The following is a 183,417-nucleotide window of genomic DNA, read 5'->3' as shown; positions in this document are numbered from 1 at the left end:
ACCGTGATAATCTCCGACATGACCGCTCCCATTTGTGGATCGTTGAAGACCCACCTTGGCACATCAGATGCCGTCGGGGGGCGGTCACATCATCAAAGCACATCAACTTTACTCGACCATGGCAGATCAGGGAGCAATTACTCGCAGTCAACAATCCACTATGAAAAGATTGCCGGAACACTTCAAGCGACACGCTGAAGTTTGACTGGTTCGGACATTCTTGCTGCATTCACTTCGTCGAGCGCCGATCCTTGTTCCCTGACCATGCGGCAGATACCTACGCTAACTCTTATAACGCGAGTTCTTGTGCATGCGCTTCGCGTCTACAACGTAACGGCGATGGCGGCGCCGATAGTGATTTGGTCGCCACATCGCCCTACCCACCCCTCACCCGCATCCAAGCCATCAGATCCTCCCGCGCCGACCGACGTTCCTCCCCCATCGGCACGCCGTCCTCCTCGCTCATCATCCGCGCGCCGTCCGCGCCCAACGCCTCCTCATATTCCGCCTGCACCCCGCCCCAGCCGGGTTTGCGGCCGTCCAGCCCCGCCTCCTCGCGGCGCTTGAGGTAATCCATCGTCTCCGCCCCGCGCAGAAGCCCGGCCAGACGTGCATGCATGAAGCCGCGCAGCACCGCGTTCGCGCGCGGCTGCCAGCCCGGCCCCATCTGGCGGAAGAACTTCACCACATCCGCGTCGAGCCGGATGGTCACGCGGGTCTTGCCGGTCTCGTCGCGCTCGGCGGCGATCTCGTGCCAGCTCTCGGGGATGCGGCCCTCGGTCAGGATGGTCTGGTGCAGATCCCATTCCAGCCGCCGCATCGCATCGGCCATGTAGTGGTAATTCGCCCGCCGCGCCGCCTCTGCCCGTGTCGTCATCTGCGCCTCCGTGCTGATCGCGCCCATCCTGCCCGGATCGGGGGCGGGACGGGTTAAGGCTGCGCGCGTTGCCGGTGTACGCGCGGTGTACGCATGGTGCACGGGCGGTGCGCGCGCTGTGCAGGGGCGCGACGCGGCCGGGCGGGGCGGGCGGAAGCGCCTGAAATCCGGGTGCATTCCGCCGCGGGGCGGGCTAGGCTGCGGCCCGAACACGCCGCCGCGAAAGGGCCCCGAACCGCCATGATCCCCGATCTGTTCTTCATCGTCGACGGCCCCAAGCTGACCGCGCAGGCGCATCTTCTGACCGCCTCGATCCTGACGCATATGGCCGGGACATGCCGGGTCTTCGCCTATTCCCGCCGCGAGGATCCGCTGCCCGAAACCCTGCAATTGCTGTTCGAAAAGGCCCGCGTGACGCGCCGCGTCATCCCCGGCCTGGACCCCGATCCGTGGAGCAGACCCTACCCGATCGGCAACAAGATCCTGGCGATGGGCGACGATCGCGGCGGCGAGATCTCGGTGTTTCTCGACACCGACACCGTGTTCCACGCCCCGGTCGATTTCATCGCCACACTCGGTCCCGCCGACATGGCCGCCGTGCTGTCCGACTACCGCGCCGCCCTGCCCGACAGCGCCGCCTGGCAGCCGATCTACGACCACTTCAAAACCCCCATGCCCCAGGACCGCCCCGGCACCCTGAAGCGTCCCGGCATGGATTATCCGCCCTATTTCAACGCCGGGATGATCATTTGCCGGAACCGGCCCGCCGGGCTTGCGGCGTCCTTCGGCCAGGCATGGCTGGAGATGGCGCTGTCTCTCGATCATGGATTCCGTGTCGATGAGTTGCACGAGAATATCGACCAGATCACCCTGTCAGTCCTTGGTGCCAGAGACGAGGTGGCCAGCGTGACCCTTTCCAACCGGCTGAACTACAATGTCATGGGCTGGGGCGCACCTGTGCCGGGGGGCTGCGCGATTGCGCATTACCATGTCTTCGGCAAGCTGTGGCGTCTCCCATCAGTTGGTGGACCGGTTATCGCCGCGCTACAGGAGCATCTGGGGGCGGATGGGTTCAGGTCGTTTCTGGAGGAATTCGGACCGCTGATGCAGCGACGGAAACTGAAGCTGATGATGCGCGAGGCGGGGCTGCCCATCCCCTGAGCGGGTGGGTGTCTGACGGCGGGTATGGCCGGCGAAGGGCGTTCGAGCGGCAGCGCGCACGGTCAGAAAAAACCCCGCCATCACGGGATGGCGGGGCAAGTTTGTCCGTGCCGAACGAGCGAGGCAGCCGGACATGGCGAAACCGTGGATCAGGCGGGCTAGTGGGGGCGCTCGTCCATTTCGTCGCGGATCTGCTGGCGCAGCGCGTCGATCGGCAGCAGCTTGCCTTCTCGCTTGAAATGCCAGTAGGTCCAGCCGTTGCAGGAGGGCGCGCCCTCCAGCTTGGCGCCGACCTGGTGGATGGAGCCCTTCACATCGCCGCCGGCGAGGCTGCCATCGGCGCGGACGCGCGCCTTGTGGCGGTTGCCGATGGAATAGAGCTCTTCGCCCGGGCGCAGCATGCCGCGCTCGACCAGCTGGCCGAAGGGAACGCGGGGCTCGGCGCGCTTGCCGGTAGAGGTGGCGAGCGCCTCGGCATGGAGGCGGCGGATGCGGTTCATGCGCTTCAACGCGGCGTCGCGATAGCCGGTCTCGCGCTCGATCCCGATGAAGTTGCGGCCAAGCATCTTGGCGACAGCGCCGGTGGTGCCGGTGCCGAAAAACGGGTCGAGCACGACATCGCCGGGATTGGTGGTTCCGATCAGCACGCGATGCAGCAGCGATTCCGGCTTCTGGGTCGGATGGGCCTTGTTGCCCTGATCGTCCTTCAGCCGCTCGCCGCCATTGCAGATCGGCAGCACCCAGTCGGAGCGCATCTGCACGCCTTCATTCAGCGATTTCAGCGCCTCGTAATTGAAGGTGTATTTCGCGTTTTCCGATTTCGAGGCCCAGATCAGCGTCTCATGGGCGTTGGTCAGCCGCTTGCCGCGGAAATTCGGCATCGGGTTCGATTTGCGCCAGACCACGTCGTTGAGGATCCAGTACCCCTGGTTCTGCAACTCGGCCCCGACGCGGAAGATGTTGTGATAGCTGCCGATGACCCAGATCGCGCCGTCGGGTTTCAGCAGGCGGCGCGCGGCGGCCAGCCATTCGCGGGTGAACTGGTCATAGACGGCGAAGCTGGCGAACTGGTCCCAGTGATCGTCCACGGCATCGACGCGCGAATTGTCGGGCCGGTGCAGGTCACCGCGCAACTGCAGGTTATAGGGCGGGTCGGCAAAGATCAGATCGACACTGCCTTCGGGCAGCGCGTTCATCACCTCGATGCAGTCACCGGCCAGGATCTGGTTCAGCGGCAACGGGCGCGCGGACGCGGTTTTCGGTTCGGTCATCTCTGCCTCTCGTGATGCCGGATTGGTCCGGTCTGATCTACGCAGAATGATGAGTCACCGCGGATTCGGCGTCAATTTATTTATTTGAATCAAGCTATTGGGGTTGTGTCTTTACACAAGATATTGTGGACAGGCCGAAAGCTGCGCCGATGATGTGGGGTCGGGCCCAGCTCGATCAGCGCCCGTTTGTGATCGGGAGTCGGGTATCCTGCGTTCCGCTCCCAGCCATAACCGGGAAACTGTTGCGCCAAATCCACCATCAGCGCATCGCGCGCCGTCTTGGCCAGAATTGAGGCCGCCGCGATGCTGAGCGACTGCGCATCCCCCTTCACGATGGCGCGCGCGGGATGGTTGAGCGCGCGGGGCAGGGCGTTGCCATCCACCAGCACCATCTCCGGCCGGTGCCGCAGCCCCGCCACCGCACGGCACATGGCCAGATGGGCGGCGTGGTAGATGTTGATCGCGTCAATCTCGGCGGGCGGGACGTGCACCACGCAGCAGTCGCAGCTTTCCCGGATCTCCGCCGCGAGCCGGTCGCGCTGTGCCGGGCCGAGCATCTTGGAGTCGTTCAGCCCGACCGGCAGGCGCGCAGGGTCCAGCACCACCGCCGCCGCCGTCACCGGCCCGGCCAGCGGGCCGCGCCCGACCTCATCAACGCCCGCGATCCGCCCGAAGCCGCCCCGCCGTGCATCCAGCTCATGGGCATAAGTCGGAAAGCTGCGGGGCGCGCGGGCCCGGCCATGGGCTGTTTCTTGCCGATGCCTCATTCTGAACTGGAACGTCTTGAAACCATGCGATTATATATCGTTGTGAACTTGTCGCGGCTAGGAACTCCTGATGGTCGTGGATTAAGATGGTGGCGCGACTCAGGTTCATCACGGCTCCGGCCCGCGGTTCGGGATGTCAGTGGTGTGACGATTTCGACAGCTTTCATTACGCGACGTCACTCAACTATCTGTGCGGATCGTTCGATTTCAGGTCAAGGTCATGCTGATTGTAAAACCGGATTCTCTACCCGTCTATGGCGGCATCCGTCCCGTGGGTCGGCAGAGCTATAACACGTGGCAATCCGTGCAGAACGAGATCCTGCGCCGGATCCGCACGGGCGAGTGGACGCTCGGTGACCTGATCCCGACCGAGTTTCAACTGGCCGAGGAAATGGGCTGCGCCCGCGCGACGGTGAACCGGGCCCTGACGCAGCTTGCCGATGACGGCATCGTGCAGCGGCGCCGGCGGGTCGGCACGCGCATCGCCGAGAATGCGGCTGCCGTCGCCAGTGCCGAGGCCACGCCGATCCGCGCCGAAGTCGAGGCAATGGGGGCGGTGTTCGGCTATCGCCTTGTGGCACAGGACGCGGTCGATCCGCCCGAGCATGTTGCGGCGGCACTGCATGTCGGCGCGCGCCAGCCGGTGATCCGCTATCGCGCGCTCATCTCCGCCGACGCGGAGCCCTATTGCAGCGAGGTGGGTTACCTGGTCGCGGATGGCGCGGACGGGCTGGATCTGGCGCTCGAAAGCGGATGCGAGCCGGTCGAATGGATGCGCGAGCATCTGGGGTCGCTGTCCGGCAAGCTGGAGATCCTGGCGACACGCCTCACAGATGAGTGTGCAGAGGATCTTTGCGCGCAAAAGGGCTTGCCGGTGCTGACGCTGGATCGCAGTCTGTGGTCCGACGGCCGGGCGCTGTCATATTCGCGTCGGGTCTATCCGCCGGGACATCGCGTCGGTTTCATGCGCTGATCTTCGGGAACCGCCGCCGCATGGCCCCGGTTGATTCGGACAGACGCAGGAGCAGATCACATGACCGCCGCCTTTCGCTTCGCCCTGATTCCGGCGTTTCTCCTCGCATCGCTGGGCGCGCCCGCCGCGGCCGCGCCGGTCACGGCGGATGCCGTCGAATCCGCCACCTATGCGGGCGGGACATTGCCGCAGGGGCAGGCGGCGCTGACCGCGAAGGTGCAGGTGCTGCTGGATCGCGCGGGCGTGTCGCCCGGCGTGATCGACGGGATCAAGGGCGGAATGAGCCGCAGCGCCATCGCCGCGTTCGAGCGGCGCAGCGGCCTGCCGGCGGACGGGGTGATGGATGCGCGGGTCTGGGCCGCGCTACAGACCTATGCGGGCGAGCCGATCATCACCGACTACACCATCACCGCGGCGGATGAGACGGAGCTGACGCGCTATATCCCCGACGATTATCTGGAGAAGGCCAACATGACGACGCTCGGCTTCACCAGCGTGGCAGAGAAGCTGGGCGAGCGTTTTCACATGGACGACGATTTCATCGCGGTGCTGAACCCCGGCGTGCCGCTCGTCGCGGGCAGCCGGATCAAGGTCGTCGCGCCGTCGAAACCGCTGCGCGCCAAGCTGGTGCGGATCCTGATCGAGAAAGGCACCAACCGCGTCGCCGGTTTCGACGCGACCGGCCATATGGTGGTGAATTACCCGGCCACGATCGGCTCGGCCGCCACTCCCTCACCAAGCGGGACGCACAAGGTCCGCACCGTCGCGCTGAACCCCGAATACACCTACAATCCCGCGATCAACTTCACCCAGGGCGAGAACCGTTCCGTCCTGACCCTGCCGCCGGGACCGAACGGTCCGGTGGGCACGGTGTGGATCGCGCTGAGCAAACCCACCTACGGGCTGCACGGCACCGCCACCCCGTCGCGTCTGTTCGTGAATGAATCCTATGGCTGCGTCCGGCTGACGAATTGGGACGCGGAGGAGCTGGCCCATATGGTTCAGCCCGGCATCACCACGGTGGAATTCCTGGAGCCGGGCGTGACCCTGGCCGATATGTTCGACGAGAGCGACGCCATCCGCACTGCCACGGCGGCGGCCACAGAGGTGGCGGCGCCAGCGGCGGCGGGTGCGCTGAGCCTGGCGTCGTCCACCGCGCCGCTGCGGCGTCCGGTCGGATTGAGCGGAACCGCCGCAGCCGTGCCGGAAGCGGCGACGCCCGCTGGTGTGACAGACGGGGTGAGTGCCGCGGCAGCCGCCGTCACAGCGCCGGAACCCACGGCCACGGGTGCGGCGCGGATGACCCCGGCGCCGGATGGGGGGCTGCCCTCGGTGGCGGAGCTTGGGGCGGATGGAACGCCTGCTCTGACGGGCTCGGACCCGACACAACCGGGGGCGGGCCAGCAACCGCCCCTCGATCCGCTGACCGCAGCGGTGGAGGAAGCGACCTCCGATGCGCCGGACGTGGATGTGACCAATCCGATAGTTGATAGAGAGCCGCAATCGCCGCAGCCCAGCGACACACCCGCCGACCCGCTGCCGCAGGCGACGCCGCAGGGCGGATTGACGAGGCAGGACTGAGGCGGTGCAGGCGCGCGCTTTTCTTGCCCTGCTCGGCTTCGTTTGTGTAGCGCTGCCGATTGCGGCGCAGACGGATGACGCGGCTGGCCAGCAAAGCGCAACAGGCGACGCGCCATCACTTCCCGCCGGGCCGGACAGCTCGCCCGACGGGGTTCTGCGCCCGCCCGCGCGGCCCGATGCGGCCGCGGAGCCGACACCGTCCGACAGCTTCGCACCGGCGCAAATGGACGATCCGTCGGGCCGCGGTGGCGAAGCCCGCAGCGCCGATCCCGCGCCTGCGGCTGACGCTTTGGCAAGCGAGGCTGAGGGGCCGACCGCCTGGCAGCTTCTGGCGGAACCCCCGCTCGCCCATCATGCCTGCCTGATGAGCGCCACGCTGCTCGGCATCCGCTTTGAGGAACTGGCGCCGATCACCTCGCCCGAAGACCGGGATTGCGGCATCGCCAGACCCCTGCGCGTGACCGAGATCCAGCCGGGGATCAGCCTTCCGGGCGGGGCGGAGATGCGCTGCGCCACGGCGATGCGGCTGGCGCTCTGGGTTCGCCATGAATTGACTCCGGCGCTGCGGCTGCTGCCATCCGCGGCGGCATTGACCGAGATCCGCCCCGGCTCCGCCTATCAATGCCGCGCGCGGGTGGGCGGCAGCAGCGAGAAGCTGTCGGAGCACGCGCTCGGCAATGCCTTCGACGTCATGGGGCTGGGATTTGCCAATGGCAGCGAGATGATGATCGCGCCGCGCGATGGCAGCGGATCGGCCGAAGAAGCGGTGCAAAAGGCGATCCGGCACGGGGGATGCCTGTATTTCACCACCGTCCTGGGACCGGGATCGAACGCCGCCCATGACGATCATCTGCATTTTGACATTGCAATGCGGGCGGGCGGCTGGCGGCTATGCGAATAGCGCCGCCGCTCAGCGATTGAGCTGTTCCAGATCCAGATAATCGGGCCGGAACTGGGCCAGGGCGGTGATGCCCGGCCAGTCGAGGATCTGCACCTCCGTCCCCGACCAGCGGATCAGACCACGCTCGCGCAGGTCGCGCACCGCGCGATTGATGTGGATGGGAGAGTAGCCGAGGATATTGGCCAGATCCCGCTGCAGAAGCGGCAGGATATAGCGGTGATCCTGCGCCGCGCCCACCGAGTTGAGCCGGGTGTAGAGCTCGCACAGAAGATGCGCGAGATGCGCACTGGAGCGCAGCGAGGCCGCCGCGACCAGCCATTGCCGGTGCACCGCCGCGTCGATGGTGGTGGACATCCACAGCAGCCGGGTGAGATGCGGCCATTCATTGGTCAGCTCGCGAAGCTGGTCATGCGACACGAACTCGACTTCCGCCGGGCCCATGGCGATGACCGTATGGGCCAGCCCGGCCAGCACGAAACCATGCAGATCGACGAAATCGCCCGGCACATGCAGCGCCGTGATGACCCGATCCTTGCTGCGCGGCAGGACATGGATCCGTGCCGACATGCCGCTGAGCATCAGGCAGCTGCGCTCCGCCACCACTTCTCGGGCAACGATGACATCGCCGGAGGCGAAGCTTTTCCTTTCCGTGGTGATGTCCGCGAGCCGCGCGCGCTCCTCATCCGAGAGTTTATCGCGACGTTCAAGGAAGCGTATGAAGTAGTCAGAAAGGGCCACGGCAATTCCTAAGCAATTTCAGGCGAAAATGCATAAAACACCTTTCTGGCGCAATGCAGATGCAGGATAACAATGGTTAAGCCGAACCGGTTCCTGCGCTAACTCTTGCCGATGCCTGCTGAGCGGCTGTCCAGGATGTCAGACAGGGCGGTGAAACTGGCCGCGCAGTCACCCGCGCCGCTCTGTGCGATGAAGCGGTCGAGCGCCGGGTAGAGCCTGACGGCCTCGTCCAGAAACGGATCGCTGCCTGCCGCGTACAGCCCCGATTTCACCATCAGTTCTGATTCTGCATAGGCGCCGAGCAGCCCGCGCGCGCGCCCGATCAGCGCATTCTCGCGCTCGCTGGCCGCGCGGGGCAAAGCGCGCGAGACCGAGCGCAGCACGTCGATGGCCGGAAACCGCCCCCGCTCCGCGATGGCCCGTTCCAGAACCACATGCCCGTCCAGCACGCCGCGCAGGATGTCCGCGACCGGCTCCTCCATATCCGATCCGGCGACGAGCACGCTGAAAATGGCAGTGATGTCGCCTGCGCCCTGCGCCCCCGGCCCGGCGCGTTCGGCCAGCGACATGATGAGATGCGCGGTGGAGGGCGGAAAGCCGCGATCGGAGGCCGCCTCGCCGGCTGACAGGGCAATTTCGCGATGCGCCTCGGCGAAGCGGGTCACGGAATCCGCCAGAAGCAGCACATGCTGCCCCCGGTCGCGAAAGAACTCCGCCACCGCCATCGCCGCCCATGCGCAGCGCCGCCGGATCAGCGGGGACTGATCGGAAGTGCCGGCAATGATGACCGCGCGCGCCATGCCTTCGGGCCCCAGAGTCTGCTCGACAAACTCGCGCAGCTCCCGCCCGCGCTCGCCGATCAGGGCGATGACGCTGACATCCGCTGCCACCCCCGTCGCCAGATCCGACAGCAGTCGGGACTTGCCGACACCGGACCCCGCGAACAACCCGATCCGCTGCCCCCGCACGAGCGGCAGCAGCGTGTCGAAAACGGCCAGCCCGGTCGCCAGCCGCGGCCCGAGCGGTCTGCGCGTCACCGCGGCGGGGGGCGGGCCGGTGAAGCCGCGCTCACGCGGGCCGGGCGGCAAGGGACGGCCATCCAGCGGCCGGCCGAGCGGGTCCAGGACGCGCCCGACCCAGTCCGGTCCGGGGTACAGCCGCGGCGGGCCGAGAAACTCCGCCTCCATGCCGATGGACAGGCCGTTGGCGGGCTCCTCCGGCAGCACCCTGGCCGATCCGGGGCCGAGCGAGATGATTTCGCCACAAATGCCCGGCGCAGTGCCAAGCCGCACCCTGTCGCCGATGGCGGCGACCGCGTGCAGCCCGGTAATCCGCACCAGCCCGGCGTTGATTTCGGTGACGCTGCCGAAATGCCGTGTCGCCCGCAGCCGCCGGATCCGACCGGCAATCGATTCAAGTTTATCGGGATTCATCTCCGCCACCCCACGCGAATATCGCCTCGGTGAAACGGTTTCTAAATCTCTGCCGGTTAAATCCGGGTTTATCGCAGAAGGGGAGAAGCCTCTATGTTCGACCAGATCGAAACGATCCGCATGGCGCAGGCGATGGGACAGCACGCGGCCGCACGAAACAGGGTCGCGGCGGCGAATGTCGCCAATGCCGATACGCCCGGCTATCGCGCGCAGGATATGCGCCCATTCGCCGCCAGCTATCGCAATGCGGCCGCGAACCCGATGCGCGCGACCCGGCCCGGCCATCTGGATGGCAGCGACCGGCGCGGCACCGATCTCCGGCCGCTCGACGCGCCGGGCGCGCAGTCGCCCAACGGCAACTCGGTGTCGCTGGAGGAGGAGATGTTCCGCAGCGCCGAGATCCGGCGGCAGCACGAGGTCTCTCTGGCAGTTTACCGCTCGTCGCTCGATCTGCTGCAATCCGCCATCGGAAAACGGCGCTGACCATGGAGGTGCAACACAGCGCCAGCCGCATCGCCGCCCAGGCCATGCGCGCCCAGTCCGACCGGTTGCGCCACGTGTCGGAGAATATCGCCAATGCCGATACGCCGGGCTATCGCCGCAAGCTTGTCAGCTTCGATGCGGTGATGCAGGGCGGACGCAGCACCGGACTGATCCGGGCCTCCGCCCCGTTTCTCGACCCGACCGAGCCCGCGCAGATCTTCGATCCGGCCCATCCGCTCGCCGATGCGAACGGGTTCTATCGCGGCTCGAATGTCGATCTCGTCACCGAAATCGCCGATGCGCGGGAAGCCGGCCGGAGTTACGAGGCCAATCTGCGCATCTTCGAGCAATCGCGGCAAATGTCGTCGGCGCTGCTCGACCTGCTGCGCCGCTGAAAGGACATAAGATGATCCATCCCGCCCATGCCGCCGCCGCCTATCACCGCGCCGCCGATGCCGCGCGGACCGGCGGATCGCCGCCGCAGGACCGGCTCAGCCTGGCCGCGGCCCAGTTCGAGCGGCTGATGACCGAGGCGGACCGGAGCTCGATCTCCGCGATGGCGGGGCAGGCGGACACAACGGCGCTCGTCCAATCGCTGACCGAGGCGGAGTTCGCGCTCGATGCCGCCGTGGCGATCCGCGACAAGGTGGTCGAAGCCTATCAGGACATTCTGCGGATGCCGGTCTGATGGGCGAGAACCTGATCTTCGACCTGGTCCGCCAGTCGCTCTGGATCGCGGTGCGGATGTCGGCGCCGCTGCTGGCGGCGGCGCTTCTGGCCGGGGTGCTGATCGGGCTGTTCCAGGCGCTGACCTCGGTTCAGGAGATGACGCTGACCTTCGTGCCGAAAATCGGACTGATGCTGGCGGTGTTCTGGGTCTCGATGAGCTTCATGACATCGGTTCTGGCCGGGTTCTTCACCGACGGTCTGTTGCCGCTGATTGCCGGGGGCGGATGAATGGACAACGCCATCTACGCCTCGCTGACGCGGCAATCCGGGCTGATGCGCGAGATGCGCGTCATTGCCAACAACATCGCCAATGCGCAGACCACCGGCTTCCGCCGCGAAGGCGTGATCTTCGCGGAATATCTCTCCCGCACAGGTCCAGACGGAAACGGGCTGTCCATGGCCGATGCGCGGGGCCGGGTGCTAGACCTGACCCAGGCCGGGCTGACCCGGACGGGGGGCGCCTTCGATCTGGGGCTGGAGGGAGATGGATTCTTCGCCGTCGAAACCCCGCATGGCACGCGCCTGACACGCGCCGGCGCGTTCATCCCGTCCGCCGAGGGCGAACTGATGACGGCGGACGGTCACCGCCTGCTGGATAGCGGGCTGGTCCCGGTGCAGATCCCGCCCGGCGCCACGGATGTCGCGATTGCGCCGGACGGCACGCTCAGCGCAGGCGGCGCGCCGGTGGCGGAGATCGGCATCTTCGCGCCGCGCGACCCCGCTGCGATGCTGCGCCAGGGCGGGACCCTGTTCGACCCCGGCCCGGACCCGCTGGACTCTGCATGGGCGACCCGGATCCAGCAGGGGTTCCTGGAAGACTCGAACGTCGATCCCATCGCCGAGATCAGCCGCATGATCGAGGTTCAGCGCGCCTATGAGCTGGGCCAGACCCTGCTGGACCGCGAGGACCGGCGCATCCGCGACACCATCAACGCCATGACCCGCTGACGGAGACCCCGCATGAAAGCCCTTCAGATTGCCGCGACCGGCATGAGCGCCCAGCAGACCCGCGTCGAGGTGATTTCCAACAACCTCGCGAACATGTCGACCACCGGCTACAATGCCCGCCGCGCCGAGTTCGCCGATCTTCATTACCAGCAGGCAACGCGGCCGGGCACGATCACCGCGACCGACGGCACCGTTGTGCCGGCCGGGATCCAGATCGGCCTGGGCGCGCGACCGACCGCGGTCAGCATCAGCCTGGCGCAGGGCGCGCTGAGCGCAACGGGCGGCGATCTGGACCTGGCGATTGACGGGCCGGGCTATATCGAGGTGACGCTGCCATCCGGCCTGCCGGCCTATACCCGCGACGGCGCGCTGAAACGCTCGCCCGACGGGCTGATCGTGACCTCGGACGGCTATCCCGTCGCACCGGAAATCACCATTCCAGATGGCACCCGCAGCCTGACCATCAACGGCGATGGTGAGCTCTATGCCTATTTCGACGACCGGGTCGCGCCGGAATTGCTGGGCCGGTTCGACCTGGCCGGGTTCACCAATGAAAAGGGGCTGGAGGCGATCGGCTCCAACCTGTTCCTGGAAACCAACGCCTCCGGTCCGGCCTTGACCGCCGCACCGGGCCAAGACGGGCTCGGGACGCTGCGACAAGGCTATCTGGAAGACAGCGCCGTCGATCCGGTGCGCGAGATCACCGAGCTCATCAAGGCGCAGCGCGGATATGAACTCAACGCCAAGGTCATCACCGCCGCGGACCAGATGCTGGGCGCGACGGTGCAGCTGCGCTGATGCGGGCCTGGCTGATCATGGTGCTGGCCGCATTTGCGCCCGTTTCGGCCACGGCGGGGATGGTCGCCGCGCGCAACCTGCCCGCCGGCACGCTCATTGCCGCGGAGGATCTGCTGGCGGACGAAATGGCCACCGAAGGGGTTGCCGAGGCCGCGGCGGCCATCGGGCGGCAGACCCGGATTGCGATCTATGCCGGCCGCCCGGTCGCCGCCGGTGCGCTGCGCGACCCGGTGCTGGTGGCGCGCAACCAGGATGTGCGGCTTATCTTCAGCACCGGCGGGCTGCAGATCGAGACGGCGGGACGCGCCCTGGCGGAAGGATCCGCCGGGGAATGGGTGCGTGCGATGAACCTGTCTTCGCGCAATACCGTCACCGCACGCATCGCCCCGGACGGGGCGCTGATCGTGCCCTCTCACCAAGAAGGAGCTGACCCGTGATCCGCGCATCCCTGTCCGTTCTGGCAATACTGCTGTGGCTGTCCGCCTGCGCGCGCGTCGATCACCTTGGCCGTCCGCCCAGCATGTCGGTCTCCGAAAGCACCCCGGAATTCATCGCCATGACCGAGCCGGAGCTGTTCCTGCCCGAATCCCCGCAGCGCCCGGAATTCGGCGCGTCCCTCTGGGCCGGATCGCATAACTCGCTGGTGCGCGACCGCCGGGCCGGCACGCGCGGCGACATCCTGACCGTGGTGATCGAGATCGACGACCGGGCCGAGATCTCGAACAGCTCCAACCGTTCCCGCGCCGCGTCCGATGATGTGGCGCTGCCGCAATTCGCCGGATTGCCGCAACGGCTGGACCGCAGGCTGGCGGGTGATGCCAGCATGGCCAGTCTGGTCGATGCCAGTGCCGGCTCCAGCTATCGCGGGGACGGCCGGATCACCCGGCGTGACAAGCTGACGCTGCGGGTCGCGGCCACGGTCATCGACCGGCTGCCCAACGGCACCCTGCATATCCAGGGCAGCCAGGAGGTGCGGGTGAATTTCGAGATGCGCGAGCTGACGGTCTCCGGCTTCGTGCGGCCCGAGGATATCGGCCGCAGCAACGAGGTGGCCTATGACCGGATCGCGGGGGCGCGCATCTCCTATGGCGGGCGCGGGCAGATCATGGATGTGCAGCAACCCCGATACGGCCAGCAACTGGCCGATATCGTCCTGCCCTATTGAGCGACGATGATGCTGCGCAAACTGTGTGCCGCCCTGCTGATCCTGGCCTGCATGGCCGGCGGTTATGCCGCGGGCCAGCGGCTGCGTCCGGTGGGCGGCTCCGAGGCGGCGGAAACCGGGGCGGCGGAAACCGGGGCGGCGGAAACCGGGGCGGCGGAGCCCGGCGCCAGCCTTGCGCCAAGCGATGCCGTCGCGACTGCGCCCGATGAGGAGTTGCCAGCCAGGCCCGTCAATCCGAGCTATTTCGAGTTTCCCGACCAGTTCTTCGTGCCGGTGATGCGTGGCGACCGGCTGGACGGGATCATGGTCCTGACTCTGAGCGTCGAGATGGAAAGCAGCGACAGCGAGGCGGTCTATGCGCGAGAGTTCCGCCTGCGCGATGCGATGCTGCGCGCGCTTCTGATCCACGCCAACACCGGCGGGTTCGATGGCAATTTCACCACCGAGCCGCGGATGCGGCGCCTGCATCGCAGCTTGCTGGGCACCGCGCGCGAGGCGAGCGAAGGCCGCGTCACCGATGTGCTGATCGGCGATCTCGTCCGGCAGGAACCGGCGTGAGGCGTCATGTCCTTGCGGGTCTGATCGGCGGCTGCCAGCCCGGTCATCCGTGCATGTCAGCGACCACGCCCCGCCATTCCGTCCAGGCCGGGTCAGCTTTGCCGCATTGCCGATAAAGGGTTGCGCAAGGGGGCGGTCGCGCCGCACAACGCCGATGGTCGGCACTCTGTGCCGAGGCGGAATCTTTGACGGGGGATGTCGTGCCGCGCATCTATATCGGACTGGCGCTCTATCAGGGCGGGCGCCATATCGAGGCACAGCTCGACAGTATTGCCGCGCAGTCATTCCGGGACTGGCGGCTCGTCGTCTCCGATGACGGCTCGCGCGATGACGGGCCGGAGAAGCTGCGGAAATTTGCATCTGGCTTTGCGCCGGGGCAGGTGACACTGGTGGACGGGCCGCGGGCCGGATCGACGCGGAATTTCCTGTCCCTGATCGGCCAGCTCCGCGATGGCGAGCATATGGCCTTTGCGGATCAGGACGATGTCTGGCTCCCCAGCAAGCTGGATATGGGGCTGGCCGCACTGCGCGATGCCCCGCAGACGGGGCTGTATTCGGCGCGGACCACGATCTGCGACGCAGATCTGAACCCGATCACCGGCTCGCAACGTTTCGCCGGGCCGTTCGGGTTCCGCAATGCGCTCGTCCAGGCGGTGACGGGCGGCAATACATGCCTGCTGACGCCGGACGCGGCGCAATTGGCCAAGCGGGCGGCGCCGGCCGCCGCAGCAGCCGGGATCGAGGCCCATGACTGGTGGCTTTATCAACTCGTCTCGGGGGCCGGGATGGCGGTGCTGCGCGACGATGCGGAGGTGCTTTTGTATCGCCAGCATGGCGGCAATCTGAAAGGGCGCAATGACACATTCGGCGCGATGCGCGCGCGGCTGGGGCAGCTTTTCGACGGTAATTTCGGCAAATGGCTGCAAGCCAACAACCTTGCGCTGCGACAAGAGGCCGGTCTGCTCAGCGCAGAGAACCGCGACATCCTGGCGCGCTTCGACAGGGCGCTGACGCGTCCGGGCTGGCGGATGGCGGCGGAGTTTGCGCGGCTCGGGATCCGCCGCCAGACCCCTGCTGGCACGGCGGCGCTTTATGCGGCGGCGCTGAGCGGGCGGTTGCGCAAGACAGGGGACTGATGCCGGCTGCGCGTCGCGCCGCCGGTTGGCGCGTCAGCCCTCCACCCGATCGAGGCAGTTGACCCGTGGCGGCTTTCGGTCCAATTCCAGCCTGAAGTTTTCCGCGCCACGAGGATCCGCATGAGTTTCGACCGCCGCATCAAGATCGCCCCGTCCATCCTCTCGGCCGATTTCGCCGATTTCGGCCGCGAGATCCGCGCGGTTGAGGAGCAAGGCGCGGACTGGGTTCATGTCGACGTGATGGACGGGCATTTCGTGCCAAACCTGACCTTCGGCCCGCCGGCGGTGAAGGCGTTCCGCCCGCATGTCAAAGGCGTCATGGATGTGCATCTGATGATCGCGCCGGTCGATCCCTATATCGAGGCCTATGCCGAGGCCGGGGCCGATCTGATTACCGCCCATGTCGAGGCCGGCCCGCATGTCCACCGGACCTTGCAGGCGATCCGGGCGACCGGGAAGAAGGCTGGGGTGGCGCTCAATCCCGGCACGTCGCTCGAGGCGGTCGAATATGTGCTGGATCTCTGCGACCTGGTGCTGGTGATGTCGGTCAATCCCGGATTTGGCGGTCAGAAATTCATTCACAGCCAGGTCGACAAGATCGCCCGGCTCCGCGGCATGATCGGCGACCGGCCGATCCACATCCAGGTGGATGGCGGCGTCGATGCGAACACCGCCCCGCTGGTGGCGAAGGCCGGGGCCGATGTGCTGGTGGCGGGCTCGGCCGTGTTCCGGGGCGGCTCGGTCGCGCAGGCGGAGATCTACGGCGGGAATATCCGGGCCATTCGCGACGCGGCTGAAAACGCCAGAGCCGGCTGAGCGATGATCGTCATCTTCGATCTGGACGGGACGCTGATCGACAGCGCGCCGGATATCCACGCCACCGCCAATGCGGTGCTGGCCGATGAGGGTCTGGGGCAGCTCGACCTGGCGACGGTGCGGGGATTCGTGGGCCGCGGCGTGCCGCATCTGGTGGACCGGCTGCTGGGTGCGCATGGCATCGCCGATCCGGTCCGCGCCGAACGCATGACCGCCAATCTCGTGGCCCGATACGAGGGCGCGGTGGGGCTGACGGCGCCTTATCCGGGCGTTGGCGCAGTACTGAAGCATCTGCGCGGGCGGGGCGACGTGCTGGGTGTCTGCACCAACAAACCGCTGGCACCGGCGATGGCCGTGCTGCGGCATCTGGGGCTGGACCAGTATTTCGATGCGGTCGCGGGCGGCGATTCCGGCCTGCCGCGCAAGCCGGACCCGGCGCCGCTTCTGGACACGCTGGCGCGGCTCGGCGGCGGGACGGCGGCCTATGTCGGAGACAGCGAGGTCGATGCGGAGTCGGCCAGGGCGGCCGGTTTGCCGTTCCTTATGTTCACCGAAGGCTATCGCAGCGCCGCGGCCGAGACCCTGCCGCATCACGCGATGTTTTCGGATTTCGCGGAACTGCCCGGCCTGCTGGACCTGCTCTGACTATTTCAGCAGGCTGGAAAGATAGCGGCCATATTCATTCTTGGCGAACAGCCGGGCGCGGCGTTCAAGTTGCTCGGCGTCGATCCAGCCCTGCTCAAAGGCGATCTCTTCGGGGCAGCCGGTCTGCAACCCCTGCCGCCGCTCCAGCGTGCGCACGAAGTTTCCGGCGTCGAGCAGGCTGGCATGTGTGCCGGTGTCGAGCCAGGCGTAGCCGCGCCCCATCCGCTCCACCGTCAGTTGCCGGTCGTGGAGATAGGTTTCCAGAAGCGAGGTGATCTCCAGCTCGCCGCGGGCCGAGGGGCGCACGGCGGCCGCGCGTTCCGGCGCGGTGCCGTCCAGCACGTAGAGCCCGGTCACGGCGAAATGCGATGGCGGGATCTCAGGTTTCTCGACGATGGCGCGGACCCGGCCGGTCGGATCGAAATCGACCACGCCGTAGCGTTCCGGGTCGCTGACGCGGTAGCCAAAGACGGTGCCACCCTCGGCCCTAGCATCCGCGGCCGACAGCAGTTGTGGCAGCCCCTGACCGAAGAAGATGTTGTCGCCCAGCACCATTGTCGAGCCGCGCCCGTCGAGGAAATCGCGCGCCAGCAGGTAGGCCTGCGCCAGCCCGTCCGGCGATGGCTGGGTGATGAAGGTGAAGTCCAGCCCCCACTGGCTGCCATCGCTCAGAAGGCGGCGGAACTGGTCCTGATCCTCGGGCGTGGTGATGATGGCGATCTCGCGGATCCCGGCCAGCATCAGCACCGAGATCGGGTAGTAGATCATCGGCTTGTCGTAGATCGGCAGAAGCTGTTTCGACACGCCCATGGTGATCGGATAAAGCCGCGTGCCCGAGCCGCCGGCCAGGATGATGCCCTTGCGCTGTGTCATTCGTCCAGTTCCTTGATGACCCGTTCGAGCGAGGCCCGCCAGTCGGGTCGGTCGATGCCGAAATCATGGGTGATGGCGGCGCAGTGCAGCCGGGAATTCAGCGGGCGGCGGGCCGGGGTGGGGTAATCCTCGGTCGGAATGCCCACCACCTCGGGCGACAGCCCGGACAGGGCGAAGATCTCCTGCGCGAAGCCCGCCCAGCTTGTGTCGGGATGGCCTGCGAAGTGATAGAGCCCGCCGCGCGATGGGTCGCGGGTCATCGCCGCGATCATCGTGACCGCCGCCGCCGCGATGTCCGCCGCCGCGGTCGGCCCGCCGATCTGGTCATCCACGATGGTCAGCCGGTCCCGCTCTGCCCCGAGACGGCGCATGGTCTTGACGAAATTATTCCCATGGGCGGAAAACACCCAGCTTGTCCGCAGAATGGCGAATTGCCCGCCCGCCGCCGCGACGCCGCGTTCGCCCGAAAGCTTGGTCTGCCCGTAAACGCCGAGCGGGCCGGTCTCCGCATCCTCGGCTCGTGGCATGTCGCCCGAGCCGTCGAACACGTAGTCGGTGGAGATGTGAAGGAAGGGGATCCCCAGCTCCGCGCAGGTCCGGGCCATCTCGGCAGGCGCATCGGCATTCACCAGCCGGGCCGTTTCCTGATCGGTTTCGGCCTTGTCCACGGCGGTGTAGGCGGCGGCGTTGATGACGGCGGCGGGCCGGGTGGACCGGATCAGTTCGGCGCAATCGGCGGGCCGGGTCAGATCGGCCTCGTCCCGTCCCGCAAACACGGCATCAGGGACGATCCGCTCGATTTCGCGCGCGACCTGCCCGGTTTTGCCAAACACCAGAAGCCCGTCCATCATCCCGTCCCCAGCCGTTGTCCCACGCCCTCGCGGCCCAGCAGAGGCCGCCACCAATCTTCATTGGCCAGATACCATTCGACGGTGCGGCGCAGACCCTCCTCCACCGTGACAGAAGGCCGCCAGCCGAGTTCGTCTCGGATGCGCGTCGGGTCGATGGCATAGCGGCGGTCATGGCCGGGCCGGTCGGGCACGAAGCTGATCAGATCCGCATGCGGCGCCCCTGCCGGGCGCAACTCGTCCATATGCGCGCAGATGGTGCGCACGAGGTCGATATTCCGCGCCTCGTTCTCGCCGCCGATATTGTAGCTGCGGCCGATCTCGCCGCGGGTCAGCACGGTCAGCAGCGCGTCGGCGTGGTCTTCGACATATAGCCAGTCGCGCACATTGCCGCCATCGCCATAGACCGGGATCGGCTGGCCATGCAGCGCCTTGAGGATGACGACCGGCACCAGCTTTTCGGGGAAATGAAACGGGCCGTAATTGTTGGAGCAATTGCTCAGCACAACGGGCAGGCCATAGGTCTCGTGCCAGGCCCGGACGAGATGGTCGCTCGCGGCCTTCGAGGCGGAATAGGGGCTGCGCGGATCGTAAGGCGTGGTTTCGGTGAACTGCCCGTCATCCCCCAGTGAGCCGAACACCTCATCCGTCGAGATGTGGTGAAAACGGAAGCCTTCTGGTTTTCCCTGCGCGGCCCAATGCGCCCGCGCGGCTTCCAGCAGGTTGTAGGTGCCGGTGATATTGGTCTCGATGAAGTCGCCCGGCCCGTCGATGGAGCGATCGACATGGCTTTCGGCGGCCAGATGCATCACCGCGTCGGGGAGATGGGCCGAGAAGATCCGGTCGAGCGCGGCGCGGTCGCGGATATCGGCCTGCTCGAAGGCATAGCCGGCGGCGTTCGATACGCTCGCGACATTCTCCAGGTTGGCGGCATAGGTCAGCGCGTCGAGATTGACGACCTCATGGCCGTCGCGGATCGCCTGCCTGACCACGGCCGAGCCGATGAAGCCGGCTCCGCCGGTAATCAGGATCTTCATGCATCGCCCTCATATGCGAAGGGCGAATCCCAGTTCACGAAGGCGGTCGCGTCGCGGTCCTTGTCCGACAGGATCGGGTCATCAATGCCCCAGTCGATGCCGACGGAATCCCAGCGAACCGCCCCGTCATGCGGCTGGGAGTAATGCGCGGTGCATTTATAGACGATCTCGGTGTCGGGTTCGCGGGTGACGAAGCCATGCAGGAAGCCCGCCGGCACCCAGAGCTGGCGGCCATTCTCGAAGCTCAGCTCGGCGCCGAACCAGCGGCCATAGGTCGGGCTGCCCCGCCGGCCGTCCACCGCCACATCGTAGAGCGCGCCGCGCCCGCAGCGCACCAGCTTGCCCTGCGCCATCGGCGGTGACTGGTAATGCAGCCCCCGCAGCGTGCCGACCGCGCGCGACATGGAGTGGTTGTCCTGAACGAATTCGGGCAATGCCACCCCGGCCTCTTCCAGGGTCTTGCGGTTCCAGCTTTCGCTGAAGAACCCGCGCGCATCGCCGTGCCGACGCGGGGTCAGCAACAAGACGCCAGGCAGGGGGGTCGTCTCGATCTGCATCACTTCGCCTTTGTTTTTCAATGGTTGTTGGAGTGCCACAGGGGTCACCGCATGGCAAGTGCCGGGGTCAAGTTGCCCGGCCTGCTTCGAACGCCGCGACCTTCTCGGCCAGCATCTTCTCGGAACGCGCCAGCAGCGCGTCGAACTTGTGGTTGTCTGCATCGCGCAGAGTGGATTTCAGCGACGCGCCATAAGATGCGGTGAAGGGCAGCGTCGTTACCACGCGCAGATGGGTGGCGCGCTCCATGTAGCGGTCGATGGTGTTGGAAAAGGCGTTGTCATCGCCGTCGTCCCATTGGGCGAGATGCTCGATCATCCGGCGGCGATAGAGATTGCAGATCATCATCACTGCCCGGTCGAGCTGGACAAGGCACAGCCCGTCGCGGCGCTCCACCCCCAGAACCCGCGCCTCCCGGTGCAGATCGACGATCAGACCGGAGAACAGATCGGCGTCGCAGTCGTCCATATAGCCGCGAATGGTGGTCAGCCGCGCCTCGAAATCCGCGGGCAGCAGCACGTCATCCTCCACCACAAGCGCCTCAACTATCCCGGCCGCGCGAAACGCCCGCATCATGTGACGATAGCTGAGCGCCGCCCCGCGCCATCCCGGCGCGGCCTTGAGTCCGGGCCAGATCAGGTAATCCCCGGCATTATGGGTCAGGAACGATGCTGTGCGATCAGGTGTTTCGGGCAGAGTCAGGCAGGTCCGCAGCAGACCGTCATGGCTCGGATCATAAGGTTTCGGGTAATCTGTCGCCAGCCGCGCGAACGTGGCGGGCGCGATTATCCCCAGGCCCTGCAAGCCGCGCAGTACACCCAGCCGGAACCTGTCGGGCGCGGCCTCGGTCAGCGCGGTCTGGCTGCGCAACAGCAGGGCCGCGTCATCCAGAAGCGCGCGCAGCGCCGCGATCAGCGCATCGCCGTCGCCTTCCGGGGCATAGATCACCCGCGCCGACAGGTCGGGATGTTCCTGCTGGTCGATGGCGGTTTCGCTGACCACGACGCAGCCATGCGCAATCGCCTCTGAAATCCGCGCGACCTCCAGCAACCCGCCCTGCGTCGCGTGAAGGTTCAGCACGACATGCGCCTGCGAAAGACGCGCCTCCATGCGCGGGCCGAACAGGTTGGTTTCGATCTGAAGTTCCGGGATTTCCGCCGCGATGCGTGACAGCAAGGCGGCGCGGCGCGGCGGGGTGGTGTCGCCGTAGAACAGCACGGTCGGGCTGGCGGGCTTGTCGATCGCCGCAATCCCCGAGGGCGGAGCAAGCGGGACATGGAACAGACGCGCCAGCGGCAGGCGATCCTGAAGCGCCGCGATATTGGTCTGCGAATACTCGAACACCGCCCGGCAGGAGGCGAGCCGCGTCAGATAGGCCTCGGTCCAGCGATGCGGCAGCACCGATTGCTCGACCTGGAAGGCGATGCAGCGATCCGCCGGGACCGATGGAAAATTCTGCAGGGCGAAGGTGAAGACCGTGTCGTAATCCGAGGCGATCCGGTCGTTATCGGACAGCGCCGCCTCGATCCCCGCCTGCTGCAGCACCGATTGCAGCCGCCTCGCGAAATGCAGCGTGTGGGGCACGGTCAGGATCAGCGCCGCGCCGGGGCCGCGCGGCTTCGCGCTGCGCAGCGCGGGACCGAGCGCCTCCAGCCGCCGCCTGATGCCGGACGGCCCCTCCGTGGCGATGACCCGCAGGGCCAGCCCGAGCGTGTGGCGCAGCCCCCGCACCCGGATGGCCCGGTCGATCTGACGGACGGCGTTGATCAGGTGATCGCTCGGTTTCATTGGCAGGGACGCCCAGATATTCGCTCAGCCCCCTCTTTTTCACGGCCACCGGGTTGGGGGCAAGCGGCAAGCGTCGGAAATCCGGCAACATGTCCAGCTTTCATCAAATTCGCCGCAAAATCAGGGCCCGCGCGGCATGGCCGGGCGAGATTTTTGCCCGCAGCTCTGGCACTCTGAATGGGCGCAGGGGTGCGCGTGGGGTGTTTAAATGGTGGTGTTTGTCCACGTGGCGACGCATGTCGCCCGCAAAGCCAAATTCAGTACCAACATCACGGATCTGCGGCTCGTCGACACGGGCGAGGCGATCCTGCTGCTGTCCACCGCGAACAAGGGGGCGGGGCTCAGCGCCTATAACGTCAGCTCGGCCGCGGAGGCGGCGCAGCTTGTCGATGTCAATCCGCCGGCCAGTTACGGCATGTATTACGCCGCGCCGAAACTGTTCGAACTGGACCGGGACGGGCAGCGCCAGATCGGCCTCACCGGACAGCAGGGCAGCGTGCACCAGGGGCTTGACGTGTCGGCGGACGGCAAGCTGGGCAAATTCAGCCCGATGCTGCCCGCCAAGCAGATTCCGGGGGATGTCGTCGCGCTCGAAACGCTGGACCTCGGTGGGGTGCCGCATCTTCTGGCGGGCCAGGACGGGCGATTGTCGCTGACGCTCTACCGTCTCGGTGCGGACCGGCAATTGCACGACATCGGCACGGCCGCGCCCGCATCCAAGGCCGCCGTGGACAGCGAATACACCGACATCGCCGTGGCGCAGATCGCCGGCAAGAGCTTCGCATTCGCGGCCTCCGCGCAGGGCAACCGGATCGTCACCTACCGAGCGGGCGCGGCCGGGCTGGACCTGGTCGGCGAGATCGGGGGCGATAACGAGATCGGCCTGTCTGCGCCCCGGCTGGTGGAGACGCTGCGTTCGGGTGGCGCCACTTACCTGGTCGCGGGCGGGGGCGGCAGCAACTCGATCACCGTCTTCCGCGTGGATGGCAAGGGTGGGCTGACGCCGACTGATCACGTGGTCGATTCGCTTGGCACGCGGTTCCAGTCCGTCACCGCCATGGCTGTTGTCGAGATGGCGGGCCGCGCCTTTCTGTTCCTGGGCGGGGCGGATGACGGGATCTCGGTCATGACGCTGGACCGCGAAGGCCGCCTGATCCTTCTCGACACGATCATCGACACGGCGGAGATGGCGCTCGCGGATGTCACGGCATTGGCCGCGCGCCCTTTCGGGGCGGGCGTGGCCGTGTTCGCGGCCAGCGGGACCGAGACCGGGATCACCCAACTCCGGTTTTCGCCCGGCGAGATCGGGGTGTCGAGAGCCGCCTCCGGCCGGGTGGAGGGGACGGGCAAGGGTGATATCCTGATCGGGACCGGCTCCAGTTCTGTGGTCACGGGCGGTGCCGGGGACGACGTGCTGATCGCGCGCAAGGGTCGGGTCGATCTGAAGGGCGGGCCGGGTGCGGATACCTTCGTGCCCGGATATGGCGCCGAGATGGTGACGATCCATGATTTCAACCCGACTGAGGACAGTCTCGACCTGTCGGAACTTGCCTTCGTGCGCAGCCTGGCGCAGCTTCGCATCGTGCCGACGGCGCGCGGTGCGATGCTGAAAGCCGGTCCGGCCATCGTCGATCTGCGCACGAGCGGCGGCACGACGATGATGGCGTCCGATTTCGATGACAGCATGTTCCGGCTGGCGCATTACCTCAACGATATCGACTATTCCCGCTTCGTCACGCCGATCACGCCCGATCCGGGGACGTCTGCCACCCGCCCCGGCCGAGAGACCAGTTCGGGCGGGTATGAGGGGCCGGCCCCGCTGCCGCCGCTGACCCGCCCCGTCAAGCCGATGATCGGCACGCGCGGCGATGATCGCTTCACCGGCGGGCCGAGCGGGGTGACGGTGTTTGCCTATGCCGGACATGACCTGGCCCTCGGCGGGGCCGGTCAGGACAATCTCATGGGGTTCGACGGCAATGACACGCTGTTCGGTGCCGGGCATTCCGATTTCATCGATGGCGGCGCCGGCAATGATTCCATCGACGGGGGCGACGGACATGACCGGCTTTACGGCGGCGAGGGCTACGACGTCATCTTCGGCGGGCCGGGGGATGACCGGATCTGGGGCGGCGCGCAGGCCGACACGATCTACGGGCAGGGCGGCAATGACGTGATCTTCGGCGGTGCCGGAGGCGATGTGCTGCGCGGCGGGCCGGGCCATGACCGCATCCTCGGCATCGACGGGCCGGACACGATCGATGGCGGGCCGGGCCATGACATTCTGATCGGAGGCGGCAACAACACCAAGATCGTGGGCGGGCCGGGCAATGACCTGATCCGGGCCTTCGGCATCGGCAACGTGATCCACGGGATGGAAGGCAGCGACAGCGTCTATGGCGGCATGGGCGCGGATTTCATCCTGCTGGGGGGTGGAAACGACATCGCCTTCGGACGGGGCGGCGATGACTTCATCAACGGGGACAAGGGAGACGACAAGATCCTCGGCAATAACGGGAACGATCACCTCGTCGGCCATGACGGCGATGACAGCCTGTTCGGCGGAAATGGCGATGACCTGCTCTGGGGTGTGAAGGGAGACGATCTGGTCAGCGGCCAGGCTGGCAACGACTCCCTGCGCGGCGGCGACGGGCGCGACACGCTGATCGGCGGGCCGGGAAATGACAAGTTGCTGGGCGGCGCAGATGGCGATGACCTGCGCGGAGAGAGCGGCGACGACCTGATCTACGGGCAGGGCGGTCACGACACGCTGACGGGGGGGAGCGGGAACGATTCGCTCCACGGCGGATCGGATGACGATCACGTCTCGGGCGGGGATGGCGACGACCTGATCTCCGGCGGGCAGGGAGATGACAGCCTGGACGGGGGGGAGGGTGACGATACGATCTCGGGCGGCGGCGGCGATGACCGGATCGCAGGCGGCGGCGGCGACGATCACCTCAGCGGCGGGTCGGGTGCGGATGTCTTTGTCTTCGCGCCCGCCAAGGCCGGCAGCGGGATCGAGCGCGACCGGATCACCGATTTCGATCCCGGACAGGATCTGATCGACCTGTCCGCAATGTCACCCGATCTGGTCTGGATGGAGATGGCCGCATTCACCGCGACGGGGCGGGTCGAGGCACGGCTTGCCGTGGCCCCATCCGGCAATCAACTGATGATCGACCTGAGCGGAAACGGCCGGGCCGATCATCTCATCGAACTTGGCGGGGTCGGCATCGCGCCGTTCGATCTGCTGTTCTGACGGTCCGGTCGGGCCTACTTTCCGGTCAGAAGCGTCCACCAGATCTTCTTTGACGGCTCCTGATACCACGCCACGCCGAGGCTCTTGGCATTAGGGTCCATGATGACATCTCGCGTGTCGCGGGTCTCCATCCAGGCCTGCAGCGTGGCGATGTCGTTTTCGTAGCTTTCGCTGATATTCTCGCCCACCAACTCGCCCGAGAACCCGGCCCGCTGCGCCCGGTCGAGCGGCGAGGAGCCATCGGAGCCGAAATGCCAGGCCCGGTTCTGTGCGGCCATGTCACGGGAATGCGCCGCGGCGGCGGCGTTCAGCGCCGGGTCCAGCGTCAGCGGCGGCGCGTTCGATCCCTGACGCAGCAGATTGACCTGCTGGGCGACGCGGCCCGGGATGGCCTCGGCTTCGGCGGCGCCGATCGTGTAGGCCACTGGGATCGCCGCCCCGTCAGCGCCGATCTGCGCCCCTGGCGTGCGCGGCGCGCAGCCCGCCAGCGTCGCACCAACCGCCAGACTCAGGATGATCCGCTTCATACTGCCCTCAACTCGATCTGCATGTCGTTTGCGCCCCATCTACCGCGCGGCGGGGCCACGTCAAAGCCAATTATGCGTGATTTTGACCACATTTCTCCGGGGAATTGGGGCGATGACGTCGGTTTGAGTTGCCCGGAACATCCCGCCGGGCGTATCGCTGAGCGATGAGTTGCAAGGCCGCACAAGACGGCCCGAGCAGGAGAGACAGATGACCAGATCCAGACAGGGCGGCTTCAGCCGCCGCAGTTTCGTGACCTCGGCCATGGCGCTCGGCATGGGCGGGCTGGCTGCGCCGGCGCTTGCCCAGACCCCGGATGCCGGGCGGGTGCAATATGAGGCCGCGGCCGATCAGCGCCGCAATATTTCCAGCTTTCGCGCCCAGGACTGGCGGCCTTATTTCCAAACCCTGACCAATGGAGCGATCCTGTGCGACCTGACTTCGCGCGCGGTGCATTTCTGGTCCGAGGATGAGAGCATCTATCGCCTCTACCCGTCCTCGATCCCGGTGAGCGAGGATCTGACCCGCAAGGGCCGGACCGAAATCATCAAGAAGGTCGTCGGCCCGAGCTGGGCTCCGACGCCGGAGATGAAAAAGCGCAATCCCGAATGGCCCGATTTCGTACCGCCGGGACCGGATAATCCGCTGGGCACCCATGCGCTGTGGTTTAGCTGGCAGTATTACCGCCTGCACGGCACCCATGATACGCGCAAGATCGGCCGCAAATCCTCGAATGGCTGCATCGGTCTGTATAATGAGCATATCAAGGAGATGTACGATCTGACCAAGATCGGCACACAGGTTCTGCTGATCTAGCCTCGGCGGCGATGGCGACATGACCGATGGGCCGTCATGGCCCCCGTTCGTATCAGGCGACGAGCGCGTCGAGTTTTGCTGCGCAGATGAAATCGTTCTCGCTCAACCCGCCCGCGTCATGGGTGGTGAAGCGCACCTCGCAATAGCCGAAACCGAAGCGGATATCGGGATGGTGATCCTGCTTGTTGCCGAGCCATGCGGCCAGGTTCGCCATCTCGACCGCCTTCAGGAAGCCCTTGAAGGTGAAGCGGCGCTCGATCGCCTCTCCGTCCCCGGTGATCTCCCACTCATTCAGGTCTTGCAGCATCGACCGCGCTGCGCCGTCTTCCAGGGCAGCGGCCTCTGACGTGCAATTGCGATCGGCGAGTTTCTGATCGGCCATGTGATCCTCCTGTCATCGTTCATCTGGTCCAACGCGGCTGGCGGCGGTTTGGCTGCAACGGATCGCGGAACGCCGCCGTCGCGCGAACTCGGGCCGGGGGTCAGACCCAGCCCGAGATATTCTCGCGCACCACGTCCAGCATCACCTCGATATGGGCCGGATCGTCGTTCAGGCAGGGGATATAGGTGAAATCCGTGCCCCCCGCGGCCTCGAAACTCTCGCGGATCTCGCCGTTGATCTCTTCCAGCGTCTCAATGCAATCGGCGGCGAAGGCGGGCGAGATCACGGCGATGTCGGTCACGCCGGCGCGGGCCAGATCGGCCACATGCTCCACCGTGTAGGGCCGCAGCCACTCCTCGCGGCCGAAGACGGACTGGAAGGTCGTGTCGATCACCCCGTCCGGCCAGCCGAGCTCCTGTTGCAGCAGGCGCGAGGTCTTCTGGCACTGGCAGTGATAGGGGTCGCCCTCCATCAGGTAGCGTTTCGGCATCCCGTGATAGGACGCCACCAGCCGGGCGGGCATCCGGCCATCCAGGGCGCGGCGCACCGATTGGGCAAGCGCGCGGATATAGTCGGGCCGGTCGAAATACGGCTCGACCGTGCGCAGCGCCGGCTGCCAGGTCTGATCCATCAGCGCGCGGAAAAGCTGGTCGTTGGCGGTGGCGGAGGTTGGCCCGGCATATTGCGGGTAAAGCGGCAGGAACACGATCCGGCGACACCCGGCCTCGACCATCCGCTGCACCACCTCGCGGGTGGAGGGGTTGCCGTAGCGCATGCAGAATTCGACCATCATCTTGTCGCCCCATTCCGCCTCGGCGCGGGCGCGCAGCGCCTCGGTCTGGCTGCGGGTGATGGTCATCAGCGGGCTTTCGCCTTTCTCCTCGTTCCAGATCAGCTTGTAGTTTTCGCCCGAAGAAAAGGGGCGCTTGGTCAGGATGATGCCCTGCAGGATCGGCTGCCATTTCCAGCGGGGCAGGTCGATCACGCGACGGTCGGAGAGGAATTCGTTCAGATAGCGCCGCATCGACCAGTAATCATAGCCATCCGGCGTGCCCAGATTGGCAATCAGGATGCCGGTTCTGGCCGGGGCAATCTTCGGGTGGTCGGCGGGCAGGTGCTGGGATGTCATGTCTTCCTCGCATTCAGCGCCGCGGCAAGCGGCATCTTGGCCGAGCCGGGCCGGAGCGGTTTCTGCTGACCGGCATCCGGGGCCCAGCCGGTCAGGAATACCAGATCGAATGTGGCGATGATCCGCGACGAATCGTCCGGGTCGGGATGGGTGACGGCGTAATCGGCGGCGGCCCGCGCAAAGACCTCGCGCCGTGTCGGAACACGCAGCCGGTCGGCAAGCGCGTTCGTCTCTCCCATCGCGCGCAGATCGGCGGCCAGGTGGAACAGGTCGCGATAGCTGGCCGGGATCGTGACGTGATCGGCCACCGGCAGGGCCAGCCCGGCCCGCGACAGCAGCCCGCCCAGATCCCGGATCTCGCCCATCGGCAGCACCCGCGGCGAGAGACCGCCCGTCACCGCGATCTCGGCCTGCATCAGGACCTCGCGCAACTCCCTGAGCGTGTCGCCGCCCGGACACACCGCGATGAACAGCCCGTCCGGCTTCAGCGCACGGGCGCATTGCACGATCTGTCCCACGGGGTCGTCGGCCCAGTGAAGCCCCATGGCGTGGATGACCAGATCGAGATCGCCGGGAAGGTCCAGCCGCTCGGTATCGGGCCGAATCTGCGCGTCCGGGACATAGCCTGCCCACAACTCCGGCCAGGGTGTGACGACGGCGATGCTCCGAAAGCTTCTGTTAACCTCCTGGAGCCTATCATGCAGCTCGTCAGCCGCGATCCGGTGCAGCGGTTCGGCCGGGCCGAGCCTGAGCGCCCGCAGCCGGTTGCGTGCCAGTGCGGCCGGGTCGGTCAGCCGGTTCGGCCGCCCTGCTGGGTTTGGGGGTCGGGATGCGGAGATCATGGGGCCAAGTCTTAATTATCTTCCCGCGGCGATAAAAGGCGCATTGCGGCTCGTCTATCCGCCGCAATGCCTGTCCTGCTCCGTGGGGGTGGATCAGGACGGCGCGCTCTGCCCGGAATGCTGGCGCGATTGCGAGTTCATCACCGGCTGCGCCTGCCACATCTGCGGCGTGCCGCTGCCGGGCGAGGACGAGGGTGAGGCGGATTTGCGCTGCGATGACTGCCTGTCGGCGGCGCGGCCCTGGGAGCAGGGGCGCGCGGCCATCACCTATCGCGGGGTCGGGCGCAGCCTGGTGCTGGCGCTGAAACATGGCGACCGGCCGGATCTGGCGGCGCCGCTCGGCCAGTGGCTGGCGCGCGTGGTGACGCCGCTGATCCGGCCCGGACTGATCGTCGCCCCGGTCCCGCTACATCCGCGCCGCCTGCTGTTGCGGAAATACAACCAGGCGGGGCTGCTGTCCGCGCAACTGGCGCGTCGGCATTCGGTCCAGAATTGTCCCGGATTGCTGGTGCGCAGCAGGCCGACCGTGGCGCAGGATCACCGCACGGCGGAGGAGCGGTTTGAGAATCTGCGCGGCGCCCTGGCCGTGTCGGCGCGCTATCGCGACCAGATTGCCGGCCGGCCGATCCTGGTGGTCGATGACGTGATGGCTTCCGGCGCGACGATGAGCGCTGCGGCGGAGGCGTTGCGGGACGCCGCATCCGGGCCGGTTCTGGCCGCGGTGCTGGCGCGGGCGGTGAAGGAGTAGGAACGGACCGCCCGCCCAAATGTTCAGACAAAACGCCCCCGAATGCTGGAAATCATGGCCGCGCCGACCTAGATAGCGGGTCAACACATATCGAGGATCATCATGGCCAGCGTAGAAATCTACACCACCCCGACCTGCCCCTATTGCCACGCCGCCAAGCGGCTGCTGAACGAGAAATCGGTCAGCTTTCGCGAGGTCGATGTCAGCCGCGATCCCGACTTGCGCGATGCCATGACCGAGCGCGCCGGGGGCCGCCGGACCGTGCCGCAGATCTTCATCGACGGCCAGGGGATCGGGGGCGCGGATGATCTCTTCGAGCTCGACAAATCCGGCAAGCTCGACACGCTGCTGGCTGCCTGAGCCATGACCGCGCGGCTGGTGGCAGGTCTCGTGCAGCTTTCGGTCGGGGATGACCCGGCCGCGAACCTGCCGGACACGATGTCCCTGATCGCCGAGGCCGCGGGGCAGGGCGCGTCGCTGGTTCTGACGCCCGAATGCACCAACATCAGCTCGTCGCATCGCCGCTGGCAGCAGGAGGTGCTGCGGCCGGAAGGGGCGGACCCCACGCTGGCCGCGCTGCGCGCGCAAGCGGCGGATCTGGGCATATGGCTGCTGATCGGCTCGCTGGCGCTGAAATCCGACGATGCGGACGAGACGCGCTTCGTCAATCGCAGTTTCCTGATTGCGCCGGATGGCAGGATCGCGGCGCGATATGACAAGATCCACATGTTCGACGTCACCATCTCCGAGACCGAGAGCTACCGCGAATCGAAGGCGTATCGGCCGGGCAGCAGGGCGGTGATGGCGGCGGGGCCGGTGCCGATCGGGCTAAGCGTCTGCTATGATCTGCGCTTCCCACAGCTTTACCGTGCGCTCGGCCGGGCGGGCGCTGCCGTGCTGACGGTTCCCGCAGCCTTCAACGACACCACGGGTGCCGCGCATTGGGAGGTGCTGTTGCGGGCCCGCGCGATCGAGACGGGATGTTTCGTCCTGGCCCCTGCCCAATGCGGAACCCATGCGGCGGAACACGGCTCCGGGCAGCGGGCGCGGCGCAGCCATGGCCACAGCCTTGCGGTCGCGCCCTGGGGTGAAGTGCTTGTGGACGCAGGGGAAGTTGTCGGCAGCCGCGTCGTTTCGCTTGACTTGGAGGAGGTTGACAAGGCACGTTCGCGCATTCCCGCCATCCACGCCGAACAGGAATTCTTGCTTCCGTGACCGACCTGACCGCCGCCGCTGACGACACTGCCCGCGCCTCTGTCGCGGCGAGTCTGTTTGCCGAGGTTCTGGTGGTGGAGCAACTGGCGCGGGCGATGATCGGGCGGACCTTGCCCAACGGGATGCAGATCTCGCATTTCTCTGTGCTGAACCTGCTGGCCCATGTCTCGGAAGAGCGCACGCCCGCGCAACTGGCCGAGGCGTTTCACGTCACCCGCGGGGCGATGACCAACACGCTGGCCCGTCTGGAATGGGCCGGGCATGTCCATATCCGGCCCGACTGGGACGATGCGCGGCGCAAATTCGTCTCGATCAGCCCGGCCGGGCGGCGGGCGCGGGATGCCGCGCTTGCGGCGATCCTGCCGGCCATGTCCGACGTGGTGGCCGATATCGGGGCGGAGCGGGTGCGGGCCGCCCTGCCGGTGCTGCGCGCGCTGCGCGACCGGCTGGAAAGCGACTAGGCCAGCCGGGCGGCGAGGCGCAGCGCATGGCTGGGATCGCGCGCGACGGGCGGCATGACCGGATCATAGGCGGCACGGATCAGCCGGGCGAGCTGCTCCGACGCCGTCACCTCATGCGCAAATGTCAGGGTGGAGCGCACGGCAAGCGTCTCTGCCAAGGCGGCGGGATGCGCATCCGCCAGAGCGCCATCCATGCGCACGAAGCTGAAACAGGCGCGGATGGCGCCGTGGGCGTCGAAGCGGAACATCTGGTAATGCTCGGCCCCGGCGTCGGTCAGCCGAGCGATCATGCCGGGCTGTCCGGTCAGCCGGTCGAGATCGGGGATGCCGTCAAGCTCGGGCCAATCGCGGCAGAAGAACATCATCAGGTTCGCGCCGGATTCGGGATCGGTCTCGGCCAGTTCCTGCCCGGCATGGGCATAGACCGCGCGGATCGCGGCGCGGAAGACGTCGAGTGACTCGTCGGCCAGTCCGAAGATCACCGGCGCCACGGGACGTCCCCATCGCGCGCAAAGATAGGCACCGTCGCGCGTGAAAAGCGGGGTGATCTGGTCTGCGGTAAGGCGCATCTCGAGGCTCCTTCTGGTCCGGGTCTTTCCAAACCCGTCCCGGCTGCGAAGGTCAAGTGGGCGGGCGCGCCGCCCGGCGACCCACGGCCCGGTTCGCGCCGCATGCCGTTCGGCTTGTCCCGTGCGGTGTCTGGGCTATAAGGGGCGGCGAGCACAAGGCGGGACGACATGAGCCACGAGAGCGACAGTTTCATCGATGAAGTGACCGAAGAGGTCCGGCGCGACCGGTTGTTTGCGCTGTTCCGCCGCTATGGCTGGATCGGGATGCTGGTGATCGCGGTGATCGTGGGCGGCGCGGCGTGGCGGGAATATGACGCGTCGCGCGACCGTGCGCAGGCGCAGGCCTGGGGCGATGCGGTGCTTGCGGCGCAGCAATCCGAGGACACGGTGGCACAGCTTGCGGCCCTCGATGCGGGCGGAAACCCCGACCGGGCTGCGCTTGGCGATCTGCTGGCGGCTGGCGCGGCGGTTGAAGGCGGCGATCAGGAGGTGGCAGCGGCGCGGCTCGAGGCGGCGGTCTCGGCGGCGGAGGATCCGGTGCTGCGTGATCTGGCGCGGCTGAAGGCGGTGCTGGCACAGGGCGATCAGATGGATCCTGCCGCCCGTGACGCGGCGCTGTCGGAACTGTCGAAACCCGGCGCACCGTTCCGCTTGCTGGCATTGGAGCAGAAGGCCGTGGCGCTTGCCGCCGCCGAAAGGTCGCAGGATGCGCTAGTCCTGATCCGCGAGATCCAGGCCGAAGAAGGCGTCAGCCAGGCGCTAAACCAGCGGTTGACCGAGCTGATGATTACCCTAGGCGGCGAGCCCGGCGTCGATCCGGCCATGCCGCCCGCCGTTGCCAATGCCGCGGCGGTGCCCCAGGGCGCCGACACCCAGCCGGCCGCAGCCGCCCCCGCAGGCGTGACCCAAGACCCGGAGTGAGCCGAAGATGACGTTTCAGACCCGAGCCGCCCTGCTGCCCCGTTCCCTGCTGCGCCCCGGCTGCGCCGCGCTGCTGACCGGGCTGATCCTGGCCGGATGCAGCGAGCGCGAGGTGCCGCTGCCCGGACCGCGGCTGGATCCGCGCGCCGTGACCTCGCCCGACGGACCGGCGGTGGAGCAGCCCATGACCGTATCGGGGGCATTGCGCCTGCCCGCGGTGCGGGGGAATACGGAATGGACCCATCGCGCCGGCAACGCCGCGCATCTCAGCGGCCATGTCGCGCTTGGTTCTGGCCTGCAGCAGGTCTTCGCGGTGCCGATCGGACTGCCGGGTGGCAAGCGTCACCGGATCACGGCCGATCCGATCGTGGCAGGCGGGCGGATCTTCACCCTCGACAGCCAGACCGGCGTGACGGCGACGGCGCTGTCGGGTGGCCGGGCCTGGTCAACCGATCTGACCCCGACCGGCGGGCGCGCCGCCAGCGTCTCGGGCGGCGGCATCGCCTATGAGGCGGGACGGGTTTTCGTGACCACCGGCAACAGCGAGGTGGTGGCGCTCGATGCTGCGAGCGGGGGCGTGTTGTGGCGTCAACGGACCGGCGCGCCGGTTGCAGGCTCGCCGACCGTCGAGAACGGCGTGGTCTATGTCACCACCCGCAGCGCCGAGGGCTTCGCCATCCGGGCCTCGGACGGCAAGCTGCTGTGGCAGGTGGCGGGCATCCCGCAGCCGACTGCCATTATCGGCGTGGCCGCGCCGGCCGTGCAGGGGGATCTGGTGATCTTCCCGTTCTCCTCCGGCCAGCTTCTCGCGGCGGACCGCGAAACCGGGGCCGAGCGGTGGTCGGCGCAGGTCGCCGGCAACCGGACCGGCCGCGCCGCCGCCTATATCCGCGACGTGACCGGAGAGCCGGTCATCGCGGGCGAGGTGGTCTATGCCGGCACCTCCTCGGGCCGGATTGCCGCCTTCGACCGGATGACCGGGGCCGAGCTGTGGTCGGCCCGGCAGGGCGCGATGTCGCCGGTCGTCGTCGCCGGAAATGCGATCTTTGCCGTGAACGACCAAAACCAGCTCATCCGGCTGGACGCCGCGAGCGGCGCCGTGGTCTGGGGCCGCAACCTGCCGTGGTACGAGGATGAGCGCATCCGCAAGCAGGACCGGATCTATGCCCATTACGGACCGATCCTGGCCGGCGGGCGGCTGTTCGTGGCCTCGTCTGACGGGCTGCTGCGTGCCTTCGATCCGGCCTCCGGCCAGTTGGTCGGGCAGGCGGCGATCCCGGGCGGGGCCGCCACCGCCCCGGTGGTGGCCGGCGGGGTGCTCTATGTCACCGGGCAAGACGGCCGGCTTTACGCGTTCCGATGAGCTTCACCCTCGCCATTGTGGGCCGGCCCAATGTCGGCAAGTCGACCCTGTTCAACCGGCTGGTCGGCAAGCGTCTGGCGCTTGTCGATGACCAGCCGGGGGTGACGCGCGACCTGCGCGAAGGGCAGGGACGTCTGGGCGATCTGCGTTTCATCGTGGTGGATTCCGCCGGGCTGGAGATGGCCGAGGATGACAGCCTGCAGGGCCGGATGCGCCGCCTGACCGAGCGCGCGGTGGACGAGGCCGATGTGGCGCTGTTCGTGATCGACGCGCGCGCCGGGGTGACGGCGGCGGATGAGTATTTCGCTGATATCCTGCGCAGGCGGGCCAAGCACGTCATCCTGGCCGCCAACAAATCCGAAGGCCGCGCCGGGGAGGCCGGGGCGATGGAGGCATATTCGCTGGGCCTGGGCGAGCCGCTGCGCATCTCTGCCGAACATGGCGAGGGGATGGAGGATATCTATGCCGCGCTGAAGCCGCTTGCGGCGGAGCTGTCGGCACAGAATGCGGTCCACGAGCCGGCGGTGGATGTGGATCTGCCCGAGGATGCGGAGTTCGACGAGGACTCCGCGCCCGACTGGATGCCGACAGATGCGAGACCGCTGCAACTGGCGGTGATCGGGCGACCGAATGCGGGCAAATCGACGCTCATCAACAAGATCCTGGGCGAGGACCGGCTTCTGACCGGCCCGGAGGCGGGGATCACCCGCGACGCGATCTCGGTCCGGGCCGAGTTCATGGGCACGCCGATGCGGATTTTCGACACGGCCGGGATGCGCAAGCGCGGCCGGGTGGTCGACAAGCTGGAGAAGCTGTCGGTCGCGGACGGGCTGCGCGCGGTCCGCTTTGCCGAGGTCGTTGTGGTCCTCTTGGATGTCGCGATCCCGTTCGAGCAGCAGGATCTGCGCATCGCCGATCTGGCCGAGACCGAGGGGCGGGCCGTCGTGGTTGCGGCGAATAAATGGGATCTGGAAGAGGACAAGCCCGAAAAGCTGAAGGAGCTGCGGCAATCCTTCGAGCGGCTTTTGCCACAGTTGAAGGGGGCACCGCTGGTAACGGTGTCGGCGCGGACCGGCAAGGGGCTGGACCGGCTGCACAACGCGATCATGCAGGCCTATGCGGTGTGGAACCGCCGGGTCTCGACCTCGAAGCTGAACCAGTGGCTCGAAGCGATGACCGAGGCCCATCCGCCCCCCGCGCCGGGCGGCCGGCGCATCCGGCTGCGCTACATGACCCAGGTCAAGACCCGTCCGCCGGCCTTCGTGGTGAAATCCACCCATACCGACAAGATCCCGGACAGCTATCACCGCTATCTGGTCAACGGGCTGCGGATGGATTTCGACATGCCGGGCACGCCAATCCGCATTTTCTTCCGCGATCAGGGCAAGGCCAACCCCTATCGCCACAAGGCCGAGAAGATCAGCCAGTCTGGTGCGCTGTCCAAGCACAAGAACCGGCAGAAGCCCAAGGGCAGCTAGGTCGTCACCCGTACCAGCAGGAATGTCAGCGCGGCGATGGACAGCACCGAGATCACCGCGATCAGCGGCGCGGCCTCGATCATGGTTGCGGCGATGGCCAGGAAGGCAAACATCACCGTGATCGTGTAATAGGCGTTTTCGGGGATCCGCATCTGTATTGCGATGGCCGCGATGCAGGCCAGCACGGCCCCGACGAGCGAGGCGAGTTCCGGCGGGATCGGCGTCACGTCATCCACGAAGGACGAAAACGCGGTGAAGGTCAGGATGCTGACCCAGCCGGTGAAGATACCGATTGCCGGGTTCCGACCCAGGCGACCATCGGAGAAGCGGCGACTGCTGGCCGAAATCATCGCCAGCAGCATCATCACGCAGATCATGAACCCCAGCAGAGGAAAGCTCTGCGCCACCCAGGGCCAGATTGCGCCGGCCATGAAGGCAGCCGCCAGCAGCAGCATGTCGGCCACCGGATAGGCCCGCGCCGTGCCGATTTCCCGGAAGGTCTGGACCACGAGGAATAGCACCACCACCCAGACCGCGATCAGCAGCAGCCAGGTGGCGGGCTCGGTGGGGTTCAGCAGAACCGCGGCCAGTAGGTTTGGACCCGAACTCACCTGCCTACCGTCCAGATAGACCTGTGTGATGTCCAGATCGATCTGCGCGAAGGACAGCAGGACGCTGCTGATGACGAAGATCAGCGCGGAGGAGCACATAAGCAATGTGGCGTTGCGATGCATCACGCTCAACGTCCGGACCTGACGCAGGTTTCGCCCTATTTTGCCCATCTCCCCCGACCGGATCAAATCCTAGCCCAATGCGCCATCCGCGCCGAGCACCGATTTTCCACCCAGATAGGGGTGCAGCGCCGCAGGCAGACGGACCGTACCATCGGCCTGCTGGCCGTTTTCCAAGACCGCGATCAGGCACCGTCCGACAGCCAGACCCGATCCGTTCAGCGTATGCAGGAATTCGGGCTTGCCACCGCCTTCCGGGCGGAAGCGCGCATTCATCCGCCGCGCCTGGAAGTCGCCGCAATAGCTGACCGAGCTGATCTCGCGATAGCTCCGCTGTCCGGGCAGCCAGACCTCGATGTCATGGGTGATGCGTGCGCCAAACCCCATATCGCCCGTGCAGAGCACCACCGTGCGAAAAGGCAGTTCCAGCCCTTCCAGCACCGCCTCGGCGCAGCCGGTCATGCGGGCATGTTCCGCCAGACCCTCATCCGGGGCGGTGATTGACACCATCTCGACCTTCTCGAACTGGTGCTGGCGCAGCATCCCCGCTGTGTCGCGGCCGGCACTGCCGGCTTCGGAGCGGAAACATTGCGAATGCGCCACCATGCGGCGCGGCAGCGTCGCGGCATCGACGATTTCGCCGTTCACGGTGTTGGTCAGCGTGACCTCGGCGGTGGGGATGAGCCACCATCCTTCGCTGGTCTGGTAGCTGTCCTCGCCGAATTTTGGCAATTGCCCGGTGCCCTCCATCATCTCTGGCAGGACAAGAACCGGCGCCCAGGTCTCGGTCAGGCCGTGGCGGTCCACATGCAGGTCGATCATGTATTGCGCAAGCGCGCGGTGGATGCGGGCCACCGCGCCCTGCAGCACCACGAACCGCGCCCCGGACAGCTTGGCCGCCGTGCCGAAATCCATCCCCGGCTGCACGCCGGGCAGCTCGAAATGCTCGACCGGCGTGAAATTCATCTCGCGCGGGGTGCCCCAGCGTCTGATCTCGACATTGTCGCTATCATCCTTACCATCGGGCACCTCAGCCAAAGGCAGGTTCGGAATCGTCATCAGCAGGTCGCGCAACTGCCGGTCCAGATCGGCCGCCTCGGCCTGCATCGCGGCAAGCTGCGCCTTGCTGTCCGCCACGTGGGCGCGCAACCGCTCGAACTCGGCCTCGTCGCCTTTGGCCTTCGCCGCGCCGACCTGCTTGCTGGCGCGGTTCTGTTCGGCCTGCGCCTCCTCGGCGTCCCTGATCCGGGCCCGGCGGGTCTCGTCCAAGGACAGGATCGCGGCCGAAACGGGATCTGCCCCGCGGCGGCGCAGGGCGGCATCGAAGGCGTCCGGGTTGTCGCGGATGGTGCGGATGTCGTGCATGGCGGAACCTGTCTGCTGGGTCGTCAGCCTGTTAGCGGATGGCGCGGCAGAATGAAATACGCGCGTTGGCCGCAGAGCGCGTCACCGCGCCGTTGCGATCCCGGCCCGATCCAGTAGGGTATTGAGCTGATCCCAGAACTGTGCCTCTCCGGCATAGCCTTCGATCCGGCCGGTCTCCAGCCCGTCGCGGATCAGGATGAAGGTCGGCGTCACGCCCGGATTGCTGTCGAGCGCCAGCCCGTCCGGCCAGGGACCGCGCAGATGGACCCGCATCAGCGGCGCGGCGACGCCTTCGGCGCGGCTGCCATAGTCGGGTCCGATCTCCCGCTCCCACTGCGCGCAGTAGAGGCAGCCTTCCTGCCGCACCATCAGCAATTGAACCGGCGCGACCTGCGAGGTGCCGGCGAGGACGGCGAGGCCGACAGAGCTTGCGATCAGCGTCGCGAGCAGGGACAGGATCTGCAACCGCATCATCGGCTCGGCCTCGCTGTGGTGAGAACTCCGGCAGGATAGGTGCCCGTCGCGGCCGATTGCAACCCGGACGCGGCGGCCGGCATTGCCTTTGGCGATGCCGCAGCCCACCATGCCGGTGAGGTTCAACAGTGATTTCAATGAAACGCCCGAAACCGCGCCGCGCGGGGCGGGGAAGCGCCTTAGGATCGGATCAGATGACAAGGAGAGCGACCATGTTGGATCTGTCCGAAGACCGGCTTTACGCCGCGTTGTCGAATCGCGACCCGGCCTATGAGGGGCGGGCCTTCGTGGGTGTCACCTCGACCGGGATCTTCTGCCGCCTGACCTGCCCGGCGCGCAAGCCGAAGCCTCAGAATTGCCGCTGGTTCACCTCGGCCAATGCGGCGCAAGCGGCGGGGTTCCGGCCCTGCAAGCGCTGCCACCCCGCAGGTGCGACGGCGGAGGGCGATGCGGATGTCACGCGGCTGCGCGCGGCGATCGAAGCCGATCCCGCCCGCCGCTGGAGCGAGGCGGATGTGGCGGAGATGGGCATGGACCCCTCGACCATCAGGCGCGCCTTTCGACGCCATTTCGGCATGACCTTCCTGCAGATGGCGCGTGAGGCGCGGCTGCGCGAAGGGGCGCGCCGCATGGCCGGTGGCGATGCGGTGATCGAGGCGCAGCTTGATGCGGGTTTCGATTCGGCCTCCGGGTTCCGGCAGGCCTTCGCGCGGTTGTTCGGCCATCCCCCGGCCGCGATGCGGGGCGGCGGCGGGCTTGTGGCGGACTGGATCGACACCCCGCTTGGCGGAATGATCGCGGTGGCCGACGATGCCGCGCTGCATCTGCTGGAGTTCACCGACCGCAAGGCGCTGAAGGGGCAACTCGCGAAACTCTCGAAGGATGCGGGCGGGCGGATCGGGCTGGGCCAGTCCGAGATGACGCGCGAGACGGCGCGGCAACTGGCCGGGTTCTTCGCCGGTGATCGCGCGCGGTTCGATCTGACGCTCTCGCCGCATGGCACGACGTTTCAGCGCCGGGTCTGGGACGCGCTGATCCGTATCCCGGCAGGCGAGACCCGCAGCTATGCCGAGGTCGCGCAGGCCATCGGCCAGCCGACCGCGACCCGCGCCGTGGCGCGCGCCAACGCCACCAATGGCATCGCCATCGTGATCCCCTGCCACCGGGTGATCGGCGCGGACGGGTCACTGACCGGCTATGCCGGCGGGCTGTGGCGCAAGGAAAAGCTGATCGCGGTCGAGCGGGGTTACGCGTCGCCCGAATCGGCTTGACGCCACGGGTCGGCAGGTATATTCACCCGCGAACGGATTTTCGGGCGCTGCGTCGCGGCGCCCTTTCACATTGGGACTTCGCCGTCCCGCGAACGTCAAACGAGGATAACACCATGTCGCGCGTCTGCGAACTGACCGGCAAGGGCCCGATGAGCGGGAACAATGTCAGCCACGCCAACAACAAGACCCGTCGCCGGTTCCTGCCGAACCTGAACGACGTCACCCTGACCTCGGAAAAGACCGGCCGCAGCTACTCGCTGCGCATCTCGGCCGCGGCGCTGCGCTCGGTCGATCACCGCGGCGGGCTGGACGAGTTCCTGGCCAAGGCAAAGGACGCGGATCTGTCCGCGCGTGCGCTGAAGATCAAGAAGGAAATCTCGAAGTCGAGCGACACGGCGGCAAATCTCGAGACCTGAGCGCCTCCACATTCCGAATTTTGCAGCGCCCTGCCGGATGATCCGGCGGGGCGTTTCGCTTTGTCGCACCCCCCTCGGCAAGCTGGCGCCGCGCGACCGGAATGGCTAAGGGGTTGGCATGATGACCGCGTTCCGCGCCTGCCTGATCCTGTGCCTGCTGCTGACCTCCCACGGTCTGGCGGCGGCTCGCGGTCAGCCGCGTGTGGCAGAACAGCAGGTCCTGTGCCTTGGTGGCGCCGCCGTGCAGATGCTGATCGGCGCGGATGGCAAGCCGGTGCGCCGGCTGGTGCTCTGCGCCGACCTGGCGCTGAACGTGATCTCCGCGGTGGTGGCGGATCCCGGTGTGCCGGTGGCACCGATGCGGCAGACCATGCGGGAGCCCGCCGTGGCGGTTCCTTTTACCACATCGGGGCGCGACACCCCGCCCGCGCAGGCGCGCGGACCCCCGATCATGTCAGGCTGACTTGAAACGACACCCAATCGAACAAGGACGATGACATGACCACGAAGATCCTGACCGCGCTAATGGCGCTTGCGCTGCCAACGGCGGCACTGGCGCAGGCCGGCGACCTCCAGATCACCGACAGCTTCGCGCGCAGTTCCAACCCCCGCACCGGGGCCGCTTATCTGACCATCCACAATGCCGGGCCGGAGGCCTGCACGCTCAGCGCCGTCACCACGCCGATCACGGACAACGCAGAGCTGCATACCAGCCGCGAGGACGCGGACGGCCTGATGCAGATGGTGCCGCTGGAGGACGGAATCACCATAGCAGCGGGTGCCGACCATATGCTGGCGCGCGGTGGCGACCACATCATGCTGATGGGGCTGGCCGAACCGCTCGCTGAGGGCGACGAGGTGGCGCTGACGCTCGACTTCGGCACATGCGGCACGGTCGAGACGGTGGCCCCTGTCGACAACGCGCGGATGAGCGGCGCCGACACGGCCGCGGCGCATGGCTCCGGCATGGACCACTGAGCGGCGCGGGCAGGGCGGGTCACCGCCTTGCCCGCATCCTTACGCAGATGTGATTGGGTCGGTGCGGGAATCGTGCGACCCTGACCACGGCGCAGGCGTTGGGATGTGATGGACGCAAAGCTATGAACTATGCCGAATTTTCGCTGATCCGCTTCGGATCGGGGCTGGCGCCGGGCATCATGGGTCCACCCGATGCAGATGCGCTGCTGGAAACCCTCTCCGATCCCGATGCCACGCCGCGTTACCCTGGCCTGTCGACGGTGCGGGCGGGGGCGCTGCTGGCGGAGTTCGACGCGGCGGGTCGGGCGCAGCGCGAAGGCCAGGCGGGGGCAGACACGCGGCGCGAGAACGCCAAGACCGTTCTGGTGGAGGAGATCAACGCCGCCCACCGCGCGAGGCTCGCGCGCGCCGTCGAGCATCCGACGGGCTTCCCCGAGCGATTGCTGCAATTCTGGTCGAGCCATTTCAGCATCCGTGCCGGGGGGCCGCATCTGCGCGCCATGCTGGCCGCGTTTCACGAAGACGCGCTGAAGCCGCATCTGACCGGCAGTTTCGGCACGCTGCTGCGCGCCGCGACGTTGCATCCGGCGATGCTGATCTATCTGGATCAGCAGAACTCTGTCGGTCCGACATCGACCTTCGCCGTGCGCAACCTCAAGCGCGGCAATTTCGGGCTGAACGAGAACCATGCCCGCGAACTGCTCGAACTGCATAGCATCGGGATCGATGGCGGGTATGGCCAGGCGGATGTGCGCGAGCTGGCAGAGCTGATGACCGGGCTGCGGCTCGGCGAGAACCGGGCCTTCACCTTCGATGCGAAACGCGCCGAACCGGGTGCCGAGACGGTGATGGGCATCGAATATGGCGGCGGCCGTCCACCGCGCCTGTCAGAGTTCGACGCCTTCCTTGACGATATCGCCACCCATCCTCAAACCGCGGCCCATATCTCGCGCAAGCTGGCCACGCATTTCTGCGCCGACTCCCCGCCGGAACGGCTGGTGGCCGACATGACTGCGCGGTTTCGCCAGACCCGCGGCGATCTGATGGCGGTCTACGAGGTGATGGCGGGCCATGAAGAGGCGAGGCTGAGCTTTGGCGAGAAGGTCCGCCAGCCGCGCGATCTGGTGATCGCCGGGCTGCGCGCGTTGTCTGTCAGCGGGGCCGAGGTGATGTCATGGTCGACGAAATCCCTGCACGCCCATGCCATCCAGCCGATGCGGCAGATGGGACAGCATGTCCTGGGCGCGCCCCAGCCCGAGGGCTGGCCGGAGGCGGCAAGCGCCTGGCTGACCCCGCAGCTTCTGGCGGCGCGGATCGACTGGGCGATGCGGTGGCCGGGGCGGATGCGCGACAACCTGCCCGATCCGCGCAATTTTGTCCGCAGCACATTGGCGGCAGCGCAGGCGGAGACCGTCGGGGTCTATGCCGCGCGCGCCGAGTCGCAGTCGGACGGGATCGGGATCGTTCTGGCCTCTCCGCAGTTCAATCGCAGGTGAGATGATGCAGATGGATCGACGCCGGTTCCTGAATACGGCCCTGGCCGGGGCCTGCTCGGCCGCCGCCATGCCGGCCTTCACCCCGATGAGCTTCGCCTCCGCCCCCGGCGAGAAGCGCTTTGTGGCGATCGTGCTGCGCGGGGCGATGGACGGGCTGGACGTGGTACAGCCCTATGGCGATCCGTTCCTGCGCAAGCTGCGCCGGCGGCTGTCGCTGGGACCGGAGGCGGGCGCGCATGATCTCGACGGGTTTTTCGCGCTGCATCCCGCACTCGATCCGCTGATGCCGATGTGGCGGGCGGGCGAACTGGGCTTCGCCCATGCCGTCTCGACGCCCTATCGCGACAAGCGCAGCCATTTCGACGGGCAGGACATCCTCGAGGCCGGCATCTCCGGGCGTCATGGTCCGGAAGATCCCGGCGGTGGCTGGCTGAACCGGCTGCTGCCGATGATCGACGGCGCCGTGTTCGAGACCGCCTATGCCATCGGCACCGAGGAACTGGCGATCCTGCGGGGCGAGTTCGTCAACGCCTCCTGGGCACCGAAAACCCGGCTCAAGCTGAGCCCGCAGGCGCAACTGCTGCTCGAGGCGCTGTATGAGAGCGATGCGCCGTTCCACAGCGCCGCCGAGGCCGCGATCGAGATCAGTGCCGCGACCGCCGGGGCGGATGACATGAATGGCGGGCAGAAGCTGAAGAATGCCGCAGCCCTTGCCAGCTTCGCTGCCGCCCGGCTGAACGAGGAAACCCGGATCGCGGCGTTCTCGCTCACGGGCTGGGACACCCATCAGCGGCAGTTCAACACGCTGGACCGGCCCCTGACCGAGTTGGCGACGGCGCTGACGGTGCTGAAGGATCAGCTTGGCCGGAACTGGGACAACACCGTGGTGATGGCGATGACCGAGTTCGGCCGCACAGTGCGAGAGAACGGGACGGGCGGCACCGATCACGGCACGGGCGGGCTGATGGTGATGGCTGGCGGTGCGGTGCGGGGACGGCAGGTGATGGGGCAGTGGCCGGGTATGGGGGAGGGGGATCTTTATGCCGGACGCGACCTCATGCCGACCGCAGATGTGCGCAACTATGCCGGGGCGGCGATTTCAGGCCTGTTCGGGGTGAAGGCGTCCGACGTGGAGCGGGTGATCTTCCCCGGCATCGATCTGAGTGCGCCGCCGCAAATCCTGCTGTAGCCGGGCGGCCTTGCCTCAGCCCTCGATCAGCCGTGTCGCATCCGCGTAGAGCGTCAGGTCCTGTGCATTCGCCTTCAGCAGCCGGGACCGCAGTGCCGGGGGAAGCTGCGCCAGAAGCGCCTCCACCCGGTCCTCGACCGACCCGGCCGGTTCCTCGGTGACGTTGAATCGGGTCTCCTCCGGGATGCGCAGTGTCAGACCGTGGGACGCGGCAATGCCGACGAAACGCCGCAGATCCGCGTCGAAGCTTTCGGTCCGGCCCAGCATCTCGACCTGCGCCAGATTGCGCCGTGCCGTCGCAAGGTCATAGCGCAACTGACTATGTTCCTCGCGCACGATTGCGTGGCGGCCATAGACCCCGGCGAGATAGCGGGTCTGCGGGTTGGAGACATGGGTGAGCTCGTTGCGGATCTCGAAGCTGGCCTCGACCCAGCCGGCGAAATCATGCCGCGTCGCCAGTTGCGCGGTCACCGTCCCGTCTGCCGCGCCCCGCTTGAAGCGGTAAATCGAGCCGAGCCGCAGGATCGGGTGGCGCAGGAAGGTGGCGGCGAGGACATGGTAATCCAGAGACGTGGGAACCGGCAAAAGCGTCTGGTGCGAGGAAAACGCCACCGCATCCGCCCGCCGGGTGATGATCTGGTCCAGCCGGTCCTGGTCTATGGTAAAAAACGGATAGGGCCCGTCGAAGCGTTCATGCCGGTCTCCGAAACTCGCATCAAGCACCTGCTCGAACGACGTGCCCGAGTTCTTGTAGATATGGTAGTGGACGATGACCGTTCTCATGCCCGGTCCGGCAGGCTGGGGTCCGGGCGCGAGTCGCGATAGCGATGGGGGATCCATTCGCCCCATTTGCGCTCGAAGATCGCCTTGTTGGCGTCGAACAGCGCCTGTTTCTCCTCGGAGGGCAGCGCGCCGAAAGTGGCCGACAGATGGTGATGCACGAAGGCATCCTCGGCCAGGGCGATCTCCATCCCGGCGGCGCGGAAACTGGCGCAGTGGTCGTCATCCTCGAACATGCCGCGCCCGTAATCCGTGGGCAGGTGACCGATCCGGTCCAGATCGGCCTTGCGGAACATGGCGCAGAAATAGGCCGCGACGGGGATCGGCGTCGACACGCCGCGATAGCCGGTCACGAGATCGCGCGCCACCAGTCGCATCGCGTCCATGTCGCCATAGGCGACCTCGATCCGCGCCTCGTTGCCGATATTGTTGGTCATCGGCCCGACAATGCCGATCTGCGCATCGCGTTCGAGATGCGCGACCATCGCGCTGAGCGCGCCGGGCGGCACGACGGTGTCGTTGTTCAGCAGCAGGACATATTCGCCGCCCGCCGCCTCGATCCCGACATTATTGCCGCGGGCGAAGCCGAGATTCTCGCCGTTCTCGATCAGCCGGATCTGCGGCGCACGCTCCGCCGCTTCGCGCAGACGCGCGCGTTCCTCGGCGGGCGATCCATTATCGACGACGATCACCTCCATCTCGGGGTAAGTCGGGCCGCCGTCGAGCAGCGATTCGAGGCAGGCGAGTGTCAGATCGGCCGCGCCATAGGCCAGCACCACTACAGAGAGCAACGGCGCCCGCTCCATCTCGGCCAGCATGTCGGCGGCGCGATAGGCCCAGGCATTTTCGAGCGCATATGACCGCAGCGCATCGCCGTGGGCCGGATCATCCGCCTTCGCTGACGATTGCCGGATGCCATCGGCAAACTCTGCGGCGGTTCCGGCCGTGACCACCAGATCGCCCGCCCGCTCCAGTTCCGGCAGGGCGGTCGAGACGGTGGGTTTGCGGACGGCGGAATATTCGTAGAATTTGACCGGGTCGCAGGCCTTGATGATCGGCAGAAGCTGGAACGGGATGATGAGAACGTCCATCGCCTCCAGAAAACCCGGCACGTCAGCATAGCGGATTTCGCCATGCATGGTGACATTGTCGAGATCGTTCAGCCGCACCGGCGCCTCGGCCGTGACCGAGCCGCAGAGATGGATGTCGAAATCGGGATTGTCCCGCGCCACCTCCTCCAGCAACTCGGTGTGAAACCACTCCGCGATCGCGCCGACATAGCCGACGCGGATCGCCCCGTCGCGCAGCTTCCCCTTCAGGAAGTCGGGCGGGCCGACCTCGGACGAATCGCCCTCACGAATAAAATGGCTGACATCCGTGCCATTGCGGATCAGCGCCACGTCGCGGGTCTGGCCGTATTTGTCGAACAGATATTGCGAGGACACGATCATCCGGTCGGCGCGTTCGATCATGTCGGCTTCGAGATCGAGGATGGCCTGCTCGGTGTTGGAGAAGCCGGCGATTTCATCCATGCAGTCGAAGGTGATCTGGTATTGCCGGGACAGGTGGCGCACGAAGTTCCACCAATAGGGGTGTTCGACGACGACATGCGCCCGCGGCGTCACCCCGACCTGATCGGACAGGGAATGGAAATGGTCGATCCAGGCCCTGATCGCCGCATCAGGAACCTGGCCGGAATAGGGTTTCACGGCGCGCAGGCCCCGCGCCGACAGCCGCACCACATAGACATTCGGTGCCACCTCGCGCAGCGCGCCGCCGCTGTCATCTCCCTCCATCTCGATGAAGAACACGCGATGCCCAAGTGCTGCGAGTTCGGCGGCAAGATGCTGGGGGCGTTGGGTGCGGAAATCCCAGTTGATGATCGACATCACGAAAATATCCGGCCGGCCCGTCTCGGCGGGCGCGATCTTGTCGAACTGCCGGGCGACGCCTTGCGGCGCCTGGCCGGGCGCATAGGCCAGATAGGCCGGCACGCCGCCCGGATAGGGCAGGGCGCGTTTCAGCCGGTCGAAGGCGGATTGCGGCAGCAGCCGGCGCAGCACATGGCCGCCCTGACGATGCAGCCGGCGATAGATCGGTTTGAGTATCGTCATGCGTTCCATCTCCAGCAGCCTTGTGAGGTGGCTCAACTGTTCATTCTGCGTGGCCAGGGCGTCGCCGAGCACCACGCGCTGCTGTTCGCTCGCCTGAAGCTGGTCCTGGAGGCTGGTGCGCTCATCAGCCGCGGCAACAAGCTGGGTCTCCAGCCCGGCGACCTGTGCCTGAAGCGCGGCACCGTCCGCGGCGAAGCTTGCCGCCTCGGACTTGTATCGCGCCATTTCGCCGCTCAGGTGATCCACATCGGAAGCCAGGCGGCGGATATGAAAGGCATTGCCCTCCTCGGTGGCGCGCGCGGATGCGGACAGCGCATCGAAGCGGGTCCGGTAGGGGGCCAGATCAGCCGACGCGGGCAGCGTTCCTGCGCGGGCATGACCTGCAAGCAGGTCGAACAAGTCCCGGCCGAGCGTGTCAATTTCCGGCGTGGCGGCAGTGATCTGACGCCCGCCATGCACGGCATTGTCGTCAAAGCGCGCGCGCACCTGCTCCGCAGCATCCTTCGGCACCTCCCGGTCGCAGAGCGCAGCAATCCGGGTCAGCGTGGCATCGACGTCACCCATCCAGTCCGGGAAAAGGATCAGGTCGCGCGGCATTTGCGTCGTGGCATCCAGTGCGGCCAGCGTGTGCGCGATCCAGCTCAGATAGACCAGATCGGCCGCGAGCCCGTCACGACGCTGCAGCGATGCCGCGATCTCGGCGGGGTGGCGCAGCGCGATCAGCGCCGACACTGTCCCGGCCCGGTCCAGATGCGCAGCCCAGCCCGGCATCAGCAGGCTCATGCGCGGGTCTTTCACGACGATGTTCCGGTCGTCCGCGAAACTGGCCGTGAGCGCGGCCTCCATCTCGGCCGGGTCCGGCCCGTCCGGCAACGCGCCGATCCGGCTCCAGGCCGCGCCCGTCCGCGCCATCACCCGGTCGTTCAGCTCGACCACCGCCAGCGGCTCGAAATGGCCTTTCGGATTGTCGTCCGCCGGACCGCCGCGGTCGCGCGGCAGGTTCAGCCCAAGGATCTCGGTGCAATGCGCCAAGAACGAGGTGCCGCTGCGATGCATCCCGAGCACCAGCAGGATCGAACCGCGCGGGATCACGCTGATTGCGTCGGACATGAGGTCAGTTCCAGATCGGTTGAGCAGGATGGTCATAGGCCGCGACATCGCCGTAATTCTCGATCGCGTCTTCGAGGTTCTGCGGGGTCATCTTGCGCAGGGCGGAGCCGAAGGCGCGGCGATCGGGCAAACCCAGATCGGCCAGGATCCGCGGAAAATCCTGCGCCAGCGTCTCGTAGCGGATCTGCATCGCATCCGGGAACAGGGCGTCCACCCGGCTGGCAAGATCATTCTGCCAGGAGGTGTAGCGCGCGAGTGCGGCGGGCTCCATCTTCAGCTTGCCGACAGTATTTGGATCCTGCTGCGCGCCCGGCGCGTCGCTGTGGCTGAGCTGGTAGCGCGCCATGCGCATCCGCGATGCCAGCGCCGCCACCGGGTTGAGGCGGCGCAGGTGATAGATGCGCAGGCCGCGCGTCCGGGCATGATCCGCCAGGATCTCGGACAGCCCGTCATGGAAGAAATCCTCGTAGATCACCTTGAAACCGGTGATCTGCCCGGGAAATGCGTAGATGTGATCCTGCAGAAAGCGCAGGGGATCGGCATCCCGCTCCGGCATGATCCGGCGGATCTCCTCGGCCGGGGCCGGTTCGGCGCCTGCCTGTGGTTCCATGCGGCTGATCCAGACACGGCTGAACACCTCGCCATGGCACACGATCTCGGGCTGATCGTTCAGTGCCTCGCGCAGAAAGGTTGACCCCGACCGCGCCTGCGCGAGGATCATGAAACCTGCCTGGTCCGGCGCCGCGGCCGGTTTTCCTGCCTTGGCCGCAGAATGCGGGTTTTCGTCGGACATTCCCATCTTCGCATCTGGATCGGGTTTCGAGCCTTCTAACGCGCGCCCGGCGGGGAATCTAGCAACGCAGCGACACATTCTTTACAGCTTCACGTCATTTTTCCGCGCGGTGGCCGCCTGCCCCTCGACGCCGGGCGGACGAGCGACTAAATTCCGGCAACTTCCGGCCGCCTGCGCCAAATCGTGCATGTGGTCTCTGAACAACGAAGCGACGGGGCACGGCGTGCGCGGTCGCGGCAATGCGGCAGGATAATGACAGACGCGAAGGCAGAAGGTGCCGCGGCGAACAGGCCGCGTGTTCGGGACAGGGTCACGGGGCTGCAGGGCTGATGGAGACCGAGGCGCAACTGCGTCCCGTGCAGGCGACCGTGAACGGCAGGGTTCTGCCGCGCTTTTCGACGCTGCGCACGGTGGTGGCGCTGTCGCTGCGCGAACTGACCACCTCCAATGGCGACACGGCGGGCGGTTACCTCTGGTCGGTGTTCTCGCCGGTGATCGGGATCATGGTGCTGGCGCTCATCTTCTCTGCGGGGTTCAGAAACCCGCCGCTGGGTGACAATTTCGCCATTTTCTACGCCTCAGGGATGCTGCCCTATTTCATGTTCCGCAGTGTCTGCGCCCGGGTCGAGCATTCGATCCGCGCGTCGCGCAACCTGCTGAACTTTCCCCGCGTCACGCTGTTCGACGTGGTGATGTCGAAATTCCTGATGGCCGTGCTGACCCAGGCGGCCGTATCGGTGCTGGTCTATGCCTTTATCCTGAACATCTTCGAGACTGACACCACGTTTCACATCAAGCAGATCCTGCAATCCTTCACCACCGCCGCGCTGCTCGGAGGCGGAATCGGGCTGATGAACTGCGCCATCAAGACCAAGTTCCCGCTCTGGGAGGTGCTGTGGTCCTTCGTGGAGCGGCCGATGGTCCTGCTCTCCGGTGTCATCATCCTGGTTGAATCGCTGCCGCGGCCCTACAGCGAATGGCTGTTGTGGAATCCGCTGGTGCATATCGTCGGACGCTCGCGCGAGGCGCTCTATGTGGATTATGTCGGCAGCTACACCGATCTGACCTTCCCGCTGGAACTTGCCCTCATTTCGGCCTTTATCGGGATGGCAGGGATCCGGCTGTTCACCCGCGAGTTGCTGGACAGATGACCGACGCGGCGGCGACAGCGCAGGGGCCTCAGGCGCAGCAGATGCACAGCTTCGGCGATGTCGGCCCGGCGCGTCTGAAGCTGCGCCATTACTTCCTCATTGCCGCATTCGTGGTGATGGTGATCCTGCCTTCGGTGCTCACCGCCTATCTGTCCTGGAATTTTGCAGGAACGCTGCGGCAGGTGACCGCATCGGTGACGGTGCAGGAACATTCGCTGGGGGCGTTCGGCAACACCGATGACAGCGCCGCCGTCCAGTCCGCATTCAAGGGATCGGGCGGCGAGGAGACCGCCATCATTCGTCAGCTGGTCCATAGCGAGGATTTCTTCCGCACCATCGAGGCGCAGCTTGACCTGACACAGATCTGGCCGACGGAGCGGCGCGTGCCCTATCTGCCGACCCGCTACGATCCCGACGACAAGGCCGAACGGCGGCACGATTTCTGGCGCAACATGGTCGAGGTGAATATCGGCTCGCGCGACCAGATCATCCGGCTGCGGGTCAGCGCCTTTGACCAGCAATCGGCCGAGCGGCTGCTGCAGGCAATCCGCATCGAGGCCGAGCGCCGGTTGAATGTCGCGCGATCCGCGACGCTCTCTGCCGCGATCAAAGAGGCCACGGCCCGGCTGGAGGAGCTGCGTGAGAAGAACGCCGATGACCGCCAGCGGCTGAAGGAATTCCGCCTGCGCAACCGCGCCATCGACCCGATGGTGCTGGCGATGCTGAATGCAGAGTTCATCAATTTCCTGCGCGCCATGCAGGCTGAGGAAGAGATCCGCATCGCTGAAGCCGAAGCATCCGTGTCCCAGCAACGCGAGCTGGTGCGCCGGTCGCAGGATCGCATGGCGGCGATCAATGCCTATCTGGACAACCCCGATTCCATTCAGGGCGAGATCGTCTCTGCCGACGAGGTCACGGCGCTGATCGCGGAATATCAGCCGCTGCTGACCGAGGCCGAACTGTCGGGCATGTCGCTGCGCATGTCGGAGCTGGCGATCATCCGCTATCAGCAGGAGCTGCAATCGACGAAGGTGTTCCTGTCCAGCGTGACCGGCGGTTCCATGGCGTCGATCGAGGTGTTCCCCGAATTCCTGCCGAGCCTGCTTCTGGTGGCGGTCGGCAGTTTCGTGCTCTGGGTCATTCTGCTGCTTCTGTTCTATGGAATACGCGACCGCAAATGATCGTCCTCGAGAATGTCACGAAGATCTTCTACTCGCGCCATGTGAAGAACGTGGTTTTCCGCGATCTGAACGCGGTGTTTCCCAGCCGAACCTCGGTTGCGCTGCTGGGACGCAACGGGGCAGGGAAATCCACGCTGCTTCAGGTGATGGCGGGCTCGCTCATTCCGAATTCGGGGCGGGTGCTCAGCGACGGGAACATTTCCTTTCCCATCGGCCTGGCCAACTCGCTGCACCAGCATATGAGCGGATCGCAGAACACCAAGTTCATCGCGCGGATCTACGGCGCAGACACCAACCAGCTCAAGCATTTCGTCGAGGATTTCGCCGAGTTGGGGGAGAAATTCTACCTGCCCATCCGCACCTACTCGTCAGGGATGCGGGCACGGCTGATGTTCGGAATCAATATGGGGCTGAAATTCGACACCTATCTGGTGGACGAGGTGTCCGCCGTGGGCGACGCCCAGTTCCGCGAGAAAAGCGAGGCGCTGTTCAACGAACGGATGCAGGAATCCGGCGCGATCTTCATCAGCCATTCAATGGCGCTCGTGCGGCGCATGTGCACCGCCGGTGCGGTGCTGGAACGCGGGCGGATTACCTATTACGACGACCTGGAAGAGGCGATCGACGCGCATCACCGCAATGTGCAGGCGGGTGACATCGACGACGACTGAGCCAGGCGGCCGGCCGCCCGGCGAGGGCGGGGTGGTCCGGTCCGGTCGTCCTCAGCGGCGCTCGCGGATGCTGTAATAGCACAGCAGCAGCACACCCCATCCGAGCAACAGCATGCCGAAGGCTTTCAGCACCAGCATGGGACGGTCGGGCAGCACCGAGGATTCCGCCGTGCGCGGCGCGATATGCGCGGCGAGATAGCGCGACTGGCGCTGCCCCTCGGCAAGCGCCGATTCGTAGGAGGCCTGTGCGGCGCGATAGGTCGTTTCGGCGAATTCCAGATCGGTGGCCAGTTCCTCGTACTCCGCGACGAGCTGGGCATAGCTTTCGCCATTGGGCCCCTGGTCGGATTCGCCGAATTTCGCCCGCTCCGCCGCGATCTGCGCCTGGATGGCATTGATGCGCCGTTGGCCCTGCGCCACGCGGGGATCGTCCTCGCGTGCGGTTTCGCGCAGCGTGTCCTGCGCCACCATCGCCTCGACCAGCTGTGACTGGAGCCCGCTGAGAACCTCCATCTGGCCTGCAAGATCGGCCTCGGGATCGACGATCTGGGTGCGCATCCGGAAACTGGTCATCTCCTGCCGCGCCCGCGTCAGCCGCTCCTGCGCCTTCTGCAACTCCCCGCGCGAGAACCGGGTGGCATCGTCGCGGGCGATGTCGGACAGCCGGTTGATGGTCCGGCTGCTTTCGTCGAACGCGGCCTGCGCGATGTCGCGGGCATCCTCGGGTGAAAACGCCATGACGCTCAGTGTGATGAGCTTGCTGGAGGAATCGTAATCGACATCCACCTGCTCGCGCCAGTAATCCGTCAGATCCTCCAGCGAGCCGCTGGCGTCATAGGAAAAGACCGGGTCGATCTCATGGAAGCGCGAAAACCGCGAGACGAGGTCGAGATCGGCATTGATCGTCGCCACGATGTCTTGGCTGTGCAGGAAATCATAAAGGATATCCGGGTCCGACGCGCTCGTGCTGCCGGTCAACTGGGTCAGCCCGCCCAGAAGGTTGAGCGTCGGGTCGGATTCCTCCTTGCGGACGGAAAAGGAGACGGTTGAAACATACTGATCCTGCGCGCGCGCCCAGAGATACCATGCCCAGACAGCAGTGGGGGCGATTACGATCATCAAGAACGAGGCCAGGATCAGTGTCCGCGTGATGCGCTCGCCCCGCGTGCGGGCTGGGCGCTGAGGGTGCCGGGCCTTCGCGCTGCGATGCGGTTGGTTCGTCAACTGAATGTCGGCCATGCTGCTTCCTGTACGCCCGCCCCGCAATCGGCGGGGCAGGCGCAGATATATACGCAGTGAACCGCCAAGGCCAGCCGTTGACCCGGCGGTTCCTGCGCCGCGTCGTCACGAAAAGCGGCGCAGCCGCAGCGCATTCGTGACCACGAAGACCGACGACATGGCCATCGCCGCCGCCGCCAGCATCGGCGACAATTGCGGACCGCCAAACGGCACCAGAACGCCCATCGCGACCGGGATCAGAAGCGCGTTATAGGCGAAGGCCCAGAACAGGTTCTGCCGGATATTGCGCATCACGGCGCGCGACAGGCGGATCGCGGTCGGCACGGCGCCCGGATCGGCGCGCATCAGCACCACCTCCGCCGCCTCGATCGCGATGTCGGTGCCGGTTCCCATGGCGATGCCGGTATCCGCGCCGGCCAGAACCGGGGCGTCGTTGATGCCGTCCCCGACGAAGACCGTGCCCTTGCCGGATTGCTCCAGCCGGGACAGCTTGCTTTCCGGGGTGGCGCCGCCGATCGCCTCGTCAATGCACAGGCTGTCGCCCACCGCATCCGCCGCTGCCTGCACATCGCCCGAGATCAGCGCCGTGCGCAGCCCCAGATCGCGCAGCGATTGCACCGCGTCGCGCGATTCGGGCCGGATCTGATCGGCGATCAGGAACAGCGCCTGATGCCGGCCATCGACGGCCAGGTGAACCGGGGTCTGCGCCTCATGCGCAGAGTCGGCGGCGCGGCGCGCCAGATCCGGCTCCGGCGTGATGCCTGCGTTGCGCAGCGCCGCCTCATTGCCGATCAAGACCTGTTTGCCGTCGATCCGGGCCATGGCGCCCTGACCCGGCATGGCCTCGGACCCGCTGGCCTGCGGTGTGTCCACCCCTGCCTGCGCTGCCGCTGCCATGATGGCATGGGCCAGCGGATGGCTGGACCCGGCCTCGACGCCCGCGGCCAGGCGCAGCGCCTCATTGCGGTCCAGGCCGGCCGTCTCGATTGCGGTGACGGCGGGCTTGCCCTCGGTCAGCGTGCCGGTCTTGTCGAAGGCGACGGAGCTCGCCTCTGCCAGGCGCTGCAACGCGTCGCCGCGCCGGAACAGGATGCCAAGCTGGGCACCGCGCCCGGTGCCGACCAGGATCGAGACCGGAACCGCAAGCCCCATCGCACATGGGCAGGCGATGATGAGCACCGAGATCGCCGCGACCACCGCACCCGCCAGGGCAGGCTCGGGCGCAAAGATCATCCAGGCCGCGAAAGCCATCACTGACAGGGCGATGACGATCGGCACGAAGACCATCGTGATCCGGTCAACAAGCGCCTGCACCGGCAGCTTGCCGGCCTGCGCCTGTTCGACAAGCCGCACGATGCTGGCCAGCCGTGTCTCCGAGCCGGTTGCGGTCACGCGGTAGCGTAGCGCGGCATTGCCGTTCACCGTGCCGCCGGTCAGCGGATCGCCCGCCGCCTTCTCGGCCGGCAGGGGCTCGCCGGTCAGCATGGATTCATCGACGCTGCCAGTTCCCTCCAGCACCTCGCCATCAACCGCGACGCGTTCACCCGGCCGCAACCGGATAATGTCGCCCGGCACGATCTTCTCCACCGCAAGCTCCACCGTCTCGCCGTTTCGCTCGACAAAGGCGGTGTCGGGGGTCAGGTACATCAGCCGACGGATCGCCTGGCTGGCTTCGCCCTTGGCCCGCGCCTCAAGCCAGCGGCCAAGCAGGATCAGCGTGACGATGACCGCGGCGCTCTCGAAATAGACATGCCGCGCGCTGTCCGGCAGCAGCGCCGGCGCGAAGGTGGTGACGGTGGAATAGAGAAATGCCGCGGTGGCGCCCAGGACCACGAGGCTGTTCATTTCCGGCGCGCCGCGCAGCAGCGCCGGCGCACCGTGGCGATAGAAGATGCGCCCCGGCCCGGCCAGGATGATCGCGGTCAGGGCAAACTCCAGCATCCACAGCATCCGCATAGGGATCAGCGAAAGCAGCGCCTCGTGAAAGCCGGGAATGACATGACCGCCCATCTCGGCGATGAAGACGGGGAGTGTCAGTGCCGCCGCGGTCAGAAACGCCCGCCGCAAGTCGCCCGCCTCGTCGTCGTGATGCATGTGTCCCGCGTCCTGCCCGTGATCCGGCCGGGCATCATAGCCGGTCCCTGAGACCGCATCGGCAAGCGCGTCGGGGGTCAGGCCGAAATGCGACACGGTGGCGGTGCCGGTCGCCAGATTGACCTCTGCCCGCTCCACCCCGTCGAGCGCGGTGAGCGCCCGCTCCACCCGGCCCACGCAGGAGGCGCAGTTCATCCCGTCCACGCGCAGCGATGTCACGCTTGGCGCGGCGGGATAGCCGGCCTTGCTCAGCGCCTCGCTGGCCGAGCGCAGCGAGGCGGGGGATTGCAGCCGCATCGTGGCGCGGCCGGTCGCAAGATTGACCTGCGGGTCGGTGATGCCTTCAACGGCGGCAAGCGCGCGCTCGGCCCGGCCCACGCAGGAGGCGCAGCTTAGACCGGTCACGGTCAGTTCGGCTTCGCGGGAAGCCTTGGAGTTAGAGATGTCGTCCATGGTTCTGTCCTGTTCTGAATGCAATTTCATGCGGGTCAGAGGTCAGGACAGGCGGGGCCTGCGGGGTCATCGGCGCCTGCATGGGCGCAGTGACGGGGGTGAACAGGTCAAGCGCATGGCGACGCGCCAGGTTGGGCCTTGCCGTCGTGATCTGGCGAAAATTCGTCCTGCGCGCGGAAACGTGACAGCGACATGCACGATCACCACGCCCCCGGCACAGATGTGCCGCGCGGACCGCAGCCTTGCGGGGTTGCCGTGTCGCAGAAAGGGGCGGGCAAGTTTCCATACCGCGATATTTGGGCGCGCCGTGACGGGTCGTCAAGGACGGTCTCGCCCAAGCGGGATTGAGTCGGCGCGCCGCGATCCCTATAAATCAGGGTGAAACGAGCAGATGGGATAATTTCATGAACCGCCGTCAGATGATCGGGCTTTCCCTGCCGCTGATTGCCGCGCCGTCGCTGGTGCTGTCGCAGGAACAGGCCGCCACCACGAGAGACCCCTACCAGCCGACCGAGGTGCCGATCCGCGAGGGGTTCGAGACCGGCTCCATCGTTGTCGTGTCGGATGACTTCTTCCTGTATCACGTCATTGCGCCGGGTCGTGCGGTCCGCTACGGCGTGGCGGTCGGTCAGGCCGAGCTTGTCTGGAAGGGCAAGGCCCGGATCGGCCGCAAGGTGGAATGGCCCAACTGGACGCCGACCCAGGCGATGATCGAGCGCAGCCCGGACCAGTATGCCCAATATGCCGACGGGATGCCGGGCGGTCCGAAGAACCCGCTCGGCGCGCGCGCGCTCTATCTCTATGATGCCAACGGCAACGACACCGCGATCCGCATCCACGGCACCACCCAGCCGGGCTCGATCGGGCGGGCGGTGTCGAATGGCTGCATCCGCATGCGCAACGAGGCCGTGATGGCCCTGTTCGAGCAGGTTCCGATCGGCACGCCCGTCTACGTCTACTGATTTGAACGGATCGGGGATTGGCTGATCTGGCCGAGGTGTCGCTCGACGCGGTGACCGCCGCGTCCGGGCGCTTCGACGACATCATCGACGTGCGCTCGCCCGCGGAGTTCGCCGAGGACCACCTGCCCGGCGCGATCAACCTGCCGGTGCTGAGCGATGATGAACGGGCCCAGGTCGGCAAGATCTACAAGCAGATCTCGCCTTTCGATGCGCGCAAGTTCGGCGCGGCGCTTGTGGCGGCCAACGCGGCGCGCCACATCGCCGGGCCGCTCAGGGACCGAGAAGGCGCGTGGCGGCCGCTGGTTTACTGCTGGCGGGGCGGCCAGAGATCCGGTGCCTTCGCGACGATTCTGGCGCAGGTCGGCTGGCGGGTGTCACGCCTCGATGGCGGCTATAAATCCTGGCGCAGCCTGGTGGTCCGGCGGGCGCATGAGCAGGGGTTCGCCGCGCCGGTCATCGTGCTTGACGGCAATACCGGCAGCGCCAAGACCGCGATCCTGCACCGGCTGGCGGCGATGGGTCATCAGATCGTCGATCTGGAAGGTCTCGCCCATCATCGCGGCAGCCTGTTCGGCGCGCGCGGCGCGCAGCCAAGCCAGAAGATGTTCGAGGGCCGGCTTGCAGCCGCGCTCGAGGCGCTCGACCCAGGACAGCCGGTGATCGTGGAGGCGGAAAGCTCGCGGATCGGGGATCTGGAACTTCCCAAGGCGGTCTGGGCCGGGGTGAAGGACGCGCCGCGGCTGTCGCTGCGCGTGCCGGTCGCGGCCCGCGCGGCCTATTCGGCCCTGGATTACCGCGATGTGACGGCGGATGCGGGACGGCTCCGGGCGATCCTGCAGAAACTCGCGCCGCTGCACCCGGCCGAGCGGATCGCGCAATGGCTGCGCATGGCTGAGGACGGGAAATGGCGGCAACTGGCGGAAGGGCTGATGCGGGATCACTATGATCCGCGCTACGAGAAGCATCGTGCCCGATACGCCGACCGCGAGATGTCGTCGGTGGCGCTCGACGATCTGTCCGATCTGGATCGGGCGGCCGAGACCGTCTCCAATGCGCTTGGCCGGATGGCGCCCCGCGCCGCCGGGCGCCGTCCCTAGCTGCCCAGCATGATCCCGATCACCACGGCCATCAGCCCCAGCACCGAGGCGACGAGCGCGGCCATGTTCACGGTGACCACACGCTGCATTCTGACCCGGAACGCAGCCTCGTCCAGCCTGGCGCGCCGCGCCCGCTGAACCGTCCAGATACACCAGAAAATGCCGCTCAGCCCGGCCAGAGTGAGCGCGGCACCGCACCAGATCAACAGGTCGAAAATCGTCATCGGACCCCCTTCGCTGACGCGGGCATAGCCGCGATTGCGGAACCGGGCAAGACGGCCTATGTCTGCGGCCCAGACCACGGGGGACCAGATGCAGGACGATCATTCCTATAACGTAGCCGCAGACGAGCTGCGCCAGTTCATCGAGCAATACGAGCAGCTTGATGCCGAAAAGAAGGACGTGACCGAACGCCAGAAAGAGTTGATGGCCGAGGCGAAGGCGCGTGGCTATGACACCAAGGTGATGAAGAAGGTCATCGCCCTGCGCAAACGCGACCGCGACGACGTGGCCGAAGAAGAGGCGATCCTGGACATGTACAAGGCGGCGCTCGGCATGGGCTGAGCGATTGTCGCGATCGCTCGCTTCGGGATAAAGCGCGCAGGGCCCATCGCCTGCGCGGGTCGCCTTGGCCTAGGCAGAAATATACTCGATGCCGGGCAGGGCGGCGATTTCGGCCAGATCGGTGGCGTAGATCTCCGACAATTCATCGACCAGATCCTGTGACCAGCCCGGCAACGCCACCTCGGCCTCCATCGCGCCGCTATCCGGCATCGATGTCAGCGCGTCCTCGACCATTTGCCGGCGCGCCTCGACCGACAGACCGTCAGTCGCCGCGATCTTTTGCTGGAGCGCATCGGCCTCTGCCTCGGGCAGAAGCTCGGCAAGCAGCGCGTCCTCTCCCTTCAGCGCCGCCTCCGGTCCGACACCGGCGATCCGGCGCAGCACCTCCGGCCAGATGAAGGGCAGATCCTCCTGCGCCCAGATGACGATGTCCCGATCCGGCACGGTCTGCAGGATGCGATGCAGCATCGGCGCCCAACGCAGGTTTCGCGGGTTCACCCCGCCCAACACGGCGTCATAATCGCCGCCGGTCATGCGCAGGATCTCCGAGGCCTGCCGCGCGGGATGCACAAGCCCGATGAAGAACTCCACCACCGCATCCGGGAACAGGTTCGACAGGCCGAGCAGACGGTTATGTCCCTTGGCATAAAGCCCTTCGGCAGAAATCGCCCGCTGCGGCATCCCCAGAAAACCGCTCTGGCTCAGCACGACGCGCCCGGCGCGGTCGCTGTCCATCACCGCGTCGAGCAGCATCTCCTGCATGTCCTGGGTGGCGACGCCGCCGCGCAGTGCGTTGATCGCATCCCCGAACACGCCGCGATAGCGGTTCGGGGCCGGCACCTCGACCCCGCGCATCCACAGCATTTCGCGATTTTTCAGCAGGGTCCGCAGGATACGTTCCTGGTCGCTGCCATGAACGCCGACGTGGTAGGCAATCTGCATGTCTGTCCCGGCTGATCTGTGCTGGCTTGCAACCTAACGCTGCAGCCGCGAAAGGAAAACCTCTTTCCGTGACGGGCTTGCGCGCCGCCGCCGCTGGCGCTATCCGAAAGCGACCCGCGCGGTCCGGGGCCGGCATAGCTCAGCTGGTAGAGCAGCTGATTTGTAATCAGAAGGTCGGGGGTTCGATTCCCTCTGCCGGCACCATCGCGCCCAACCCGAGATATGCACCTGACAGGCATGGGCCGGTTGATCCGGGGCAGGCAGTTGCGTTGCGCGGGCAAGGCGCGGCAATGCGCGTCATGGAGGCAATCTCAGGTCAAGGGATGCTGCAGCTTTCGGCCGGTTCCAGCCTGCCGGTGTCCGGGCAGGGCCGGGGTGTCACGCTTTGAGCGGAAAAATCAAAGCAAAAGACAGTTGATGGTGGGCGACCCTGGAATCGAACCAGGCATGGGTCTCCCCGGCGGAGTTACAGTCCGCTGCCGCACCTTGCAGCACGTCGCCCGCCGAGCCGTCGGCGTGGGGGGTGGAATAAGGGGGGCGGCGCGGGGCGTCAAGCGGGAAATGGGCCGCAAAACGCTCCGGGCTTGCGTCTTGCCGGGCCGATGTCGCAGAAGGGCTGGGGAAAGGGGACATGATGGCCGACCAGAAGACCAGGAAGCCCGACTGGGTGATCGAAAAGGAGCGCGCGCGCAAGGCGTCGGCTGCCGAGACCATCTGGCTGTTCGGCCTGCATGCGGTGCGCGATGCGCTTGCCAATCAGGCGCGCGAGAAGCTGCGGCTGGTGGTGACACAGAACGCCATGGACCGGCTTGGCGATCTGGCCGGGATGACGCCCGAGGTGACGGATGCGCGGGTCTTTGACCGCGCGGTCGGGCTGCCGCCGGACAGCGTGCATCAGGGCTGCGCACTCGAGGTGCGGCCGCTGGCCTGGGGCGGTTTGCAGGATGTCGCCATCTCTGGGGCGGGCCGGCCGATCATGGTGGCGCTCGACCGGGTGACGGACCCGCATAATGTCGGGGCCATCCTGCGTTCGGCCGAAGTGTTCGGGGCCCGAGCGGTGATTGCGCCGGCGCGGCATTCGGCCCCCGAAACCGGCGCCCTGGCGAAAACCGCATCGGGCGCGCTTGAACGACAGCCCTATCTGCGCATCGGCAATCTGGCCGACGCCCTGACGACGCTGAAGGACGCGGGGTTCATGGTCATCGGGCTGGCGGGCGAGGCCGAGGCGCCGCTGGAACAGGCCCTGGCGCAGGCCGGCAGCCGCCCGATCTGCCTTGTGCTGGGGGCCGAGGGGCCGGGCCTGCGGGAGCGGACGCGAGAGACCTGTGACCTGCTGGCGAAGATCCCTTTCGCCGGGCCGTTCGGGTCGCTGAACGTCTCCAACGCCGCCGCCGTCGCGCTCTACGCGGCCGCACGTCATGTCACAACGGCTTGAGAGGGAATGCCGAATCATGGACAGGGGCACGGGGCGATGCCATCTGTGGATCACCAGCCCGGACGTGACATGATCCTGACCCATCTCAAATCCTTTGCCATCGCGCTTGCCGTGCTGCTGCCGATCCCGGCCGCGGCGCAGGGCTGGGCGTTGGACGGGTTCGATCCGGTGGCTTACGTGACGCGGGATGCGGCCGTGCCGGGGCGGGGCGACATCTCGACCAGTTGGCGCGGCAAGGAATATCACTTCGCCTCCGAAGACAACCGCGCATTGTTCGAGGCCAATCCGCGCGCCTATGTGCCGGGCTTCGACGGGCTGTGCGTCGTCGGCCTGGCCGAGGGCCGGTCCGAGGCAGGCGATCCGCGCCAGTTCGTCATCATCGGGCAGCGGGTCTATCTGACCGCATCGGCGGACAGGAAGCAGCGGTTGCTGGCCGAACCGCGCGGTCTGCTGATGAAGGCGAAGAACATGTGGGTGAAACTGCGCCCTTGAATTGCCGAAATCACGAAACCGCGACGAGGCTTGGATTTCGCGAATCACTCCCCATATCTTGGCCACGGACGCATTGCCTCGGAACGGCTGCGTCCAGATCACTGTCCCTCGTTCCGCGACTTGCGCCCGGCCTTATGGACCGGGCGCTTTTTCTGTGAAAAGGTCGCGCGAAAAGGGGTTAATATGTCAGATCCGCAGACCATCCGCCGCATCATGGACGAGACGAAGACGATCGCCGTGGTGGGCCTGTCGCCCGATCAGGACCGACCGAGCTGGGGGGTGGCGCGCTATCTGCAGGGCCGGGGTTACCGCGTGATCCCGGTCAATCCGGGCCATGAGGGCCAGCAGATCCTGGGCGAGACGGTGTATCCCGACCTTGCCTCGATCCCGGATGACCTGGCCGTTGACATGGTCGACATCTTCCGCCGCCCCGAGGCTGTGCCCGGCGTGGTAGACGAGGCCCTGCGTGAGCTGCCGGACCTCAAATTCGTCTGGATGCAGCTTGGCATCAGCCATCAGGACGCGGCTCGAAAGGCCGAGGCGGCGGGCAAGCTGGTGGTGCAGGATCGCTGTCCGAAGATCGAGTTTCCACGGCTGGACTGAACCCGCGCGCGCCCGGTCTCAGATCCCCAGCCGGTCGCGCAGGGCGAACCAGCTCATCCCCGCGACCAGCAGGGGCCACCGCAGCAACTGCCCGCCGGGGAAGGCCGGCGAGGGCAGGCCGGCCATCAGATCGAAATCGGAGGAATTGCCGCTGACGGCATCGGCCATCTGCCGCCCCGCCAGCGTGGCGAGCGCCACGCCATGCCCGGAAAATCCGCTGGCCGACAGCGCGTTCGGGGCAGGGCGCATGAAGCAGGGCAGACGGTTCATGGTAATGGCAAGCGTGCCGCCCCAGGCATGGCTGAACGGCACCTCGGCCAGTTCGGGGTAGATCTGAGACAAGGGCTTGCGCACCTTGGCGGCAATGTCATTCGGGAAATGATAGCTGACATTTTCTCCGCCGCCGAAGATCAGCCGTTTCTCCGCGTCAAGCCGCCAGTAATTCACCACGAATTTCGTGTCATGCACGGCGATATTGCGGCTCAGCACCTTGCTGGCCAGATCACCGAGCGGTTCCGTCGCCACCACGAAATTGTTGATCGGCATGACCCGCGCCGCCACCGCGCCCGACACATCGCCGAGATAGCCGTTACCGGCCAGGATCACCTGATCGCAGGTGACACGGCCCGTCTCAGTCTGCACAACCGTTTTCGACGCGGCGTCCCGTGCGAACGCGATCTGGTGGACATGGCTCATCTCGTGGATGCGTGCGCCCGCCTCGGCCGCCAGCCGGGCGATGCCGAGCGCGAGCGCCAGCGGGTTCAGATGGCCGGCACCGTGATCGATCACCCCGCCGCAATAGGCGTCAGACGGCAGGATCTTTCGGAACGCCGCCGTGTCGAATGACTCGATCCGGTCGTAACCGTAATGGCGCGCCAGGTGCTCAATGTGGCGCTGTGCCTCGTCCAGTTCGGCAGCTTTGCGAAAAGCGTGCGCGACGCCGTCATGGACCGTGACTCCGGCCTCGGTGGCCAGATCGCGGGTCAGGCGCTTGGCATCCTCGGCCATCTGCCAAAGCCGCCGCGCCGTGTCGCGGCCCGCGATCCGCTCCAGCTCGTCATTTTCGAGGCGCTGCCCCGATCCTAACTGACCGCCATTGCGTCCAGATGCGCCGAATCCCACGCGATGCGCCTCCAGCAGCACGACATCGCGGCCCGCCCGCGCCAGATGGAGCGCCGCGGACAGGCCGGTATAGCCGCCGCCCACCACGCAGATCTCGGCCCGGATCTCGCCCGACTGGCGCGGGAACGGGTCGAGCGGCGCCACCTGCGCGGCATAGAGTGACGGCGGATATTCCCCGCGCCGGTCATTCGAGAACAGCAGGTTCACGCGAATCCCCTTCGGATCTGGCAGGTCACGTCAGACATTCAGCAGCAGATGTTCACGCTCCCACGGGCTGATGACCTGCAGGAATTCCTTGTATTCGTTCCGCTTCACCGCCTCGTAGACCGCCGCGAACTCCTCGCCCAGAACGGCGCGCATCGGCTCGCTGTCCGCCATCAGGTCAAGCGCGTCGCCCAGTGTCAGCGGCAACTCGTCCTCGGAGATATAGGCGTCTCCGATGCATTCGGGACGCGGATCCTGCGCCTCGGTCAGACCCAGATAGCCGCAGGCCAGCGACGCCGCGATCCCCAGATAGGGGTTGCAATCCATGCCGGCGAGGCGGTTTTCTACGCGCCGCGCCTCGGGCCCTGAAATCGGCACGCGGAGCCCGGTCGTGCGATTGTCGCGGCCCCATTCCAGATTGATCGGTGCCGCGAAATCCGGGACATAGCGGCGATAGGAGTTCACATAGGGCGCAAGCAGCGCGATGGCCGCGGGCAGATGGGTCTGCATCCCGGCGATGAAATGCAGGAATTCCGGTGCCTCGCGCCCCTTCTCATCCGAGAAGATGTTGCGCCCGGTCTCCATGTCCACGATCGAGTGGTGGATATGCATGGCAGATCCCGGCTCGCCCTCGATCGGCTTGGCCATGAATGTGGCGAAGCAGTCATGGCGCAGCGCTGCCTCGCGGATCAGCCGCTTGAAGAAGAAGATCTCGTCGGCCAGTCGGACCGGATCGCCATGGGCGAGGTTGATTTCCACCTGACCGGCGCCACCCTCCTGCAAGATCCCGTCGATCTCGAAGCCCTGCGCCTCGGCGAAATCGTAAATATCGTCGATGACCTTGCCGTATTCATCCACGGCCGACAGCGAATAGGCCTGCTTGGCGGCGGCGCGTCGCCCGCTGCGACCCATGGGCGGGATGATCGGCTGATTCGGATCGGTATTCCGCGCGACTAGGAAGAACTCCATCTCCGGCGCGACGACCGGCTGCCAGCCCTTCGCCTCGAACAGCCCGACGACATGCTTGAGCACGTTGCGCGGTGCGATGGGCACCGGGCGCCCCTGCTGGTCGGACACGTCATGGATCACCTGCAGGGTATAGTCGGCGGTCCACGGCGCGGCTGTGGTTGTCGTGTAATCCGGCGTCAGCACCATGTCGGGTTCGGTGAATGCGCCCGAGGGGTTGTCGGCCCATTCGCCGGTGATGGTTTGCAGGAAGATCGAATTCGGCAGGTAGAACTTCTCCTGCCGGGCGAATTTCGACGCGGGCATGGCCTTGCCGCGCGCCACGCCGGCGATGTCCGGCACGATGCATTCGACCTCGTCGAGCCGCCGGCCGGCGACATAATCCTGCGCCGCTTGCGGGGCGTTCTGCAGCCAGTCCGGGGTCACGCCGCCCCCATTTCATCGGCCGTGGCGGCGCGGAAGAACGCCTCGATCCGGTCGGCGATGCGGGCGCTGTCGCGCGCCCCGCCAAGCCGCTGCCGGGCCGCGTCGAGCAAGTCGTCGGGCACCACGCCTTTGGCGCGCGTCTCCATCAGACCGCGCACGAAACTGTCGTCGAATTCGGGATGCGGCTGCACGGTGAAGGCCCGGCCGGGATAGATCAGCGCGGCATTGTCGCAGAACTCGCTGTATCCGGCCTGCTCGGCGCCCTGCGGACGCTGCGTCACCTGGTCCTGATGCCAGGCGTTCAGCGTCAGCGTCTCGCCGCCGAATCTGTAATCCTGCGCGCCGACCGACCAGCCACCGGAAAATTTCTCGACCTTGCCGCCAAGGGCCTGGGCGATGATCTGGTGACCGAAGCAGATGCCGACCATCGGCACCGCTGCGTCGAAAGCCTGCCGGATGAAGGACTCCAGAGGCGCAATCCACGGGTGCGGCTCATACGCGCCATGGCGCGATCCGGTGATGAGCCAGCCATCCGCCGCCTGGACGCTGTCCGGAAATTCCATGTTCTCAACATGGTAGTTGGTGAAGTCCAGCCCGCGTCCCGCCAGGAGGCGCATGAACATGTCCGGGTAATCGCCCGCCGCGTCCTTGAGCGCGTCCGGGGCCTGCCCGCATTGTAGGATGCCGATCTGCATATGGTGCCATTCTGTTGGGTCAGCGACAGATTAGGCGGCGCAGGAAGTCGTTGCAATCGGTCATGGTTTCGCGCCAGATACGCGACAGAATGACAGAGAACCTCGCCAGCTCAGCCGTTATCGAGATCCGCGACCTGCACAAGTCCTATGGCGATCTCGAGGTCCTCAAGGGCGTGTCGCTGACCGCCCCGCGCGGCCATGTGGTCAGCCTGATCGGATCGTCCGGGTCGGGGAAATCGACGCTGCTTCGCTGCTGCAACCTGCTGGAGAACAGCCATCAGGGCGAGATCCTGTTCGGAGGCGCGCCGGTGCGGTGGAAGGGGCAGGGCAGGGGCCGCGTTCCCGCAGACCGGGCGCAGGTCACGAAGATGCGCACCCAGCTTGCCATGGTGTTCCAGCAGTTCAACCTGTGGTCGCACATGACCATCCTGCAGAACGTGATCGAGGCGCCGGTGACGGTGCTGGGCCAGCCGAAAGCCGAGGTCGAGGCGCGGGCGCGCGCCCTGCTGGACAAGGTGGGCATCGGGGACAAGGCCGAAGCCTGGCCGGGCCAGCTTTCCGGCGGTCAGCAACAGCGCGCGGCGATTGCCCGCGCCTTGTGCATGGAGCCGCGGGCGCTTCTGTTCGATGAGCCGACAAGCGCGCTCGACCCGGAATTGCAACAGGAGGTGGTGCGGGTCATCAAGGATCTTGCCGCCGAGCATCGCACCATGATCCTGGTCACGCATGACATGCGGCTGGCCCGCGATGTCAGCGATCATGTCGTATTCCTGCATCAGGGACGGATCGAAGAAGAAGGTCCGCCCGATCAGGTCTTTGGCGCGCCGAACACCGACAGGCTGCGCCAGTTTCTCAGCGCCACACTGGTGGGCTGACCAACCAACAGGAGATGAAGTGATGAGAACAACCCTGACTGTGGCAGCCGCGATTGCGCTGACGGCTGGTATTGCCTCGGCCGCGCCGGTGCGGATCGCGTCGGAAGGCGCCTATCCTCCCTATAACCTGGTCAATGACAGCGGCGAGCTGGACGGGTTCGACATCGATGTCGGCAACGAGATCTGCGAACGTGCCGAGCTGGAATGCGTCTGGGTCAAGAATGACTGGGATTCGATCCTGCCGAACCTGAAATCCTCGAATTACGACGCCATCATGGCCGGCATGTCGATCACCGAGGAGCGTCAGCAGGAAATCCAGTTCAGTCAGAACTACTTCCCCCCGGCGGCATCCGCCTATGCCGCCATGGACGCCGAGGCGAATGTGGGTGACGGCGCGGTCGTCGCGGCACAGACCGCCACGATCCAGGCCGCGCATGTGGCTGAATCCGGCGCGACGCTGCTGGAATTCGCGACCCCGGATGAAACCGTCTCGGCCGTGCGCAATGGCGAGGCGGATGCGGTCTTTGCCGACAAGGACTTCCTGGAGCCGGTCGTCGTCGAATCGAATGGGGAATTTTCCTGGGTGGGCGAGGATGTGCCGCTTGGTGGTGGCATCGGCGTCGGCATCCGCCAGTCCGACAACGAGCTGCGCGAGAAGATGGATGCCGCCATCGACTCGATGAAGGAAGACGGGACGCTGAACGGTCTGATCCAGAAATGGTTCGCCGAGGGCGCGATGTATTTCGGCCCCGACGGAGAAGCCGTGGCCGAGGCTGACGCCACGATCACCCCGGTCGAATAAGGACAAGGCCCCGCCGCGGCTTCGCGGCGGGGCCATACGCCCGCGATGTTTGCATACTGCGCCGATCCGAAAGCTCTGGAGGGGCTCGCCTGGCTGTCATGCTACCTGACATCGGGCACGCATCTTCTGTTCTACGCGAGCTTCGGGACGGTGTTGTTTCTGCTGGCGGTCACCGCCCCGATCGCGCTGCTGTTCGGGTTCGGCGGCGCGCTCGCCTCGCGTTCCCACTTCGCTCCGCTTCGCTGGTTCGGAAAGATCTACACCTCCATGGTGCGCGGCGTGCCGGATGTGGTGTTCTTCATGTTCGTGCCCATCGCGCTCGACCAGCTATTCGAATATCTGCGATCCCGCGTCTCTTGCGACACATCCGTTCCGGTCCGGCAGGGCAATGATTTCATCGTCTGCGAGGCGGCCAAGCTGCCGCGCGCGGCCAGCCCGGAATGGGTGCATGATTCCTACGGCATGTTCCTGGCCGTGCTGGCCTTTTCCATCGTGTTCGGCGCCTTCGCGGCGAACGTGCTCTACGGCGCGATGAACGCGGTGCCGCGCGCGCAGCTTGAGACCGCCGAGGCCTACGGCATGACGCGTCGGCAGGTGAACCGTCGCGTGCTGATCCCGCAAATGTGGAGCTATGCCGTGCCGGGTCTGTCCAATCTGTGGATGATCCTCATCAAGGCCACGCCGCTGCTGTTCCTGCTGGGAGTCGAGGATATCGTGTACTGGGCGCGCGAACTGGGCGGCTCCAAGACAAGCGCCTTCACCTATCCGCACCCGGACTGGCGGCTGTATTATTTCCTCGCGATCCTCGTCTTCTACCTGCTGATGACCTGGGCGTCCGAGCGGGTGCTGAGCCGTGTCCGGCGGCGCCTGTCGCTCGGCCAGGCCACGATGGGCGGCGAGACGCTGCGAAAGGCCGGGGCATGACCTGCGCGGAGGCGATCACCAATTACGCCCTGCGCTCCATCGGCATCGGCGAGCGGCTGCTGCCGCGCACCGAGTTTGATCTGTGCACGCAGTTCACCCTGATCGGGTCCGGGCTGATCTGGAATGTCTATTTCGGGGTGTTCGCCCTGCTGATCGGTTTTTTCATCGCCAACGGGCTGGCCCTGGCCAAAGCCTCGCCCAACCCGCTGCTGCGCAAACCGGCGGAGGCGTTCATCTTCGTGTTCCGCGGCAGCCCGCTCTTCATCCAGTTCTTTCTGGCCTACCAGATTTTCGTGCTGCTGCCGCGCAGCGGGATCGAGCTGTTCGGCATCACCGTCGCCACCGGCTGGCTGACCAAGGCCTGGGCGGGGGCACTGATCGTGCTGATCCTGAACACCGCCGCCTACTCGGCCGAGATCTTCTATGGCGCGCTGCAATCGGTCCCGAAAGGCGATCTGGAGGCGGCGGATGCCTACGGGCTGACGGGGTGGCACAGATTCCGGCGCGTGGTCTGGCCCACCATGATGCGGCTGGCCTGGCCCGCCTATACCAACGAGGCGATCTTCCTGTTCCATGCCACGACGCTGGTGTTCTTCTCCAGCTTCCCGGCCTATGCGCAACAGGGAGATGCGCTCTATTACGGCAGTTTCTTTGCCGATAAGACCTTCAACCCCTTTGTCGCCTATCCCATCGTGGCGGGGTATTTCATCCTTCTGACCCTGCTGCTGATCCTGCTCTTCGGGGTGGTCAACCGGCGCCTGAACCGGCATCTTCCCGGCGCCGCCCGCCGAATCCGCTATCGGCCCCAACTCATCAGGTGACATGTGAACTGGCTTGCCGAACATCCCGAGGTCCGAACCATTCGCGTGGCTGCCGCCGATCTCAACGGCGTGCCGCGCGGCAAGCGGGTGCCGGCGCGGTTTGCGCAGAAGCTGCTGACCGAGGGCACGAAATTCCCCTATTCCGTGCTGAACATGGATATCTGGGGCGAGGATATCGAAGACAGCCCGCTGGTCTTTGAAACCGGCGATCCCGATGCGCTGCTGATGCCCACGGAACGCGGCTTCATGCCGATGCCCTGGCTGGGCGCGCCGTCGGCCCTGCTGCCGATCTGGATGTTTCACGCCGATGGTCGCCCCTATGAGGGCGATCCGCGTCAGGCCCTCGCCCGTGTCGTCGACCGCTACAAGGCCGCCGGTCTGACCCCGGTGGTCGCGACCGAGATGGAGTTCTTCATCATCGACGATTCCGGCAAGACGCTGCGCGTGCCGCCGAGCCCGCGCTCTGGCAAGCGCCGAACCGGGGCCGAGACGCTGTCGCTGCGCGCGCTCGACGCGTTCGACCAGTTCTTCACCCGGCTCTACGACGCCTGCGAGGAGATGGATATTCCCGCCGACACCGCGATATCGGAGGCCGCCCTCGGCCAGTTCGAGATCAACATGATGCACCAGGACGATCCGCTGAAGGCGGCGGATGACGCCTGGCTGTTCAAGATGCTGACCAAGGGCGTCGCGCGGGAATTCGGCTTCGCCGCCAGCTTCATGGCCAAGCCCTATGATGTCTGGTCCGGCTCCGGTCTGCACATGCATTTCTCGCTCCTGGATGCGGAGGGGCGGAATGTCTTCGACGATGGCGGCCCGAAAGGGTCCGACACGCTGCGCCACGCCGTGGCCGGTCTGCTGCGCGCCATGCCCGGCTCGACCCTGATCTTCGCGCCGCATGAGAACAGCTATGACCGGCTTGTGCCCAACGCCCATGCGCCCACCGGGATCGGCTGGGCCTATGAGAACCGCACCGCCGCCATCCGCATCCCCGCCTCCGGCCCCAAGGCCCGCCGGATCGAGCATCGCGTCGCGGGCGGCGACGTGAACCCCTATCTGATGATCGCCGCCATCCTCGGCGCGGCGCTGAACGGGATCGAGGACGGACAGGAGCCGCCCCCGCCCTTCGAGGGCAATGCTTACGACAAGGGCCTGGACCAGTTGCCCGGCACCTGGAACGACGCCATCGAGGCGTTCGGCACCTGCCCCGAGGTCAAGCGTATCTTCCCGCAGCATCTGATCGACAACCTGATGATGACGAAGCGGCAGGAGCTGCACTACATGGCCGAACTGACCGACGAGGAGACGATCGAGCTGTATCTGGATACGGTTTGATTGCGCGGCTTCCAGTCAAGTCATCGCACGGCTTTGCCCTTGCGCGGCTTCGCCCAAAGCGGCGCCGCAAGGTCAGCTTCGACGGCCGCGCCCTGATGGACGACCTCTGCGATCCGGTCGACCGAAAAGCCAAGCTCTTGCATGATCTGGGTCGAGTGTTCGCCAAGCAGAGGCGGCGGTAAGCTGGCCGCCACGTCACACAGCAGAGGGCCAAGGGGCAACTCGGGCGTCTGAAACCGGTACCCGGCAAAGTCGAAGTCGGACAACTTCTCTCCGGCCCGTGCCTGCGGTGCGTCGAGCACCCGGTCAAGCGGCAGCACTTCGGTATGGCCGACTCCTGCCGCTATGAGTTTTTCAACAAGCATGTCGAACTCGAAACCAGCCACCAACGCACCGACGATTTGTTCGACATCTTGGCGCCGTGCACGCCGCTGGCGCAGAGTCGCAAGCTCGGGATCGGGTGAGAGGCCAGTAGCGGTGCCAAACTTGCGCCAATGATCGTCAGTCAACATGACAAGGTAGATCCAGCGCCCGTCCTGCGTCTCGTAGGCGCCATAGCCCGGAATCGAGAATTCGGCCGAAGGCTCCTGCTCCGGCCGACCCAGGAGTTGCGATTTCAATTGCACGCCCATCAGGTCTCGCGCCGCAATGTGCAGACCGGTTTCGTAGAGACCAATTTCGATATTGCGCCGCTCCTCGGACCGGTCCGACTGTAGCGCGGCGAGAATCGCGATGGCAGCGTAGCAGCCCGCGAACTGGTCGTGATATGACGGCCCGAGACGCGCCGGTCGCCCATCGGGCCGGTTGTAGTACATGACACCCGTTGCGGCCTCCGCGATCGGATTCGAGGCGACCTGCTCCTGAAGCGGCCCCGCGCCATAGCCCTTGATGTGACAGAAGATGATATCGGGATTGATGGTATTGCATCCGGCGAAAGTCACGCCGAGCTTGCGCGCAGCTGACGGCGACAGGTTATGCAGCACGATGTCCGCGCGGGCTACGAGTGTGCGGAACGCATCACTTCCGGCCTCGGACATCATGTCGAGGCAGAGGCTCCGCTTGCCCCGGTTGAACGCGACAAAGCTCCCGCTGGGCCCACCCCGTACCAGTTTCCGTGTGGTATCACCGGTCGGGGGTTCGATCTTTATTACATCTGCGCCGAGCTGGTTCAGCAGATGCGCGCCATAGGGTGCAGCAATCATGCTGCCCAGCTCGACCACGGTCTTGCCGGCAATAACACCATTTTTCATGCATTTTTCTCCTGGTCGAACGGCGACGGACAGCGCCGATCCGCGAATTCCAAATTTATTATTGTCAATTAAGAATGCATAATGCATTATAAAGACGTCAAGTGCATTCTTGGCTCGAAGCAGGCGAGCGACAGAGGAGATCCTGCCAACAGTGAAAAACGGCCCGTTCCGCGCGCGGGCATGCTGTGGACAGGCGAAGCCCGGGATGCAGCCAACAAAAAATCGCAGCACTGACGTCTCAGGGAGGAGACAAATGCTCAAGAAGTTCTGGAAATGCGCGGCAATGGCCGTCGCCACGACCGCATCGATTGCTGCCGGGCCGGTTACGGCCGAAACCGGCATCGATCTGGACAACAAGGTCGTCACGATCGGGGCTTTCACACCCGTGACCGGCCCGGTGCCGTTCTACGCGGTTCTGACCCACGCGGCCGAAGCCTATTTCAAGAGACTGAACGAGTCCGCTGAAGTCGACGGCTGGACGTTCAACTACGTGACCAAGGATGACGGATACGATCCGGCGCGCAGCGTCGCCGTGGCCCGCAGCCTGGTCGAGGATGACGGCATCTTCGCGCTTTCCGCACCCATCGGCACAGCGACCAATGTTGCGGTTCTACCCTATGCCAAAGAGGCGGGCGTTCCCATCATCGGCCCGGTCGGCGGATCCAGCCAGTTCTTCGAAGTCCCTGCCGTCTTTCCGCTATTGCCAGATTACGGGTGGTCCGCCGCATCCGCGGCTGAATATGCGGCAAACGGCCTCGGCCACACGAAGATTGCGCTGCTATGGGAAAACGATGAGCTGGGCAAATCCGCCAAGCGCGGTTTCGATCTCGTGATGGGCGATCTGGGCCTCGAACCGGCGGAATCCATTGCATTCGACGTCAAGACGACCAGCTTCAGCGCCCATATCCGGCGGATCCAGAACTCCGATGCGGAAACGGTGCTGTTATACGGGTCGAACGCCAATCTCGCCGCGGCGCTCAAGGCGGCTGACCTGCAGGGGGCCGATGTCGCGTGGTTCGCGCCTTTCTTCACGGCCGACCCCTCGACGCTGAAACTGGCCGGTGATCTGCTGGAGGGCGTGTACTTTTCGTCCTGGCTGCTGCCTGTCTCGAGCGAAGAGCCGGAGGTAAAGGCCTATCGCGATGCCATTGCGGAGCATTTTCCGAATGACCCCATTGGCGTGCTCGGCCTGAACGGCTGGAGCAACGCGGCCCTGTTTCACAAGGGTTTCGAGCTGCTTCTTGCCAGTGAGGACGAGATCACGCGGGATAATCTCGTCAAGGCGATGAACACGATGACTGACGCCGCCGTCGGAGGTGCGCGCGGCGTGACCTTCAGCGCCGAGGACCACCGCGGGACCCGCCAGGAAGGTATCATCCAGTACAAGGATGGGGACTTCGTGCTGGTCCGAGATTTCCAGCCCTATCCCGACATTGCCTTCAACGCCGCCGATACGGGCGAATAAGAAAGGCCGTGTCGCCCGCATGCTCTGCCGCAAGCGGGTGACACCCGGATTCAGGTTCAGACAATTGGGGATTTTCATGCCCACCATCCCAGTCAGCGCGCCGGCTCGCCTTGATGGCAAGGTTGCGCTCGTCACCGGTGCCGCGGGTGGCATCGGCCGCGCGGCAACCCTAGCGCTCGCGGATGCCGGTGCGACAGTCATCGCTACTGACATCGCTGAGGACGTCCAGTTCACGTCCGACAAGATCGTCTATCGCCGTTACGATGTGACCTCGCATAACGATACGCGTTCGATCATCGCGGAAACCAGGTCCGCATATGGTGCGATTGATGCCTTGATCCTTTGCGCCGGGACTATATCGCATAATCACCTGGTCGACTCGACGGATGACGAATGGATGTCAATCCTGAACGTGAACCTCATGGGTGTCGTCAATCCGGTGCGGGAAGTCTTTCCGGTGATGGCTGAACAGGGTGGGGGCAAGATTGTGGCCCTGGGCTCCATCGCATCCAAGATTGGCGGCGTCGCCTCCGGCCCGTCTTATGTCGCGGCGAAATCCGCGGTGCATGGGTTGATGAAATGGGTTGCAAAGAACGGCGCCGGCAAGGGCATCTTTGCAAGTGTGATCGCGCCCGGCCCCGTGGAGACACCGATGTGGGACACCGTGACGCAACGGGCCGCGCCGTCGCCCAATGGCAGCGTCCCGCTTGGCCGCTACGGCCAACCCGAGGACATCGCCCAGGCAATCGTTTTCCTTGCGTCGCCTTCCTCGAACTGGATCACCGGAACCGTTCTCGACGTGAACGGCGGCATGTTGATGGACTGAGGGAGTGACAATGACAGATACGATCGGATTCATCGGATTGGGCGTCATGGGCGGGCCGATGTGTCGCAACATCGCAGCCAAGCATGCCGGTCGAGTTCTCTGCTTTGATCTGTCTGACACGGCACGCTCCGCCCTGGCCGACACCAAGGTCGAGGAGATGGATAGTGTTGAGGCACTGTCGCAAGAGGCCGACATTATCTGCTTGTCCCTGCCGGGCGGACCGCAGGTTCTGAAAGTGGCCGAGAGTATCGCGGGGACGGCCCGCAACGGGTCCGTTGTTATCGATCTGTCCACCACGACCGTGGCCGCGGCGCGCGAGGCCGGACAGATATTGGCCGCGAAAGAGATCGCCTTTGCCGACTGCCCGGTGGCCCGCACCCGCGAGGCCGCGCAGCAAGGCAGGCTGAGCATTATGGTCGGGGCAACTCCAGAGCTATTTGACCGTATCAGGCCGGTGCTCGACTACATGGCGTCGGACGTGACCCATGGCGGCGCTGTCGGCGCCGGTCAGGTGCTCAAGCTTGTCAACAACATGCTGGTTTTCGCCAACACAGTCGCGCTGGCGGAGATGATCGTTTTGGGCGAGCGCGCCGGTGTTCAGGCCGAAACGCTGCTGGAGGCCGTCGCGAAGGGGTCGGGCGACAGCTTTGTGCTGCGCAATCACGGCATGAAGGCAATGGCCCCGCGCGAGTTTCCCGCACACTCCTTCCCCGCCGAATATGTTCTGAAGGACATATCTTACGTCTTCGATCTGGCTGAGCAGACCGGCAGCTTTCTTCCCGCAGCCAGCCAAGTCCGCGCCTATTACACTGCCGCTGTCGCGAACGGGTTCGGAGACAAGTATTTTCCCTCGGTCATCCAGTTGGTCGAGTCGGATGCCATGGAGAAAATCTGATGAGCTTCTGGGACTCACTTCTGTACGACCTGTTTCCGCTGATATGGTCGGGCATGATCACCGGGTGCCTCTATGCGCTTGGTGCACTCGGACTGGTGATGATCTTCAAGTGTTCAAAGGTCGTCAACTTCAGCCACGGCAATGTCGCCGGGCTGACGGCCTTCCTGGTATACGGCCTGTCCTCGGGCATGCTCATGTCCCTGTCCTGGGGCGCGGCCGTCCTGGTCGCATTGCTGGGAGCCATCGCCATCGCCTTTCTGATCTATTCCATCATCTCTCCGCTGGTCTTTGAAAGCGACCTCACCTCAACCATCGCCACGCTGGGCTTCGGTCTTATCGCGCAAGGTGTGACGCTGCTGATCTTCGGGGCGGACATCGTTGCGCTCGACCTGCCGATCCCGCGCTTCGCCGTCTCGGTCCTCGGGCTGCTGGTGACGGGCTATGATCTCACCGTGCTGGCCGTGGCGGTGGTGACCATCGGGGCCTTGTTCATGGTCATCGACCACACCAAGCTGGGGATTGCCTTCCGCGCGATCTCAGAGAACCCATTCGCTGCCGAGGTTTGCGGCCTGAATCTCCGCTCCGTGCATTATTTTGCCTGGATCACGGCGTCCATCCTCGGTGTGGTGGGGGCCCTGCTGATCGTGCCGACGACCTTTCTGTCTGTCACCACCGTGGCGACATTCATGTTGCAGGCCTTCGCCGCGGCCGTGATCGGCGGCTTCGCCTCCCTGCCTGGCGCATTGGTCGGCGGCATTCTGGTCGGCGTGTTGATGAACCTGTTCACCTTCTATGTCTCGCCCGAGTACTCGTCGACATTCCTGCTGGCCGTCATCCTGGTGGCGCTGAACATCTTCCCCAACGGCATCCTGCAACGAGTCGGAGGCTCACGTGTCTGATCACGCGACCCATTTGGCCCCGGGCCAAGTTATCCTGTCGCGCCTGTCCGGCGTGGCCACCTCTGGTCTGACGACCGCAATTCTGGTGGCGGTCCTGATAGTCATGCCCGTCATGCTTGGCGGATCATGGATCTTCACGCTGGGCCTCTGCTTTGCAAATTCGATCGGCGTTCTCGCCGTCTCGCTGCTGGTTCGCTATGGCGGAGAGGTGTCGATCGGGCATACATTCTTTACCGCGCTCGGCGCCTATTCCGTCGGGGTGCTGGACACCAGCTACGGCATTTCGCTGTGGGCCTCTGTGCCGTTGGCGCTGCTGCTGGGTGTGATGTTCGGGCTTCTCTTCGCGTGGCCGTCCCGCAATCTCCACGGGATCTACCTTGCAGTGACCACGCTGGCGCTCGCTCTGGCCGTGCCCGAGATGATCAATAATTTTGATACGCTCACCGGAGGTTACGAAGGGCTTTATGTTGCCACCCCGTTCATTCCCGGAATCGAAATGGGGCTGCAGCGCTATTATGTGGCGCTGTTCTTGCTGGTGCTGGTCTGTCTGGCCGTTGCACGCCTGCGCAGGTCGCGTCAGGGGATGGCGCTGCTTCTGGCAAAGACGAATGCAGCCGCTGCCGACGCCTTCGGCACCCGCCGGGTCTGGGCGCGCCTCTCGATCATGGGCATTTCGGGTGGGATCGGTGCGATATGCGGTGCCGCACTGGCGTTTTCGGGTTCGACCGTGTCGCCCGGCGGTTTCACCTTCTGGCAGGCGATCTTCCTGCTCGTCGGATCGGTCGTCAGCTTCTACGGGCTGTCGCTGACCCGTGTTCTGATCGGCGGGGCATTCGTCACGCTGGTGCCGCAGCTTCTCTCGGCGTCGGGTGCGTGGATTCCCGTGTTGTATGGCCTTGCGTTGCTGGGGATGATCCTTCTGGGGCACTATCTGCCGCGCATCCGCGAGATGATGAGCCGCAAGTCGGAGGCAGCGTGATGGACCTTATGACAAACGCTTTGCGCGGCGAGGGGATCGCACTGTCATTTGGCGGGATCAAGGTTCTGAAGGGTCTGGACGTGGAGTTCCGCGCCGGCGAAATCACCGGCCTTATCGGTCCAAATGGCGCAGGGAAAACCAGTCTCTTCAATTGCCTGACGGGGGCGTATTCACCGCAGCAGGGTGCGATATCATATGCGGGTGAGGCGCTCAATGGCCTGCCGCCCGCGGCGCGAGCGAATAAAGGGATCGTGCGCAGCTTTCAGCATGTCGCCCTCTGCCCTGATCTTACCGTACGTGAAAATGTCATGGTCGGGATCGCACGCAACGGAAAGTCTGGCTGGCTGGACGCGTTCCTTCCGTTGCCAAGGGGGATCCGCGAACGGGAGGAAATGGCCCGGTCGGCAGATGCGGCCCTTGCCGATCTCGGGCTGCTCGACGTCGGAGAGAGATTTCCGGGAGAGCTGCCACCCGGCATGCAGCGCCTCGTCGAGATTGCCCGCGCGGTGGTCGGCAAGCCGTCGGTCCTGCTGCTGGATGAACCAGCCGCGGGGCTCAACAACTCCGAAACCCGCGACCTGACGAAAGTGCTGCGCAAGCTGGCCTCGACGGAGCTGGCCATGGTCGTGGTCGAACACGACATGGACCTGGTCATGTCGATCTGCGACCGGATCTACGTGCTCAACTTCGGGGAAATCGTCGCCTCGGGCTCTCCCGAGGAGGTGCGCAGCAATCCGGACGTGGTTCGGATCTATCTGGGGAGCGACGAAGATGACTGAGCTGCTGCGCGTTGCAGACCTGTCCGTGACCTATGGATCGGGCGCACCGTCGGTGAACCGGATCTCCTTCACCGTCGGCGAAGGCTCGGTGGTTGCGCTGCTCGGCGCGAACGGCGCCGGCAAGTCGTCGATCATGAAAGCCGTCTCGGGCCTGACGCCGTCATCCGGTGCGGTCCTGTTCAATGGCCAGGACATTGGCGCTCTGCCCGCGCGCGCACGCGTTGCCAAAGGGATCGTCTATGTGCCCGAGGGGCGCGAGATTGTCGGCGAGCTGACCGTGCGCGAAAACCTCATCCTCGGCGGATACCAGAAGGCTGCGGCCGAGCGCAAACGGCGCATCGACATGGTTCTCGACCTGTTTCCCGAGATTGCCGAGAAGGTTGACCGGCAGGCCTGGCGCCTGTCGGGTGGCGAACAGCAGATGCTCGCCATCGGACGCGGCCTGGTTGCTGACCCGAAGCTCTTGCTGCTCGATGAGCCCTCGCTGGGCTTGGCTCCGTTGCTGGTCCGGCGCGTATTCGACAGGCTGGCCACGATCCGCGAAGAATCGGAGCTTGCCATCGTGCTCGTGGAACAGAACCTCGCCGTGACGATGCGGTTATGTGATGAACTGCATTTCCTGCGCGGCGGCCGGATTGTCGGACATCGCCGCGCCGAAGACCTCAAGGACGAAGCCGCCCGTCAGCAGGCGATCGACGCCTATCTCGGGGCGGCTGCCTGAGGAGACGACGATGAAGACTTGGGAAATCTACGCCATCCGGCACGCCACGAACGACACCCGCACCCGCGGTGTCAATTTCATCTCGGATCCCGATCCCATGAAACCGCTGGTGCTCGACTTTTTCTGTTGGGTGCTCAGGTGCGGGCGGGAGGTGATCGTGGTAGATACCGGGATCGACCCGGAGACGGGCGCCAAGAACGGCCACAGGCAGATCATGCCCCCGCCGGAAGGCTGGACGGCGCTTGGCATCGACCCGGCGCAGGTCACGACGGTTTTGCTGACACATGCGCATTACGATCATCTCGGCTATCTGGATGCGCTGCCGAAGGCCCGGTTCTACATGCAGGCCGAAGAAATGGCGTATGTCACCGGACCCTGGATGGAAAAACCGACCTTCCGTCATGCCTACAAGGCGGACGAGATCGCCCGGCTGGTGCATTTGCTGCACGACGGACGGCTGCATCTGCATGGCCGGGAGTTCGACGTGGCCGACGGGATCAGCGCACACTGGGTCGGCGGGCACTGCGCGGGACAGGAAGTCCTGCGGATCCGGACGCAGCGTGGCTGGGTCGTGCTCGCTTCGGATGCGTTGCATTATTACGAGGAGTTCGAACGCGGCATCCCATTTACCGTGGCCTTCAACATTTCCGACATGATGGCGGCCCATGACCGGATCCGCGAACTGGCTGACAGCGACAATCACGTCCTTCCGGCCCATGATCCGAGGCTTCTGAACCATTATCCGGCGATCAGCCCTGAGATGGAGGGCCGCATCCTCCGACTTGACCCGGTTCCGGAGATCGGGGCATGAAGGAATGCATTTTGCACTCATGTGAGATCATTCGGGGGTTGATTGTTGATGGAACACCGCGCCAAGCACCAAACGAAGGAAGAATATGTCGCGGACTTCCTTCGGGAGGGTATCATCTCGGGCCAGTTCCCGCGGGGTTCCAAGCTCAAGCAGGCGCAGATCGCCGAGATGATCGGGACGTCGATCACCCCTGTTCGGGAGGCGATCAAGCTGCTGGAAGCCGAGGGGTTCATTCTCGGCACGTCGCATCGTGGCGCGATCGTGGCCCCGTTCGACATCAACGCGACGGAAGAGATCACCGATCTCAGGGTGACGCTGGAATGCAAGCTGGGGCTCAAGGCGGTCAGTCGCCTGACCTCGCAGGACATCGACGAGCTGCGGTCTTTGCAGGACCAGATCGAGGATGCCGCGGCGCGCGGCGACAAGGATGCGGTTCGCACGATCAACTACCGGTTCCACGAACTGATCTACATCGCCGCCGAGTTGCCGCAAACGCTGCGGTTTGTCCGTGCACTCTGGGCGCGCTATCCGTTCGACCTCATCAACCGGCTGGAGAGCCGCATCGACCGCGCCTCGCAGGAGCATCGGGACATGCTGCGTGCCATCATCGCCCGCGACGAGGCTGCCTTCCTGCAGGCCCTGCGATCACACATCCGCTCGGCCTGGGACGAATTCAAGGCCAGCTATTCCGAATAGCCTCCCGTGCCCCTTCAGGCACGGGGTCAATCCCAAGCCTGAAAGGATCGCGTAATGGCGTCTGATACTATTCTTCTCGTCATGGACATGCTGAATGACCTGGTTCATCCTAACGGGATGGGCGGCAAAAGTTATGTTCCGCTCATGCAGGACCGTGGCGTCTTTGACGCGACCGAGTTGGCCATCAGCAATGCACGGGCCGCGGGCGTGATGGTCGGCTATGTGCGCGTCGGCTTTTCCGCTGACTATGCCGAATGCCCTGCGGGATCTCCGGTATTTTCCAAGGCGCGGGACAATGGCGTGTTCAGACTCGGCCAATGGGGTACCGAGGTGCTCGACCGCTTTGCTCCTCAACCTGACGACCCGGTGATCGTCAAGCACCGGGTCAGCCCGTTCTACGGCACCAAGCTCGAACCGCTGCTGCGTGCGCAGGGCATTCGGCGTCTCGTCCTGTCCGGCGTATCGACCAACGGTGTTGTCTCGGCGGCGGTGCGGGAAGGGCATGATCGCGATTACGAATGCGTCATACTGGAAGATTGCTGCGCCGGCGCCACGGCCGACGAACACGCGTACGCCATGTCCGGATTGCGCCGCTTTGCGCAGGTGACGAGCGCGGCAGACATCACCTTCTGATAGTCGCCTCTTAATGCATTAAAGTGGCGAGTGATAACGGGCCATTGTGCCCGTTCAACGCGTTTTTGTTGTAGTCGGCGCATTATCAACCTGAAATTCGCTGCTTGACCGTCCGAAAAATAATGCATTATATATACGAGAGAGCCAGCGTGGGGCGTCTATCCCACCTGACACCAGACCGACAGGGAGACTCTGAAAGTGATCACCGCAGAGATAGCCAAGGAAGATGACGCCAAGGGCATGGGCGGCGCGCCCGCCGAAGGAAAAATCACCAACGAGGCGATTGCCGCCGCCGAAAAGATGGTGGGGCTGCAATTGCGTCCCGAGGGCCCCTACCTCCAGGATGCGACCGCCGACACGCTGCGCAACTGGTGCAACGGCATCGGCGACCTGAACCCGCTCTATCGCGATCCTGGCTATGGCGCGGCGTCTCGCTATGGCACACAGCTCGGACATCCGATGTTCCCGATGGCGCTCGGCTGGATCGGCCGGACCCGCTGGGGACTGCCTGGGGTGCATGGCTTCTACGCCGGGAACGACTGGGAGATCTTCCGCCACATCCGTCCTGGCGACCGGATCAATGCCATCGAACGCGTGATCGGCATCGATGTGAAGGAAAGCAAGTTTTCGGGCAGGCTCGTGCTTCAATATGTCGAGGCAACCTATTTCAACCAGCATGGTGACATGCTTTCCCGCGCCCTGGGGACTTGTACGCGCCATGAACGCAAGGCGGCGCGGGACGCGGGCAAGTACAAGGACATCACCACCTACGAATACACCCAGGAAGAATTCGAGGCGCTCGACGCATGCATCATGGATGAGCCGATGAAGATCCGCGGCTCCAAGGTGCGCTACTGGGAGGACGTGACAGAAGGCGAAAGCCTCGACACCATCGTGCGCGGGCCGCTGTCGCTGATGGACACGATGGGCTTCCTGGTTGGGTCGGGACGTGGTCACACCCATGGCGTCGTCTTCCAGAACGCGATGAAGCATCCGGGCCATTTCTTCCGCAATCCCGAAGCGGGCGGCGGCATCGAATATACCGGTATCGGCCATCATCGCGAAAGCACGGCCAAGGAGGTCGGCGTTCCCGGTGTTTACGATTACGGTCCGCAGCGTTCGTCCTGGATGGCATCGCTGGTCACCAACTGGATGGGCGATGCGGCGTTCCTCAAGCGGGTCCGCACCGAAATGCGCCGCTTCAACACGATGGGCGACAGCACATGGTGCAAAGGCAAGGTGTCGAAGAAATACATCAAGGACGGCCACGCCCTGGTGGACATCGAGATCTGGGGCGAGAATCAGCGCGGCGAAATCACCACGCCCGGCATTGCTACGGTTGCGCTTCAGTCGCGCGACCCTGAACTGCGGGTGTTTCTCGATTGCGGGACGCTCGAGTTGGACCTGCCGGTCGTCCGCTGACGAGAACGTTCGGCCATGACTGACAAGCCTCTGTCCGGCCTACGCGTCATCGAACGTGCCAACGGCGTCGCCGCGGCGCAGGCCGGTCGGCTGATGTGCCAGATGGGTGCCGAGGTCGTCATGGCTGAACCTTCCACCGGCAGCCCGCTCAGGGAGGAGCATCCGCTCCTTCCCGATGGTCAGAGCGCGCTGTTCATCTATCTGTCTCTCGGCAAGCGCAGCGTGGTCTGCGATCCGGCAACGCCCGACTTCCGACGAAACATGCACAAGCTGCTGGCAGGGGCCGATATCCTTATCGATGACACGCCGGTCGCGGAACGCGCCGGGCTCGGACTTGATGAGGCAACCATCGCCGGGGATCACCCGCATATCGTGCACCTCTCGGTCCTGCCGTTCGGCGCATTCGGCCCGAAGGCACATTGGAAGGGCGACGAAATCAATCTAATTCACGCTGGCGGCGAGGGATTTCTGCTGCCGAACGGACTGACGGCCGACCTTTTCCCGGACCGTCCGCCCTTGAAGATCGCCGGGCATTTCGCCGAGATGCAGGGCGGCACGACCGCGGCGATGGCGGCACTGGCGGCGCTTTGGACCGGACAGGGCCAGTTCGTTGACGCCTCTGTCCAGGATGCCAACGTCGCTGTCGGCGCGTTCGCAGTTCAGCGCTTCGGCGACGGATCGGTGGAACACCGCCTGACCCGGTCGTTCAAGTTCGGTGGCGTGATCGAATGCGCGGATGGCTACGTCGAGTTGCTGACGCTGGAAAACCGTCAGTGGCAGGGGCTGATCGAACTTCTCGGAGCGAAGGATTGGGCAAGAGACCCCCATCTGAAAGACGAGGTTGGTCGCAGCGCGCGCGGCGCCGAGATCAACCGGCGTATCCGGGACTGGGCGCGCACCCGCAAGGTCGAGGAAATGGTCGCTAGGGCTCAGACACTCGGCGTTCCCATGGCGCGCTACAACGCGCCGGAGCAGGTTCTGTCCGGCACTCAAGAAACCGCGCGTGGCATCTTTGCGACGATCGATACGCCGGACGGGCCAGTAAAGGTGCAGGCGCTGCCGTTCCGTTTCGGGCCGGACCCGCTGCCGGTCAGTGACACGCTCCCCGGCATTGGCGCGGATCAGTCCATTCTGTCCTGCCCGGCCGGCCGGAGGGCCACCGCATGAAGCCTCTCGCAGATCTTCGCATTGCAGATTTCACCGTCCATGCCGCCGGACCTTTTTGCACCCATATGCTCAGCCAGATGGGGGCCGAGGTCATCAAGATTGAAACGGCACTGCGGCCCGACATCTTTCGCAAGCCCCACGCCGTCTATGGCCGGCACGGACCCGCGACCTTCGATCAGGTATCGTCGAACAAGCTTTCGGTGCGGCTGAACCTCAAGCACGCCGATGGGGTTGTCCTGGCAAAGAAGCTGGTCAGCATCGCCGATGTGGCCGCCGAAAGCTTCCGTGCGGGCGTGATGAGCCGCCTCGGCCTGGGCTACGATGTCTTGCGCGCCGTGAAGCGCGATATCGTCATGGTCTCCGTATCCTCGTCGGGCCAGGACGGCCCGGAAAGCCATTTCGCCGGCTATGCGCCGCTGTTCGGCGCTTGGGGTGGGCTGGGCTATCTCTCGGGTCACGCAGACGGTCCCCCGGTCGAGATGCGGCACGTCATGGACCACTCGGTCGGCATGCACGCGGCGCTTGCCACCCTGGCCGCGCTCAATCGCCGTCGCCGCACCGGCAAGGGCTGCCATGTGGATGTCGCCGCCCGAGAGGTCGCGTCGTCTCTGGTCGGCGATTTTCTGACCGCTGCCTCCGGCGGAGTAGCGGTCGGTCGCATGGGAAATGACGACATGGCGCGTGCGCCTCACGGTGTGTTCCCGACGGCTGACGAGGATCGCTGGCTGTCGGTCTCGGTGTCAAGCGATGCCGAGTGGCAGAGGCTTGCGGCGATCATGGAACAGCCGAACCTCGCCGAAGACCCGCGCTTTGCCACGCAGGCGGACCGCCACGCGAACCGCCGCGAACTTGACGGCCCGGTCAGCCAATGGACCGCAGAACGAAATGGCGAAGCCGCTGCCGAGACACTGCAGGCGGCTGGCATTGCCGCGCATATCTCATGGGCCGCTTCTGACATCGTGTTGGATCCGCATATGCGGGCCCGCGGCGCGATCCTCGATGTCGCCGAAACAGATGGCAAACGACGCGCCGCGGTGGGCCGCCCCGCGCGTTTCGCCGGGGACGACTCACCGGGCATCACGCGCGGGACACCCGCGCTCGGGGGCGATGAGGACTACGTTTACGGCGAACTTCTTGGTCTCGGCCGTGCGCGGATCGACGCTTTAGTCGAGAGCGGGGCCATTTACTGAAAGGCAGACAATGCTGACCGAACATGAATACTCCGACGCGATCGGCCGCACAGAGCGACTTGTCCAGACGATCTCGGCCGAACGCGCCACCGGCCTGGCCGCAACGCTGGACCTGGATCACGCGCCGGCAGACGGCGATCCACTGCCGCCCGGCTGGCATTGGTTGCAATTCAACCCGTTCGTGCGGCAACGGGATGTTGGACAGGATGGCCATCCCAAGCGTGGCGGCTTCCTGCCGGCCGTCAACCTGCCCCGCCGCATGTGGGCTGGCGGCCGACTGACACACCATGCGCCGCTCACCATCGGTCGGGAAGCCGAGAAGGTCAGTGAGATCATGGCCGTCAAGGCGAAATCCGGCCGCGCGGGGCAGCTTGTCTTCGTCACGCTCAAACACCGACTGTCGCAGGACGGAAAACTCTGCATCGAGGAAGAGCAGGACATCGTCTACCGCGAGGCCGCGGCACCGGGCGCAGCAAAGCCTGCTCTCTCGCCCGCACCAAAGGGCGCCACCCGCTCAGAAGAATTCACCCCCGATCCTGTCCGGCTGTTCCGCTTCTCTGCCCTCACGTCGAATGGCCACCGCATCCACTACGACAGGACCTATGCCCGTGAGGAGGAGGATTACCGCGATATCGTCGTGCATGGGCCGTTGACGGCGATCCTGCTTCAGGGCTTTGCCACGTCCACCAGCAGGGGGCGCCTGACCCGCTTTGAGTTCCGTGGCACGGCGCCGCTTTTTGCGGACCGCCCCTTCAAGCTGGAAGCCGGGGCAGAGGCGGACGGCGCGATACCGCTTTGGGCAAAGGGGCCGGACGGCGAGCTTGCCATGCAGGCCACCGCCGTGGTCGAGTACGCATGATGAGGACGCCGCGCAGCTACCTGTTTGTGCCGGGGATCATGCCAGAACGGTTCGCCAAGGCGACAGGATCGGGCGCCGACGCGATCATCCTCGACCTCGAAGACGCGGTCGGACCCGGCGCGAAATCCGAAGCGCGGGACCATGTCGTGGCCTGGTTCGGCAGGGGCGGGAGGGGACTCGTAAGGGTCAATGCGGCGGATACCCCGTGGTTCCAAGATGATCTGGCGGCATTGTCCCGTTGCGACATTTCGGCTGTCATGGTCCCGAAAGCCACCCCAGACAGCCTGTCGGCGGTGGCGGAAAAGCTGCCTGGCCGCGCGCTGATCGGACTGATCGAGACGGCCGAGGGTCTCGCGGCACTGCGCCGCTCGGCCACCTGCCCCGGAGTGTCCCGGCTAGCCTTTGGAAACCTGGATTTCAGCGCGGATACACGGATCCCCGGCACCGGTCCGGTTCTCGATCCCGCCCGGTTTGAAATCGTGCTTGCCTCGCGGCTGGCGGGGTTGGTGCCGCCGGTCGATGGCGTGACAACCGAACTCAGGGACGGCGGCGTCCTGGCGGAAGAAGTGGCCAGGTCGCGTAGGCTTGGATTTGGTGCAAAACTCTGCATTCATCCCGCGCAGGTCGCGTTCACGAATGACGGGTTCACACCCTCCGAGGGCGAAGTCGCGTGGGCGCGCCGGGTGTTGTCCGCCTTATCCGCCGCTGATGGCTCGGTCGTTCAGGTCGATGGCAAGATGGTCGACAAGCCTCTGATTGATCGTGCAAGACAGGTGCTGGCTGACACGGGCCGGGGGCCGCCGTAAAACGCCGATGACCTGGTCAGGAAGATGGCGCCGGGACTGGAGCAGACCGGATTTCGGCACCCGCTGCGGGCCGAACCTGTCATCCGCAAAGCCACCAGCAGATCCTACCTGACAAGTCGGCCGATTGAACCGTCAGCCGTCCCGACGAGTCCTGGTGCCGCGCGTACCGCCTCTTGCTTCCGGGACATGACATCCCGCCTGCTATTGCCGACAGCCGCGCAGGGCCTGATCGAGCGCACGGTCGAGCAGGGGGATCTGGCGGTACCGTCCCCGCGGATCGGCGCGAAGATAGGCCTGCAATTCCGCGCTTGACCGGTCGAGCTGATCGCCCGCGCAGCGGCAATAGGCGCGGGTCTCGTTCATCACCATCCCGTCATCAAGCGCGACAAGACAGATTTCCGCCATTCCGAGACGATCCTGCGGCACGTTCTTCGCAGGGTCGATCACATAGTCCCGCGCATTCTCGAACAGGCGGCGCATGTCCGGGCCGGTGCAATCGAGATTGCGCAGCAGGATCTGCGCGTCGCCATCGGCCATGGCGAAGATCTCGTCCTGACGGATCGCGCCGGCCATCGCGCTCCCCGGATCGGCCAGCACCCCCAGCCCCTCGACGATCGCCTGCAGACCCATCGCCGCCATCTGGTCGCGCGAGCCGGTCAGCGCGCCGACATCGACGAACTGCCCGGCAATGCGGGTTTGCAGATCGGGCGGCAATGCGGCCGGGCAGTAGTCGCGGAACACCAGCACCATGCGTTGCAGATATCTGAGCGTGCTGTCCCGATCTGCCCGGTAAGGCACCAGCGGATCGCCTGTCAGGAATGCGGTGATCAGCGCATTGCGGCGCAGGCCGGACAGCGCGCCGCCCGACAGGGCCGGCTCGGGATCTGCCTGTTCGGCAGCCTCCGCGTCGGGGATTGGACCTGCGGCGGCCACCAGCAACGCGCGCGCCTTCGCGTCATATGCCGCCAGCAGACCCGGATCATTCCCCCCGTCGGTGATGGCGGTCAGCACCGGACGCAGTTCTGTGACCTTCCCGAGACCCGCGATCCGCTCACGCAGGGCCGATTTTGCCGCCGCGTCGGCCCGGCGCTGTTTCTCCTCGGCCTTTTCCAGTGCCGCAGCGATCGGCGGCAGGATTGCCAGATCCTGCATCCCGGCAAGCTGCATCTCGCCGGCGTCGATCCGCTCGGCCAGTTGTCCCGCCGCGCGGTCGAGCTGTTCGATCCAATGCGACCGCTCCGCCGGGTCGCGTTGCTGAAGCAGGTCAACCGCCCGCCCGAGGTTTTTGGGCGTGGCCGGCTCTTCCACAGCGGCGAGCGCGGTCAGGAACGCCTCTTCGCCGGCCGCGACGATCCGGGCCTCGGCCGCGTCGAGGCTGGCCGTCAGCCGCGCCGTCTCGCTGTCCAGCAACGCGAGCGTCTCCAGTTCCGTGCGCAGTGCCGCGATACGCTCGCGCGCATCCGGGGTGTCGGGCAGGGCGGCGAGGTCCTCGGCCAGCCGCGCCGCCCGGTCCTGCCCGACCTGCGCCCGGTCCACGGCGAGGCGGAATCTCTGGGCCTCACTGCCGAAGAGTTCGCTGTTGCGCGCGACCCCGAAGGCCAGTGTCAGGGCGGTGCGCAGTTGCAGATCCTCCACCCCGAGATCGCCGCATTGCGTGCGCAGCGGCGCCAGAAGCGCCTCGCCCACATCCGGCGAGGCGGAGAGCGATGGGTAGCCCATCCCGAACACCGGCTGGAAATAGGGATCGGTGAACAGCACCGGCCATCCGCCATGATGCGTGACCCAGGTGCCAGCTCGCGTCATCCGTGCCTCTGCGGGGCTGAGCGCCGCGGCCCAATCCGCAAGTGTCCGGCAGATCGTGGCGGGGGCGGCCACGCGCAGGGCCTTGTCGCTCTCCTGAACCAGCAGCGCTTGCTGATCCGTCGCGCCGGGCAGCGCCGCAAACCGTGGCGGCGGGTCGTCGCGGCGCAGCGCGACATCATCGCACGTCTCATCGAACTGCATGACCAACCCGCCATCCGCGCGCGCCAATTCCCGCGGCAGGAAGATCGGCTGGTTGAGCGGCGCCTGGCGTTTTTCGATCAGGCTCAGCTCGATCGGGTCGCCGGGCCGGGCTGCCAGGGCCAGATGCGCGCCGGCATCCACGCCCTTGGACGCGGCATAGCGAAGATCGACCCCGGTTTCGCCTGCGGACAGGTCGGGCAGGTCGATCTGCATGAACTGCTCGGTGCCGCCGCATGGCGTCAGCCCCGACCAGCGACCGGCCAGATCGGCCAGCCCGGCACGCTCGGCATCGCTCATAACCTGCGTGGCGGCGCCGGCCATTGCCTCGCCACCGACGCGCGTGACTTGCACCGGCCCACAGCCGGCAAACTCGCCCTGCATGGCCGCCCCATCAGGCGCAAGGCTGAACGTCACCGGCGCGACCTGGTGGCGATAGGGCTGCTTGACCCATTTCAGCGGCATCAGCCCGATCTGTCCGGGCCCCGCTGCTTGCGCGCGAAACAGCGCCTCGCCGTCGAAGGCGTTCTTGCCGGTGCCGCGATACACCCAGCGGGCGAGGGTGAGGTCGTTGACCGGGCTGACCTCGAAGATCAGGTCGAGCGCCGTGGGCGCGCCGCAATCATAGCTGCCCTGCCACTGGCCCAGAAAGCCGTCCGTCCGCAGCGCCTCGGCCTCGGCCAACGCATTTTCGGGCGCGGGCAGGGGTGCCCGCGCAAAGCTGAACGACGTGCAGGACTGGCTTTGCAGATTGGCATCTTCGACACGCAGCCCGTCCTCCGACAGGGTCGTGCCGAAGATCTGCGGGATGGCGTAGCCTTCGACCGGCACCGAGCGCGGTGAGTCGGCAGCCAGTGAAACCGCGCCGGTGTCCGGCCTGTGCTGCACGGTGAGCGGCCACTCTCCGCTGGCGCCCTGATCCGGCCCGTCGATCAGCGTTAGGCGCAGATCGCCCAGATAGCCGTTCTCATAGAAATGCGGCCGAAGCGTGACCTCGAACGCTGCGGTGCCCTGTGCACAGGCCATCTCGCCCCGCCAATCCCCGGCAAGCCCGTAGATCCGGGCGAAATCCACCAGGCGCGCGTCGGCGACGGGGATCGCGGCCTCCGCCGGCGCGTCCAGCAAGGCGCGGGCCAGAAGCGGGTTGCCGGCGGATTTCTCATGCAGCCGCAGTTCCATGGGCTGACCCGGACCGGGATCGGGAAACGCAACCGCGCCCTGATCCGATCCGCTCAGATACTCGAAGCTGGTATAGGCGCCGTCCTCGGCATCCGGCGACACGATGGTCAGCCAATAGGTGCGATCCGGATCCAGACCCGAGACGCTGACCGCGATCCCCGACGGCCCGTCAGAAACCGTGATCGCCGGTTCGGCAAAAACGCTGAAAGGCAGGAAAAGACACAACAGACACGCGAGCAACCTGCCCATACCGAACCCCCGGAAACACCAGACCCAACACCACAAGTTCACTATATCAACTGCTTCTCGTCGATCAACCGGCCTGTGCGCACACGGTTCTTGCCAAAGAGGAGGGACGCCCAAGACCGGTGACGGATCGCGATGTGACGGTTGCGTCACGCTGGCGCAGATTGACCCAGGGCTGATCCCGGCCAGTGTCCTGAAGGCTCGGCTGTAAGGTTCATTCTTGGTCGGTCCCGTGGGCAGAGAGACGTGCACAAATTCCCGGACGCATCTTCGCAGCAACGCGCATTCTGAGCATGCCAAGGGCCATGGTGAGACAGGGCTGAAGATAGTTGCCGGGGATTTTGAGGCAAGCCAGCCGTTTCGCGGCCACATACGGGAAAAATGGTCGGAGCGAGAGGATTCGAACCTCCGACCCCCTGCTCCCGAAGCAGGTGCGCTACCAGGCTGCGCTACGCTCCGACCGTAGGAGGGGCAGGTAACGCGCAGGCGGCGGGAATGCAAGGGGCTTGTGGGGGATAAACCGCCTCAGTGATGCGAATTTCCGCGGCCGGACAGCACGCGTTGCAGCAATGTGGATTTCGGCGTCGTGACGGTGTCGACGCGCAGCCGGGCGGCGGTCACGGGGCTGATCGACTCGCTGCCGCGGGCGCGTTCACGCCAGACGATATAGAGGCCCGACGCGATGATGACGGCAGCACCCAACATGGTGGGCCGGTCCAGCACCTCGCCAAAGATCACCCAGCCGTAGATGGTGGCCCAGATGATCTGCGAATACTGCATCGGCGCGACGATCGCGGCCTCGCCATTGCGATAGGCCAGGATCGACAGGAAGCCGCCCATCAGCCCCAGCAGGGCAATCAGCCCGGCCATGCCGAGATGCGGCAACTGCATCGGCGTGTAATCGAGGCCAAGGCTCGCGCCGGTCAGCACCAGATTGCCCAGCATCGGCCACATCAGCAGCACAAGCGGGCGCTCGGTGCTGCCCAGCTTGCGGGTGATGACCGCGGCGGTGGCGCTGCAGAATGCCACCAGCAGCGCGGCCAGATGGCCGAGGCTGAGCGCGTCGCCGCCGCCCGGACGCAGCACGATCAGCACTCCGCACAAGCCAAGCGCGACGGCGATCCAGCGATGGATGCCGACCCGCTCGCCCAGGATCGGGATGGACAACAGCGTAATCAGCAGCGGGGCCGCGAACAGGATGGCGTAGACCTGCGCCAGCGGCAGGGTGGAAAAGGCGTAGAACCCGCCGATCCCCGCCATCATCCCGCACAGTGCCCGTGCCGCGACCCAACCCGGCCGGTTCGGCCGCAGCGTGCCGGGCGTGCGCTCCTGCATGAGGATCAGCGAGACCAGCGGGAAGGACAGCAGGGACGAGAAGAACAGCACCTGCAGCGAGGGATAATGCGCGCCGAGCAACTTGATGATGACATCATGGGTCGCGAAGACCCCCATCGAGATCAGCGCAAAGCCGATCCCCTTCAGGTTGCTCGACCCGCCCATCTCAGCCCGCCGAGAGCGCGGCGATGATCCGGTCGCCCATCTCCGAGGTCGAGACCGGGGTGCCGCCCTCGGGGCCCATCAGGTCCGCGGTGCGCACGCCCTCGGCCAGCACCCGCTCCACCGCCGCTTCCAGATCGTCGGCGGCCTGGCCCTCGCCGAAGGAATAGCGCAGCGCCATCGCAAAGCTGAGGATGCAGGCGATCGGGTTGGCCTTGCCCTGTCCGGCAATATCGGGGGCCGAGCCGTGGACCGGCTCATACAGCGCTTTCGGCCGGCCGTTATCCATCGGTGCGCCGAGGCTGGCCGATGGCAGCATGCCCAGACTGCCGGTCAGCATCGCCGCCAGATCGGACAACAGGTCGCCGAACAGATTGTCGGTCACGATCACGTCGAACTGCTTGGGCCAGCGGGTGAGCTGCATGGCGCCGGCATCGGCATACATGTGGCTCAGCTCCACCTCCGGGAATTCGTTATCATGCACCCACTGGACCTCTTCGCGCCACAGGATGCCCGATTCCATGACATTGGCCTTTTCCATCGAACACAGCCTGTTGCCCCGTTTCTGGGCCAACTCGAACGCGGCGCGGGCCACGCGGCGGATCTCGCCGCTGGTGTAACGCTGGGTGTTGATGCCCACACGGCCACCTTCGTTCTCGGGGTTGTTGTCGTCGGGATGGATGCCGCGCGGCTCACCGAAATACACGCCCGAGGTCAGCTCCCGCACGATCAGGATGTCCAGGCCCGAGACCACGTCGCGCTTCAGCGAGGAGAAATCGGCAAGCGCATTGAAACATTGCGCGGGGCGCAGATTGGCGAACAGGTCCATCTCCTTGCGCAGGCGCAGAAGGCCGCGTTCCGGCTTCACGCTGAAATCGAGATTGTCGTATTGCGGCCCGCCCACCGCGCCAAGCAGCACCGCGTCGACCTGCTGGGCCTTCGCCATCGTCTCGTCTGCCAGCGGCGTGCCGTGCTTGTCATAGGCGCAGCCGCCAACGAGATCCTCGGACACGGTGAATCGCATGCCGCGATTGGCCTGAAACCAGTCGATGACCTTGCGCACCTCGGCCATGACTTCGGGGCCGATCCCGTCGCCGGGCAGGATCAGGAGAGAGTAATCGGACATGGTTTCCTCGTGCTTTCAGGGTTGAAGCTGGCGTAGCGTTGCGGCGACACATGGTCAAGTTCACGCGTAATTGGGTTGCGGTTCGGCGCCGGATGGTGACTCATCCGGGGCGCCACGACTCGACCGGAGAGCTTTCCATGACCCGCATTCTCGCTGCGATCCTTGCTGCGGGGCTGAACATGCCTTTGACCCTGCCCGCCGCGATGGCGGAGGGGAAGGTGATGGTGGAATTGCCGAACCTGTCGGGCATGTCCGACGAGGATGCCGAGAAGCTGATCACCGCGCTCGCGCAGGTCAATGTCATCACGTCGAACTGCCCCGATTACGACATCAGCGATGGCGAGTGGACATTGCTGGTGGGCACCGGCGACATGCTGGCCAAGGCGCTCGGGATGGACCCCGAAACCTATGACGAGCAATATTACGGCCCCGCCTTCCGCATGCTGGAGGATCCCGGCGCCTGCGACCGGATCGGGCCGCGCGCGCGGCCGATCATCGACGATCTGATCGAGATGGGCGGCGGAACGGAACATGTCTCGGAATGATCTCAGTCACCCAGCGTGACATCGGCCCAGACCAGCCGGTGTGCCGAGGCCGAGATGGCGGCGCGGTGATGCGGCTGTCCCTCGGGCGGCCAGAACACGCCTGATCCTGCAACCTCCAGCCCGGCCGAAGGCAGCACATAGGTGACACGCAGATTGCCCGGCGCGCCATCCGGCCAGTCCACCGTGTCCTGCGCCGGATCGCCTGCATGATCGGGATCGGCTGCGTCTCGCGCGCCCGCGCTGCGTTGTCCGGGATCCTGGATCCGCGGATCGGCCAGCAAGGCGCGGATGGCCGCGTGCCGGCCCTCGCCATCCACGGGATCGAGATTGGCGTTGCCTGCAAGAACGAAGGGCGGGTCCGGCAAACGGGTTGACCAGAAGGCGATCTCGTCGTGATTGCGGCGGCCATTGCGATCCTCCGGCCCGTCGAAGACCGGCGGCGTTGCCGCGAAGGCCAGCAATTGCAGGGGCGGATCGGTCAGGATCTCCACTTGCCAATGCCCGGAACCGGACAGGCGCTGCACCGAGGCCGCCTCCGGCGTCAGCACTTCTCCGATGAGGTGTCCGGGCATGTCCTGCCACAACATCGCGCTGTAATCGGTCACGTCGCCCACCGGAAAGCGCGACAGCAGCGCCATGCCGTTCTGCCCGGTGAAACTGCCCCAGCCTTGCGAGTCCTCCGCCTCACCCAACCTGCCATCACCATCCAGATCGGCCATGCTGGGCAGGCCCCGATTGGGGCGCGGGGCGAGCAGATGCGGGTATTCCAGCCCCATCCGCCCGAGGAGCTGTGCGAAAGCCCGCAGGGCGGCCTGATCCTGGTCCCAGTCGAATCCGGTCAGCAGCAGGATATCCGGCTGTGTCCGCGCGATCACCATCGCGGCCGCGGCAATCTGGCTGTCCTGGCCCCGCGTGATGTCACGAAGCAGAAGCCCCGGCCCCTTGCGGGTCAGGCCGGGATCATAGCTGGCGATGCGGACCGTCGCGGCCATCCCCGCGCCGCACAGACACAGCGGCGCCAGAAGCGCCGCCGCAATTCCGCGTCTCAGACCCAAGGGCGGGACTGGCCGGCCTGGGCTTCGAACGCGTCGATGGCGGCGCTTTTTTCCAGCGTCTGGCCGATATCGTCGAGCCCGTTCAGCAGGTTGTGCTTTCGGGTCGGATCGATCTCGAAACTGTATGCCGTACCGTCGGGCGAGGTGACGGTCTGCGCCTCCAGATCCACGGTCAGCTTCGCGTTGGCGCCGTTGCGGGCATCCTCCATCAGCGCATCCACCGCCTCTTGCGGCAGCTTGACCGGCAGGATGCCGTTCTTGAAGCAGTTGTTATAGAAAATATCCGCGAAACTGGTCGAAATCACGCAGCGAATCCCGAAATCCAGCAGCGCCCAGGGGGCATGTTCGCGCGACGATCCGCAGCCGAAATTATCGCCCGCGACGATGATCTCGGCGCTGCGATAGGCGGGCTGGTTCAGCACGAAATCCGCGATCTCATTGCCCTCGCGGTCATAGCGCATCTCGTCGAACAGATTCTTGCCGAGACCCGAGCGGTGGATCGTCTTCAGAAACTGTTTCGGGATGATCATGTCGGTGTCGATATTGACGAGCGGCATGGGGGCGGCGACGCCGGAGAGTGTGGTGAATTTATCCATATCCTAGAATCCTGTCTGGGGAGGCGTACACCGCGCGTACACAGCCTGTACACAGGCCGTGCACCGCGCGGGCATACGCGGCGGCCTCATGCTTCGACCGCGCCGATGACCTCACGCACATCGACGAGATGCCCGGCGACGGCGGCGGCGGCGGCCATGGCGGGGCTCATCAGATGGGTGCGGCCCTTGTAGCCCTGACGCCCCTCGAAATTGCGGTTCGAGGTGGCGGCACAGCGTTCCTCGGGGGCGAGCTGGTCGGGGTTCATGCCGAGGCACATCGAACAACCCGCCATCCGCCATTCGAAACCGGCATCGGTGAAGATCCGGTCCAGCCCCTCTTCCTCGGCCTGGGCGCGGACGAGGCCCGAACCCGGCACGACCATGCCGCGCACGCCCTCGGCCAGTTTCTGGCCCCGGAGGATCTCGGCGGCGGCGCGCAGATCCTCGATCCGGCCATTGGTGCAGGAGCCGATGAAGACCGCGTCAATGGCGATATCGGTCAGCCGTGTGCCGGGCTTGAGCCCCATATAATCGAGCGAGCGGCGCGCGGCTTCGACCTTGCCGCCGGTGAAATCCTCGGGCGCGGGGACGGTGCCGGTGATGGGCAGCACATCCTCGGGCGAGGTGCCCCAGGTTACCACCGGGGCGATGTCTTCGCCGCGGATCGTCACCACCTTGTCGAAATGGGCGCCCTCATCGGTGTGGAGCGTCTTCCACCAGGTCAGCGCGGCCTCCCATGCGGCACCTTTCGGCGCATGGGGGCGGCCTTTGACGTATTCAAAGGTCTTTTCATCGGGCGCGATCAGACCGGCCCGCGCGCCGCCTTCGATGGCCATGTTGCAGACGGTCATGCGGCCTTCCATGGACAGATCGCGGATCGCCGCGCCGCAATATTCGATGACATGGCCGTTGCCGCCCGCCGTGCCGGTCTTGCCGATCACCGCCAGCGTAATGTCCTTGGCGGTCACACCGGGGCGCAGCTTGCCGGTGATCTCGACCTTCATGTTCTTCGACTTTGACTGGATCAGCGTCTGGGTGGCCAGCACATGCTCGACCTCGGACGTGCCGATGCCGTGGGCGAGCGCGCCGAAGGCACCGTGGGTCGCGGTGTGGCTGTCGCCGCAGACCACGGTCATGCCGGGCAGGGTCCAGCCCTGTTCGGGGCCGACGATATGCACGATGCCCTGGCGGATATCGTTCATCGCGTAGTAATTCGGCAGGCCGAATTCACGCGCATTCTTGTCCAGCTCGGCCACCTGGATGCGGCCCTCGGGGTTTTCGATGCCGTTCACCCGGTCGGGCGTAGTCGGCACGTTATGGTCGGGAACCGCGATGGTCTGATCCGGGCGGCGGACCTTGCGGCCCGACATGCGCAGTCCCTCAAAGGCCTGCGGCGAAGTGACTTCATGGACCAGATGGCGGTCGATATAGAGGATGGTGGTGCCGTCATCGGTGACATCGACGACATGGGCGTCCCAGATCTTGTCATAGAGCGTGCGGGGCGCGCCCGAATTGGTGGTGCCGGTCATGGCTGTTCTCTTGATTAGGGAATGGCTTTCAGGGTGATCGAGGGCAGGGCCGGATCACAGTCGGGCAGTCACGGACCGGCTTTCGCCGTAGAAGCGGCCCGGCAGGCGGGCGCGGTCGTGAATGTTGAAATAGCGCATCATGGGCGCGGAGGTTACGCCTGCGACGCTGCATAGGCAAGGGATTCGCGCGGATACGCCCAGCGGGGTACGCCCTGGACCGGGATAGAGGGGCGCAGCCCCGCCGGGCCAGCGTCCGGCCGCCCCCACGGGCGGACGCTGCGGTGCCGGTCCGTGTAGAACGGCCGTTCGACGGGATTGAACGATAAATCGCATTGCGGCGAGACAGGTTGCGTCCGCCCGCGGCCGGACGCTGGCCCTCTGCCACGCGAGGCGGCGTCGGCTGCACCTGTGCGCGAGCCTTCGAAACGCATGCTTGCCCATGCGCGCGAGCCTTGCCAGAACCACCCCATGCTCATTCTTTTCAACAAACCCTTCGGCGTTTTGCCGCAATTCACCGACAACTCGGCCGCGCCGCGCCCGACCCTGGCGGATTATGTCGCGGTCAGGGGTGTCTATCCCGCCGGTCGGCTCGACATGGACAGCGAGGGGCTGATGCTGCTGACCGATGACGGCCGGTTGCAGGCGCGCATCGCCGATCCGCGTCACAAGATGGAGAAAACCTATCTGGTGCAGGTCGAGGGCGACCCCGATCAGGACGCGCTGCGGGCGCTGCAAACCGGCGTGACGCTGAAGGACGGCCCGACCCGACCCGCGCGGGTCGAGCCAATCGACGCGCCCGATCTCTGGCCGCGCGATCCGCCGATCCGGGTGCGGAAATCCGTGCCCGATCACTGGCTGCGTCTGACCATCAGCGAGGGGCGCAACCGGCAGGTGCGGCGGATGACGGCGGCGGTCGGGCTGCCGACGCTGAGGCTGGTGCGCTGGCAGGTGGGCAACTGGACGCTCGACGGGCTCGCACCCGGCCAGTGGCGCGAGGCCGGCGCAGATTAACCCATTGTTAGGATAATGCGCCGCGGGATGCGGTGTTTGCGCTATGTTCCATCTCGGGTGGCGAGGTGTGACATGTTTCTTTTGGCTGGATTTCTGAGTGCATTGGCGGCGGGCGCGGTGCTGCAGGCGCTCGAGGGCGATGACGAGACCGCGCGCGACGACGAGGACGAGACCGGGCGCGGGCCATCCCCTCCGAAGCTGACGCTGCAGGCCGCTGACCCGGACTGGATGCAGACGCTGGGCCTCGTGGAAACCGGCGATGGCGTGCTGGTGGGAGGGGCGGGGCATGACCTGCTGACCGGCGGGGCAGGGGACGACGATCTGGCCGGTGGCGATGGCGACGACACGCTGCGCGGGCTGACCGGGGATGACACGCTCTATGGCGACGACGCGGCGGAGGCGGCCGGGCATGATCTGCTGCAGGGCGGGCCGGGGGCGGATTACCTGGCCGGAAATGGCGGCAATGACACGGTGACCGGCGATGGCGGCGATGATCGGATCTTCGGCGGGGATGGCGATGACGATCTGTCGGGCGGGCCCGGCGATGACTGGATCACCGGCAATGCCGGCGATGACCTGCTGCGCGGCGGCGCGGGCGATGACGACCTGTCGGGCGGGTCCGGCAACGACACGCTCGATGGCGGGGCGGGGGCGGATTCCCTGCATGGCGGGGCGGGCGACGACATATTGCGCGGCGGGCCGGGCGACTGGCTGGACGGCAATGAGGGCGACGACCGGTTCGAGATCATGCCGGGGCCGGACGGGATCGCCCATATCACCGATCTGGCGCCCGGCGAACGCATCCTGGTCGCGGCGGGCGCGGGTGACACGCTGCTGAGCGTCGATGCAGAGGACGGGGACGCCGTGATCCTGCTGGACGGAGTTGCGGTGGCGCGTGTGCTGGGTGCAGAAGGTCTGACGGCCTCGGCGATCGAGCTGGTGACGGCACAGGACGAGGCGGCGGCGCCAGGCTGATCCGCGACGGGGCTTCCCTTTCCGAGCAGAATCGCCTATAGGCCCCCGTCCGCTGCCTGAACGCGGCGGATCCTCCACGGGCCTGAGCTGGACGACATCCCGGCCTGCGCCATAACCCTGATCCCGAAAGGAGACCCCGATGTCGATCACCGTTGAAGACAAGAACCGTCTGATGAAGGAATATGCGACCAAGGAAGGCGACACCGGCTCGCCCGAAGTCCAGGTCGCGATCCTGTCCTCGCGCATCTCCACCCTGACCGAGCATTTCAAGACCCACAAGAAGGACAACCACTCCCGCCGTGGCCTTCTGAAGCTGGTGGCACAGCGCCGCAAGCTGCTGGACTATCTGAAGGGCAAGGACGAGGCGCGCTATACCGACCTCATCAAGCGTCTGGGTATCCGCCGCTGAGGCGCCGCGCCCATCGCAATGACGACGCCCGTGGCCCCGCCGCGGGCGTTTTTCGTTGCGGGGGCAATCGTTAAGAGGCCGTTAACCTTTCGTTAACACTTCGGCCCTACACCGCGCTGACGGGCTCCGGTCGCGGCGGCGAAGCGCCGGATTGATGCGTATGCGTATCGGTTCGCCGGGCGGGTAGGGCGGCAAGACGAAGGGGAGTGTCATGCAGGATCTCATGGAAAACGCGAAACTGCTGCGGGCGGCGCATCGGGGGGCGGTGATCCTCGCCGGGCCGGAACCGGCACAGGGTGGCACGCTGGATGTGACCGACAAGGCCAGCGGCGCGGTCATCTTCACCGCCGGTCTGGCCTCGGCCGCGGATCTGGATGCGGCGGTGGCCGCGACCGCGCAGGCCCAGCGGGACTGGGCCGCGCGCAGCCCGGTCGCGCGCGGCGAGGTGCTGCGCAATTTCGCCCGGCTCTGCCATGAACACCAGGACGAGATCGGCCGCTGGATCATCCGCGAGACCGGCTCCATCCCGCCCAAGGCGCCGTTCGAGGTGCTGACCTCGGCCCATGACGCGATCGAGGCCGCCGGGCTGACCGGCCAGCCGCAGGGCTATCTGCTGTCGAGCGCGCATCCGCGCGAGAGCAAGGCGCGCCGGGTGCCGATCGGGGTGGTCGGGGTCATCACGCCTTGGAATTCGCCCTTCATCCTGGCGGCGCGGGTGATCCTGCCCGCGCTGGCGATGGGCAATGGCTGCGTGCTCAAGCCGGATCTTCAGACCCCGGTCTGCGGCGGCTACCTGGTCGCGCGGCTGTTCGAGGAGGCCGGTGCGCCGCCCGGACTGGTCACGGTGGTGCCGGGCGGGGCCGAGATCGGCGCGGCGATGTGCCGCCATCCGGGCATCGGCATGATCTCGTTTACCGGCTCGACCGCGACCGGGCGCAAGGTCGGGGCCGCGGCGGGGGAAAGCCTGAAACGGGTGTCGCTGGAACTCGGCGGGAACAACGCGGCGATCGTGTTTCCTGATGCGGATCTGGCGGGGTGCGCCTCGGCGGCGGCGTTCGGGTCGTTTTTCCACCAGGGGCAGATCTGCTTCACCATCGGCCGCCATATCGTGCACGAGGATATTGCGGAGGCTTATGCCAAGCTGCTGGCCGAAAAGGCCGCCGCCCTTCATGTGGGCGACCCGGCGGGCGGGCCGGTGCATCTGGGCCCGATGATCAATGCGCGTCAGGCCGAACGCGCCAAGGCGATCATGGACCGCTCGGTCGAGATGGGGGCCGAACTGCTTGCCGGGGGCACGCTGGACGGGCTGTTCTTCACCCCCGCCGTGCTGCGCGGCGTGACGCCGGAGATGCCGGTCTTCCGTGAGGAGACATTCGGCCCGGTCGCCCCGATCCTGACCTTCCGCAGCGAAGATGAGGCGGTCGCCCTGGCCAATGACAGCGAGTATGGGCTGGCCAGTTCGATCTTCACCGCCGATCTGGCGCGCGCCGCGCGGCTGGCCGACCGGATAACGAGCGGCATCGTCCATATCAACGACCAGACCGTGATCCACGAGGTCTATGGCCCGATCGGGGGCATGGGCGCGTCGGGCAATGGCGCGCGCTCTGGCGGGCCGTCCATGGCCGATGAATACAGCCAGTGGCAATGGATCACGGTGAATGCGCAGGTGCCGGAATATCCGTTCTGACGCGCCCGTGGCCGCGCCGGATGCGGCGCGGCCCCCTCAGCGGTCATGCATCCCCTTGCCGTCGAGGATGCGCGGGGCGGCCTTCTCGATCCGCGCCAGCCGCGTCTTGGCCTGCTTGGCGGTCGAAAAATGCAGAACCCAGCCGCGCTGGCGGCCGGGGGTGAGCGCCCCGAAGGCGGTGCGCAAGGCGTCATCTTCGTCCAGCCGGGCGACGAGTTCCTCGGGATAGTCCAGATCGTCCTTGGGCAGATCCGGCTTCGCGCCGGAGGCTTCCAGCTCGACCGCCTGGGCCACGAACGCCTCGATGGCGGGGCGCAGGTCAGTGATCTGCGCAGCGTCGGTGAAGTTCAGCATCCGGGAGGAACGTGAGTTCGGGCCGGGGGCCGCCAGCAATCCGTCCGGGTCGCTCAGCAGCACGCCCCTGAAGAAGCCGAGCGCGGCGCGGTCCTTGAAGCCCCAGATGATCGCGATATTGCCGCCCTGATGGGTGTAGACCGGCGAGGACCATTTGAAATCCTCGACCAGATCGCAGCCCCGCAGGATCTCGCGCAGGGCCAGCAATTCCGCGCGCCAGTGTGTGAGCCGGGAGAAGAAGGCATCCGCCCTGACCTGTGCTGTGACCATGATGCTTCCCCCGACCGAGTCTGCCGGGGCGAGTGTGGCGCGGCGGCTGCGCGCTGTCCATGCGGCGCCCGCCGGGCCGCGCGGCGTCTCTGGTCGATCCGACCGAATCCGCCCCGTGCGCGGGTCAATGTCTGGCGAAAATGCCCTGAACAGGCGAAGCGACCAAATGTCAGCGCTTATTGGGTAAAACGTCTGCCATCCCTTCGATTCCTCACAGAACTGTGACAGACTCGGCGCAATTAACGCTTTGAAACGGAGGGACTCGTGGCAACCGGAATCTGGATCAGCCTGGCGGCGTATTTCCTGCTGATGCTGGGCATCGGCGTCTATGCCTGGCGCAAATCGACATCGAACTCGGAAGAATACATGCTCGGCGGGCGCAACTTGCCGCCTGCGGTCGCTGCGCTGTCGGCGGGGGCGTCCGACATGAGCGGCTGGCTGCTGCTGGGCCTGCCCGGCGCGCTGTTCGCCACCGGGCTGACGCAGAGCTGGATCGGGATCGGGCTGTTCGTCGGCGCCTTTGTCAACTGGATCGTGGTCGCGCCGCGGCTGCGCGCGCAGACCGAGCAATACGATAACAGCCTGACCATTCCAGGGTTCCTGGGCAATCGCTTTCCCAGCCGGGCTAGGCTGCTGCGGATCGTGTCGGCGATCGTGATCGTGGTGTTTTTCGCGGTTTACACGGCGTCCGGGCTGGTCGGGGGCGGCAAGCTGTTCGTCAGCGCCTTTGACGGCGGTTACATGTCGGGCGTGCTGCTGACGCTGGGGATCGTGCTGGTTTATACCGTCATGGGTGGGTTCCTGGCCGTGTCGCTGACCGATTTCGTGCAGGGCTGCATCATGATGCTGGCGCTGGTGGTGATGCCGATCGTGATCCTGACCACCGGGCAGGGCGACGGGGTCGGCGCCGCGGCCGAGCGGTTGCGGAGCGAGGTCGATCCGAACTTCCTGTCGCTGACCGCGGGGCTGACCTTCGCGGGCTGGCTGTCGGCGGTGGCCTGGGGCCTGGGCTATTTCGGCCAGCCCCATATTATCGTGCGCTTCATGGCCATCCGCAGCGTCGAGGAGGTGCCGGCGGCGCGCAATATCGGCATGGGCTGGATGGCGGTGTCGCTGATCGGCGCGGTCTCGGTGGGGATCTTCGGGCGCGCCTATGCGGTGCGGAACGGGCTGGACATTGCCGATCCGGAGACGATTTTCATCGTGCTGTCGAACCTGCTGTTCCATCCGCTGGTGACGGGTTTCCTCTATGCAGCGCTGCTCGCGGCGATCATGTCCACCGTGTCGAGCCAGCTTCTGGTCGCCTCGTCCTCGCTGACCGAGGATATCTATCATTCGCTGTTCAAGCGCGATGCGACGGATGGCGAGCTGGTGATGATCGGGCGGATCGCGGTGCTGGCGGTGGGGCTGGTCGCGGTGCTGATCGCGCGTGATCCGGAGTCGCAGGTGCTGGGGCTGGTGTCGAATGCCTGGGCAGGCTTCGGCGCGGCGTTCGGGCCGCTGGTCATCCTGTCGCTGACCTGGAAGCGGATGAACGGCGCCGGTGCGGTGGCCGGGCTGGTCGTCGGCGCGGTCACGGTCGGTGTCTGGATCATGGCCGGGCTGAGCGGGGTGATCTATGAGATCGTGCCGGGCTTCATCGCTGCCTGGATCGCCATTGTCGCGGTCAGCCTGATGACCGAGGACCGGGGCGAGTATCGCGAGCTGACCACCGGCTGATCGCCGTCCGACCGATCGGTGATGCGTCTGTCCCGGAGCCGGGGCAGACGCTTTTTCTTATGCGCAACACGGCGCGCGTTGCGTGGTGCGGGACCGGGGCGGGGGTCGGGGCGGTCGGGCCGGGAAACACCGGGTCCGGTCCCGGATCAGGGGGTCACATCCCGTGCACCGCCCGTGCACAGCCTGTACACCGGGCGTACACCGATGCGGGCGCCATATTCCCGCCCGCCGGGGCGGGATCTGTCCGCGCTTATAGGCGGGCGCGGCGCGTGCGGTTCGGATCGGGCATGGGGTGCTTCGCCCGCCCGCCGCGCCATCGGCGTGGCGTCGCTCAGCTTTCGCGGTTGACCTGCGTGCAGGCTTTCAAAACCCGGTGAATTGCTGTAAGGCCCCCCAATCTGAGACGTGAGGCCCGCGCCCCGGGGCTACGCAGAGGATTCGGGGGCGGCGGCAATGGGGCCGCCACATGACATGGGATGACCGGAGGGCCGGTGCATCCCGAGAGGAAACCGCATGTTTGATGAAGTGAAGAAATCGATCCAGTGGGGGCAGGAAACGCTCACCCTGGAAACCGGCAAGGTTGCGCGTCAGGCCGATGGCAGTGTCATCGCCACGCTGGGCGAGACCAGCGTCATGGCCAATGTCACCTTTGCCAAGGAACCGAAGCCGGGTCAGGACTTTTTCCCGCTGACGGTTCACTATCAGGAAAAATACTATGCCGCCGGCAAGATCCCGGGCGGCTTCTTCAAGCGCGAGGCGCGGCCGACCGAAAAGGAAACGCTGACCGCGCGGCTGATCGACCGTCCCTGCCGCCCGCTGTTCGCGCCGGGTTTCAAGCATGAAGTGCTGGTGATGTGCACGGTGCTGTCGCACGATCTGGTCAACGATCCCGACATCGTCGCCATGATCGCCGCATCGGCCGCGCTGACGATTTCCGGCGTGCCCTTCATGGGGCCGATCGGGGCGGCGCGGGTCGGTTTTGCCGATGGCGACTATGTGCTGAACCCCGAGGTTCAGGACATGGACCAGCTGCGCAACAATCCCGAGCAGCGTCTGGATCTGGTCGTCGCGGGCACGAAAGACGCCGTGATGATGGTCGAATCGGAAGCCTATGAGCTGACCGAAGAGGAAATGCTGGGCGCGGTGAAATTCGGCCATGAGCAGATGCAGCCGGTGATCGACCTGATTATCGACCTGGCCGAAGCGGCGGCGAAAGAGCCGTTCGACTTCCAGTCGCCCGATTACAGCACCCTTGCCGGTCGCGTGAAATCGCTTGGCGAGGACGGGATGCGCGCCGCTTATCAGATCAAGGATAAGAGCGAGCGCCGCGACGCGATCCAGGAGGTCCGCGAGAAGATCGTGGCCGAGTTGTCCGAGGAGGAGCTGGAAGACCCGAATCTGGGTTCGGCGCTGAAAAAGCTGGAATCCGACATTCTGCGCGGCGATGTGATCGCGGGCGGGGCGCGGATCGACGGGCGCGACACCAAGACGGTGCGTCCGATCGAATGCGAGGTGGGTTTCCTGCCGCGCACCCACGGCTCGGCGCTGTTCACGCGCGGTGAGACGCAGGGTCTGGTCGTGACCACGCTGGGCACCGGCGATGACGAACAGATCATCGACGCGCTGCACGGCAATTTCCGCTCGAACTTCCTGCTGCATTACAACTTCCCGCCCTATTCGGTCGGTGAGGTGGGCCGCGTGGGTTCGCCCGGCCGTCGCGAGATCGGCCATGGCAAGCTGGCCTGGCGCGCGTTGCAGGCGGTGCTGCCGGCGGCGACCGATTTCCCCTATACGATCCGCGTCGTCTCGGAGATCACGGAATCGAACGGCTCCAGCTCCATGGCGTCGGTCTGCGGTGGCTCGCTGTCGATGATGGATGCGGGTGTGCCGCTGAAAGCGCCGGTCGCGGGTGTCGCGATGGGTCTGATCTTGCAGGATGACGGGCAATATGCGGTGCTGACCGATATTCTGGGCGACGAGGATCACCTCGGCGACATGGATTTCAAGGTTGCGGGCACCGAGAACGGCATCACCAGCCTGCAGATGGACATCAAGGTGGCGGGCATCACGCCCGAGATCATGCAGCAGGCGCTGGCGCAGGCCAAGGATGGCCGGATGCATATCCTGGCCGAGATGGGCAAGGCGCTGTCCGAGGGCCGCCGCGAGTTCTCCGAACACGCGCCGCGCATCGAGACGATGCAGATCCCGACCGACAAGATCCGCGAAGTGATCGGCTCGGGCGGCAAAGTGATCCGCGAGATCGTCGAAGTCTCGGGCGCCAAGGTCGATATCAACGATGATGGCATCATCAAGATCGCCTCGGCCAACGGGGAATCGATCAAGAAGGCCTATGAGATGATCCACTCGATCGTGGCCGAGCCCGAAGAGGGCCAGATCTACACCGGCAAGGTGGTGAAGCTGGTCGATTTCGGCGCCTTCGTGAATTTCTTCGGCAAGCGCGACGGGCTGGTTCATGTCAGCCAGATCGCCAACAAGCGTCTGGGTCACCCCTCGGACGTGCTGAAGGAAGGCCAGGAGGTGAAGGTCAAGCTGCTGGGCTTTGACGACCGTGGCAAGGTGCGCCTTGGCATGAAGATGGTCGATCAGGAGACCGGCGCGGAGATCACCGAAAGCCGCGAGGAAACCGCCGATTAAGCGGGGTCCATAGGCGAGACGATGGCCGGTCCGGGGGGTGCCCCGGGCCGGTTTTTCTTTGCCCGGTGTCCGGGGGCGGGCCGCAGCGGACGCAGCTTCAGATTGCGAGACCGAACCGATCTGTTGATTTTGTTAAGAAATTGGCCGATCCTCGATGGAACTGCCGCGTGTCACGCCACCAACATCAGGAGATCCCGCATGGCCGGTTCCGTTCTCAGCTATATCACCACCCTGGTCGGGCTGCGCCTGGAGGGTGCGACCGAGAAATTCCAGGCGCGCTGCCGCGAAGATCCCAAGGGGGTGGTGCTGGAGGTTCTGGGCAAGGAGATGCTGCGCAATGAGCGCGCGGCAGAGCAGATCACCGGGATCGCGGGGGTTCTGTCGGCGGTGGCGGGCAATCAGCAGAAGATGTTCACCGCCACCCGCTCCGGCCCGCTGATGGCGGTGGAGATCGCCTATCTGTCGGAGATGTGGCTGCTCATCTGGGAGCTGACGCAGGAGCGCAAGGGCGCGGAGATGAGCGATGACTGCCGCACCGCCATCGACAATTTCCAGGACAAGATGCGCGATCTGATGGAAGAGCAGCGGCGCTGGGCGAAATGCCTCAACGATCTGAAGAAGAATCCGGCGGAGGTCATGGGGACGGGGCTGGATATCTGGGCCGGTGCGAGCCAGTCCGAGCCTGCGGGCGATCCCTGCGCAAATTACCGCGGCAGCGTCATCGTGGCGCAGGAAAACGTCGCCAAGGCGATCCGCGACATGAAGCTGTTGTGTAACATGGACTGACGGGCGCCGCCCGGACGGAAACGGGCCGCGCGATGAGGCGCGGCCCGTGGTCATGCCGGGATGCCGGGATCAGCCGTGCTTGGGATCCTTGGCGAAGCGCAGATAGGGCAGCTTCTTGTCGAGCTTGCCGTATTTCTCCTCAGCCGCGGCGTCGTCGAGGGCGAGCGCCACGATCACGTCCTGACCGGGGGTCCAGTTGGCGGGGGTGGCCAGCGGCTGGCCGTCGGTTTCCTGCACCGCGTCGAGTGCGCGGATGATTTCCGCGAAGTTGCGGCCCACCGACATCGGGTAGGTCATGGCGATGCGGACCTTCTTGTCCGGCCCGATGATATAGACGGTGCGCACCGTCGCGGTGTGCTGGGGCGTGCGCCCTTCCTGCGGGAGATAGTAATCCGCCGGCAGCATGTCGAAGGCCTTCGCCACGCTGAGATCGCTGTCGTCGATCATCGGGAAATTGGCCGGGGTGCCGGCGACGGTCTCGATGTCGGATTTCCATTTCTGGTGGTCATCGACCGAATCGACCGAGACGCCCAGCACCTTGGTGTTGCGCTTCTCGAATTCCGGGACGAGCTGGGCCACGGCGCCGAATTCGGTGGTGCAGACCGGGGTGAAGTCGCGCGGATGCGAGAAGATCACCGCGTAGCTGTCGCCGATCCAGTCATGGAGCTTGATCTCGCCCTCGGTCGAGTTGGCGGTGAAATCCGGGGCGGTGTCGTTGATGCGCAGGGTCATGTCCGATCCTTTCGGTTGATCTTCCCGGCAACATAGGGGCTGCGGGCGAAGTTCCAAGGATTTTCGCGCCGCCCCCCGGCTGCCCTTCTCGCGGCGCGGGTGCTTGCGCGCGGGATGGGTAAATGCGACCATTCGGTCAACGAATAGGAGGACTCACGGATGAGCGAACTTCTGGACAAGCGGAAATTCTATATCGACGGCCAGTGGGTGGACCCGAAAGCCGCCGATGATCTGGAGGTGATCGACCCGTCTACCGAGGAGCCGGTGGCGGTGATCTCGCTGGGCGGGCAGGCCGATACGGATGCGGCGGTGGCGGCGGCGAAGGCGGCGTTTCCGGGCTGGTCCGCGACCTCGAAGGAGGAGCGGCTGGCGCATGTGGAGAAGATCCTGGAGGTCTATCAGGCGCGCGGCAAGGACATGGCCTGGGCCATCACCCATGAGATGGGGGCACCGGCGGACATGTCGGCGGGCGATCAGGTCATGGCCGGGGTCGGGCATACGAAGAACTTCATCCGCGCGTTCCGGGATTTCGAGTTCGTTCGCCCGCTGGGCGATCACGCGCCCACGACGATGATCGCCTGGGAGCCGATCGGGGTTGTCGGGCTGATCACGCCGTGGAACTGGCCGATGAACCAGGTGACGCTGAAGGTGATCCCGGCGCTTCTGGCGGGCAATACGATGGTGCTGAAACCGTCCGAGATCGCGCCGCTGTCCTCGATGGTGTTCGCGGAGATCCTGGACGAGGCCGGGCTGCCGCCGGGGGTGTTCAACCTGGTCAATGGCGACGGGGCCGGGGTCGGCACGCAATTGTCGGTGCACCCGGATGTCGAGATGATCAGCTTCACCGGCTCGACCCGCGCGGGTGTCGCGATTACCAAGGCCGCCGCCGACAGTCTGAAGAAGGTGGCGCTGGAGTTGGGCGGCAAGGGCGCGAATGTGATCTTTTCCGATGCCGACGACAAGGCGGTGATCCGCGGGGCGCGGCATTGTTTCTATAATTCCGGGCAGAGCTGCAATGCGCCGACGCGGATGCTGGTGCAGCGCGAGATCTATGACCGGGCGGTCGAGACGGCGAAGGAGGTGGCCGAGAAAACCCCGGTCGCCAGCGGGCACGATTCGGGCCAGCATATCGGGCCGGTCGTGTCGAAGAAGCAGTGGGACCAGATTCAGGGTCTGATCGAGGCGGGCATCAAGGAGGGCGCGCGGCTGGTCGCGGGCGGGCCGGGCCTGCCCGAGGGCGTCAATCGCGGCTATTTCGTGCGCCCCACCGTGTTCGCCGATGTCAGCAACGACATGACCATCGCCCAGCAGGAGATCTTCGGCCCGGTCCTGTCGATCATCCCCTTCGAGGATGAAGACGAGGCGGTGCGCATCGCCAATGACACGGCATACGGGCTGACCAATTACGTCCAGACCCAGGACGGCGAACGCCGCAACCGCATGGCCCGCAAGCTGCGCGCCGGCATGGTCGAGATGAATGGCGAGAGCCGGGGGCCGGGGGCGTTTTTCGGCGGTATCGGCCGGTCGGGCCGGGCGCGCGAGGGCGGCGTCTGGGGGATCGAGGAGTTCATGGACTCCAAGGCGATCAGCGGATGGGATCGCGACGCCTGAGCCGCAGCGCCAGCCGGAACGTGACACGCGAGGGGCGGCCGCGGCCGCCCCTTCGTCATGGCCGGGCCGGCGTCAGCCCCAGCCGACCTCGGCCAGGAAGATATAGCCCGCGCCGTAGATGGTCTTGATGAGCTGCGGGTTCTTGGGATCCTCGCCCAGCTTGCTGCGCAGCCGCGAGATGCGCACATCCATCGCCCGGTCGAAGCTTTCCCCGCCCGAGCCGCCCAGGGTTTCGAGCATCTGCCCGCGCGAGATCAGGCGGCGGGGATTGTCGAGAAACATCCGCAGCACCTCGGCCTCGGCATGGCTCATCGGGGTCTCGGCGCCATCCGGGGAGGTCAGCACGTAACGGTCGAAATCGGCCTGCCAGCCGGCGAAACGGGCCTGGGCGCGGGAATCGGCGCGGGACGGGGCGGCGGGGCGGCGCAGGCGGGCGCGCAGCCGGGCCAGCAGCTCGGCCGGCTCGAACGGCTTGATGATGTAGTCGTCGGCGCCCAGTTCCAGACCGGTCACGCGGTCCTGCACCTGCGCGCGGCCCGAGACGATGATGATCGCCGCGCCGGATTCGGTGGCCAGCCGGTGGACGAGCGCCAGCCCGTCGCGGTCGGGCAGGCCCAGATCGACCAGGCAGGCATCCGGGGTGATGCGGCGCAACGCGGCCTCGAACTCGGTGGCGCGCGCAAATCCCATGGTGCGGAAGCCCGCGCCTTCCAGCGTGTCGGCCATGATCCGGCGGATCTCGGGTTCGTCTTCGAGGATTGCGATCAGCGGCGCGTCAGTCATGGATCACCTGGCTCAGCGCCTCGGAGAGCGAGGCGGCGTCGAAGGGTTTGGACAGCACCGGGCCGGGGGCCGCGCGGCGCAGCTTGTCGTCGGCGGGCAGGGCCGTCATCAGCACCAGGGGCGGGCCCGAGGGCGCGGCGAGGTCGGAGCCCAGCCCGTCGCCAAGCTGGAGGTCGGAGAGGATCAGCGTGAGGCCGGGCAGATCGGCCAGCCGCCGCGCCTCCTGCAGCGATCCGGCCTCGATCACGGAATGGCCCAGATCGGTGAGCATCCGGCGCAGCATCTCGCGCAGGCTGTCATCATCCTCGACCAGAAGGATCATGGCCGGGCGCACCACATGCAGCGGCAGGCGCAGCCGCACCCGCGCGCCGCCTTCGGGGCGGTTGAAGAGATGCAGCGTGCCGCCGGCGAGCTTGGCCTGGTCGAACACCATGGCGAGGCCGAGGCCGGAGCCCTGGCCGGGCTTGGTGGTGAAGAAGGGTTCGGTGCCGCGCGACAGCGCCTCGGGCGAGAAGCCGGGGCCGGTATCGGTGATCTCGATCTCCAGCCAGGGTGTGGCGGCGCGGGCGGTGATGGTGATGGTGCCGCCGCCCGGACCCATCGCATCGCGGCCGTTCAGGATCAGGTTCAGCAGCGAATCCTGAAGATGGCCGGGATCGAGCATCAGCTTGTCGGCGGGCAGGTCGGTCGTCAGCGACAGGGTGACGGCATCGCCCAAAGTCGGGCGGGCCAGTTCGCACAGATCGCGCAGCAGGGCGGCGATGTCGACCGGCTCGCGCTGGGTGCCGGGCGGGGCGGCGATCTGGCCGATGCGTTCCAGCAACTGCACCCCGCGCCGGGTGGCGGCCAGCGTCGCCTGCACATCGGCCTGCGCCCCGCCGGGCAGATCGCCGCGCGCCAGACGGTCCTGAAGCCCGAGGATGACGGTCAGCAGATTGCCGAAATCATGGGCGAGGCCGGAGGTGATCTTGGCGGCCAGCTCGCGGCGGGAGGCATGGGTCAGCGCCTCGCGCACCTCGACCTCGGCGGTGACATCGGTGGAGAGGACATAGACGCCGTTGCCGCCGCGATCCGGGGTCAGCGCGATGCGGATGCGGCGGCCAGATTCGGCGTGGGTGATCTCGAACACCTGGTGCCGTCCCGCCAGGGCGCGTTCCAGATGCGGGCGCACGAGCGGCCAGGTGGCGGGGCCGAGCGCGTCTTCGACCTTCTGGCCGACAATGTCGGGGCGGGTGCCGGGGAAGATGCGCGGCAATTGCCGGTTGGAGAACACGTAGCGGTAATCGCGGTCCATATGGGCGATATGGGCCGGGATCATCTCCGTCACCTGCCGGGTCCGGGCCTGGGTCTCGGTCACGACGCGCTTGGCTTCCTGCAGCGCGGTGATGGTCGAGGCCAGTTCGCGATTGGCCGCCGAGAGGCGTTCGGCGTTTTCCAGCACCTGGCCGGACAGCTCCTCCGACCGGGCGCGCAGCAGTGCCTCCTGGCGCTTGACCTCGGTGATGTCGGTATAGACGGCGACCCATCCGCCCTGGCTGAGCGGCGCGCCCTCGACCGAGATCCAGCTTCCGTCCGGGCGCAGCCGTTCGAGGTAATGCGGCTCGAAGGTGCGGGCCTGTTCGACGCGGATGCGCACGGCCTCGTCGGGGTCGTCCTGGGGGCCGTATTCGCCGCGCAGCACCATGTGGCGGATCGTGTCCTCGAAAAACGTGCCGGGCTGGGTCAGCTTGTCGGGCAGGGCGAACATGGCCTGATACTGGCGGTTGGCCACCGCCAGGCGCAGATCGGCATCGAAGATGGACAGGGCCTGACCGATCAGGTTCAACCCCGACTGCATCAGCTCGGCCCGTGAATTTCCGGTGATCATCATCTCCTCCCCCAACCGGGTTAGCACCCGGAACCCGGTTCGGGAAGCGCGTTAGAATTCGTTAGATTCGGGAAAAACTCCGGTAAGACTCGGCGGCGAATGTGCAGGGGCCGGACGCGGGCGAGAGACTGCGCGACGGCGACGGCGGTTCGTGTGGAGGCGGACCGGAGACGGGAGGAGACATGGCTCATCTGGCGGCACCCGCGCATGCGGATCTGCAATCCATCCCCGCGCTGCTGGCGCGGAACGCCGATCGGCTGGGCAATCGTCCGGCCTATCGCGAGAAGGAATTCGGCATCTGGCAAAGCTGGACCTGGCATGAGGCCGCCGAAGAGATCCGGGCGCTTGCGCTGGGGATGCTGGTGCTGGGGCTGAAGCCGGGCGATCATGTCGCCATTATCGGGCGCAACCGGCCGGCGCATTACTGGTCGATGGTGGCCGCGCAGATGTGCGGGGCGATTCCTGTGCCGCTCTATCAGGACGCTGTGGCCGAGGAGATGGCCTATGTGCTGGGCCATTGCGGCGCGCGCTTCGTGGTCTGCGGCGATCAGGAGCAGGTCGACAAGGTGCTGGAGGTGCAGTCGATGCCCGACGCGCCGCGCAATGTCGAACAGGTGCTGTACACCGACAAGCGCGGGATGCGGAAATACGACCACAGCCATATGAATGCGCTGTCCGATGTTCAGGCCGAAGGACGTGCGGCCGAGACCCGGCTGGGCGAGGAGCTGGACCGGCTGATCGCGGGCCTCGATTACGACAGCACCTGCGTGATGCTGTATACCTCGGGCACCACGGGCAAGCCCAAGGGCGTCGTGCTGTCCAACCGCAACATCATCGAGACGGCGAAAAACACGTCCGAGTTCGACGGGCTGAACCATCGCGACGAGGTTCTGGCCTATCTGCCGATGGCCTGGGTGGGGGATTTCATCTTCTCCATGGGCCAGGCGATGTGGACCGGATTCACCGTGAACTGCCCGGAAAGTGCCGCCACGATGATGACCGATCTGCGCGAGATCGGGCCGACCTATTTCTTTGCCCCGCCGCGGGTGTTCGAGGGGCAGCTGACCAATGTGATGATCCGCATGGAGGATTCCGGGCGGGTCAAGAAATGGCTGTTCGACCGTTACATGAAGGTCGCGAACCGCGTCGGGCCGAAGCTGCTGGACGGGAAATCCGTCGGGTTCGGGGACCGGCTGGCTTACGGGCTGGGCAAGGTCTTTGTCTATGGGCCACTGAAAAACACGCTGGGTTACAGCCGCATTCGCGTCGGATACACGGCGGGCGAGGCGATCGGGCCGGAGATCTTCGATTTCTACCGCTCGCTGGGGATCAACCTGAAACAGCTCTACGGCCAGACCGAGGCGTCGGTGTTCATCACCCAGCAGCCCGACGGCGAGGTGCGGTCGGACACGGTGGGCGTGCCCTCGCCCGGCGTGGAGGTGAAGATCGCCGAGAATGGCGAGGTGTTCTATCGCAGCCCCGGTACTTTCGTGGAGTATTTCCAGAACGCCGAAAGCACCGCCTCGACCAAGGATGCGGAAGGCTGGGTGGCAACGGGGGATGCCGGGTTCTTCGAGGAATCCAGCGGGCATCTGCGCATCATCGACCGCGCCAAGGATGTCGGCAAGATGGCCGATGGCAGCATGTTCGCGCCCAAATATGTCGAGAACAAGCTGAAATTCTATCCGAATATCCTCGAGGCGGTGGTGATCGGAAATGGCCGCGATTACTGCACCGCGATGATCAATATCGACCTGAACGCGGTCGGCAACTGGGCGGAGCGGAACAACATCGCCTATGCCTCCTATCAGGAGCTGGCCGGGCATCCGCAGGTCTATGCCACGATCAAGGAGCATGTGGAGGCGGTGAACGCCTCGGTCGCCGAGGACGAGATGCTGGCGGGCTGCCAGATCCACCGCTTCCTGGTGCTGCACAAGGAGCTGGACCCCGATGACGGCGAGATGACGCGGACCCGCAAGGTCCGGCGCGCGGTCATCAGTGACAAGTTCGGGGATCTGGTGGACGCGCTCTATGACGGTTCGAACAGCGTCTATACCGAGACCGAGGTGACGTATGAGGACGGCCGCAAGGGCAAGATCAAGGCGACGCTGAGGATCGAGGACGTGCAGGTCTTCGGACAGGCGCAGGCGCAGAAGGTGGCGGCGGAATGACGGATATTGAGAGCAATCCCCTTACCGGTCAGCCGGCGCCCGCCGAGGGCTATGTCACCGCGGATGGTCGCCAGATCGGCGGCGTGCTGATGGATCTGCGCAACATCACCCTGCGCTTCGGCGGGGTGGAGGCGATCAAGAATATCAGCTTCGACGTGCGCGAGGGCGAGATCCGGGCGATCATTGGGCCGAACGGGGCGGGCAAATCCTCGATGCTGAACGTGATCTCTGGTTTTTACGTGCCGCAGGAGGGCGAGGTCTGGTTCAAGGGCTACAAGCGCGGTCCGATGCGCCCCTATGAGGTGGCGCGGCTGGGCATCGCGCGGACCTTCCAGAACATCGCGTTGTTCGACGGCATGACGGTTCTGGACAACATCATGACCGGGCGGCTGAACAAGACGAAATCGGGCTTTCTCAGCCAGGCGCTGTGGTGGGGTGCCGCCGAGCGCGAGGAGATCGCCAATCGCGAACAGGTCGAGCGGATCATCGATTTCCTGGAGATCCAGAATATCCGCAAGACGCCTGTGGGGCGTCTGCCCTACGGGCTGAAGAAGCGGGTCGAGCTGGCCCGTGCGCTGGCCGCCGAGCCGCAGATCCTGCTGCTGGACGAGCCGATGGCGGGGATGAATGTCGAGGAGAAGGAGGACATGTCGCGATTTGTCCTCGACGTGAATGACGAATTCGGCACCACCATCGTGCTGATCGAACATGACATGGGCGTGGTGATGGATCTGTCCGACCGGGTGGTGGTGATGGATTACGGCCGCAAGATCGGTGACGGCTCGCCCGACGAGGTGCGCAACAACCAGGAGGTCATCGATGCCTATCTGGGGGTGGCCCATGACTGATTGCGCGACCGCTGGGGATCTCAACGCGAAAGGACGGCGCTGATGGATCAGCTTTTCTATGCCTCCGAGGTGTTCATCAACGGGCTGATGACCGGGGTGATGTATTCGCTGGTCGCACTCGGCTTCGTGCTGATCTTCAAGGCCTCTGGCGTGTTCAACTATGCGCAGGGGGTGATGGCGCTGTTCGCGGCGCTGACGCTGGTCGGCATCATGGAGGGGCAGGTGCCTTTCTCGCATCTCATCAACGCCACCTTCGGCACCCATCTGAGCAACTTCAGCTGGACGGTCGGGCCGGTGGTGGCGATCCTGCTGACCGCGGGAGTGATGGTGCTGCTGGCCATCGTGATCGAGAAGCTGGTGTTGCAGCATCTGGTCGGGCAGGAGCCGATCATCCTGTTCATGGCGACGATCGGGCTGGCCTATTTCCTGGAAGGCCTGGGCGACGTGATGTGGGGCGCCGATATCAAGACGCTGGATGTCGGGCTGCCGCAGGGGATTTCCGACACGATCGAGCAGGCGACCGCGAACTGGTTCGGTTACGGCTTCTTCATCGACCGGCTGGATATCTGGGCCACGATCATCGCGGCGCTTCTGGTCGCGGCGCTGGTGGCGTTTTCGCAATACACCAAGCAGGGCCGGGCCATGCGCGCGGTGGCCGACGATCATCAGGCGGCGCTGTCGGTCGGGATTTCGCTGCAATTCATCTGGATCATGGTCTGGTCCATCGCCGGTTTCGTGGCGCTTGTCGCGGGGATCATGTGGGGCACGAAATCGGGGGTGCAGTTCTCGCTGAGCCTGATCGCACTCAAGGCGCTGCCGGTGCTGATGCTGGGCGGGTTCACCTCCATCCCCGGCGCGATCGTGGGCGGGCTGATCATCGGGGTGGGCGAGAAGCTGTTCGAGTTCTTCGTCGGCCCCATGGTCGGCGGCGCGACCGAAAACTGGTTCGCCTATGTGCTGGCGCTGATCTTCCTCGTCTTCCGGCCGCAAGGGCTGTTCGGCGAGCGCATCATCGAGCGGGTGTGAGCATGTCTGCGCGTTGGCCGGGTATTTGGATGAAGAAGAACGCAAGGGTTGCGATGCGTCACGCGGCCGGGGCGGCGCGCCGTCCGCCGGATGGCGGCGAATGAGGGGGGGAACTGATGTTTTACCGTGAGGCGGGCAATTTCAAGACCAGCTATCGCGACGATGGCCAGACCTTCCCGATCAAGCTGGACCGGATGGGATACTACGTCATCCTGGGCGTGGCGGCGATGGTGGTGCCCTTCGTCATCAATGATTACTGGGCGAGCGCGGTGCTGCTGCCCTTCCTGATCTATGCCATCGCCGCGATCGGGCTGAACATCCTGACCGGCTATGCCGGGCAGGTCAGCCTCGGGACCGGCGGGTTCATGGCGGTGGGGGCCTATTCGGTCTACAAGCTGATGACGGCTTTCCCCGATCTGTCGATCCTGATCCATGTCCTGCTGGCCGGCGGCATCACCGCCATGGTCGGCATCGCCTTCGGCCTGCCGAGCCTGCGGATCAAGGGGTTCTATCTGGCCGTGGCGACGCTGGCGGCGCAGTTCTTTCTGGTCTGGCTGTTCAACAAGGTGCCGTGGTTCTACAACTACTCCGCCTCGGGCCAGATCACGGCGCCGGAGCGCACGGTGCTGGGCTGGGCGGTGACCGGGCCTGCGGCCAGCCCGGCGGCGAAATACCTGGTCTGCCTGGCCTTCGTGATCTTTGCCGCCTGGGTGGCGCGCAATCTGACGCGCGGCATGATCGGGCGCAAATGGATGGCGATCCGCGACATGGACATCGCCGCCGAGATCATCGGGGTGAACCCGCTGACCGCGAAGCTGTCGGCCTTCGGGGTCAGCTCGTTCTTCGTCGGCATCGCGGGCGCGCTGCTGTTCGCCGTCTATCTGGGCGCGGCCGAGGTGGGCGAGGCCTTCGGCATCAACAAGAGTTTCCTGGTCCTGTTCATGGTCATCATCGGCGGGCTGGGGTCGATCTTCGGGAGTTTCGCGGGCGCGGCCTTTCTGGTGCTGCTGCCGGTGTTCCTGAAGAACGTGCTGGTCGGTGTGCTGGGATGGCCCACCGACCTGGCGGCGCATATCGAACTGATGATCGTCGGTGCGCTGATCATTTTCTTCCTGATCGTCGAGCCGCACGGACTGGCCCGGCTGTGGCAATTGGTGAAGGAAAAACTGCGGCTCTGGCCGTTCCCGCATTAACTGGCAGAACCCGGTCGAACCGGCGTCACAACACTCTGGGAGGAGACAACCATGAAGATGAAACTAGCAGCACTGGCCGCCGGGACGATGATGGCCGCGGCCCCTGCCATGGCCGATCTGATCGTGCCCAACCTGTCCTATCGCACCGGTGCCTACGGCGCGGGCGGCACGCAATATGCCGACGGGTTCAACGATTACTTCACCCTGCTGAACGAGCGCGATGGCGGCATTGGCGGCGAGATGATCCAAGTGCCGGAATGCGAGACCGCCTATAACACCGAAAAAGGCGTCGAATGCTACGAATCGACCAAGGAAGGCGCGCTGGTCTTCAACCCGCTCTCCACCGGCATCACCTATCAGCTCATCCCGAAGGTCTCGGTGGACCAGAAGGTGCTCTATACGCCCGGCTATGGCCGCACCTCGGCCAAGAACGGTCAGGTCTTTGAATGGGTGTTCAACGCGCCGGCCAATTACTGGGACGGGGCCTCGGTCGCCATCAAATATCTGCTGGATGAAAATGGCGGCGATCTGAACGGCAAGAAGATCGCGCTGGTCTATCACAACTCGGCCTATGGCAAGGAGCCGATCCGCACGCTGACCGAGCTGGGCGAGAAGCACGGCTTCGAGCTGACCGAGATCCCGGTCGAAGCGCCGGGGCAGGAGCAGAAATCCCAATGGCTCCAGATCCGCCGCGACCAGCCGGATTACGTGCTGATGTGGGGCTGGGGGGTGATGAACCAGGTGGCCATCCAGGAAGCCGCGAATATCCGTTTCCCGATGGAGAATTTCATCGGCATCTGGTGGACCGGATCGGAGATCGACGTGATGCCCGCCGGGGCGGCCTCGAACGGCTACAAGGCGGTGACCTTCAACGGGGTCGGGACGGATTACCCGATCTATGAGGATCTCCAGACCCATGTGATCGAGCCGGGGCTGGCCAGCCAGGGCGGCGAACATATCGGTTCGGCCGTCTATTCCCGCGGCATGTATGCGGCGGTGGTCATCGCCGAGGCGATCCGCAAGGCGCAGGAACTGGCCGGAACCTCGGCCATCGACGCGCCGCAGCTTCGCGAGGGTTTCGAGAACCTGAACATGACGCAGGAGCGTCTGGCCGAGATCGGCCTGCCCGATTTCGGCCCGGCCTTCGAGCTGAGCTGTTCCAACCATGGCGGCAACGGCAAGGCGCGGATCCAGCAATGGGACGCCGAGGCGCAGCAATGGACCCTCATCACCGACTTCACCGAGCCGGACAGTGAGATCCTGGAGCCGCTGATCGAGGCCGACTCCACCGCCTTCGCGGAAGAGAACGGCATCACGCCGAAGGATTGCTGAGCGTGAAACCCGTCCCGGCGGCGCGTTGTCGCCGGGACAATCGGAAATGAGGACCGACCATGCTGGACGCCACGCAGACGCAGGACAACCTGCTGGAAGTCAATAATATCGAGGTGATCTACAACCACGTCATCCTCGTGCTGAAGGGGGTCAGCCTGTCGGTGCCGAAGGGCCGCATCACCGCGCTTCTGGGCGGCAACGGTGCGGGCAAGACCACGACGCTGAAGGCGATTTCCAACCTGCTGGCCTCCGAACGGGGCGAGGTCACGAAGGGATCGATCCTGTATCGCGGCGAGCGGGTGGCGGATCTGAACCCGGCCGCCCTGGTCAAGAAGGGCGTGATCCAGGTGATGGAGGGCCGGCATTGCTTCGAGCATCTGACGGTCGAGGAAAACCTGCTGACCGGCGCCTATACGCGCAGTGACAGCGCCGCGGTGAAGCGCGATCTGGAGATGGTCTATGAGTATTTCCCGCGGCTGCGCGAGCGCCGCCGCAGCCAGGCCGGATATACCTCGGGCGGCGAGCAGCAGATGGTGGCGATGGGGCGCGCGCTGATGAGCCGGCCCGAGACGATCCTGCTGGACGAGCCGTCCATGGGGCTGGCGCCGCAGCTGGTCGAACAGATCTTCGAGATCGTGAAGGCGGTCAATGAGGGCGAGGGGGTGACCTTCCTTCTGGCCGAACAGAACACCAACGTGGCGCTGCGCTTCGCCCATTACGGCTATATCCTGGAGAATGGCCGGGTGGTGATGGATGGCGACGCCGCCGAGCTGCGCGAGAACCCGGATGTGAAGGAGTTCTACCTGGGCATGTCCGATGAGGGCCGAAAGAGTTTCCGCGATGTGCGCAGCTATCGCCGGCGTAAGCGCTGGCTGGCTTGAGGCGGCGCCTGGGTCGGGACATCGGATCGGAAGCGAAAAGGGGGCAAGCGATGGGCGGATATTACGACGAGCTGGAGACGCGCGATGCCGGGGCGCGGGCCGAATGGCTGGCCGAGGCGCTGCCCGCCGCGATCGGCCGGGCCAAGACCGCCCCGGCGCTGGCGCGGATGCTGCGCGATGTCGATCCGGCCGCGATCCGCGACCGCGCGTCGCTTGCCGCACTGCCGGTGATCCGCAAGGCCGAGCTGACCGAGGCGCAGAAGAAGAATCCGCCGTTCGGAGGGTTTGCGACCCGGCTGGCCTCGGAATTCGACCATATCTTCCAGTCGCCCGGCCCGATCTATGAACCCGGCCGGCGCGATGGCGACTGGTGGCGTCTGGGGCGGTTCCTGCATGCCTGCGGCGTGGGGCGCGGCGATATCGTGCAGAACTGCTTTGCCTATCACCTGACCCCGGCGGGGATGATGTTCGAATCCGGCGCGCGGGCGGTCGATGCGGCGGTGCTGCCGGCGGGAACCGGGCAGACCGAATTGCAGGTCCGCGCGGCGGTGGATATCGGGTCGACGGTATATGCCGGGACGCCGGATTTCCTGAAGGTGATCCTGGAGCGCGCCGACGACCAGGGCGAGAAACTGGCCTTTCGCTGCGCCGCGGTGGCGGGCGGGGCGCTGTTTCCGTCGCTGCGCGAGCAATACGAGGCGCGCGGCATTACCACGCGGCAATGCTATGCCACCGCCGATCTGGGCAATATCGCTTACGAATCCGAGGCGATGGACGGGATGATCGTGGATGAGGGCGCGATCGTGGAGATCGTGCGCCCCGGCACCGGCGATCCGGTTGAAGATGGCGAGGTGGGCGAGGTGGTCGTCACGACGCTGAACCCGGATTACCCGCTGGTGCGCTTTGCCACCGGCGATCTGTCGGCGGTTCTGCCGGGCACATCGCCCTGCGGCCGGACCAATATGCGCATCAAGGGCTGGATGGGGCGCGCCGATCAGACCACCAAGATCAAGGGCATGTTCGTGCGCCCCGAACAGGTCGCCTCCTTCGTGGCCCGCCATCCCGAGATCACCCGCGCCCGCGTCATCGCCGAGCGCGAGGGCGACATGGATGCGATGATCGTGCAGGTGGAAAGCCCGCGCGAGGCGAACGGTGAATATGCCAGCTCTGTCGGCGAGACGCTGAAGCTGCGCGGGCGGATCGAGGTGGTGCCGCCGGGCAGCCTGCCCAATGACGGGCTGGTGATCGAGGACCGGCGGAAATACGACTGACGCCGTGACGCGGCAGGCGCGGCGGGGCCGCAGCCATCGCACCGCCGGGCCATCCGGCAGCCGGGCCGCGCATGCGCACGAAGTGCTGGGAACACAACCCTGGGGATTGCCCGTGATGCCTGCCGCCGGGGCTGTGACCGCGCCGAACGGTGCATGTCCCATCTTCGCCGGTCTGCCGGGTCCTCGATGCGCGCCGAGGCAAATGAAAAGGCGCCGCGACATGGTCGCAGCGCCCTGAAGTCGATCTGGATACGGCCCTGCGAACAGGGATTACTTGGTGACGGGCTTGCCCTGATAGATCTTATCACCGACCCGGACAACCACATCGCCCGCTTCGGTCTGACGTTCGAACATGCCCTGAACGGAGATGTAGCTGCCTATCGTGATGGTGCGAATCATTCCGGCGTCCTCCTCATGAGACTGCAGCATCGTCTAATAACTGCAAAGAAGGTTAACAAACTGCCCTACACCGCAGGGTTCAGAACAACTTGAACGTTGTTCGTTGCATATTGGTCACAACCAGGACTGGATCATGGGAATCAGCGGCAGGTCCGCGGGCGGCATCTCGTAGCGGCGCAGATCCTGCGCGCGCACCCAGGCCAGCCGCTGGCCTTCCTGCGGGCGGGGGATGCCGTGCCAGCGGCGGCAGGCGAAAAGCGGCATCAGAAGGTGGAAATCCGCATAGGCATGGCTGGCGAAGCTGAGGGGTGCGAGGCAGGATTGCTCGGTGTCGATGGCCAGCTCCTCGGCCAGCTCGCGGATCAGCGCGGCCTCGGGGCTTTCGCCGGGCTCGACCTTGCCGCCCGGAAACTCCCACAGCCCGGCCATCGACTTGCCCTCGGGGCGCTGCGCCAGAAGGATGCGCCCATCCGTGTCGATCAGCGCCACGGCGGCGACCAGCACCATCTTCATTCCTGTTCCCTTCGCGCGGGCCCGGAGCCGGGGCGGCGGGCCGGGATGCGGCCCGCGCGCCCGCTCAGGACCGGTAATCGGCGTTGATGTCGATATAGCGGTGGGTCAGGTCGCAGGTCCAGACCGTGCGCGACGCGCGGCCCAGCCCCAGATCGACGCCGAGCACGAGATGATCGCGCTTCATATAGGCGCTGGCGTCCGCCTCGTCATAGCCCGGCGCGCGCCAGCCGTTCTCGGCCAGCACCATGTCCCCGAAGCGGATGGTCAGCCGGTCGCGATCCGCGGTCGCGCCGGATTTGCCCACCGCCATCACCACGCGGCCCCAATTCGCGTCCTCGCCCGCGATGGCGGTCTTGACCAAGGGCGAGTTGGCAATGGCCATCGCGACCTTATTGGCGTCTTCGGCGGTTTCGGCGCCCGTGACCCGCACCTCGACGAACTTCGTCGCGCCCTCGCCGTCCTTCACCACCTGCTGGGCGAGGTCCAGCATCACCCCGTGCAGCGCGTCGGAGAAGGCCCGCGCCTCCTTCGAGCGCAGATCGGTGATTTCGGCCGCCTGCGATGTCCCGGTCGCCGCCAGGATCAGCGCGTCGGAGGTGGAGGTGTCGCTGTCCACGGTGATCGCATTGAATGTGCTGTCCATCTGGCGCGACAGCAGCCGTTGCAGGTTCTCGGGCGAGATCTTCGCGTCGGTGAACAGATAGACCAGCATCGTCGCCATGTCCGGCGCGATCATGCCCGAGCCCTTGGCGATGCCGCTGATGCGGATCTTGCCGCCATCGGCGTCGATTTCGGCCGCCGCCCCTTTCGGGAAGGTGTCGGTGGTCATGATCGCGCGGGCCGCGGCGGCCGCGCCGCCTTGGTCAAGCGCGGCGCGGGCCTCGCCCAGAACGGCGGTGATCCGTTCCCAGGGCAGCGGCTCTCCGATCACCCCGGTCGAGGAGGAGAAGACCCGGCTGGCCGGGATGGAAAAGGTTTCGGCCACGGCGCCGGTTACGCGATCCACCGCCTGTTGGCCGGCCGCGCCGGTGAAGGCGTTGGCATTGCCGGAATTCACGATGATCGCCGCACCCTGGGTCAGATCCTGGCGGGATGACAGTTTGGCCTGGCAATCCAGCACGCAGGCCGCGCGGGTCGAGCTGCGCGTGAAGGCGCCGGCGATGGCGGTGCCCTTGGCCAGCCGGACCAGCATCACGTCGGTCCGGCCGCGATATTTCAACCCGGCCGCGGCAGAGGCGAATTCGACGCCCGCGATCGGCGGCAGATCCGGGAAGGCTTCGGGCGCCAGCGGCGAGACGGGCGCGGCCTCGGCGGATGGCGCCTCGGTTGATTTGCCCGAGGCGTTGCCCATCCTGGCGGCCAGCTTCGCGGCCTTCTTTCCGGCCCCCGGCATGGTCGAGGTCTCGGCCCCCAGCCCAGGCTGAGGGGTCTTGCCCGATGTCCCGGATTTGCCCGGCTTTGCCGCCTTGCCGGGCTTCGGCGCCTTGTCGGCCTTGCCCGGCTTGGACTTCTTTTTCTTCTTCGCGTCCGACTTGTCGTCCTTGGCCATCATTCCATCCCGAGAATGTCCTGCTCAAGCAGGGAGGGGTCCAGATCTTCGGTTCTTTGTACATCGGCTTCCGAGGCGATGCGCTCGATCTCCGCGGCCACGCGTTCGCGGCGGATCTGCTGGATCAGCGGCTCGCGGATCTCGTCGAGCGCCGGGGCCTCCACGTCGCGCGTGCCGTTCAGCTTGATGACGTGATAGCCGAATTGCGACTGCACCGGCGCGTCCGAGGTCGCACCTTCCTCCATCGCGGCCACGGCGTCGCTGAATTCCGGAACCATGCGGTCCAGCGTGAACCAGCCCAGATCGCCGCCATTGGTGCCGGAGGCCGTGTCGATGGAGCGTTTCTCGGCCAGCGTGGCGAAATCCGCGCCGCCCGCCAACTCCTCGATGACCGCGTTCGCGGCCTCCTCGGTCTCCAGCAGGATGTGGTCGGCGTCGTATTCCTTTTGCGGCTCCTCAGCCGGGAAGGCGGCGTCATAGGCGGCCTGGATCTCGTCCTCGCTCGGTTCGAAATCGGCGATGCTTTCCATCGCCGAGCGGACCAGGTAGTCGCGGCGCTGATTGGCCAGCACCGCCTCGTCGCGCGGGCTGAGATTCTGGGCGACGGTGTCGGCGATGGCGGCCTGGCGGATCATCTCGTCCAGCAGCAATTCCCAGCTCTCCTCGGCGGGAAGCTGCGCCATTTCCGGGGGCAGCGCCTGCTTCATCGCCGCCATCTGGCCAAGGGTGATGTCGGTGCCGTTCACGGTGGCAACGACCGTGCTGGCATCCTGCGCGGCGGCCGCCGTGCCGAATGCGGTGACGAGGGCGAGGGCGGAAAGGGTGGGTCTGAACATGACACTTCCTTGAAAACCGGCCTCGCCACGTAACCGCGACCGGGGCCGAGCGTTGACACTTCACGGACGCGCGCCTACATCCGGCGCAACCGAAAAGGCGCGCCCGCGTCGTTTAGTTCCCTGCACTGTTACGGCAGGACGCACGGTCCGGGCAAGGGGCCGATCCCCGCAGCCTTCCCGAAACGAGACGGCCGGAGTGACGATGCTGGGTCTAGGCAATATTGCGAAGAAGGTCTTTGGCACGCCCAATGACCGCAGGGTGAAATCGGCGCGTCCCTTGGTGGCGCGGATCAATGCGCTGGAAGCCGATATCCAGTCCCGCTCTGACGAAGAGTTGATTGCCAAGACCCGCGAATTGCAGGATCGGTTCGGCAAGGGCGAGACGCTGGACGAGCTGCTGCCCGAGGCGTTTGCGAATTGCCGCGAAGCCGCGCGCCGCGCACTCGGGCTGCGGGCCTTCGACACCCAGCTCATGGGCGGGATCTTCCTGCATCAGGGCAATATCGCGGAGATGAAGACCGGCGAGGGCAAGACGCTGGTTGCGACCTTCCCGGCCTATCTGAATGCGCTTGCGGGCAAGGGCGTCCATGTCGTCACCGTCAACGACTACCTGGCCAAGCGCGACGCCGAATGGATGGGCAAGGTCTTCGCGCAGCTCGGCATGACCACCGGCGTCGTCTATCCCTATCAGCCGGATGAGGAAAAACGCGCCGCATACCAGTCGGACGTGACCTATGCGACGAATAACGAACTCGGCTTCGATTATCTGCGCGACAACATGAAGGCCAGCGTCGAGCAGATGGTGCAGCGCGAGCATTTCTTCGCCATCGTCGATGAGGTCGACTCCATCCTGATCGACGAGGCGCGCACGCCACTGATCATCTCCGGCCCCTCGCAGGATCGCAGCGAGCTTTACAAGACGCTGAACCAGTTCGTCCCCCAGCTTGCCGAGGAGGATTTCAAGCTGGACGAGAAGACCCGCAACGCCACCTTCACCGAAGAGGGCAACGAGAAGCTGGAGGCCCTGCTGGCCGAGGCCGGGGTGCTGCCGGAAGGGCAGACGCTGTACGATCCCGAATCCACCACCATCGTGCATCACGCCAACCAGGCGCTGCGCGCGCATAAGCTGTTCCAGCGGGATCAGAACTATATCGTCCAGAATGACGAGGTGGTGCTGATCGACGAATTCACCGGCCGGATGATGAAGGGCCGCCGCCTGTCGGACGGTCTGCACCAGGCGATCGAGGCCAAGGAGGGCGTGGCGATCCAGCCGGAGAACGTCACGCTGGCGTCGGTGACGTTCCAGAATTATTTCCGGCTCTATGACAAGCTGTCGGGCATGACCGGCACGGCCGCGACCGAGGCCGAGGAATTTGCCGATATCTACAAGCTGGGCGTGGTCGAGGTGCCGACCAACCGGCCCATCGCGCGGGTCGATGAGCATGACCGCGTCTATCGCACCGGCAACGAGAAATACGCCGCCGTGATCGAGGCGATCCGCGAGGCGCATGAGAAGGGCCAGCCGATCCTTGTCGGCACCACCAGCATCGAGAAATCCGAGATGCTGTCGCAGATGCTCGACAAGGCCGGGATCAAGCATAATGTGCTGAACGCCCGCCAGCACGAGCAGGAGGCCTATATCGTGGCCGAGGCCGGCAAGCCCGGCGCGGTGACCATCGCCACCAACATGGCCGGGCGCGGCACCGATATCCAGCTTGGCGGCAATGTCGAGATGAAGGTGATGCAGGCGCTCGCCGCCGATCCCGAGGCCAACCCCGACGATCTGCGCGCGAAGATCGAGGCCGAGCACGCCACCGACAAGGACAAGGTGATCGGCGCGGGCGGGCTGTTCGTTCTGGCGACCGAACGCCACGAATCCCGGCGCATCGACAACCAGCTTCGCGGCCGCTCGGGCCGTCAGGGCGATCCGGGCCGGTCGCTGTTCTTCCTGTCGCTGGAAGACGATCTGATGCGGATCTTCGGCTCGGAGCGGCTGGATTCGGTGCTGTCCAAGCTGGGCATGAAGGAAGGCGAGGCGATCGTTCATCCTTGGGTGAACAAGTCGCTGGAACGCGCACAGGGCAAGGTCGAAGGGCGGAACTTCGACATCCGCAAGCAGCTTCTGAAATTCGACGACGTGATGAACGATCAGCGCAAGGCGATCTTCAGCCAGCGCCGCGAGATCATGGACAGCGAAGAGGTGGGCGAGATCGCCGCCGATATGCGCCATCAGGTGATTCATGACCTGATCGACCAGTATCTGCCGCCGCGCGCCTATGCCGAGCAATGGGACACGGCCGGGCTGCACAAGGCGGTGGTCGAGACGCTGAACATGAACCTGCCGCTGGAGGACTGGGCGGCGGAAGATGGCGTGGATCAGGCGGCGATGCGCGACCGGCTGATCGAGGCCACGGATGGCTACATGGCCGAGAAGGAGTCGGGCTTCGGCGCCGAGACGATGCGCCAGGTCGAAAAGCAGATCCTGCTGCAATCCATCGACCAGAAATGGCGCGACCATCTGCTGACGCTGGAGCATCTGCGCTCTGTCGTGGGGTTCCGCGGCTATGCGCAGCGTGACCCCTTGTCCGAATACAAGACCGAGAGCTTCCAGCTGTTCGAGGGGTTGCTGGACAGCCTGCGCTCGGACGTGACCCAGCAGCTTTCGCGCATCCGCCCGCTGACCGATCAGGAGCGCGAGCAGATGATGCGGCAATACCAGGATCAGCAGCAGGCGCAGCAGAGCCAGATGACGCCGGAGCACGAGGGCGCGGCGGGCGGCGAAGCCTCGGCCGAGGCGCCGGGCTTCGACGAGAATGATCCGGCAAGCTGGGGCAACCCGTCGCGCAACGACCCGTGTCCCTGCGGCTCGGGGTCCAAATTCAAGCATTGCCACGGCCGGCTGGCCTGAGGCGGTGAGCGGCGCGGCTTTCCAAAGCCGCGCGACCTGCGGGTGACGGATCAGCTAGGTGACAGGGTCAGGCGCATGACGATGGCGTCGGTCCCGCTGCCGTAATAGTCGCGTCGACGGCCTGCTTCGGCCCATCCGGCAGACGCGTAGAGCGCGCGGGCCGCGCCGTTATCTGCCGCCACCTCCAGAAATGCCGTCGCCGCACCGCGCCGCGTGGCTTCGGCCTGAAACAGCGCGACCAGGTGCCGACCGCTTCCCTGTCGTCTCCCCTCCGGCGCTACGGCGAGGGTCAGCAACTCCGCCTCGTCGAGAATGCAGCGGCCGATTATGAACCCCTTGCCAGCCGCGATCAGGAACACCGCCGGATCGCTCAGCAGGTCGGCAAACTCGTCCGCGCGCCACGGGCGGGGGCGGGAGAAGCTGGCGGCGTGGATCGCCGCCATGTCCTGCGGCGTCATGGCAGGATGACGGGGCCGCGCTCGCGGGTCGGGGCGGCATCGGCGGGGCGCAGATAGATCGGGGCCGGGCGCGGCTGTTCGGTGCCGGCGCGGGCGCGGGCCAGCCGGGCGATCCCCTCCGCGATGGGAAATATCGGCGCGGCCACGGGCGGGCCGGGGGGCAGGGCGTCTTGCGGGGATTGCTGCGGGGTGGTGGGGCGGCTGGCGTCGAAATCCTGCCAGATCACAAGGTCGCGGCGGCCGGGAATGACGATCCGGCAGGGGCGCGCCAGACCGTGGGCCAGGGCCTCGGCCGCGCCGACACCGATGGCCGGGATCGCCAGCGACAGGGCCAGCCCGCGCGCAGCCGAGACCGAGATCCGGATGCCCGTGAAGTTCCCCGGCCCGGTGCCGACGCCGATCAGCGACAGGTCGCGCCAGCCGCAACCGGCCCGGTCCAGCAACTCTTCGATCAACGGCATCAGCCGTTCGGCCTGACCCTTCGCCATCTCCTCCTGCTGCGCGGCGATCAGCCGGTCGCCGGACAGCAAAGCGGCCGCGCAATGCGCGGCCGATGTGTCGAACCCCAGCGTCAGCGCGTCAGGCAATCGGGCGCACCTCGGTCACTTCGGGGATGTAGTGGCGCAGCAGGTTCTCGATCCCCATTTTCAGGGTCATGGTCGAGGACGGGCAACCGGCGCAGGCGCCCTGCATATGCAGGTAGACGACGCCCTTGTCGAAGCCGTGAAAGGTGATGTCACCACCATCCTGCGCCACGGCCGGGCGGACGCGGGTGTCCAGCAGATCCTTGATCTGGGTGACGATCGCGCCGTCCTCGCCGTCATGCTCGGCGTGATCGACCTTTGCAGCCGAGGATTCCATCACCGGCGCGCCGGACTGGTAATGCTCCATGATCGCGCCGAGAAGCGCGGGCTTGATGTGATCCCACTGGATCTCGTCCGACTTCGTCACGGTCACGAAATCCGTGCCCAGGAACACGCCGGTCACGCCGTTGACGGCGAAGATCCGCGCTGCAAGCGGCGAGGCCGCGGCGGCGTCTTGCGTGGTGAAATCCGCGGTGCCCGCGTCCAGCACCGGCTGGCCGGGCAGGAATTTCAGCGTGGCGGGGTTGGGCGTGGTCTCGGTCTGGATGAACATGGCGGCGCTCCTTTGGGGATGGATATGGTCGCTCATCGGGGTTTGGTCAAGCCGGGGCCGGGTGCGGCACGGGCCGCGGCCGGGTCTACGAGATTGCCTCCAGCCGCTCGCGAGAGATGTCGCCGGGGACCAGGGTGATCGGGCAGGGCAGGCCGGACAGGTCGCGCAGCAGACGGCTCAGGATCGGCCCCGGCCCGTCCTTGCCCGACCCGGCGCCCAGGATCAGCACGCCGATCTCGCGGTCGCTGTTCAGCTGGGCCAGAAGCTCGGTGGTTGGATCGCCCTCGCGGATCACCAATTCCGGCTCGACGCCTTGGCTTTCACGCATCCAGCGGGCGAAGATCTGGTATTGGGACGTGATCCGGTCCTCGGCCTCCTGCCGCATCAGATCGGCCACGCCGATGCCGTGCTGGATGGCATCCGGCCCGATGATGGCCAGCACCACGACACCGCCCGATGTGCGCGACGCCCGCATCGCCGCAAAGCGGATGGCGTTCTGGCTTTCGGGTGATTCGTCCAGAACCACCAAAAACTTCCGCATGCTCAACCCCTCGAATTCGGCAGGAAATTGTCTGCAATTTGCCGCATTTGCGTCATGCCGGCAACAGTTGGCCCGGTTGCCTGCATGGCGGGTTTCTGTCATTTCAGCAGTATGTTAATAGGAGATAACACGCAAATCTGTGTGTAAGTGGGGACCTGCTTTTGACGCTCTACCAGAACTGGGATTCGGTCAAGCGCCGCACCGCGCTGCCTGAGGCGGAGCTGTGGATTCCGGAATCCGCAGTTGCGGATCACGGCGTCTATGCCCGTTTCGGCAAACGTCTGGTGGACATTGTTCTCGCGCTCGCCCTGCTGATGGTGCTGATCGGGCCGATGCTGGCCGTCGCGGCGCTGCTGCTGATCACCCAGGGCCGTCCGCTGATCTATCGCGGCAGGCGGATGCGGGCACCGGGCCGGCCTTTCCTGCAATACAAGTTCCGCACCATGGTCCGCGTGGACGAGGATGGCGGGGCCACCGGCGCGCATAAGCATTGGCGGATCACCCCGCTGGGCCGGATGCTGCGCCGCACCCGGATGGACGAGCTGCCCCAGCTTCTGAACATCATCCGCGGTGACATGAGCTTTGTCGGCCCGCGCCCGCCCTTGCCGGAATATGTCGAACGCTTCCCGGCGCTCTACGCCGCCGTGCTGAAGACCCGGCCCGGCGTGACCGGGCTGGCCACGCTGATCTATCACCGGCATGAGGACAAGATCATGGCCTCCTGCCGGACGGCGGAGGAGACCGACCGCGCCTATTACGCGCGCTGCCTGCCCACCAAGCTGCGGATCGAGCTGGTCTATCGGCGCACCTCGTCGCTGTCGCTGGATCTCTGGATCATGTGGAAGACCGTGCTGGCCCTGATCCCCGGCTATGACAAGCCGCGCAAGCGGCGCAGCGCCGCCGTCACTGGCCAGCAGCGCGCGCGCTAGCTGATCCTGCATCCTGCCGGATTGGCACCGTCGAGATCGACATCTTGGCGGACCCCTCGCTCAGCTCATTGGCATGGGCGAGATAGATCAGCACCTGGTTCTCTTCGTCATAGATCCGCTTGACGCGCAGCGACTTGAACACCAGCGAGCGGCCTTCGGAGAACACGTCCTCACCATCGCTGCCGGAGATGTCGCCCAATGTGATCGGTCCGGTCTGGCTGCACTCGATGGCACTGTTCGACGGATCCTCGAACCAGTTGCCCTGGCTGAGACGGTCGATGACCGAGCGCGAGAAATAGGCGAGATGGCAGGTCACGCCCTGCACTTCGGGATCGTGGATGGCCTCGATCACGATGTCATTGCCGACCCAGTCGACGCCGATCTGGGCGACTTCCTCGGCGGTGGCGGGGGCTGCGAGCAGGGCGGCGGCGAAAGCGAGTGTCTTCATCAGGGGCTCCGGGTCATCTGTTCTGCGGCGGTCGGGTGTTCAGTGATCCAACGCCGGATGCGGGTTGATCGTTGCGCGAGCGGGACAGGTGTTCAGCCCTGCGCCGGGCGGGGCTGCACCGGGATGGGATCGCCATCGGTCAGCAGCCAGACCTCGTCCGCATCGAACCGGACCACGGAGACCGGGCCGCCATAGGCCGCGCCGGTGTCGAGGTTCAGACGGTTGCCGTAATGCGTCACCTGATCGACCGGCGTGTGGCCATGCACCACCAGCATCCCGTGATCGGCCGAGGAGTCGTGGAAAGGCCGCCGGATCCACATCAGATCGGTGGGCGACTGATCCTCCAGCGGAATGCCCGGCCTGATGCCGGCATGGACGAACAGAAGATCGCCGCCTTCTTTGAGATAGAGCGGCAGCGCGTCCAGCCAAGCCGCATGTTCGGCAGGAATGGCGGCAATCGCCTTTTCGTGCAGCTCATCGAGCGGCAGATTTCCGGAATCCGGAATACCGTAGGAGGCGAAGGTCGCCTCTGCGCCATTCTTCAGGTCTTCGGTCCACAGTTGCGGGCGCGACGGGCCGGGATCGATCCAGCGAGGGTTTTCCAGGAAGCGCGGCAGCTTTTCGTCATGGTTGCCCTTGACGACGGGCCAGTCCCGCCCCTGCGCCTGACCATTCATCAGGTAGTCGATGACGCCACGTGAATCCGGGCCGCGATCGATCAGGTCGCCCAGATGAACGATCCGTGCCTGTTCCCCGCCGTCGCGCTCCGCGCGGGCATGGGCCTGTTTCAACAGGTCAAGCTGGCCGTGCACATCGCCGAGCGCATAGAGCGGCTGTCCGTCGTCATTCACCATCGCCACCACCATGAAAAAAGGCCCGGCGGATCCACCGCCGGGCCCGATCCTGGCCGCAGGCTGACGCCTCAGACCTCGAATTGCAAGGCGCGTGCCTGCAGGAACTTGCCGGTCTTGTCGAGGGCCGCGAGCGCCTCGTCCGACATGGGTTCGTCCAGATACAGAATGGCAATCGCATCCTCGCCCGAGCTGGTGCGGCCAAGCTGGAAATTGGCGATGTTCACGCCCAGCTCGCCCAAAGTGCTGCCAAGTGCACCGATGACGCCGGGCACGTCCTTGTTGCGCGTATAGAGCATATGCGCCCCGATCTCGGCATCGACATTGATGCCGCGGATCTGGATGAAGCGCGGCTTGCCGTCGCTGAACACGGTGCCGGCGATGGAGCGTTCGCGCTGATCGGTGATGACCGTCACCTTGATATAGCCGTCATAGACCCCGGCCGCTTCCTGCCGCGTGGTGGCGAGCTGGATGCCGCGATCCTTGGCGATGGCCGGGGCGGAGACCATGTTCACCTCGGGGTTCGACACTTTCATCACCCCTGCGATGACCGAGGCGTTCAGCGCGTTCAGATTCATCTCGGAGACGACGCCGTCATAGGTGACGTTGATCGACTTGATCGGCTCATCCGTCATCTGGCCGATGAAGCCACCCAGATGCCCGGCCAGCTTGATCCACGGGCCCATGATCTTGGCCTCCTCCGCGGTGACGGAGGGCATGTTCAGCGCGTTGGAGACGGCGCCGGTCAGCAGGTAATCCGACATCTGCTCGGCCACCTGTAGCGCCACATTCTCCTGCGCTTCGGTGGTGGATGCGCCCAGATGGGGCGTGACCACCACATTCGGCAGGTTGAAGAGCGGGCTGTCGGTGGCCGGCTCGGTCGCGAACACATCCAGCGCCGCGCCCGCGACATGGCCCGATTGCAGCGCCTCGGCCAATGCCTCCTCGTCGATCAGCCCGCCGCGTGCGGCGTTGACGATGCGCACGCCTTTCTTCGTCTTGGCAATATTCTCGCGCGACAGGATGTTGCGGGTCTTGTCGGTCAGCGGAACGTGCATGGTGATGAAATCCGCCCGGCCGAGCAGATCGTCCAACTCGACCTTCTTCACGCCCAATTGCTGCGCGCGCTCCTCGGACAGGAAAGGGTCATAGGCCAGTACCTTCATCTTCAGACCGAGCGCGCGGTCCGCCACGATGGAGCCGATATTGCCCGCCCCGATAAGGCCGAGCGTCTTGTTGAACAGCTCCACCCCCATGAAGCGGTTCTTTTCCCATTTCCCGGCATGGGTCGAGGTGCTGGCTTCGGGCAGTTGCCGGGCCACGGCGAACATCAGCGCGATGGCGTGCTCCGCCGTGGTGACGGAGTTGCCGAAGGGCGTGTTCATCACGATCACGCCTTTCTTGGACGCGGCCGGAATATCGACATTGTCGACACCGATCCCGGCCCGGCCGATCACCTTCAGATTATCGGCGCTCTCCAGCAGCTTCTCGGTCACTTTCGTGGCCGAGCGGATGGCGAGACCGTCATACTGGCCGATCAACCCGGCCAGTTTTTCCTTGTCCTTGCCCAGATCGGGCATGAAATCGACCTCGATCCCGCGGTCGCGAAAGATCTGGACGGCGGTTTCCGACAGCTTGTCGGAGACGAGAACCTTGGGCATGTGATGCTCCTTTGCGAATGCGCGGGCGCGCGGCCTCAGCGCGTTTCATCCTGATTTGAATATTCCGGGGCTGCGGGGGCGGCGCCCCCGCGCCGATCACTCAGCCTTGTGCGGCGATCTCTTCGTGGAAGGCCCATTCGATCCAGGGCAGAAGCGCCTGCACATCGGCGGTCTCCACAGTCGAGCCGCACCAGATCCGCAGGCCGGGCGGGGCATCGCGATAGGCGCCCATATCGAGTCCCACGCCTTCCTTCTCCAGCCGTTTCGCTACGGCTTTGGCGAAGGCGGCACCGTCCTTGATCCGGTCATCGGTGAATTTCAGGCAGACGGAGGTGGTCGAGGCCGTTGCCGGATCTTCTGCCAGATTGGCGATCCAGTCGCGGGTTTCGCAGAAATCCCACACCGCCTGCGCATTGGCTGTCGCGCGGTCGATCAGGCCCTGACGCCCGCCCACCGATTTCGCCCAGTCAAGCGCGACCAGATAATCCTCGACGCAGAGCATGGAGGGCGTGTTGATCGTCTCACCGCGGAAGATGCCTTCGATCAGCTTGCCGCCCTTGGTCAGGCGGAAGATCTTGGGCAAAGGCCAGGCGGGGGTGTAATTTTCCAGCCGTTCGACCGCGCGCGGGCTGAGGATCAGCACCCCGTGCCCGCCCTCGCCGCCCAGCACTTTCTGCCAGGAGAAGGTGACCACATCCAGCTTGTCGAAGGGCAGCTCCATTGCAAACGCGGCGGAAGTCGCATCGCAGATGGTCAGCCCGGCCCGATCCGCCGGGATCGCATCGCCATCGGGCAGCCGCACACCCGAGGTGGTGCCGTTCCAGGTGAACACCACGTCGCGGTCGAAATCGACCGATCCGAAATCGACGATCTGCCCGTAATCAGCGGTCTGCACCTTGGCGTCGAGCTTGAGCTGCTTGACGACATCGGTCACCCAGCCGGCGCCGAAGCTTTCCCAGGCCAGCATCTCGACCGGGCGCTCACCCAACAGGGACCACATCGCCATCTCGACCGCGCCGGTATCCGAGGCGGGCACGATGCCGATGCGGTAATCTGTCGGCACGCCGAGCACTTCGCGCGTGGTCTCGATCGCCTGCGCGAGCTTGGCCTTGCCGATTGCGGCACGGTGTGAGCGGCCGAGCGGCGCGTCGGCGAGCATATCCAGATTGTAATCGGGGATCTTGGCACAGGGGCCAGAGGAAAAGCGCGGATTGACCGGTCGCGCAGCCGGTTGCGTATTCGCCATGATGTTACCCTTCCAGGCAAAAGCCCCTCGTTGGGGAGGGGTGTCCCAAGGCGGGGCATAGACGATCTTCGCGGATTCCTGCAAGCAGTTTCTTCGGGTTGGCGGCAATGGCCGCGCGGACCGCTCAGGCTTCTGCGCGGATTGCCTGTGGCGATGCCGGGTCGGTCAGGCTCGGATCCTCGCCGCCTTCGGTGAATTGCAGCCGCGCCAGCCGTGCATACAGCCCCCCCTGCGCCACCAGCTCGGCATGGCGGCCCTGCGCGACGATCCGGCCATCTTCCAGCACCACGATCCGGTCGGCCTTCTTCACCGTGGCGAGCCGATGCGCGACGATGATCGTGGTCCGGCCCTTGGACAACGCATCCACCGCCTGCTGCACGAGATATTCCGATTCCGCGTCGAGCGCCGATGTGGCCTCGTCCAGAAGCAGCACCGGCGCATCGCGCAGGATGGCGCGGGCGATGGCGATGCGCTGCCGCTGGCCGCCCGACAGCATCACGCCGCGCTCACCCACTTGCGAATCGTAGCCTTCGGGCAGCGCGGTCAGGAACGCATGCGCATTCGCGGCGCGGGCCGCGGCCTCGACCTCCTCATCGCTCGCCTCCGGGCGGCCGAAGCGGATATTTTCGCGCGCGGAGGTGGCGAAGATCACTGGGTCCTGCGGGACGAGCGCGAGGGCGGCGCGGAAATCGGCGCGGGCCATGTCACGCAGATCGATGCCGTCCAGCGTGACCTTGCCGGATGCCGGATCCCAGAACCGCTGGATGAGCTGGATCACCGTGGTCTTGCCGGCCCCGGACGGGCCGACAAGCGCGACCGTCTCGCCGGGGCGGATGGCCAGATCGACGCCGCTGAGAGATGCCCGTTCCGGGCGCGACGGATAGGCAAATGTCACGTCATGCAGCCGGATCTCGCCGTGCACCGGCCGGGGCAGCGGCACCGGATCGGCGGGGTCGCTGATCGCATCCTGCGCCGCCAGCAACTCAGCCAGCCGTTCGGTCGCCCCGGCGGCGCGCTGCAACTCGCCCCAGATCTCGGACAAGGCCCCGACACTGCCGGCCACGAGCACGGCGTAGATGACGAACTGGACCAGCTCGCCCACGCTCATCAGCCCGGCATCCACGTCGCGCGCCCCGATCCACAGCACACCAATCACCCCGGCAAGGATCAGGAAGATGACGATCACGGTCAGCATCGCCCGGGTCAGGATCCGCTGGCGGGCGGAGCGGAAGCTTTCCTCGGTGATGCGGCCGAACTCGGCGCGGGTGGCCGTCTCATGCGTGAAAGCCTGCACGGTCTGCGCCGCCAGCAGCGATTCCGAGGCGGTGCCCGAGGAGGCGGCGATCCAGTCCTGGTTCTGCCGTGCCAGCACGCGCAGACGCCGGCCCAGCCCGATGATCGGAACCAGGATCACCGGCACCAGCAGCAACACCAGCCCGGTCAGCTTGGCCGAGGTCAGAAACAACATGACCAGCCCGCCGATCATCAGCAGCATGTTGCGCAAGGCCACCGAAACCGAGGAGCCCACGACCGACTGGATCACGGTGGTGTCGGTGGTGATGCGGCTCAGGATCTCTCCGGTGATGACACGCTCGAAAAACGCCGGTGACAGGCCGATGACCCGGTCGAACACCGCCTTGCGGATATCGGTGACAACACGTTCGCCCAGCCGTGTCACCAGGTAATAGCGCAACCCGGTCCCGGCGGCGAGTGCCGCCACGATCAGCAGCGACGCGACGAAATATTCATCCATCAGGGCGGAACCTACGTCGAACCCGTCCACGACGCGGCGCACGGCGAGCGGCAGGATCAGGCTGATTGCGGCCGTCAGCGTCAGCGCCAGAAGGGCCGCGAGGGCCATCGCCCGGTAGGGGCGGATAAAGGGCCACAGCGCAGACAGCGCGCCGATCTGGCGGCTGGCGGGGCGGTCGGTCTGGGCTTGCGGTGCGCGGGCCATGCGTGCCTTTCGGATTGCTCGCCCCGGTTTAGGCGCAGCCCCGCGCTGCGGCAACCGTCAAACCCGGATGGCCCCGGATGACAAAGCGTCGCGCATCGCGTCCACCGCCTCTGCCAGACCCGCATCCACCACATGCAGATAGCGCGTCCAGTCCTCCAGATGCGACAGCTCCTCCGCCCCGTCCGAGATCCCGCGCAGCACGATCAGCGGCAGATCGAATTTCTGACAGGCGCGCAGCACCGCGAAGCTTTCCATATCCACCATCTCCTCGGGGATGGCGTCATAGGCCGCGCCGGAGACGACATTGGCGCCGGTGGACAGGCTGGCTGTCGGGATGCCCGGAATGCGCAGCGGCAGAGGCAGGGTCGCGGGCAGGTCCAGAAGCGGGGTCGTGCCCTTCTCGAAGCCGAGCGCCGAGGCGTCCATGTCGCGCCAGCTCACCGATCCGGCCTGATAGATCGCGCCCTGTTCCAGCTTCGCGGACCCGGCAGAGCCCAGCGAGACGACAAGGCGCGGCATCCGTTCCGCCGCCTGCAACCGGCTGAGCGCGATGCCCATCTCCACCGCCGCCTCGATCGGGCCGATGCCGGTCATCAGCGGGGTGAACCGGGCCTTGAGCGCCGGGCCGTATTCCGCCGGTGCGGCCATAACGAACAGCACCGGGGTGCCGCCGAACAGGACGGGATCGGGCATCGGCGTCACGTGACAGCTCCGGGGGCAGGGCTGGTGCGGGCCGCGGGACTCGAACCCGCACGGCCTTGCGGCCCAGAGATTTTAAGTCTCATGCGTCTACCATTCCGCCACGCCCGCAACATCCGCCGAGCCGCGACAGGTGGCGATCGGCCCGGCGAAATCTATCAGGTGCCGCGTCGATGGCAAGGCACACCGCAAGACGCGGCTCAAGTCTCTGGCGCCTCCGGTGCAAGGAATGCGTTCGTCACCCAGCCGGTCAGGTCCGGCAGTTCGTCCAATACCTGGCCACCGGGGCCGCGCAGGGCGCCCGAGTCGAACAGGAATTGCCCCAGCCGCGCCATCATGTCGGCGTCGACATGGCCAACCGGCTCTCCCGGATCCTTAAGGAACCCGTCGCGAACCAGCATCTCCATCGAGCCGTGGACGAGGTCCGGGTCGGTCAGCATGCCGCCCGACTGTTCGATCAGGATTTCGGCCGCCTCCGCCGGGTGATCGAGCGCGAAGCCATAGCCGCGCTGCACCGCCTTCACGAAGGCCCCGGCGGCGTCCGCATTGGCCGCGACCCAGCCCGCATCCGCGCCGAGCAGCGTCGTCTGCTGCGGCGGCACGCCCCAGTCGGCATAGACGAAGCCCCGTTGCGAGCGGCCCAGAAGATCGGCATGAACGCCCTCCCAGGTCACGATCTCCAGCGTGAAATCGACTGCGCCCGAGGCCAAGGCCTCATAGGCCGAAGTGCCGAGCGTGACGGTTTCAAACTCGCCCGCGCCCCCGTCCGACTGAATCATTGTCCTGATCAGCGCGGTTTCCCATTCAGAGCCGAACCCGGCATAGGTCATCCCGTCCAGATCGGCGGGTCTCTGGATGTCGTCGCGTTCGCCGTCGAACACCAGCCGCCCGGTGTCGTGCTGGACGACGCCCAGCACCACCTGCAGATCCGCGCCCGCGGCGCGCTGCGACAGAAACCCGACCGAGCTGAGAATGCCGAACTGCGCCACGCCCGAGCTCATCAGCGCCCCGGCCGAGGTGTCGGTATAGGGCAGGATCTCGACATCGAGCCCGGCCTCGTCGAACCAGCCCTTTGCCTGCGCGACATAGAGACCGACATGGTTGGTGTTGGGCGTCCAGTCGAGCGCGACGGCCACACTCTCGCCCGCGGCGGCCGGGCTGGCGGTCAGGGCGAGCAGGCAAAGCAGTTTCTTCATGTCAGGCGGTCCTCTGTTCAAGCAAGATGTCGAGAAGCTGTTCTTCGATGCGGCGCGACGCGTCCGACATGGGCCGACCGAGGCGCGGCCGCGGGGCATCGACGCGGATCTCCCGGACGACGCGGGCGGGGCGCGGCGAGAACACATAGATGCGGTCCGACAGCGCCACCGCCTCTCGGACGTCATGGGTGACGAGGATCGTCGTCCAGCCGGCGGCGTGAAAGCGCCGTTCCAGCCAGCGCTGCATTCCGGCGCGGGTCAGCGCGTCGAGCGCGCCGAACGGCTCGTCCAGAAGCTGGATCGGCCGGCCCTGCAGGATGGTGCGCAGCAGCGCGGCGCGCTGGCGCATCCCGCCGGACAGCTCATGCGGATAATGCCGGTCGAAACCCGCCAGCCCGAATTCCGGCAGCATCGGTTCGGCCAGGGCGCGGGCGTCGGCGCGCGAGATGCCCTGAACCTCCAGCCCCAGCGTGATGTTGTCGATGATCCGGCGCCACGGCATCAGCGCATCGCGCTGCGGCATGAAGGCGAAGGCGCTGCCGGCACCGATGCGGGCCGCCGGATCGACCCGGACCTCGCCGCGATCGGCGGCCACGCCGCCGGTCAGCACCCGGAACAGGCTGGACTTCCCGCAGCCCGACGGGCCGAGGATGGAGACGAACTCCCCCTCCGCGACATGCAGGCTGATGTCGTCCAGCACCTGGGTTCCGCCCAGTTTCAGCGAAAGATTGTCGATGGAGAGCGCCGTCATGCGGCACCGCCTGTGCAGCGATGCCCGATCATCAGGCGCTGCAACAGCGCCGCGACACCGTAGAGGCACAGCGTCATGGCCGAGCTGACCGCGACCGCCGCCAGCACGAGATCGGGGCGGAAGCTGTTCTTTGCGTTCAGGATGACGATGCCCAGCCCGGACCGCGCACCGGCATATTCCGCGAAAATCGCGGCCACCACCGCGTAGGTGATCGAGATGCGCAGCCCGGCGAAGAAATATGGCAGGGAGGAGGGCAGCCGGGCCATGCGATAGACCGCCATCCGCGAGGCCCCCATGGATCGCAGCAATTCCTCGACCTCCGGTTCGGTGGAGGCGTAGCCATCGGCCAGGGCGATCAGCATCGGAAAGAAGGTGACGAGCGCCACGAGAAGGATCTTCGGCGTCAGATCGAAGCCGAACCACAGCACCATGAGCGGCGCGATGGCCACCAGCGGTAGGGTCTGGCTGATGATGAACACCGGAAAAAGCGCCCGGCGCAGCCGCGGGATGAAGTCCAGCAAGACCGACAGGATGAAGGCGACGCTGACCGACAGCGCAAAGCCCAGCAGGGTGGCGCGGATGGTCGGGACGGTATTGGCCCACAGCATCTCGCGGCTGGACCAGATCTGCCGGAGAACCTGGCTCGGGGCCGGAAGAAGCAAAGGCGAGATGCCGGAAACCCGGACATAGGCTTCCCAGATCAGAAGTGCGCAGAGGACGGAGAGCAGTGCCGGGGTGCCACGCAGCAACGCCCCGCCGCGCGGCGGGCGGTATCGGCTGTGCATCGGCTCAGCCGTGGCGGCTTGGGCACGGTCTGGCGGCGGCGCCCGGTCGGCGGGGCTTGCCGGTCTGCCGCCGCGCGACAGGGCAGCCCGTATCGGATCGCCGGTCTCCGGTTGGAATGCAGAATGGTGCGGTCGCGTGCATGATGTCCTCCTTGCTCCGCTGGCATGACCCAGATCAGCTTCGAGGGTCCGGAGGGTTGCGCCCCCATCTCAGCCACGGCACTACGCGGCTCCCCTGTGGATGGGCGATAACGATCACAGCCTTGGCGCCAAGTCAATCTGCCGCGACGTAAATTCCGCCTGAAATCCGCTAGCTTGCATCCGGCGGCGAAATTTACGCGATGCCCTCGCCACGGCCGTGGCGGGTTGCTAGTTTGGGCCGAACGGAACAGACAGAGGTCATCCCGATGAAATTCGCCCCGCAATTCGCGCTCGCCATTGGCGCCGCCCTGGCGGCTTTCGCATCGCCCGCACTGGCCCAGTCGGACCCGGACGCGATCATCCGCATCGGCTCGCTCTACGAGCCGCAGAATCTCGACAACACCGCAGGCGCCGGGCAGGGCATCAACGAGGCGTTCAACGACAATGTCTACGAGGGGCTGTTCCGCCTGACCGACGAAGGTGACGTCGAGCCGGTGCTGGCCGCGGATCACAGCATCTCGGAGGATGGGCTGACCCACAGATTCACCCTGCAGGACGGGGTGAGCTTCCATTCCGGCGATCCGCTGACCGCCGAGGACGTGAAATACTCCATCGAACGGGTGATGGCCGAGGAGTCTCGCTCGTCGCGCAAAAGCAGCCTCTCCACCATCGAAAGCGTCGAGGCACCGGACGAGCGGACGGTGGTGGTGACGCTGGCGAAGAAGTCGATCTCGCTGCCCTACAACCTCACCTATGTCTGGATCGTGAACGACGCCGCCGGCGATATTTCCGCCAGCGAGGACGGGACCGGCCCCTATACGCTGGTGGACTGGCGGCGCGGATCGGCCCTGTCGCTGGAGCGGTTCGAGGATTACTGGGGCGACGCGCCTGCCAATGGCGGCGCGGTGTTCAATTACTTCACCGAGGCCGCGGCGCTCGACAATGCGCTGCTGACCAATGCGGTCGATGTCATAACATCTGTCCAGAGCCCGGATGCGCTGGCGCTGTTCGAGGGCACGGACGAGTTCACCATCTCGGAGGGGAATTCGACCACCAAGCAGCTCATGGCCTATAACGACCGCGTCGCGCCGTTCGACAACGTGACCGTGCGCAAGGCACTGGCGCGGGCCGTGGACAAGCAGAAGCTGCTCGAGGCGATCTGGGATGATCGCGGCATGGTGCTCGGCTCCTTCGTGCCGCCGACCGATCCCTGGTACGAGGATCTGACCGGCGTGGACCCGTATGACCCGGAGGCGGCCAGGGAGATGCTGGCCGAGGCGGGCTATCCCGACGGGTTTGAATTCACGCTGGAGACGCCGAATTACGACCCGCACCCGATCACCGCCGAGTTCCTGAAATCGGAGCTGGCAAAGGTCGGGGTGACGGTGAACATCAACATCATCACCGCGAATGAGTGGTACACCAAGGTCTACCAGGCCAAGGATTTCGAGGCGACGCTGCAGGAGCACGTCAATCATCGCGACATCGTCTTCTATGGCAACCCCGATTTCTACTGGGGCTATGACAACCCGGAGGTGGTGGATCTGATCGCCTCGGCCGAGGAATCCGACACGGTCGAGGAGCAGACCGAGAAGCTGCGCCAGGCCAACCGGATCATTGCCGAGGAGGCCGCGACCAACTGGTTCTTCCTCTATCCTCAGATCGTGGTTTCCAGCAGCGAGATCAGCGGCTACCCGCTGAACGGGCTGAACGCGCAGTTCTTCCTGCGCGACATCGAGAAAGCCGAATAAGCCGGGAGAGGCCGCATGGCCCGCTATCTGCTGCGCCGGACAATCGTGCTGGCTCTGTCGCTTGTCGTGGCGGGGCTGGTGCTGTTCGTGCTGCTGCGGCTTCTGCCGGGCGATCCGGCCGCAGCACTTCTGTCGGTGGGCGCGGACGAGGCGCAGATCGCCGCGGCGCGCGAACAGGTGGGCTCCGACCAGCCGATTTGGGTGCAGTTCGGCCGCTTCCTGTCGGATCTGGCCCGCTTCGATCTGGGCGTGTCCTTCGTGTCGAACCAGCCGGTCCTGCCCGAGATCATGGAGCGTCTGGCCATCACCCTGCCGCTGACCGTCGCGGCCTTTCTGCTGGCAATCGCGATTGCCGTGCCGCTGGGGATCCTTGCGGCGGTCAGGGCGGATCGCTGGTACGGGGTGGCAATTTCGGGCCTGTCGCAGCTTGGGCTGGCGATCCCCGTCTTCTGGATCGGCATCCTGCTGGTCTGGCTGGTGGCGGTGGAATGGCGGCTTCTGCCCGCGTCGGGCTTTCCGATGCGCGGATGGGCCGATCCGGTCGCCGCCGGGCAGTCGCTGATCCTGCCGATCATCACCATCGCCGTGGTGATGAGCGCGTCGCTGCTGCGCTATGTCCGCTCGGCCACGCTGGACGTGCTGGACGCCGATTACCTGCGCAACGCCCGCGCCCTGGGCGAGAGTTTTCCGCGCGCGCTGATCCGGCACGGGATCCGCAACGGAGCGGTGCCGGTGATCTCGATCCTGGGGATCGAGCTGGCCTCGACCCTGCTGGGGGCGGTGGTGGTCGAGCGTGTGTTCTCGCTGCCCGGTCTCGGCTCGATGCTGCTTCTGGGCATTGAGCAGCGGGACTATCCGAGCGTGCAGGGCGTGCTGCTGATCACCACGCTTCTGGTCCTGCTGATCGGTTTTGCCGCCGATATTCTGCAGCGCATGATCGATCCGCGCCTGCGCGACAATCGCGGGTCGGCGCGATGAGCCGGGGGACGTTATGGGTGGGGCTGCTGCTGGTCGGGCTGAACGCGGGCGTGGCGCTGCTGACGCTGTTCTGGCTGCCTTACGATCCGACGGCGATGGCCGGCGGGCGGTTGCAGCCGCCAAGCTGGGCGCATCCGTTCGGCACCGACCGGCTGGGGCAGGATTATCTGACCAAGGTGATGATTGGCGCACGCATCGCGCTGAGCGTGGGGATCGGGGCGGCGGCTCTGGGCGGTCTCATCGGCACATGCCTGGGTGTGCTTGCGGCCTTCGCCAGGCGCAGCGCGGATGACGGGCTGGCGGCGACGCTGGATATCCTGATCGCCTTTCCCACGCTGCTGCTGGCGATGCTGGTCGTGGCAGCCAGCGAGGGCGCCAGCCTCGGCACCGCGATCCTCGCCATCGGGCTGGCCATGTCCGCGATCATCGCCCGGCTGGTGCGGATCCTGACCAAGCGGGTGCTGGCGCAGGACTACATAACCGCCGCGCGCTGTTCGGGGCTGGGCTGGGGGCGCATCGTGGTCAGTCATGTGCTGCCCAATATCCTGCCGACGGTCCTCGTCGCCGTGGCCCTGCAATTCGGGTTGGCGGTGATTGCCGAGGCCTCGCTGTCCTTCCTGGGGCTTGGCACGCCGCCGCCCAATGCCTCTTGGGGTCAGTTGCTTCAGCAGGCGCAATCCACCGTGTTCCGCGCCCCGATGGGGGTGATCGCGCCGGGGCTGGCGCTGATCTCGCTGGTGCTGGGGATCAATTTCCTCGCCGACGGGCTGCGCGACCTGCTCGACGCCGAAGTCGATCTGGAGGAAGCGCGATGAGCCTGCTTCGCCTGCGTGATCTGACCGTGCATTCGGCCAGCCGGGAACTGGTCCACGGCGTCAGCTTCGATCTGGATGCCGGACAGCGGCTGGGGCTTGTCGGGGAAAGCGGGTCCGGGAAATCGCTGACTGCCATGTCGGTGATGGGGCTTCTGCCGCCCGGTCTGAGCGCGGGCGGATCGGTTCTTCTGGACGGGCAGCAGGTGATCGGCCGGCCGGACCGCCAGATGGTGCCGCTGCGCGGGACGACGGCGGCGGTGATCTTTCAGGACCCGCGCAGCGCGCTCGACCCGCTGATGCGGCTGGGGGATCAACTGGCCGCGCCGATCCGCAGGCGGGCGGCCCGCGACGGGCGGCGGCTGACTCCTGCGGCGCTGCGCGACAGCCAGATGCACTGGCTCGACCGGGTGTCGATCCGCGACCCGGAGCGCATCCTGCGCGCCTGGCCGCATGAGGTGTCGGGCGGGCAGCGGCAGCGCGTGGCGATCGCCATGGCGCTCGCCTGCGGGCCGCGCCTGCTGATTGCGGATGAGCCGACCACCGCGCTCGATGTCTCGACCCAGGCCGAGGTGCTGGACCTGCTGGACGGGCTGGTGCGCGAGGAACGGCTGGCGCTTTTGTTCATCAGCCACGACCTGCCGGTGGTGTCGCGCATCGCCGACCGGGTGATCGTCATGCAGAACGGCCGCGCGGTCGAGCAGGGCGATGCGATGCAGATCTTCACCGCGCCGCGCCACGACTACACAAGCGGGCTGGTGGCGGCGGCGCAGCGATTGCAGGCGGCGCTTGAAGATGCGGAGCGGCGGCCATGAGCCTGTTCAGACTGTCCGATGTGAGTTTCGGCTATGATCCGGCCACGCCGGTGCTGCATTCTGTCTCGCTGGCGCTGGAAGAGGGCGAGAATCTGGGAATCCTTGGCGAAAGCGGCTCGGGCAAATCCACGCTGCTGCGGCTGATGCTGGGGCTGGCAGCGCCCGATGATGGCGTGATCGAGGCGGACGGAAGCGTGCTCGACATCACCTCGCGCCGTCGGATGCAGGCCCATCGCCGCTTCGCCCAGCCGGTGTTTCAGGATCCCTACAGCTCGCTCGATCCGCGCATGCGGATAGGCAAGGCCTTGGCAGAACCGCATGCGGCGCTGGGTCTGGACGGCGATGTGGGGCAGGAGATTGCCCGCGTCTTGCAGGCGGTCGGGCTGCCGCAAGACAGCACCGCCCGCCGCCCGCGCGCCTTCTCGGGCGGGCAGCGTCAGCGGATCGCCGTGGCCCGCGCGCTGATTGCCCGGCCGCGTGTGCTGCTGGCCGATGAGCCGGTGAGCGCGCTGGATCTGTCCACGCGGGTGCGCGTGATCGACCTGCTATCGGATCTGTCGCAAGAGGTGACGCTGGTGCTCGTCTCGCATGACGTGGCAATCGTGGCGGCGTTGTGCCCGCGTCTCGTGGTGCTGCAACATGGGCGGGCGGTGGAAGCCGGGGCAACGGCCGACATCCTGTCCGATCCGCAGCATGACTATACGCGGATGCTGCTGTCCAGCCTGCCGCGCCTGCCCCGTCCAGAACAGGAGACTGCCCGATGACCGAAGACTATGAGAGCTCGATCCATGCGTGGCGCGCGGACCGCCTGGCCGCGCTGGGCGCCGAGGATGGCTGGCTGAACCTGACCGACCGGGTGGAGATCGCGCCGGGCCGCTACAGCGTCGGGCGGTCTGACGAAAACGATCTGGTCATTTCGGCCGGACCTGAGCGTCTTGGGGTCTTGGAACTCGCGGCGGATGGACGCGCACAACTGGATGCCGGCGCGGGGCCAGAGCCGTTCGCACCCGTTCCCGACAATCCGCCGCGGCTGAAGACCGGTACCCTGCTGCTGGAGATGACACAGGTTGAGAGCCAGTTCGCCCTGCGTGTCCGCGACATTGTTCATCCCCGGCGCACGGGATTTTCCGGGCTCGACTATTTCCCGGTCGATCCCGGCTGGCGGATCGAGGCCGCGTGGCGCAGGCTGCCCGAGGAGCGGGATCTCGGCATCGATCTGGTCACCGGCGCCAGCGACAAGGTGCGCGTGACGCATGAGGCGCGGTTCACCCATGACGGGCACGAGATCCGCCTGATCCCCACCCATTGGAAATCCGGCAAGCCGATGATCGTCATCCGCGACTGGACGGCGGGTCGGGAGACCTACGGCGCGGCGCGTTTCCTGTTCGGCGAGGAGGCGGGCGCGCGCGTGGTGCTGGATTTCAACAAGGCCTTCAGCCCGCCCTGCGCCTTCACCGAATTCGCCGTCTGCCCCCTGCCGCCGCCGCAGAACGTCATGCCGTTCGAGATCCGGGCGGGCGAAAAGGCGCCACGCGGATAGGGGCGCAACGGATCGTCGCGCTTCGCCACCCAAGACACTGGATACATGGCGCGGCATCAGATCCGGCAGGAGCAAGGCGGGGAGGTGATGGAGCGGGTGATGGGAATCGAACCCACGTATTCAGCTTGGAAGGCTGCTGCTCTACCATTGAGCTACACCCGCGACGGACCCCTTTTAGGGGCAGGATGCGGGCGACGCAAGCGGGGTGTCAGTCCAGTCGCGGCGGCAGGGTCATGCCGCGCAGGATGTCTTCGGCCAGCATCGGGCGTTTGCCGGCGCGCTGTGCCTCCAGCACCCGGACCGCGCCGGATCCGCAGGCGATGGTGAACTCCTCCAGAACCTCGCCCGGTGCGCCGCTGCCGTCGGCCAGGGCGGAACGAAGCAGCTTCACCCGTTCCCAGCCGATCTCGCACCAGGCGCCGGGAAAGGGCGACAGGCCGCGGATCTTGCGATCGACCTGTGCCGCATCCTGCGTCCAGTCGATCCGCGCCTCGGCCTTGTCGATCTTGCTGGCATAGGTCACGCCATCCAGGCGTTGCGGTGTCGCCGGCAGGGGCAGCTTGGTCAGCACCTCCGCAATGAGCGTCGCGCCCATTGCGGCCAGCCGGTCATGCAGATCGCCGGTGGTGTCGTGCGGGGTGATTGCGGTGCGCCGCTCGGCCAGCACCGGGCCGGTGTCCAGCCCCGCCTTCATCTGCATGATCGCAATGCCGGTCTGGGTGTCGCCTTCGAGGATCGCGCGATGGATCGGTGCCGCCCCCCGCCAGCGCGGCAATAGCGAGGCGTGGATGTTCAGGCAGCCGAGCCGGGGCGCATCGAGGATCGGCTGCGGCAGGATCAGCCCATAGGCGACGACGACGGCGACATCTGCGTTCAGCGCCGCGAACGCCGCCTGCTCGGCGTCGCTGCGCAGCGAGACCGGGTGGCGAACCTCGATCCGCAGCGCCTCTGCCGCTGTCTGCACCGGGGTCGGCCGCGGCTTCTGGCCCCGCCCGGCCTGGCGCGGCGGCTGGCAGTAGACGGCCACGACATCATGCGCGGCGGCGATCGCCTGCAGCGCCGGGACAGAGAAATCCGGGGTTCCCATGAACACGACCCGCATGTTGCGCCTCTCCTGTCAGTGAAGTCGGGCCGGCACGGCCCGGCCCCGGTCAGTTGCGTCGGGCCAGCTTGGCCGATTTCGCCACCAGCATCTTGCGGCGCAGCGGCGAGAGGTGATCGACGAAGGTGATGCCGTTGAGATGATCGATCTGGTGCTGGACCGAGGTGGCCCACAACCCGACGAAATCGCGGTCCTCGGTTTCGCCCATCTCGTTGAGGAACCGCACGGTGACGGCGCGGGGGCGGGTGATGCGCGCAGACACGCCGGGCAGGTTCGGGCTCGCCTCGTCATGGTCGCGCAGCTTGACCGATTCGTGCAGGATTTCGGGATTGGCCATGCGCACCGCCTGTCCGCGCTTCTCCGACGCGTCCACAACGGCCAGCCGCAGCATGATGCCGATCTGCGGTGCCGCGAGCCCCACGCCCGGCATCGCCTCCATCGTGTCGATCATGTCGTCCCAGATCATGCGGACGGATTCCGTCACCGCATCGACCGACGCGGCCGCAAGATGCAGCCGCCGGTCGGTGTAGGGCAGGAACGGCCGGACCGGCATCAGGCCTGTTCTCGCGCCCGTTCGCGCTTCAGCTTGACCATCTTGCGGGTGATCATCTGCCGGCGCATGGCGCTGATATGGTCGATGAACAGCACCCCGTCCAGATGGTCGATCTCGTGCTGGGCGCAGGTCGCCCAGAGACCGTCGAACTCGTCCTCATGCTGCTTGCCGTCCAGGCCAAGCCAACTGACCCGGACCTGTCCGGGCCGGGTGACATCCGCATACTGGTCGGGGATCGACAGGCAGCCTTCCTCGTAGACATTCTCCTCCTCGGACTCCCAGGTGATCTCGGGATTGATGAGCACCATCGGGCGGCGCTCCGCCTCCGGGTCGCGTTCCGCATCCATGACGAAGATGCGGCTCAGCACGCCGATCTGCGGGGCGGCGAGACCGATGCCGGGCGCATCATACATGGTGGCCAGCATGTCGGCGGCCAGCGTCTCGATCTCTGGCGTGATGCGGGCGACGGGTTCGCACACCTTCTTCAGGCGCGGGTCGGGATGGATCAGGATCGGGCGCAATGTCATGGCCGTGATCTAGGCCAAGGCTTGGCGCAGCGCAATAAGCCGCCTATTGCTGTGAACTGACAGGAGGACCGAATGAGCACACCCGATTTCGACGAAATCATCGAGCGCCGCGGCACGAATTGCAACAAATGGGACGAGATGGAGGCGGTCTACGGCGTCTCGCCGCAGGATGGGTTGGCGATGTGGGTCGCGGATATGGATTTCCGGCCTCCCGCCCCGGTGCAGGACGCGGTTGAGCGGCTGGCGGCGCACGGAATCTATGGCTATCCGGCGCGTGACCCGGATTACCTGCATGCGATCAGGTGGTGGATGGAACAGCGCCACGGCTGGCAGATCGAGCCCGACTGGGTGCTGACCGCGCTTGGCCTGGTCAACGGCACGGCGCTGGCGATCTCCGCCTTCAGCGATCCCGGCGACCGGGTGATCCTGATGACGCCGGTGTATCACGCATTTTCGCGGGTCATCAAAGCGCAGGGGCGCGAGGTGGCGGAGTTTCCGCTGGCGCAGGAGGATGGCCGCTACGTGTTCGACTGGCCCGCATGGGAAGCCCTGCTGACCGGGCGCGAGACAATGCTGATCCTGTGCAGCCCGCATAATCCTGGCGGACGGGTCTGGTCGGCGGATGAGCTGCGCGAGGTCGCGGCGTTCTGCGTGGCCCATGACCTGATACTGGTGAGCGACGAGATTCATCACGATCTGGTCATGCCGGGTCATCGCCATCAGGTCATGGCGAAGGTCGCGCCAGAGATCGCTGACCGGCTCATCACGCTGACCGCCGCGACAAAGACCTTCAATATCGCGGGCGCGCATGTCGGCAATGCGATCATCGCCGACCCTGCGTTGCGCGAGAGATACCGGGCGAAGATGATGGGCCTCGGCCTGTCAACCGGCATGTTCGGCACCGACATGGCCGCTGCCGCCTATTCGCCCGGCGGAGCGGCCTGGCTCGAGGCGCTGATCCCCTATCTGGACGCAAACCGGAACATCTTCGACGCTGGCATTGATGCAATCCCCGGATTGCGCTCCATGAAGCTGGAGGCGACCTATCTGTCCTGGGTTGATTTCTCGGGCACGGGCATACCCGCCGAGGAAATCCGGCAAAGGGTCGCGAACTCTGCGAAGATCGCGGCGAATGCCGGTGAGACATTCGGGAAGGGCGGCGAAAACTTCATGCGATTCAACATTGCCACCCGCCGCGCCAATGTCGAGGAGGCGGTCTCCCGCCTGACCGCGGCCTTCGCAGACTTGCAATGACGGGCGTGCGCGGACTTGCGCTGCGCCCCCTTCCAGACGGGTTCCAGAGCGATTAGGTTGGCGCCATGAGATGGACCCTGCCCAATATCCTGACGATCCTGCGCCTTTTCGCGGCGCCGGGCGTCCCGGTGATGTTTCTCTATTTCTCCCGGCCTTTCGCCGATTGGGCCGCTTTGATCCTGTTCCTGCTGGCGGCGATCACCGATTGGTTCGACGGCTATCTCGCCCGCGCCTGGAACCAGCAAAGCCGGTTCGGCGCGGCGATGGACCCGATCGCGGACAAGGCGATGGTGGTCATCGCGCTCGTCGTCATCACCGGCTATTCGGGCATGAATCCGTGGCTGATCCTGCCCGCGACGGTGATCCTGTTCCGCGAGGTGTTCGTCTCCGGCCTGCGCGAGGCGCTTGGCGACCGGGCGACCGACCTGGCCGTGACTAATGTGGCCAAGTGGAAGACCACGGCGCAGATGGTGGCGATCGCGGTGCTGTTTCTTGGTACCGGGCTGGCCTTTGTTGAGCATGGCCGCGCGCCCCTGGTCGGAGAGGCGCGTCTTCCGGGCAGTGCCACCTGGTCGGACCTGGCGACGGGGCTCGGACTGGCACTGATCTGGATCGCGGCGGCGCTGACCGGCTGGACCGGCTGGGATTACTTCCGCAAGGCGATGCCGTATCTGCGGGGGCCGGAATGACGCTGGACGTGCTCTATTTCGCCTGGCTGCGCGAGCGGATTGGCGCGCCAAAGGAGCGCGTCGAGACTGCGGCCGCGACGGTGCGGGAGTTGGTGGCGGAACTGGTTGCGCTGGACGACAATCATGCGGCCGCCCTGTCCGACCTGTCCGCGGTCCGCGTGGCCGTCGACCAGGAACTGGCCGATCTGGATCACTCGCTGGACGGGGTGCGCGAAGTCGCATTCTTTCCGCCGATGACCGGCGGCTGATGCTGGTCCGGGTCCAGCAGGAGGAGTTCGATCCCGCCAGCCTGCTGCGCGGGTTCGGCCCCGGCGCGGGAGCCGTCGTGACCTTCACCGGGGTGGTGCGCGGCGATACCGGGCGGATGCGCGCGCTGGAACTGGAACATTACCCCGGCATGACGGAGCGGGCGATGTCGGCCATTGCCGGGCAGGCGCAGCAGCGTTGGAACCTCATCGATGTTGCCGCGGTGCATCGCTTCGGCCGGCTGGAGGTGGGCGCGCAGATCATGATGGTTGCGACCGCGGCCCGCCACCGCGCCGAGGCATTTGCGGCCGCCGAATTCCTGATGGATTACCTGAAATCCCGCGCGCCGTTCTGGAAACGCGAGATCGGGGCAGACGGGCCGGGCGACTGGGTGGAGGCGAAATCCTCGGACGAGGATGCCTTGTCGCGATGGGACTGATCCGGCCGGAGCTTGCGGCATGGCTGGCCCCGCGCCGCGAATTGCTGGCGGCGGTCGCGGTGGCGCTCATTGGGGGCTGGCTTGCCAGCCGCGGCGGGTGGTTCCTGTTTGCCATCGGCGCTGTCGTCTTCGCCATCGGCGCCGCCTGGGCGGTGACCAGCTTTCGCCGGCTCGCCTTTCGCCGCGACGTGGCGGCGCCGGGCCTGGTCGAGGTGGTGGAGGGCGAAATCCGATACTACGCCGCCCGCGCGCTTGGCGGCACGATCGCGCTGCGCGATCTGACCGAGATCCGGCTGATCCGGCTGGACGGGCATGACCACTGGCGGCTGAAATCGGCGGATGGGCAGGCCTTGCTGATCCCGGTGGAAGCGAAGGGCGCAGAGGGGCTTGCCGCCGCCTTCGCAACCCTGCCGGGGATCGAGATGGGGCGCGTGACCGCCGCCATGGCGCAGACGGACGGGCCGTCCCTGCGCGTGGTCTGGACCGGCCCCGCGCCGGGTTGACTTGCACCGCCCGGAACGTCACCTGTCGGATGACGACTTAGAAAAGGGGCCGAGATGTCCATACCCCAACAGGGCGGCGGCCCGATCGAACGGCGCGCGCAACTGGCCGAATATATTGCGTCGGGCGAAAAGCCCCGCGATCAGTGGCGCATCGGCACCGAGCACGAGAAGTTCGGCTATTGCAAGGACACGCTCGCCCCCCTGCCTTACGCGGGCGAGCGCTCGATCCAGTCGATGCTGAACGGGTTGCGGGCGCGCTTCGGCTGGGAGCCGGTCTTCGAGGGCGACAACATCATCGGGCTGGAACGGAACGGGGCCAATGTCAGCCTTGAGCCGGGCGGTCAGTTGGAACTCTCCGGTGCGGCGTTGGAGAATATCCACCAGACCTGCGACGAGGTGAATCAGCACCTGGCCGAGGTGAAATCGGTTGCAGACGATATCGGCGTCGGGTTCATCGGCCTGGGCGCGGCGCCCATCTGGTCGCAGGACCAGATGCCGATGATGCCCAAGGGCCGCTACGCGCTGATGACGCCCTACATGGAAAAGGTCGGCACGCTCGGCACGCAGATGATGTACCGGACCTGCACGGTGCAGGTGAATCTCGATTTCGGCTCCGAGGCCGATATGGTGAAGAAGCTGCGCGTCTCTCTCGCGCTGCAGCCGGTGGCGACGGCGCTGTTCGCCAATTCTCCCTTTCTCGATGGCAAGCCCAACGGCATGAAATCCTGGCGCAGCCATATCTGGCAGAACCTCGACGCGGCGCGCACCGGCATGCTGCCCTTCGTGTTCGAGGACGGGTTCGGCTATGATGCCTGGGTGGACTATGTGCTCGATGTGCCGATGTATTTCGTCTATCGCGACGGGAAATATATCGACGCGCTCGGCCAGAGTTTCCGCGATTTCATGGCCGGAAAACTGCCGGCGCTGCCCGGCGAGGTGCCGACCCTGTCGGATTGGGCCGACCACCTGACCACCGTCTTCCCCGAGGCGCGGGTGAAGAAATTCATCGAGATGCGCGGGGCGGATGGCGGGCCGTGGCGCCGGCTGTGTGCGCTGCCGGCCTTCTGGGTCGGGCTGCTCTATGATGACGGCGCCCTCGATGCCGCATGGGATCTGGTCAAGGATCTGGACGCCGATACACGCGAGGGGTTGCGCCGCGCCGCTGCAAAAGACGGGCTGCAAGGCGAGGCGGGCGGGGTAAAGCTCTATGATCTGGCGCGCCAGGCTGTCGAGATTGCCGAAGCCGGTCTCAAGGCGCGGGCGCGGCCCGGCGCGGGCGGGCTGATCCCGGATGAGACGCATTTCCTTGGCGCGCTGAAGGAAAGCCTCGACACCGGGCAGGCACCGGCCGACGAGCTGCTGGCGAAATATCACGGCGAATGGCACGGAGATTTGACTCGCATCTACGGCGCCTATTCGTATTGATCGCGCCATGAGTGCGACATTGCGGTACCGCCTGATCCAGATTCTCGAAATTCTGCTGTGGCTTGGCTTTCTTGTCGGGCTGGCGCGGTTGGCGCTGCGACTGTATTCGCTGCGGGGCGAGGGCTGGCGCACCATGCTGGATCTTGCGGGCCTGCCGGTGCTGGGCGGCGGGGCAATCGTGATCGCGCTGCTGGTGCTGATCGGGATTTACCACAACGGGCGACGGAACGCCGATGCGCTCGACCGGCTGGCGCGGCAGGGGGCAGGCGGTTTCCGCCGCGTGAGTGCCGCCGTCCGGCCTGACGAACCGCCGCAGCAAAAGCCGGTTGAGCCGACTGCGCCCCCCGAGGCGGCATCGCCGCGCGACGACGCGCCCCGCTTCAGCCCTGCGCCGGTGCTGCGCGCGCACCCGCCGGGTGGATCCGCGCCGCAATCGCGCCGCATCGGCCCGGCAAGCTGACGGCTAGAGTCCCAGTTTCTCGGAAATGGCCAGAAGATCGGCCCATGCCTCGCGCTTGGCGATGGGTGTGCGCAGCAGATAGGCGGGGTGGGTCATCGGCATGGCGGGGCGACCGAATGCCTCGACCCATGTGCCACGCAGCCGGGTGATGCCCTCGCGGTTCAGCGCCGCGGCGCAGGGCGTATTGCCCATCAGCACGATGATCTCGGGCCCGGCCAGCTCGATCTGGCGGCGCAGGAAGGGCAGGGAGAGCGCGATTTCCTGCGCCGAGGGCTTGCGGTTACCCGGCGGGCGCCATTTCAGCACATTCGCGATATAGACCGACCGCGTCGCATCCGGCAGATCCCGCCCCATGCCGATAGCGGCCAGCATCCGGTCCAGCAGTTGTCCGGCGCGTCCGACAAATGGCAGGCCGCGCGTGTCCTCCTCCTCGCCGGGCGCCTCACCGATAATCATCAGCCGCGCCGCCGGGTTGCCGTCGGAGAACACGAAATTGCGCGCGCCGCGTTTCAGCTCCAGCCCGTCAAAACCTTGCTGCGCCTCGGCAAGCTGGTCGAGCGTCATTGCCGCCGCCGCCAGTGATTCGGCGTGTCGGGTGACCTCTGCCGCGTCGGGCAGGCCGGGTTTCGGCGCAGGTTCCGGCGCGGCGGGCGCGGTGATCGCGGCCGCGCTGCGCGTCACAGGCAGCTCCGTCCGGTCCAGCGGGTCATCAAGGATCGCCTCATCCGCGCCCATCTCGCGCTGCCATTCCAGCAGCGCCAGAGCGGTCCAGCCGTCGATCTCGACCCCGCGCCATGTCAGTTGCGAATCCATGCGCTTAGGGTAAGGGGCGGGGCAGGTCGCAGCAAGCCGCCGCCGCGCGGCACTTGCCCGCACGCCCCCGGTTTGCCATAGAAGACCCACGTCCGAACATGGGGTCCAGATGACGTTCCGCGCCCGCCATCTTCTGGGGATCGAGCCCCTTTCGCCGACCGACATCACCTCGATTCTCGATCTTGCGGAAAGCTATGTCGATCTGAACCGGCGGACCATCAAACATGCCGATGCGCTGCAGGGCATGACCCAGATCAACATGTTCTTCGAGAATTCGACCCGCACCCAGTCGAGTTTCGAGCTGGCCGGAAAACGGCTGGGCGCGGATGTGATGAACATGGCGATGGCGCAGTCCAGCGTGAAGAAGGGCGAGACGCTAATCGACACGGCGCTGACGCTGAACGCCATGCATCCCGATCTTCTGGTCGTGCGCCACCCGCAATCGGGCGCGGTCAATCTGCTGGCCGAAAAGGTCAATTGCGCCGTTCTGAATGCCGGCGACGGCCGGCATGAGCATCCGACCCAGGCGCTTCTGGATGCGCTGACCATCCGCCGCAGCAAGGGCCGGCTGCACCGGCTGACAGTCGCGATCTGCGGCGATATCGTGCATAGCCGGGTCGCGCGCTCGAACCTGATCCTGCTCGGCAAGATGGAGAACCGCGTGCGGCTCTGCGGCCCGGCGACCTTGATGCCCGCCGGTGCCGGCGATCTGGGTGTCGAGGTCTATCAGGACATGCGCGAGGCGCTGGATGGCGCCGATGTGGTGATGATGCTGCGCCTTCAGAAAGAGCGGATGGATGGCGGATTTATCCCGTCGGAGCGGGAATATTACCATCGCTGGGGGCTGGATGCGGAGAAGCTGTCCCATGCCAAGCCCGACGCGATCGTCATGCATCCCGGCCCGATGAATCGCGGGGTCGAGATCGACGGGACCATTGCGGATGACATCAACCGCAGCGTGATCCAGGACCAGGTGGAGATGGGCGTGGCGGTCCGCATGGCCGCGATGGACATGCTGGCCCGCAATCTGCGCGCGGAACGTGGGGCCCGCGCCTCAGAGGGTGTCTATGTCTGAGGCGTCCGCACCGGGCTGGCAGGGCATCCTGGCCAGTGATGAGCGGATCCTGTGGCAGGGCCAGCCGGATCGCCGGTTGCGGATCGGTGTGGGCGAATTGCGCCGGGCGGCGCCGGGCCTGTTCTTCGTCGCCTTCTCGCTGTTCTGGATGTACAACGCCGCCCGCAGCAGCGTGCCTTTCGCGCTGTTCGGCCTGATCTTTCTGGTGATCGGGCTGCGCAAGCTGGTCGAGCCGCTGCTGCTGCCCGCCTATCTCCGCTCGCGAAGCTGGTACACGCTGACCGACCGCCGCGCCATTGTCGCGACGGACACGCCGGTTCAGGGGCGGCGGCTGATCAGCTATCCGATCGACGCGGCCACCCCGGTCGAGATGGTTGACGGCGACCCGCCCTCGATTCTGTTCGGCCCGGACGCCGATGCCGGGTTCCGCTTCATCCCCGAGGCCGAGCATGTGCTGGGCCTGCTGCGCGAGTTACAGCGCAGCAACGCCCCCAGACCCGAGACGACAGACCCGGAGACGCAGCCAGAATGATCCTTCACTTCGACAATGCGCGGCTGATCGACCCGGAGGCGGGGAGCGACATGCCGGGACGGCTGACGGTTCGGGACGGCCGGATTATCGCCCGCGATGCCGACAGCCCGGAGGGCGCCGAGATCATCGACTGCGCCGGGCGCTGCCTGGCGCCGGGGATCGTCGACTGGGGCGTGAAGGTCGGTGAGCCGGGCGAGCGACACAAGGAATCCTATGCCAGCGCCGGGCGCGCCGCGGCTGCGGGCGGAGTAACCTCGATGGTCATCCGCCCCGACACGATGCCGCCGGTAGACAGCCCCGAAAGCCTGGATTTCGTGGTCAAGCGCGCGGCGGATGCGCCGGTCCGCGTGCGCCACATGTCGGCGCTGACCAAGGCCCGCGAGGGGCGCGAGATGGTCGAGATGGCGTTTCTTCAGGATGCCGGGGCGGTGGCGTTTACCGACGGGGTGCGGGTCGTGTCCGACACGCGGGTGCTGACGCGCTGCATGACCTATGCGCGCGGTCTGGATGCGCTGATCGTGGGCCATCCGCAGGAACCGGTCCTGTCGCGCGGGGCCGCCGCGACCAAGGGCAAATTCGCCTCTCTTTACGGCATCCCGGATGTGTCGCCGCTGGCGGAGCTGATGGGGCTGCAACGCGATCTCGCCCTCGTCGAGATGACGCGGGCGCGCTATCATGCCGATCAGATCACCACCGCCGCGGCCCTGCCGCCGCTGCGCCGCGCGCGCGCCGCGGGGATGGATGTGACGGCCGGGATCTCCATCCATCACCTGACGCTGAACGAGTTCGACGTGGGCGATTACCGGACCTTCTTCCGCTTCACCCCGCCCTTGCGGGCCGAGGATGACCGGCTGGCGATGGTGCAGGCGGTGGCGGATGGCGAGATCGACGTGATCGCGTCGTTCCACACCCCGCAGGACGAGGAATCCAAGCGGCTGCCCTTTGCCGAGGCCGCGCCCGGTGCGGTCGGGCTGCAAACCCTGCTGCCTGCGGCGCTGCGCCTGTATCATCAGGGCGGGCTGACCTTGCCGCAATTGTTCAGGGCAATGTCTTTCAATCCGGCGCAGCGGCTGGGGCTGGATGAGGGACGCGTGGCGGTGGGGGCACCGGCGGATCTGGTGCTGTTCGATCCCGACACGCCGTTCATCATGGACCGCTTCAAGTTGGAATCAAAATCCAAGAACACGCCCTTCGATGAGGCGCGGATGCAGGGAAAGGTGATCGGAACCTGGGTCGGCGGTGCGCGGGTGTTCGGATGACGGCGCTAATCTGGACCATTCTCGGCTATCTGATCGGCTCCATCCCGTTCGGTCTGACCATCACCCGCGCGCTCGGTCTGGGCGATCTGCGCCAGATCGGGTCGGGCAATATCGGCGCGACGAATGTGCTGCGCACCGGGAACAAGCCGGCGGCGCTGGCAACGCTGCTGCTGGACAGCGGCAAGGGCGCAATCGCGGTGCTTCTCGCGCGGCAATTCGGGGGTGAGGGGCCGGCGCTTCTGGCCGGGGCGGCAGCGTTTCTCGGCCATTGCTTTCCGGTCTGGCTGGGCTTTCGCGGCGGCAAGGGGGTTGCGACCTTCCTGGGCACGATGCTGGCGCTGAGCTGGCCGGTCGGGCTGGCCGCCTGTGCGACCTGGGCCATCGTTGCAGCACTCGGCCGGATCAGCTCGCTCTCCGCGCTCGTGGCCGCCGCCGGATCGCCGGTCGTGGCGCTGCTCCTCGGTCAGCCGCGCGTCGCGACGGCCGCGCTGTTCATGGTGGCGCTGATCTTTTTGCGGCATCGCGCGAATATCGAACGGCTGCTGAACGGCACCGAGCCGCGCATCGGCGGTGGCCGGTCCGGCGGCGGAACCTGACTCCGCCGGTTCTCGTTTTCCCTGCACAGCGCAAGGGAGGATTTGAGATGAAATATCTGGTTGCAACCACAGCCATGCTCGCCGCCGGCGCGGCGATTGCGGGGGAACCCGTCGATTACACGTCCGGGGAGCGCGAGTTCGAGGGATATGTCGCGCTCGCCGAGGAGCCGCGCGGATCGGTGGTGCTGGTCCATGACTGGGACGGGCTGACCGATTACGAAATGCGCCGCGCAGACATGCTGGCGGAGCAGGGATACAACGCCTTCGCCGTCGATCTGTACGGCAAGGATGTCCGCCCCTCATCCGTCGAGGAGAACCGGGCCGAGACCGAGAAGCTGTATAACGACCGCGAAACCATGCGCGATCTGATGCTGGCCGGGCTGGACGCGGCGGCAGAGCAGGGGGTCAACGCGCCGGTCGTCGCGGGATACTGCTTCGGCGGCGCGGTGGCGCTCGAGGTTGCGCGGCTGCAACCCGACGAGGTGGCCGGGTATGCGACCTTCCATGGCGGGCTGGAAACGCCTGACGGGCAGGATTACAGCGCCGCGGAGGCGCCGATCCGCATCTATCACGGCGGCGCGGATACCGGACCCGACATGGCGACCTTCGCCAGTTTCGTGACCGAACTGGAGGAGGCCGGCACCCCCTACAAGGCCGAGGTCTATGCCGGCGCGCCCCACGCCTTTACCGTCTTCGGCTCGGACCGCTATCGCGAGGATGCCGACCAGCGGAGTTGGGCAGACTTCCTGGTCTTCCTGGGCGAGACGAATCCCGGTCCGTGAAGCCCCGGGCGTTCGCCCTTGACCAACGGCCAGACGTGACGGGCCCGCGACATGCGCGGGCCCATTTTGCTCAGGCCGTGCCGCGCTAGATCAGCTCTCGCGGAACGCCCGCGCGAAGTAATCCGTAAACGGCTTGGTCAGATAGGCGGCCGGGCTGCGTTCGCCGGTCTGGATATAGACATCGACCGGCATGCCCGGCACCAGGGCCAGATCGCCCAGCTTCGCCCGCTCCTCGGGCGGGATCGAGACCTCGGCCTGGTAATAGGAGGAGCGCGTCGCCTCATCGACGAGCGCGTCGGCCGAGATCCGGGTCAGAACGCCGTCGATCTCCGGCGTGGTCCGGGCGTTGAAGGCGGCGAAGCGCAGCTTGACCTGCTGGCCGGGCGAAACTTCGTCGATATTGATCGGGGCGACGCGCGCGCCGATCACCAGCGGCCGGTCCTGCGGGATCAGATACAGGATCGGTTCTGCGGGGCGGATGACCGAACGCGGCGTCGTGACCTGCAATTCATGCACGATGCCCGACACCGGCGCGGTCACGTCGAGCCGCGACAACTGCTCGATCAGCGCCCGGCGACGCTCGGCCAGTTCAAGCTCGCGGTCGCCCAGTTCGCGCAGCTCTGTCTCCGCCTGCTCGCGCCGCTCGCTCTTGCGTTGCAGGATGCTGATGTCGATCTCGCTCTGCCGGGTTTCGGCCTGCGCCTTGGCGGCCTGCATCTCGCCGATCTGGCCGTCGATGGACGCCGCCTCGCGTTCCAGCGCCATGACCCGCGGGGCTTGGGCGAGGCCCTTGCCCAGCAGAGAACGCTGATCCGCCAGTTCGCGGCCGATCAGCTCGCGCTGCACATCCAGCGCCGCCGCCTGCGCGCTGATCCCCTGGATCTGCGCGCCGACCTGCTGGGATTGTGTCGCCAACTGGTCGAGCGATTGCTGCAAGGTGCTGCGCCGCGTGTCGAACAGGCTGCGCTGCGCCTGCATGAGAGCGGCGATATTGTCGTTGGCGTCCAGCTCGTCGAGCAAAACGGTCGGGAAGGTGATGCTCTCCTCCTCGTCCCGCTCGGCCTCCAACCGGCCCCGGCGCGACAGGATCTCGAAATACTGGCCCTCGACAATCGTCAGCTCCGTGCGCAGCAGCGCGCCGTCCAGCCGGATCAAGGTCTGGCCGGCCTCGACAAGCTGGCCCTCGGCCACGTCGATCGATTCGACCACACCGCCATCGAGATGCTGGACGACCTGGCGATGCTGCTCGACCTCGACCTGGCCGGGGGCCACGACCGCGCCGGCAATCCGCGCGCCGACCGCCCAGGCCCCGAACCCGGCAAACAGGATGATGATCGCGGTCATGCCCAGGATCATCGGGCCGCGCACCGGCCAGGCCTCCTGGGTTTTGGGACGTCTGCTCATGTCACACCTCCGGCGCTGCGCGCGCTTTGGATCGCGTTGGCGTTCTGAACCACGGATTTCAGCACCTCGTCGCGTGGCCCGAAGCTGCGCGCGATGCCGTGTTCCAGCATCAGCAGCAGGTCGCATTCGGCAATCGCCGCCGGGCGATGCGCCATGATGATGACCACGCCGCCCTGCGCCTTGACCTGCCTGATGGCCAGATTCAGCGCCATCGATCCCTCATTGTCGAGATTGGCGTTGGGCTCGTCCAGCACCAGCAGCACCGGATCGGTATAGAGCGCGCGGGCCAGCCCGATCCGCTGGATCTGCCCGCCGGACAATTGGCCGCCCGCCTGGGCAAGCGGCGTGTCATAGCCCTGCGGCAGGTTCAGGATCATGTCATGGGCGGCGGCGCTCTGCGCGGCCTTGACCACTTGCGCCGGGTCCGGCTGCATCTCCAGCCGGGCGATATTTTCGGCCACCGTGCCGTCGAACAGCGTCACCTGCTGGGGCAGATATCCGACCAGACGGCCCAGCTCATCGGCTGGAAACTGGTCCAGCGTCGCGCCGCCCAGCCGGATCGAGCCCGCCGCGGGTGGCCATGCGCCGATCACCGCGCGGGCCAGCGTGGATTTCCCCGCCCCTGACGGGCCGATCACGCCGAGCGCCTGTCCCGGTTTCAGCCCGAAGCTGACGCCGCGCAGCGTCGGGCCGCGCTGTCCCGGCGGGACGACGGAAAGCTGGGCAATCTCCAGCCGCGCCTCGGGGCGGGGCAGGGCGGTGCGCTCGGCCAGTTGCGGGCGGCGCGCCAGCAGCGCACCCAGCCGCCGCCATGCATCCTGTGCCCGCTGCACCACCGGCCATTGCCCGACCAGAACCTCGACCGGCTGCAGCGCGCGGCCCATGACGATGGAGGCAGCGATCATCGCACCGGGCGTCAACTGCTGTTGCAGCACCAGCCAGCCTCCGGCCGCCAGCATCGCGCTTTGCAGGAACAGGCGGAACACGCGCGAGAATACGGTGAAAAGCTGGCTGGTATCCGATCCCGCCAGCCCGGATTGCGCGGCCTTCCTGCGCGCGCCGCTCCAGCGGTCGAAGGTGGCATTGCGCATCCCCAGCGAGCCGATCAGCTCGCCCTCGTCGCGGAACATGTCGGACATGCGTTCCGCCGCCTGCGCCGAGGTGGCACTGTCGCGCTGTGCGTGCTTGCTGAGAACCTGGTTGAGGATCGTGGCCGCCACCAGGACGCCCGCCCCGACCGTCGCGATGACGCCGAGCAGCGGGTGGAAGATATAGACCGCCAGCATGTAGATCGGCACGAAGGGCATGTCGAAGATGGCCAGGCTGACCGGCGAGGCGATCATCCCGCGCAGCGCCTCCAGATCGCGCATCCCGCCGCGCGACACGGCGTCCGAGCCGGTGGCGATCCCGTCTTCCAGGGCGGCGGAAAACACCCGCCGCTCCAGCCGCTGCTGGAAGCGCAGCGCCAGTCGCTGCATGATGCGGCTGCGCGCCAGATCCACCACGCCCATGATGGCAAAGAGAAAGACCACCAGCAGGAACAGCGCCACCAGCGTCTCGACCGAGCGCGAGCCGAGGACGCGGTCATAGACCTGGAGCATGAAGAGCGGGCCGGTCAGCATCAGCAGGTTGACTGCCAGCGAGAAGATCGCGATCGCCGCCAGCAATCCGAACGCGCCGCCGCGCGCCGCGCGCAATTCTGCAAAGCCTCGTTCGGCAGGATATGGCTGGACCATGGGTTTCCGTTCTTTGGCCCGTCCGCGATCTGGCGCGGCGCGGGCGGGGTGACGATTGCGGCTTGCTGCCCCAGTGGGTGCAAACAGTTACGACAATGCACTGATAAAATCCAGTCATTAGCAGGACTTGCCCGGCTCGCCAAGGCAGGCCCGCCCTGAGGCGCATTGCTTGAAACAGAACCCGGCCGCCGGGGCGGATCAGGCTTTGGTGAGGCTCCCCCTCACCCGTACCAACCCACGATGGCGGTGGATATGGCGGCAGGACCGTCGCGGCCGTCATCGGCAGGAGCTTGCGGATCCCGGATGGGCGAAGCTCTTGAGCCTGACCGACCGGGGCGGACGGGCTGAGCCCGGCCCTTGCGTCAAAACCGGATCGACGCCCGTTCAGCGTCAGTTCAGCCCTTCGATGCCACGCAGCACATTGCTCAGCGGATCGTCGTCCTGCGATTCGGGCGCATTGGTGACGCCGCGCGCGCCGTTCCCGGACCCGGTGGCCTGCTGCGGGGCACTGACCGTCTGCGGCTGCTGCGCCTGTCGCTGACCGAGCGCCTGCGACAGCGCATCCGCCAGCGGCTCGCCGGATCCGCTGACGATCGGCTGACCCGCCGGGGCGCCGGGCGAATCACCCGCCATGTCGCTCAGCGCGGCGCTGAGCGCGTTGGCCAGCGAATCGTCTCCGCGGACGGACGGCGCCACACCGTCGCCGATGCGCGAGCCCTCGTCGCCGACGAAGCGGCCGAGCGGCTCGAACGGCATGCCTTCGTGGATCTCCGACATCACCGCCTGCCAGATCTCGGCCGGCAGCCCGCCGCCGGTCACGCCGGTGAGCGGGGTGTTGTCGTCATACCCCATCCAGACCCCGGTCACGAACTGATCGGTGAAGCCGATGAACCACGCATCGCGATAGGAGGAGGTGGTGCCGGTCTTGCCCGCCGCATCGCGTTCGCCCAGCTTGGCGCGCCCGCCGGTGCCGTTCTGTATCACCTCGCGCATCATGGAGATCAGCCCGGCCGCCGCCTGCTGAGAGATGACGCGCTGACCCATCCCGCCGGATTTCGCGATCATCGGGCTGTCCTCGCCCCGGATGCGCAGCTCGACCACACCGTAGGGACGCACCGCGCGGCCACCGTTGCGGATGCCGGCATAGGCGCCGGTCATTTCCAGCAGGGTGGAGTCGAACACGCCCAGACCCAGTGACGGCACGTTCGGCAGATCGGTGCCGACGCCGAATTCCTCGGCAATGCGCAGCACCGAATCGCGCCCAGCCTTTTCCTGCAAGCGGATGGTCGCTGTGTTCAGCGAGCGTGACAGCGCGGTGGTCAGCGTCACGTCGCCATAGAAGCGCCGCGTATAGTTCTGCGGCGACCAGTTGCGGATCGTGAGCGGCCCGTCATGGATGTAGTCCTGTGGGCTCATCCCCTGATCGAGCGCGGCGGAGAAGACGAAGGGCTTGAAGCTGGACCCGGTCTGTCGCTTTGCCTGCGTGGCGCGGTTGAACACGCCCTGAACGACTGTGTCGCGCCCGCCGATCATGGCCCGCACCGCGCCGTCGGCGGACAGCACGACGACCGCCGCCTCGGCCTTGGAGCCCGGCTTCACCTTTTCGTCGAAGATTTTTTTCAGCGCCGATTCGGCCGCCGCCTGCACCCGTTGGTCGAACGTCGTCAGGATCGTCACGTCCTCGGTGGTTTCGGTGGTCAGGAAGCCCGGACCCGATTCCATCAGCCAATCCGCGAAATACCCGCCCGCGCGGGCCTGCGCGGCCTGAGACAGCACCGCCGGGTTGGCGCGAGCCTGCTCATATTCTGCATCCGAGATCCGGTCCTGGTCATGCATCAGTTGCAACACCACGGCCGCCCGGTCCTGCGCCCGCTGGATGTTGGAGGTCGGCGCGAAATAGCTGGGCGCTTTCAGCAGCCCGGCCAGCATCGCGGCTTCGGCCACCGACACCTCGCTGGCGTGTTTGCCGAAATACCGCTCTGCCGCGGCCTCGAAGCCACGCGCGCCGCCGCCGAGATAGGAGCGGTTCATATAGATGCCCAGGATCTCGGCCTTGGAGTATTTCAGCTCCATTGCGAAGGAGAAGGGAACCTCCTTCACCTTTCGCCACAGCGTCGTGGTGCGGCAATCCGATTCGTATTCGGCTTCGTCCTTCCAGCGGGTCGGGTCGAAGGTTTCGCCCAGGCACAGCAGCTTGGAGACCTGCTGGGTGATCGTCGAGCCGCCATGACCTTCCAGCGGGCCGCGCCCCTCGGCCATGTTGATCTTCACCGCGCTGGCAATGCCGCGCGGATCGATCCCCAGATGGCTGTAGAAGCGGCGATCCTCGGTCGCCACAACGGCATCGCGCAGGGAGGGTGCGATCTGGTCTGGGTTGACGGTGCCGAAGGTCTCCCCCCGCCAGGCAAAGACCTTGCCCTCGCGGTCCAGCATCGTCACCCCGCCGCGCGCGCGGCCGTCGAACAGGGCCGATGGCTCCGGCAATTGCGAGAAATAGAAGAAGGTCGCCATGCCGATGATCAGGAAAACGGCAAGCGCCGAGAACCAGATCGTGCGGAAGAACGCCTTCCAGACCAGCGAGAAGAATCCCGTCACCCCGCGGGCCACGATATTGCCGCGCCGAACCGGCGCACGTCTGCCACGCCGTCCGCGCGGGGTATTGCCCGACGGCTTCTTCGGGTTGGAATAGCGACGTTCGGCCACGACGGGGCGGCGCTTGCGGGGAGGATTTGCCATGCCTGTATTCCTGCGCGACCGGTTCCCCCGGCCTGATTGAACCCAGCTTACACGAGGCCGGGCATGTTGCGAAGTCAAATGACCGGTATGTGAAATGCCTTGTGAACGGGCAGATTGTGACCGGGTTGCCCAAATGGACGGCGGGCCGCGCTTTCATGCCTGATTTCAGCGCGGAATGCTTGAGGATCGTGCAGTTCAACGGCCTCGTGGGCGGGATATTGCCCGTGCCGCGTCATGCGACATGCCGCGGGCAGACTGGCCCGAACAGAGGTGGACACATGATCCGAACGATTTTTCTTACAGCCGTGGCGGCGAGCGTGACCGCGTCCCCGGCGCTCGCGCAGGAGACGGCAGGGGCGCCGCCCGCCGTGACCGCCGAGGTCGCCTATATCTTCAATACACTGCTGTTCCTGATCGGCGGCTTCCTCGTGATGTGGATGGCGGCAGGCTTTGCCATGCTGGAAGCCGGGCTGGTGCGGTCCAAGAATGTCACCACGCAGCTCTTCAAGAACATCTCGCTCTTCTCCATCGCCGGGCTGATGTACTGGCTGATCGGCTACAACCTGATGTATCCCGGCGATGACGGGTGGAGTATCGCAGGCTGGATCGGCCAGCTCTTCTTACCCAAATCCATCGACCCGGTCGGCTCCGGCGTGGCGGGCGACGGCTACTCCGCCGCCTCGGACTTCTTCTTCCAGCTCATGTTCTGCGCGACCACCGCGTCGATCGTGTCCGGCACGCTGGCAGAGCGGGTGAAGCTGTGGCCGTTCATGATCTTCACGGTGATCCTGACCGGGCTGATCTACCCGATCGAGGCGTCCTGGGAATGGGGCGCGGGCTGGCTGGACCAGCTCGGCTTCTCCGATTTCGCCGGCTCGACGCTGGTGCATGCGGCCGGGGGCTTTGCGGCGCTCGCCGGTGCGATCGTGCTGGGGCCGCGCTTGGGTAAATACCGGGCCGATGGGCGGATGCAGCCGATTCTGGGCTCCAACCTCGCGCTGGCGACGCTGGGGACGTTCATCCTGTGGCTTGGCTGGTTCGGCTTCAACGGCGCATCCCAGCTCGCGCTAGGCAGCGTCAACGATGCCGCGGATGTCGGCCGGATCATCGTCAATACCAATGCCGCGGCCTCGGCCGGAGTGGTGGCGGCGATCCTCGCCACGCAACTGATGTTCGGCAAGATCGACCTGACCATGGTGCTGAACGGGGCGCTTGCCGGCCTCGTCGCGATCACGGCAGAGCCGCTGACCCCGTCCATTCCGGCCGCCATGCTGATCGGCGCCATAGGCGGCGTCATCGCCGTGGCCACGGTGCCGGTGCTCGACCGGCTGCGCATCGATGATGTGGTCGGCGCGATCCCCGTCCATCTGTTCGCCGGGATCTGGGGCACGCTGGCCGTTCCGATCACCAACGAGGCCACCAGCTTCGGCGTGCAGGCGCTTGGCGTGGCGGCGATCGGGGCCTTCGTCTTTTTCGTCAGCCTTGCCGTCTGGCTGGTGCTGAAAGCCACCACCGGCGTCCGCGTCGATCAGGAGGCAGAGATCACCGGTCTGGATGTCAGCGAGATGGGGATGGAGGCCTATCCCGATTTCGTTCAGGCGAAATAGTGAGGCGACCTGATTTCCTTTGCGCTGCCAGTTTGACGGGCCCGGCGGATTGCCGGGCCCGCTGCCGTCAAGCGATCGGTTTTCTTCTCAGCCAGCGAACAGAGTCGATGGCGAGAAAAAGAAGCAGGCTCAGACCCATGACCGGCATGGCCCATCCCGCGGCAAGCGCGACCACCGCCCAACATATGCGCGACCCCCGCCGCATTGCCGTCCAGGACGACATCAGCAGCGGAGGCGCAGCAACCGGGCGACGCTGCCACCACATCAGGTAGCCATAGACGATCAAGGTCATCAGGAGCATTGCGACACAGGCCATCACGAACTGGTTGGCCACGCCAAAAAGTATCCCCATATGGGCGTCAATGCCCCAGCGGACGAGCTTGGGGATCAGGCCAAATTCGGCGAAATCGGCCCGGCTGGTCACGCCGAAACCGTTCGGGTCCAGGGTGATCGTATCCACCTGGGTCGGCCAGCTGCGGTCATATTCCCGGACCATCCAGGCCTGTCCGGGTTTCGGCAGCCTGATTTCCAACAGCGCGGAGTCCAACCCCGCTTGCCGCGCCGTTGCGGCAACGGCGTCAAGTTCCGCCGTGCGATCCTCCCGCTCCGCCGCGGAGGGGGCCCCGTGACCAGCATGTCCGGCCTGTTCGGGAGGCGCGCCGTCGGGCCCGTGATCGAGCGCCAGCGTGACGGAGGGCGTCGTCCAGCCAAGCGCCTGCCGCATCGAGTTGATACGCGTGCCGGCCGCTTGCGACCAGGTCAGACCCGTGATGGAGATGAAAAGCAGAATGACCGACAGGGCTGCACCCAACGTCGCATGCACCCATCGCCGTCGCTGTGGGGGCGGCATCTGCGCCAGCGGCTTTCGCCGGCGCGGGCCGGTCAGCCACAGCGCCAACCCAACAAGAACGATCACACCCATCCAGGATGCGGCCAACTCGCTGTAGATCCGACCGGCATCGCCGAGCAGCAGGTTTCGGTGCAGATAGTCGATCGTCCGGCGCAGCGGCAGCACGCCACTGGTGCCGTAGGTGACGAGATCGCCGGTGATATCCAGCGTCACTGGATCGACAAAGACTGTCCGGTTCTCGGACGGGTTCAGCGCGGCGTCGGCGAACATGATCCGGGTCGTTTTGCCCGGCGCGGTGGCGGGGCGGACTGCCGAGATGTCCAGGTCTGCGTCCAGATAAACCTGGGCCGCGGAGGCTTGCGCGGCGAGGCTTTGCGGCGGTCCCTCGCTGCTTGTGGTGAGAATGTCGGCATAGAGCCGCTCCTCGATCTGCGGTGTGATGACGTAGAGAAAACCTGTCAGCGCGGCGATGAAGACGAACGGGCCGATCAGGAGGCCGGCATAGAAATGCAGCCGGACCAGGAAAGCGCGCCAGGATGTTGCGACGCGACGCGTCGGCGCGGATGCGTGGGACGATATGTCCATGATGAGAATATTCCATATGCTTGAAAACCGCGCTCGCAGGGAGCGCAGATGCGGCGGCGCGGTGCGCCGGCCGTCGGAGGTGGGCTGTTGCCCGGATGTTCAGCCGATGAGGGGAGGTCCGCGCGCCGGTGTGGCCGGGTCGCGTGCCCGCCCGGCGGCGCGCCGCACACGCGGCGTGACGATTCTGGCCGTAAACGCGATCTCCGTGGCGATCAGTGATGGCGCATGGCCGGGCAATGCCGCGGCGGATGCCAGATAGCATAGCGAGCAGTCGGCCCCGTGATGCGTCGGGGCGCTGCTGTCCGAACACAGATCAGCGAGTGCGCCGCCTGACAGCATGTAGGCCTCGACGAACATGTCCTGCCGATCCGGCCCCTGGCGCGTCATCGTGGCGGTGGCCATCGAGAGCGCCGCAAAGAGGACCGCTGCGAGGCAGGCCAACCTTCGCGCCGCACGCAGGCGCGATGCGATCCGGTTCTTTGCGCGGGCTGCGCGACGCTCAGGCGATCCGGGCAACGACGAAATCCGCAAGCTCGTCCAGGATGTCGCGGATCTCGCCCGCGGGCAGGCCTTTCAGCGCGGCGCGGGCCTTTTCCGACCAAGCGAGCGCATCGGCCCGCGCGTCGTCCATCGCGCCGTGTCGTGTCAGCAATGCGAAAGCCTGTTCTAGATCGCCAGCGCGCTGATCGCCCTTTTCAAACGTGCGCCGCCAGAAGGCGCGTTCTGCGTCGTCTGCCCGTGCGACCGCCTTGATGACCGGCAGGGTCAGCTTGCGTTCGCGGAAGTCGTCGCCAGTATTCTTGCCGATCACCGCGCTGCTGCCGCCGTAATCCAGCAGATCATCGGCGATCTGGAACGCAATGCCGAGCGCGTCGCCATAATCGAACAGTGCCCGCACCTGATCTTCCGGGGCATTGGCAATCACGCCGCCCACCTCGGTGGCAGCGGAAAACAGCGCCGCCGTCTTGCCCCGGATGATCTGAAGATAGACAGGTTCATCCGTGCCGAGATCCTGCGCCGCCGTGAGTTGCAGCACCTCGCCTTCCGAAATCGTGGCCGAGGCATTGGACAGGATCGTCAGCACCCGCATCACCCCGGTATCGGTCATCAATTGAAATGCCCGCGCCAGCAGATAGTCGCCCACCAGAACGCTGGACTTGTTGTCCCAAAGTAAATTCGCTGTCGGCCGGCCGCGGCGCTGCTGACTTTCATCGACCACATCGTCATGCAGCAGCGTCGCGGTGTGGATGAATTCCACCGTCGCGGCCAGATGGATGTGATAGGGGCCGTCATAGCCGCACAGCTTTGCCGCGGCGAGCGTGAGCAGCGGGCGCAGGCGTTTTCCGCCGGCCTCGACAAGATGCGCGGTCACCTCGGGAATGCGCGGCGCGTGTTGCGACTGCATACGCGCGCGGATCAACGCGTTGACGGCCGCCATCTCGGGCGCGAGCGCGTCCATCAGGCGGTCTGTCGGGGTCTGCGCTACGGCTGCGTCCATGGCCTTTACCTTTCCTTGCCTGCAATTGCCACGCGATGGACAGTGGTGCAACCGCCCTGTACCCTTCACGCGTGAAAGAACTGCTGCGCACCACCGATCCGCTTCGCCTTGTCCGTGCCCAGGACGTGCTCCGTTCGGACGGGATCGAGACCTATGCGCTCGACCAGCATATGAGCGTTCTGGAAGGATCGCTAGGCATTCTGCCGCGACGGCTGATGGTGGCCGACCGGGATCACTTCATGGCCAGTGCAATCCTGCGCGAACACGGTCTGGATGAGTGACGCCACGCGGATCGACGCGTTCCTGGGCGGGCGGCTGCAGATCGCGCAGCCGGTGCGCGGTTATCGCGCGGGGGCAGATGCGGTGATGCTGGCCGCCGCCTGTCCCGCGAAGTCCGGGCAGTCGGTGCTGGAACTGGGCTGCGGGGCGGGGGTCGCGGCGCTGTGCCTGATGACGCGGGTGGCCGGGCTGGACGTGACCGGGCTGGAACGCGATGCAGTATTTGCAGGGCTGGCGCGGGACAACGCGGCACGCAACCGGCTGAAGCTGTCAGTGGTGGAGGCGGATCTCGCGTCGCTGCCCGCGGAGTTGCGGGCGATCTCGTTCGATCACGTGATGATGAATCCGCCCTATTTCGACCATGGCACCGCGTCGGAAAACCGGCTCCGCGCCGGGCCGCGACATGAGGTCACACCGCTTCCCGTCTGGCTCGACGCGGCGCTGCGCCGTCTGCGTCCGGGCGGGAAAGTGACCGTCATACACCAGCCCGCGCGGCTGGAGGTGCTGCTGGCAGGATTGACCGGCCGGGCCGGCGACATCACCATCCGCCCGATCGCCGCGCGCGCCGGCCGGGAGGCCGGTCGGCTGATCCTGACCGCGCGCAAGGGCGCGCGCGGCCGGCTGCGGCTGATGTCGCCTTTCGTGATGCATGACGCCGACCGCCATCGGGGGGATCAGGAGGATCTGACGGCAGAGGCGCAGGCGGTTTTGCGCCATGGCGGGAAACTCAACGAATGAACCGGGTTAGGTCGTGACAGAATCGAACTTCTGTGATGCAATTGTCATATTCGGCAAGCCAGTAGGAGGACGATAATGTCGGTCGATTCCCATATCGAGAAACTCCGTGAGAAGCACGAGTCGCTTTCGAAGGCGGTTGAGCAGGCGCAGCGCGCGCCCGGCACGACCGATTTCGAGATTTCTGAGATGAAAAAGGAAAAACTGCGTCTCAAGGAGGAGATCACAAGGTTGAATCACTGACCAAGTCCAGATGATCCATAAGGCCCGCGCCCGGCGCGGGCCTTTCTCGTTTCTGTTACACAGTTCGGGTGGTGGCGGTCGGGGCGACGATCTGTTCTCCCGATCACGCCGCCGCCCTTCATCACAGGGGCCCGCGAGCCGGGCGGGATGCCGCCATGCGCTGTGACGCGGCCTCATGGGCAGAATAAGCCTTCAGATAAAAAAGCGGCGCGTTCTTCCGATGATCGGGAAGAACGCGCCGCAATCGGGCCGGATGTCCGTCGCGCGGACGAACGGCCTAGCTGAAGAACTGCGCTCCGTTGGCCGAGATGGTCGAGCCGGAGATAAAGCCCGAATCCTCGGAGGCGAGGAAGGCGACGCAGCGGGCGATCTCCTCCGGCTCGCCCAGACGGCCGACCGGGATCTGCGGAATGATGCGCTCGTTCAGCACTTTTGCGTCGATGGCGCGGACCATCTCCGTGCCGATATAGCCGGGCGCGATGGCATTCACGGTGATCCCGGCGCGCGCACCTTCCTGCGCCAGTGCGCGGGTGAATCCGATATCGCCGGCCTTCGCGGCAGAGTAGTTCGCCTGGCCCGCCTGACCCTTCTGGCCGTTGACCGAGCTGATATTGATGACGCGGCCGAATTTCCGGTCACGCATCCCGCCCCAGACGGCGTGGGTCATGTTGAACAGCCCCGTCAGGTTGGTGTCGATCACCTCTTTCCACTGCTGCGGGGTCATCTTGTGGAACATGGCGTCGCGGGTGATGCCGGCATTGTTGACCAGTACGGCCACGTCGCCCAGCTCCTGCTGGACCTGCTTCACGCCCTCCGCGCAGGCATCGTAATCCGCGACCGACCATTTGAAGGCCTTGATGCCGGTGTCATCGGTGAAGGCCTTGGCGGCATCGTCATTGCCGGCGTAATTCGCCGCGACCTCGTATCCCGCCTCCTTGAGCGCTTTCGAGATGGCCGCGCCGATTCCGCGGGTGCCGCCGGTCACAATGGCTGCTTTAGACATGATCTCTCCCCTCAACTGGTTTTCCTTGGAATATCATTGCAAGCTGTCGGGATGTTGCGCAACGGAATTGCGCAACATCTTCGGCCTGCGACCAATGATTCAGCGCTCCAGGCACATGGCGACGCCCATACCACCCCCGATGCAGAGCGTCGCCAGACCCTTTTTCGCATCGCGGCGGGCCATTTCGAACAGCAGCGTGTTCAGGATCCGCGCCCCGGACGCACCGATCGGATGGCCGATGGCAATCGCACCGCCATTGACGTTCACGATGGACGGATCCCAGCCCATGTCCTTGTTGACCGCGCAGGCCTGCGCCGCGAAGGCCTCATTGGCTTCGACGAGGTCCAGATCGCCGACCTGCCAGCCGGCCTTTTCCAGCGCCTTGCGGCTGGACGGGATCGGGCCGGTGCCCATGATCGCCGGATCTAGGCCTGCCGTGGCGTAGGAGGCGATGCGGGCCAGCGGGGTCAGCCCGCGGCGGTTCGCCTCTTCCTCGGTCATCACCATGACGGCGGCCGCGCCATCATTCAGGCCCGAGGCATTCGCCGCGGTCACCGAGCCGTCCTTGGTAAAGGCCGGGCGCAGCTTCTGCATCGCCTCGATCGTTGCGCCGTGGCGGATATATTCGTCATCTTCCACCACCGTGTCGCCCTTGCGGCCCTTTACCGTATAGGCGACGATCTCGTCCTTGAACTTGCCATCCTTCTGCGCGGCTTCAGCCTTGTTCTGGCTGCCGACGGCGAATTCGTCCTGCATCTCGCGCGAAATGTCCCACTGATCGGCCACGTTCTCCGCGGTCTGGCCCATGTGGTAATTGTTGAACGCATCCCACAGCCCGTCGCGGATCATGGTGTCGACCATCTTCATGTCGCCCATCTTCTGCCCGGCCCGCAGATAGGCGGCATGGGTGGACAGCGACATCGATTCCTGCCCGCCCGCAAGCACCACCTGCGCATCGCCCAGGATGACCTGCTGGGCCGCGAGAGCCACGGCGCGCAGCCCGGAGCCGCAAACCTGGTTCAGCAGCCAGGCGGCGGATTCCTTGGGCAGACCGGCATTGATATGCGCCTGACGCGCGGGGTTCTGGCCCTGGCCGGCGGTCAGCACCTGCCCGAGAATGGTCTCGCTGACCTCGGCCGGATCGACGCCGGCGCGCTTGACGACCTCGGCCAGCACGGCGGCACCCAGATCATGGGCGGGGACATTGGCGAAGGCGCCCAGGAAGCTGCCCACGGGGGTCCGGGCGGCAGAAACGATTACAGCGTTGGTCATCGGTAGATCCTTTCAAACATGCGAGCTTCGCGGGCTGAGTGCCGTCCCGTTCAACATGCCGAAGTGAGACCCAGCGTCAAGCCGATCCACCGACGGGCGCAACAAGGCAAACACGGGCCGGTCCGTCCGGCCGCGGAGCAGAAAAAGGTTAATCACGCTGATCGAACAGTTTCATGTCACGGCGCCGCTTTTCCGGCACGGCGGGCATGGCCAGCAGATGCTAGGCAAAACAGACATATGCTGGGGTGCGGTTTCGCGTCAGCCGGAGGCGGCGCGCGGGGACTTCCATGGCGGGGTGATGGTCGGTGCGCCGAAATAGAACCCCTGAAGGCAGTCGATCCCCATCTCGATCAGATAGGCGGCGTCATCCGCCGTCTCCACCGATTCGGCGACGGTAAACATGTCGAAATGATGTGCGATGGCTTGCAGCGCACCGGTCAGCACCTGATTGTCGGGCTGTTCGCAGATCTTGCGGATGAACTGGCCGTCGATCTTTATCATGTCGAAGCTGAATTCGCGGAGATAGCGGAACGAGGTGTGGCCGGCGCCGAAATCATCCAGCGCAAAGCTGGTGCCGCGTCCCTGCAGATCGCGCATGAACGGCACGACGAGTTCCGGCATGTCCATGGCCGAGCTTTCCGTCACCTCGAGCACGAGACGCTCCGCGATATGCTCGTCGCGGGCCAGTCCGCGGCGCAGCGTCTCCATCCAGACCGGGTTTCCGATCGACCGGGCAGACATGTTGATCGACAGCCGCATCCCGGAATCATGCTGCAGCGCGTCCAGCCCCATGCAGAGCGACAGGCAGTCGATGCGCCGGCCCAGCTCCGTCGTCTCCGCCATCGGCATGAAGTCGCGCAGTGGCACGAAACGCCCGGTATCGTCGATCACCCGGAACAGCCCTTCGTGAAACGCCGCCCGGCTGGGGCGGTCGGCCTGCACGATCGGCTGGTAGGCCAGCACAACGTCGCCGCGCGCGGCAGCGCGTTCGACCACCGCCATCGTGTCCTGCATCTTCTTGCGGATCACGTAATCCAGCGCCGAGACCGCCTGTTCGCCCTTGCTTTGCCCGTCATCCTGCATGCCTGCATCCTTGCTGTTCGAGGCCATGATGGGGATGATGTCCTAAGAACCGCTGAAGTCGCGGCCGAGACTGGATTAAGGATTAACCGGATGACCGAGCGTTGCGGCTGGTGCGGTGATGACCCGCTTTACGTGGCCTATCACGACACGGAATGGGGCGTGCCGGACTTCGATCCCCGCGCATTGTGGGAAAAGCTGGTGCTGGACGGGTTCCAGGCCGGGCTGAGCTGGATCACCATCCTGCGCAAACGCGACATGTTCCGCGAGGTGTTCGAGGGGTTCGACCCGGAGCGCGTCGCGGCCTGGAGCGAAAAAGATGTCGAAAATGCGCTGCAAAATCCCGGCATCATCCGCCACCGTGGCAAGATCGAAAGCACGGTGCGCGGGGCGCGGCTGTTCCTGGAGATCGAATCGGCCGAAGGATTCTCGCCCTGGCTCTGGGGGTTCGTCGGCGGGGCGCCGAGACAGAACCGCTTCGCGACGCTGGCCGAGGTTCCGGGCGCGACCCCGGAATCGGAGGCGATGTCGAAGGCGCTGAAGAAGCGCGGGTTCAATTTCTGCGGGCCGGTGATCTGCTATGCCTTCATGCAGGCGGTGGGAATGGTGAATGACCACCTGACCTGCTGCCACCGTCATGCGCCTGTCAGGGCGATGTCATCTCCGTGACGATCTGGCGGGCGGCGTCCGACGCCCAGTCGGCCGGGCCCATCAGCCGCGCGACCTCCTGCCCCTCACGGTCGATCAGGATCGTCGCGGGCATGGCAACCACGCCGAATTCGCGCGCCAGCCGCTGGCGCGGGTCCAGCAGGACCGGCAGCGCGTCAAGCGACGCCTCGTCGTAGAGTTTGCGGATGGCGGGCATCGGGTTGCGGCCCGAGGCGATGGTCACGACCTGGAAATCCGCGCCGCCAAACTCCTTTTGCAGCGTGTTCAGCGCTGGCATCTCCTCCCGGCAGGGGGCGCACCAGGTGGCCCAGAAATTCAGCAGCACCGCCTGGCCGCGATAATCCGCCAGGCTGCGCTCGCCACCGTCGGGATCGGTGAAGGTCAGATCGGTGACGGCCGCGCCGTCGCCCGCGACCAGTTCGATCCCGCCGGCGCGGGCCGCGTCGAGATCGATTTCACCGGCGAATGCCATATTTGCACCGGCAGCAAGCGCCGTATAAAGGATCACCCAACGCAGCATGTTCAACCTTTCGGACCAGATCAGATGACCGACGCCAAGACGCCCGACGACACAGCCAATGCCATGTGGGGCGGGCGCTTTGCCGCTGGTCCCGATGCGATCATGACGGCGATCAACGCCTCGATCGGGTTCGACCGGCGGCTTTACGCCCAGGACATCCGGGGCAGCCGGGCCCACGCCGCGATGCTGGCGGCTCGGGGCATCATCACCTCTAAAGATGCCGAGGCGATCCGGGAAGGTCTGCTCACCGTTTTGTCAGAGATCGAGGGCGGGAATTTCCCGTTCAGCGAGGCGCTCGAGGATATTCACATGAATGTCGAGGCGCGGCTGAAGGATCTGATCGGCGAGCCGGCCGGACGGCTGCATACCGGCCGGTCGCGCAACGACCAGGTGGCGACGGATTTCCGGCTCTGGGTGCGGGATCAATGCGATGCGGCGATTGACGGGCTGCGCGGGCTGATCGGCGCGGCACTCGGTCAGGCCGAGGCGGGGGCGGACTGGGTGATGCCGGGCTTCACCCATCTGCAGACCGCGCAGCCGGTCACCTGGGGCCATCACATGATGGCCTATGTCGAGATGTTTGGCCGCGATCTGTCGCGGTTTCAGGATGCGCGAAAGCGAATGAACGAGTCCCCGCTCGGGGCTGCGGCTCTGGCAGGGACGGGATACCCGATCGACCGCGACGCTACCGCGGCGGCTCTGGGTTTCGACCGCCCGATGGCCAACAGCTTAGACGCCGTGTCCGACCGGGATTTCGCGCTGGAGTTCCTGTCTGCGGCCAGCATCTGCGCCGTGCATCTGTCGCGTCTGGCGGAGGAGCTGGTGATCTGGTCCTCGGCGCAGTTCCGCTTCGTGTCCATGTCGGACAAATGGTCCACCGGCTCCAGCATCATGCCGCAGAAGCGCAACCCCGACGCGGCCGAACTGATCCGTGCCAAGATCGGGCGCATTCTCGGCGCGAACGTGGCGCTGTTCACGGTGATGAAGGGGCTGCCGCTGGCCTATTCCAAGGACATGCAGGAGGACAAGGAGCAGGTCTTTGACGCCGCCGATCACCTGATGCTCGCGCTGGCGGCAATGGCCGGGATGCTGGCCGATCTGACCGCCCATCGCGAGAAGATGGAAGATGCGGCTTCCGCCGGTTTTTCAACCGCGACGGACCTGGCCGACTGGCTGGTACGCGAGGCCGGGCTGCCTTTCCGCGACGCGCATCACGTGACCGGCTCGCTCGTGGCAATGGCTGAGGAACGGGATGTGGATCTGCCGGATCTGTCGCTCAAGGACATGCAGTCGGTCCATGATGCCATCTCCGATGACGTGTTCAACGTGCTGGGCGTGCACAACTCCGTCGCGTCGCGCCAGAGCTATGGCGGAACCGCCCCGGATCAGGTCCGCGCCCAGATCGCCAGATGGAAGGCCCTGCTATGAAGGTGATGCTGCTCTGCGCCGTGCTGGCGATGGGGGCCTGCGGCGTCGATGGCGTGCCGGAACGTCCCGAACCGCCCGCAGGTGTTGCAACCTCGGGTCAGGCCTCGGTCGGTCTCCGCGCCGATGATGTCTGATCTGACCCCGCTGCGCATCTGCTGGCTGGTGCTGGCGCTGATAGGCGCCGCTGTCGGCCTGCGCACGAATGGCGTTGCCGGGTCGGAGCTGGTGGCGATGGCGGCTTTGGGCATCTGGTGCCTGGTCGAAACCATGGTGCGCCGAAACTGGATGGCGCTCGTGACCCTGCCGGCGATGCTGCTGGGGATCGGCTGCGCCCTGCCGCTCTATCTCTTTCTCCGCTCGCGAAGGATCGCCTGATGGATCATTTCACCTATCGCGCCGGCGTTCTGTGCGCCGAGGAGGTTCCGCTGAGCCTGATCGCGGCGGATGTCGGAACTCCGGTCTATGTCTACTCCACCGCGACGCTGACGCGGCATTTCAAGGTGTTCCAAGAGGCGCTGTCCTGGACGGATCATCTGATCTGCTATGCGGTGAAAGCGAATTCCAACATCGCGGTGCTCAAGCTTCTGGGCGATCTGGGCGCCGGGATGGATGTCGTCTCCATCGGGGAATATGCGCGGGCCCGCGCGGCCGGCGTGCCCGGCGAGCGGATCGTGTTCTCGGGCGTCGGCAAGACGCGCGAGGAAATGCGGCTGGCGCTGGAGGGCGGCATCCGCCAGTTCAATGTCGAATCAGAACCGGAACTGCTGGCCCTGTCGGAGGTCGCGACGAGCTTGAACCTGCGGGCGCCGGTGGCACTTCGGGTCAACCCGGATGTCGATGCAAAGACACATGAGAAGATCGCCACCGGCAAATCCGAGAACAAGTTCGGCATCCCGATCGCCCGCGCCCGAGAGGTCTATGCCGGGGCGGCCGCGCTGAGCGGGATCGAGATATGCGGCATCGACATGCATATCGGCAGCCAGCTCACCGATCTCGACCCCTACCGTCAGGCCTATGCGAAGATGGCGACGCTGACGCGGGCGCTGCGCGATGACGGCCATGACATCCGCAGGCTCGACATGGGCGGCGGGCTAGGCATTCCCTATCGCCGCGACAACAACGCCCCGCCATTGCCCATCGAATACGGTCAGGTCATCCGCGAGGCGGTGGGCGATTTGGGTTGCGAGATCGATATCGAACCCGGCCGCAACATCGCCGGGAATTCCGGTGTGCTGCTCAGTTCCGTGATCTACGTGAAACGCGGCGGTGATCGCGATTTCCTGATCCTCGATGCGGCGATGAATGACCTGATCCGCCCGGCCATGTATGGTGCGCATCACGATCTTGTCCCAGTGATCGAGGCGGCGCCCGGTGCCGACCGCGCCGCCTATGACGTGGTCGGTCCGGTCTGCGAGACGGGGGACATCTTCGAAAAGGGCGCAGCCCTGCCGCCGTTGGGGCCCGGCCAGCTTGTCGCGTTCCGATCGGCCGGGGCTTACGGTGCGGTCATGGCGTCGGAATACAATACGAGGCCGCTGATCCCCGAAGTTCTGGTTCACGGCGATCAGTTCGCGGTCATCCGGCCGCGCCCCTCCCTGGAGGAGATCCTTGCGCGCGAAGCCCTGCCGGAGTGGCTCTGAGCCGCAGGAATCGCTTGCCGCGCCGGCCCCGGGGCATCAGGATAAGCCTGATGGACCCGCGCATCCCCGATGATCCTCGCCTGCCCGGACTGACCCGCGCCCTGCGCCTGACGCGCGCCGGGCTGTGGTGGGAGGCGTTGGCGCGCGCATTCTGGCCGCTGGTGACGCTGATCCTGCTGCTGATCGCCGGGTTGAGCTTCGGCGCGGCGCAGGCCATTCCCGATGCGATGCGGCCCACTGCAGGGATCGCAGTGCTGGTCGCGATTCTGGCGGTGCTGATCTGGAACGGCTTTCGCTTCCGCCAGCCCACCCGCGACGCGGCGGAGCGGCGGCTGGATCGCAGCCTGCCGGGGCGGCCGCTTTCGGCGCTGCGAGACAATCCCGCCATCGGTGGCGACGGGGCGTTGTGGCAGGCGCATCGCGCGCAGATGGTTCAGCGCGCGCGCGGCGCGCGGCGGGTGTCGGCGGATGCGCAGCTTTCCCGCCGTGACCCCTTCGCCTTTCGCCTGGCCGGGCTGACGGCGGTGGCGATGGCGCTGCTGTTCGGCAGTGCTGCCCAGATCGGGCAGGGCTTGGCGGCACTGGCCCCGTCGCGGCCCGCGGCGGAGACGCCGCTTCAGGCCGTGCCCGACGGGCTCGGCTGGGAAGGCTGGGCCGAGCCGCCCGCCTACACCCGCAAGCCGACCATCTATCTCAACCGCCACCCGGACGGCACGGTGCTGGACCTGCCCGAAGGCAGCCGCATCAGCCTGCGTCTGTATGGCGACCACACGGAGGTGACGCAGGATGTCGGACAGGCAGAGCCCGGCGGTGATGCGCGTGCCCCGCAATTCCGGGTCGAGCAGGATGGCATGCTCAGCATCGGTGATCGGCAGATCCAGATCGCCGTGCGCCCCGACGACGCGCCGCAGATTGCGCTCGGCCCGCCGGCGGAGCGGCGCGCAGACGGACGGCTGATCCAGAGCTTCTCGGCGCAGGATGATTTCGGCCTGACCGAGGGGAAGGCGGAGATCACGCTCGATCTGGCCCGCGTGGACCGCCGTCACGGCCTCGAAGCCGCGCCGGAAACACGCCCGCCCCTGCGCCTCGCGCTGCCCATTCGTGGCGCGCGCGCGCAGTTCGAGGGCCAGCTCGATGCCGATCTGAAGAAACATGCCTGGGCCAACCTGCCGGTCGAGATCCGGCTGAACGTGCAGGACGGAATCGGACAGACCGCGCAATCCGAGGTGCTGGCGATGGATCTGCCCGGCCGCAGGTTCTTCGACCCGATGGCGGCCGCGCTGATTGAGCTGCGCCGCGACATCATGTGGTCGCGCGAGAATGCGCCGGACGCGGGCCGGCTGCTGCGGGCGATCATCTGGCAGCCCGATGACTTCATCCGCCGCCCGATGATCGGGGAGCTTCGCGCCATCATAGCCGGGCTGGAAACCGAGGATCTGACCGACGCGCAGCGCGATGCCCTGGCCGAGGCATTGTGGCGCGTGGCGGTGGAGTTCGAGGATGGCGGGCTGGCCGATGCGCTAGAGCGGATGCGGCGGGCACAGGATCGGCTGGCCCAGGCCATGCGCCGGGGGGCCTCGCCGGACGAAATCCGCGAGCTGATGGACGAGCTGCGCCGTGCCACGGACGATTATCTGGACCGGCTGGCCGAGCAGGGCGGCAATCCCGCAGACCGCTTCGATCAGTCCCCCGCCCAGATGATGAGCGGCGACCAGATCCAGCAGATGATGGACGAAATCCAGCGCCTGATGAATGAGGGCCGGATGGCCGAGGCGCAGGCCCTGCTGGAGCAGTTCAACCGGATGATGGAAAACATGCAGGTCCGGCAGGGCGAGGGGCAGGGAGAGGGGGAGCGTCGCGGCTCCTCCGGCCGGATGGCGGAGACGCTGCGCGAACAGCAGGATCTGGCGGATGAGGCCTATCGCGATTTGCAGGACGAATGGATGGGTCTCGACGGCGAAAGCCCGACCCAGCCCGGCGCGGCGGGAGAAGGCGAGGGCGCAGGCGAGGGCGAGAACCCGCAGAGCCTCGCCGAGCGGCAACGCCAGCTTCGCGACGATCTGGGTCTGCAACGCGGATTGCTGCCCGAGCGCGGCACGGCCGAGGGCGACGCGGCCGGCGAGGCGATGGATCGGGCTGGACGCGCCATGCAGCGGGCCGAGGAGGCGCTGGAAAACGGCGACATGGCGGGCGCGCTCGACAGGCAGGCCGAAGCGATCGAGGCGCTGCGCGACGGGATCAGGGCGCTCGATCAGGGCCAGCAGCGGGCCGACGGGCAGCAGCAGGGCCAGCAGGGCCAGGGTCAGGGCACGCTGGATCAGCAGCGTCGCGGCGGTCAGCAGGGGCAGGGGCAACGCGGGTTGTCCGCGCCGCGCCGCGACCCGCTGGGCCGGGCGATGCAGGGCACGGGCGGCGGCATCTCTACCGACGAGGAGATGGCAAGCCCCGAAACCGGCGATGACCGGGCCCGCGATCTGCAGGCCGAAATCCGGCGCCGCCTGGGCGAGCGCAGCCGCCCGCAGGACGAGCGCGATTACCTGGACCGGCTGATCGACCGTTTCTGACATAAGTTGGTGGACAGCCACGCCCGAGTTGCGCCAATTTGCGCAAGGGCATGTTTTTGCTGAAAAGCTGCGGATTGCCCCGGATAAGGCAAGGGCGTCGTGATGCTACGTCACACTTGATTTATGTCATAAATGCTATAAGCGCCCGCAACCATGCGCGAACGAGGAGACAGAATCGCATGATCAAGGAATTCAAGGACTTTATTGCCAAGGGCAATGTCATGGACATGGCCGTCGGTATCATCATCGGTGCCGCCTTCACGGCTATCGTCACCTCGCTGGTGTCCGATCTGATCAACCCGATCATCGGTCTGATTACCGGCGGCACGGATTTTTCCGACAAGTACTGGGTGCTGTCGGGCCCTGCGCCTGAAAACGCCTCGCTTCAGGCCGCGCGCGACGCGGGCGCGAACGTGTTCGCCTATGGCGCCTTCTTCTCGGCCGTGATCAACTTCCTGATCATTGCCTTCGTGGTCTTCCTGCTGGTCAAGGCCGTGAACCGGATCAAGGATGCGGCCGTGGCGGAGAAGGAAGAGGAAGCCGTGGCCGGCCCGAGCTCGGAAGAGCTGCTGGCCCAGATCCGCGACGAGCTGCGCGCCCGTCCGCAGGTCTGATCCCGCTTGCGGATCGACTAGAACTTGCCGGGAGGGTCGGCCCTCCCGGCTTTTTTCATGCCGTCAGAGCAGGCTGTCCGCAGCGATGCTGTCAATGCCGAGGGCGGCGCCGACCGGCGCGGAGGTCAGCTTGCCCTCATGGGTCGAAAGCCCCGCGCGCAGATGTGCGTCGTCCCGGATCGCCTGCTGCCAGCCCTTGTCGGCCAGGGCCAGAAGGAAGGGCATCGTGGCATTGCCGAGCGCCTGGGTCGAGGTGCGCGGCACGGCGCCGGGCATGTTGGCGACGCAATAATGCACGATCCCGTCCACCTCGTAGATCGGATCCTGATGCGTGGTCGGGCGCGAGGTCTCGAAACAGCCGCCCTGATCGATGGCCACATCGACCAGCACCGCACCGGGCTTCATGATCGAAAGCTGCTCGCGCGTCACCAGCTTGGGCGCCGCGGCCCCCGGCACCAGCACCGCGCCGATCACCATGTCGGCGGTGGGCAGCAGTTCCGCCGTGGCGGCCGCGGTGGCGAATTGCGTGGTCAACTGGCCGAGGAACACGTCGTCCAGATAGGACAGGCGCGGGATCGAGCGGTCCATGATCGTGACATTCGCCCCCATCCCGACCGCGACCCGTGCCGCCGCGGTGCCGACCACGCCGCCGCCGATGATGACGACATTGGCCGGCCGGACCCCCGGCACGCCCCCCAGCAGCACGCCTTCGCCGCCATTGGCCTTTTGCAGCGCCCATGATCCGGCCTGCGGGGCGAGACGGCCCGCGACTTCCGACATCGGCGCCAGCAGCGGCAGCCCGCCGCGCGCATCGGTCACGGTTTCATAGGCGATCGAGGTGACGCCGGAGTCCAGCAGGTCGCGGGTCTGATCGGGATCCGGGGCCAGGTGCAGATAGGTGAACAGGATCTGGCCCTGCCGCAGCATGGCGCGTTCCGGCGCCTGCGGCTCCTTCACCTTCACGATCATGTCGGCGCGGTCGAACACCGTCCTGGCGTCGGGCGCGATCTCGGCCCCGGCCTCGACGTAGTCCTCGTCGGTATATCCCGCGCCCAGCCCGGCCCCGGTCTGGACCAGCACCTTGTGGCCGCGCAGGATCGCCTCGCGGGCGGCATCGGGGCGCAGCCCCACGCGAAATTCCTGCGGCTTGATTTCGGTCGGGCATCCAATCAGCATCTTGTCCTCCTGCAAGTCATGGCCGCGTGCGGCCTTGCGCGAATCCTGCCACAGACCGGGATGAAGATTCTGCGAAACTCGGGCTTGCGAGATTTCGAGCGGGGGAGAATATTGCGCAGATCACGCGTTCCACGGGAGAAATCGTTGCCTTGACCGAAACCGACGCCACAGATCACCGGATTCTGACGATCCTGCAGAAGAACGGCCGAATCACCAATGCCGAGCTGGCGCAGCGGGTGAACCTGTCCGCCTCTGCCTGCCATCGGCGGGTGCAGCGGCTGGAACAGCTGGGGGTCATCACCGGCTATGCCGCGATGCTGGATCGCCGCAGCCTGGGGCGCCCGACCACGGTGTTCGTGGAGATCACCCTGTCCGGCCAGGCGACGGAACTGCTGGAGGGGTTCGAGCGTGCGGTCCGTGCGATACCCGACATGCTGGAATGTCACCTGATGGCGGGAACGGCGGATTACCTGCTGAAGCTCGTGGTCCGCGATACCGAGGATTTCGCGCGCATCCATCGCCAATATCTGGCTCGCCTGCCCGGCGTGGCACAGATGCATTCGTCCTTCGCGCTCAGGACCGTGGCGGAAACCACGGCCCTGCAGCTTTGATGCGATCTACTGGACGGCCGATTCCACCGGCGAGGCGGCCGCCGCGCTGACCGGCATGGCGGCCGCGACAGGCTCCTCCGGCGCGGCGGGCTGCGCGTTCGGGTTCAGGTTGCGGCCGATCACGCCCTCGCGAGAGGCCAGCCGGCCATACTCGAAGGTCAGCGTATTGGGCCCGCCGGAAATGCGCATCACGCCGTCTTCGTAGCTGATGCGGTTGGCCACGCGCAGCGCGTTGAAGAACGCGGTCTCCTGCGCGCTCCAGCGACAGGGCTGGCCGGCGGTCTGGATCTCGCCCACTGCGATTTCCGGCGGCGTGCCGGTGATCGGCGCCGCGAAGCTGCTGCATCCGGTGCGGCCGCTGATCTGGGTCGGCGTGATGGTCATGGTGGTATGACGGACGCTCAGCACGTCGCCGCCGATATTGAACAGGACGTAATCGCCGGTCGGAATGGTGGAGTAGGGTTCGTCCGGGGTCGCGGTGGCGGTCGGTTCGCAGGCGGCGAGCGCAACGGTGGCAAGCGCGGCTGCAGTCAGTTGGCGGAACATGCGGCGTCTCCGATATTAACGAATCAAGGTCATTGAAGCCGGAATTGCACCGCCTTGTTCAAGGGTCAACTCACTGAAATGTCAGCCAAGAGGCGGCAATGCAACGATTTCGGGGCCCGAAATCGGCTTGCCGCATGGATTATCAACGTGCTGGCCGGAAACCGGCCGCGGCCCGCAGCGATGCTTTCACAGCGCAGCAGGTGACACTTATGGGCAACTCTGTTGCCCGCAAGCCACGCTGAAAGCGGCGATTGCAGTTGCGGCCGGTCCCGCCGCCGCTACTGTCGCCTCATGCTCGGCCTTGATCCTGCGCTGTTTTGGTTCGTCTTCGCCGTGACCGGGATCGCCGGTTTCGTGAAAGGCGCAGTCGGCTTTGCCATGCCGATGATCATGATGTCGGCCTTTGCCTCGGTGATGTCGCCACAGCTTGCGCTGGCGGCCCTGATCCTGCCGACGCTGGTGACGAATATCGTCCAGGCCGGGCGGCAGGGCGTCGGGGCGGCAAGCGGCTCGATCCGGCGCTTCCGCTGGCATATCGCGATGGTCTGCATATTCATCGTGGTCTCGGCGCTGTTCGTCCGGTCGGTGCCGCAAAGCCTGATGTATCTGACGCTGGGCGTGCCGATCATTGCCTTCGCCGTCTGGCAATTGTCAGGACGGCCGCTGCGGTTGCCGATCGGCCGTACCCGCCGCGCGGAGATCTGGTCCGGGATCATCGGCGGGCTCTATGGCGGGATCTCGGGCATCTGGGGCCCGCCGCTGATCGTCTATCTGCTGTCCATCGGCGTCAGCAAGACCGAGCAGATGCGGGTGCAGGGCGTCGTCTTCCTGCTTGGCGCGGTGGTGCTGTTCGTGGCGCATCTGTTTTCCGGCGTGCTCAACGCCAGCACGTTGCCGCTCTCGGCCATTCTGGTGCTGCCGGGGCTGGCCGGGATGCTGGCCGGGTTATGGGTGCATGACCGGCTGGACGTGGACCAGTTCCGCCGCTGGACGCTGGTGCTTCTGGTGCTGACGGGGCTGAACCTCGTGCGGCGCGGTCTGGAAATCCTCGCGTGCTGAGGCTAGGCCTGTGTCATCTGTGGGAGAGCCGATCGTGACCGACGCCGCTGAACTGACCGCGCAACTGATCCGCTGCCCTTCGGTGACACCGCAGGAGGCGGGGGCGCTGACCCTGCTTGAGGATCTGCTGACGGATGCCGGGTTCGACTGCACGCGGGTCGACCGGAACGGTACGCCCAACCTCTTCGCCCGCTGGGGTGCCAAGGATGCCGAACACAGCTTCGGCTTCAACGGTCACGTCGATGTCGTGCCGCCGGGCGATCTGGCAAGCTGGACGCATCCGCCGTTTTCCGGGCTGATCGACTCCGATGGGATCATTTGGGGCCGTGGCGCGACGGACATGAAATCGGGCGTGGCGGCCTTCGCGGCGGCGGCCATCGACTTCGTGACCGCGACACCGCCGGATGGCGCGATCATTCTTGCCATCACCGCCGATGAGGAAGGGCCGGGCCGGGACGGAACCATCGCGCTGCTCGACTGGATGGCGGAACAGGGCGAGCAAATGTCGGTCTGCCTCGTAGGCGAGCCGTCCTGTCCCGAACAACTCGGCGACATGATGAAGATCGGCCGGCGCGGTTCGGTGACGTATCGGGTGACGGCGCGTGGCGTGCAGGGTCATGCCGCCTATCCGCATCTGGTGCGCAACCCGCTTCACGCGCTGTGCTGGTTTCTGGACGGGCTGGCCTCGACCCCGCTAGACGAAGGGTCGGACCATTTCCAGCCCTCCAGCCTTCAAGTCACGACCGTGGATTGCGGCAACGAGGCGGTGAACGTGGTGCCCGAAATGGCGACGGCCACGTTCAACATCCGCTTCAACGATCTGCACACGCCCGACAGTCTTGATGCGGAGATCCAGCGGCGCGCGGCGAAGATCAGCGGCGAATCCGGCGTGGCGTTGCTGCTCACGCCCCATGTCAGCGGCGAAAGCTTCCTGACCGAGCCGGGCCCCTTTGTCGATCTGGTGCGCGAGGTGGTCGAGGCCGAGACCGGGCTGCGCCCGGAGCTGTCCACCTCCGGCGGCACCTCGGATGCGCGCTTTGTCAAGGATCACTGCCCGGTGGTGGAGTTCGGCCTGGTGGGAAGGCTGATGCACCAGGTCGATGAGCGGGTCCCGGCGCAGGAGGTGCGCGCGCTGCAGGCCATCTATCGCCGGATCCTGGAAAGATATTTCGCATGAGGGTCGAACTGACCCGCGATCTGGCCACCTGCCACGCGCTGCGCCGCGAGGTCTTCATCGACGAGCAGGGCGTGTCGGAAGCGGAGGAGTTGGACGATCTGGATCACGCCGCGCTGCATGTGCTGGGCTGGGTGGGAGACGACGCAGTGGCCACGGCGCGGCTCGTGGTGTCGGGCGATCAGGCCAAGATCGGGCGTGTCTGCGTGCTGCGCGCGCATCGCGGCACCGGCGCCGGTGCCACGATCATGCGGGGTGCGCTCGACATCCTGCGCCAGCGCGGAATCCGCACGGCGAAATTGGCGTCGCAGGTTCACGCCTTGCCCTTCTATGAAAAGCTCGGATTCGTCGCTTATGGGCCTGAATTCCTTGACGCGGGCATTCCGCATCGCGACATGACGCTGGAACTCTGATCGCGCCGCCGCGATTATCCTCGCAGCATTCCGGCCGAACGACCGGGGAAAGGGCCAGCATGGCATTGCCGAGCAAGCAGCAGATCCTCGACTGGGTGGCGGATCATCCCGACGCGGCATCCAAGCGCGACATCGCCAAGGCGTTCAACGTCAAGGGATCGGACAAGGTCGAGCTGAAACGCCTGCTCAAGGAGCTTTCCGAGGACGGGCGGCTGGAGCGGCGGCGGAAATCCTATCGCGATGCCGAACGCCTGCCGCCGGTCACCGTCGTGCAGGTGCTGGCCCCCGATGCGCAGGGGGATCTGTTCGTCCGTCCGCTGGAGTTCCGCGGCGACGGGCCGCAGCCGAAGATCCTGTATCAGCCGCGCGAGGCCGACCCGGCCCTGGGAGAGGGCGACCGCATCCTGGCCCGGCTGGTCGAGATACGCGGCGAGGATCACGACTATATCGCCAGGATGATCCGCCGGATCGGTGACAGCCGCAGCCGGATCGTGGGGATCTATCGC

Annotated in this window: 184 protein-coding genes, 5 tRNA genes and 1 riboswitch (1 of these 190 running past the window's edge); of the genes, 113 read left to right on the top strand and 76 right to left on the bottom strand. The window is 66.0% G+C overall.

Annotation, left to right across the window (positions count from 1 at the left end; genetic code table 11):
* Positions 1-376: 376 nt before the first annotated feature.
* The gene (locus tag BLT73_RS17320; protein ID WP_176805056.1) at positions 377-877 is read right to left on the bottom strand and encodes a BrnA antitoxin family protein; all 501 of its coding nucleotides are present in this window, start codon (positions 875-877) and stop codon (positions 377-379) included.
* Positions 878-1,117: 240 nt separating this feature from the next.
* Here BLT73_RS17320 and BLT73_RS17315 point away from each other — a divergent pair, with 240 nt between their 5' ends.
* Positions 1,118-2,038, top strand: a complete 921-nt coding sequence (locus tag BLT73_RS17315) for a hypothetical protein (protein WP_176805055.1) — start codon at positions 1,118-1,120, stop codon at positions 2,036-2,038.
* A gap of 158 nt (positions 2,039-2,196) precedes the next feature.
* Here the strand turns inward: BLT73_RS17315 and BLT73_RS11510 are convergent, their stop codons facing one another.
* A complete protein-coding gene (locus BLT73_RS11510; protein WP_090523946.1) occupies positions 2,197-3,309 on the bottom strand; it encodes a site-specific DNA-methyltransferase in 1,113 nt (370 codons plus the stop codon).
* A gap of 89 nt (positions 3,310-3,398) precedes the next feature.
* Complete coding sequence (locus tag BLT73_RS11505; RefSeq protein WP_090523944.1) at positions 3,399-4,076, bottom strand: ribonuclease HII; 678 nt, start codon at positions 4,074-4,076, stop codon at positions 3,399-3,401.
* Between the two features lie 220 nt (positions 4,077-4,296).
* Here BLT73_RS11505 and BLT73_RS11500 point away from each other — a divergent pair, with 220 nt between their 5' ends.
* Genes BLT73_RS11500 through BLT73_RS11490 form a run of 3 tightly spaced genes read left to right on the top strand, consistent with a single transcriptional unit; the run spans position 4,297 to position 7,531 of the window.
* Complete coding sequence (locus BLT73_RS11500) at positions 4,297-5,049, top strand: GntR family transcriptional regulator (RefSeq protein WP_090523943.1); 753 nt, start codon at positions 4,297-4,299, stop codon at positions 5,047-5,049.
* 60 nt (positions 5,050-5,109) lie between these two features.
* On the top strand, positions 5,110-6,630 hold the full coding sequence (locus BLT73_RS11495; protein ID WP_090523941.1) for a L,D-transpeptidase family protein: 1,521 nt from the start codon (positions 5,110-5,112) through the stop codon (positions 6,628-6,630).
* 4 nt (positions 6,631-6,634) lie between these two features.
* Positions 6,635-7,531, top strand: a complete 897-nt coding sequence (locus BLT73_RS11490; RefSeq protein ID WP_090523939.1) for an extensin-like domain-containing protein — start codon at positions 6,635-6,637, stop codon at positions 7,529-7,531.
* Between the two features lie 9 nt (positions 7,532-7,540).
* Here the strand turns inward: BLT73_RS11490 and BLT73_RS11485 are convergent, their stop codons facing one another.
* Entirely contained in the window at positions 7,541-8,269 is a 729-nt protein-coding gene (locus BLT73_RS11485) for a Crp/Fnr family transcriptional regulator (protein ID WP_090523938.1), read from the bottom strand.
* A gap of 98 nt (positions 8,270-8,367) precedes the next feature.
* Complete coding sequence (locus BLT73_RS11480) at positions 8,368-9,702, bottom strand: FliI/YscN family ATPase (protein ID WP_090523994.1); 1,335 nt, start codon at positions 9,700-9,702, stop codon at positions 8,368-8,370.
* Between the two features lie 93 nt (positions 9,703-9,795).
* Between BLT73_RS11480 and BLT73_RS11475 the strand changes: the two genes are divergently transcribed.
* From BLT73_RS11475 to gph, 12 genes are all read left to right on the top strand, one after another.
* Positions 9,796-10,185, top strand: a complete 390-nt coding sequence (locus BLT73_RS11475; RefSeq protein WP_090523936.1) for a FlgB family protein — start codon at positions 9,796-9,798, stop codon at positions 10,183-10,185.
* A gap of 2 nt (positions 10,186-10,187) precedes the next feature.
* A complete protein-coding gene (gene flgC, locus BLT73_RS11470) occupies positions 10,188-10,580 on the top strand; it encodes a flagellar basal body rod protein FlgC (RefSeq protein ID WP_090523935.1) in 393 nt (130 codons plus the stop codon).
* A gap of 11 nt (positions 10,581-10,591) precedes the next feature.
* Positions 10,592-10,873 (top strand): flagellar hook-basal body complex protein FliE, encoded by a 282-nt coding sequence (gene fliE / locus BLT73_RS11465; RefSeq protein ID WP_090523934.1) that lies wholly within the window; start codon positions 10,592-10,594, stop codon positions 10,871-10,873.
* Entirely contained in the window at positions 10,873-11,142 is a 270-nt protein-coding gene (locus tag BLT73_RS11460) for a flagellar biosynthetic protein FliQ (RefSeq protein WP_090523932.1), read from the top strand. The genes fliE and BLT73_RS11460 overlap by 1 nt, the downstream gene beginning before the upstream one ends.
* A complete protein-coding gene (locus BLT73_RS11455; protein WP_090523931.1) occupies positions 11,143-11,862 on the top strand; it encodes a flagellar hook-basal body complex protein in 720 nt (239 codons plus the stop codon).
* Positions 11,863-11,874: 12 nt separating this feature from the next.
* Positions 11,875-12,660: a flagellar basal-body rod protein FlgG gene (flgG, locus tag BLT73_RS11450; protein WP_090523930.1), complete on the top strand. Its 786-nt coding sequence runs from the start codon at positions 11,875-11,877 to the stop codon at positions 12,658-12,660.
* Positions 12,660-13,097 (top strand): flagellar basal body P-ring formation chaperone FlgA, encoded by a 438-nt coding sequence (gene flgA, locus BLT73_RS11445; protein ID WP_090523929.1) that lies wholly within the window; start codon positions 12,660-12,662, stop codon positions 13,095-13,097. Before flgG ends, flgA begins: the two co-directional genes overlap by 1 nt.
* Entirely contained in the window at positions 13,097-13,825 is a 729-nt protein-coding gene (gene flgH, locus BLT73_RS11440; RefSeq protein WP_425438822.1) for a flagellar basal body L-ring protein FlgH, read from the top strand. Before flgA ends, flgH begins: the two co-directional genes overlap by 1 nt.
* 6 nt (positions 13,826-13,831) lie before the next feature.
* Complete coding sequence (locus tag BLT73_RS17310; protein WP_090523926.1) at positions 13,832-14,383, top strand: hypothetical protein; 552 nt, start codon at positions 13,832-13,834, stop codon at positions 14,381-14,383.
* 185 nt (positions 14,384-14,568) lie between these two features.
* The gene (locus BLT73_RS11430; protein WP_090523925.1) at positions 14,569-15,519 is read left to right on the top strand and encodes a glycosyltransferase; all 951 of its coding nucleotides are present in this window, start codon (positions 14,569-14,571) and stop codon (positions 15,517-15,519) included.
* Between the two features lie 120 nt (positions 15,520-15,639).
* Positions 15,640-16,335 (top strand): ribulose-phosphate 3-epimerase, encoded by a 696-nt coding sequence (gene rpe, locus BLT73_RS11425; RefSeq protein ID WP_090523923.1) that lies wholly within the window; start codon positions 15,640-15,642, stop codon positions 16,333-16,335.
* 3 nt (positions 16,336-16,338) lie between these two features.
* A complete protein-coding gene (gene gph / locus BLT73_RS11420) occupies positions 16,339-16,980 on the top strand; it encodes a phosphoglycolate phosphatase (protein WP_090523921.1) in 642 nt (213 codons plus the stop codon).
* Here the strand turns inward: gph and rfbA are convergent, their stop codons facing one another.
* The 5 genes from rfbA to BLT73_RS11395 form a co-directional block, all read right to left on the bottom strand.
* A complete protein-coding gene (rfbA, locus tag BLT73_RS11415; RefSeq protein ID WP_090523919.1) occupies positions 16,981-17,853 on the bottom strand; it encodes a glucose-1-phosphate thymidylyltransferase RfbA in 873 nt (290 codons plus the stop codon). It abuts the gene before it with no gap.
* On the bottom strand, positions 17,850-18,701 hold the full coding sequence (gene rfbD, locus BLT73_RS11410; RefSeq protein WP_090523993.1) for a dTDP-4-dehydrorhamnose reductase: 852 nt from the start codon (positions 18,699-18,701) through the stop codon (positions 17,850-17,852). The genes rfbA and rfbD overlap by 4 nt, the downstream gene beginning before the upstream one ends.
* Positions 18,701-19,738 carry a dTDP-glucose 4,6-dehydratase gene (rfbB, locus tag BLT73_RS11405; protein ID WP_090523917.1) on the bottom strand — a complete coding sequence of 346 codons (1,038 nt, stop codon included), beginning with the start codon at positions 19,736-19,738 and terminating at the stop codon, positions 18,701-18,703. The genes rfbD and rfbB overlap by 1 nt, the downstream gene beginning before the upstream one ends.
* Positions 19,735-20,295 (bottom strand): dTDP-4-dehydrorhamnose 3,5-epimerase, encoded by a 561-nt coding sequence (gene rfbC / locus BLT73_RS11400; RefSeq protein WP_090523991.1) that lies wholly within the window; start codon positions 20,293-20,295, stop codon positions 19,735-19,737. The genes rfbB and rfbC overlap by 4 nt, the downstream gene beginning before the upstream one ends.
* Positions 20,296-20,362: 67 nt before the next feature.
* Positions 20,363-22,081 (bottom strand): hypothetical protein, encoded by a 1,719-nt coding sequence (locus tag BLT73_RS11395; protein WP_090523915.1) that lies wholly within the window; start codon positions 22,079-22,081, stop codon positions 20,363-20,365.
* 208 nt (positions 22,082-22,289) lie between these two features.
* On the opposite strand from BLT73_RS11395, the gene BLT73_RS11390 reads away from it, so the two are divergent.
* The gene (locus BLT73_RS11390; protein ID WP_090523913.1) at positions 22,290-25,340 is read left to right on the top strand and encodes a calcium-binding protein; all 3,051 of its coding nucleotides are present in this window, start codon (positions 22,290-22,292) and stop codon (positions 25,338-25,340) included.
* Between the two features lie 14 nt (positions 25,341-25,354).
* On the opposite strand, the gene dalA is transcribed toward BLT73_RS11390, so the two are convergent.
* Positions 25,355-25,867 carry a divisome-associated lipoprotein DalA gene (gene dalA, locus BLT73_RS11385; protein ID WP_090523911.1) on the bottom strand — a complete coding sequence of 171 codons (513 nt, stop codon included), beginning with the start codon at positions 25,865-25,867 and terminating at the stop codon, positions 25,355-25,357.
* A 208-nt stretch (positions 25,868-26,075) separates the two neighbouring features.
* Between dalA and BLT73_RS11380 the strand changes: the two genes are divergently transcribed.
* Positions 26,076-26,681, top strand: coding sequence for a L,D-transpeptidase (locus BLT73_RS11380; RefSeq protein ID WP_090523909.1), 606 nt, complete (start codon positions 26,076-26,078; stop codon positions 26,679-26,681).
* A 52-nt stretch (positions 26,682-26,733) separates the two neighbouring features.
* Here the strand turns inward: BLT73_RS11380 and BLT73_RS11375 are convergent, their stop codons facing one another.
* The 3 genes from BLT73_RS11375 to BLT73_RS11365 form a co-directional block, all read right to left on the bottom strand.
* Positions 26,734-27,063 carry a 4a-hydroxytetrahydrobiopterin dehydratase gene (locus tag BLT73_RS11375; protein WP_090523908.1) on the bottom strand — a complete coding sequence of 110 codons (330 nt, stop codon included), beginning with the start codon at positions 27,061-27,063 and terminating at the stop codon, positions 26,734-26,736.
* 100 nt (positions 27,064-27,163) lie between these two features.
* Positions 27,164-28,192 carry a ferrochelatase gene (gene hemH / locus BLT73_RS11370; RefSeq protein WP_090523907.1) on the bottom strand — a complete coding sequence of 343 codons (1,029 nt, stop codon included), beginning with the start codon at positions 28,190-28,192 and terminating at the stop codon, positions 27,164-27,166.
* A complete protein-coding gene (locus BLT73_RS11365; protein WP_090523906.1) occupies positions 28,189-29,034 on the bottom strand; it encodes a methyltransferase domain-containing protein in 846 nt (281 codons plus the stop codon). The genes hemH and BLT73_RS11365 overlap by 4 nt, the downstream gene beginning before the upstream one ends.
* Between BLT73_RS11365 and BLT73_RS11360 the strand changes: the two genes are divergently transcribed.
* The 4 genes from BLT73_RS11360 (at position 29,033) to BLT73_RS11345 (ending at position 31,458) form a co-directional block, all read left to right on the top strand.
* The gene (locus BLT73_RS11360) at positions 29,033-29,782 is read left to right on the top strand and encodes a double zinc ribbon domain-containing protein (protein WP_090523905.1); all 750 of its coding nucleotides are present in this window, start codon (positions 29,033-29,035) and stop codon (positions 29,780-29,782) included. The genes BLT73_RS11365 and BLT73_RS11360 overlap by 2 nt on opposite strands.
* Before the next feature lie 102 nt (positions 29,783-29,884).
* Entirely contained in the window at positions 29,885-30,142 is a 258-nt protein-coding gene (gene grxC / locus BLT73_RS11355) for a glutaredoxin 3 (RefSeq protein ID WP_090523903.1), read from the top strand.
* Positions 30,143-30,145: 3 nt separating this feature from the next.
* A complete protein-coding gene (locus tag BLT73_RS11350) occupies positions 30,146-30,997 on the top strand; it encodes a carbon-nitrogen hydrolase family protein (protein ID WP_245727273.1) in 852 nt (283 codons plus the stop codon).
* Complete coding sequence (locus BLT73_RS11345; RefSeq protein ID WP_245727271.1) at positions 30,994-31,458, top strand: MarR family winged helix-turn-helix transcriptional regulator; 465 nt, start codon at positions 30,994-30,996, stop codon at positions 31,456-31,458. Before BLT73_RS11350 ends, BLT73_RS11345 begins: the two co-directional genes overlap by 4 nt.
* Here the strand turns inward: BLT73_RS11345 and BLT73_RS11340 are convergent.
* Positions 31,455-32,027 (bottom strand): hypothetical protein, encoded by a 573-nt coding sequence (locus BLT73_RS11340; protein WP_090523902.1) that lies wholly within the window; start codon positions 32,025-32,027, stop codon positions 31,455-31,457. The genes BLT73_RS11345 and BLT73_RS11340 overlap by 4 nt on opposite strands.
* 168 nt (positions 32,028-32,195) lie before the next feature.
* On the opposite strand from BLT73_RS11340, the gene BLT73_RS11335 reads away from it, so the two are divergent.
* Genes BLT73_RS11335 through der form a run of 3 tightly spaced genes read left to right on the top strand, consistent with a single transcriptional unit; the run spans position 32,196 to position 35,789 of the window.
* Entirely contained in the window at positions 32,196-32,948 is a 753-nt protein-coding gene (locus BLT73_RS11335) for a tetratricopeptide repeat protein (RefSeq protein WP_090523901.1), read from the top strand.
* Positions 32,949-32,955: 7 nt separating this feature from the next.
* Positions 32,956-34,311 carry an outer membrane protein assembly factor BamB family protein gene (locus BLT73_RS11330; protein WP_090523899.1) on the top strand — a complete coding sequence of 452 codons (1,356 nt, stop codon included), beginning with the start codon at positions 32,956-32,958 and terminating at the stop codon, positions 34,309-34,311.
* Positions 34,308-35,789, top strand: coding sequence for a ribosome biogenesis GTPase Der (gene der / locus BLT73_RS11325; protein WP_090523898.1), 1,482 nt, complete (start codon positions 34,308-34,310; stop codon positions 35,787-35,789). The genes BLT73_RS11330 and der overlap by 4 nt, the downstream gene beginning before the upstream one ends.
* Here der and BLT73_RS11320 read toward each other — a convergent pair.
* From BLT73_RS11320 to BLT73_RS11310, 3 genes are all read right to left on the bottom strand, one after another.
* Positions 35,786-36,526, bottom strand: coding sequence for a hypothetical protein (locus tag BLT73_RS11320; protein ID WP_143025666.1), 741 nt, complete (start codon positions 36,524-36,526; stop codon positions 35,786-35,788). The genes der and BLT73_RS11320 overlap by 4 nt on opposite strands.
* A gap of 66 nt (positions 36,527-36,592) precedes the next feature.
* On the bottom strand, positions 36,593-37,885 hold the full coding sequence (gene serS, locus BLT73_RS11315; protein WP_090523895.1) for a serine--tRNA ligase: 1,293 nt from the start codon (positions 37,883-37,885) through the stop codon (positions 36,593-36,595).
* A gap of 81 nt (positions 37,886-37,966) precedes the next feature.
* Positions 37,967-38,497, bottom strand: a complete 531-nt coding sequence (locus BLT73_RS11310; RefSeq protein ID WP_245727269.1) for a hypothetical protein — start codon at positions 38,495-38,497, stop codon at positions 37,967-37,969.
* 74 nt (positions 38,498-38,571) lie between these two features.
* On the opposite strand from BLT73_RS11310, the gene BLT73_RS11305 reads away from it, so the two are divergent.
* The 6 genes from BLT73_RS11305 to BLT73_RS11280 all read left to right on the top strand — a co-directional run bounded on the left by BLT73_RS11305 (position 38,572) and on the right by BLT73_RS11280 (position 43,709).
* Positions 38,572-39,630 (top strand): bifunctional transcriptional activator/DNA repair enzyme AdaA, encoded by a 1,059-nt coding sequence (locus tag BLT73_RS11305; RefSeq protein WP_090523893.1) that lies wholly within the window; start codon positions 38,572-38,574, stop codon positions 39,628-39,630.
* A gap of 113 nt (positions 39,631-39,743) precedes the next feature.
* Positions 39,744-40,046, top strand: coding sequence for a 50S ribosomal protein L28 (rpmB, locus tag BLT73_RS11300; RefSeq protein WP_090523892.1), 303 nt, complete (start codon positions 39,744-39,746; stop codon positions 40,044-40,046).
* A gap of 118 nt (positions 40,047-40,164) precedes the next feature.
* Positions 40,165-40,509, top strand: a complete 345-nt coding sequence (locus tag BLT73_RS11295; protein ID WP_090523890.1) for a hypothetical protein — start codon at positions 40,165-40,167, stop codon at positions 40,507-40,509.
* Between the two features lie 35 nt (positions 40,510-40,544).
* The gene (locus BLT73_RS11290) at positions 40,545-41,024 is read left to right on the top strand and encodes a copper chaperone PCu(A)C (protein WP_245727267.1); all 480 of its coding nucleotides are present in this window, start codon (positions 40,545-40,547) and stop codon (positions 41,022-41,024) included.
* A 122-nt stretch (positions 41,025-41,146) separates the two neighbouring features.
* Positions 41,147-42,520, top strand: coding sequence for a DUF1800 domain-containing protein (locus tag BLT73_RS11285; protein WP_090523889.1), 1,374 nt, complete (start codon positions 41,147-41,149; stop codon positions 42,518-42,520).
* 10 nt (positions 42,521-42,530) lie between these two features.
* Positions 42,531-43,709, top strand: coding sequence for a DUF1501 domain-containing protein (locus BLT73_RS11280; RefSeq protein ID WP_342705168.1), 1,179 nt, complete (start codon positions 42,531-42,533; stop codon positions 43,707-43,709).
* A 15-nt stretch (positions 43,710-43,724) separates the two neighbouring features.
* Here BLT73_RS11280 and BLT73_RS11275 read toward each other — a convergent pair whose 3' ends face one another.
* From BLT73_RS11275 to BLT73_RS11265, 3 genes are read right to left on the bottom strand one after another with little or no spacing between them, the layout of a single operon-like run.
* Positions 43,725-44,492 carry a sulfotransferase family 2 domain-containing protein gene (locus BLT73_RS11275; RefSeq protein WP_176805054.1) on the bottom strand — a complete coding sequence of 256 codons (768 nt, stop codon included), beginning with the start codon at positions 44,490-44,492 and terminating at the stop codon, positions 43,725-43,727.
* Complete coding sequence (locus tag BLT73_RS11270) at positions 44,489-47,713, bottom strand: glycosyltransferase (protein WP_176805052.1); 3,225 nt, start codon at positions 47,711-47,713, stop codon at positions 44,489-44,491. Before BLT73_RS11270 ends, BLT73_RS11275 begins: the two co-directional genes overlap by 4 nt.
* 4 nt (positions 47,714-47,717) lie before the next feature.
* Complete coding sequence (locus BLT73_RS11265; protein ID WP_090523883.1) at positions 47,718-48,506, bottom strand: hypothetical protein; 789 nt, start codon at positions 48,504-48,506, stop codon at positions 47,718-47,720.
* Positions 48,507-48,835: 329 nt separating this feature from the next.
* On the opposite strand from BLT73_RS11265, the gene BLT73_RS11260 reads away from it, so the two are divergent.
* From BLT73_RS11260 to BLT73_RS11250, 3 genes are read left to right on the top strand one after another with little or no spacing between them, the layout of a single operon-like run.
* Positions 48,836-49,657 carry an ABC transporter permease gene (locus tag BLT73_RS11260; protein ID WP_176805050.1) on the top strand — a complete coding sequence of 274 codons (822 nt, stop codon included), beginning with the start codon at positions 48,836-48,838 and terminating at the stop codon, positions 49,655-49,657.
* Positions 49,654-50,838 carry a hypothetical protein gene (locus BLT73_RS11255; RefSeq protein WP_090523880.1) on the top strand — a complete coding sequence of 395 codons (1,185 nt, stop codon included), beginning with the start codon at positions 49,654-49,656 and terminating at the stop codon, positions 50,836-50,838. The genes BLT73_RS11260 and BLT73_RS11255 overlap by 4 nt, the downstream gene beginning before the upstream one ends.
* Positions 50,835-51,509, top strand: a complete 675-nt coding sequence (locus tag BLT73_RS11250) for an ABC transporter ATP-binding protein (protein WP_090523878.1) — start codon at positions 50,835-50,837, stop codon at positions 51,507-51,509. Before BLT73_RS11255 ends, BLT73_RS11250 begins: the two co-directional genes overlap by 4 nt.
* A gap of 51 nt (positions 51,510-51,560) precedes the next feature.
* Here BLT73_RS11250 and BLT73_RS11245 read toward each other — a convergent pair whose 3' ends face one another.
* Entirely contained in the window at positions 51,561-52,748 is a 1,188-nt protein-coding gene (locus BLT73_RS11245) for a KpsE/RkpR family capsule polysaccharide export protein (RefSeq protein ID WP_245727265.1), read from the bottom strand.
* A 105-nt stretch (positions 52,749-52,853) separates the two neighbouring features.
* Positions 52,854-55,295 (bottom strand): heavy metal translocating P-type ATPase, encoded by a 2,442-nt coding sequence (locus tag BLT73_RS11240; protein ID WP_090523877.1) that lies wholly within the window; start codon positions 55,293-55,295, stop codon positions 52,854-52,856.
* 404 nt (positions 55,296-55,699) lie between these two features.
* Here BLT73_RS11240 and BLT73_RS11235 point away from each other — a divergent pair, with 404 nt between their 5' ends.
* Together BLT73_RS11235 and mnmH are read left to right on the top strand one after the other, a co-directional pair.
* Positions 55,700-56,257: a L,D-transpeptidase gene (locus BLT73_RS11235; RefSeq protein WP_090523875.1), complete on the top strand. Its 558-nt coding sequence runs from the start codon at positions 55,700-55,702 to the stop codon at positions 56,255-56,257.
* Positions 56,258-56,283: 26 nt separating this feature from the next.
* Entirely contained in the window at positions 56,284-57,354 is a 1,071-nt protein-coding gene (gene mnmH / locus BLT73_RS11230; RefSeq protein WP_245727282.1) for a tRNA 2-selenouridine(34) synthase MnmH, read from the top strand.
* Here the strand turns inward: mnmH and BLT73_RS11225 are convergent.
* Complete coding sequence (locus tag BLT73_RS11225) at positions 57,351-57,578, bottom strand: hypothetical protein (RefSeq protein WP_090523981.1); 228 nt, start codon at positions 57,576-57,578, stop codon at positions 57,351-57,353. The genes mnmH and BLT73_RS11225 overlap by 4 nt on opposite strands.
* A gap of 88 nt (positions 57,579-57,666) precedes the next feature.
* Between BLT73_RS11225 and BLT73_RS11220 the strand changes: the two genes are divergently transcribed.
* On the top strand, positions 57,667-57,918 hold the full coding sequence (locus tag BLT73_RS11220; protein ID WP_090523979.1) for a DUF2312 domain-containing protein: 252 nt from the start codon (positions 57,667-57,669) through the stop codon (positions 57,916-57,918).
* 69 nt (positions 57,919-57,987) lie between these two features.
* Here BLT73_RS11220 and BLT73_RS11215 read toward each other — a convergent pair whose 3' ends face one another.
* Positions 57,988-58,860 (bottom strand): hypothetical protein, encoded by an 873-nt coding sequence (locus BLT73_RS11215; RefSeq protein WP_090523874.1) that lies wholly within the window; start codon positions 58,858-58,860, stop codon positions 57,988-57,990.
* 128 nt (positions 58,861-58,988) lie between these two features.
* Here BLT73_RS11215 and BLT73_RS11210 point away from each other — a divergent pair.
* Positions 58,989-59,064: transfer RNA gene (locus tag BLT73_RS11210), tRNA-Thr, on the top strand.
* A 214-nt stretch (positions 59,065-59,278) separates the two neighbouring features.
* Here BLT73_RS11210 and BLT73_RS11205 read toward each other — a convergent pair.
* Positions 59,279-59,362: transfer RNA gene (locus tag BLT73_RS11205), tRNA-Tyr, on the bottom strand.
* Positions 59,363-59,491: 129 nt separating this feature from the next.
* Here BLT73_RS11205 and rlmB point away from each other — a divergent pair.
* The 3 genes from rlmB (at position 59,492) to BLT73_RS11190 (ending at position 61,390) form a co-directional block, all read left to right on the top strand.
* Positions 59,492-60,295 carry a 23S rRNA (guanosine(2251)-2'-O)-methyltransferase RlmB gene (rlmB, locus tag BLT73_RS11200; RefSeq protein WP_425438820.1) on the top strand — a complete coding sequence of 268 codons (804 nt, stop codon included), beginning with the start codon at positions 59,492-59,494 and terminating at the stop codon, positions 60,293-60,295.
* Between the two features lie 36 nt (positions 60,296-60,331).
* Positions 60,332-60,787 (top strand): YHS domain-containing (seleno)protein, encoded by a 456-nt coding sequence (locus BLT73_RS11195; protein ID WP_245727263.1) that lies wholly within the window; start codon positions 60,332-60,334, stop codon positions 60,785-60,787.
* Positions 60,788-60,970: 183 nt separating this feature from the next.
* Positions 60,971-61,390 carry a CoA-binding protein gene (locus BLT73_RS11190; protein WP_090523871.1) on the top strand — a complete coding sequence of 140 codons (420 nt, stop codon included), beginning with the start codon at positions 60,971-60,973 and terminating at the stop codon, positions 61,388-61,390.
* A gap of 18 nt (positions 61,391-61,408) precedes the next feature.
* On the opposite strand, the gene BLT73_RS11185 is transcribed toward BLT73_RS11190, so the two are convergent.
* From BLT73_RS11185 to BLT73_RS11175, 3 genes are read right to left on the bottom strand one after another with little or no spacing between them, the layout of a single operon-like run.
* A complete protein-coding gene (locus tag BLT73_RS11185) occupies positions 61,409-62,719 on the bottom strand; it encodes an NAD(P)/FAD-dependent oxidoreductase (RefSeq protein WP_090523869.1) in 1,311 nt (436 codons plus the stop codon).
* Between the two features lie 30 nt (positions 62,720-62,749).
* The gene (locus tag BLT73_RS11180; protein ID WP_176805048.1) at positions 62,750-64,108 is read right to left on the bottom strand and encodes a glutamine synthetase family protein; all 1,359 of its coding nucleotides are present in this window, start codon (positions 64,106-64,108) and stop codon (positions 62,750-62,752) included.
* On the bottom strand, positions 64,105-64,803 hold the full coding sequence (locus BLT73_RS11175) for a type 1 glutamine amidotransferase (RefSeq protein WP_090523868.1): 699 nt from the start codon (positions 64,801-64,803) through the stop codon (positions 64,105-64,107). The genes BLT73_RS11180 and BLT73_RS11175 overlap by 4 nt, the downstream gene beginning before the upstream one ends.
* An 89-nt stretch (positions 64,804-64,892) precedes the next feature.
* Between BLT73_RS11175 and BLT73_RS11170 the strand changes: the two genes are divergently transcribed.
* The 5 genes from BLT73_RS11170 to BLT73_RS11150 are packed head-to-tail and all read left to right on the top strand — an operon-like array spanning position 64,893 to position 69,560.
* Complete coding sequence (locus BLT73_RS11170; protein ID WP_090523866.1) at positions 64,893-65,678, top strand: ABC transporter ATP-binding protein; 786 nt, start codon at positions 64,893-64,895, stop codon at positions 65,676-65,678.
* A 22-nt stretch (positions 65,679-65,700) separates the two neighbouring features.
* Positions 65,701-66,480, top strand: a complete 780-nt coding sequence (locus tag BLT73_RS11165; protein ID WP_090523865.1) for a transporter substrate-binding domain-containing protein — start codon at positions 65,701-65,703, stop codon at positions 66,478-66,480.
* 45 nt (positions 66,481-66,525) lie between these two features.
* Positions 66,526-67,404, top strand: a complete 879-nt coding sequence (locus BLT73_RS11160) for an ABC transporter permease (RefSeq protein WP_090523863.1) — start codon at positions 66,526-66,528, stop codon at positions 67,402-67,404.
* A complete protein-coding gene (locus tag BLT73_RS11155) occupies positions 67,401-68,225 on the top strand; it encodes an ABC transporter permease (protein ID WP_090523861.1) in 825 nt (274 codons plus the stop codon). Before BLT73_RS11160 ends, BLT73_RS11155 begins: the two co-directional genes overlap by 4 nt.
* A gap of 3 nt (positions 68,226-68,228) precedes the next feature.
* Entirely contained in the window at positions 68,229-69,560 is a 1,332-nt protein-coding gene (locus BLT73_RS11150) for a glutamine synthetase family protein (RefSeq protein ID WP_090523860.1), read from the top strand.
* A 20-nt stretch (positions 69,561-69,580) separates the two neighbouring features.
* Here BLT73_RS11150 and BLT73_RS11145 read toward each other — a convergent pair whose 3' ends face one another.
* Positions 69,581-71,107: a CaiB/BaiF CoA transferase family protein gene (locus BLT73_RS11145; protein WP_218132533.1), complete on the bottom strand. Its 1,527-nt coding sequence runs from the start codon at positions 71,105-71,107 to the stop codon at positions 69,581-69,583.
* Here BLT73_RS11145 and BLT73_RS11140 point away from each other — a divergent pair.
* From BLT73_RS11140 to BLT73_RS11070, 15 genes are all read left to right on the top strand, one after another.
* A complete protein-coding gene (locus tag BLT73_RS11140) occupies positions 71,094-72,275 on the top strand; it encodes an ABC transporter substrate-binding protein (protein ID WP_218132532.1) in 1,182 nt (393 codons plus the stop codon). The genes BLT73_RS11145 and BLT73_RS11140 overlap by 14 nt on opposite strands.
* Before the next feature lie 76 nt (positions 72,276-72,351).
* Positions 72,352-73,101, top strand: a complete 750-nt coding sequence (locus tag BLT73_RS11135; RefSeq protein ID WP_090523855.1) for an SDR family NAD(P)-dependent oxidoreductase — start codon at positions 72,352-72,354, stop codon at positions 73,099-73,101.
* 10 nt (positions 73,102-73,111) lie between these two features.
* Positions 73,112-73,996: an NAD(P)-dependent oxidoreductase gene (locus BLT73_RS11130; RefSeq protein WP_218132531.1), complete on the top strand. Its 885-nt coding sequence runs from the start codon at positions 73,112-73,114 to the stop codon at positions 73,994-73,996.
* Positions 73,996-74,895, top strand: a complete 900-nt coding sequence (locus BLT73_RS11125; RefSeq protein ID WP_090523852.1) for a branched-chain amino acid ABC transporter permease — start codon at positions 73,996-73,998, stop codon at positions 74,893-74,895. The genes BLT73_RS11130 and BLT73_RS11125 overlap by 1 nt, the downstream gene beginning before the upstream one ends.
* Entirely contained in the window at positions 74,888-75,874 is a 987-nt protein-coding gene (locus BLT73_RS11120; protein WP_218132530.1) for a branched-chain amino acid ABC transporter permease, read from the top strand. The genes BLT73_RS11125 and BLT73_RS11120 overlap by 8 nt, the downstream gene beginning before the upstream one ends.
* Entirely contained in the window at positions 75,874-76,653 is a 780-nt protein-coding gene (locus tag BLT73_RS11115) for an ABC transporter ATP-binding protein (protein WP_090523848.1), read from the top strand. Before BLT73_RS11120 ends, BLT73_RS11115 begins: the two co-directional genes overlap by 1 nt.
* Positions 76,646-77,374: an ABC transporter ATP-binding protein gene (locus BLT73_RS11110; RefSeq protein WP_090523847.1), complete on the top strand. Its 729-nt coding sequence runs from the start codon at positions 76,646-76,648 to the stop codon at positions 77,372-77,374. Before BLT73_RS11115 ends, BLT73_RS11110 begins: the two co-directional genes overlap by 8 nt.
* A 10-nt stretch (positions 77,375-77,384) precedes the next feature.
* Positions 77,385-78,185, top strand: coding sequence for an N-acyl homoserine lactonase family protein (locus BLT73_RS11105; RefSeq protein WP_090523846.1), 801 nt, complete (start codon positions 77,385-77,387; stop codon positions 78,183-78,185).
* 48 nt (positions 78,186-78,233) lie between these two features.
* Positions 78,234-78,881, top strand: a complete 648-nt coding sequence (locus tag BLT73_RS11100; RefSeq protein WP_090523845.1) for a GntR family transcriptional regulator — start codon at positions 78,234-78,236, stop codon at positions 78,879-78,881.
* A 54-nt stretch (positions 78,882-78,935) separates the two neighbouring features.
* Complete coding sequence (locus BLT73_RS11095; protein ID WP_090523844.1) at positions 78,936-79,514, top strand: cysteine hydrolase family protein; 579 nt, start codon at positions 78,936-78,938, stop codon at positions 79,512-79,514.
* Positions 79,515-79,712: 198 nt separating this feature from the next.
* Positions 79,713-80,936: an FAS1-like dehydratase domain-containing protein gene (locus BLT73_RS11090; protein ID WP_218132528.1), complete on the top strand. Its 1,224-nt coding sequence runs from the start codon at positions 79,713-79,715 to the stop codon at positions 80,934-80,936.
* Positions 80,937-80,951: 15 nt separating this feature from the next.
* Positions 80,952-82,103, top strand: coding sequence for a CoA transferase (locus BLT73_RS11085; RefSeq protein WP_090523843.1), 1,152 nt, complete (start codon positions 80,952-80,954; stop codon positions 82,101-82,103).
* Complete coding sequence (locus tag BLT73_RS11080; RefSeq protein ID WP_090523841.1) at positions 82,100-83,293, top strand: CaiB/BaiF CoA transferase family protein; 1,194 nt, start codon at positions 82,100-82,102, stop codon at positions 83,291-83,293. The genes BLT73_RS11085 and BLT73_RS11080 overlap by 4 nt, the downstream gene beginning before the upstream one ends.
* Positions 83,294-83,303: 10 nt before the next feature.
* Positions 83,304-84,152, top strand: a complete 849-nt coding sequence (locus BLT73_RS11075; RefSeq protein ID WP_090523839.1) for an HTD2 family dehydratase — start codon at positions 83,304-83,306, stop codon at positions 84,150-84,152.
* Positions 84,149-84,958: an HpcH/HpaI aldolase/citrate lyase family protein gene (locus BLT73_RS11070; RefSeq protein ID WP_218132527.1), complete on the top strand. Its 810-nt coding sequence runs from the start codon at positions 84,149-84,151 to the stop codon at positions 84,956-84,958. Before BLT73_RS11075 ends, BLT73_RS11070 begins: the two co-directional genes overlap by 4 nt.
* A 201-nt stretch (positions 84,959-85,159) precedes the next feature.
* Here BLT73_RS11070 and BLT73_RS11065 read toward each other — a convergent pair whose 3' ends face one another.
* From BLT73_RS11065 to leuB, 4 genes are all read right to left on the bottom strand, one after another.
* Positions 85,160-88,363, bottom strand: coding sequence for a hypothetical protein (locus tag BLT73_RS11065; RefSeq protein WP_090523838.1), 3,204 nt, complete (start codon positions 88,361-88,363; stop codon positions 85,160-85,162).
* 403 nt (positions 88,364-88,766) lie between these two features.
* Positions 88,767-88,843 (bottom strand) — tRNA-Pro (locus BLT73_RS11060).
* 66 nt (positions 88,844-88,909) lie between these two features.
* Positions 88,910-89,884, bottom strand: coding sequence for a DMT family transporter (locus BLT73_RS11055; RefSeq protein ID WP_090523836.1), 975 nt, complete (start codon positions 89,882-89,884; stop codon positions 88,910-88,912).
* 1 nt (position 89,885) lies between these two features.
* Positions 89,886-91,007 (bottom strand): 3-isopropylmalate dehydrogenase, encoded by a 1,122-nt coding sequence (gene leuB / locus BLT73_RS11050; RefSeq protein WP_090523835.1) that lies wholly within the window; start codon positions 91,005-91,007, stop codon positions 89,886-89,888.
* Positions 91,008-91,144: 137 nt separating this feature from the next.
* Between leuB and BLT73_RS11045 the strand changes: the two genes are divergently transcribed.
* Positions 91,145-91,552 carry a hypothetical protein gene (locus tag BLT73_RS11045; protein WP_245727259.1) on the top strand — a complete coding sequence of 136 codons (408 nt, stop codon included), beginning with the start codon at positions 91,145-91,147 and terminating at the stop codon, positions 91,550-91,552.
* Between the two features lie 2 nt (positions 91,553-91,554).
* On the opposite strand, the gene BLT73_RS11040 is transcribed toward BLT73_RS11045, so the two are convergent.
* The 3 genes from BLT73_RS11040 to leuC all read right to left on the bottom strand — a co-directional run bounded on the left by BLT73_RS11040 (position 91,555) and on the right by leuC (position 94,732).
* Positions 91,555-92,607, bottom strand: a complete 1,053-nt coding sequence (locus tag BLT73_RS11040) for an endonuclease/exonuclease/phosphatase family protein (protein WP_245727257.1) — start codon at positions 92,605-92,607, stop codon at positions 91,555-91,557.
* Complete coding sequence (gene leuD / locus BLT73_RS11035) at positions 92,598-93,203, bottom strand: 3-isopropylmalate dehydratase small subunit (protein WP_090523832.1); 606 nt, start codon at positions 93,201-93,203, stop codon at positions 92,598-92,600. The genes BLT73_RS11040 and leuD overlap by 10 nt, the downstream gene beginning before the upstream one ends.
* Before the next feature lie 86 nt (positions 93,204-93,289).
* Positions 93,290-94,732, bottom strand: coding sequence for a 3-isopropylmalate dehydratase large subunit (gene leuC, locus BLT73_RS11030; RefSeq protein ID WP_090523830.1), 1,443 nt, complete (start codon positions 94,730-94,732; stop codon positions 93,290-93,292).
* Between the two features lie 468 nt (positions 94,733-95,200).
* On the opposite strand from leuC, the gene BLT73_RS11020 reads away from it, so the two are divergent.
* The 4 genes from BLT73_RS11020 to BLT73_RS11005 all read left to right on the top strand — a co-directional run bounded on the left by BLT73_RS11020 (position 95,201) and on the right by BLT73_RS11005 (position 98,814).
* On the top strand, positions 95,201-95,743 hold the full coding sequence (locus BLT73_RS11020) for a pseudouridine synthase (RefSeq protein WP_090523827.1): 543 nt from the start codon (positions 95,201-95,203) through the stop codon (positions 95,741-95,743).
* Between the two features lie 72 nt (positions 95,744-95,815).
* Positions 95,816-96,718: a calcium-binding protein gene (locus BLT73_RS17790; protein WP_090523825.1), complete on the top strand. Its 903-nt coding sequence runs from the start codon at positions 95,816-95,818 to the stop codon at positions 96,716-96,718.
* 139 nt (positions 96,719-96,857) lie between these two features.
* The gene (gene rpsO / locus BLT73_RS11010; protein ID WP_090523824.1) at positions 96,858-97,127 is read left to right on the top strand and encodes a 30S ribosomal protein S15; all 270 of its coding nucleotides are present in this window, start codon (positions 96,858-96,860) and stop codon (positions 97,125-97,127) included.
* A 211-nt stretch (positions 97,128-97,338) separates the two neighbouring features.
* Complete coding sequence (locus BLT73_RS11005; RefSeq protein WP_218132525.1) at positions 97,339-98,814, top strand: aldehyde dehydrogenase family protein; 1,476 nt, start codon at positions 97,339-97,341, stop codon at positions 98,812-98,814.
* 36 nt (positions 98,815-98,850) lie between these two features.
* On the opposite strand, the gene BLT73_RS11000 is transcribed toward BLT73_RS11005, so the two are convergent.
* The gene (locus BLT73_RS11000) at positions 98,851-99,438 is read right to left on the bottom strand and encodes a YdeI/OmpD-associated family protein (RefSeq protein ID WP_090523821.1); all 588 of its coding nucleotides are present in this window, start codon (positions 99,436-99,438) and stop codon (positions 98,851-98,853) included.
* A gap of 264 nt (positions 99,439-99,702) precedes the next feature.
* Between BLT73_RS11000 and putP the strand changes: the two genes are divergently transcribed.
* From putP to BLT73_RS10985, 3 genes are all read left to right on the top strand, one after another.
* A complete protein-coding gene (gene putP / locus BLT73_RS10995) occupies positions 99,703-101,157 on the top strand; it encodes a sodium/proline symporter PutP (RefSeq protein WP_090523819.1) in 1,455 nt (484 codons plus the stop codon).
* 513 nt (positions 101,158-101,670) lie between these two features.
* A complete protein-coding gene (gene pnp / locus BLT73_RS10990) occupies positions 101,671-103,812 on the top strand; it encodes a polyribonucleotide nucleotidyltransferase (RefSeq protein WP_090523817.1) in 2,142 nt (713 codons plus the stop codon).
* Between the two features lie 198 nt (positions 103,813-104,010).
* Entirely contained in the window at positions 104,011-104,598 is a 588-nt protein-coding gene (locus BLT73_RS10985) for a hypothetical protein (protein WP_090523815.1), read from the top strand.
* A gap of 69 nt (positions 104,599-104,667) precedes the next feature.
* On the opposite strand, the gene BLT73_RS10980 is transcribed toward BLT73_RS10985, so the two are convergent.
* Positions 104,668-105,330, bottom strand: a complete 663-nt coding sequence (locus tag BLT73_RS10980; RefSeq protein ID WP_090523813.1) for a peroxiredoxin — start codon at positions 105,328-105,330, stop codon at positions 104,668-104,670.
* A 159-nt stretch (positions 105,331-105,489) separates the two neighbouring features.
* Here BLT73_RS10980 and BLT73_RS10975 point away from each other — a divergent pair, with 159 nt between their 5' ends.
* A complete protein-coding gene (locus BLT73_RS10975) occupies positions 105,490-106,941 on the top strand; it encodes an aldehyde dehydrogenase family protein (RefSeq protein ID WP_090523811.1) in 1,452 nt (483 codons plus the stop codon).
* Positions 106,942-107,013: 72 nt separating this feature from the next.
* Here the strand turns inward: BLT73_RS10975 and BLT73_RS10970 are convergent, their stop codons facing one another.
* Positions 107,014-107,724 (bottom strand): response regulator transcription factor, encoded by a 711-nt coding sequence (locus BLT73_RS10970; RefSeq protein WP_090523810.1) that lies wholly within the window; start codon positions 107,722-107,724, stop codon positions 107,014-107,016.
* The gene (locus BLT73_RS10965) at positions 107,717-109,594 is read right to left on the bottom strand and encodes a PAS-domain containing protein (RefSeq protein ID WP_090523808.1); all 1,878 of its coding nucleotides are present in this window, start codon (positions 109,592-109,594) and stop codon (positions 107,717-107,719) included. Before BLT73_RS10965 ends, BLT73_RS10970 begins: the two co-directional genes overlap by 8 nt.
* A gap of 179 nt (positions 109,595-109,773) precedes the next feature.
* On the opposite strand from BLT73_RS10965, the gene BLT73_RS10960 reads away from it, so the two are divergent.
* From BLT73_RS10960 to BLT73_RS10930, 7 genes are all read left to right on the top strand, one after another.
* Positions 109,774-111,762, top strand: coding sequence for an AMP-binding protein (locus BLT73_RS10960; protein WP_090523806.1), 1,989 nt, complete (start codon positions 109,774-109,776; stop codon positions 111,760-111,762).
* Positions 111,759-112,610: an ABC transporter ATP-binding protein gene (locus tag BLT73_RS10955; protein ID WP_090523805.1), complete on the top strand. Its 852-nt coding sequence runs from the start codon at positions 111,759-111,761 to the stop codon at positions 112,608-112,610. Before BLT73_RS10960 ends, BLT73_RS10955 begins: the two co-directional genes overlap by 4 nt.
* 42 nt (positions 112,611-112,652) lie before the next feature.
* Entirely contained in the window at positions 112,653-113,636 is a 984-nt protein-coding gene (locus tag BLT73_RS10950) for a branched-chain amino acid ABC transporter permease (protein ID WP_090523803.1), read from the top strand.
* Positions 113,637-113,752: 116 nt separating this feature from the next.
* A complete protein-coding gene (locus tag BLT73_RS10945) occupies positions 113,753-114,829 on the top strand; it encodes a branched-chain amino acid ABC transporter permease (RefSeq protein WP_090523801.1) in 1,077 nt (358 codons plus the stop codon).
* Between the two features lie 51 nt (positions 114,830-114,880).
* Complete coding sequence (locus tag BLT73_RS10940; protein WP_090523800.1) at positions 114,881-116,161, top strand: ABC transporter substrate-binding protein; 1,281 nt, start codon at positions 114,881-114,883, stop codon at positions 116,159-116,161.
* Positions 116,162-116,220: 59 nt separating this feature from the next.
* Positions 116,221-117,042: an ABC transporter ATP-binding protein gene (locus BLT73_RS10935; protein ID WP_090523798.1), complete on the top strand. Its 822-nt coding sequence runs from the start codon at positions 116,221-116,223 to the stop codon at positions 117,040-117,042.
* Between the two features lie 50 nt (positions 117,043-117,092).
* Positions 117,093-118,313, top strand: a complete 1,221-nt coding sequence (locus tag BLT73_RS10930) for a phenylacetate--CoA ligase family protein (RefSeq protein ID WP_090523797.1) — start codon at positions 117,093-117,095, stop codon at positions 118,311-118,313.
* Between the two features lie 270 nt (positions 118,314-118,583).
* Here BLT73_RS10930 and BLT73_RS17785 read toward each other — a convergent pair whose 3' ends face one another.
* The 4 genes from BLT73_RS17785 to BLT73_RS10910 form a co-directional block, all read right to left on the bottom strand.
* Positions 118,584-118,712, bottom strand: coding sequence for a hypothetical protein (locus BLT73_RS17785; RefSeq protein ID WP_090523971.1), 129 nt, complete (start codon positions 118,710-118,712; stop codon positions 118,584-118,586).
* 114 nt (positions 118,713-118,826) lie between these two features.
* The gene (locus tag BLT73_RS10920; protein WP_090523795.1) at positions 118,827-119,225 is read right to left on the bottom strand and encodes a (deoxy)nucleoside triphosphate pyrophosphohydrolase; all 399 of its coding nucleotides are present in this window, start codon (positions 119,223-119,225) and stop codon (positions 118,827-118,829) included.
* A 64-nt stretch (positions 119,226-119,289) separates the two neighbouring features.
* Entirely contained in the window at positions 119,290-120,576 is a 1,287-nt protein-coding gene (gene argJ, locus BLT73_RS10915; RefSeq protein ID WP_245727280.1) for a bifunctional glutamate N-acetyltransferase/amino-acid acetyltransferase ArgJ, read from the bottom strand.
* Between the two features lie 197 nt (positions 120,577-120,773).
* Positions 120,774-121,610 (bottom strand): peptidylprolyl isomerase, encoded by an 837-nt coding sequence (locus BLT73_RS10910; RefSeq protein ID WP_090523793.1) that lies wholly within the window; start codon positions 121,608-121,610, stop codon positions 120,774-120,776.
* 202 nt (positions 121,611-121,812) lie between these two features.
* Here BLT73_RS10910 and secA point away from each other — a divergent pair, with 202 nt between their 5' ends.
* The gene (gene secA, locus BLT73_RS10905) at positions 121,813-124,518 is read left to right on the top strand and encodes a preprotein translocase subunit SecA (protein ID WP_090523791.1); all 2,706 of its coding nucleotides are present in this window, start codon (positions 121,813-121,815) and stop codon (positions 124,516-124,518) included.
* A gap of 50 nt (positions 124,519-124,568) precedes the next feature.
* Here the strand turns inward: secA and rimI are convergent, their stop codons facing one another.
* The 4 genes from rimI to BLT73_RS10885 form a co-directional block, all read right to left on the bottom strand.
* Positions 124,569-124,961 (bottom strand): ribosomal protein S18-alanine N-acetyltransferase, encoded by a 393-nt coding sequence (gene rimI / locus BLT73_RS10900; RefSeq protein ID WP_245727256.1) that lies wholly within the window; start codon positions 124,959-124,961, stop codon positions 124,569-124,571.
* Between the two features lie 11 nt (positions 124,962-124,972).
* Positions 124,973-125,563, bottom strand: a complete 591-nt coding sequence (gene tsaB / locus BLT73_RS10895; protein WP_090523788.1) for a tRNA (adenosine(37)-N6)-threonylcarbamoyltransferase complex dimerization subunit type 1 TsaB — start codon at positions 125,561-125,563, stop codon at positions 124,973-124,975.
* Positions 125,556-126,113, bottom strand: coding sequence for a NifU family protein (locus tag BLT73_RS10890; RefSeq protein WP_090523786.1), 558 nt, complete (start codon positions 126,111-126,113; stop codon positions 125,556-125,558). Before BLT73_RS10890 ends, tsaB begins: the two co-directional genes overlap by 8 nt.
* A gap of 85 nt (positions 126,114-126,198) precedes the next feature.
* Positions 126,199-126,654, bottom strand: coding sequence for a universal stress protein (locus BLT73_RS10885; protein WP_090523785.1), 456 nt, complete (start codon positions 126,652-126,654; stop codon positions 126,199-126,201).
* Positions 126,655-126,875: 221 nt separating this feature from the next.
* On the opposite strand from BLT73_RS10885, the gene BLT73_RS10880 reads away from it, so the two are divergent.
* Positions 126,876-127,583 (top strand): sugar transferase, encoded by a 708-nt coding sequence (locus tag BLT73_RS10880; protein WP_425438821.1) that lies wholly within the window; start codon positions 126,876-126,878, stop codon positions 127,581-127,583.
* On the opposite strand, the gene BLT73_RS10875 is transcribed toward BLT73_RS10880, so the two are convergent.
* The 10 genes from BLT73_RS10875 to BLT73_RS10830 form a co-directional block, all read right to left on the bottom strand.
* Complete coding sequence (locus BLT73_RS10875) at positions 127,558-128,031, bottom strand: CreA family protein (RefSeq protein ID WP_090523783.1); 474 nt, start codon at positions 128,029-128,031, stop codon at positions 127,558-127,560. The two genes, BLT73_RS10880 and BLT73_RS10875, sit on opposite strands and share 26 nt — an antisense overlap.
* A 92-nt stretch (positions 128,032-128,123) precedes the next feature.
* A complete protein-coding gene (locus BLT73_RS10870) occupies positions 128,124-128,897 on the bottom strand; it encodes a metallophosphoesterase family protein (protein ID WP_245727254.1) in 774 nt (257 codons plus the stop codon).
* A gap of 56 nt (positions 128,898-128,953) precedes the next feature.
* Entirely contained in the window at positions 128,954-130,543 is a 1,590-nt protein-coding gene (gene serA / locus BLT73_RS10865) for a phosphoglycerate dehydrogenase (RefSeq protein WP_090523782.1), read from the bottom strand.
* Positions 130,544-130,643: 100 nt separating this feature from the next.
* On the bottom strand, positions 130,644-131,789 hold the full coding sequence (locus BLT73_RS10860; protein ID WP_090523780.1) for a phosphoserine transaminase: 1,146 nt from the start codon (positions 131,787-131,789) through the stop codon (positions 130,644-130,646).
* A 124-nt stretch (positions 131,790-131,913) separates the two neighbouring features.
* The gene (locus tag BLT73_RS10855; protein WP_090523779.1) at positions 131,914-133,746 is read right to left on the bottom strand and encodes an ABC transporter transmembrane domain-containing protein; all 1,833 of its coding nucleotides are present in this window, start codon (positions 133,744-133,746) and stop codon (positions 131,914-131,916) included.
* Positions 133,747-133,803: 57 nt separating this feature from the next.
* The gene (locus BLT73_RS10850) at positions 133,804-134,439 is read right to left on the bottom strand and encodes a 5'-methylthioadenosine/S-adenosylhomocysteine nucleosidase (protein ID WP_090523777.1); all 636 of its coding nucleotides are present in this window, start codon (positions 134,437-134,439) and stop codon (positions 133,804-133,806) included.
* Positions 134,440-134,470: 31 nt separating this feature from the next.
* Positions 134,471-134,556 (bottom strand) — tRNA-Leu (locus BLT73_RS10845).
* A gap of 89 nt (positions 134,557-134,645) precedes the next feature.
* Positions 134,646-135,641, bottom strand: coding sequence for an ABC transporter substrate-binding protein (locus BLT73_RS10840; RefSeq protein WP_090523776.1), 996 nt, complete (start codon positions 135,639-135,641; stop codon positions 134,646-134,648).
* Position 135,642: 1 nt separating this feature from the next.
* Positions 135,643-136,392, bottom strand: coding sequence for an ABC transporter ATP-binding protein (locus tag BLT73_RS10835; RefSeq protein WP_090523775.1), 750 nt, complete (start codon positions 136,390-136,392; stop codon positions 135,643-135,645).
* Positions 136,389-137,177, bottom strand: coding sequence for an ABC transporter permease (locus BLT73_RS10830; protein WP_090523773.1), 789 nt, complete (start codon positions 137,175-137,177; stop codon positions 136,389-136,391). The genes BLT73_RS10835 and BLT73_RS10830 overlap by 4 nt, the downstream gene beginning before the upstream one ends.
* 134 nt (positions 137,178-137,311) lie before the next feature.
* Positions 137,312-137,424: riboswitch (TPP riboswitch) on the bottom strand.
* A 160-nt stretch (positions 137,425-137,584) separates the two neighbouring features.
* Between BLT73_RS10830 and BLT73_RS10825 the strand changes: the two genes are divergently transcribed.
* From BLT73_RS10825 to BLT73_RS10800, 6 genes are read left to right on the top strand one after another with little or no spacing between them, the layout of a single operon-like run.
* The gene (locus BLT73_RS10825) at positions 137,585-139,069 is read left to right on the top strand and encodes an ABC transporter substrate-binding protein (RefSeq protein ID WP_090523772.1); all 1,485 of its coding nucleotides are present in this window, start codon (positions 137,585-137,587) and stop codon (positions 139,067-139,069) included.
* Positions 139,070-139,084: 15 nt separating this feature from the next.
* Positions 139,085-140,047: an ABC transporter permease gene (locus BLT73_RS10820; RefSeq protein WP_090523770.1), complete on the top strand. Its 963-nt coding sequence runs from the start codon at positions 139,085-139,087 to the stop codon at positions 140,045-140,047.
* The gene (locus BLT73_RS10815; RefSeq protein ID WP_090523769.1) at positions 140,044-140,862 is read left to right on the top strand and encodes an ABC transporter permease; all 819 of its coding nucleotides are present in this window, start codon (positions 140,044-140,046) and stop codon (positions 140,860-140,862) included. The genes BLT73_RS10820 and BLT73_RS10815 overlap by 4 nt, the downstream gene beginning before the upstream one ends.
* On the top strand, positions 140,859-141,674 hold the full coding sequence (locus tag BLT73_RS10810; protein WP_090523767.1) for an ATP-binding cassette domain-containing protein: 816 nt from the start codon (positions 140,859-140,861) through the stop codon (positions 141,672-141,674). The genes BLT73_RS10815 and BLT73_RS10810 overlap by 4 nt, the downstream gene beginning before the upstream one ends.
* Entirely contained in the window at positions 141,671-142,438 is a 768-nt protein-coding gene (locus tag BLT73_RS10805) for an ABC transporter ATP-binding protein (protein ID WP_090523765.1), read from the top strand. Before BLT73_RS10810 ends, BLT73_RS10805 begins: the two co-directional genes overlap by 4 nt.
* Positions 142,435-143,214, top strand: coding sequence for a DUF1684 domain-containing protein (locus BLT73_RS10800; RefSeq protein WP_090523763.1), 780 nt, complete (start codon positions 142,435-142,437; stop codon positions 143,212-143,214). Before BLT73_RS10805 ends, BLT73_RS10800 begins: the two co-directional genes overlap by 4 nt.
* 88 nt (positions 143,215-143,302) lie before the next feature.
* Here BLT73_RS10800 and BLT73_RS10795 read toward each other — a convergent pair.
* The 4 genes from BLT73_RS10795 to def (BLT73_RS10780) form a co-directional block, all read right to left on the bottom strand.
* Positions 143,303-143,376: transfer RNA gene (locus tag BLT73_RS10795), tRNA-Gly, on the bottom strand.
* Positions 143,377-143,422: 46 nt separating this feature from the next.
* The gene (gene fmt / locus BLT73_RS10790) at positions 143,423-144,316 is read right to left on the bottom strand and encodes a methionyl-tRNA formyltransferase (protein ID WP_090523762.1); all 894 of its coding nucleotides are present in this window, start codon (positions 144,314-144,316) and stop codon (positions 143,423-143,425) included.
* Between the two features lie 49 nt (positions 144,317-144,365).
* Positions 144,366-144,869: a peptide deformylase gene (gene def, locus BLT73_RS10785; protein WP_090523760.1), complete on the bottom strand. Its 504-nt coding sequence runs from the start codon at positions 144,867-144,869 to the stop codon at positions 144,366-144,368.
* A complete protein-coding gene (def, locus tag BLT73_RS10780; protein ID WP_090523759.1) occupies positions 144,869-145,396 on the bottom strand; it encodes a peptide deformylase in 528 nt (175 codons plus the stop codon). Before def (BLT73_RS10780) ends, def (BLT73_RS10785) begins: the two co-directional genes overlap by 1 nt.
* 72 nt (positions 145,397-145,468) lie before the next feature.
* On the opposite strand from def (BLT73_RS10780), the gene BLT73_RS10775 reads away from it, so the two are divergent.
* From BLT73_RS10775 to BLT73_RS10745, 7 genes are all read left to right on the top strand, one after another.
* Positions 145,469-146,650 carry a MalY/PatB family protein gene (locus BLT73_RS10775; RefSeq protein ID WP_090523757.1) on the top strand — a complete coding sequence of 394 codons (1,182 nt, stop codon included), beginning with the start codon at positions 145,469-145,471 and terminating at the stop codon, positions 146,648-146,650.
* 65 nt (positions 146,651-146,715) lie between these two features.
* On the top strand, positions 146,716-147,339 hold the full coding sequence (pgsA, locus tag BLT73_RS10770; protein WP_090523756.1) for a CDP-diacylglycerol--glycerol-3-phosphate 3-phosphatidyltransferase: 624 nt from the start codon (positions 146,716-146,718) through the stop codon (positions 147,337-147,339).
* A 2-nt stretch (positions 147,340-147,341) separates the two neighbouring features.
* Entirely contained in the window at positions 147,342-147,587 is a 246-nt protein-coding gene (gene moaD / locus BLT73_RS10765; RefSeq protein WP_090523966.1) for a molybdopterin converting factor subunit 1, read from the top strand.
* A complete protein-coding gene (locus tag BLT73_RS10760) occupies positions 147,587-148,024 on the top strand; it encodes a molybdenum cofactor biosynthesis protein MoaE (protein WP_090523754.1) in 438 nt (145 codons plus the stop codon). The genes moaD and BLT73_RS10760 overlap by 1 nt, the downstream gene beginning before the upstream one ends.
* Positions 148,015-148,527, top strand: coding sequence for a hypothetical protein (locus BLT73_RS10755; protein WP_245727252.1), 513 nt, complete (start codon positions 148,015-148,017; stop codon positions 148,525-148,527). Before BLT73_RS10760 ends, BLT73_RS10755 begins: the two co-directional genes overlap by 10 nt.
* A gap of 54 nt (positions 148,528-148,581) precedes the next feature.
* Positions 148,582-149,952, top strand: a complete 1,371-nt coding sequence (locus BLT73_RS10750; RefSeq protein WP_090523752.1) for a glutamate--cysteine ligase — start codon at positions 148,582-148,584, stop codon at positions 149,950-149,952.
* Between the two features lie 7 nt (positions 149,953-149,959).
* Positions 149,960-150,412 (top strand): hypothetical protein, encoded by a 453-nt coding sequence (locus tag BLT73_RS10745; RefSeq protein ID WP_090523750.1) that lies wholly within the window; start codon positions 149,960-149,962, stop codon positions 150,410-150,412.
* A gap of 3 nt (positions 150,413-150,415) precedes the next feature.
* Here the strand turns inward: BLT73_RS10745 and BLT73_RS10740 are convergent, their stop codons facing one another.
* Positions 150,416-151,225 carry a uracil-DNA glycosylase gene (locus BLT73_RS10740; protein ID WP_090523749.1) on the bottom strand — a complete coding sequence of 270 codons (810 nt, stop codon included), beginning with the start codon at positions 151,223-151,225 and terminating at the stop codon, positions 150,416-150,418.
* A gap of 109 nt (positions 151,226-151,334) precedes the next feature.
* On the opposite strand from BLT73_RS10740, the gene BLT73_RS10735 reads away from it, so the two are divergent.
* From BLT73_RS10735 to BLT73_RS10715, 5 genes are read left to right on the top strand one after another with little or no spacing between them, the layout of a single operon-like run.
* A complete protein-coding gene (locus BLT73_RS10735) occupies positions 151,335-152,300 on the top strand; it encodes an aspartate carbamoyltransferase catalytic subunit (protein ID WP_090523748.1) in 966 nt (321 codons plus the stop codon).
* Complete coding sequence (locus BLT73_RS10730) at positions 152,293-152,832, top strand: hypothetical protein (RefSeq protein WP_090523747.1); 540 nt, start codon at positions 152,293-152,295, stop codon at positions 152,830-152,832. The genes BLT73_RS10735 and BLT73_RS10730 overlap by 8 nt, the downstream gene beginning before the upstream one ends.
* Positions 152,829-154,091, top strand: a complete 1,263-nt coding sequence (gene pyrC, locus BLT73_RS10725) for a dihydroorotase (RefSeq protein ID WP_090523745.1) — start codon at positions 152,829-152,831, stop codon at positions 154,089-154,091. The genes BLT73_RS10730 and pyrC overlap by 4 nt, the downstream gene beginning before the upstream one ends.
* The gene (gene plsY / locus BLT73_RS10720; RefSeq protein ID WP_090523744.1) at positions 154,088-154,687 is read left to right on the top strand and encodes a glycerol-3-phosphate 1-O-acyltransferase PlsY; all 600 of its coding nucleotides are present in this window, start codon (positions 154,088-154,090) and stop codon (positions 154,685-154,687) included. Before pyrC ends, plsY begins: the two co-directional genes overlap by 4 nt.
* 47 nt (positions 154,688-154,734) lie before the next feature.
* Complete coding sequence (locus BLT73_RS10715; protein WP_090523742.1) at positions 154,735-155,469, top strand: dienelactone hydrolase family protein; 735 nt, start codon at positions 154,735-154,737, stop codon at positions 155,467-155,469.
* 90 nt (positions 155,470-155,559) lie between these two features.
* Here BLT73_RS10715 and BLT73_RS10710 read toward each other — a convergent pair whose 3' ends face one another.
* The 3 genes from BLT73_RS10710 to BLT73_RS10700 form a co-directional block, all read right to left on the bottom strand.
* On the bottom strand, positions 155,560-156,873 hold the full coding sequence (locus BLT73_RS10710) for an HlyD family type I secretion periplasmic adaptor subunit (protein WP_090523741.1): 1,314 nt from the start codon (positions 156,871-156,873) through the stop codon (positions 155,560-155,562).
* Positions 156,870-158,609 carry a type I secretion system permease/ATPase gene (locus BLT73_RS10705; protein WP_090523739.1) on the bottom strand — a complete coding sequence of 580 codons (1,740 nt, stop codon included), beginning with the start codon at positions 158,607-158,609 and terminating at the stop codon, positions 156,870-156,872. Before BLT73_RS10705 ends, BLT73_RS10710 begins: the two co-directional genes overlap by 4 nt.
* Positions 158,610-158,999: 390 nt before the next feature.
* Positions 159,000-161,345: a transglycosylase domain-containing protein gene (locus tag BLT73_RS10700; protein WP_090523738.1), complete on the bottom strand. Its 2,346-nt coding sequence runs from the start codon at positions 161,343-161,345 to the stop codon at positions 159,000-159,002.
* A gap of 278 nt (positions 161,346-161,623) precedes the next feature.
* On the opposite strand from BLT73_RS10700, the gene amt reads away from it, so the two are divergent.
* Entirely contained in the window at positions 161,624-162,952 is a 1,329-nt protein-coding gene (gene amt, locus BLT73_RS10695) for an ammonium transporter (RefSeq protein WP_090523736.1), read from the top strand.
* Positions 162,953-163,019: 67 nt separating this feature from the next.
* On the opposite strand, the gene BLT73_RS10690 is transcribed toward amt, so the two are convergent.
* The 3 genes from BLT73_RS10690 to BLT73_RS10680 all read right to left on the bottom strand — a co-directional run bounded on the left by BLT73_RS10690 (position 163,020) and on the right by BLT73_RS10680 (position 165,885).
* Positions 163,020-164,387, bottom strand: a complete 1,368-nt coding sequence (locus BLT73_RS10690; RefSeq protein ID WP_090523734.1) for a PepSY-associated TM helix domain-containing protein — start codon at positions 164,385-164,387, stop codon at positions 163,020-163,022.
* Between the two features lie 99 nt (positions 164,388-164,486).
* Positions 164,487-164,828, bottom strand: coding sequence for a DUF2946 family protein (locus BLT73_RS10685; protein ID WP_342705165.1), 342 nt, complete (start codon positions 164,826-164,828; stop codon positions 164,487-164,489).
* 58 nt (positions 164,829-164,886) lie between these two features.
* Positions 164,887-165,885: a polyprenyl synthetase family protein gene (locus BLT73_RS10680; RefSeq protein ID WP_090523731.1), complete on the bottom strand. Its 999-nt coding sequence runs from the start codon at positions 165,883-165,885 to the stop codon at positions 164,887-164,889.
* Positions 165,886-165,956: 71 nt separating this feature from the next.
* On the opposite strand from BLT73_RS10680, the gene BLT73_RS10675 reads away from it, so the two are divergent.
* The 3 genes from BLT73_RS10675 (at position 165,957) to BLT73_RS10665 (ending at position 167,142) form a co-directional block, all read left to right on the top strand.
* Entirely contained in the window at positions 165,957-166,166 is a 210-nt protein-coding gene (locus BLT73_RS10675; RefSeq protein ID WP_090523729.1) for a putative signal transducing protein, read from the top strand.
* The gene (locus BLT73_RS10670; RefSeq protein ID WP_090523728.1) at positions 166,159-166,902 is read left to right on the top strand and encodes a tRNA1(Val) (adenine(37)-N6)-methyltransferase; all 744 of its coding nucleotides are present in this window, start codon (positions 166,159-166,161) and stop codon (positions 166,900-166,902) included. The genes BLT73_RS10675 and BLT73_RS10670 overlap by 8 nt, the downstream gene beginning before the upstream one ends.
* Positions 166,903-166,977: 75 nt before the next feature.
* A complete protein-coding gene (locus tag BLT73_RS10665) occupies positions 166,978-167,142 on the top strand; it encodes a YdcH family protein (protein ID WP_090523727.1) in 165 nt (54 codons plus the stop codon).
* Positions 167,143-167,419: 277 nt separating this feature from the next.
* Here BLT73_RS10665 and phbB read toward each other — a convergent pair whose 3' ends face one another.
* The 3 genes from phbB to BLT73_RS10650 form a co-directional block, all read right to left on the bottom strand.
* The gene (gene phbB / locus BLT73_RS10660) at positions 167,420-168,145 is read right to left on the bottom strand and encodes an acetoacetyl-CoA reductase (protein ID WP_090523725.1); all 726 of its coding nucleotides are present in this window, start codon (positions 168,143-168,145) and stop codon (positions 167,420-167,422) included.
* A gap of 99 nt (positions 168,146-168,244) precedes the next feature.
* On the bottom strand, positions 168,245-169,417 hold the full coding sequence (locus BLT73_RS10655) for an acetyl-CoA C-acetyltransferase (RefSeq protein ID WP_090523724.1): 1,173 nt from the start codon (positions 169,415-169,417) through the stop codon (positions 168,245-168,247).
* A 258-nt stretch (positions 169,418-169,675) separates the two neighbouring features.
* Complete coding sequence (locus BLT73_RS10650; protein ID WP_090523964.1) at positions 169,676-170,500, bottom strand: EAL domain-containing protein; 825 nt, start codon at positions 170,498-170,500, stop codon at positions 169,676-169,678.
* A gap of 90 nt (positions 170,501-170,590) precedes the next feature.
* On the opposite strand from BLT73_RS10650, the gene BLT73_RS10645 reads away from it, so the two are divergent.
* A complete protein-coding gene (locus BLT73_RS10645) occupies positions 170,591-171,166 on the top strand; it encodes a DNA-3-methyladenine glycosylase I (protein ID WP_176805044.1) in 576 nt (191 codons plus the stop codon).
* Here BLT73_RS10645 and BLT73_RS10640 read toward each other — a convergent pair.
* Positions 171,144-171,686, bottom strand: a complete 543-nt coding sequence (locus tag BLT73_RS10640) for a TlpA family protein disulfide reductase (protein ID WP_176805042.1) — start codon at positions 171,684-171,686, stop codon at positions 171,144-171,146. The genes BLT73_RS10645 and BLT73_RS10640 overlap by 23 nt on opposite strands.
* Before the next feature lie 24 nt (positions 171,687-171,710).
* Here BLT73_RS10640 and argH point away from each other — a divergent pair, with 24 nt between their 5' ends.
* From argH to mscL, 6 genes are all read left to right on the top strand, one after another.
* Positions 171,711-173,114, top strand: a complete 1,404-nt coding sequence (gene argH / locus BLT73_RS10635; RefSeq protein WP_090523722.1) for an argininosuccinate lyase — start codon at positions 171,711-171,713, stop codon at positions 173,112-173,114.
* Positions 173,111-173,248, top strand: coding sequence for a hypothetical protein (locus BLT73_RS17305; RefSeq protein ID WP_176805040.1), 138 nt, complete (start codon positions 173,111-173,113; stop codon positions 173,246-173,248). Before argH ends, BLT73_RS17305 begins: the two co-directional genes overlap by 4 nt.
* Positions 173,238-173,489 carry a DUF2834 domain-containing protein gene (locus BLT73_RS10630; RefSeq protein ID WP_090523720.1) on the top strand — a complete coding sequence of 84 codons (252 nt, stop codon included), beginning with the start codon at positions 173,238-173,240 and terminating at the stop codon, positions 173,487-173,489. Before BLT73_RS17305 ends, BLT73_RS10630 begins: the two co-directional genes overlap by 11 nt.
* Entirely contained in the window at positions 173,489-174,754 is a 1,266-nt protein-coding gene (lysA, locus tag BLT73_RS10625) for a diaminopimelate decarboxylase (protein WP_090523718.1), read from the top strand. The genes BLT73_RS10630 and lysA overlap by 1 nt, the downstream gene beginning before the upstream one ends.
* A 50-nt stretch (positions 174,755-174,804) precedes the next feature.
* Complete coding sequence (locus BLT73_RS10620; RefSeq protein ID WP_090523717.1) at positions 174,805-177,318, top strand: DUF4175 domain-containing protein; 2,514 nt, start codon at positions 174,805-174,807, stop codon at positions 177,316-177,318.
* Positions 177,319-177,497: 179 nt separating this feature from the next.
* Positions 177,498-177,932: a large conductance mechanosensitive channel protein MscL gene (gene mscL / locus BLT73_RS10615; protein ID WP_090523715.1), complete on the top strand. Its 435-nt coding sequence runs from the start codon at positions 177,498-177,500 to the stop codon at positions 177,930-177,932.
* A 63-nt stretch (positions 177,933-177,995) separates the two neighbouring features.
* Here the strand turns inward: mscL and ald are convergent, their stop codons facing one another.
* Positions 177,996-179,108, bottom strand: coding sequence for an alanine dehydrogenase (ald, locus tag BLT73_RS10610; RefSeq protein ID WP_090523960.1), 1,113 nt, complete (start codon positions 179,106-179,108; stop codon positions 177,996-177,998).
* A gap of 149 nt (positions 179,109-179,257) precedes the next feature.
* On the opposite strand from ald, the gene BLT73_RS10605 reads away from it, so the two are divergent.
* Positions 179,258-179,719: an Lrp/AsnC family transcriptional regulator gene (locus BLT73_RS10605; protein ID WP_090523713.1), complete on the top strand. Its 462-nt coding sequence runs from the start codon at positions 179,258-179,260 to the stop codon at positions 179,717-179,719.
* A 6-nt stretch (positions 179,720-179,725) separates the two neighbouring features.
* Here the strand turns inward: BLT73_RS10605 and BLT73_RS10600 are convergent, their stop codons facing one another.
* Positions 179,726-180,265, bottom strand: a complete 540-nt coding sequence (locus tag BLT73_RS10600; RefSeq protein ID WP_090523712.1) for an META domain-containing protein — start codon at positions 180,263-180,265, stop codon at positions 179,726-179,728.
* Between the two features lie 291 nt (positions 180,266-180,556).
* Here BLT73_RS10600 and BLT73_RS10595 point away from each other — a divergent pair, with 291 nt between their 5' ends.
* The 4 genes in view from BLT73_RS10595 to rnr are tightly spaced (at most 59 nt apart) and all read left to right on the top strand, a layout consistent with a single transcriptional unit that may run on beyond the window.
* Complete coding sequence (locus BLT73_RS10595) at positions 180,557-181,324, top strand: sulfite exporter TauE/SafE family protein (protein WP_090523710.1); 768 nt, start codon at positions 180,557-180,559, stop codon at positions 181,322-181,324.
* A gap of 31 nt (positions 181,325-181,355) precedes the next feature.
* A complete protein-coding gene (gene dapE / locus BLT73_RS10590; RefSeq protein WP_090523959.1) occupies positions 181,356-182,501 on the top strand; it encodes a succinyl-diaminopimelate desuccinylase in 1,146 nt (381 codons plus the stop codon).
* Positions 182,498-182,911, top strand: coding sequence for a GNAT family N-acetyltransferase (locus tag BLT73_RS10585; RefSeq protein WP_090523708.1), 414 nt, complete (start codon positions 182,498-182,500; stop codon positions 182,909-182,911). The genes dapE and BLT73_RS10585 overlap by 4 nt, the downstream gene beginning before the upstream one ends.
* Positions 182,912-182,970: 59 nt before the next feature.
* Positions 182,971-183,417, top strand: the start of a protein-coding gene (rnr, locus tag BLT73_RS10580) for a ribonuclease R (RefSeq protein ID WP_090523707.1). 1,809 nt of this gene lie beyond the right edge of the window; the window shows 447 of its 2,256 coding nt (coding positions 1-447); it begins with the start codon at positions 182,971-182,973; the stop codon falls past the right edge of the window.

The sequence above is a fragment of the Paracoccus isoporae genome, assembly GCF_900101865.1.
GTDB lineage: Bacteria > Pseudomonadota > Alphaproteobacteria > Rhodobacterales > Rhodobacteraceae > Paracoccus > Paracoccus isoporae.
This window is presented reverse-complemented; position numbering and strand designations above follow the sequence as displayed.

Excerpts from the sequence above, each read along its gene's own strand:
- BLT73_RS17320 (WP_176805056.1), bottom strand. The coding sequence starts at position 877 with ATGACGACACGGGCAGAGGCGGCGCGGCGGGCGAATTACCACTACATG.
- BLT73_RS17315 (WP_176805055.1), top strand. The coding sequence starts at position 1,118 with ATGATCCCCGATCTGTTCTTCATCGTCGACGGCCCCAAGCTGACCGCG.
- BLT73_RS11510 (WP_090523946.1), bottom strand. The coding sequence starts at position 3,309 with ATGACCGAACCGAAAACCGCGTCCGCGCGCCCGTTGCCGCTGAACCAG.
- BLT73_RS11505 (WP_090523944.1), bottom strand. The coding sequence starts at position 4,076 with ATGAGGCATCGGCAAGAAACAGCCCATGGCCGGGCCCGCGCGCCCCGC.
- BLT73_RS11500 (WP_090523943.1), top strand. The coding sequence starts at position 4,297 with ATGCTGATTGTAAAACCGGATTCTCTACCCGTCTATGGCGGCATCCGT.
- BLT73_RS11495 (WP_090523941.1), top strand. The coding sequence starts at position 5,110 with ATGACCGCCGCCTTTCGCTTCGCCCTGATTCCGGCGTTTCTCCTCGCA.
- BLT73_RS11480 (WP_090523994.1), bottom strand. The coding sequence starts at position 9,702 with ATGAATCCCGATAAACTTGAATCGATTGCCGGTCGGATCCGGCGGCTG.
- BLT73_RS11475 (WP_090523936.1), top strand. The coding sequence starts at position 9,796 with ATGTTCGACCAGATCGAAACGATCCGCATGGCGCAGGCGATGGGACAG.
- flgC (WP_090523935.1), top strand. The coding sequence starts at position 10,188 with ATGGAGGTGCAACACAGCGCCAGCCGCATCGCCGCCCAGGCCATGCGC.
- fliE (WP_090523934.1), top strand. The coding sequence starts at position 10,592 with ATGATCCATCCCGCCCATGCCGCCGCCGCCTATCACCGCGCCGCCGAT.
- BLT73_RS11460 (WP_090523932.1), top strand. The coding sequence starts at position 10,873 with ATGGGCGAGAACCTGATCTTCGACCTGGTCCGCCAGTCGCTCTGGATC.
- BLT73_RS11455 (WP_090523931.1), top strand. The coding sequence starts at position 11,143 with ATGGACAACGCCATCTACGCCTCGCTGACGCGGCAATCCGGGCTGATG.
- flgG (WP_090523930.1), top strand. The coding sequence starts at position 11,875 with ATGAAAGCCCTTCAGATTGCCGCGACCGGCATGAGCGCCCAGCAGACC.
- flgA (WP_090523929.1), top strand. The coding sequence starts at position 12,660 with ATGCGGGCCTGGCTGATCATGGTGCTGGCCGCATTTGCGCCCGTTTCG.
- BLT73_RS17310 (WP_090523926.1), top strand. The coding sequence starts at position 13,832 with ATGATGCTGCGCAAACTGTGTGCCGCCCTGCTGATCCTGGCCTGCATG.
- rpe (WP_090523923.1), top strand. The coding sequence starts at position 15,640 with ATGAGTTTCGACCGCCGCATCAAGATCGCCCCGTCCATCCTCTCGGCC.
- gph (WP_090523921.1), top strand. The coding sequence starts at position 16,339 with ATGATCGTCATCTTCGATCTGGACGGGACGCTGATCGACAGCGCGCCG.
- rfbA (WP_090523919.1), bottom strand. The coding sequence starts at position 17,853 with ATGACACAGCGCAAGGGCATCATCCTGGCCGGCGGCTCGGGCACGCGG.
- rfbD (WP_090523993.1), bottom strand. The coding sequence starts at position 18,701 with ATGGACGGGCTTCTGGTGTTTGGCAAAACCGGGCAGGTCGCGCGCGAA.
- rfbB (WP_090523917.1), bottom strand. The coding sequence starts at position 19,738 with ATGAAGATCCTGATTACCGGCGGAGCCGGCTTCATCGGCTCGGCCGTG.
- rfbC (WP_090523991.1), bottom strand. The coding sequence starts at position 20,295 with ATGCAGATCGAGACGACCCCCCTGCCTGGCGTCTTGTTGCTGACCCCG.
- BLT73_RS11395 (WP_090523915.1), bottom strand. The coding sequence starts at position 22,081 with ATGAAACCGAGCGATCACCTGATCAACGCCGTCCGTCAGATCGACCGG.
- BLT73_RS11390 (WP_090523913.1), top strand. The coding sequence starts at position 22,290 with ATGGTGGTGTTTGTCCACGTGGCGACGCATGTCGCCCGCAAAGCCAAA.
- dalA (WP_090523911.1), bottom strand. The coding sequence starts at position 25,867 with ATGAAGCGGATCATCCTGAGTCTGGCGGTTGGTGCGACGCTGGCGGGC.
- BLT73_RS11380 (WP_090523909.1), top strand. The coding sequence starts at position 26,076 with ATGACCAGATCCAGACAGGGCGGCTTCAGCCGCCGCAGTTTCGTGACC.
- BLT73_RS11375 (WP_090523908.1), bottom strand. The coding sequence starts at position 27,063 with ATGGCCGATCAGAAACTCGCCGATCGCAATTGCACGTCAGAGGCCGCT.
- hemH (WP_090523907.1), bottom strand. The coding sequence starts at position 28,192 with ATGACATCCCAGCACCTGCCCGCCGACCACCCGAAGATTGCCCCGGCC.
- BLT73_RS11360 (WP_090523905.1), top strand. The coding sequence starts at position 29,033 with ATGGGGCCAAGTCTTAATTATCTTCCCGCGGCGATAAAAGGCGCATTG.
- BLT73_RS11365 (WP_090523906.1), bottom strand. The coding sequence starts at position 29,034 with ATGATCTCCGCATCCCGACCCCCAAACCCAGCAGGGCGGCCGAACCGG.
- grxC (WP_090523903.1), top strand. The coding sequence starts at position 29,885 with ATGGCCAGCGTAGAAATCTACACCACCCCGACCTGCCCCTATTGCCAC.
- BLT73_RS11350 (WP_245727273.1), top strand. The coding sequence starts at position 30,146 with ATGACCGCGCGGCTGGTGGCAGGTCTCGTGCAGCTTTCGGTCGGGGAT.
- BLT73_RS11340 (WP_090523902.1), bottom strand. The coding sequence starts at position 32,027 with ATGCGCCTTACCGCAGACCAGATCACCCCGCTTTTCACGCGCGACGGT.
- BLT73_RS11335 (WP_090523901.1), top strand. The coding sequence starts at position 32,196 with ATGAGCCACGAGAGCGACAGTTTCATCGATGAAGTGACCGAAGAGGTC.
- BLT73_RS11330 (WP_090523899.1), top strand. The coding sequence starts at position 32,956 with ATGACGTTTCAGACCCGAGCCGCCCTGCTGCCCCGTTCCCTGCTGCGC.
- der (WP_090523898.1), top strand. The coding sequence starts at position 34,308 with ATGAGCTTCACCCTCGCCATTGTGGGCCGGCCCAATGTCGGCAAGTCG.
- serS (WP_090523895.1), bottom strand. The coding sequence starts at position 37,885 with ATGCACGACATCCGCACCATCCGCGACAACCCGGACGCCTTCGATGCC.
- BLT73_RS11305 (WP_090523893.1), top strand. The coding sequence starts at position 38,572 with ATGTTGGATCTGTCCGAAGACCGGCTTTACGCCGCGTTGTCGAATCGC.
- rpmB (WP_090523892.1), top strand. The coding sequence starts at position 39,744 with ATGTCGCGCGTCTGCGAACTGACCGGCAAGGGCCCGATGAGCGGGAAC.
- BLT73_RS11295 (WP_090523890.1), top strand. The coding sequence starts at position 40,165 with ATGATGACCGCGTTCCGCGCCTGCCTGATCCTGTGCCTGCTGCTGACC.
- BLT73_RS11290 (WP_245727267.1), top strand. The coding sequence starts at position 40,545 with ATGACCACGAAGATCCTGACCGCGCTAATGGCGCTTGCGCTGCCAACG.
- BLT73_RS11285 (WP_090523889.1), top strand. The coding sequence starts at position 41,147 with ATGAACTATGCCGAATTTTCGCTGATCCGCTTCGGATCGGGGCTGGCG.
- BLT73_RS11280 (WP_342705168.1), top strand. The coding sequence starts at position 42,531 with ATGGATCGACGCCGGTTCCTGAATACGGCCCTGGCCGGGGCCTGCTCG.
- BLT73_RS11275 (WP_176805054.1), bottom strand. The coding sequence starts at position 44,492 with ATGAGAACGGTCATCGTCCACTACCATATCTACAAGAACTCGGGCACG.
- BLT73_RS11270 (WP_176805052.1), bottom strand. The coding sequence starts at position 47,713 with ATGTCCGACGCAATCAGCGTGATCCCGCGCGGTTCGATCCTGCTGGTG.
- BLT73_RS11265 (WP_090523883.1), bottom strand. The coding sequence starts at position 48,506 with ATGTCCGACGAAAACCCGCATTCTGCGGCCAAGGCAGGAAAACCGGCC.
- BLT73_RS11260 (WP_176805050.1), top strand. The coding sequence starts at position 48,836 with ATGGAGACCGAGGCGCAACTGCGTCCCGTGCAGGCGACCGTGAACGGC.
- BLT73_RS11255 (WP_090523880.1), top strand. The coding sequence starts at position 49,654 with ATGACCGACGCGGCGGCGACAGCGCAGGGGCCTCAGGCGCAGCAGATG.
- BLT73_RS11250 (WP_090523878.1), top strand. The coding sequence starts at position 50,835 with ATGATCGTCCTCGAGAATGTCACGAAGATCTTCTACTCGCGCCATGTG.
- BLT73_RS11245 (WP_245727265.1), bottom strand. The coding sequence starts at position 52,748 with ATGGCCGACATTCAGTTGACGAACCAACCGCATCGCAGCGCGAAGGCC.
- BLT73_RS11240 (WP_090523877.1), bottom strand. The coding sequence starts at position 55,295 with ATGGACGACATCTCTAACTCCAAGGCTTCCCGCGAAGCCGAACTGACC.
- BLT73_RS11235 (WP_090523875.1), top strand. The coding sequence starts at position 55,700 with ATGAACCGCCGTCAGATGATCGGGCTTTCCCTGCCGCTGATTGCCGCG.
- BLT73_RS11225 (WP_090523981.1), bottom strand. The coding sequence starts at position 57,578 with ATGACGATTTTCGACCTGTTGATCTGGTGCGGTGCCGCGCTCACTCTG.
- BLT73_RS11220 (WP_090523979.1), top strand. The coding sequence starts at position 57,667 with ATGCAGGACGATCATTCCTATAACGTAGCCGCAGACGAGCTGCGCCAG.
- BLT73_RS11215 (WP_090523874.1), bottom strand. The coding sequence starts at position 58,860 with ATGCAGATTGCCTACCACGTCGGCGTTCATGGCAGCGACCAGGAACGT.
- rlmB (WP_425438820.1), top strand. The coding sequence starts at position 59,492 with ATGATGGCCGACCAGAAGACCAGGAAGCCCGACTGGGTGATCGAAAAG.
- BLT73_RS11195 (WP_245727263.1), top strand. The coding sequence starts at position 60,332 with ATGCCATCTGTGGATCACCAGCCCGGACGTGACATGATCCTGACCCAT.
- BLT73_RS11190 (WP_090523871.1), top strand. The coding sequence starts at position 60,971 with ATGTCAGATCCGCAGACCATCCGCCGCATCATGGACGAGACGAAGACG.
- BLT73_RS11175 (WP_090523868.1), bottom strand. The coding sequence starts at position 64,803 with ATGCAGATCGGCATCCTACAATGCGGGCAGGCCCCGGACGCGCTCAAG.
- BLT73_RS11170 (WP_090523866.1), top strand. The coding sequence starts at position 64,893 with ATGACAGAGAACCTCGCCAGCTCAGCCGTTATCGAGATCCGCGACCTG.
- BLT73_RS11165 (WP_090523865.1), top strand. The coding sequence starts at position 65,701 with ATGAGAACAACCCTGACTGTGGCAGCCGCGATTGCGCTGACGGCTGGT.
- BLT73_RS11160 (WP_090523863.1), top strand. The coding sequence starts at position 66,526 with ATGTTTGCATACTGCGCCGATCCGAAAGCTCTGGAGGGGCTCGCCTGG.
- BLT73_RS11155 (WP_090523861.1), top strand. The coding sequence starts at position 67,401 with ATGACCTGCGCGGAGGCGATCACCAATTACGCCCTGCGCTCCATCGGC.
- BLT73_RS11140 (WP_218132532.1), top strand. The coding sequence starts at position 71,094 with ATGGCCGTCGCCACGACCGCATCGATTGCTGCCGGGCCGGTTACGGCC.
- BLT73_RS11135 (WP_090523855.1), top strand. The coding sequence starts at position 72,352 with ATGCCCACCATCCCAGTCAGCGCGCCGGCTCGCCTTGATGGCAAGGTT.
- BLT73_RS11130 (WP_218132531.1), top strand. The coding sequence starts at position 73,112 with ATGACAGATACGATCGGATTCATCGGATTGGGCGTCATGGGCGGGCCG.
- BLT73_RS11125 (WP_090523852.1), top strand. The coding sequence starts at position 73,996 with ATGAGCTTCTGGGACTCACTTCTGTACGACCTGTTTCCGCTGATATGG.
- BLT73_RS11115 (WP_090523848.1), top strand. The coding sequence starts at position 75,874 with ATGGACCTTATGACAAACGCTTTGCGCGGCGAGGGGATCGCACTGTCA.
- BLT73_RS11110 (WP_090523847.1), top strand. The coding sequence starts at position 76,646 with ATGACTGAGCTGCTGCGCGTTGCAGACCTGTCCGTGACCTATGGATCG.
- BLT73_RS11105 (WP_090523846.1), top strand. The coding sequence starts at position 77,385 with ATGAAGACTTGGGAAATCTACGCCATCCGGCACGCCACGAACGACACC.
- BLT73_RS11100 (WP_090523845.1), top strand. The coding sequence starts at position 78,234 with ATGGAACACCGCGCCAAGCACCAAACGAAGGAAGAATATGTCGCGGAC.
- BLT73_RS11095 (WP_090523844.1), top strand. The coding sequence starts at position 78,936 with ATGGCGTCTGATACTATTCTTCTCGTCATGGACATGCTGAATGACCTG.
- BLT73_RS11085 (WP_090523843.1), top strand. The coding sequence starts at position 80,952 with ATGACTGACAAGCCTCTGTCCGGCCTACGCGTCATCGAACGTGCCAAC.
- BLT73_RS11080 (WP_090523841.1), top strand. The coding sequence starts at position 82,100 with ATGAAGCCTCTCGCAGATCTTCGCATTGCAGATTTCACCGTCCATGCC.
- BLT73_RS11075 (WP_090523839.1), top strand. The coding sequence starts at position 83,304 with ATGCTGACCGAACATGAATACTCCGACGCGATCGGCCGCACAGAGCGA.
- BLT73_RS11070 (WP_218132527.1), top strand. The coding sequence starts at position 84,149 with ATGATGAGGACGCCGCGCAGCTACCTGTTTGTGCCGGGGATCATGCCA.
- BLT73_RS11055 (WP_090523836.1), bottom strand. The coding sequence starts at position 89,884 with ATGGGCGGGTCGAGCAACCTGAAGGGGATCGGCTTTGCGCTGATCTCG.
- leuB (WP_090523835.1), bottom strand. The coding sequence starts at position 91,007 with ATGTCCGATTACTCTCTCCTGATCCTGCCCGGCGACGGGATCGGCCCC.
- BLT73_RS11045 (WP_245727259.1), top strand. The coding sequence starts at position 91,145 with ATGACCCGCATTCTCGCTGCGATCCTTGCTGCGGGGCTGAACATGCCT.
- leuD (WP_090523832.1), bottom strand. The coding sequence starts at position 93,203 with ATGGATAAATTCACCACACTCTCCGGCGTCGCCGCCCCCATGCCGCTC.
- leuC (WP_090523830.1), bottom strand. The coding sequence starts at position 94,732 with ATGACCGGCACCACCAATTCGGGCGCGCCCCGCACGCTCTATGACAAG.
- BLT73_RS11020 (WP_090523827.1), top strand. The coding sequence starts at position 95,201 with ATGCTCATTCTTTTCAACAAACCCTTCGGCGTTTTGCCGCAATTCACC.
- BLT73_RS17790 (WP_090523825.1), top strand. The coding sequence starts at position 95,816 with ATGTTTCTTTTGGCTGGATTTCTGAGTGCATTGGCGGCGGGCGCGGTG.
- rpsO (WP_090523824.1), top strand. The coding sequence starts at position 96,858 with ATGTCGATCACCGTTGAAGACAAGAACCGTCTGATGAAGGAATATGCG.
- BLT73_RS11005 (WP_218132525.1), top strand. The coding sequence starts at position 97,339 with ATGCAGGATCTCATGGAAAACGCGAAACTGCTGCGGGCGGCGCATCGG.
- BLT73_RS11000 (WP_090523821.1), bottom strand. The coding sequence starts at position 99,438 with ATGGTCACAGCACAGGTCAGGGCGGATGCCTTCTTCTCCCGGCTCACA.
- pnp (WP_090523817.1), top strand. The coding sequence starts at position 101,671 with ATGTTTGATGAAGTGAAGAAATCGATCCAGTGGGGGCAGGAAACGCTC.
- BLT73_RS10985 (WP_090523815.1), top strand. The coding sequence starts at position 104,011 with ATGGCCGGTTCCGTTCTCAGCTATATCACCACCCTGGTCGGGCTGCGC.
- BLT73_RS10980 (WP_090523813.1), bottom strand. The coding sequence starts at position 105,330 with ATGACCCTGCGCATCAACGACACCGCCCCGGATTTCACCGCCAACTCG.
- BLT73_RS10975 (WP_090523811.1), top strand. The coding sequence starts at position 105,490 with ATGAGCGAACTTCTGGACAAGCGGAAATTCTATATCGACGGCCAGTGG.
- BLT73_RS10970 (WP_090523810.1), bottom strand. The coding sequence starts at position 107,724 with ATGACTGACGCGCCGCTGATCGCAATCCTCGAAGACGAACCCGAGATC.
- BLT73_RS10965 (WP_090523808.1), bottom strand. The coding sequence starts at position 109,594 with ATGATGATCACCGGAAATTCACGGGCCGAGCTGATGCAGTCGGGGTTG.
- BLT73_RS10960 (WP_090523806.1), top strand. The coding sequence starts at position 109,774 with ATGGCTCATCTGGCGGCACCCGCGCATGCGGATCTGCAATCCATCCCC.
- BLT73_RS10955 (WP_090523805.1), top strand. The coding sequence starts at position 111,759 with ATGACGGATATTGAGAGCAATCCCCTTACCGGTCAGCCGGCGCCCGCC.
- BLT73_RS10950 (WP_090523803.1), top strand. The coding sequence starts at position 112,653 with ATGGATCAGCTTTTCTATGCCTCCGAGGTGTTCATCAACGGGCTGATG.
- BLT73_RS10945 (WP_090523801.1), top strand. The coding sequence starts at position 113,753 with ATGTTTTACCGTGAGGCGGGCAATTTCAAGACCAGCTATCGCGACGAT.
- BLT73_RS10940 (WP_090523800.1), top strand. The coding sequence starts at position 114,881 with ATGAAGATGAAACTAGCAGCACTGGCCGCCGGGACGATGATGGCCGCG.
- BLT73_RS10935 (WP_090523798.1), top strand. The coding sequence starts at position 116,221 with ATGCTGGACGCCACGCAGACGCAGGACAACCTGCTGGAAGTCAATAAT.
- BLT73_RS10930 (WP_090523797.1), top strand. The coding sequence starts at position 117,093 with ATGGGCGGATATTACGACGAGCTGGAGACGCGCGATGCCGGGGCGCGG.
- BLT73_RS17785 (WP_090523971.1), bottom strand. The coding sequence starts at position 118,712 with ATGATTCGCACCATCACGATAGGCAGCTACATCTCCGTTCAGGGCATG.
- BLT73_RS10920 (WP_090523795.1), bottom strand. The coding sequence starts at position 119,225 with ATGAAGATGGTGCTGGTCGCCGCCGTGGCGCTGATCGACACGGATGGG.
- argJ (WP_245727280.1), bottom strand. The coding sequence starts at position 120,576 with ATGGGCAACGCCTCGGGCAAATCAACCGAGGCGCCATCCGCCGAGGCC.
- BLT73_RS10910 (WP_090523793.1), bottom strand. The coding sequence starts at position 121,610 with ATGTTCAGACCCACCCTTTCCGCCCTCGCCCTCGTCACCGCATTCGGC.
- secA (WP_090523791.1), top strand. The coding sequence starts at position 121,813 with ATGCTGGGTCTAGGCAATATTGCGAAGAAGGTCTTTGGCACGCCCAAT.
- rimI (WP_245727256.1), bottom strand. The coding sequence starts at position 124,961 with ATGGCGGCGATCCACGCCGCCAGCTTCTCCCGCCCCCGCCCGTGGCGC.
- BLT73_RS10890 (WP_090523786.1), bottom strand. The coding sequence starts at position 126,113 with ATGTTCATCCAGACCGAGACCACGCCCAACCCCGCCACGCTGAAATTC.
- BLT73_RS10885 (WP_090523785.1), bottom strand. The coding sequence starts at position 126,654 with ATGCGGAAGTTTTTGGTGGTTCTGGACGAATCACCCGAAAGCCAGAAC.
- BLT73_RS10875 (WP_090523783.1), bottom strand. The coding sequence starts at position 128,031 with ATGAAGACACTCGCTTTCGCCGCCGCCCTGCTCGCAGCCCCCGCCACC.
- BLT73_RS10870 (WP_245727254.1), bottom strand. The coding sequence starts at position 128,897 with ATGGTGGTGGCGATGGTGAATGACGACGGACAGCCGCTCTATGCGCTC.
- serA (WP_090523782.1), bottom strand. The coding sequence starts at position 130,543 with ATGCCCAAGGTTCTCGTCTCCGACAAGCTGTCGGAAACCGCCGTCCAG.
- BLT73_RS10860 (WP_090523780.1), bottom strand. The coding sequence starts at position 131,789 with ATGGCGAATACGCAACCGGCTGCGCGACCGGTCAATCCGCGCTTTTCC.
- BLT73_RS10855 (WP_090523779.1), bottom strand. The coding sequence starts at position 133,746 with ATGGCCCGCGCACCGCAAGCCCAGACCGACCGCCCCGCCAGCCGCCAG.
- BLT73_RS10850 (WP_090523777.1), bottom strand. The coding sequence starts at position 134,439 with ATGCCCGATCCCGTCCTGTTCGGCGGCACCCCGGTGCTGTTCGTTATG.
- BLT73_RS10840 (WP_090523776.1), bottom strand. The coding sequence starts at position 135,641 with ATGAAGAAACTGCTTTGCCTGCTCGCCCTGACCGCCAGCCCGGCCGCC.
- BLT73_RS10835 (WP_090523775.1), bottom strand. The coding sequence starts at position 136,392 with ATGACGGCGCTCTCCATCGACAATCTTTCGCTGAAACTGGGCGGAACC.
- BLT73_RS10830 (WP_090523773.1), bottom strand. The coding sequence starts at position 137,177 with ATGCACAGCCGATACCGCCCGCCGCGCGGCGGGGCGTTGCTGCGTGGC.
- BLT73_RS10825 (WP_090523772.1), top strand. The coding sequence starts at position 137,585 with ATGAAATTCGCCCCGCAATTCGCGCTCGCCATTGGCGCCGCCCTGGCG.
- BLT73_RS10820 (WP_090523770.1), top strand. The coding sequence starts at position 139,085 with ATGGCCCGCTATCTGCTGCGCCGGACAATCGTGCTGGCTCTGTCGCTT.
- BLT73_RS10815 (WP_090523769.1), top strand. The coding sequence starts at position 140,044 with ATGAGCCGGGGGACGTTATGGGTGGGGCTGCTGCTGGTCGGGCTGAAC.
- BLT73_RS10810 (WP_090523767.1), top strand. The coding sequence starts at position 140,859 with ATGAGCCTGCTTCGCCTGCGTGATCTGACCGTGCATTCGGCCAGCCGG.
- BLT73_RS10805 (WP_090523765.1), top strand. The coding sequence starts at position 141,671 with ATGAGCCTGTTCAGACTGTCCGATGTGAGTTTCGGCTATGATCCGGCC.
- BLT73_RS10800 (WP_090523763.1), top strand. The coding sequence starts at position 142,435 with ATGACCGAAGACTATGAGAGCTCGATCCATGCGTGGCGCGCGGACCGC.
- fmt (WP_090523762.1), bottom strand. The coding sequence starts at position 144,316 with ATGCGGGTCGTGTTCATGGGAACCCCGGATTTCTCTGTCCCGGCGCTG.
- def (WP_090523760.1), bottom strand. The coding sequence starts at position 144,869 with ATGCCGGTCCGGCCGTTCCTGCCCTACACCGACCGGCGGCTGCATCTT.
- def (WP_090523759.1), bottom strand. The coding sequence starts at position 145,396 with ATGACATTGCGCCCGATCCTGATCCATCCCGACCCGCGCCTGAAGAAG.
- BLT73_RS10775 (WP_090523757.1), top strand. The coding sequence starts at position 145,469 with ATGAGCACACCCGATTTCGACGAAATCATCGAGCGCCGCGGCACGAAT.
- pgsA (WP_090523756.1), top strand. The coding sequence starts at position 146,716 with ATGAGATGGACCCTGCCCAATATCCTGACGATCCTGCGCCTTTTCGCG.
- BLT73_RS10760 (WP_090523754.1), top strand. The coding sequence starts at position 147,587 with ATGCTGGTCCGGGTCCAGCAGGAGGAGTTCGATCCCGCCAGCCTGCTG.
- BLT73_RS10755 (WP_245727252.1), top strand. The coding sequence starts at position 148,015 with ATGGGACTGATCCGGCCGGAGCTTGCGGCATGGCTGGCCCCGCGCCGC.
- BLT73_RS10750 (WP_090523752.1), top strand. The coding sequence starts at position 148,582 with ATGTCCATACCCCAACAGGGCGGCGGCCCGATCGAACGGCGCGCGCAA.
- BLT73_RS10745 (WP_090523750.1), top strand. The coding sequence starts at position 149,960 with ATGAGTGCGACATTGCGGTACCGCCTGATCCAGATTCTCGAAATTCTG.
- BLT73_RS10740 (WP_090523749.1), bottom strand. The coding sequence starts at position 151,225 with ATGGATTCGCAACTGACATGGCGCGGGGTCGAGATCGACGGCTGGACC.
- BLT73_RS10735 (WP_090523748.1), top strand. The coding sequence starts at position 151,335 with ATGACGTTCCGCGCCCGCCATCTTCTGGGGATCGAGCCCCTTTCGCCG.
- BLT73_RS10730 (WP_090523747.1), top strand. The coding sequence starts at position 152,293 with ATGTCTGAGGCGTCCGCACCGGGCTGGCAGGGCATCCTGGCCAGTGAT.
- pyrC (WP_090523745.1), top strand. The coding sequence starts at position 152,829 with ATGATCCTTCACTTCGACAATGCGCGGCTGATCGACCCGGAGGCGGGG.
- plsY (WP_090523744.1), top strand. The coding sequence starts at position 154,088 with ATGACGGCGCTAATCTGGACCATTCTCGGCTATCTGATCGGCTCCATC.
- BLT73_RS10715 (WP_090523742.1), top strand. The coding sequence starts at position 154,735 with ATGAAATATCTGGTTGCAACCACAGCCATGCTCGCCGCCGGCGCGGCG.
- BLT73_RS10710 (WP_090523741.1), bottom strand. The coding sequence starts at position 156,873 with ATGAGCAGACGTCCCAAAACCCAGGAGGCCTGGCCGGTGCGCGGCCCG.
- BLT73_RS10705 (WP_090523739.1), bottom strand. The coding sequence starts at position 158,609 with ATGGTCCAGCCATATCCTGCCGAACGAGGCTTTGCAGAATTGCGCGCG.
- BLT73_RS10700 (WP_090523738.1), bottom strand. The coding sequence starts at position 161,345 with ATGGCAAATCCTCCCCGCAAGCGCCGCCCCGTCGTGGCCGAACGTCGC.
- amt (WP_090523736.1), top strand. The coding sequence starts at position 161,624 with ATGATCCGAACGATTTTTCTTACAGCCGTGGCGGCGAGCGTGACCGCG.
- BLT73_RS10690 (WP_090523734.1), bottom strand. The coding sequence starts at position 164,387 with ATGGACATATCGTCCCACGCATCCGCGCCGACGCGTCGCGTCGCAACA.
- BLT73_RS10680 (WP_090523731.1), bottom strand. The coding sequence starts at position 165,885 with ATGGACGCAGCCGTAGCGCAGACCCCGACAGACCGCCTGATGGACGCG.
- BLT73_RS10670 (WP_090523728.1), top strand. The coding sequence starts at position 166,159 with ATGAGTGACGCCACGCGGATCGACGCGTTCCTGGGCGGGCGGCTGCAG.
- BLT73_RS10665 (WP_090523727.1), top strand. The coding sequence starts at position 166,978 with ATGTCGGTCGATTCCCATATCGAGAAACTCCGTGAGAAGCACGAGTCG.
- phbB (WP_090523725.1), bottom strand. The coding sequence starts at position 168,145 with ATGTCTAAAGCAGCCATTGTGACCGGCGGCACCCGCGGAATCGGCGCG.
- BLT73_RS10655 (WP_090523724.1), bottom strand. The coding sequence starts at position 169,417 with ATGACCAACGCTGTAATCGTTTCTGCCGCCCGGACCCCCGTGGGCAGC.
- BLT73_RS10650 (WP_090523964.1), bottom strand. The coding sequence starts at position 170,500 with ATGCAGGATGACGGGCAAAGCAAGGGCGAACAGGCGGTCTCGGCGCTG.
- BLT73_RS10645 (WP_176805044.1), top strand. The coding sequence starts at position 170,591 with ATGACCGAGCGTTGCGGCTGGTGCGGTGATGACCCGCTTTACGTGGCC.
- BLT73_RS10640 (WP_176805042.1), bottom strand. The coding sequence starts at position 171,686 with ATGCTGCGTTGGGTGATCCTTTATACGGCGCTTGCTGCCGGTGCAAAT.
- argH (WP_090523722.1), top strand. The coding sequence starts at position 171,711 with ATGACCGACGCCAAGACGCCCGACGACACAGCCAATGCCATGTGGGGC.
- BLT73_RS17305 (WP_176805040.1), top strand. The coding sequence starts at position 173,111 with ATGAAGGTGATGCTGCTCTGCGCCGTGCTGGCGATGGGGGCCTGCGGC.
- BLT73_RS10630 (WP_090523720.1), top strand. The coding sequence starts at position 173,238 with ATGATGTCTGATCTGACCCCGCTGCGCATCTGCTGGCTGGTGCTGGCG.
- lysA (WP_090523718.1), top strand. The coding sequence starts at position 173,489 with ATGGATCATTTCACCTATCGCGCCGGCGTTCTGTGCGCCGAGGAGGTT.
- BLT73_RS10620 (WP_090523717.1), top strand. The coding sequence starts at position 174,805 with ATGGACCCGCGCATCCCCGATGATCCTCGCCTGCCCGGACTGACCCGC.
- mscL (WP_090523715.1), top strand. The coding sequence starts at position 177,498 with ATGATCAAGGAATTCAAGGACTTTATTGCCAAGGGCAATGTCATGGAC.
- ald (WP_090523960.1), bottom strand. The coding sequence starts at position 179,108 with ATGCTGATTGGATGCCCGACCGAAATCAAGCCGCAGGAATTTCGCGTG.
- BLT73_RS10600 (WP_090523712.1), bottom strand. The coding sequence starts at position 180,265 with ATGTTCCGCCAACTGACTGCAGCCGCGCTTGCCACCGTTGCGCTCGCC.
- BLT73_RS10595 (WP_090523710.1), top strand. The coding sequence starts at position 180,557 with ATGCTCGGCCTTGATCCTGCGCTGTTTTGGTTCGTCTTCGCCGTGACC.
- BLT73_RS10585 (WP_090523708.1), top strand. The coding sequence starts at position 182,498 with ATGAGGGTCGAACTGACCCGCGATCTGGCCACCTGCCACGCGCTGCGC.